At 52.7% G+C, this 230,686-nt stretch carries 204 protein-coding genes, 2 tRNA genes and 5 pseudogenes (1 of these 211 cut by a window edge); 137 read left to right on the top strand and 74 right to left on the bottom strand.

Features of this window, described 5'->3' with window-relative positions; all coding sequences use genetic code 11:
• The 5 genes and pseudogenes from IPM28_13765 to IPM28_13785 form a co-directional block, all read left to right on the top strand.
• A protein-coding gene (locus IPM28_13765) for a DUF1844 domain-containing protein (GenBank protein ID MBK9174050.1) crosses the window boundary here: on the top strand, positions 1–342 show its 3' portion. 231 nt of this gene lie to the left of the window's left edge; the window shows 342 of its 573 coding nt (coding positions 232–573); its start codon lies beyond the left edge, outside the window; the stop codon is at positions 340–342.
• Between the two features lie 78 nt (positions 343–420).
• Entirely contained in the window at positions 421–1,179 is a 759-nt protein-coding gene (locus tag IPM28_13770; protein MBK9174051.1) for an MBL fold metallo-hydrolase, read from the top strand.
• Between the two features lie 487 nt (positions 1,180–1,666).
• Positions 1,667–4,012 (top strand): ribonucleoside-diphosphate reductase subunit alpha, encoded by a 2,346-nt coding sequence (locus tag IPM28_13775; GenBank protein MBK9174052.1) that lies wholly within the window; start codon positions 1,667–1,669, stop codon positions 4,010–4,012.
• A 31-nt stretch (positions 4,013–4,043) separates the two neighbouring features.
• Positions 4,044–4,397, top strand: a pseudogene (locus tag IPM28_13780) (four helix bundle protein).
• A gap of 51 nt (positions 4,398–4,448) precedes the next feature.
• On the top strand, positions 4,449–5,447 hold the full coding sequence (locus tag IPM28_13785) for a ribonucleotide-diphosphate reductase subunit beta (GenBank protein ID MBK9174053.1): 999 nt from the start codon (positions 4,449–4,451) through the stop codon (positions 5,445–5,447).
• Positions 5,448–5,524: 77 nt separating this feature from the next.
• Here the strand turns inward: IPM28_13785 and IPM28_13790 are convergent, their stop codons facing one another.
• Positions 5,525–5,983 (bottom strand): hypothetical protein, encoded by a 459-nt coding sequence (locus IPM28_13790; protein MBK9174054.1) that lies wholly within the window; start codon positions 5,981–5,983, stop codon positions 5,525–5,527.
• An 82-nt stretch (positions 5,984–6,065) separates the two neighbouring features.
• Complete coding sequence (locus tag IPM28_13795) at positions 6,066–6,446, bottom strand: hypothetical protein (protein ID MBK9174055.1); 381 nt, start codon at positions 6,444–6,446, stop codon at positions 6,066–6,068.
• 64 nt (positions 6,447–6,510) lie between these two features.
• Here IPM28_13795 and IPM28_13800 point away from each other — a divergent pair, with 64 nt between their 5' ends.
• The 5 genes from IPM28_13800 (at position 6,511) to IPM28_13820 (ending at position 10,097) form a co-directional block, all read left to right on the top strand.
• Positions 6,511–7,488: a deoxyhypusine synthase family protein gene (locus tag IPM28_13800; protein ID MBK9174056.1), complete on the top strand. Its 978-nt coding sequence runs from the start codon at positions 6,511–6,513 to the stop codon at positions 7,486–7,488.
• A 27-nt stretch (positions 7,489–7,515) separates the two neighbouring features.
• The gene (locus IPM28_13805; GenBank protein ID MBK9174057.1) at positions 7,516–7,740 is read left to right on the top strand and encodes an addiction module protein; all 225 of its coding nucleotides are present in this window, start codon (positions 7,516–7,518) and stop codon (positions 7,738–7,740) included.
• Positions 7,737–8,048, top strand: coding sequence for a type II toxin-antitoxin system RelE/ParE family toxin (locus IPM28_13810; GenBank protein MBK9174058.1), 312 nt, complete (start codon positions 7,737–7,739; stop codon positions 8,046–8,048). Before IPM28_13805 ends, IPM28_13810 begins: the two co-directional genes overlap by 4 nt.
• Positions 8,049–8,110: 62 nt before the next feature.
• On the top strand, positions 8,111–8,587 hold the full coding sequence (locus tag IPM28_13815) for a hypothetical protein (GenBank protein ID MBK9174059.1): 477 nt from the start codon (positions 8,111–8,113) through the stop codon (positions 8,585–8,587).
• Between the two features lie 331 nt (positions 8,588–8,918).
• On the top strand, positions 8,919–10,097 hold the full coding sequence (locus tag IPM28_13820) for an ATP-binding protein (protein ID MBK9174060.1): 1,179 nt from the start codon (positions 8,919–8,921) through the stop codon (positions 10,095–10,097).
• Positions 10,098–10,279: 182 nt separating this feature from the next.
• Here IPM28_13820 and IPM28_13825 read toward each other — a convergent pair whose 3' ends face one another.
• Complete coding sequence (locus tag IPM28_13825; protein MBK9174061.1) at positions 10,280–11,017, bottom strand: DUF5343 domain-containing protein; 738 nt, start codon at positions 11,015–11,017, stop codon at positions 10,280–10,282.
• Positions 11,018–11,463: 446 nt separating this feature from the next.
• Between IPM28_13825 and IPM28_13830 the strand changes: the two genes are divergently transcribed.
• Positions 11,464–11,721 carry a hypothetical protein gene (locus IPM28_13830; GenBank protein ID MBK9174062.1) on the top strand — a complete coding sequence of 86 codons (258 nt, stop codon included), beginning with the start codon at positions 11,464–11,466 and terminating at the stop codon, positions 11,719–11,721.
• Here IPM28_13830 and IPM28_13835 read toward each other — a convergent pair.
• The gene (locus IPM28_13835) at positions 11,713–12,174 is read right to left on the bottom strand and encodes a nucleotidyltransferase (protein ID MBK9174063.1); all 462 of its coding nucleotides are present in this window, start codon (positions 12,172–12,174) and stop codon (positions 11,713–11,715) included. The two genes, IPM28_13830 and IPM28_13835, sit on opposite strands and share 9 nt — an antisense overlap.
• A gap of 254 nt (positions 12,175–12,428) precedes the next feature.
• On the opposite strand from IPM28_13835, the pseudogene IPM28_13840 reads away from it, so the two are divergent.
• The 7 genes and pseudogenes from IPM28_13840 (at position 12,429) to IPM28_13870 (ending at position 18,729) form a co-directional block, all read left to right on the top strand.
• A pseudogene (locus tag IPM28_13840) lies at positions 12,429–13,805 on the top strand (NAD(P)/FAD-dependent oxidoreductase).
• Positions 13,779–14,634, top strand: a pseudogene (locus tag IPM28_13845) (SDR family NAD(P)-dependent oxidoreductase). Before IPM28_13840 ends, IPM28_13845 begins: the two co-directional pseudogenes overlap by 27 nt.
• A gap of 53 nt (positions 14,635–14,687) precedes the next feature.
• A complete protein-coding gene (gene rfaD, locus IPM28_13850; GenBank protein ID MBK9174064.1) occupies positions 14,688–15,662 on the top strand; it encodes an ADP-glyceromanno-heptose 6-epimerase in 975 nt (324 codons plus the stop codon).
• 4 nt (positions 15,663–15,666) lie between these two features.
• Positions 15,667–16,377 carry a hypothetical protein gene (locus IPM28_13855; GenBank protein MBK9174065.1) on the top strand — a complete coding sequence of 237 codons (711 nt, stop codon included), beginning with the start codon at positions 15,667–15,669 and terminating at the stop codon, positions 16,375–16,377.
• Positions 16,293–16,619, top strand: a complete 327-nt coding sequence (locus tag IPM28_13860; protein ID MBK9174066.1) for a riboflavin kinase — start codon at positions 16,293–16,295, stop codon at positions 16,617–16,619. The genes IPM28_13855 and IPM28_13860 overlap by 85 nt, the downstream gene beginning before the upstream one ends.
• Before the next feature lie 20 nt (positions 16,620–16,639).
• Positions 16,640–16,987 (top strand): VOC family protein, encoded by a 348-nt coding sequence (locus IPM28_13865; GenBank protein MBK9174067.1) that lies wholly within the window; start codon positions 16,640–16,642, stop codon positions 16,985–16,987.
• 317 nt (positions 16,988–17,304) lie between these two features.
• Complete coding sequence (locus IPM28_13870; protein MBK9174068.1) at positions 17,305–18,729, top strand: AarF/ABC1/UbiB kinase family protein; 1,425 nt, start codon at positions 17,305–17,307, stop codon at positions 18,727–18,729.
• 194 nt (positions 18,730–18,923) lie between these two features.
• Here IPM28_13870 and IPM28_13875 read toward each other — a convergent pair.
• Positions 18,924–20,935: pseudogene (locus IPM28_13875) on the bottom strand (cation:proton antiporter).
• A 337-nt stretch (positions 20,936–21,272) separates the two neighbouring features.
• On the opposite strand from IPM28_13875, the gene IPM28_13880 reads away from it, so the two are divergent.
• The 24 genes from IPM28_13880 (at position 21,273) to IPM28_13995 (ending at position 45,453) form a co-directional block, all read left to right on the top strand.
• On the top strand, positions 21,273–21,581 hold the full coding sequence (locus IPM28_13880) for a hypothetical protein (protein MBK9174069.1): 309 nt from the start codon (positions 21,273–21,275) through the stop codon (positions 21,579–21,581).
• A 41-nt stretch (positions 21,582–21,622) separates the two neighbouring features.
• Positions 21,623–21,856: a hypothetical protein gene (locus tag IPM28_13885; protein ID MBK9174070.1), complete on the top strand. Its 234-nt coding sequence runs from the start codon at positions 21,623–21,625 to the stop codon at positions 21,854–21,856.
• A 25-nt stretch (positions 21,857–21,881) separates the two neighbouring features.
• Positions 21,882–22,601: a hypothetical protein gene (locus tag IPM28_13890; protein ID MBK9174071.1), complete on the top strand. Its 720-nt coding sequence runs from the start codon at positions 21,882–21,884 to the stop codon at positions 22,599–22,601.
• Positions 22,601–22,936 carry an oligosaccharide flippase family protein gene (locus IPM28_13895; protein MBK9174072.1) on the top strand — a complete coding sequence of 112 codons (336 nt, stop codon included), beginning with the start codon at positions 22,601–22,603 and terminating at the stop codon, positions 22,934–22,936. Before IPM28_13890 ends, IPM28_13895 begins: the two co-directional genes overlap by 1 nt.
• Before the next feature lie 8 nt (positions 22,937–22,944).
• Positions 22,945–23,511, top strand: coding sequence for a polysaccharide biosynthesis C-terminal domain-containing protein (locus IPM28_13900; protein MBK9174073.1), 567 nt, complete (start codon positions 22,945–22,947; stop codon positions 23,509–23,511).
• Positions 23,512–23,518: 7 nt separating this feature from the next.
• On the top strand, positions 23,519–25,063 hold the full coding sequence (locus IPM28_13905) for a flippase (GenBank protein ID MBK9174074.1): 1,545 nt from the start codon (positions 23,519–23,521) through the stop codon (positions 25,061–25,063).
• Positions 25,064–25,082: 19 nt separating this feature from the next.
• Positions 25,083–25,868 carry a class I SAM-dependent methyltransferase gene (locus IPM28_13910; protein ID MBK9174075.1) on the top strand — a complete coding sequence of 262 codons (786 nt, stop codon included), beginning with the start codon at positions 25,083–25,085 and terminating at the stop codon, positions 25,866–25,868.
• A 1-nt stretch (position 25,869) separates the two neighbouring features.
• Entirely contained in the window at positions 25,870–26,748 is an 879-nt protein-coding gene (locus tag IPM28_13915; GenBank protein MBK9174076.1) for a glycosyltransferase family 2 protein, read from the top strand.
• A gap of 16 nt (positions 26,749–26,764) precedes the next feature.
• Positions 26,765–27,418 (top strand): hypothetical protein, encoded by a 654-nt coding sequence (locus tag IPM28_13920; GenBank protein ID MBK9174077.1) that lies wholly within the window; start codon positions 26,765–26,767, stop codon positions 27,416–27,418.
• A gap of 40 nt (positions 27,419–27,458) precedes the next feature.
• The gene (locus IPM28_13925; GenBank protein ID MBK9174078.1) at positions 27,459–28,037 is read left to right on the top strand and encodes a glycosyltransferase; all 579 of its coding nucleotides are present in this window, start codon (positions 27,459–27,461) and stop codon (positions 28,035–28,037) included.
• A gap of 79 nt (positions 28,038–28,116) precedes the next feature.
• Positions 28,117–29,115, top strand: coding sequence for a glycosyltransferase family 4 protein (locus tag IPM28_13930; GenBank protein ID MBK9174079.1), 999 nt, complete (start codon positions 28,117–28,119; stop codon positions 29,113–29,115).
• Positions 29,112–30,236, top strand: coding sequence for an NAD-dependent epimerase/dehydratase family protein (locus tag IPM28_13935; GenBank protein MBK9174080.1), 1,125 nt, complete (start codon positions 29,112–29,114; stop codon positions 30,234–30,236). The genes IPM28_13930 and IPM28_13935 overlap by 4 nt, the downstream gene beginning before the upstream one ends.
• Before the next feature lie 7 nt (positions 30,237–30,243).
• On the top strand, positions 30,244–31,188 hold the full coding sequence (locus IPM28_13940; GenBank protein MBK9174081.1) for a class I SAM-dependent methyltransferase: 945 nt from the start codon (positions 30,244–30,246) through the stop codon (positions 31,186–31,188).
• 257 nt (positions 31,189–31,445) lie between these two features.
• On the top strand, positions 31,446–33,140 hold the full coding sequence (locus IPM28_13945; GenBank protein MBK9174082.1) for a carbamoyltransferase: 1,695 nt from the start codon (positions 31,446–31,448) through the stop codon (positions 33,138–33,140).
• A gap of 105 nt (positions 33,141–33,245) precedes the next feature.
• On the top strand, positions 33,246–34,262 hold the full coding sequence (locus IPM28_13950; GenBank protein MBK9174083.1) for a class I SAM-dependent methyltransferase: 1,017 nt from the start codon (positions 33,246–33,248) through the stop codon (positions 34,260–34,262).
• A 40-nt stretch (positions 34,263–34,302) separates the two neighbouring features.
• Positions 34,303–35,637 carry a glycosyltransferase family 39 protein gene (locus tag IPM28_13955; protein MBK9174084.1) on the top strand — a complete coding sequence of 445 codons (1,335 nt, stop codon included), beginning with the start codon at positions 34,303–34,305 and terminating at the stop codon, positions 35,635–35,637.
• A gap of 4 nt (positions 35,638–35,641) precedes the next feature.
• Positions 35,642–37,525, top strand: coding sequence for an asparagine synthase (glutamine-hydrolyzing) (gene asnB, locus IPM28_13960; protein ID MBK9174085.1), 1,884 nt, complete (start codon positions 35,642–35,644; stop codon positions 37,523–37,525).
• Positions 37,526–38,290, top strand: a complete 765-nt coding sequence (locus IPM28_13965) for a class I SAM-dependent methyltransferase (protein ID MBK9174086.1) — start codon at positions 37,526–37,528, stop codon at positions 38,288–38,290.
• A complete protein-coding gene (locus tag IPM28_13970; protein MBK9174087.1) occupies positions 38,287–39,015 on the top strand; it encodes an NTP transferase domain-containing protein in 729 nt (242 codons plus the stop codon). Before IPM28_13965 ends, IPM28_13970 begins: the two co-directional genes overlap by 4 nt.
• 49 nt (positions 39,016–39,064) lie before the next feature.
• Positions 39,065–39,565, top strand: a complete 501-nt coding sequence (locus tag IPM28_13975) for a dTDP-4-dehydrorhamnose 3,5-epimerase family protein (protein ID MBK9174088.1) — start codon at positions 39,065–39,067, stop codon at positions 39,563–39,565.
• Positions 39,562–40,902, top strand: a complete 1,341-nt coding sequence (locus tag IPM28_13980) for a glycosyltransferase (protein ID MBK9174089.1) — start codon at positions 39,562–39,564, stop codon at positions 40,900–40,902. The genes IPM28_13975 and IPM28_13980 overlap by 4 nt, the downstream gene beginning before the upstream one ends.
• Positions 40,903–40,922: 20 nt before the next feature.
• Positions 40,923–42,728 (top strand): hypothetical protein, encoded by a 1,806-nt coding sequence (locus IPM28_13985; GenBank protein MBK9174090.1) that lies wholly within the window; start codon positions 40,923–40,925, stop codon positions 42,726–42,728.
• 25 nt (positions 42,729–42,753) lie between these two features.
• Positions 42,754–44,037 (top strand): hypothetical protein, encoded by a 1,284-nt coding sequence (locus IPM28_13990; protein ID MBK9174091.1) that lies wholly within the window; start codon positions 42,754–42,756, stop codon positions 44,035–44,037.
• A gap of 33 nt (positions 44,038–44,070) precedes the next feature.
• Complete coding sequence (locus IPM28_13995; protein ID MBK9174092.1) at positions 44,071–45,453, top strand: O-antigen ligase family protein; 1,383 nt, start codon at positions 44,071–44,073, stop codon at positions 45,451–45,453.
• Here the strand turns inward: IPM28_13995 and IPM28_14000 are convergent.
• Positions 45,434–48,490: a tetratricopeptide repeat protein gene (locus tag IPM28_14000; GenBank protein ID MBK9174093.1), complete on the bottom strand. Its 3,057-nt coding sequence runs from the start codon at positions 48,488–48,490 to the stop codon at positions 45,434–45,436. The genes IPM28_13995 and IPM28_14000 overlap by 20 nt on opposite strands.
• A gap of 126 nt (positions 48,491–48,616) precedes the next feature.
• Between IPM28_14000 and IPM28_14005 the strand changes: the two genes are divergently transcribed.
• Positions 48,617–49,132, top strand: a complete 516-nt coding sequence (locus IPM28_14005; GenBank protein MBK9174094.1) for a hypothetical protein — start codon at positions 48,617–48,619, stop codon at positions 49,130–49,132.
• 85 nt (positions 49,133–49,217) lie between these two features.
• Positions 49,218–49,955 carry a hypothetical protein gene (locus tag IPM28_14010; protein ID MBK9174095.1) on the top strand — a complete coding sequence of 246 codons (738 nt, stop codon included), beginning with the start codon at positions 49,218–49,220 and terminating at the stop codon, positions 49,953–49,955.
• Between the two features lie 50 nt (positions 49,956–50,005).
• Here the strand turns inward: IPM28_14010 and IPM28_14015 are convergent, their stop codons facing one another.
• Complete coding sequence (locus IPM28_14015; GenBank protein MBK9174096.1) at positions 50,006–51,781, bottom strand: hypothetical protein; 1,776 nt, start codon at positions 51,779–51,781, stop codon at positions 50,006–50,008.
• A gap of 488 nt (positions 51,782–52,269) precedes the next feature.
• Between IPM28_14015 and IPM28_14020 the strand changes: the two genes are divergently transcribed.
• The gene (locus tag IPM28_14020) at positions 52,270–54,897 is read left to right on the top strand and encodes an Rne/Rng family ribonuclease (protein ID MBK9174097.1); all 2,628 of its coding nucleotides are present in this window, start codon (positions 52,270–52,272) and stop codon (positions 54,895–54,897) included.
• 54 nt (positions 54,898–54,951) lie between these two features.
• Here IPM28_14020 and IPM28_14025 read toward each other — a convergent pair whose 3' ends face one another.
• Positions 54,952–57,654: a serine/threonine protein kinase gene (locus tag IPM28_14025; protein MBK9174098.1), complete on the bottom strand. Its 2,703-nt coding sequence runs from the start codon at positions 57,652–57,654 to the stop codon at positions 54,952–54,954.
• Between the two features lie 44 nt (positions 57,655–57,698).
• Positions 57,699–58,256: a sigma-70 family RNA polymerase sigma factor gene (locus tag IPM28_14030; protein ID MBK9174099.1), complete on the bottom strand. Its 558-nt coding sequence runs from the start codon at positions 58,254–58,256 to the stop codon at positions 57,699–57,701.
• 103 nt (positions 58,257–58,359) lie between these two features.
• On the opposite strand from IPM28_14030, the gene IPM28_14035 reads away from it, so the two are divergent.
• The 6 genes from IPM28_14035 (at position 58,360) to IPM28_14060 (ending at position 65,984) form a co-directional block, all read left to right on the top strand.
• Positions 58,360–58,923: a hypothetical protein gene (locus IPM28_14035; GenBank protein MBK9174100.1), complete on the top strand. Its 564-nt coding sequence runs from the start codon at positions 58,360–58,362 to the stop codon at positions 58,921–58,923.
• A 44-nt stretch (positions 58,924–58,967) separates the two neighbouring features.
• The gene (locus IPM28_14040) at positions 58,968–60,206 is read left to right on the top strand and encodes a hypothetical protein (GenBank protein MBK9174101.1); all 1,239 of its coding nucleotides are present in this window, start codon (positions 58,968–58,970) and stop codon (positions 60,204–60,206) included.
• Positions 60,207–60,316: 110 nt separating this feature from the next.
• Entirely contained in the window at positions 60,317–60,865 is a 549-nt protein-coding gene (locus IPM28_14045) for a hypothetical protein (GenBank protein ID MBK9174102.1), read from the top strand.
• Between the two features lie 237 nt (positions 60,866–61,102).
• Positions 61,103–63,268 (top strand): hypothetical protein, encoded by a 2,166-nt coding sequence (locus IPM28_14050; protein MBK9174103.1) that lies wholly within the window; start codon positions 61,103–61,105, stop codon positions 63,266–63,268.
• Positions 63,268–64,533, top strand: coding sequence for a hypothetical protein (locus tag IPM28_14055; protein ID MBK9174104.1), 1,266 nt, complete (start codon positions 63,268–63,270; stop codon positions 64,531–64,533). Before IPM28_14050 ends, IPM28_14055 begins: the two co-directional genes overlap by 1 nt.
• Positions 64,534–65,042: 509 nt before the next feature.
• Entirely contained in the window at positions 65,043–65,984 is a 942-nt protein-coding gene (locus IPM28_14060) for a methyltransferase domain-containing protein (GenBank protein MBK9174105.1), read from the top strand.
• A gap of 19 nt (positions 65,985–66,003) precedes the next feature.
• On the opposite strand, the gene IPM28_14065 is transcribed toward IPM28_14060, so the two are convergent.
• The 6 genes from IPM28_14065 to IPM28_14090 all read right to left on the bottom strand — a co-directional run bounded on the left by IPM28_14065 (position 66,004) and on the right by IPM28_14090 (position 74,220).
• Positions 66,004–66,813, bottom strand: coding sequence for a hypothetical protein (locus tag IPM28_14065; protein ID MBK9174106.1), 810 nt, complete (start codon positions 66,811–66,813; stop codon positions 66,004–66,006).
• The gene (locus tag IPM28_14070; protein MBK9174107.1) at positions 66,803–67,534 is read right to left on the bottom strand and encodes an energy transducer TonB; all 732 of its coding nucleotides are present in this window, start codon (positions 67,532–67,534) and stop codon (positions 66,803–66,805) included. The genes IPM28_14065 and IPM28_14070 overlap by 11 nt, the downstream gene beginning before the upstream one ends.
• Before the next feature lie 89 nt (positions 67,535–67,623).
• The gene (locus IPM28_14075) at positions 67,624–69,903 is read right to left on the bottom strand and encodes an ATP-dependent Clp protease ATP-binding subunit (protein MBK9174108.1); all 2,280 of its coding nucleotides are present in this window, start codon (positions 69,901–69,903) and stop codon (positions 67,624–67,626) included.
• Between the two features lie 289 nt (positions 69,904–70,192).
• The gene (locus tag IPM28_14080) at positions 70,193–70,861 is read right to left on the bottom strand and encodes a nucleotide exchange factor GrpE (protein ID MBK9174109.1); all 669 of its coding nucleotides are present in this window, start codon (positions 70,859–70,861) and stop codon (positions 70,193–70,195) included.
• 157 nt (positions 70,862–71,018) lie between these two features.
• Positions 71,019–73,631: an ATP-dependent chaperone ClpB gene (gene clpB / locus IPM28_14085; GenBank protein ID MBK9174110.1), complete on the bottom strand. Its 2,613-nt coding sequence runs from the start codon at positions 73,629–73,631 to the stop codon at positions 71,019–71,021.
• Between the two features lie 88 nt (positions 73,632–73,719).
• Positions 73,720–74,220 (bottom strand): Hsp20/alpha crystallin family protein, encoded by a 501-nt coding sequence (locus tag IPM28_14090; GenBank protein ID MBK9174111.1) that lies wholly within the window; start codon positions 74,218–74,220, stop codon positions 73,720–73,722.
• A gap of 261 nt (positions 74,221–74,481) precedes the next feature.
• On the opposite strand from IPM28_14090, the gene IPM28_14095 reads away from it, so the two are divergent.
• The 7 genes from IPM28_14095 to IPM28_14125 all read left to right on the top strand — a co-directional run bounded on the left by IPM28_14095 (position 74,482) and on the right by IPM28_14125 (position 81,201).
• Entirely contained in the window at positions 74,482–75,582 is a 1,101-nt protein-coding gene (locus IPM28_14095) for an ABC transporter permease (protein ID MBK9174112.1), read from the top strand.
• Positions 75,579–76,487 carry an ABC transporter permease gene (locus IPM28_14100; GenBank protein MBK9174113.1) on the top strand — a complete coding sequence of 303 codons (909 nt, stop codon included), beginning with the start codon at positions 75,579–75,581 and terminating at the stop codon, positions 76,485–76,487. Before IPM28_14095 ends, IPM28_14100 begins: the two co-directional genes overlap by 4 nt.
• A gap of 23 nt (positions 76,488–76,510) precedes the next feature.
• Positions 76,511–77,365 carry a purine-nucleoside phosphorylase gene (locus tag IPM28_14105; protein ID MBK9174114.1) on the top strand — a complete coding sequence of 285 codons (855 nt, stop codon included), beginning with the start codon at positions 76,511–76,513 and terminating at the stop codon, positions 77,363–77,365.
• Positions 77,362–77,991 carry a uridine kinase gene (gene udk, locus IPM28_14110; GenBank protein MBK9174115.1) on the top strand — a complete coding sequence of 210 codons (630 nt, stop codon included), beginning with the start codon at positions 77,362–77,364 and terminating at the stop codon, positions 77,989–77,991. The genes IPM28_14105 and udk overlap by 4 nt, the downstream gene beginning before the upstream one ends.
• Complete coding sequence (locus IPM28_14115) at positions 77,992–78,390, top strand: cytidine deaminase (GenBank protein MBK9174116.1); 399 nt, start codon at positions 77,992–77,994, stop codon at positions 78,388–78,390.
• A gap of 6 nt (positions 78,391–78,396) precedes the next feature.
• Positions 78,397–79,803 (top strand): amidohydrolase, encoded by a 1,407-nt coding sequence (locus IPM28_14120; GenBank protein ID MBK9174117.1) that lies wholly within the window; start codon positions 78,397–78,399, stop codon positions 79,801–79,803.
• A gap of 138 nt (positions 79,804–79,941) precedes the next feature.
• Positions 79,942–81,201: an energy transducer TonB gene (locus tag IPM28_14125; GenBank protein MBK9174118.1), complete on the top strand. Its 1,260-nt coding sequence runs from the start codon at positions 79,942–79,944 to the stop codon at positions 81,199–81,201.
• A 123-nt stretch (positions 81,202–81,324) separates the two neighbouring features.
• Here IPM28_14125 and IPM28_14130 read toward each other — a convergent pair whose 3' ends face one another.
• Positions 81,325–81,732, bottom strand: coding sequence for a hypothetical protein (locus tag IPM28_14130; protein ID MBK9174119.1), 408 nt, complete (start codon positions 81,730–81,732; stop codon positions 81,325–81,327).
• A gap of 92 nt (positions 81,733–81,824) precedes the next feature.
• Between IPM28_14130 and IPM28_14135 the strand changes: the two genes are divergently transcribed.
• The 18 genes from IPM28_14135 (at position 81,825) to IPM28_14220 (ending at position 99,706) form a co-directional block, all read left to right on the top strand.
• Positions 81,825–85,094: a hypothetical protein gene (locus tag IPM28_14135; protein ID MBK9174120.1), complete on the top strand. Its 3,270-nt coding sequence runs from the start codon at positions 81,825–81,827 to the stop codon at positions 85,092–85,094.
• A gap of 169 nt (positions 85,095–85,263) precedes the next feature.
• Positions 85,264–85,743, top strand: a complete 480-nt coding sequence (locus IPM28_14140) for an Rrf2 family transcriptional regulator (protein MBK9174121.1) — start codon at positions 85,264–85,266, stop codon at positions 85,741–85,743.
• 23 nt (positions 85,744–85,766) lie between these two features.
• Positions 85,767–87,206 carry a Fe-S cluster assembly protein SufB gene (gene sufB / locus IPM28_14145; GenBank protein MBK9174122.1) on the top strand — a complete coding sequence of 480 codons (1,440 nt, stop codon included), beginning with the start codon at positions 85,767–85,769 and terminating at the stop codon, positions 87,204–87,206.
• A 232-nt stretch (positions 87,207–87,438) separates the two neighbouring features.
• Positions 87,439–87,822, top strand: a complete 384-nt coding sequence (locus tag IPM28_14150; protein MBK9174123.1) for a RidA family protein — start codon at positions 87,439–87,441, stop codon at positions 87,820–87,822.
• Positions 87,823–87,828: 6 nt separating this feature from the next.
• Positions 87,829–88,800 (top strand): sodium-dependent bicarbonate transport family permease, encoded by a 972-nt coding sequence (locus IPM28_14155; protein ID MBK9174124.1) that lies wholly within the window; start codon positions 87,829–87,831, stop codon positions 88,798–88,800.
• 70 nt (positions 88,801–88,870) lie between these two features.
• On the top strand, positions 88,871–89,299 hold the full coding sequence (locus IPM28_14160; protein ID MBK9174125.1) for a RidA family protein: 429 nt from the start codon (positions 88,871–88,873) through the stop codon (positions 89,297–89,299).
• Between the two features lie 6 nt (positions 89,300–89,305).
• Positions 89,306–89,566, top strand: a complete 261-nt coding sequence (locus IPM28_14165) for a nicotinamide mononucleotide transporter (GenBank protein ID MBK9174126.1) — start codon at positions 89,306–89,308, stop codon at positions 89,564–89,566.
• Positions 89,563–90,381: a PhzF family phenazine biosynthesis protein gene (locus tag IPM28_14170; GenBank protein ID MBK9174127.1), complete on the top strand. Its 819-nt coding sequence runs from the start codon at positions 89,563–89,565 to the stop codon at positions 90,379–90,381. The genes IPM28_14165 and IPM28_14170 overlap by 4 nt, the downstream gene beginning before the upstream one ends.
• A gap of 53 nt (positions 90,382–90,434) precedes the next feature.
• Complete coding sequence (gene sufC / locus IPM28_14175; GenBank protein ID MBK9174128.1) at positions 90,435–91,187, top strand: Fe-S cluster assembly ATPase SufC; 753 nt, start codon at positions 90,435–90,437, stop codon at positions 91,185–91,187.
• Complete coding sequence (locus IPM28_14180) at positions 91,188–91,541, top strand: DUF3703 domain-containing protein (protein MBK9174129.1); 354 nt, start codon at positions 91,188–91,190, stop codon at positions 91,539–91,541.
• Positions 91,542–91,545: 4 nt separating this feature from the next.
• Complete coding sequence (locus tag IPM28_14185; protein ID MBK9174130.1) at positions 91,546–93,669, top strand: glycosyltransferase family 39 protein; 2,124 nt, start codon at positions 91,546–91,548, stop codon at positions 93,667–93,669.
• Between the two features lie 2 nt (positions 93,670–93,671).
• Complete coding sequence (sufD, locus tag IPM28_14190) at positions 93,672–94,820, top strand: Fe-S cluster assembly protein SufD (protein MBK9174131.1); 1,149 nt, start codon at positions 93,672–93,674, stop codon at positions 94,818–94,820.
• A gap of 4 nt (positions 94,821–94,824) precedes the next feature.
• Complete coding sequence (locus IPM28_14195; GenBank protein MBK9174132.1) at positions 94,825–95,025, top strand: hypothetical protein; 201 nt, start codon at positions 94,825–94,827, stop codon at positions 95,023–95,025.
• 35 nt (positions 95,026–95,060) lie between these two features.
• On the top strand, positions 95,061–96,284 hold the full coding sequence (locus tag IPM28_14200; protein ID MBK9174133.1) for a cysteine desulfurase: 1,224 nt from the start codon (positions 95,061–95,063) through the stop codon (positions 96,282–96,284).
• Between the two features lie 49 nt (positions 96,285–96,333).
• Positions 96,334–96,696: a cupin domain-containing protein gene (locus tag IPM28_14205; GenBank protein MBK9174134.1), complete on the top strand. Its 363-nt coding sequence runs from the start codon at positions 96,334–96,336 to the stop codon at positions 96,694–96,696.
• Between the two features lie 74 nt (positions 96,697–96,770).
• Positions 96,771–98,477, top strand: a complete 1,707-nt coding sequence (locus IPM28_14210; GenBank protein ID MBK9174135.1) for a formate--tetrahydrofolate ligase — start codon at positions 96,771–96,773, stop codon at positions 98,475–98,477.
• Positions 98,478–98,927: an SUF system NifU family Fe-S cluster assembly protein gene (locus IPM28_14215; GenBank protein ID MBK9174136.1), complete on the top strand. Its 450-nt coding sequence runs from the start codon at positions 98,478–98,480 to the stop codon at positions 98,925–98,927.
• 161 nt (positions 98,928–99,088) lie between these two features.
• Complete coding sequence (locus IPM28_14220) at positions 99,089–99,706, top strand: hypothetical protein (GenBank protein MBK9174137.1); 618 nt, start codon at positions 99,089–99,091, stop codon at positions 99,704–99,706.
• 2 nt (positions 99,707–99,708) lie between these two features.
• On the opposite strand, the gene IPM28_14225 is transcribed toward IPM28_14220, so the two are convergent.
• Positions 99,709–101,205, bottom strand: coding sequence for a glycerol-3-phosphate dehydrogenase/oxidase (locus IPM28_14225; protein ID MBK9174138.1), 1,497 nt, complete (start codon positions 101,203–101,205; stop codon positions 99,709–99,711).
• A 152-nt stretch (positions 101,206–101,357) separates the two neighbouring features.
• On the opposite strand from IPM28_14225, the gene IPM28_14230 reads away from it, so the two are divergent.
• A complete protein-coding gene (locus tag IPM28_14230; GenBank protein MBK9174139.1) occupies positions 101,358–101,948 on the top strand; it encodes a DUF2585 family protein in 591 nt (196 codons plus the stop codon).
• Between the two features lie 71 nt (positions 101,949–102,019).
• On the opposite strand, the gene IPM28_14235 is transcribed toward IPM28_14230, so the two are convergent.
• On the bottom strand, positions 102,020–102,811 hold the full coding sequence (locus IPM28_14235; protein MBK9174140.1) for a hypothetical protein: 792 nt from the start codon (positions 102,809–102,811) through the stop codon (positions 102,020–102,022).
• Positions 102,812–102,816: 5 nt separating this feature from the next.
• A complete protein-coding gene (locus IPM28_14240) occupies positions 102,817–103,344 on the bottom strand; it encodes a DUF4149 domain-containing protein (GenBank protein MBK9174141.1) in 528 nt (175 codons plus the stop codon).
• Between the two features lie 136 nt (positions 103,345–103,480).
• On the opposite strand from IPM28_14240, the gene IPM28_14245 reads away from it, so the two are divergent.
• Positions 103,481–103,807, top strand: coding sequence for a hypothetical protein (locus tag IPM28_14245; protein MBK9174142.1), 327 nt, complete (start codon positions 103,481–103,483; stop codon positions 103,805–103,807).
• A gap of 38 nt (positions 103,808–103,845) precedes the next feature.
• Here the strand turns inward: IPM28_14245 and IPM28_14250 are convergent, their stop codons facing one another.
• Positions 103,846–104,664 (bottom strand): glycosyltransferase family 2 protein, encoded by an 819-nt coding sequence (locus tag IPM28_14250; GenBank protein MBK9174143.1) that lies wholly within the window; start codon positions 104,662–104,664, stop codon positions 103,846–103,848.
• A 496-nt stretch (positions 104,665–105,160) separates the two neighbouring features.
• Between IPM28_14250 and IPM28_14255 the strand changes: the two genes are divergently transcribed.
• The 12 genes from IPM28_14255 (at position 105,161) to IPM28_14310 (ending at position 121,240) form a co-directional block, all read left to right on the top strand.
• Complete coding sequence (locus tag IPM28_14255; GenBank protein ID MBK9174144.1) at positions 105,161–106,276, top strand: glycosyltransferase family 4 protein; 1,116 nt, start codon at positions 105,161–105,163, stop codon at positions 106,274–106,276.
• Between the two features lie 297 nt (positions 106,277–106,573).
• Positions 106,574–108,184 (top strand): glycosyltransferase, encoded by a 1,611-nt coding sequence (locus IPM28_14260; GenBank protein ID MBK9174145.1) that lies wholly within the window; start codon positions 106,574–106,576, stop codon positions 108,182–108,184.
• A gap of 283 nt (positions 108,185–108,467) precedes the next feature.
• Positions 108,468–109,118: a class I SAM-dependent methyltransferase gene (locus IPM28_14265; protein MBK9174146.1), complete on the top strand. Its 651-nt coding sequence runs from the start codon at positions 108,468–108,470 to the stop codon at positions 109,116–109,118.
• Between the two features lie 27 nt (positions 109,119–109,145).
• A complete protein-coding gene (locus tag IPM28_14270; protein MBK9174147.1) occupies positions 109,146–110,243 on the top strand; it encodes a DUF1972 domain-containing protein in 1,098 nt (365 codons plus the stop codon).
• 8 nt (positions 110,244–110,251) lie between these two features.
• Entirely contained in the window at positions 110,252–111,940 is a 1,689-nt protein-coding gene (locus IPM28_14275; GenBank protein MBK9174148.1) for a glycosyltransferase, read from the top strand.
• A 52-nt stretch (positions 111,941–111,992) separates the two neighbouring features.
• Positions 111,993–113,543: a sugar transferase gene (locus tag IPM28_14280; GenBank protein ID MBK9174149.1), complete on the top strand. Its 1,551-nt coding sequence runs from the start codon at positions 111,993–111,995 to the stop codon at positions 113,541–113,543.
• Complete coding sequence (gene prmC / locus IPM28_14285) at positions 113,540–114,388, top strand: peptide chain release factor N(5)-glutamine methyltransferase (GenBank protein MBK9174150.1); 849 nt, start codon at positions 113,540–113,542, stop codon at positions 114,386–114,388. Before IPM28_14280 ends, prmC begins: the two co-directional genes overlap by 4 nt.
• Positions 114,389–114,600: 212 nt before the next feature.
• The gene (locus IPM28_14290) at positions 114,601–114,801 is read left to right on the top strand and encodes a hypothetical protein (GenBank protein ID MBK9174151.1); all 201 of its coding nucleotides are present in this window, start codon (positions 114,601–114,603) and stop codon (positions 114,799–114,801) included.
• Between the two features lie 225 nt (positions 114,802–115,026).
• Positions 115,027–115,593, top strand: a complete 567-nt coding sequence (locus IPM28_14295) for a NifU family protein (GenBank protein ID MBK9174152.1) — start codon at positions 115,027–115,029, stop codon at positions 115,591–115,593.
• Positions 115,594–115,786: 193 nt separating this feature from the next.
• Positions 115,787–117,592 carry a hypothetical protein gene (locus IPM28_14300; GenBank protein ID MBK9174153.1) on the top strand — a complete coding sequence of 602 codons (1,806 nt, stop codon included), beginning with the start codon at positions 115,787–115,789 and terminating at the stop codon, positions 117,590–117,592.
• Between the two features lie 176 nt (positions 117,593–117,768).
• Complete coding sequence (locus IPM28_14305; GenBank protein MBK9174154.1) at positions 117,769–119,004, top strand: ribosomal protein L7/L12; 1,236 nt, start codon at positions 117,769–117,771, stop codon at positions 119,002–119,004.
• 235 nt (positions 119,005–119,239) lie between these two features.
• Positions 119,240–121,240, top strand: coding sequence for a hypothetical protein (locus tag IPM28_14310; protein ID MBK9174155.1), 2,001 nt, complete (start codon positions 119,240–119,242; stop codon positions 121,238–121,240).
• 75 nt (positions 121,241–121,315) lie between these two features.
• Here IPM28_14310 and IPM28_14315 read toward each other — a convergent pair whose 3' ends face one another.
• Positions 121,316–122,659 carry an insulinase family protein gene (locus tag IPM28_14315; protein ID MBK9174156.1) on the bottom strand — a complete coding sequence of 448 codons (1,344 nt, stop codon included), beginning with the start codon at positions 122,657–122,659 and terminating at the stop codon, positions 121,316–121,318.
• Between the two features lie 76 nt (positions 122,660–122,735).
• On the bottom strand, positions 122,736–124,268 hold the full coding sequence (locus tag IPM28_14320) for an insulinase family protein (GenBank protein MBK9174157.1): 1,533 nt from the start codon (positions 124,266–124,268) through the stop codon (positions 122,736–122,738).
• 124 nt (positions 124,269–124,392) lie between these two features.
• Between IPM28_14320 and IPM28_14325 the strand changes: the two genes are divergently transcribed.
• A complete protein-coding gene (locus IPM28_14325; protein MBK9174158.1) occupies positions 124,393–124,617 on the top strand; it encodes a hypothetical protein in 225 nt (74 codons plus the stop codon).
• A 67-nt stretch (positions 124,618–124,684) separates the two neighbouring features.
• Here the strand turns inward: IPM28_14325 and IPM28_14330 are convergent, their stop codons facing one another.
• Entirely contained in the window at positions 124,685–125,347 is a 663-nt protein-coding gene (locus tag IPM28_14330) for a hypothetical protein (protein MBK9174159.1), read from the bottom strand.
• 1,097 nt (positions 125,348–126,444) lie between these two features.
• On the opposite strand from IPM28_14330, the gene IPM28_14335 reads away from it, so the two are divergent.
• The 4 genes from IPM28_14335 (at position 126,445) to IPM28_14350 (ending at position 129,089) form a co-directional block, all read left to right on the top strand.
• Positions 126,445–126,906, top strand: coding sequence for a hypothetical protein (locus IPM28_14335; protein MBK9174160.1), 462 nt, complete (start codon positions 126,445–126,447; stop codon positions 126,904–126,906).
• A 36-nt stretch (positions 126,907–126,942) separates the two neighbouring features.
• On the top strand, positions 126,943–127,653 hold the full coding sequence (locus IPM28_14340) for a DUF4328 domain-containing protein (protein ID MBK9174161.1): 711 nt from the start codon (positions 126,943–126,945) through the stop codon (positions 127,651–127,653).
• A 66-nt stretch (positions 127,654–127,719) separates the two neighbouring features.
• A tRNA-Ile gene (locus IPM28_14345) sits at positions 127,720–127,792 on the top strand.
• Positions 127,793–127,865: 73 nt separating this feature from the next.
• Positions 127,866–129,089 (top strand): pyridoxal phosphate-dependent aminotransferase, encoded by a 1,224-nt coding sequence (locus IPM28_14350; protein MBK9174162.1) that lies wholly within the window; start codon positions 127,866–127,868, stop codon positions 129,087–129,089.
• Positions 129,090–129,108: 19 nt separating this feature from the next.
• Here IPM28_14350 and IPM28_14355 read toward each other — a convergent pair.
• From IPM28_14355 to IPM28_14385, 7 genes are all read right to left on the bottom strand, one after another.
• Positions 129,109–129,183 (bottom strand) — tRNA-Glu (locus IPM28_14355).
• A gap of 48 nt (positions 129,184–129,231) precedes the next feature.
• A complete protein-coding gene (locus tag IPM28_14360) occupies positions 129,232–129,666 on the bottom strand; it encodes a hypothetical protein (protein MBK9174163.1) in 435 nt (144 codons plus the stop codon).
• Positions 129,667–129,786: 120 nt separating this feature from the next.
• The gene (locus IPM28_14365) at positions 129,787–130,686 is read right to left on the bottom strand and encodes a TlpA family protein disulfide reductase (protein ID MBK9174164.1); all 900 of its coding nucleotides are present in this window, start codon (positions 130,684–130,686) and stop codon (positions 129,787–129,789) included.
• 60 nt (positions 130,687–130,746) lie between these two features.
• Positions 130,747–131,187, bottom strand: coding sequence for a hypothetical protein (locus IPM28_14370; GenBank protein MBK9174165.1), 441 nt, complete (start codon positions 131,185–131,187; stop codon positions 130,747–130,749).
• A 54-nt stretch (positions 131,188–131,241) separates the two neighbouring features.
• Positions 131,242–131,673 (bottom strand): hypothetical protein, encoded by a 432-nt coding sequence (locus IPM28_14375; protein ID MBK9174166.1) that lies wholly within the window; start codon positions 131,671–131,673, stop codon positions 131,242–131,244.
• A gap of 74 nt (positions 131,674–131,747) precedes the next feature.
• Positions 131,748–132,848, bottom strand: coding sequence for a redox-regulated ATPase YchF (ychF, locus tag IPM28_14380; protein MBK9174167.1), 1,101 nt, complete (start codon positions 132,846–132,848; stop codon positions 131,748–131,750).
• A 144-nt stretch (positions 132,849–132,992) separates the two neighbouring features.
• Positions 132,993–135,362 carry a DUF1906 domain-containing protein gene (locus tag IPM28_14385; GenBank protein ID MBK9174168.1) on the bottom strand — a complete coding sequence of 790 codons (2,370 nt, stop codon included), beginning with the start codon at positions 135,360–135,362 and terminating at the stop codon, positions 132,993–132,995.
• 161 nt (positions 135,363–135,523) lie between these two features.
• On the opposite strand from IPM28_14385, the gene IPM28_14390 reads away from it, so the two are divergent.
• Together IPM28_14390 and IPM28_14395 are read left to right on the top strand one after the other, a co-directional pair.
• Positions 135,524–137,581, top strand: a complete 2,058-nt coding sequence (locus IPM28_14390) for a hypothetical protein (protein ID MBK9174169.1) — start codon at positions 135,524–135,526, stop codon at positions 137,579–137,581.
• Between the two features lie 4 nt (positions 137,582–137,585).
• The gene (locus IPM28_14395; protein ID MBK9174170.1) at positions 137,586–139,367 is read left to right on the top strand and encodes a TIGR03663 family protein; all 1,782 of its coding nucleotides are present in this window, start codon (positions 137,586–137,588) and stop codon (positions 139,365–139,367) included.
• 7 nt (positions 139,368–139,374) lie between these two features.
• Here IPM28_14395 and IPM28_14400 read toward each other — a convergent pair whose 3' ends face one another.
• Entirely contained in the window at positions 139,375–141,072 is a 1,698-nt protein-coding gene (locus IPM28_14400; protein MBK9174171.1) for an ATP-binding protein, read from the bottom strand.
• A gap of 54 nt (positions 141,073–141,126) precedes the next feature.
• Here IPM28_14400 and IPM28_14405 point away from each other — a divergent pair, with 54 nt between their 5' ends.
• Together IPM28_14405 and IPM28_14410 are read left to right on the top strand one after the other, a co-directional pair.
• Complete coding sequence (locus tag IPM28_14405; protein MBK9174172.1) at positions 141,127–142,332, top strand: succinylglutamate desuccinylase/aspartoacylase family protein; 1,206 nt, start codon at positions 141,127–141,129, stop codon at positions 142,330–142,332.
• Between the two features lie 63 nt (positions 142,333–142,395).
• Positions 142,396–144,315: a CBS domain-containing protein gene (locus IPM28_14410; GenBank protein ID MBK9174173.1), complete on the top strand. Its 1,920-nt coding sequence runs from the start codon at positions 142,396–142,398 to the stop codon at positions 144,313–144,315.
• An 87-nt stretch (positions 144,316–144,402) separates the two neighbouring features.
• Here IPM28_14410 and IPM28_14415 read toward each other — a convergent pair whose 3' ends face one another.
• A complete protein-coding gene (locus IPM28_14415; GenBank protein ID MBK9174174.1) occupies positions 144,403–144,606 on the bottom strand; it encodes a hypothetical protein in 204 nt (67 codons plus the stop codon).
• A 92-nt stretch (positions 144,607–144,698) separates the two neighbouring features.
• Here IPM28_14415 and IPM28_14420 point away from each other — a divergent pair, with 92 nt between their 5' ends.
• The 13 genes from IPM28_14420 to IPM28_14480 all read left to right on the top strand — a co-directional run bounded on the left by IPM28_14420 (position 144,699) and on the right by IPM28_14480 (position 159,297).
• On the top strand, positions 144,699–145,826 hold the full coding sequence (locus IPM28_14420; protein MBK9174175.1) for a histidine kinase: 1,128 nt from the start codon (positions 144,699–144,701) through the stop codon (positions 145,824–145,826).
• Complete coding sequence (locus IPM28_14425) at positions 145,823–146,590, top strand: response regulator transcription factor (protein ID MBK9174176.1); 768 nt, start codon at positions 145,823–145,825, stop codon at positions 146,588–146,590. The genes IPM28_14420 and IPM28_14425 overlap by 4 nt, the downstream gene beginning before the upstream one ends.
• A 179-nt stretch (positions 146,591–146,769) precedes the next feature.
• Complete coding sequence (locus tag IPM28_14430) at positions 146,770–147,768, top strand: YncE family protein (GenBank protein MBK9174177.1); 999 nt, start codon at positions 146,770–146,772, stop codon at positions 147,766–147,768.
• 27 nt (positions 147,769–147,795) lie between these two features.
• Positions 147,796–149,439, top strand: a complete 1,644-nt coding sequence (locus IPM28_14435; GenBank protein MBK9174178.1) for a M20/M25/M40 family metallo-hydrolase — start codon at positions 147,796–147,798, stop codon at positions 149,437–149,439.
• Between the two features lie 3 nt (positions 149,440–149,442).
• Positions 149,443–150,885 (top strand): amidohydrolase family protein, encoded by a 1,443-nt coding sequence (locus IPM28_14440; protein ID MBK9174179.1) that lies wholly within the window; start codon positions 149,443–149,445, stop codon positions 150,883–150,885.
• A 3-nt stretch (positions 150,886–150,888) separates the two neighbouring features.
• Positions 150,889–152,304 (top strand): amidohydrolase family protein, encoded by a 1,416-nt coding sequence (locus IPM28_14445; GenBank protein MBK9174180.1) that lies wholly within the window; start codon positions 150,889–150,891, stop codon positions 152,302–152,304.
• 28 nt (positions 152,305–152,332) lie between these two features.
• Positions 152,333–152,824 (top strand): hypothetical protein, encoded by a 492-nt coding sequence (locus tag IPM28_14450; protein MBK9174181.1) that lies wholly within the window; start codon positions 152,333–152,335, stop codon positions 152,822–152,824.
• 27 nt (positions 152,825–152,851) lie between these two features.
• A complete protein-coding gene (locus tag IPM28_14455; GenBank protein MBK9174182.1) occupies positions 152,852–153,763 on the top strand; it encodes a tetratricopeptide repeat protein in 912 nt (303 codons plus the stop codon).
• Between the two features lie 15 nt (positions 153,764–153,778).
• Positions 153,779–154,951, top strand: a complete 1,173-nt coding sequence (locus tag IPM28_14460; protein MBK9174183.1) for a beta-lactamase family protein — start codon at positions 153,779–153,781, stop codon at positions 154,949–154,951.
• A 152-nt stretch (positions 154,952–155,103) separates the two neighbouring features.
• Positions 155,104–155,841: a hypothetical protein gene (locus tag IPM28_14465; protein ID MBK9174184.1), complete on the top strand. Its 738-nt coding sequence runs from the start codon at positions 155,104–155,106 to the stop codon at positions 155,839–155,841.
• Between the two features lie 74 nt (positions 155,842–155,915).
• Positions 155,916–156,440, top strand: a complete 525-nt coding sequence (locus IPM28_14470; GenBank protein ID MBK9174185.1) for a c-type cytochrome — start codon at positions 155,916–155,918, stop codon at positions 156,438–156,440.
• Positions 156,441–156,451: 11 nt separating this feature from the next.
• Positions 156,452–157,945, top strand: a complete 1,494-nt coding sequence (locus IPM28_14475) for an MBL fold metallo-hydrolase (GenBank protein MBK9174186.1) — start codon at positions 156,452–156,454, stop codon at positions 157,943–157,945.
• A 62-nt stretch (positions 157,946–158,007) separates the two neighbouring features.
• Positions 158,008–159,297 carry an amidohydrolase gene (locus IPM28_14480; GenBank protein ID MBK9174187.1) on the top strand — a complete coding sequence of 430 codons (1,290 nt, stop codon included), beginning with the start codon at positions 158,008–158,010 and terminating at the stop codon, positions 159,295–159,297.
• 84 nt (positions 159,298–159,381) lie between these two features.
• Here the strand turns inward: IPM28_14480 and dps are convergent, their stop codons facing one another.
• Positions 159,382–159,864 carry a DNA starvation/stationary phase protection protein Dps gene (dps, locus tag IPM28_14485; protein ID MBK9174188.1) on the bottom strand — a complete coding sequence of 161 codons (483 nt, stop codon included), beginning with the start codon at positions 159,862–159,864 and terminating at the stop codon, positions 159,382–159,384.
• Between the two features lie 115 nt (positions 159,865–159,979).
• Between dps and IPM28_14490 the strand changes: the two genes are divergently transcribed.
• Positions 159,980–160,912 carry a mechanosensitive ion channel family protein gene (locus tag IPM28_14490; GenBank protein MBK9174189.1) on the top strand — a complete coding sequence of 311 codons (933 nt, stop codon included), beginning with the start codon at positions 159,980–159,982 and terminating at the stop codon, positions 160,910–160,912.
• Positions 160,913–160,955: 43 nt separating this feature from the next.
• Here IPM28_14490 and IPM28_14495 read toward each other — a convergent pair whose 3' ends face one another.
• The 5 genes from IPM28_14495 to IPM28_14515 form a co-directional block, all read right to left on the bottom strand.
• Positions 160,956–161,594, bottom strand: a complete 639-nt coding sequence (locus tag IPM28_14495; protein ID MBK9174190.1) for a type II secretion system protein — start codon at positions 161,592–161,594, stop codon at positions 160,956–160,958.
• A gap of 19 nt (positions 161,595–161,613) precedes the next feature.
• Positions 161,614–162,735: a hypothetical protein gene (locus IPM28_14500; GenBank protein MBK9174191.1), complete on the bottom strand. Its 1,122-nt coding sequence runs from the start codon at positions 162,733–162,735 to the stop codon at positions 161,614–161,616.
• 70 nt (positions 162,736–162,805) lie between these two features.
• Positions 162,806–163,774 carry a hypothetical protein gene (locus IPM28_14505; GenBank protein ID MBK9174192.1) on the bottom strand — a complete coding sequence of 323 codons (969 nt, stop codon included), beginning with the start codon at positions 163,772–163,774 and terminating at the stop codon, positions 162,806–162,808.
• Positions 163,771–164,394: a hypothetical protein gene (locus IPM28_14510; GenBank protein ID MBK9174193.1), complete on the bottom strand. Its 624-nt coding sequence runs from the start codon at positions 164,392–164,394 to the stop codon at positions 163,771–163,773. Before IPM28_14510 ends, IPM28_14505 begins: the two co-directional genes overlap by 4 nt.
• 115 nt (positions 164,395–164,509) lie before the next feature.
• Positions 164,510–165,442, bottom strand: coding sequence for a GGDEF domain-containing protein (locus IPM28_14515; protein MBK9174194.1), 933 nt, complete (start codon positions 165,440–165,442; stop codon positions 164,510–164,512).
• Between the two features lie 152 nt (positions 165,443–165,594).
• Between IPM28_14515 and waaC the strand changes: the two genes are divergently transcribed.
• From waaC to IPM28_14555, 8 genes are all read left to right on the top strand, one after another.
• Entirely contained in the window at positions 165,595–166,650 is a 1,056-nt protein-coding gene (gene waaC, locus IPM28_14520; protein MBK9174195.1) for a lipopolysaccharide heptosyltransferase I, read from the top strand.
• Between the two features lie 37 nt (positions 166,651–166,687).
• Positions 166,688–167,221 (top strand): isoprenylcysteine carboxylmethyltransferase family protein, encoded by a 534-nt coding sequence (locus IPM28_14525; protein ID MBK9174196.1) that lies wholly within the window; start codon positions 166,688–166,690, stop codon positions 167,219–167,221.
• Positions 167,221–168,030: a DUF3108 domain-containing protein gene (locus IPM28_14530; protein MBK9174197.1), complete on the top strand. Its 810-nt coding sequence runs from the start codon at positions 167,221–167,223 to the stop codon at positions 168,028–168,030. The genes IPM28_14525 and IPM28_14530 overlap by 1 nt, the downstream gene beginning before the upstream one ends.
• A gap of 97 nt (positions 168,031–168,127) precedes the next feature.
• Positions 168,128–169,213: a DUF4912 domain-containing protein gene (locus tag IPM28_14535; GenBank protein MBK9174198.1), complete on the top strand. Its 1,086-nt coding sequence runs from the start codon at positions 168,128–168,130 to the stop codon at positions 169,211–169,213.
• A gap of 90 nt (positions 169,214–169,303) precedes the next feature.
• Positions 169,304–170,938, top strand: coding sequence for a DUF1957 domain-containing protein (locus IPM28_14540; GenBank protein MBK9174199.1), 1,635 nt, complete (start codon positions 169,304–169,306; stop codon positions 170,936–170,938).
• 21 nt (positions 170,939–170,959) lie between these two features.
• Positions 170,960–171,361 carry a MaoC family dehydratase gene (locus IPM28_14545; GenBank protein ID MBK9174200.1) on the top strand — a complete coding sequence of 134 codons (402 nt, stop codon included), beginning with the start codon at positions 170,960–170,962 and terminating at the stop codon, positions 171,359–171,361.
• 105 nt (positions 171,362–171,466) lie between these two features.
• On the top strand, positions 171,467–172,783 hold the full coding sequence (locus tag IPM28_14550; protein ID MBK9174201.1) for an inositol-3-phosphate synthase: 1,317 nt from the start codon (positions 171,467–171,469) through the stop codon (positions 172,781–172,783).
• A 273-nt stretch (positions 172,784–173,056) separates the two neighbouring features.
• Entirely contained in the window at positions 173,057–174,265 is a 1,209-nt protein-coding gene (locus IPM28_14555) for an AAA family ATPase (GenBank protein MBK9174202.1), read from the top strand.
• 47 nt (positions 174,266–174,312) lie between these two features.
• Here IPM28_14555 and glpK read toward each other — a convergent pair whose 3' ends face one another.
• The 6 genes from glpK to IPM28_14585 all read right to left on the bottom strand — a co-directional run bounded on the left by glpK (position 174,313) and on the right by IPM28_14585 (position 179,712).
• Complete coding sequence (gene glpK, locus IPM28_14560; GenBank protein ID MBK9174203.1) at positions 174,313–175,791, bottom strand: glycerol kinase GlpK; 1,479 nt, start codon at positions 175,789–175,791, stop codon at positions 174,313–174,315.
• Positions 175,792–175,803: 12 nt separating this feature from the next.
• Positions 175,804–176,241 (bottom strand): arsenate reductase ArsC, encoded by a 438-nt coding sequence (locus tag IPM28_14565; protein ID MBK9174204.1) that lies wholly within the window; start codon positions 176,239–176,241, stop codon positions 175,804–175,806.
• The gene (arsB, locus tag IPM28_14570) at positions 176,242–177,279 is read right to left on the bottom strand and encodes an ACR3 family arsenite efflux transporter (protein ID MBK9174205.1); all 1,038 of its coding nucleotides are present in this window, start codon (positions 177,277–177,279) and stop codon (positions 176,242–176,244) included.
• Between the two features lie 68 nt (positions 177,280–177,347).
• Positions 177,348–177,935, bottom strand: coding sequence for a hypothetical protein (locus IPM28_14575; GenBank protein ID MBK9174206.1), 588 nt, complete (start codon positions 177,933–177,935; stop codon positions 177,348–177,350).
• A gap of 16 nt (positions 177,936–177,951) precedes the next feature.
• The gene (locus IPM28_14580; protein ID MBK9174207.1) at positions 177,952–179,121 is read right to left on the bottom strand and encodes a PLP-dependent transferase; all 1,170 of its coding nucleotides are present in this window, start codon (positions 179,119–179,121) and stop codon (positions 177,952–177,954) included.
• A 12-nt stretch (positions 179,122–179,133) separates the two neighbouring features.
• Positions 179,134–179,712: a VOC family protein gene (locus IPM28_14585; GenBank protein MBK9174208.1), complete on the bottom strand. Its 579-nt coding sequence runs from the start codon at positions 179,710–179,712 to the stop codon at positions 179,134–179,136.
• A 115-nt stretch (positions 179,713–179,827) separates the two neighbouring features.
• On the opposite strand from IPM28_14585, the gene IPM28_14590 reads away from it, so the two are divergent.
• Positions 179,828–180,361, top strand: coding sequence for a metalloregulator ArsR/SmtB family transcription factor (locus IPM28_14590; protein MBK9174209.1), 534 nt, complete (start codon positions 179,828–179,830; stop codon positions 180,359–180,361).
• On the opposite strand, the gene IPM28_14595 is transcribed toward IPM28_14590, so the two are convergent.
• Both IPM28_14595 and IPM28_14600 read right to left on the bottom strand, forming a co-directional pair.
• On the bottom strand, positions 180,331–180,528 hold the full coding sequence (locus tag IPM28_14595; protein ID MBK9174210.1) for a hypothetical protein: 198 nt from the start codon (positions 180,526–180,528) through the stop codon (positions 180,331–180,333). The two genes, IPM28_14590 and IPM28_14595, sit on opposite strands and share 31 nt — an antisense overlap.
• A complete protein-coding gene (locus tag IPM28_14600) occupies positions 180,515–181,252 on the bottom strand; it encodes a TlyA family RNA methyltransferase (protein MBK9174211.1) in 738 nt (245 codons plus the stop codon). Before IPM28_14600 ends, IPM28_14595 begins: the two co-directional genes overlap by 14 nt.
• A gap of 83 nt (positions 181,253–181,335) precedes the next feature.
• On the opposite strand from IPM28_14600, the gene IPM28_14605 reads away from it, so the two are divergent.
• A complete protein-coding gene (locus tag IPM28_14605; protein MBK9174212.1) occupies positions 181,336–182,274 on the top strand; it encodes a COX15/CtaA family protein in 939 nt (312 codons plus the stop codon).
• Here IPM28_14605 and IPM28_14610 read toward each other — a convergent pair.
• Positions 182,265–182,975: a lysophospholipid acyltransferase family protein gene (locus IPM28_14610; protein ID MBK9174213.1), complete on the bottom strand. Its 711-nt coding sequence runs from the start codon at positions 182,973–182,975 to the stop codon at positions 182,265–182,267. The genes IPM28_14605 and IPM28_14610 overlap by 10 nt on opposite strands.
• Positions 182,976–183,060: 85 nt before the next feature.
• Here IPM28_14610 and IPM28_14615 point away from each other — a divergent pair, with 85 nt between their 5' ends.
• The 3 genes from IPM28_14615 to IPM28_14625 all read left to right on the top strand — a co-directional run bounded on the left by IPM28_14615 (position 183,061) and on the right by IPM28_14625 (position 186,214).
• On the top strand, positions 183,061–183,864 hold the full coding sequence (locus IPM28_14615) for an ATP-binding protein (GenBank protein MBK9174214.1): 804 nt from the start codon (positions 183,061–183,063) through the stop codon (positions 183,862–183,864).
• Positions 183,865–183,952: 88 nt separating this feature from the next.
• The gene (locus tag IPM28_14620; GenBank protein ID MBK9174215.1) at positions 183,953–185,617 is read left to right on the top strand and encodes an NAD+ synthase; all 1,665 of its coding nucleotides are present in this window, start codon (positions 183,953–183,955) and stop codon (positions 185,615–185,617) included.
• 81 nt (positions 185,618–185,698) lie between these two features.
• Positions 185,699–186,214, top strand: a complete 516-nt coding sequence (locus tag IPM28_14625; GenBank protein MBK9174216.1) for a hypothetical protein — start codon at positions 185,699–185,701, stop codon at positions 186,212–186,214.
• Positions 186,215–186,321: 107 nt separating this feature from the next.
• Here IPM28_14625 and IPM28_14630 read toward each other — a convergent pair whose 3' ends face one another.
• From IPM28_14630 to IPM28_14645, 4 genes are all read right to left on the bottom strand, one after another.
• A complete protein-coding gene (locus tag IPM28_14630; GenBank protein ID MBK9174217.1) occupies positions 186,322–187,377 on the bottom strand; it encodes a VWA domain-containing protein in 1,056 nt (351 codons plus the stop codon).
• Between the two features lie 161 nt (positions 187,378–187,538).
• Positions 187,539–188,507 (bottom strand): OmpA family protein, encoded by a 969-nt coding sequence (locus tag IPM28_14635; protein MBK9174218.1) that lies wholly within the window; start codon positions 188,505–188,507, stop codon positions 187,539–187,541.
• Between the two features lie 424 nt (positions 188,508–188,931).
• Positions 188,932–190,644: a 2-oxoglutarate dehydrogenase, E2 component, dihydrolipoamide succinyltransferase gene (gene sucB / locus IPM28_14640; GenBank protein ID MBK9174219.1), complete on the bottom strand. Its 1,713-nt coding sequence runs from the start codon at positions 190,642–190,644 to the stop codon at positions 188,932–188,934.
• A 93-nt stretch (positions 190,645–190,737) separates the two neighbouring features.
• Positions 190,738–191,229: a hypothetical protein gene (locus IPM28_14645; GenBank protein ID MBK9174220.1), complete on the bottom strand. Its 492-nt coding sequence runs from the start codon at positions 191,227–191,229 to the stop codon at positions 190,738–190,740.
• Between IPM28_14645 and IPM28_14650 the strand changes: the two genes are divergently transcribed.
• The 3 genes from IPM28_14650 (at position 191,228) to IPM28_14660 (ending at position 194,971) form a co-directional block, all read left to right on the top strand.
• Positions 191,228–193,435, top strand: coding sequence for a DPP IV N-terminal domain-containing protein (locus IPM28_14650; protein ID MBK9174221.1), 2,208 nt, complete (start codon positions 191,228–191,230; stop codon positions 193,433–193,435). The two genes, IPM28_14645 and IPM28_14650, sit on opposite strands and share 2 nt — an antisense overlap.
• A 95-nt stretch (positions 193,436–193,530) precedes the next feature.
• Positions 193,531–194,304: a helix-turn-helix domain-containing protein gene (locus IPM28_14655; protein MBK9174222.1), complete on the top strand. Its 774-nt coding sequence runs from the start codon at positions 193,531–193,533 to the stop codon at positions 194,302–194,304.
• Between the two features lie 115 nt (positions 194,305–194,419).
• Complete coding sequence (locus IPM28_14660) at positions 194,420–194,971, top strand: carboxymuconolactone decarboxylase family protein (protein ID MBK9174223.1); 552 nt, start codon at positions 194,420–194,422, stop codon at positions 194,969–194,971.
• A gap of 13 nt (positions 194,972–194,984) precedes the next feature.
• Here the strand turns inward: IPM28_14660 and IPM28_14665 are convergent, their stop codons facing one another.
• The 8 genes from IPM28_14665 to IPM28_14700 all read right to left on the bottom strand — a co-directional run bounded on the left by IPM28_14665 (position 194,985) and on the right by IPM28_14700 (position 201,404).
• Entirely contained in the window at positions 194,985–195,488 is a 504-nt protein-coding gene (locus IPM28_14665) for a hypothetical protein (protein ID MBK9174224.1), read from the bottom strand.
• Positions 195,489–195,620: 132 nt separating this feature from the next.
• Positions 195,621–195,893, bottom strand: a complete 273-nt coding sequence (locus tag IPM28_14670; protein MBK9174225.1) for a DUF4242 domain-containing protein — start codon at positions 195,891–195,893, stop codon at positions 195,621–195,623.
• Positions 195,894–195,946: 53 nt separating this feature from the next.
• Entirely contained in the window at positions 195,947–196,399 is a 453-nt protein-coding gene (locus IPM28_14675) for a hypothetical protein (GenBank protein MBK9174226.1), read from the bottom strand.
• 3 nt (positions 196,400–196,402) lie between these two features.
• Positions 196,403–197,629, bottom strand: coding sequence for a Na+/H+ antiporter NhaA (nhaA, locus tag IPM28_14680; GenBank protein MBK9174227.1), 1,227 nt, complete (start codon positions 197,627–197,629; stop codon positions 196,403–196,405).
• 120 nt (positions 197,630–197,749) lie between these two features.
• A complete protein-coding gene (locus IPM28_14685) occupies positions 197,750–198,760 on the bottom strand; it encodes a glycosyl hydrolase (protein ID MBK9174228.1) in 1,011 nt (336 codons plus the stop codon).
• 1 nt (position 198,761) lies between these two features.
• On the bottom strand, positions 198,762–199,715 hold the full coding sequence (locus tag IPM28_14690; protein MBK9174229.1) for a TIGR01777 family protein: 954 nt from the start codon (positions 199,713–199,715) through the stop codon (positions 198,762–198,764).
• A gap of 1 nt (position 199,716) precedes the next feature.
• On the bottom strand, positions 199,717–200,952 hold the full coding sequence (gene serA, locus IPM28_14695) for a phosphoglycerate dehydrogenase (protein MBK9174230.1): 1,236 nt from the start codon (positions 200,950–200,952) through the stop codon (positions 199,717–199,719).
• A gap of 50 nt (positions 200,953–201,002) precedes the next feature.
• The gene (locus tag IPM28_14700; protein ID MBK9174231.1) at positions 201,003–201,404 is read right to left on the bottom strand and encodes a helix-turn-helix transcriptional regulator; all 402 of its coding nucleotides are present in this window, start codon (positions 201,402–201,404) and stop codon (positions 201,003–201,005) included.
• A 23-nt stretch (positions 201,405–201,427) separates the two neighbouring features.
• Here IPM28_14700 and IPM28_14705 point away from each other — a divergent pair, with 23 nt between their 5' ends.
• The 3 genes and pseudogenes from IPM28_14705 to IPM28_14715 all read left to right on the top strand — a co-directional run bounded on the left by IPM28_14705 (position 201,428) and on the right by IPM28_14715 (position 203,433).
• Positions 201,428–202,198: a type 1 glutamine amidotransferase domain-containing protein gene (locus IPM28_14705; protein ID MBK9174232.1), complete on the top strand. Its 771-nt coding sequence runs from the start codon at positions 201,428–201,430 to the stop codon at positions 202,196–202,198.
• 2 nt (positions 202,199–202,200) lie between these two features.
• Complete coding sequence (locus IPM28_14710) at positions 202,201–202,812, top strand: NAD(P)-binding domain-containing protein (GenBank protein ID MBK9174233.1); 612 nt, start codon at positions 202,201–202,203, stop codon at positions 202,810–202,812.
• 18 nt (positions 202,813–202,830) lie between these two features.
• Positions 202,831–203,433 (top strand): annotated as a pseudogene (locus tag IPM28_14715) (YdeI/OmpD-associated family protein).
• A gap of 3 nt (positions 203,434–203,436) precedes the next feature.
• Here IPM28_14715 and lpdA read toward each other — a convergent pair.
• Positions 203,437–204,846, bottom strand: a complete 1,410-nt coding sequence (gene lpdA / locus IPM28_14720) for a dihydrolipoyl dehydrogenase (GenBank protein ID MBK9174234.1) — start codon at positions 204,844–204,846, stop codon at positions 203,437–203,439.
• A 122-nt stretch (positions 204,847–204,968) separates the two neighbouring features.
• On the opposite strand from lpdA, the gene IPM28_14725 reads away from it, so the two are divergent.
• The 5 genes from IPM28_14725 to fumC all read left to right on the top strand — a co-directional run bounded on the left by IPM28_14725 (position 204,969) and on the right by fumC (position 209,409).
• A complete protein-coding gene (locus IPM28_14725; protein ID MBK9174235.1) occupies positions 204,969–205,346 on the top strand; it encodes a sulfurtransferase in 378 nt (125 codons plus the stop codon).
• Positions 205,343–206,029 carry a class I SAM-dependent methyltransferase gene (locus IPM28_14730; protein ID MBK9174236.1) on the top strand — a complete coding sequence of 229 codons (687 nt, stop codon included), beginning with the start codon at positions 205,343–205,345 and terminating at the stop codon, positions 206,027–206,029. Before IPM28_14725 ends, IPM28_14730 begins: the two co-directional genes overlap by 4 nt.
• An 89-nt stretch (positions 206,030–206,118) precedes the next feature.
• Positions 206,119–206,553 carry a rhodanese-like domain-containing protein gene (locus IPM28_14735; protein MBK9174237.1) on the top strand — a complete coding sequence of 145 codons (435 nt, stop codon included), beginning with the start codon at positions 206,119–206,121 and terminating at the stop codon, positions 206,551–206,553.
• A 142-nt stretch (positions 206,554–206,695) separates the two neighbouring features.
• A complete protein-coding gene (locus IPM28_14740; protein ID MBK9174238.1) occupies positions 206,696–207,904 on the top strand; it encodes an aminotransferase class I/II-fold pyridoxal phosphate-dependent enzyme in 1,209 nt (402 codons plus the stop codon).
• Positions 207,905–208,002: 98 nt separating this feature from the next.
• Positions 208,003–209,409: a class II fumarate hydratase gene (gene fumC, locus IPM28_14745; protein MBK9174239.1), complete on the top strand. Its 1,407-nt coding sequence runs from the start codon at positions 208,003–208,005 to the stop codon at positions 209,407–209,409.
• Between the two features lie 53 nt (positions 209,410–209,462).
• Here fumC and IPM28_14750 read toward each other — a convergent pair whose 3' ends face one another.
• The 14 genes from IPM28_14750 to tssM form a co-directional block, all read right to left on the bottom strand.
• Positions 209,463–209,963, bottom strand: a complete 501-nt coding sequence (locus tag IPM28_14750) for a PAAR domain-containing protein (GenBank protein MBK9174240.1) — start codon at positions 209,961–209,963, stop codon at positions 209,463–209,465.
• A gap of 16 nt (positions 209,964–209,979) precedes the next feature.
• Complete coding sequence (locus IPM28_14755) at positions 209,980–211,899, bottom strand: hypothetical protein (GenBank protein ID MBK9174241.1); 1,920 nt, start codon at positions 211,897–211,899, stop codon at positions 209,980–209,982.
• A gap of 12 nt (positions 211,900–211,911) precedes the next feature.
• Positions 211,912–212,844, bottom strand: coding sequence for a hypothetical protein (locus IPM28_14760; GenBank protein ID MBK9174242.1), 933 nt, complete (start codon positions 212,842–212,844; stop codon positions 211,912–211,914).
• Positions 212,845–213,005: 161 nt separating this feature from the next.
• A complete protein-coding gene (tssI, locus tag IPM28_14765; GenBank protein MBK9174243.1) occupies positions 213,006–215,396 on the bottom strand; it encodes a type VI secretion system tip protein VgrG in 2,391 nt (796 codons plus the stop codon).
• 136 nt (positions 215,397–215,532) lie between these two features.
• Positions 215,533–218,316 carry a type VI secretion system ATPase TssH gene (gene tssH, locus IPM28_14770; protein ID MBK9174244.1) on the bottom strand — a complete coding sequence of 928 codons (2,784 nt, stop codon included), beginning with the start codon at positions 218,314–218,316 and terminating at the stop codon, positions 215,533–215,535.
• Between the two features lie 82 nt (positions 218,317–218,398).
• Positions 218,399–219,406: a type VI secretion system baseplate subunit TssG gene (tssG, locus tag IPM28_14775; GenBank protein ID MBK9174245.1), complete on the bottom strand. Its 1,008-nt coding sequence runs from the start codon at positions 219,404–219,406 to the stop codon at positions 218,399–218,401.
• Positions 219,407–219,523: 117 nt separating this feature from the next.
• Positions 219,524–221,413 (bottom strand): type VI secretion system baseplate subunit TssF, encoded by a 1,890-nt coding sequence (tssF, locus tag IPM28_14780; protein MBK9174246.1) that lies wholly within the window; start codon positions 221,411–221,413, stop codon positions 219,524–219,526.
• A 71-nt stretch (positions 221,414–221,484) separates the two neighbouring features.
• Positions 221,485–221,970: a type VI secretion system baseplate subunit TssE gene (gene tssE / locus IPM28_14785; GenBank protein MBK9174247.1), complete on the bottom strand. Its 486-nt coding sequence runs from the start codon at positions 221,968–221,970 to the stop codon at positions 221,485–221,487.
• Positions 221,971–222,088: 118 nt separating this feature from the next.
• The gene (locus IPM28_14790; GenBank protein MBK9174248.1) at positions 222,089–222,589 is read right to left on the bottom strand and encodes a type VI secretion system tube protein Hcp; all 501 of its coding nucleotides are present in this window, start codon (positions 222,587–222,589) and stop codon (positions 222,089–222,091) included.
• A 168-nt stretch (positions 222,590–222,757) separates the two neighbouring features.
• Entirely contained in the window at positions 222,758–224,245 is a 1,488-nt protein-coding gene (gene tssC, locus IPM28_14795; protein ID MBK9174249.1) for a type VI secretion system contractile sheath large subunit, read from the bottom strand.
• Between the two features lie 6 nt (positions 224,246–224,251).
• Positions 224,252–224,767: a type VI secretion system contractile sheath small subunit gene (gene tssB, locus IPM28_14800; GenBank protein MBK9174250.1), complete on the bottom strand. Its 516-nt coding sequence runs from the start codon at positions 224,765–224,767 to the stop codon at positions 224,252–224,254.
• Between the two features lie 84 nt (positions 224,768–224,851).
• Complete coding sequence (tssA, locus tag IPM28_14805; GenBank protein ID MBK9174251.1) at positions 224,852–226,006, bottom strand: type VI secretion system protein TssA; 1,155 nt, start codon at positions 226,004–226,006, stop codon at positions 224,852–224,854.
• 105 nt (positions 226,007–226,111) lie between these two features.
• Positions 226,112–226,936 carry a hypothetical protein gene (locus tag IPM28_14810; GenBank protein ID MBK9174252.1) on the bottom strand — a complete coding sequence of 275 codons (825 nt, stop codon included), beginning with the start codon at positions 226,934–226,936 and terminating at the stop codon, positions 226,112–226,114.
• A gap of 27 nt (positions 226,937–226,963) precedes the next feature.
• Positions 226,964–230,578, bottom strand: coding sequence for a type VI secretion system membrane subunit TssM (tssM, locus tag IPM28_14815; protein ID MBK9174253.1), 3,615 nt, complete (start codon positions 230,576–230,578; stop codon positions 226,964–226,966).
• Between the last annotated feature and the right edge of the window lie 108 nt (positions 230,579–230,686).

Genomic DNA, 230,686 nt, shown 5'->3' on the forward strand with positions numbered 1-230,686 from the left:
GATAACGACGAAGAGATGCCGGGTGCTGACGAACCGGCGAGTTTTGTCAATTTTCTCTCAACTCTCGCGACGAATGCCGCCGCGTCACTTGGTGCGGTACCCCATCCGGCAACCGGGCAACGGTCGCTCGACCTGGATACGGGCAAATATTGGCTTGATGTCCTGGCAATGATCCGCGAAAAGACAAAGGGCAATCTGCACAGCCAGGAAGCAAGGCTCATTGACGGGCTGCTCGCAGACCTGAGGATGCAGTACGTCACAATGGTCCGAGCGACTGAAGAGAAGCTCAAGGCCCAAGCGGCACAAAAATTCTCCGGAGCGGACATCCTCGGAAAGAAATAGTACGCGGGGTTTAGAACTGCTTGGAAGTCCAAGAGCACCTTCGAGGCCACCCTGTCCATCAGGGTTGACCGGACCACTATGAAACTTACTTTTCTTGGCACAGGGACATCGACCGGGGTACCTTCGATCGCATGCGACTGTGAGACGTGTTCATCGGATGATCCGCGCGACAAGCGTTTGCGGGTATCGATCCTGATCGAGCATGCCGGAAAAACTATCCTGGTCGACACCTCGAGCGATTTTAGGCAACAGGCTCTTCGGGCGAACATACGCAAGCTCGATGCCGTCCTGATCACCCATTGCCACGTCGACCACGTGTTTGGACTGGACGATATTCGCCCGCTCAATTTCCGCTACGGTGCGATGCCGATATTTGCGAACGAGATCGCGTGGATCGATCTTCGCCGCATTTTCAAATACATTTTCGAACCGAACCACTTTGGCGGCGGACTGCCGCAACTCGTCCCGCATACGGTCGTCCATAGTTCACCATTCTGCATCGGCGATGTAGAGATAACGCCGCTCGAGGTCATCCATGGCAAACTGCCGGTCGTCGCGTATCGATTCAACGATTTTGCTTACGCGACCGATCTGAAAACCATCCCGCCGGACTCGATGGATGGGCTGCGGGACCTTGACCTTCTCGTGCTCGATTGCGTCAGGATAAAACCGCATTCCACGCATTTGAATCTCGATGAAGCTCTTGCGATCATCGCGGATCTGAAGCCGAAGCGAGCCTACCTTACACACCTTAATCACGACATATTGCACCAACGTGACTCAAAGCTCTTACCCAAGAACGTAGAGCTGGCATTTGACGGACTTGTGATCGAATAAGCACATTCTACGGCTTACGATCTTGGGGCTTGCAAATCGTCTTTTTCTGCGATTGGGACCACAACGTATTGTATTTGAAATGGTTACCGCCCGACATCGATTATTCTAATGCGTTACCTCATCAGCCGCGCGCTAAATGATGTAAAAAGGCGACTTAGCAAATAGTTTAAAAACCACTACATTTTGTGTTGACAAAGTGTTAACGACACAATATAGTCTATTACCACTGCAGGAGACAGCCCTTTAATTTTTGCGCTAAGGACCCACCTGCAATCCAAAAAACCAGACTGATTGCAGCGACCGCCGAGCTTGTTATCGACCAAGCCGGAAGGAGAATCTTTCTCTCTCATTTTTCCGAAGTCGCCGGATGGATCGGTCGAAAACGAGCTTAAAGACCAGGAGAAAACGAGCCGAAACAATGGATACATTTATCGGACAAAGCCAAACCGCCGCCGCACGACAAACCGAAGAAACGGCCCAGACAACGATGCGCGTGACAAAGCGCAACGGGACACACGAGCCGGTCGATATCAATAAGATCGTCCGGGCGATCTCGCGTTGTTGTACCGGACTTCAGAGTGTCGACAGTCTTCGTATCGCGACCAAAACCATAAGCGGCCTTTACGACGGAGCGACGACGAAGGAACTCGATAAACTATCGATCCAAACGGCGGCCAGCCTCATCTTTGAGGAGCCGGAATACTCGCGTCTTGGTGCCCGATTGCTCAATCAATATATTGAGAAAGAGGTCCGCAATCAGGAGATTCACTCTTTCTCGCAGTCGATCGCATTTGGCGTCCGCGAAGGCCTCATTGCTCCGCGTGTCGTCAAGTTCGTTTCGGATAACAGCCGTAAGCTGAATGACGCGATAGACCAGACCCGCAATGATCTTTTCGAATTTTTTGGTCTCCGCACACTTTATGATCGTTACCTCTTGAAGAATCCGGTAACGCGCGACGTTATCGAGACCCCGCAGTTCTTCTGGATGCGCGTCGCTTGCGGCTTATCCGAAACGCCGACCGAGGCGATCGAACTCTACAACCTCTTTTCGTCATTAGAGTATGTTCCGTCGACGCCGACCCTTTTCAATTCCGGCACGAAACACGAACAGCTTTCAAGCTGCTTTTTACTCGATTCGCCGTTGGACAGTCTCGAGAGCATTTACAAAAAGTACTCGGATGTCGCGATGCTTTCTAAATTCTCGGGCGGTATCGGCATCGCGTATCATCGCGTTCGCTCGCAGGGGTCGCTGATCCGCGGTACTAACGGTCATTCGAACGGCATTGTGCCTTGGCTTAAGACCCTCGACTCTTCCGTCGCGGCCGTTAACCAGGGCGGCAAGCGAAAAGGTGCCGCCTGCGTTTATCTCGAAACCTGGCATGCCGACATCGAAGACTTCCTTGAGCTTCGCGACAATACGGGTGACGAGGCCCGCCGGACACACAACCTCAACATCGCCAACTGGATACCTGACCTCTTCATGAAAAGAGTCCAGGCCGATGAAATGTGGTCGCTTTTCGACCCAAAGATCGTTCCGCATTTTCCGGATGTTTACGGGGAGGAATTTGAACGGGCATATGCGGAAGCTGAGGCCGAGGGGATCTTTGTCCGGCAGGTCAAGGCACGGGATCTGTATGCGAAAATGATGCGGACGATGGCACAGACAGGAAACGGTTGGATGACCTTTAAGGATTCGTGCAACCGAAAGTCGAACCAGACCGCGAGAAGCGAAAATGTCGTGCACCTTTCGAATCTCTGTACTGAGATAATCGAGGTAACCAGCGATGGTGAAACCGCGGTCTGCAATCTCGGATCGATAAACGTCGCACGCTACGTAAATGACGGTAAGTTCGATTTTGAAAAGCTTCGCCGCAACGTCCGCCTGGCGGTACGCCAACTGGATCGCGTGATCGACCTCAACTATTACGCGATACCGAGCACCTCTGAATCGAACAAGCGCTGGCGAAACATCGGCCTCGGGCTGATGGGTCTTCAGGACGTCTTTTTCCAACTTCGGTTGCCTTTCGATTCGGACGAGGCCCGGAAGATCTCGGCCAGGATACAAGAAGATATCTACTTCGCCGCACTCGACGCATCAAGCGATCTGGCACTCGAACGCGGGGCTCATCCTGCATTTGCTGAAACGCGTGCGGCGCAGGGCGATCTTCAGTTCGATTTTTGGGGCGTCACGCCGGATGACATCGGCAGATGGAATGCACTCCGCGAAAAGGTCATGAAAACCGGCCTTCGCAACAGCCTGATGATCGCGATCGCACCAACCGCGACGATCGCCTCGATCGCCGGCTGCTACGAATGTATCGAACCGCAGGTTTCGAACCTCTTCAAGCGGGAAACCCTTTCGGGCGATTTCGTCCAGATAAACAAATATTTGGTCAAGGAGCTAAAGGCACTCGGGCTTTGGAACGATGCCATTCGAAACAAGATCAAGCTTGCAGAAGGTTCGGTGCAGGAGATCGATGAATTTGATGCCGAACTGAAGGCGATCTACAGAACGGCTTGGGAGATCCCGATGCGTTCGCTGATAGATATGCAGGCTGACCGCGGAGCCTTCATCGACCAATCGGCGTCGCTCAACCTGTTCATGGAAAGTCCGTCGATCGGCAAGCTTTCGTCGATGTATATGTACGCCTGGCAAAAGGGTTTGAAGACGACCTACTACCTGCGTTCGCGTCCCGCGACAAAGATCGCTCAGGTCACGGCGGAATTCAAGACTTCAGACTTGCCGGCGGACGTCCAGAAGAAGGTTTACACAGATGAAGAAGCTCTTGTGTGTTCGCTGGAAAATCCAGAAGCTTGCGAAGCGTGCCAATGAGAAATTTCGAATAACGAATATCGAATGATGAATGAAAGAGATTGATCTCAAATCGCGAACAAAACAGTTCGCCTTGCGAATAATTAAACTATTTCGTTCGTTGCCGAAGTAACCTGATGCACAGGTCATTGGAAAACAGATACTGCGAAGCGGCACAAGTGTCGGAGCACAATATAGAGAAGCATGTAGATCGCGATCCGATTCGGAGTTCATTAGTAAAATGGCAAGCAGTCTTCAAGAATTAGACGAGACGGCTTATTGGTTAGAACTTTTGGTCGAAGGTGATTTTATATCCGCCGAAAAATTAAAAGATCTACAAAACGAGACCGATCAATTGATTGCAATATTTGTAACTTCAATCAAGACCGCTAGATCAGAGAAGTAGCTTCTTTTCCAACATTCGAAATTCGATATTCAGCATTTGATATTTATTTTTATGTTACTAGACCCAGGATTCAACCTCACCCTTCGCCCGATGAAGTACCCGGATTTTTATGAGATGTATAAAAATTCGATCAAGAACACGTGGACGGTCGAGGAAGTCGATTTCTCGACGGACGTCACCGACCTGCGGACAAAGATGACGTCGGCCGAGCGGCACATGATCAACCGTTTGGTAGCTTTTTTTGCGACCGGCGATTCGATCGTGTCGAACAACCTGGTGCTGAATCTGTACAAGCACATCAACGCGCCTGAGGCGAGGATGTACCTTTCACGTCAGCTTTTCGAAGAGGCGGTGCATGTGCAGTTTTACCTGACGCTGCTCGATACGTACATTCCGGATCACCATGAGCGGGAACAGGCCTTTGCGGCGATCGAAAACATTCCGTCGATCCGGAAGAAGGGCGAATTCTGCATGAAGTGGATCGATACGATCCAGGATATGGATTCGCTTCAGACGGCTGACGACAGGCGCAAGTTCCTGCTCAACCTGATCTGCTTCGCCACTTGTATCGAAGGGTTGTTCTTTTTCGCGGCGTTCGCATACGTCTATTTCCTGCGTTCAAAGGGCTTGCTGCACGGACTCGCTGCGGGAACAAATTGGGTCTTCCGCGACGAATCGGCGCACATGAATTTTGCGCTCGAGGTCGTCAACACTGTTCGCAATGAAGAACCTGCCTTATTCGACGACGCGATGACCCGCGACATCGTGACGATGCTCGACGAAGCGGTCGAATGTGAGATGCAGTTTGCCGAAGATATTCTGAGCGGAGGTGTTGCGGGCCTTTCGGTCGCCGATATGCGGCAGTATCTCGAATTCATCGCCGATCAGCGTCTTGCGATGCTCGGGATGCAAAAGGTCTACGGAGCGAAAAATCCATTCTCTTTCATGGACCTGCAAGACGTCCAGGAGCTCGCCAACTTCTTCGAACGCCGCGTGTCAGCCTATCAGGTGGCGGTTGCTGGTGATGTAAGCTTTAACGAGGCCTTTTGATCTATTAGAATTCGACACACTGGAGAATTGATCATGCGATCGTGGAATTTTCCTCCAAGCGGACAGGTGATTTGGAATTAATCCACAGTGTTCTGCTCAGCGATCCGCAACGCGCGACTGAGCATCCAAATTGCGATCAGGGCTGCCACGACCGGGTTAAGCAGCATCACAGGCATCGGGACTAGGTGCGTCAGCCCACTCAACAGGAAGAACCAGGCACGCTGGGTCAGCAAGCCGAGTATCGAAACAGCAAAGAAGATGCGAGAAAGGCGGCGGGTGCGATGATTCAGCATCGTGACTGAACCCAAAAACGACCCTATGACTCCCAGCGAGTAACCGACCGTCGCCCAGATCGGTTCGGCCTTCATGATCTCAAGACCCCTTGGAGATATTAGCTCCTCCTTCTCGGCTTCGGACAGTAGATAAGGCTCGATCAGCTGTACCATACCTAGTACGTTCAATAACACCATCAAACCGGCGAACGTCCAGAACCACCACGGTGTAGCGGCCTTCTTATCAACAGTGTCGGTTTCCAAAGCAACTCCTCCTGATATGTAAAAAGTAACCCTTCTCGAGCTCAATGCCTCGATAGTGTCCCATCAAAGATGCAGACGCGGCCTAGACTTTTCCTAGCTCTTCACGCCGGTTCCATTCGATCAAAGCCAAACCGCCAACATACATACCTTCGAGAAGAAAGTGAGCAACGGCGAAGATTGAGGCATTCCCCATAAAGAAAACCGCGAGAAAAAAGCAGATCATTGCCCACGCTCCATTTGCAGAAACGAGCAGCTTAATTAGCCGGATAGGCCGTATCTTTCGCACCGAAAGCGAGAGGGAAAACGTTCCATATGCCAAATGGACGAATGCGTGACAAATTACGAACCACTGTTGAAGACCATAAAGCGTAGCGATCCACCCACTAAGGATCATCAGCAACGTACCGGTCAGAATCGCCCCGACGCAGTCTACCCAAAGAATGTTCTTAAATACAAATGACATTTATTCGGCGTGTCACGGCGGTTACGTTGATTATATTCTCGACTTGCGAATATCATCTACCTAAATGAACGGAACAGTAACTGATTTCATCAAGCATCACTATCGGCACTTTAATGCGGCGGCGCTGATCGACGCGGCCGATGGATACGTACGGCACCTCGACAACGGCGGAAAGATGATGATCACGCTGGCCGGAGCGATGTCGACCGCGGAGCTGGGATTGAGCCTGGCGGAGATGATCCGGCAAGACAAGGTGCAGATCATCTCGTGCACGGGTGCGAATCTCGAAGAAGACCTCTTTAATCTCGTCGCGCATGATTTTTACGAACGCGTGCCGCATTACCGTGACCTTACGCCCGAAGACGAACAGGAATTGCTCGACCGACACATGAACCGCGTGACGGACACATGCATCCCCGAGCACGAAGCGATGCGGCGGCTTGAAAAGGCGATGGTCGAGGTCTGGACGCGTGCCGAGGCCGAGGGCAAGCGGTATTTCCCACATGAGTTCATGTATCAGGTCTTAAAGAATGGCTCGCTCGAAGAGTTTTACCAGATCGACCTCAAAGACTCGTGGATGTACGCCGCGATGGAAAAGAACCTGCCGATGGTCGTGCCGGGCTGGGAAGATTCGACGATGGGCAATATGTTCGCCGGCCACGTGATCACCGGCGACGTCGAGAACGTCCACACGGTCCGGACCGGCATCGAATATATGACGATGCTCGCCGATTGGTACACGAACAATGCGAACGACGACTCGACCATCGGCTTTTTCCAAATAGGCGGCGGCATCGCGGGCGATTTCCCGATCTGCGTCGTCCCAATGCTGCATCAAGACCTGCAGCGAGAGAACGTCCCCGTCTGGGGCTACTTCTGCCAGATCTCGGATTCGACCACAAGCTATGGCTCCTACTCCGGCGCCGTCCCGAACGAAAAAATAACCTGGGGAAAACTCGAAGCATCAACACCAAAATACATCGTCGAATCCGACGCCTCCATCGTCGCCCCGCTGATGTTTGCTTATATTTTGGGTTGGTAGATTTGGGCTTGATGTTATAATTTCCGCATGACCGTACAGACAATTCCGGACATTGAACAAATGACGCCGGCTCAGCAGATCGAGCTGATGGAAGCTCTCTGGAAAAGCATGACCGAGCGTAACGTCAACGGTGAACCGCCTGCGTGGCACCGAGATTATCTCGCAGATCGTGAGAACGCGTTGGCAAACGGCGACGACGAGTTCATCAGCCTTGACCAATTGGAAGCTGACCTCGGGACCGAATTGAAATGACAATTCGGGTACTGCGTTCCGCACGCCGCACGATCTCTGACGGCATCCGGTTTTACGAAGCTCTCGGCCAAGGACTTGGGGCATATTTCCTAAGCTCGATAATGGCCGACCTTCGCTCGCTTAGTATCTATGCCGGGGTTCATCAGAAACTCGACGGCGGTTATTACAGACTGATCTGTAAACGCTTTCCCTATTCGGTCTATTACAAAAAGGAAGGCTCCAACGTAGATGTTTATGCCGTCCTCGATGATCGCCGCGACCCTAAACGGAAGGAAACGCGTTTGCAAAACATCAGCCTAAGCGAATAGTCCCTCTCAAACCCTCGATCGTCGCCATGTTGATGTTTGCGTATATTTTGCGGTGGTAGCTTATGCCAATAGCTCCTGAAATATTGGAACTTGAGTATAGAGGTTATTCACAGAATGGTGAGCCGGTTCTAATCGATGCATATCGCATCCTAAAGAAACAATGGAATGAAGGCGATCGGGACCGAGAAGTCGGCTTACACCTTCTTTTTCTTAGCTGGTACGGTTTAGTCGAACCTCCCTTTGTTTTCGGTGAATATGTCGAAGAAGTAGATAAATTACAACAGACGTTCAACCAAGTGTTCGAATACTTTCAACCACAGATCAATTCTGATCCTGAACTACTTTATGTCATTGGCCTTGCAGCTCATTTGTTCTCTTACATGTTAGGCGATGAAACGGAGTGGGAAAATCGTGCGATTGAATTTCGGAAGAGATATCGACAACTAAAACCTGATGGGATTGAACCAGAGGTTTTTCATGGTCGTGGTGCATACGGCGAATATTATGAACATCAAGCACGAGTTATCGGAGGATACTGATTAAGCAGCTTGAAAACGATAATCGGCACGGGCAGATAGTGTTTGTCTCCAGCGTGATTCGCTTATAGAGCAATTCGACATCCTCATAATCGGTGCGGGGCTTTCGGGGATCGGGGCTGGGGCACGGGTGCGGATGGATTGTCCGGGGAAGACGTTCGCGATACTTGAGGGGGCGGGCGACGGAGCGCGGACACTTTTGTCCGCATCGCTGGTTCCTCCGGCGAGAAAGGTGTTGCTAGCGGTTCTTTTCGCGTCGAAGGGACGCCTCCATCATCGTATTCTGATATCACATATCTATGCAAATCTAATATTCTGTGTTAGATTTGCATAGATGATTGCTCGAAACTTACAACCAGAACTTTCAGAGCGACTGCGAAACGCGTCGTCGGTTGCGCTGCTAGGGCCGCGGCAAGTCGGGAAGACTACGTTGGCATTTGCGATCAGCGAATCGATCCCGTCCGTCTATCTTGACCTAGAGGATTCAATAGATCTGCAGAAAGTCCAGAACATTGCGGCGTTCCATCGGGAAAATCGCGACAAACTGATCATCTTGGACGAGGTGCAGCGGCTACCCGAAGTGTTTAGGGAGATTCGCGGCCTGATCGACGCCGAGAGACGACGTGGAAATAAAACCGGACATTTTCTGTTCTTAGGTTCAGCGTCGATCGACCTCCTTCGCCAATCATCCGAGAGCCTCGCCGGACGGATATCATACCTCGAACTTTTTCCGGTTTGTGCCGATGAGTTCTTGAATGCCCCGAATGAATTAAACGAACTGAATCGCCTTTGGCTTCGCGGTGGTTTCCCCGAAAGCCTGCTTTCTGCGAGTGACAAAGCCAGCCTGCGGTGGCGGCGGGATTTTATCAAAACCTACCTTGAGCGGGATGTGCCAATATTTGGACCGCGGATCCCGGCGGTCACGCTTGAACGATTATGGACGATGCTCGCTCATTCTCAAGGAACGAACATCAATCTAACCAAGCTGGCATCATCGCTCGAGATTTCAAATGTCAGCGTCAGCCGATACACCGATCTATTGGCTGACCTGCTGCTCATCAGAAAAATGCAGCCCTATACGGCTAACATAAAGAAACGGCTTGTTCGGTCACCCAGAGTGTTTGTCCGCGACAGCGGCATCACGCACGCGCTGCTGAATATTGGTGATCTTAACGAACTGCTCGGCCATCCGATTGTCGGGAAAAGCTGGGAAGGGTTCGTTCTGGAAAACATAATGTCAGTGCTTCCCTTCGGTGCAGAAGCATTTTATTACCGAACGGCAGGCGGAGCCGAGATCGATATTCTTCTATCGTTTGGCGGCAAAGAAAGATGGGCTATCGAGGTAAAACGCAATCCCGCCGCCCCCCTCGCTCGCGGATTTTACGAGGCATGCGACGATATCAAACCCGAGCGAAAGATCGTGGTCCATGCCGAGGCTGATTCGTTTCCCGGAAAAGATGGCATCGAGATCAAAAGCCTCTATGATCTGATGGTAGAATTAAAGGCGAAATAGCAAGAATCTATTAAACGCCTCGATCGTCGCCCCGCTGATGTTTAGGTTTATTTTGGGAATGGTGGGTGAAAATGCTACCCTATAAATGGAAGGGCTAGCGCTTACCTACAACGTAACACGCTAGCACAATCCCACCCATGGTACTTAAATACGAGATAAGGACCGCGGACTAACCCGACCACCTACGTCGGGTTTTCTGCATTTTGTGCAGAAACTTGTTGAGCCGATTCATACTCTGTCATCAGGTCGATAATTTTGAATAAAAACTCCCGGTCTCGGGGGGTCAGTAACAGCAAATTGACATTAGCGATGATTGTCAAATCCCCCCCAGCTATGCGAATTGTTTTCTGAGTACCACTACCGTTTGGCGGTACGTCGTCACCTTTTGGAGGAACAGAATTCTTGCCTTCAGACGGTCTTGCCGAACTGACGGTTGACGCTGCTCGCTTCTTTCGCGGACCTGAAGAGCGGGCCTTCTTTAACAAAAGCTGTGATATCGGAATTTCTGCGAATTGAGCGGCCTTGATAAAAAACGTCTTCGCTTTAACCCGCGTATTCCCGGAAACACTGAACTCGTCCGACGTGAACACATTATCAAATTGCGATGGAGTCGCTCGCGACAGGTCTAATTCGATGAGGGACGGATAAAATCTTTCCAACAAATCCTTAATATTCGCCTTTCGATAGTCCGTATTCATTGCCAACTCTCGCAGACTCTCCGCCGGAATGCCATCGTCAGTAATCAGGTCGAAGAATTTCAAAGCCGAAAGTGTAGAGGCCACCGACGCCCCACTGAAACTCGGAAAGCATGAACGGTCAATAACATTCGGAACCGCATGCTCTTGGATGTTGTCCAACGCGGAAATGAAAGTGGCGAATGGAAGATATGGTGCCGATTTGCGTTTATTGGACTCAGTCATAATCACCTCAGCAAAAAGCCTATGCTATAAGCCGTGCGGTGTCAAGTGAATATGTGGATTTTTTTTTCGTGCACAAGAAGTGTGGTTAGAATATTGTAGAATATAGTCCTCTCCCACACTGGACGTTGCCACTTACACTAATGCAAAATGCGAAAGCTTTCACTGCGAATCGATATAGTCGGGTGTTCTTTGTAATATTCGCACATCGATTGATTGATGATGGACTCATGTGTGTCTAATCCCTATATGAGTCCTCGAATAAATAGTGTTATCGCATTGCACTTGCATTATTGGAAGGCTCCCCAGTCGCGAAATAGAACGAAGTGCGTTAGGGGTATTTTCCGAAGATCACAGCGCCTTTTTTAGGTTAGACGAATGGAACTCGTCATTTGAATAGTTGTAGATTTGAGTAGATCTCAATCCCCTATGGATCGATGGTCATATTTGTGGAATTTCGTAAGGATTTGATTGACAATGTTGAGTTTTCGGGGAAATCGTTCGACAACTCTTGTTTGTACGTGTGCGAAGCACGAGAAATGAATGTAAGCTTCTCTGCGATGATGAGTTTTCTCGCCGCGTTGCGGCGATGCGGACAGGAGTTTCCGCTCCATATTATGGAACATTTCGACGTCTTGATTATTGGTGCGGGGCTTTCGGGGAACGGGGCCGAGGAACGGGTGCGGCAGTTGATTGGATCAATTTGAGTTCTCTAATTCGATCACGTCGTTGAGGTCTTTTGGGCGGCCGCTGGCTTTTTTGTTGATCAGTAGATCTTCGAGGCAGATGACTGACGCGGGACAGCCGTCTATCTCGATCCGATTTTTGCGAGGATAACATTCATCGAATTTGACGCCATCGATGTGAGTGATGACCTCGATCTTGAATGGCGGCACTCCCATTCGAATTATACTTTTCTCGAGCATTAGGAGCGACGGCGAAAGGTCCGGTGAATCAAAGCCAAATTGCCGAAGAGCCTCTATTGCTCGTTCAGCATTTTTAGGAGCATTAGACACCCAAATATCGATGTCGCCCGTAGGCCGCGGGTAGCCGTAAACACCGACCGCATAGCCGCCGACCAGCAGATATTTGACCTCATTCGCCTCTAACAATTTCAAGAACTCTTTGAAGTCTTGGGGTAGCCGGATCTGTGTATCCATAGGCTTTGCCGCATCAGTTCGAGGGCGAGAAGGCGATCTTCGTAGGAAGCGTTCCGCCAGTGTTCGCGGTCGGCTTCGTCCGCTTCTTCAAAGCTGCTGAAGACCTTAAAGGCAGACTTATCTAGCTTAACATCGCGAATATCCACGGGAATATTATATCATCTCAGGGATGGCGGACGGGGTAAATATCGAGACTTTGATGTCCTAATTATCGGTGCGGGGCTTTCGGGGATCGGGGCCAAAGACAGGTGCGGATGGAGCTGCCGGGGAAGACGTTCGCGATACTTGAGGGGCGTGAGGCGAGCGGTGGGACTTGGGATTTGTTTCGTTATCCGGGCGTTCGTTCGGATTCGGATATGTACACGCTCGGGTACCGGTTTCGGCCGTGGAAAGAGCAGAAGGCGATCGCCGACGGGCCGTCGATACTGAAATACATCCGCGAGACGGCCCGGGAGTATGACCTTGAAAAAGCGATAAGGTACGGGCATCACGTCCGACGAGCGGAATGGGACTCGGATACGGCAAAGTGGACGGTCGAAGTGAGTGTCAGTAGCCCGCACGTTAGTAAGCTCAAGGAAAAACGAAAACCTCCCGCAAAGCCGCGAAGACGTTGAGGAAAAGCCGAGTCAGGTGGCGACGTTCACCTGCAATTTTCTTTATCTCTGCACCGGTTATTACAAATACGAAGAGGGCTACACGCCTGAGTGGCCGGGGTTTGACGAATACAAAGGCACGTTGGTGCATCCGCAATTTTGGCCCGACAACCTCGACTACGCAGGCAAGCGGGTGCTTGTGATCGGGAGCGGTGCGACAGCGGTAACGCTTGTTCCGGCGATGGCTGAAACGGCAGCGCACGTGACGATGCTGCAGCGTTCGCCTACGTATATTGTGTCGATGCCCGCCGAGGACAAGATCGCGAACGGGCTGCGTGCCGTGCTTCCAGCGAAGGCTGCGTACGCGGCAACGCGTTGGAAGAACGCTGTCCGGCAGATGCTGTTTTACCAGATATCGAAAAAGCGGCCGTCGTTCATGAAGCGCCTGATCGCAAAAGGCGTCGAGAAAGAACCCAAGACGAGGCCGCCGAGACGCATTTCAAACCGACTTACAACCCGTGGGACCAGCGCCTGTGTCTCGTCCCGGATTCAGACCTCTTTGCGTCGATCCGCGAAGGAAGGGCGTCAGTGGTGACCGCTACGATAGAGACGTTTACCGAGAAAGGGGTGCGGCTTGCCAGCGGCGAAGAGATCGAAGCGGACATCATTGTCACGGCGACCGGCCTCGTGCTGAAGATCATGGCCGGGCTGACGCTGGTCGTTGATGGCGAAACGGTCGATCTGTCAAAGAAAATTGCGTATAAAGGCATGATGTACAACGACGTGCCGAACCTGGCGCAGGCCTTTGGTTACACGAACGCTTCGTGGACGCTGAAATGCGACCTGACGAGCGAATACGTCTGCCGGCTGATAAAGCACATGGACGAACATGGGTTCCGGAGCTGCACGCCCCGGCTGAATGACGAGAGCATAACACGGGAACCGGCGCTCGATTTCAATTCGGGCTACGTATTGAGGGCGCTCGGCGAGATACCGAGCCAGGGTTCCAAAATGCCATGGCGGCTGCATCAAAATTACGTCAAAGAAAAAGACAGCGTCGCCGTCATCACCGGAGCCGGCTCGGGAATCGGCCGTGCATTGGCAAAGCGGCTCGCGGCCGAAGGCATTGTGGGCCTCGCGATAGCCGATGTGAATCGTGAGGGATTGGAGGAAACAGCAATGATACTTGGCGACGCAAATGTGTCGCTGCACGTCGTCGACGTTGCTGACCGCGCCGCTATGGCTTCATTTGTTGATGCGGTCATCAGCGAACACGGCCGTGTGACCCACGTGATCAACAATGCTGGTGTTGCGCTCGGCGGCACCCTCAAGGAAGTCTCGCTTGATGAGATCGAATGGCTGATGGGCGTGAATTTCTGGGGCGTGGTGCACGGGACGAAGCTCTTCCTGCCTTACCTCGTTAAAGAGCCGGAAGCACATATCGTCAACATTTCGAGCCTCTTCGGCCTGGTCGCTCCGCCAGGCCAAACGGCCTATTCGCAAGCAAGTTCGCGGTACGCGGGTTTACCGAAGCTCTAAGGCACGAGCTTGAAGACACGAACATCGCAGTTTCGGTCGTTCACCCAGGCGGTGTGAAAACCAACATCGCCAACAGCGCACGTATCGCTGAGAGCTCCGAGATCACCGCCGACGAATTGGAACAACGCCTCGCCCGCATGAACCGAAACCTCTCAACCACCACGCCCGACCGGGCCGCCGAGATCATCATCAAGGGCATCAAGAAACGCAGTCCGCGGATCATTGTCGGCCCGACGCACAACTCCTTAGCTGGATACAACGCCTTTTCCCAAAGCGCTACCTTGCCATCGCCAACGCGATCAGCGGCGGAAAGCTTAAGGAAACCTAACGGAACCGGCCGAGATATGCACCGATCGTGTCTCGGGTGTATCATTTCTCTTTATGTCGAAACATAAGATCATCGTAACCGGCGGAGCGGGGTTCATCGGGAGTGCGGTCGTCTCGCGGCTGAATGAACTTGGATACGACGACATCCTGATCGTCGACAGCCTCGATGAGACGGACAAATGGAAGAATCTGGTCCCGCTCCGGTTTGCTGACTACATCGATGCCTACGACCTCATGGACGACCTTGACGAGTTCAAGGACGCCGATGTTGTCTTTCACCTCGGGGCTTGTTCCTCGACGACCGAGACCGACGCCGACTACATGATCCGGAACAATTATCAGTACACGCAGGATCTGGCGCGGTGGTCGGTGAAGAATGATATCCGATTCATTTACGCGTCGTCGGCGGCGACGTACGGCGACGGCTCGGCCGGGATGGACGACGGCACCGACGAATTGAACAAACTGCGGCCGCTGAATATCTACGGCTACTCTAAACATCTTTTTGACCGGTTCGCAGCGCGCAACGGCATGTTCGAAAAGATCGTCGGCCTGAAATATTTCAACGTCTTTGGCCCGAATGAGAGCCACAAAGGCGATATGCGTTCGCTGGTGAACAAGGCGTTCGAACAGATCAACTCGACCGGAACGCTTCAGCTCTTTAAAAGTGCAAATCCCGATTACGCCGACGGCGAATTCGGCCGCGATTTCGTCTATGTGAAAGACGCGGTCGAGATGACGCTGCACTTTTTGGAAAATGACGCGCGCGGTTTGTTCAACGTCGGTTCGGGCCGGATGAATACGTGGAACGCACTTGCCGATGCGATTTTCAAGGCTCTTGATCGTCCGAGGTCGGTCGAATTCATCGACATGCCCGAACACCTGCGCGACCGATATCAATATCACACACAGGCAGATCTCACCCGCATCCGCGAGGCCGGTTACACCGCCGAGACCACGCCTCTGGATTCAGCAGTCGCCGATTATGTGCGAAACTATTTAGTTCCGGGTAAGCACTTGGGCGATTAGCGGAATGAAGATATTTCACGGGACAGAGAACGCGAATATACAGAAGCCGACCGTTTTGACGCTCGGCGTATTTGACGGGCTGCATCTCGGCCATCAACGGATAATGCAGACGGTCGTTGAACGCGCTCGGGCGGTCGACGCGGTTCCGACGGCGATAACGTTCGACCCGCACCCGCGAGCCGTTCTTCATCCTGAATCGTCTCCGCCGCTGCTGCAGACACTCGACCAGCGCCTCGCCAATCTTGAGGTCCTCGGCATCGAACAGGCGATCGTCATCCAATTTGACCTCGATTTTTCACGGCAGCCAGCCGAAGATTTCATTTCCGAGATAATCCATGACCGGCTGCATGCCAAAGAGGTTCATCTTGGCAAAGATTTTGCTTTCGGCCGCAACCGCGGCGGCAATATCGCTCTCTTGAAAAAGATGAGTTCCGAGCTGGAATTCGTCGCCGAAGAGGTCCCCGAAGTGCGGCTCAGAGGCCATCGGATAAGTTCTTCAAAGATCCGCAATCTTCTATCCGAAGGCCGCGTGAACCTCGTTCGCCGAATGCTCGATCGTCCGTACGGCGTCGAAGGTGTGATCGAGCGAGTGCACGACGCGGCCATACGATCGGTTTTCCGACCGCCAATTTGCGGCCACACAACCGCGTCATCCCCAAATTTGGTGTGTATGCGACGGCGACGCTGGTTGACGGCACGTGGCGGCGAAGCATAACGAACATCGGCGTTCGTCCAACGTTTGAATCTGATGCCGATCCGTCGATCGAAACATATCTGTTCGATTTTGACGGCGATCTTTACGGCGATGTCCTCCGTGTGAGGTTTCTTCATAGGATCCGCGACGAACGTAAGTTCAACGGAATAGACGAGTTGAAGTCGCAGATCGAACGCGACTCGGACCGCGCGCTGAACTATTTCAGGCATCGGGGCGTAAGGAATATGCTGGAGATCTTATGAGATTGACCGGGCTGCGGCCGATGCTCACGACCGACAAATTAAAAGAGACGATCGCCTTTTACGTCGATAACTTGGGCTTTGAATGCGAGGAGTTCAACGATGAATGGGGTTGGGCCTCGATTTCAAAGGACGATGTGGGGCTGATGCTTGCACGGCCAAACGAGCATACTGCGTTCGACCGGCCTCAATTCACGGGCTCGTTCTACTTCACCACCGATGATGTCGACAGCCTCTGGGAACAACTAAAAGGCAAAGCTCGTGTCTGCTACGGCATCGAAAACTTTCCTTACGGCATGCGGGAATTTGCCGTTTTCGACAACAACGGTTATCTGCTCCAATTTGGCACGGAGACCGACGAAGCGTCCTGAATATCGATGAACGACACAACAGATACTGGGGTAAAGCAAAGGGCACTCTCGCCGGGAAACGGCAGCGCGAACGGCGCGCGGGCGATGACTCAGACCGATGCTCTGCCGATCGCAAAGTACGTAACGAACGAACAGCTGATCGCCGAGGAAAAGTTCCTTGCCAAAAAAGAGGCCGAGGTCCAGAGCCGCTATACGGGTATCCGCGGCTGGTTTCGGATCGCTCACGTTTCTGCAGTTATCGGCAAACTTCGCTCTATTTGTATCTCGACCAGTACGAGATGCATCGGAAAGGCCAGCTCAGGCATGCCCGCGAGCGGTTGCGAACGGCCGAACGGCTTACGCGAGCTGCCGTTTACGGTGAGAAGCTTTACGGCATCAAGCTGTGGTTCCTGCATCAGCTGTTGCTCGTGCTTCGCTGGTATATTCTCGGCAGCGAACGCAACCGTGAGGTGAATCAAGAGCGGCAGGCGATCTGGCTTAAAGAGAAGCTGATCGAGCTTGGCCCGACGTTCATTAAGATCGGGCAATCGATGGGAACGCGCGCCGACCTTCTGCCGCTTCCATTCGTTGTCGCGCTTGGAGAGCTGCAGGACAATGTCCCCCCGTTTGACAACGAGATCGCATTTGCACGGATCGAGAAAGAGCTTGGCCTCAAGATCAACGAGGTTTACAGGGAATTTGAACTTACGCCGGTCGCTGCCGCATCGCTCGGACAGGTGTACCGCGCCCGGCTGCATACCGGCGAAGAGGTCGCCGTAAAGGTCCAGCGGCCGAATCTCGAAGCAACGATAAAAGGCGATCTTGAGATTCTAAAAAAGGTGGCCGATTTTGCCGAGCGATTTCCGCAGTTGAATGAGAACGCCGATTGGTCGGGCATGCTGCGTGAATTCAACGAGACGATCCACGAAGAGATGGATTACGCCGCCGAAGGGCGTAACGCCGAGCGGTTCCGCGAATCGTTCAAGAACTGGGACAACGTTCACGTACCAAAGATCTATTGGGGTTCGACCACCTCAAAGGTGCTGACGATGGAGTACATCCACGGCACAAAGGTCACCGACCTCGAAAAGCTGAATGGCCAGGGCATTTCACCAGAAAAGGTAAATCGCTTGCTGATCCGAACGTATCTCAAACAGCTTCTCGAGGACGGCTTTTTTCATGCCGATCCGCATCCCGGCAATCTGTTGGTGATGCCTGACGGAAGGCTTGCGTTCTTCGATTTCGGCATGGTCGGCCGCATATCGCCCGAACTGCAGTCGAAGATGATCGATGCATTTTTCCACATTGTCGGGAAAGACCCCGCGGGGATCGCACAGGACCTGATCGATCTCGATTTTATGAAACCCGGAACCGACCCATCGTCAGTTCGTCCGGTGGTCGAGAAGATGTTCGAGTTTCATCTGAACCTGAAACTCAAGGACGTCAATTTCAAAGAGTTGACCTACGACCTTGCCGACGTGATGTACGATTATCCGTTTCGTCTGCCGTCGAACTTCACGTACATCATGCGTGCGTTGATGACGCTCGAAGGCATCGGCATCATCACCGACCCGGAGTTCAATTTCTTTGAAACCGCGAAGCCCTACGCCAAGGAGTTCATGCTCAAACGCGAAGGCGCTGATTTTCGAAAAATATTCGTCAGCAAGATCATGGGCCGCGACGATGGCGGCAAGATCGACTGGAACCGCACATGGAAGCTCGCCAAGATGGCTGTAAAGACGGTTCTGAACACCGCAAAATAAGACGTTTCGCCGGACGGTCAAAGAGAATCGAAAAGAAAGAGGGAAATTTCCACTAGCTTTTCCGGCATTTCGTCGGTCGCCAACGCAAACACGAGTTGGTCTCGCAATTCTACGCGCCGACTTTGAAAACGAATGTCGAGAAACCGGTTCGGATCGGTTCAAAGAAAACAACATTCAAGAATTCCGATCTGCACCTACTTCCTTGACCCGTCAGAGCTCGCGATGCCGGTAAGCATTGCATTTGCCTTCTCGATCTGCGCGTCGTCGCCGATCATCCCGATCACGTCTCCTTTCATCAATTTAGTTTTAGCGGGCGGGTTTGCAATGATCTCGCCTGAACGCGAGATGGCAACGATCGAAGCTCCGGTGACCTCACGCAGTTTCGAGTCGATGACCGTTTTCCCGACCAATTCGTTGTCATCGCTCAGCGCCAGCCAGCTCAAGCCGATGCTGTCGCTCGCCACAAGCAGTTCGTTAAGAAAATGCCGTTCTTCGTCCGTATTTATCGCCAGGTTGTAACGATCGCTTCGGACCGCGTCGGTATACTGCTGAACTTTTCGGAGAGAGAAGCCAAGTTCGAGCAAGGTACGCCGCACTATCTGCAGGCCGCCCTCAAGCTCTGGCTGGATCACGTGATGGGCGCCAAGCGAGTATAGCTGGGGGACGCTCGTGTCCGTGGCGGCTCTGGCAACAATATGCAGGTCAGGTGCCTCAGCTCGGGCCGCCGCGACAATAATGCTGGTCGCCGCATCATCCGGTGTCGTTACTACGAGGAGGCGGGCTTGGCTCAGGCTTGCATGCGATATAACCTCTGAGTTGCCGGCGTCGCCGTATAAGGCGGGAATGCCGCGCTCGGTGAGTTCCTCAACACGCTCTACATCAGAATCCAGAACGACCAACGGGACGTCGAGTTTCGTGAGTACATTGACGATGTGCTGCCCGACCCTGCCATATCCGATTACGACAACATGATCGGAGATGTGATCGGCGATCTCTGCAACGTCACGGTGACGATCGAGAAGCCGCCAAACTCCGGGCATTTTCCGCAATAGGTCCTCTGCCGGTTTTGTTGTCCGGTACATCAGCGGGTTCACCGTTATCGAAAGCAGTGCTCCGGCGAGGATCATCGAATATTGGTCCTGACCCAATAATCCGAGAGCCAAACCAGCCTGGCCAAGTATGAACGAGAATTCCCCGATCTGGCTGAGGCCCGCCGCAACGACCAGGAACGTCCGGGCCGGACGCTTGATGAAGACGCCCATCAAGAGCGTAACAATATACTTGCCAACAGTTATGAGCAGCACGAGGACGATCAAGGCGGCGATGTTCTCACCGAGATAACTGACATCAACGAGCATGCCTATCGATACGAAAAACAGTACCGTGAATGCATCTCTAAACGGGACCAGATCAGCACTGACCTGATGGCTGAGTTTCGATTCGTTCACGACGACGCCTGCGGCAAATGCTCCGAGAGCGATCGATACGCCGAATATTTTTGTTGCCGCGAGGGCGATACCAACGGAAACTGCCAGAACCGCGAGAATGAACAGTTCGCGTGACCCCGACCTGGCAGTACCGGTCAAGATCCAAGGGATCATTTTCCGACCGATGAACACAAGCGCCGCAAAAAGGCAGCGGCCTTCAGCAGCGTCAAGCCAAGGCTGCTCCAATCCAACCCGCCGTCGCCCGATGCCAGTGTTGGCATCAACAAAAGGATGAGCACGGTTGCGATGTCCTCGAGTATCAGCCAGCCGACCGCGGCCTGCCCGTGGGGCGTGCTGAGCAGGCCGTTATCCATCAGACCACGCAATAGCACGACCGTGCTTGCGATCGAGATCGCAAGGCCAAGCACCAAACTCGCACCTCGCGACCATCCGAGGTACTGTGCGAACAGATAGCCCATTAGGGTCGTGATCAGCATCTGTCCGACTGCTCCGGGAATGGCGATATTGCGCACCTTCCAAAGGTCACCGATCGAAAAGTGGAGGCCGACGCCGAACATCAGAAATATCACGCCTAGTTCGGCCAATTGGCTGATCGTATTGACATCGCCGATGTATCCGGGCGTGAACGGCCCGATAACGATGCCTGCGATCATATATCCAACCAAGGTTGGCAGCCGCACGGCACGTGCGACCGCTCCGCCGACAAAGGCGGCGGCGAGGGCGACAGCTATATTGATCAGCAGCGGCAGTTCGTGCATCGGAAAAACGGACCTAGTTGCTATTGAAAATGTTGTGAAACGGTGTTATTTGATAGTATCCCGTGAGGTTATCGTAAGTCAAACGCGGTGTTTGCGGCATTGAACAGAAAGCGACAAAAGATCCGTTATTTAGCCTATTTGTCCGGATCGTGCGCCCGCGCAGATCCGAAGGTACGATGGACCCTCGTTCGGCCACGAACTTTCTGGATAGTGATCTTTGCGGTCGCTGTCTTTTCCCTCTTCGATCCTATGTTAATAAGATCCAACGCAGCGACTGATCGCCCCATGGCTGAGATCAATTACTCTTCCCGCGATCATTTGATCGGCGATCTTCTAAATGCCAAACAGGGCGGTGACAATTGGATCTTGGTCGCCAACTATTGGAGCGGGGCTGCGGCCCCCGAAAACACGCCGATTCAAAGCAAAGTTGATCTGGTCCGATACTGCTTTTTATGCCCTATTTGAAGCTCAACAGGCTGAGGAACTGATCGTATCTTCACGTCCGGATCTAACAAAGAAAACGATGAACTTGTGGGATCGCGACGTGGTCGAGATCTTTCTCGCGCCGGATCTCAGCGCGCCGCGGCGATATTTTGAGTTTGAGGTGAGCCAACGGGCGAATGGCTTGATGTTGCGATCGACCTGACGAGCGGCGAGCGGATCGCCGATTGGGACTACAGATCGGGCATGGAGACTGCGGCCCGGATCGAGGATGGCCGCGTGCGGATGGCGATGAAGATCCCGTGGGAGGCGTTTGGCAGGAAGCCGAAAACAGGTGATGTTTGGCGGGGGAATATACTAAGGTGCGTGGGTAAAGGGCCTGAACGCGGATATTTAGCCTGGCAGCCGACCAGGACCGAGACGCCGAACTTCCACGTTCCTGACAAATTCGGCGAGTTCAAGTTCGTAGGTCAGCGATAGGAACGCCGCCTCCGCCACGTTCCGGATGCAGAGTGTTTGTCATTACGCTCTCTGCTTCGGTAAATTGACCGCCGTCGGCCTAATCAATAAACTTACTCACGTGACGCCCGACACCACTATCGTTTCCCCTGACAATTACGAGAATCAGGCACCTTCGACAGTCGGTATGACGACGAAGATCGTCAAGGGCAGCATTTGGACGCTCGCCGGCAGTGCCTTGCCATTGCTTGTAACGCTAGTGACGGTGCCATTTACGATTCGTCTCCTAGGTGCCGAAGGATACGGGGTTTTGGTACTCGTCGGTTTGATCCCTCATTACCTCGGCTTTGCCGATTTTGGAATGTCGTTGGCGTCGACCAAATTTGGCTCGACAGCCTATGCCGAAGGCAACCCTGAGAAAGAGGGCAGGGTGATTAGAACGGCTGCCGCCATTGCCCTTGCGGCGGTTACACCGATCGCCCTTTTTATCGTAGTTTTTTCGAAGCCGATCGTTGATGTCGTCTTCAACGTCCGTGAGCAATTCCGTGCTGAGGCTTCGACCGCGCTTAAGATCGCTGCGTGCGCGTTTGTCGTGAGTCTGTTGTGTTCGATCGTGAACACGCCGCAACTGGCTCGTTTGAGAATGGATCTGAACTCGATGATCAACGCCGGTCCCCGGATCGTCGGCACAATTTTGACGCCCATCGTGCTCTATTTCGGTTATGGGATCATTGGCGCGGTGACTGTCGCCCTGGGGCCGCGCTAATGAATCTGGCCGGTCACATCGTTGTTTCGAGCAGATTGCTGCCTCAGCTGTTAGGAATGTCGGTCGATCGTACGGCGGCGAGGGCGATGATCAGATATGGCGGTGCCTTTGTGATCGGGGCCATTGCCGGTGTTGCTCTGATCAACGCGGAAAAGGGAATACTTGCTTCGACGGTCTCGACGACCGCGTTGGCTTACTATTCGGTCGCGTTTTCGTTCGCGATCATGCTGACGTTGTTTTCGGGCTCGATGGTTCAGTCGCTCTTTCCCGCATTTTCACAGTTGCAGGGAACCGAAAAAAGGTTCAGCTCAACTCGATCTATTCGAGGGCGATAAGGATCAGCATGATCTGGTCGCTGCCGGCATTGGTGTTTCTGGCTCTGATCGCAAAGCCCTTCTTCACACTCTGGGCCGGCCCCGATTTTGGCCGCGAGAGTTCATTGCCGCTTTATCTGCTGCTTGCCGGATTGCTTTTCAACATTTTTGCGTACGTTCCGCATTCGATCATCATGGCCTCGGGGCGGACCGACATTTTCGCGAAGTTGTATTGGATCGAACTGATCCCATATCTCGCAGTCGTGTGGCTTCTTGCTTCAAGATACGGGGCCGCCGGAGCCGCGGCGGCCTGGAGCCTGCGTGTCATCGCCGACGCGGCCGCACATTTCTTTCTCGCAAATCGGATCGCAGGCGTAACGATTGGCCGTCGGGGCATAGCCGGTTTTGCGGCCGGGTCAGCCATCATGCTCGTGCCGGTTGCAGCAATGTTGTATTACGCAGAAACTCATATATGGATCGCGTTGCTTTCGTTGCTGTCGCTCGCAGTTTATGGCCTGATCGCGTGGCGAACGATACTTGAACAAGATGAGATCGATTGGGTCACGAATAAGTTGAATGTCCGATTTGCACGATAAAACAGGAATGATCCCTGAACCCCTTGAAGCGAAGGCAGACAGGATGCCGCCATCGACCGCGGGGATGACGACCAAGGTCGTCAAGGGAAGCCTCTGGACGCTTGCCGGCCAGGTCGCACCGCTCGGTGTCTCCTTGGTCACCACGCCGTTCACGATTCGCCTGCTCGGAGCCGAAGGCTACGGCGTTTTGATCCTCGTCGGCCTGATCCCGACCTATTTGGGCTTTGCCGATTTCGGAATGTCGATGGCCTCGACCAAATTCGGTTCAGAGGCGTACGCCGAGGGTGACGAAGAGAAAGAGGGCCGCATTGTCCGAACCGCCGCGTTGATCGCCCTTATGACGTCGGTACCGGTCGCGGCACTGTTGATTTTTTTCGCCGGACAGATCATCGGCCTGTTCAACGTTCCGCCCGAGCTTTCCTCCGACGCCGTGCTCGCACTTAGGCTCGCGTCCATAACGTTCGTCATAAATTTTCTCTGCGGAATATTTAACACGCCCCAACTCGCCCGGCTCCGAATGGATCTGAACACGTTCATTAACGCCAGTTCGCGCATACTCGGCCTGCTCGCAACGCCGCTCGTCCTCTACCTCGGCTACGGAATCGTCGGCGCCGTAACCGTCCTCCTGTTAGCCAGTCTCTTGAACCTAGCAGGTCACTTAGCCGTGGCCGCGACGTTACTGCCTGGACTGGTTCGTATATCTATAGAATGGAGTGCTTTGTTTCGAGTCTTTCGATTCGGTGTTGGTCTAACGGGCGCCGGAATTGCGTTTTTGCTGCTTTCAAATTTGGACAAAGGTGTCTTGCCCGCAATGGTAAGTGTCGAACAACTTGCGTACTACTCAGTTGCTTTTACTATTGCGGGCTTGATGACAATGTTTTCACAAGCAATGACTCAATCTTTGCTTCCTGCGTTTTCTCAGTTATCCGGCCCTCATAATCTAGCGCATGGCCGAGATCTTTTCTCTCGAGCGCTTCGACTTAACCTGATCGTACTTCTTCCTGCGCTTGCAAGTCTCGCAGTGATCGCAGAACCCTTTATCTCGTTTTGGGCAGGCAAGGATTTTGGAAAAGAGAGTATAGAACCATTTTTTATTTTATTGATCGGCGTACTTTTTAATCTCCCGTCTTATTTGCCAATGTGTGCGATCATCTCGACAGGCAGAACAGGACTATTGGCTAAGGTGTACCTGATCGAGCTCATACCATATGTGGCTGCACTGGTTCTTTTTACCGGGGCCTGGGGTGCAAAAGGAACTGCCGTTGCGTGGAGCATTCGTTCTTTATTGGATTCAATAATATTGTTTGTTTTGGCAAAAAGGGTAACAGGCTTCTCTCCTGACTTTAACCGGATTTCCACTGTTGCTTTAAGCGGCTTACTTTTCTCGATTCCAGTAATCATGGTGCTTATTAGCGGAGGACCGACCTTTATTGTGTCATCCTCGCTTATTGTGTGTATGCTTCTTTATTCAGCGATCGTGTGGGAAAAGTTGCTTGCTCGCGAGGAGATCGCTTGGCTTCGCAGTCGATTGATGTTTTTCAAAGCGAAATAACATTTTCATATTCACTTAAATGTCAGTTTCAGAAAGATTCTTAGGCGCAAATGTGATTGACGCTGGGCGGCTGTCGCCTTACTGGGGCGAACACGCTGCTCGATACGTGTTCGCACTGCCCTTTGTCAGGAACAAGGCGGTAATGGACATCGCGTGCGGAACTGGGTACGGGATTGGCATACTACAGAGAGATGCAAAACGCGTTATCGGTGTCGATGTTGATATTGAGGCCGCGAGGCGTGCGGTTGGCGAGTGTTCGGTCAATTCGTCGGTTTTGCTCGCAGATGGTTTGTGTTTACCGTTCGCTGACAACAGTTTTGATGTTGTCACTTCTTTCGAGACCATCGAACATTTGCATGAACGCGGCTTGTTCTTATCCGAGCTTCGGCGAGTGATCAGATCAGACGGAATTCTCGTTTTATCGACACCGAATGCAAATTACACTAAACCAGACGAGGGTAGGCCCTCAAATCCATTCCACGTATTCGAATATACACCTGATGAACTCAGATTCGATATCGAAAAAGAGTTCCCTATCACTTCATTTCTTGGCCAAGAGTTGAACATCGGAAGTTCGATACCGCCCTTCTATGAGGCCCAACAAAGGCTTCCTAAAGATCTCGCGACTCAGGTCAAACTTATAAGTTGGAAGGTCGTAAATAAATTGCCAAGGAGACTGCGTGACCGCCTGAGCGAATCATTGTGGGGGCGCCCCTTCTATCCTGCTGAGTCAGATTATGTTTTCTCGCCGCAAGCTTTGAATTCAGCGCCAGTTCTAGTTGTCGTTTGTCGGAATCGAAAATGAAATGAAAAAAGGCCTTGTAAGTGTAATTATTCCGAATTACAACTATGCCAAGTTTATCCAACGAACTATCAAGAGCGTCTTGGCACAGACCTATTCGAATATCGAGATTATTGTTATCGATGACGGATCAACTGACGGGTCCCTAAGAGTCTTAGAAGAGTTCGGTGACAAGGTGATGACGATAGTTCAAAACAATCAGGGAGTATCGAGGGCTCGAAACCGCGGATTCGAAGCCTCGTCAGGCGAGTTTATTGCTTTTCTTGATGCAGACGACCTGTGGTTACCCCAAAAAATCGAGCGACAGATCAGTTGTTTTCAAGAAGACGAGATGCTCGGATTTGTTCATTGTTCAATGACTCTAATTGGTCCGAATGAGGAGCCTATTGCCGACATCACAAATGGCAGTTCCGGATTCATCGCAGACGCATTCTTACGATTTGAAGGCGAAGGTGCTGTCGTCGGAGCCGGAAGCACGGGAATCGTGCGCAGGGTAGTATTTTCCGAAGTTGGCGGGTTCGATCCAGAAATGTCGACCGCTGCGGACTGGGACTTTTGTTATCGAATAGCTAGACGGCATAAGGTAGGATTCGTTACCGATCCGTTGGTCTTGTACCGTGTGCACAATTCGAACATGCACAACAACATCAGGGCTATGGAACACGATATGATCATTGGTTTCAAGAAAGCGTTCACGGAAGAAAGTGGCATCGACAAAATCCGGTGTTATGGCAATCTATATCGTGTATTGGCCGGGTCATACTTTCGGGCGGGTATGTATAGCGATTTTTTGCGGAATGCCGCAAAGAGCCTTTGGTACCGGCCGTCAGGGATCGGATATTTTGCTGCGTTTCCACTTAGGAGGTTTAGAAAGACGGGTTGAAGTCCGCACTTCATACATGGCGAAGACGCTTTACATTTGCTATTTCGGGGTGCGTGAGCCTCTGGTCCAGACGCAGGTTTTGCCGTATCTGCGAGAGCTGATGAAGGTTGGGATCGGAGAAGATGCGGGGTCTATTCTTCCGATGGACGTCTCGCTTCTTACATTTGAACCATTCCGCGAGGCGGAGAACCTGGCCGAATTCGCGGTCCTCCGCGAAAAGTTGGCGGCCGAGGGAATAGCTTGGGAGTGGCTTCCGTATCATAAATGGCCGTCGGCGGCGGCGACAGCGTGGGACATATTGAGGGGTACGATTCGCGTTTGGCGTATGCATCGGCGCTCTGTATTCGACGTCTTTCATTGCCGAGTGCATGTGCCGGCGCTGATCGGCAACCTCGCACGAAAATTCTTACTTAACAAACCGAAAGTCCTTTTCGACGTTCGGGGCCTTTTCCCGGAGGAGTACACGGACGCCGGTATTTGGCCAAGGGACGGGATTCTCTTCAAAATAGCGAAAAAGATTGACAAATGGTTAATGAGAAAGTCCGACGGATTTGTTGTTCTTACTGACAACGCGGCATTTACTGTTTCCCGAGAGTATCGTCACCGGCAGGGATGCGTTTGGGCGACCAGTTGTGACAATACCATGTTGTGTGGATCAGAAACGATTTGAGGGAGCAAATGATCGTACCCGTTCAGAAGTTCGCGAAGCAATGGGCATAAATGGTCGAAACGTCGCCGCATACCTAGGTTCGTTTGGCGGGTGGTATATGAGCGACGAAATGTACGACTTTTTTGAAGTTGCTCGAAAACTGGATAAGAGCACGTTTCTTCTCATCCTGACCCAACGCAACAAAGAAGTAGTAGCCTCTAGAATCAAAGAACTGGGTTTCGACGATAGAGACGTTTTTGTCGAGGGCGTGGAGCCAAACGAAGTGCCCAGATATCTGGTCGCGGCCGACTATGCGGTTTCGTTCATTTTGCCGTGTTATTCTAAAAGAGGATCATCTCCGACGAAGGTGGCAGAATACTTGGCTTGCGGGCTTCCGGTAGTTTCGAATCGCGGAATCGGAGACATCGACGAATTGATCGAGGCGGATAGCGTCGGTGCTTTATTAGAAAGGTTTGACGATAGCAGTTATGAACTTGCTCTCCAGCAGATCGAAAGCTTGATCTCGGATCCCGGTCATCGCGAACGATGTGTTGCGTCTGCGTTGGAGCGGTTCGATCTAGTGAAAGTAGGCGGCCCGCGGTATCGCGAGATCTATCGAAAATTGTTGACCAGATCATGAAGCGAATCGCGGCGTTCGTGCCAAACAAACTCGGAGTATCACCCGGTCAGCGGGTCAGAATCGAAGCATGGACCCGCATTTGCAAGAATTTGGTTGGCAGATAGATTGGTACCCATTTGAAGACGACGCGCTACACGAGCTGCTTTACAAACCGGGCAGATCTGTAGCGAAAGCAAAGCTCATCGCTTCGAACTACATCAGGCATTTGGGAACGGTTTTGAACGGATTGGAATGCGACGGGTTGTTCATTTATCGAGAAGCTGCCTTGATCGGACCTGCATTGTTGGAGAGACGGCTAAAGCAACTTCGGGTGCCGATGATATACGACATTGACGATCCGATCTTTTTGCCCTACAAAAGCCCCGTGAACAGTTGGGGTAGCCTGCTCAAGTTCTCGCGAAAGACCCACTCGCTTTTCAAAATGAGCGATCGCGTTATTTCAATAAACAACTTGATCGGCGACTATGCGCGAAAGTTCAACTCTGCAGTATCGATAGTTCCGAACTGTGTCGATACTGGCATTTACCGACCGGTACGGAAGGACAGAACCGCACGACCAAAGATCGTATGGACCGGCAGCGTTAGTACACTTCAGAATCTGCAGAGTGTTGCCGGCCCACTACGAGCGGTACAGGCTGAATACGGTTGTGAAATAATTGTCATTGCAAATGGCGAGACCGAAGTCGACGGGGTTGACATAGAGTACCGTTCGTGGTCGCCAGAGGTCGAGATTTCGAGCCTGCAGGAATGTGATATCGGCATCGTTCCCTTACTTGATCTGGATTGGAACCCATGGAAGTTCTTTCTGAAGACAGTTCAGTACCTTGCAGCTGGACTTCCGGTGGTAGCAAGGCGGATCGGATCGAACAGCGAAGTTATTCAAGACGGTGTGAATGGATTTTTGGTTGATAATGAGGAAGGGTGGTTCGATCGTCTGGGTCAGTTAATAAACGACCCCGCCTTGCGACAACGGATGAGCAATGCGGCCCGGAAATCAGCATTGGCCGAGTATTCTTTGGATTCACAGATACCGCGTGTCGCCAGTATTTTTCGGGAAGTGTATGGAGGTAATGATTGAGTAGCTACAACATTTTAGTTACCGGCGGGGCCGGTTTTATCGGGTCGCATTTGGTAGATGCATTGGTAGAACGAGGACATTGCGTTCGGATCCTGGATTCGATCGTTGAGCAGGTGCATATTGGCGGCAAGGTTCCGGAGCACTTGAATCCGAACGCGGAGTTTATACGTGCGGACGTTTGCGATGCCGATGCGGTGGCCAAGGCTCTGGACGGCATTGAGGTGGTCTATCACGAAGCGGCCGAGGTCGGCGTCGGACAATCGATGTACGAGATCGTCCGCTACGTGAAGGCGAACGATCTGGGTACGGCCGTTTTGCTTGAGGAAATGATCAAGCGGAAAGATCAGTTCAAGAAGCTGATCGTGGCGTCGTCGATGTCGATCTACGGCGAAGGCGCTTATCGCAATCCGGCGACAGGCGAGACCGTCAACCCACAGCTTCGCTCCGACGAACAGCTTGCGGCACACGAATGGGAATTGCGCGTCGGGGATGTCGAGCTCGAGCCCGTAGGCACGACCGAAGAAAAGCCGCTTTTTCCGACCTCGGTCTACGCGGTCTCGAAACAAGACCAGGAACAATATTGTTTGGCGGTCGGCCGAGCTTACAAGATCCCGACCGTTGCTTTTCGCTACTTTAATGTTTACGGCACGCGGCAGGCTCTATCGAATCCTTACACCGGCGTTTGTGCGATATTTTCGTCGCGGCTGATGAACGATCAGGCTCCGATGATCTTTGAGGACGGTGAACAGTCGCGCGATTTCGTGCATGTTTCAGACATCGTCCAGGCAAATTTGCTTGCTCTCGATAATGATGCGGCTGATTACCAGGCCTTGAATGTTGGAACCGGCAGCGCGACCTCTGTACGCGAGATCGCTCAGCTTTTGGCAAAGGGACTCGGAAAGGAGATCGAGCCTGAGATCGTCGGTAAATATCGTGAAGGTGACATCAGACACTGCGTTTCTGACATTGCAAGGGCGCGTGACGTTTTGAAATACCAGCCAAAGGTTGACCTTGAAACAGGTTTGGCGGAACTGCTGGATTGGGTCCGAAGTGAAAATCCCAGTGATCGAGTACAGTCGGCGAGAGCTGAACTTGTAATGAGGAATCTAGTGAAGGGGTGAGATTCTCATGAGTTTGCTCGATTCAACAAAAAGTGTTTTGACTGGTCCGAACGGTGTGAAATGGCAGGCTGCTGAAACTGAATGTCCCTTGTGTAAATCCAACGACCATCGACTTATCGGCTTTCGCGGTGGTTTGTACCATCGCGACAAGCTTGGGGTCGAATCTAGGGTTGTTCAGTGTCGGCAATGTGAGCTTTATTACGCGGATCCCGTTCTACTCCCACTTTCAAATCCGTATGCGGCCGAAGGCGAGTATTTTATCAATCACGACCGAAGTTGGAAGGTCGATCAGGGAGCGGAATTGGCGAATCGGGTTGAAAGCATCATTGGACGCAAGGGGAGAATAATTGAACCGGCTTGTGGAACCGGTGATTTTTTGCTCGGCGCGCAACGGGTGGGTTGGGAAGTTCGCGGCGTGGAAATGACGCAGTCATTTGTGAGCGAAGGGCACAAAAACGGATTGGATATTGAATATGCATCGGTCGAACAAAGTAAATATCTTGACGAAGAGTACGACGCGATCTTCATGTTAGCGATGCTTGAGCACTTGTACGATCCGATTAGTATGCTCAGAAAAGCAAATTCCGCTTTGAAGACAGGCGGAATTGCCGTCATCAACGTTCCGAATGAAGTGACTTCCTTGGTAAACACGCTGGGCAACGTTTATGTAAAAGGTACATATGGGAGCAAATGGACCATGAGTCTGAGCCCAACGTTTTCGCCGTATCACGTAGTTGGGTTTTCACCAAGTTCCTTACGAACTGCTCTTGAAATGACCGGCTTTGAAGTTGTTGAGCTAAGAACTGATAGCGGTGTAAGTGTTCTGCCAAAGCCGAAGGGCTTGAAGCAGAGCCTTGAGAGTATCGGATTGCGGTTACTTCTGGCCGCAGGTAAGGTGGCTGACAAGTTTAACCGGGGTAATGAGATAATGTGTTGGGCGAGAAAGAGATAGAACTCGGCTTCATTTCACTTTCCGCCGAAATAGCTCAATTGTCCGTTAGGACCACGAGTTCGAAATTCGCAGCAAGCAATTTGAAATTTTAACACGAACTCGTTCGGTTGAGCGTTATTGAAATTTGAGACTCTACTCGGTTTCGGTCGCAGTTGTCATTGTAGTATAAGGAAATGGATGTCACGACCGTTTGCAGACGGCAACTGCTGAACTGGCGGCGCACAGTTTGGTAAAGTAATTTTCTGGCAATGTATATTTTGGGACTAACAACTTTGGGGGATTCGGCCGCAGCACTGATCAAGGACGGCAAACTGGTCGCGGCGGCCGAGGAAGAGCGCTTTTCGCGAAAGAAACATCATCTCGGATTTCCGTATAAGGCGATCCGTTTCTGTCTCGACCAGGCGGGAATTGAGCTTGGGGACGTAGAGCACGTCGGGCATTATTGGAAGCCCTGGTTACTCCGCCATAAAGCGATGCAGGCACTAAAGGCGGGCCTGATCTCGCCGGCGATGTTCAAAGCACGCGCCGATCGCGGCGTAGCGCAGGTCAGCGAAAGCTACTTGGGAATGTTCAAACATCCAAAGCGGCTTAGGGAACATTTTGGTCCAAGCGATTTCAAATTTCATTATTTAGAGCACCACCAAACCCACGCTGCATCGGCTTTCTTTGTTTCACCATTTGAAACGGCGGCGATATTGACGTGGGACGGGACGGGTGAAGACACCACGACTCTCTTCTGCAAGGGGAAAGGCAACAAAATCGAGGTATTGAAACGGATCAAGCTGCCGCACAGCCTTGGGCAGTTTTACTCGGCTGTTACCAACTATATCGGATTCGATATGTTTGCCGGCGACGAGTGGAAAGTGATGGGGCTCGCGGCATACGGCAAACCGCGACATTACGATTTCTTTCGCGAAAAGGTCCTTACCACGAACGGACGTGGCGATTTTAAGTTCAATATAAAGGTTCTTGACCATCATCTGGCAAAACACTATCAGTTTCCTGATGCGATCATCAAAGAGCTTGGGCCGGCCAGAGAGCCGGGTGCGGAACTGACAGAACATCACTGGGACATTGCCTGTTCTGCGCAGAAAGCCGTCGAAGAAACGGCCATTTACCTTGCGAAACAGTTGAAGGAAATGACAGGTGAAGAGAATCTATGCATGGCCGGCGGCGTCGCGTTCAATTCGGTGATGAACGGCCGGATCTTTCACGAGACTCCATACAAGCGGTTCTACGTGCAACCGGCCGCCGGTGACGCAGGCTGTTCGCTTGGCGCGGCGTTGATGGTCTGGCATCAAAAGCTGGGCAATCCGCGCGGATTTGAAATGAATCACGCTTACTGGGGACCCGGATTCACGAACGAAGAATGCCGGGCGGCGCTTGATTCTGCCGGATTGCAATACGAAACGCTTAAGGATGATGAGTTGCTGCCGCGGTTGGCAAAGATGATCAGCGAAGGAGCGATCGTCGGTTGGTTCAACGGACGGATGGAACTCGGGCCGCGTGCATTGGGCGCTCGGAGTTTTTTGGCGGACCCGAGGCGTGAGGACATGCGTGAGATACTTAATCACAAAGTGAAGTTGCGTGAGTGGTTTCGGCCCCTAGCGCCCTCAATGCAGGAAGAGCACGGCCGCGAAGTATTTGGTGTTGAGCATCACGACCCGTTCATGATCACGGTGATCCAGGTTGCCGAGGAATATAAGGCAAGAATACCGGCGGTCGTGCATGTTGACGGAACCGCACGTCCACAAATGGTAAGCCGGAAAACTAATCCGCGGTATTGGAACCTGATCGACGAATTCAAAAAGATCACTGGCATCCCGATGCTCCTCAACACATCGTTCAACGTTCAGGAACCGATCGTCTGCACGCCAAATGACGCAATAAATACCTTTAAGAACGCGAACTTCGATGCGTTAGTTCTTGAAAATAATATTGTGTTGCGGTGAGTTGAATCAGAAGAGATTAATTAAGGATCGAACCCTATCTTCCGTATGCGAGAACGACTTCTAAGTTTTTTACGTTGCCCAGATTGTAAGTCGTCGCTATCTGCAATGACAATCGTATCAAACGATGCCGAGATTGTAGACGGACTTTTGTATTGCAAGGACAAGCACTATTTTCCCATTGTTCGCGGCATTCCCAGAATGTTGCCGAGTTCTCTCGAAGATCATTGGGCTGAGATCAAGACAAAAGTTGGTGACGAGATGTCGGAAGAGTTAGCGCTTTATTTGGACGACAAGGCCGGCGCAAGGACCCGCAAGAGTTACGACACTCGAACGAAGGTCAATTTCAGTAACGAGTGGGACAGTCACGAGATCGGCGGGAAGACTTGGACAATGGAATTGAAAGACAGGGTACAGTGGTATTTCTTGGATTCGATTCGAATAGACAAAGATGACCTTTCGGGTAAATTGATGCTGGATGCTGGTTGCGGGAACGGCAGTCAATCCGTCGCCTATTCCGAATTCGGTTTAGAGGTATTAGCTCTTGACTTAAGTACAGGTCTCGAAAAGGGCTATGCTTTCATCAACGTATATGCTAATGGAAAACCGGAAAATGTCCATTTTGTACAAGCGGATCTACAGAATCCGCCTCTTGCACCAGATCTTTTCGATATTATTCATTCTGCAGGGGTACTGCATCATACACCGAACACCGAGAAAACATTTCGAGCTCTTTGCCCTTTGCTGAAGAAAGGCGGCACTTTTTATGTATGGCTATATAAGTATGAGAAACTGGTAACTCCAATCGTCGATTCAATGCGAATCGCGACTACCCGGATTCCTGCTCCGATCTTTGCGGCACTCGCGGAAATCGCCTCGCTTCCATTCATCGCATTTTGTTGGACAGTGAATAAGTTGCGTATACGACAGTATGAGACGCCAAATCAGCACGAGGCAGCGATCGCGGTGCATGACATTTTCGGGGCGCCATATGCCCACTATCACGATTTCAACGAGGTTGCTGACTGGTACACATCGGAAGGATTCGATGAAATATGGGAATGCAACGATGGTCGCCGCGGTTTTGGCGTGTGCGGGCGAATGAGCACGACCGAAAGTACTTGAGTCTCGTTCTCCAATGGTTGCTTCTGGCAAATTAGTATTCATGTTCACTTTCTTTGCAATGATCTTGCAGAGCCTGTTGTTCTTCCTGGATAAGCCCGACGAATTGATGGCGATTCCCTTGATCCTGATACTCGGTGGGGCGGGCGCGTTCTACCTCACACGCAACACGAGGGACCCTGATACCGATTTTCAGGTGAATATCTTCTTGTGGGCTTTTTCAGCTCGTTTGTGGATGGGGATGATGCTTTACGGATGGGGGCTCAGCAATGTTTTCGGAGACGAAGATTCTTCAGGGTACCCAATTGGCTGGTCGTTCGCGAAGAATTGGTATGAGAACGGCTTTGACGGATTTGTAAACAATCTCGGTCAGGTCTTTTTTGAAAGGCAGAACGTTGGCCAAGGGCTGATCTGGGCGATTCCGACCTTTATTGCAGGCGGCGAGAGCCGAATGATCGTTTCCGCCGTGAACAGTTTTTCCGGTGCAGCTTTGGTCATAGTTATTTTCAGAATTGCGAAACGAGTCTTCGATTCGCCGACCGCTAGAATTGCCGCTGTTCTGGTCACGTTTTGGGCGTCTAATATCCTTCTTTCCGCGAGCACCGCGAAAGAGATGCTCGTGATCTTCTGTGAATGGGCGATTCTATACCTTCTGATCCGAAATCCGAATGGGCTGAGCATCAAAGACGGGCTGGCATCGATACCCGCTTTCCTGGCGGTCTTTACGATGCGTTTTTATGCCCTCTATTTGCTAGCAGCTGCGGCCGTGTTCAGGTTTCTCGTTGCCAGCCCCAAGAATCTTTTTCGGAATGTTGTGTTTGGTTCGGTTCTGGTCGCTTCCATAATGATCTTTCTGGGTGCCGGCGGTGCTATTTCCCGCGACTTTGAGCGAATCGAGAGGTTGAATTCTCAGGTCGATTCGTGGCGAGAGGGCGTCTCTCAAACTACTGGTTCGGGCATTGAAGTCTATTCAGAATATGAGTCAACTTCGGTTGCGATCCCGGTCGCAACTGTCTATTTCTTTCTTGCACCGTTTCCCTGGGAGGCATTCAGCGGCACCGCGCGTAATGCGTTCGGGGCGGCAGAGAATCTCTTTATAATCGCGATTCTGATCGTCGGCTTTCCGGCCATACGGATCTTTTTCGGCGATAAGTTCGTTGACATGGCGCCGATCTTTGCGTTTTGCGCTCTGTATGCCGGAATGCAAATCTGGGGACTCTCGAACGTTGGTTTGGCTTGGCGGCATAAGCAAACCGTTATGCCGCTATTCTTCATGCTGGTCGCAGTCGCAATAACCCAGCGCAAGGCCGGTTGGCAAATGATAACAGGTCGCATCAACCGCAACAGACGCGGACTGAATGTGATAAGGGCAAACTGATCCCGTGTGCGGAATCGTCGGAATCGTAAATAACGGAGACCGCAAGGCAAGCCGCGAGGTCCTCGAAAGAATGAACCGGGCGATCCTGCATCGCGGGCCGGACGACGACGGTTTTTATGTGAACAAAAATGTCGGCCTTGCGATGCGAAGATTATCGATAATCGACCTCGCGAGCGGCAAGCAGCCGATCCGTAATGCCGATAATACAAAATGGATAGTATTTAACGGCGAGATCTATAACTATCAAGAGCTACGGAAAGACCTGGAGAAACGCGGACACCGATTCTATACGAATTCGGACACCGAAGCGATCGTTCATCTTTATGACGAATACGGTGTTGACTGTTTACAGCATCTCCGGGGAATGTTCGCCATGGCTATCTGGGACGAAACCGAGCAGGACTTGTTCCTTGCACGCGATCGCGTCGGCAAAAAACCACTGCTGTATTCGCTTCAGCAAAATGGCGATCTGATATTCGGATCAGAATTCAATGCCGTCCTGCAGCACCCCGATATTTCACGCGAAGTGGATAACGAGGCGATCGATTCCTATTTGTCTTATCTCTGTGTCCCCGCACCGATGACCGCCTTTAAGGCGATACGCAAACTTGAACCGGGCCATTGGATGAAATGGAAAAGCGGGCAGATCGCAATGGAGCGCTATTGGCTCCCGGATTTTTCAAAGAAGATCAAGATAACGGAAGAAGAAGCGATCGACGAAACGACGCGGATACTACGCGAATCGACGAAGCTGCGGATGATCTCGGAAGTTCCGCTTGGTGCGTTCCTTTCCGGCGGGGTTGATTCGTCAACAGTTGTCGCCTTGATGGCTCAGGAAAGCTCGGGTCCTGTAAAGACATTTTCGATCGGATTCGAAGAACAGGATTTCAGCGAACTCAAATATGCGAAACGCGTCGCCGAGCATGTCGGGGCTGAGTATAATGAGTTTATCGTTCGGCCAAATGCGTTAGAGATACTGCCGACTTTGGTCGAGCATTACGGTGAACCGTATGCCGATTCGTCCGCGATACCGACATACTACGTCGCAAAGGAAACCCGAAAACACGTCACAGTTGCGTTAAACGGTGACGGAGGCGACGAGAGCTTTGCGGGCTACGAACGGTATGCAGCAATGAAGGCCGCCTCCACCTTCCAAAAGATCCCGGCCGTGGTCCGCATGATGTTCGTGGAGAATCCCCTTAGAATCATGCCGGCACTGGGACCCGGAAATCGGCCGATAGAACGGTGGATAAACTTTCTCAGAGCTTCGGCATTATCGAAAGAGGAGCGATACTTCAAATGGGTCTCTACGTTTGATCACAACGCAAAAGCAACGATGTATACCGATGAATTTCGAGCTTCCCTTCTCGGAAAGCAGGCATTTTCTACGATCGGGAAATGGTTCTCTAGCGAGAATGGGATCGGTTCGCTCGATTCACTTCTTCGGATCGACCAGCTGACTTATTTGCCCAATGATCTTCTAACGAAAGTTGATATCGCGTCGATGGCGAACTCATTAGAGGCCCGTTCACCGTTTCTTGATCACAAACTTATTGAATTCGCGGCCTCGATCCCGGAGTCAATAAAGATGAACCGGTTCGAAACGAAATCGTTGTTAAAAAAGGTAGCGGTTCGGCTCGTTCCAAAGGATGTTGTTTATCGGAAAAAGATGGGTTTCGGCGTGCCCATCGGAAAGTGGTTTCGAAGCGAAATGAAGAACCTCGTTTGCGATGCCCTTTTGTCAAGTCGGTCAATGCGACGGGGCCTGGTACGGCCGGACGTTGTGACGCAATACGTCAAAGAACATATTGACGGCAAGGCTGATCATTCGTTCCGCATTTGGACGCTCCTTATGCTTGAACTCTGGTTCCAGCGATTCATAGATTAGATGAAAACCACACGAGCCGAAGTCGAGGGGTACTTCAATCGGATTGCCAAGAGCTATTCTAGGAAATACTCGCGCGATGACACGTTTCTTTATTACTTCTTTAACGAGCGACTTGCCGAAGCGACTCGCGGAGTAGATCTCGGTGACAAAAGGGTACTCGATATTGGTGCAGGAACCGGGAATCTCTATGACCATTTAAGGACGCTCAACTCTACTTGTGACTATTATGCTGTTGACATTGCCGCCGATATGCTTGAAAACAGCAATATTCCTGCTGACCGGCAATTTGTTGGCGAAGTAGGGCGAATCGAATTACCGCATAACGAGTTCGATCTGATGTTTTTATTGGGTGTTACGACATATTTCGGGGATGAGCGACTCGAAGAAATGCTCGATTGGATGAGCAACAACCTCTCTTGCGGTGGATCTGCGATCATTACTTTCACTAACAGGAGTTCGCTTGACTGGAAATCGCGAAGGATTTTTAGGTTTTTCGGAAAGCGACTTTTGCCCAAGCGGTTTGTTCTTGCCCAGGATTTCGTCGTATTTCCGCGAAGCGTCGATCAAGTCCGGGCGATCATCGGATCTAGATTCGACGTAGTGGATTTAAGATGGTTAAACCACACGGTGTTTCCGCTGAATCAGCTTTTTAAGGGGCTGTCGGTTATGTTGGCTCGTAAGATACACGAAATCGGAGCTGGCCGCAGACTTATGGGGGCAATAAGCTCTGATTTTCTTTTGGTACTCCGCAAGAGCGATCAATGAAAGGTGTGATACTGGCGGGTGGGCTTGGTTCTAGGCTTTTTCCGCTTACAAAAATTACGAACAAGCATCTGCTGCCGGTCTACGATCAGCCGATGATATATTATCCGCTCCGGACGCTCATAAATGCCGGCATCGACGACATAATGATCGTGACCGGCGGAAACTCGGCCGGCGATTTTCTGAAGCTGCTCGGAAACGGCAAAGACTTTGGCCTAAAGCACCTGAACTACACCTATCAGGAAGGTGAGGGAGGTATTGCCGATGCCCTTTCGTTGGTCGAACATTTTGCCGATGACGAACCGATCTGCGTTGTTCTTGGGGACAACATCATTGAAAAGAACATCTTGAATGCAGCGAACGCATATCGAACCCAGGGGAACGGCGCGAAGATCCTGCTCAAAGAGGTACATGATCCACAGCGGTTCGGGGTACCAGAACTCGACGGCGATCGCGTCCTGAAGATCGAGGAAAAGCCCACTGAGCCAAAGTCGAGTTATGCGGTGATAGGCGTTTACTTTTATGACAACACGGTCTTTGACGTGATCAAGACGCTCGAACCCTCTGACCGCGGCGAACTTGAGATCACAGATGTTAATAATCACTACATCGCGCGCGGCGAAATGACGTGGAACGAGCTTGACGGTTGGTGGACCGATGCGGGCACGTTCGAGAGTTTGCTTCGTGCATCGAACATGGTCGCCGATACCGGTGCGAACAACGTTTAGCTGTCCGATCCGTGTCTCAGAACAACCATTTGAACTTAGGATTTCGGTTATGTCCAATTCAGCGAAAAGAGTTTCAGAGTTTGTCGTTGGCGAGATAAAAGGTGTCGTCGTCTATCCGCTGAAGAGATATTTCGACGAGCGAGGATGGTTGGCCGAGCTGTTTCGACATGACGAATTAGCCGAAGAGTTCTATCCCGTAATGTCCTATATTTCATTCACGAAGCCTGGCATTCAACGCGGTCCTCATGAACACGTCGGCCAGGCAGACCTTTTTTGTTTCATAGGTCCATCGACCTTTAGGATGCGGATGTGGGATAACCGCCCCGATTCACCTACCTTCAATCATATGATGTCGTTCGAGGCCGGCTTCGAGGATCCGCTGGCGGTCGTGGTCCCGAAAGGCGTCGTCCACGGATATAAGAACATCGGGAATGTGGACGGCATGGTGATAAACTGCCCGAATCGGCTCTATATGGGCCACGGGAAGAAAGAGCCGATCGATGAGATCCGGCATGAAGACGACCCGGAAACGATCTTCCGGATGGATTGATCATCGGTGCGGGCGGCTATCCGCACCTCATATATGAAGCGTCAAGCGATCAATACCCACGCGACACCATTTCTCGCACGTCTCACCCCTCGTCGATGAAGGTCCTCAGAATAATTGCTCGTCTTAATGTCGGAGGGCCGGCCCGTCATGTCGTTTGGCTGACCGAGGGACTGAATGAGCATGGCTATCGGTCAACGCTTGTCGCCGGCACGGTGCCGGACGGCGAAGAGGATATGAGCTACCTGGCGGCAGATCACGGACTAGAACCGATCTACATAAAAGAGATGAGCCGCGAACTATCTCTGCTCGACGTTGTGTCGCTTTGGAAGATATACAGGTTGGTTCAGAATCTGAACCCAGATATCGTTCATACGCATACAGCAAAGGCCGGAACGATCGGCCGGCTTGCCGCTTTCGCATACAGATGGCTTACACCTGGTACACTCATCGGTCGGCCGCGCCGATTGGTTATAGTGCACACATTCCACGGGCATGTCTTTCACAGCTACTACGGCAGGCTAAAGACAAACTTCTTTTTGACCGTCGAGAGGATTCTTGCCCGTACGGCTACCGATAAGATCGTCGTCATTACAGAGCAGCAGTTCGAAGAGATAAGCTCAAAGTTCAGGGTCGGAGATCCGAACCAGTTTCGGGTGATCAGGCTGGGAATCGACCTTGCACCATTTAAGGCTATTCGTGAACGCAATGACACGATACGCTCCTCGATCGGGGCCTCGGAGAACGATCTCGTCGTCGCGTTTGTCGGTCGCCTGACCGAGATCAAGGATCTTTCGCTTTTGTTGAAAGCGGTCGCCGGCTATCGAAAGGCAAACGACAAGGCCCTGCCGAATATCCGGCTGATCGTCTGCGGTGATGGCCATTTGCGGCGATCACTAGAGACCGAGGCTTTGCAGCTTGGTATCGCCGACGGTGTATCATTTGTCGGAAATCGCCGCGATACCGCAAGCATCTATGGAGCCTCAGATATCGTCGCCCTTTCGTCGCTTAACGAAGGTACTCCTTTGTCTCTGATCGAGGCGATGGCGGCCGGCCGGCCGGTGATATCAACCTCTGTGGGCGGAGTCGTCGATCTCTTAGGCACGAAAAACGAGAGTCTTGAAAGTTTTGACGTTTGTGAGCGAGGGATCGGTGTTGCCGCAGGTGCAGTTGACGGATTCATCAATGGCTTGATTTATCTTGCAAAAGATGAAAGATTACGGAAAAGCCTGGGCGAGGCTGGCCGTTCGTTCGTTGTCCAAAATTACTCGAAAGAACGTCTCATTAGTGATGTCGACAGGTTGTACCGAGAATTGACGGCCGAGGCAAGCGAATTGTAACTTGTACGTTTGCGTCCCTAATGCAGCACATCTCGATTAGTCCCATATTGGCGTGCATCGTCGGAATCGCTGTATCTGCGATCCTAACGGTCGCCGTTCGTGCTTTCGCCAGGCGATTTGGCCAAGTTGCAAAACCAAAATCCGACCGATGGCATAAGCGTCCGACTGCGATGCTCGGCGGCGTTGCGATCTTCCTTACGACGATCGCGATGTATGCTGCCTTCGTCCCGAGATCGACCGAGTCGCTGGTAATGCTTGGGGCTGCGGCATTTCTTTTCTTTGTCGGGCTTTTGGACGACATCGTTAATATAAAGCCGTATCAAAAGTTGATCGGGCAGCTTGTAGGGGCCTCGATCATTGTCGGTTCCGGAATGCGGCTGCCGTTGACCGGTTCCGAGCTCTTCGATGTCTGGATCACCGTTTTTTGGCTCGTCGGCATCACGAACGCGATAAATCTGCTCGACAACATGGACGGCCTGGCCGCCGGCATTGCGGCGATCGCCGCCGCGTCACTGGTGATCGGCTTAGTGGTCAACGGACAGACCACCGAAGCGGTCTTCGTCGCGATATTCATTGGAGCCTTGCTCGGTTTCCTGATCTTCAACTTCAATCCCGCGTCGATCTTCATGGGTGACTGCGGATCGATGTTCGTTGGGTTCTTGCTGGCAAGTTCGGTACTGTTGAGCAGCACGGGAGGCCGTTCACGCGGAATCTTCTCGATCCTCGCGGTCCCTGTTCTGATTCTGTTTGTTCCGATCTTTGACACAACGTTCGTCACTATCCTGCGCAAAATGTGGGGCAGAAAGGCTTCACAGGGCGGCCGCGACCACACATCGCACCGATTGGTCGCGTTAGGCCTCTCCGAGCGTTCGGCAGTTTTAATGATCTACGGATTTGCTTTGGCTGCCGGTGTGCTCTCGCTGATCGTCAGCCAACTCCAAACGACACAGAGTCTCGCCCTGATCGCCTTTTTCACGATCATTCTTGCGATCATCGGGGTCTATCTTTCGAAGGTCAAGGTCTACGATGAACGCCAGGAGGATCTTGCCAAAAAGAACAACGCCGTCTTTGCGTTCTTGGTAGATGTTTCTTACAAGCGACGTATTTTCGAGGTGATCCTTGATGTTCTCTTGATCACGCTGGCCTATTACGCGAGCTATGTACTTCTCTTCGGTTCGTTTGAGGAAAGCGGAAACTGGCTTCTTTTCATCCAGACGCTGCCGCTGCTGGTCGTCATCAAACTTTTTTCATTTCTTGTAACGGGCGTTTATCGCGGACTCTGGCGGTACACAAGTGTCAGCGACCTGATAACATTCGTCAAAGGCGTCACTTTGGCAAGCGTTCTGAGCGTTGTAGCAATATTGCTGATCTACCGGTTCGAGAATTTCTCGCGCGCCGTGTTCTTTCTCGACGGCGTGCTGCTGCTATTTGCGATCGTCGGCAGCCGTCTGGCTTTCAGAATGATACGCGAGCTATTGCCGATGCCGCATGCAGGCGATGGACGCCGCGTCCTGATCTACGGAGCGGGCGACGGCGGTGAAATGGTTCTAAGAGAACTGCGAAACAATCCGCAGTGGCAGCTTAGGCCGATAGGCTTTCTTGACGACGATCCTCGAAAGAAAGATAAGGTTATAAATGGGCTCAAGGTACTGCTCCCCGAAAACGATCTTTCCGAGATCTGTCGTGAACAGGAGGCAGACGAGGTCCTGATCTCGTTTCGCGAGAATGATGCCGACCGGATCGCCGAGATAAAACGTTCATGTCGAGACGCGGGTGTCGGTCTTAAGAGAGCACAGATACACATCGAGACCCTGGACATCGAATAGCCAAAGGCCGCCCGCAAACCGCTAAGTGGAAAACCTCACGATCGCGATCGAAACCAATTCGAAACGCCTGCTCCTTTTGGCGTTCGGATCCGCAATGCTCGTTTTTGCTGGCTTGTCATTCGTCTGGGGCATTGCGAATACAGCTGCAATGCAGGCCGAGGAGAAAGAGCTTGCCGAACTGATGGTGACGTTGGCGCCGAGTGATCCGCAAACGCATTACGCCGCTGCGCTTTTGCTTGACGGCTCATTTGAGCCTTCAGATTTCGAGCGTGCGAGTTATCATTATGAACGAGCAGCGGCGCTCGCACCCTATAACTATTTTCTTTGGTTGGAGCTCGGCCGGGCACGCGAACGTAGGGGAGATAGGGAGGGCGGCCTCAAAGCACTTGGAAAGGCAAAGGAGCTTGCACCGAACTACTCGTCAGTGCGATGGTCAGTCGGCAATGCGCTTGTCCGTCAGGGTTCGGTCGAGGAGGGTTTCGACGAGATCATCGGGGCGGTCGGAGGCGACGAAAAATATGCCTCTCCTGCGGCCGGTCTCGCCTGGCAGATCGCGGAAGGCGATGCAGCGATAGCCAGGCGATATCTGCGCGGCTCGACTGAAGCGCTTGGCGAACTGGCGGTGACGATAGCTCGCGACGGCCGCCTCGACGATTCGATGGCAATTTGGAGCGAATTGCCTAAAGGTGAGAAGACGTCGACATTGAAGAAACAGGGTGAAGGGCTTTTAGCCCGCATGATCGAATCGAAGCACTTTCGAAATGCGGTAACGATCACGAACGATATCGGCGGCGATGACGAAGGCCCGTTGAGAGGCAAGATCGTAAACGGGGGATTTGAATCACCGGTAAAACAGCCAACCGCTTCGATCTTTGACTGGCAGATCGGCACTGGCCGATCGCCACAGATCGCTTTAACCGACGGGCATAAACGCTCGGGCAGCTACAGTCTTGTACTTGTCTTCAATCCCGCGGAACGAGGAAAGATCGACCGGCAGTTGTCGCAAACGATCGCGGTTGAACCTGGAAGGACCTACACACTTCAGTTGTTTTATCGGGCAAAACTCGAAACAAGCATCGGTCTCCGCTGGAAGATCATCAGTGCTGCCGATGGACAGGCTTTGGCTACGAGTGAGGTTCTTATGAACAACTCTGAATGGGCAAGCTCGAAAACTAGATTCAGAATACCTGTTGGTACTGACGGCATCGTATTGTCGTTAATACGCGAAAACTGCGTCGCAACGCTCTGCCCCCTTTCGGGCGAGATCTGGTTTGACGATCTTGAATTGATCGAAGAGCCTCAGGCATAACGGCATGATCAAATGGATCGCTCAAGCAAGAACTTGATTGAACATAAAACACCATTTAACCGGGCGATATTCGCCTATTTGTTGACGATCCCGGTAATATCGACGCTTGCATACGGTGCCGTAGACAGTTCAGCGATCGGCATACTTGCGGTTCTGGCGTTTTGCATTGTCGCATTATGGATAGCCGATTCGATCTCGTTGGGTCGGATGGAGATCAATCTGAATGCGCTCCAGCTGCCGCTTCTTGCTTTGGCCCTGCTCGGTGCTGTCCAGCTGCTGCCGTTCGCGGCTCACGGGGTCGGCTCCGAGCTGATCGGGACCGACGTAGTGAGGACGCTTTCGATCGATCCTTATTCGACCCGGATATTCATTGTCAGGGCGGTCGTATTTATCGTTTTCTTCGCCGCGTTTCTCACTTTCGTCCGGGACCGAAGCCGAATTCTGGCCACATTGGTCATTACGATCACATTCGGAGCGTTTTTGGCATTCTTCGGGATTCTTCAAAGGCTTGCCGACCTCGAAGCGATCTACGGATTGCGGCCAACGCCGCAGGCAGTCCCGTTCGGGCCGTTCGTCAATCAACATCATTTCGCATCGTTCATGCAAATGACCGCGGGGCTTGCTCTCGCCCTTGTTATCGGAAGGTCGATCGGCCGGGACAAGCGTATCTTCGCTTGGGCAGCGATATTGGTTATGACGCTCGCCATTATCTTTACCGGATCGAGGGGCGGCCTCATTGGCTTCTTGACCGTAATCGCTTTTGTGATAACGGCAACGTTTTCGACGAGGAATGGCCGAGACAGATCGGACGCCGTAATGACGACGCGCGGACGTGGGCCGACGATGATCATCGCTGGTTCAGCGGCGATCGCCGGGATCATGATCGTCATCGGCCTGGCGGTGTTTCTGGGAGCCGGCGACAACTATTTTCGAGGGATCGGACTCGATGGCTCTCCCCCCGACCCGACGAGCGGGCGGCTGCACTTTTGGGCCGTTGCCTTAAAGATCTTTGCTGCTAATCCGGTGTTCGGTGCCGGACTTGAATCCTTTGGTGTGGCGTTCACAGCATTTGATACGCGGAATGGGGTGTTTCGGGTCGAATATGCCCACAACGAATATTTGCAGATGCTGGCTGATGGCGGCGTGGTCGGCCTTGCGATCGTTGTATCGTTCGTCTTTCTTTTATTTAGGTCTGGACTGCGGTCGATCGCAAACTCAAGCGACGGTCTCACCCGCGCGGTCTCGATCGGCGGAATGGCAGGATGCTTTGGAATACTCGTCCACAGCTTTTTTGATTTTCCGCTGCGAACAACATCGAACGGATTCTATTTCCTGATACTGGCGTCGCTCGCAACGCTTTCATCGGTGGCTGCGAAACGCGGTGCGGACTTTCCGGCTAGCGTACGTTCACGGTGATGTCTTTTTTTCCGCATGGAGATTGAAATTCGACCTTGTATGAGCCCGTTCTGGTGCTCAAGGAACGGATCACGAAAAACGCTCTGCCCGCAACACCGGCGATCTCGGGTTCGAATTTGACCTCGACGTCCTGAGGATCGCTGGAGACACCGTTGACGGTCTTCACGTCGTTCGAGCCATCGATACCGACGAGGATACCGACGCTTCCGCCGCTATTTATCAAAGAAACGTTCTCTTGACTGACGTCGATCGTACAGGGCTTTATCGCCGTAAGCGGTTCTTTCAATGGGACGATCCTAGGCCGCATCGATCCGCTCGGTATTTCAGCGCTCGGTTCTGCGGTCTTCTGCTCGGCTACCAACTGTTCTGTCTTGGTATTTTCAGGTTCCTGTGATCTCGCGATCGGCCGGTCGTTATCGCTCGTCGGCGGCGGTCCGGCAGGAGTTTCATCTTTCGGTTTTTCAGAATCGCCGCCGGTCGTTTTCGTTTCTGTCGGCGGGCCACTATTCGCAGCGGCGGGTTTCTCCGGAGGGGTCCTTTGAGGGATCGTTATTACGATGGGCTCAAATAGGGGCTTTGCCGCTTCCGCTTTTGGTTGCTGCGGGTCATTCCCGATAATACGCTCGGTCGGCGGTTGGTCAGGCTTTGGCGGTCGTTCGGGTTCGATATTGTTCGATTCGTCCTTTACCGGAAGATCTGTAGCCGGCTTCTCATCTTTCGGCTTTGCAGTTTCCGTGTCGGTTCGAGGCGGCTCCAGTTTTTCAGTGACCGTGGATGAGACTGCCGGGGTCTCAGAGGGTTTTACTTCTTCCTTCGGCTGAGCGGGCGTTTCCGCCACCTTCACAGTCTCGCGAGAATTTTCCGGTCTTGCAACGACTTCGGATCGCGATCTGGCAGCATCGTCCTCGGGCTTGACGACAGTTTCCGGCGAACTATTCTCGGCAACAGCCTTCTCGGTCTTCGGCTCACTGCTTATTTGGCTAGGCACGATCGGCGGCAGGGGATTGGGCCCGATGCGAGCTTCAAGTCCGTCGGTCCCACCGTTGAGCTTTTTGTAAAGACCTTCGACCGTAATGTACTTAACAATATCCGGTTTGCTCGTGTCGTAGCCTTGAATAAACTGTTCGAGGGCTTCGGCGTCTTTGCCCTCAGCCGCAAGTGCTTCGCCTAGCCGCCATTTGCTCGTCCGCCACCATGCGCTTTTCTCAGGCAGGACGCTGATCGCACGCCGCAGCCGGATCGAAGCCTCGTCGGGCTTTCCCTGGAGCAGCAGTGCATATCCGGTGAGTTCCTCTATTCGACCGCGCAAAATCGCAGACAGCGTCTGTCTGGGAACATCCGGTACAACAAGAAACTCGTTACGGATCGACGCGGCCACTCGTGTTTCGTAAAGTTCGCTGGCCATGACCGCAGCTGACGGATTGGCAACGCTCAAAGCGCCGTCTGACCGCCCGGTAGCTGAGGCGACGAGGTCCAAAGCCTTTGCGACGGCCTTTCTCTTGTCGAGGAGCAATGAGGCGGCAAAGATCTGGCGATGAAACCTCATCGGGTCGTCGCCCGCCACAAACGATTCTGCCGCCTGAGCAAGAGCCGTTTCATCGGCATCGTCCTTTTTGACCAAACGTGTCAGCAGAAAGAGCGACCGCAGACTCTCGGAATCGGCTTTATCAGCGGGGCCTTTTGGAGCAAGAATGCTGGCCTGGCGTTCGGGAGCAAGGATGTCGTCGAACGATCGGTCAGCACGTTCGATCCTGCCGCCCAGACGGGTCGAGACCTGATCTTCGCCGGTCGTGAAGCTTTTTTCGAGCTCCTCGGCTGCCTCGCGAAAAAAGCCGGCCTTTAAGCGAGAGATGGCGATCTCATATTCGAGGGTTGGGAAATTTCCGTACTTACGGGCCGAAACAAGGACGCGTTCCGCATCAACCGGCTTTCCCTGCAGCATCAGCCCTCTGGCAAGTGCGATATGCGACCAAATATAACGGGGTTCGATCGCGATGGCCTTTGAAGCAAGTTCGACGGCCCGATCACCATCGTTATTCGCTGCATACCAATAAGCCGCCCCGGCGAAGAGTATGAGGTTGGTCGGGTTTCGTTCGATCTCTTGTTTGAGGGCGATCTCGGCCTCTTCTTTCTTGCCGGCATCGAACATTGCAAGGATAAGGCCGTTGCGAGCCTGTGTATCGGCTTCGTTCGCCGAAAGTATCTCACGATATAACGATTCGGCCTGATCGCTCTTTCCTGTCGCACGCTTGATCTCGGCGAGGCTTCGCTTGGTCAACTGCGACGTAGGGTCAAGCTCCAATGCCTTTGTATACGCCGTCGCCGCACCTTCAAGATCGAAATTGAGGCGATTTGCCATCGCCAGCGTTTGATATGCGACCGATGACGACGGCTCGGCCCCAATTGCCGCCTCGGCCAGACGCTTTGCCTCAGTACCGTTCTCGACGCTCAAGTAAAAACCGGCGAGAGCAAGGAGGCGGGCTGCATTCCCTGCAAAACGCTTCTCGATCGAAGCGGCGAGTTCAAAGGAAGCTGACCTTTCGCCGGAAAAGAAAACCGCGGACGGCATCTTCGCGAATACATCGTCGGCAAGCCGCGGGTCGAGCGGGTCAGGTGCGGTAATGACCGAGCGTTTGAAAAGATCGACAGCACTGGCCGTATCACCGGAATTCAGCCTTGCCTCGCCCGACGAGGCCAATGAGGCGGCAAGATAAGTTCGTGCCGTTCCGGCATGTCGGGATTCGGGATGCTTTATCAGAAAAGCATCGAATGCAGCGATCCGTTCGTCGGGCGAGGCCAATGCCTGGATCTTTTCAAGATCCTGTTTTTCCGTTTCCGGATCGGACTTTGGCGGCGTTGGCTCCACCGCCGGTTTTGGTGTCGACTTTGTTTTCGGCGTTGTCTTCGGTTTCGTTTTTGACGCGGCCGGTTTCGATGTGGTGGATCTTGACGATGTCTGCGGCTGTGATCTTGGGCGCTGCGACGAGATCGATATTTGCAGCGAAAGTAACGCAAGAATTAAAACGGTGATCTTCATAAAAACACGGCCCTTTCAGGCGCAAAGCCAAAATACGACTTTCGAAATACTAAGAGCCGGTCGCAGTCAATAAAAAATGATAGCACGAAATTGCAATAGCGCCCGACGCGGTCTTATCCTCAGCTAATGAACGAACTTGATCTGGCATGGTCGCAGATGCTCGCACAGGCCATTGAAAATGCGAAAGTATCAGGGCGTTCTGACGTTGTCGATTACCTTTCGCTAAAAGCCGCGAACGACACATTACGAGCTGCCGGGCTGAAATGGCTTCTTGATTCGGCGATCTCTATTGCGGCCGAATCCAACCGAGCTTCGGCCGGAACATCGATCGAACGAACCGAACCTCACAATTTCGAGGATCGTGGTGCCAATATGGTCGGGTCGCGATTGCAGGTCCGGCTTGGGGTCAGATGTTTGACGATCGAAGGAGGTTGGACGCGTACGCCCGCCGACGGATTCATGCGTTCGGGCTCACTCGCGTTTGCCCGGATCACTCATTTCGGGATGCCAAAGTCGAATGTTGAGATCGTCCTTACGCGTGACGAAGATCCGCCGGGATGGAGGGTCATTCAGGACGGGCAAGTTCGATGGCCGTTTACCGGAGCCGATCTTCAAAAACACTTTGATACGCTGTTCGGTTAGAGCCCGATATGCGCCCGGCTTTGTATTGCGCCCGCTAAGGTGTAAAATATCGGATTGGGAACAAGTAGAGGGAGAAATTCAAACCGTGAGATCAGAGCTTGAGAAATTGATAGACCTACAGAAGACCGATACGAACCTTCGAAGGCTAAAACAAATCGTTGATACTGCAGAAGCGAAGCGTGCTGAAATTGAACAGGAGTTCGAACAGCACGCTTTTTCTATTAGGGAGATACAAAACCGCCGTGACGCGCTGCACGCCGACCGTGCAGATCTTGAACGTCAAATAGCTGAGAACAAGACGTATTTGGAACGTGCAGATCGCAACCTGAAACACGCGCAAAATCAGAAAGAATACGAAACCGCGATGCGTGAGACCGATGCGCTGCAAAAGCAGATCGCTGCGTTCGAAAATCAGATCGTCGAAAAAATGACGGCGGCCGAAGAGGTCGAAAAAGAGCTTGCTGACCGGGCGGACGAGATAAGCGGTCTTGATTCCAAGCGAAACGAAGCTTTGAAGAGCTTTGACGAAGTGGTCTCACGAAGCGAAGCCGAATTTGCGGCCGAGACCAAGAAACGAGCTGAGGTCTTCGATACACTGCCGGCGCAGCTTGCTTCCGTTTACAATCGTCTGGCTCAGCGAAGCCGTGATGGGATAGCGGTCGCCGAGGTCGTTAATGGTTCTTGCGCGGCGTGTTTCATGTCGCTTCGCCCGCAAATGCAGCTTGAGGTGAAGCGCGGAGACAAGATCATAACTTGCGAAAGCTGCACGCGCATCTTGTACATCAGCTCGAACAACGCCGCGAACGAGGCGGCGGCAAGCTAGGCCGATCGGCTTTTCAACCGCCCTGAGAACACAGGCCGGCACATCGACAGCTATTTGGTCCATTCGTCGGCAATGTGGACATCAACCTTGATCGGAACACGCTTGACGTATTCTTCGCCGGCTTTGACCATTGCAGTTTCCAATTGCATTGCAGCTGTTTCCGCGTCTGATCCGTCGCACTCCACAATAATCTCGTCATGAACGATGTTGACCAATCTTACCGATGTGTCGCGGATCGAATCATGAAGCAACCGAAGAGCTCGCTTCAAAATATCAGCTGACGTGCCCTGGATCGGCATGTTTTTCGCGTTCCGCTGGGCCGAAGCGACCTGTTGACGGTCATTCTCATCGAATCTGAATCGGACCATTCTGCCAGAACCCGTCCGGGCGATCCGCTCGGTCGTGACGGTACTTGCGGCTTCGCGAAGCCAAGCATCCAGGCCCCGATAGGTCGAAAAGTATTTCCGTAACGTGGTTTCTGCCTCGTTCTGCGAAAGGCCGGTCATTAACCCGAAGCGCTGAGCTCCGATACCGTAGACAACCCCAAAATTCAGACGTTTGGCAAATGAACGCTGATCTGCGGTGACGCTGTTCGGATCGACATTGAATACCTGAGCAGCGGTCGTCGTGTGAAAGTCCTCGCCCGAGATAAAGGCATCGATAAACTTTTGATCATTCGAGAAATCCGCGAGTATTCTGAGCTCTATCTGCGAGTAATCAGCGATCACCAATTTCCTCCCCTCAGGAGCTCTAAAGCAACGCCGATATTGCGGTTCGTGAGGGATCTGCTGAAGATTTGGATTCGAGCACGAGAATCGCCCTGTCGGCGCACCGATCTGACGAAAATCGGCGTGTATCCGTCCGGTCGCAGGCTCGATGTATTCGAGTATGTTCTCGCCAAAACTGGTAATGGACTTTTGCACTCCGCGATATTCAAGCAGTTTTGCGATCACAGGATACTGATCTGCCAGCGGCTGCAGTTGCCAGGCGCGGGTAGAATCCGGGACCGGTACACCAAGGTTCACCAGGGCAGCAGTTACCTGAGCCTGGGAATCAAGGTTCACTTCCGCTCTCCCAAACAACGTTGCCTGTGCGACGCCGGCCGAAAGCATGTCCTGCAGTTCGTTCGATGCCGCTGCCTGCGCCGTTTTGGCCTTTTCCAGCTGTTCCCTCCATCGCGATTCATCAAGAAAGAAACCGTTGAGTTCCATTTCGGCGATCGGGGCGACACACTCGAATTCGAGTCGGGCAACTCGTTCAAGATCATCGATGCCAAGGCGTTCAGCCATTTTTTCTCGCAGCGGGATGAGTATTGCCGCATCGCGCGCCGCATATTCGATCTGCGACTGTGAAAGCTCGACCGAGCCCCAGTTGCTGACCTGTTGAGATTTGTCCAATTCGGTTCCGGTGAAATACTGAGCCGCGTCAGCGAGCGAATGTCGGCGTTCGGTATCTCCGGCTGCGATCAACTGGCTCGCTAGGTAGGTATCGAAAACACCCCCAAGTTCGCATCCAAGGTGATGACGAACCCATTTTGCGTCAAACTTTGCATTATGAGCGATCTTTGTACGCGTCGGATCGGAGATGAGATCACGAAGCGGAGCGAGAGCAGGATCTTTCCGGAGATCGCCGCGCTCCTTGAAAGGCTTTAGGTCGAAAATCGTCGCTCCCTTACCTGTGCTGAACTGGATCAGCCTGATATCTCCGCGATACGGATCGAGCTCGGTGGTCTCGGTGTCGAAGCCCAAAATCTCGACGGAACGCAGCTCTGAACAAGCCTTAGCGACCTCGTCGGGCTGATTTATCAGATGAAAATAGACTTCCATAACGCGCGAGTTGCCTGATTTGAACGTTCACAATTGTATCTGGATGGCGCCTTAAAAAACAAAGGCAGGTAATAATTAGCGAATCGGGATTTAACAATCGCAAGAATTCGTCTATACTTTCATAGAGTTTGCCCGAAGAGCTTCTGCGAATCGTCGTGGAGACTGCAAACAAGATAGGATTTTTGAGCATCAGATCGCTGAATTATAGATTTTGACAGGTTGAGCACGATCATCAAGTTGATAGATATGTGCTCCCTATTGCCACAGGCAGGCGCCTTGGCTTTGATCGACACCGATTCCTGCGTGAAACAACTCAACACTCGTCGTCCCCGGCGTCTCGCTTGTGACAACGGATCAAAAGTAAAATCAATCGCGTGATCAGCCATGGCCTCATGGACATGGTCGTCGTCTGTCAAATCCGCAAGTTTAGATCCTGAACGGTTACGGTCTTCGGGCGCCGGTACTTTAACAACCAAGGAACAGTTTTTATGTCGAAAGAAATGATCATCAGCGTCAATGGACGCGAGAAGAAGATCGCAATATTGGATAATGGCCGCGTCACCGAATTTTACATCGAGCGTGGCGAAGAGAATTCGGGGATCGCAGGCAACATTTACAAAGGCAGGGTTCAACGCGTGCTTCCCGGCATGCAGTCGGCCTTTGTTTCGATCGGGCTTGAGCGCGATGCGTTTCTTTACGTTTCGGACTTTTTCGATGAAGAAGAAGAGATCGAAAGGATCGTAATGGAGAAATCCAAGAAGACGTCGCCCGAAGATGCAAAGCGTGAAGCGAACGAAAGGATCGACCGGGCACGGATCGAACGCGAAAAACAGATGGAGGCCGTGCAGGAGATAGCCGAGCCGCTCTCTGAGAGTGAAGGGCCGGTCGAGACAAGCGAATTTCGCCAGGAGCTTCCGGCGGCCGAAAAACCGGGCCGGGGACGCGGCCGCGGAAGGCGCGACCGCGAACGACCAGAGAACCGGGTCGAGGAAGAGCCGACGATGAATGTTACTCCGGAGCCGATCTTCGAGTTTGAAGACTCAGGATTTGAACGAGTGATCGATGACGAAGACACCGGTGAGATGTTTAAGGATGCTTATATGCAGGAAGCGATCGTCGATCAGGTGCGGGCGGTCGAATTCGACATGGAGAGTATCGACGAAGCCGAGGTCGGATCACTTCTTCCTTCAATGTCCGATCTGGGCAGCGGTTTTGAGCGTATCGCGGATGAAGACGACGAACCGGCGGCAAAGGCTGAAAAGAAAACGGCGAAGGGGCGCGGCTCACGTTCACCCAAAAAGACGGTCGACGACGGTGCCGCGGGTTTAGCCGGCGAATCTGATACGAAGAAGACCAAGACCCGAAGGTCCCGGACATCTGAGCCAAAGTCACGATCGGCAAAATCAAGATCCGCGGCAGCATCATCTAAGAAAGGCGATGAACCGGCAGGCGATGCGGAGATAATGGAAAACGCCGAAGCAAGCGTAAGAGAAGCTTCGGACGTGTCTGAGATGACCGTGCGCCGCGGAGGCCGGGGCCGAAGGCGAGGCGGGCGAGGTAAAAAGGCAGATAGCACCGAGACGAACGGCGACGGTGTTCCAGCGGAGCTTCTTGGATTTGAGGACGTCGCCGTCGAGATCCCTGATGACATCGAAATAGCTGCTGCCGAGGTTTTCGCTGACGATGAAACGGCCGTAACCGAATCCAACGGGGCTGAGGAGATCAACACCGTCGCATCGGTCGAACCTGATGAAACCACTAATGGTGAGGCCAAAGAAGGACGCGATGTGCGAGGAGACCGCGGGCGCGATCGAGGGCGTCGTGACAAGCGTGGTCGAAACGATCAGCGTGACGACAAGCGTCAGGATCGCAACGATCGAGGCGAACGCCGGCCACAGCCGACCATTTCTGATCTCCTCCGGGAAGGACAAGAGATATTGGTCCAGATCGCAAAGGAGCCGATCGCCAAGAAGGGAGCCCGGATAACCTCTCACATTGCTTTGCCCGGCAGGTTCTTGGTCTATATGCCGACCATCGAGCATCTGGGTGTTTCGCGAAAGATCGAATCATCGAGCGAAAGGGGAAGGCTCAGGACGCTGATCCAGCGGATCAGGCAGGACGAGGACATCCCCTCGGGCGGATTTATCGTTCGAACAGCGGGTATAGGTATTTCGGAAGAAGATCTACGGCAGGACGCACGATATTTGGTAAGAACCTGGCAGGATGTCAAGAAATCGTCAGAAAAAGCGAAATCGCCCGCACTTGTCCATCAGGACCTTGACCTCGTACAACGCTTGCTTCGTGACCAGCTTTCCGACGACTTTACTGCGATCAGGGTCGATAGCGAAGAAGAATATCTGAGCACGGTCGAGTTCATCAACCGCATTCAGCCCCGTTTGGTAAACCGTGTAAAATTCTACACACGTGAGCAGCCGATCCTTGAAGCTTTTGGCGTGCAGGAAGAGATCGACAAGGCATTGAAGCCGCGTGTATGGCTAAAATCAGGCGGTTATCTCGTGATCAACCAGACCGAAGCTCTCGTCGCGATCGACGTTAATACCGGCAAGTTCGTCGGCAAGGGGAACGCACGGCTCGAAGATACGATCACCCGAACGAACATGGAGGCGGTTGACGAGATCGCCAGACAAATAAGGCTGCGCGATCTTGGCGGCATCATCGTTCTTGACCTGATCGACATGGAAGACCGGCGTAATCGCCATAAGGTCTCGCAGGCTTTACAAGAGGCCCTTTCGACCGACAAGTCGCCAACAAAGGTGCTTTCGTTCAACGATTTCGGGCTGATCATCATGACGCGGAAACGTGTCAAGCAATCGCTTGAACGCACGATGTGTTCGCCTTGCGAATACTGCGAAGGCGCGGGTTGGGTAAAATCGCCGACGACGGTTTGCTATGAAATACTTGCCGAGGCAAGAAGGCTTTCGAAACAGCTCGACGACGTCAGGCAAACGACGCTGCGAATACACCCGGATGTCGCGAAAGCGATGCGAACGAGCGAACGGAACGTGCTGGAAGAGATCGAGGCCTATCTGGGAAATGTGGATGTCACATCCGATCCGCACATCCACCAAGCGCAATACGATTTCGCGTTCGTATGATACGATGCGGATCTTCGCGGACCGGCCCGTCTCCATTTAAGGGACGGGCCTTTTTTAACCGATGCAGGTAAATGTATCGGCGAGGGTCTTTATCTCTTCGTAAAGTGCGGTGTTCGTGGGGCTGAGACGATCCTTTTGCCTGAAATCATCCAGTAACTTATACGCGCTCTTGAAGTGATTCTGTGCGGAGGTGCATTCTCTCGTATTCGCGCCCTTGAGTTTACCCAGCTTTAAATGGAGACGGGCCGCGGGAATGATGATCTCGTAGGTTGGTGATTTCGACAGGCTGTATGCCTTCAGGATGTCTCCGAGACTTGCTTCATACGTGCTACGCGCTTCATGGATACTCTTCAGCTTGAACATCGTATCGGCAAGGTGTTCTTTACTTAGACTCAGCGTAGTGATCGTGTCAACAGAATCAGGATCGGTCTGCACCCATCGTTCGTGAAGAGCTACAGCTCGTTTTTGCATTCCGAGAGCCTCTTTGGCTCTTCCCTGGTTCGACAGGGAAGAGCCATGTTTCATAAGGTTATAACCTTTGTTAGTGGCTACCATTATGTCTTTAGGGTCGTTCGCAATGATCTCATCGAAGAGAACAAGAGCTTTACTAAAATACTCGTTGGCGGCGGCATGATCCGCCCTTCGATCGGCAAGCACCCCGAGGTCATCATAGACAACCGCCAGCGACCGCTTATGCCCGACGTTGTTTGGGTCGCGTTCGAAAAGCTTTGTACGGATCGCGAGTGCCCTTTCCAGGTAGACCAAAGCCTCTTCCGTTCTTCCGTAATCGTTGTAATCAACGTCCCCCAGTCGCCGTGCGGTCATGCTGAAAACCGATGCTGCGGGTACGAGCACTGACGGATCATCGGGAGCAAGCGCGATCGCCTCCTCTGTGTATTGGAGTGACAGTCTGTAATCCTCTGCGGCAGCCAGGTGGTCGTGCTTGCTTTCGAGGATAAAGGCAGAATAGTTGTATCGCTTGGCAAGGCGGCTTTTCCATCTAGCCTCGGTCGGCTCGATCTCAGACAGGGTCGCCAGCGTCTTCTGTGAGATCCGTGCGTACTTCAGCCCCTCGTCCCAATCGCCTTTTGTCGTGGGATAAGCTGAAGACAATGTCTCGGTGATCGAGCCCAACTCCCTTAATGAATCGAGGTTGAATGGGTCCTCATCCAAGAGTCTCGAATGTATGTCGAATGCCTTCTGACAATAAAGGAGACTGTCGGAACGCTTTCCAAGGCTTGAAAACTCAGGGTGTCCCAGAATGTCGCTGACCTTTCGGTAAGCGATCGCCAATTCCCGCATTAACTCAGGGTTTTCTTCGCCCTCCTGGTAAAGTGCGTCCAGATATTCCATTGCGCGTTTGACCAAGATCTCTCTCGATGCCGTTGCACCGGGAAGTGTGGCTAGAGAGTCGTGAACCTCGAACATCAATGAATTGGCTATCTTTCGAGTTTCGATCAACCGTCGTTCCGCTCTGGCTCGTTCACGGTTGGCGACAATACTCTGCGAAACTGCTATGCCCGACAATAAAAGTACGAGTGCGAGAGCCGCGGTTCCTAACTTGTGTCGGCCGACAAACTTTCTAAAACGATAGCTGCGCGAATCGGCGGTTGCTGACACGGGCAGACCGGCCAGGTTTCTTCGAAGATCCTCGGAGAGTTCCTGCACCGAGGCGTAACGACGTTCCGGGTCTTTTCGGATCGCTTTAAGGATTATGTTGTCAATATCGCCCTTTAAGCTACGAAATGTTGAATGCGGATCATGGAGCATTCCGGACCGTTCATCATTCGTTGCAGGCGTTGAATCTTCATTTGTCTGCCCGACAAATGACGAATATCCTCCGACCACCGATGAGGGACGAGCCGGTTCTTCGGTAAGCACCATTCTCGCGATCTCCTGGTAACTCTTTCCGCTGGAATTGAACGGGCGGACGCCGCTTAGAAGTTCGTATAAGACGACTCCGAGCGAATAGACATCGGTGGACGTTGTGATCGGCAATCCATTCAACTGCTCTGGCGAAGCGTATTCGGGAGTGAAGATCTTGATCTGGGCAGTTGTCCCCTCGGCATCCGCGTCGAGCAGTTTCGCAATACCGAAATCAAGCAGTTTGGGTGTTCCGTCATTGGTGATCAGAACATTCGATGGCTTGATGTCACGGTGGACGATCAAATTTTGATGGGCGAAACTGACCGCGGTACAGATCTTCCGAAACAGCTCGAGCTTTTCCCGGATACTGAATTTATGAAGAGCACAGAACTCAAGAAGCGGACGGCCCTCGACAAATTCCATCACCAAATACGGCTGCCCTTCATCGGTCATTCCACCATCGATAAGATGAGCGATATTAGGGTGATTTAGCCTCGAGAGGATCTGGCGCTCTAAATAGAAACGCTTAAGGATCGCCTCCGAGTCCATTCCGCGTTTGATCAGCTTGACCGCGACCCTTTGGGCAAAATCCTTTCTTTCGGCCAGAAATACTAGCCCCATGCCTCCGGACCCGATCTTTTTGGTTATCAGATAATTACCGACCGTTTTGCCAATGAACGGATCGTCAGCTGCGGGTTCGGCCAATCCCTCATGGACGATGGCCGGTTCTTCGATGAAGCCTCCGTTCTCTTCGTGGGCGGCGAGGAGCTGTTCGACCTCGAGGCGGATCTCGGAAGAAACCCCTTCAAGGATCGCGCCGCGTTTGTGAGGCGCAAGTTCTATTGCGGTCGAAAAAAGGCCCTTGATGATCTTCCATTTTTCCAAATCCATAGCCGTATCAGTGAAATACGCGGAAAATGAAACAAATCAGTCGGTCAACAATTCAGCTTTTTATATAACCAGGCTTTGGCGATTGTCCATTCGTCCTTTACGGTTGACGGCGATATCTTCATCACCTCGGCCGTTTCCTCGATGGTCAGGCCGGTAAAGTATCGCAATTCAACAATCTGAGCTTGCCTCTTATCAAACTGGGCGAGCTCGTCCAATGCTGAATCCAACTCGAGCAGGTCCTGATTGACTTCCACCGAGATTGATGGAGCATCATCGATGGGTATCTTCTCAACGTTTCTCTTCAGACTTTTCCGCTGGCGTGCCGCATCTATCAGGATACGGCGCATCGCCGTTGCCGCTATCGCAAAAAACTGTCCGCGATTTTCCCAATCGACGGTCCGCTGTTTGGTCAGCTTGAAGTACGCTTCATGAACCAACTCCGTCGTCTGCAATGAAACCGCATGTTCGCGATGCAGGAAGCTCGAGGCAATATATCGCAGTTCGTTGTAAACAATAGGCAAAAGCTTATCCAGGGCATCGCGATCCGGATCGTCGACACCGCGGCCTACCGCCTGCAAAAGCAACGAAACATCTTCTTCCATAATTTTTCCTCCAATCTTAACACAAGTTTCGCGTAGTTCCGTGACAAGAAAAATCTGCGGTTACACTAGCTTTTCGAATCGCAAAATCACTTCGAGGAATAAGATGGAATCAAGAAAATCTAAGTCGATCGGAACTTCCCTCAGGCTAACTTTAGTTTTTGCGACGCTGCTATTCGGTGGAACGATAGAGACCGCCGCCGAGCGCCCTGGGAGTGTCTTCAGCCTGGAACCTCTCTATGGCAGCGGTGAGTTCCTGCTGGCGAATACACTTGCCGTCAACGAATCGAAAACCGTCACGGTCTCGGCAAACAAAGAACACAACTGGACGGGCGTAAAGCTCATCAATGGCCAAACATTCAAGTTCACCGTGGGGAGTCCGGCCTGGAATAACGGATCGATCGAAACCGATGCCGAAGGATATTTAATGCCAGTTACACCGCCCGGATGGGTTCTTCGTTTTCCGAACTACAGGGTGATGGCCTTGGTCGGTTCGCTCTACACCTATCAGGATAAATATTCATACACGGGAACATCGTTCCTTATCGCAAAGGGCAGGACGTGGAAGGCAACAAAAACGGGATTCGTGGCCGCTTTTGCGAACGATTGTGAAGGCTGTTACGGCGACAACTCGCGTGTTGTCACGCTAACGATCAAGCGGGTCGAATAAAAGGGGCTTTGCCCGGCGCATGAAACTAAAGGAGAAACAAGAGAATGAGAGTTTTAAGACACTCGATCATGGCATTCGCTTTGGCCATTTGCGCATTCGCCCTGCCGGTCTATTGCGACTTCGTAAAATTGCCGGCTCGTGGCGGTTCGGGTGGAACGGAGTACAGTCACGGCTGCGGTGACGACAAGGTATTCATCGGGCTGCGAGGTAAGGGAGGATATTGGTTAGGGAAACTACAGGCATTGTGCAGAAAGGTATCGACAGCGGGAAAGTGGCTGGGCTCAACTACATACAGCGCGACAACCGACGGCGGTGAAGGAGGATTTTATCCTTTTATGCCGCAACAACTTACGGCTACCTGCCCAGAAGGATATGCGGTCAAAGGTATGAGTGGGAGCGCCCGAGACGGATTGGTCGTCAAAATAAACCTGCATTGCTGGAAAATGGATCGATCGATCCCCAATTTCGGTGCCCCGAACGACATTACGAGAAGTATGACAGCGCCGTATAGCCCGACGAGTGACCGAGTGTCATGGAGCGAGGACAGATGCTCGGACAAGATCGGGCGCGGCTTCCACGGCAGATACAACGATAAAGGCATCGTCGCCGTTGGGCTCACTTGTCATGCAGGAACAACTCCGAACGCAGAGACTCTGGCGGCACCGGACGGATTGGTTGCGGTCAACCTAACGGGCCCGAATGGAACACAGTCGACGACTGTCACGCCATTCGTTCAACTGTCATGGATGGATCGGTCCACCTACGAGTCAGGATATAGGGTCAGGATCTTTAATACAAGACTTGGAATTTTAGCGAACACATTCGAACGTCCGGCAGGTAGCGGGATAGGGACGCGACAAGCATTGAATGTGGCCGATCTGCCCGCGGACAACTATACCTTCAATGTCTGTTCGAAGTACTCATCGGCAGACGGCGGCGATCTTTGCTTTGGCAACATGCCGTTCACCATTGGCCAGGCAGCAAGCTGCAACCCGACGATCACTGGCCAGGTCGAGCTTATTGGCTCGGGAACTGCTCGTGTTCGTTGGTCACACACATGTACCAACCCATTGCGCTTCCAAGTGCAATTGCGAAGCGCCGTAAGCGGCAACTTCATAGGCGTGTCAGACACACAAAATGGCACCGCACGAGAGGAGAATTTTACCGGTTTTGCGCTGGGCGTAGCCAATGAGGTTCGGGTCTGCGCGATATTCCAGGGGCAAGGCGCAAACAGCTTCTGTTCGGCCCCGCGAGCGTTTCAGTTCAACGTTCCGGGTCCGTGAAGCTGTGGACGGCGACAACCCATATTTCGAACAAGCAAATTAACCGAATGAAATGAAACTTTAATTGCGTCCCCATTATGAGGGCCAATGAATCTTAGGAGGTAAGCAAAATGAAAAAGAAAACGATCAAGGCGATCTTCACAATTGCGATCATCGCCGGCGCGACCTCGGTCGCCGCGGCAAACGTGCCAAGGACCATATTCTCACCTGATCCGGCCTACTCGATTGGCAATCTGCTCTTCGCTGACACGCTTGCGATGAACGAATCGAAGTCGATCACAGTACGCGCGAACGAGCCATGGAACTATACCGGGATCAAAGCGATCGAAGGCCAGAAATACCGGTTTACCGTAGCGAGTCCGGGATGGAACAACGGCCTTAAGGAGACCGATGCCGACGGCTATAACGACACCGGGCCATATGGCAATACGCGAAGGCACATCGATTATAAGACCATGGCACTTGTTGTTGAGTTTCACAGCCAGAATGCAAATCCCATCACCTATATGGGCCGCAAGATACTTGTCGGCAAGGGGCCACGTGAATGGAAGGCATCGGTCACGGGCTATATGGTCGCTTTTGGGAACGATTGTTTATCGTGCTATGCCGATAATTCCCGGGTCGTGACGTTGACGATAAAGAGGATTCCGGCCTCATAGGATCTCAGAGCGTCCAAAAGGCAAGAACGGCGACATTTGAAGATCCGGTCCGCAGTTGAACCAGGCGGCCGAGACCGCAAAGATCGCCGTTCGGACCGTGGATGAGCAACACGTTCTGATCGAGCGACCGTGCCTTAGAATTCGAAAGTGCCTGTGACCATTAGAAATGAGAAATTGGGCCGTTGGCCAGTTCACAGCAAGCTGCAATGATCTGGCCGCAGAACCGCAGATAATCCAATGGCGTCCAAGATAATCAGAGAGAGCATCGGCAGCGTCGATTGGCGTCGGCGAATGATCTTGATCTCATTTGCCTTCCTTGTAGTGAATCTGACCTATTGGCAGAATTTGCTGACCGGAAATGCTCAACAGCGATTCGGGATCACGAATGTTACCGCATCGTTCTCAGACAAAGGGGTCAAGCCCAATGAGAAGATCGAGGTCCGCTTCAATGGCGATATTCTGCCCGGCGGTTACGCCGTCGTTCTGAACGATACGGATCTGACAGCAATGTTCGAAAGGGATGATGACCGCCTGACGTATTTGCCCGTGCTCTTTCCCCTTCCGATCGGCGAAAATAAACTGCGGGTCTATTCGATTGAGAATGGCAATACCTGGCGGTTGGTCAGGGAATTGGACCTTAAGGTAGCAGATCTGAATTATGGTTCACCCGAAGCCACGAGAACCAAGGTCGATTTTACGCCATCGATCTCCATAAATTTCAAGGGCGAACGAAACATAAACTTCTTTCCCGAATCGGCCAAACCGCAGCGACCGGCTTTCATCGATACGGCCGGCCAGGCGAGTTTTCAGATAAAAGTGACCAACGCCGGCTGGTCGATCGGCGGACAGTTCGATCTGGCAGGTTCAAGCCGCCAAAACGAAGCACTTCGGTTCGGCGAGCTAGGCGATCGGGCACCGTCGGTAGATCTTTCGAGTTATCGCATCGAGGCTGCAAAGGGAAGGTTCAAGGCCGAACTCGGACATATCTCGTTCGGCTCGCAACGGCACCTCATAAACGGCTTTTCGAGTCGCGGACTCGGATTGACGATTCCGATCGGGAAACAGAACGAGGTGACCTTTTCGGCCATGAACGGAACCTCGATCGTCGGGTTTGATAATTTTGCCGGTCTGTCGCGATCATCACATCAAATATTAGGAATTACGTTCGCGCGCGAGTTCATTAAAGAGCGTCCCGGTGGGCTCCGTCTTGAGGTTACCGCAATGCGCGGATCGCTTCTTCCGCTCGACAATTTCAACCAACGAACCGTGAACGATGCCGAAAGAAGCTACGGCGGATCGTTTCGCATTCAGTTCAAAGACAAGCAGGAAAGGATTCGTTTTGAAGGCGGCTACACGAGCAGCCGATTTACAAACCGGGCCGATGCCCTTTTGTCTCAGGGGGTTCAGCTTACACAGGTTCGCGCTGTGACCCGCGGCGCACGATTTCTCGAATTGAGCTTTAACATCATAAAGGACAAAAAACTCTTTGACGAAAGAAAGCTAGGGCTTTCGGGAACGTTTCGGCACGAAGAGATAGAACCGTTGTTTCGAAGCGTTGCAGCTTCAAGTCAGGCCGACCATCAGCAGAACCAGTTCGAGATCGCCGCGAACTTTGGCGATATCAGTTTCAACTGGGGACACCTGCGAAGCAACGATAATCTCGAGAACATTCTGTCAATACTGAGAACACTGAATCGGCGCCACTATGCCAGTTTTGCGTTTTCGCCGGGCACGATGTTCGATCCTAAAAAGCCGATCAAGTATCTTCCGAGAATATCGTATACATACGAACGCGTGCATCAGTTTGGCGACCGGCTCCCGATCGGTGGCCAGTTCAACAGTCTTTCTCAGGTGCCGGATCAGGAAAATGTCGTTCATAGCCTAAATGCCGAATTGCCTATCACAGATAAGATACGGTTTGCTTATCGCTTTAATCAGGCGTTCCAGGACAACAGACAACCGGGGCGAGAACGAGCTGATCTTGGCAGCAATGTTAATTATTTCAACGTATCGATCAGTCATTTTAAGGATGTTCAGATCGGTTTCGATCTCAGCCGCGAAAGTCAGCGCAATCTCGAAACCGGGCGCGTTGACCAACAATGGCGGATCGGATCGAACATCAGCATTATGAATCTCGTCGTCAAAAATGTTTCTTTCAATACAAATATCTCGTCTACTATCGCCGGAGATATAACGAACATCACGGATTCGAGAAACATCGAGTATGACGCCCAACTGTCTTACCGGTTCGGCATTGGTAAGAAAAAGTACCGAAAGTTCGAGACACAGCTTTTCGTTCGTTATTCAAATCGCTACGGTTCAAGGATCGACCGGCTATTCGTCATTCGAGACATCAATCGTTTTCAGGGCTTCAATGCGGGGCTAACATTCAACATCCTGTAATGAGATCAAAATCGCTCAAATATCCAACCTTGGTAATTGGCATTCTGTTGGTAGGCTTTCAGACCGTCGCGAGTCAGATACAGGTAAACCCGACCGGTGTGAATGTAAACTCACAAAACCCGAGTGTCGTGTTCCTAACCTTCGGACAGATACCCGCGGGATATGCGCCGGCAGAAGCGATGTGGTGCGGACAGCTGGTTCCGGCTGCACCACCCGCGATCGGACTTCAGTGTCGCCCGGATACGATCTACGGTGTGTTGCCAACTCGGTACAACCTCTCGCAGACAAGCGGCAATCTCGGCCTGACCGACATAATGTCCATACCGTCAGCTGTCGTGCGTCGCGCCTTTCAAACTGCCGACACCGGTGGGGATGCTGGTTTCTTTTATGTCAGGCGATTCACATCTTCTCTCGGCGGCCCGGATCAGTTCGTCTCTGTCACGTGTCGGATGGCCGGCGGAGGCGCACGCACACCGTTTGCTCTCACGGACGTAAGATACCTTGCTGAAACCGACGAACCTATCGTGTTCGTTCGACGAGGTCAGCCACTACCGGTAAAAGGCGTGCAGATCCGCTATAACGGAACGGGCCGTTTGAGGGGCCGCTGGGAACTAGTGCTCCCCGGGGAGGAGCTACCGACAAACCGCGATCTGCTAACGGAAGCCACCCTTCCCATTGAGGACCGATCAGGTCAACGCAGATTCACCCAGGTCGAGCGTTTTTACCATTTTCTTCCGCCGAACGGCGAGTTTACGCTTGAGTTCAAGAACGCCGATAAGCTTCCGTTGAATGCCGACGGCCAATATTTACTTCTCCTGCGAATCGAAGCGGTGGACGACAAAGAAGCCGACTCAAATCTGAGTGTCATAGGTGTCGGCCCCGGAGTCGTTAATGGCGGTGCGGTCGCAGGTTTTCCGATGCCGACATTCAAGTTCTTTGTTTCGGGGGGCGTATCGGCCGATTGGGCAGCATCGGCGCTGATCACGCCCCCAGTCGACGCAGAATTGCAGCCGACCAATGATCCGCCTCTATTCACATGGCGGTCAATGAATGGTGCGTCCTTTTATCGGATCGAGTTTTTTGACGACAATAATGCGCTAAGGTTTCAGGCACTTCTTCCTGCCTCCCGATCGGTCTATCGGGCCCCTTCGTGGCTTCATTCAAAATTATCGAGCGGGGCCTTTAAGTGGAGGGTCATTTCGATCGACGACAAGGGTTCGCAGCTCTCCGAAACGCCGTTTCGAACAGCCCTAATACAACGCTGACCATCGAAGAACACGTTCCCTGAGACTGCGATTCTAGGCCGCGAACGGTGAAATTAGGCCAGGCAGATCTGAAAGCATCGAATTTGCCGCAGACGGGCCTTATTTTTCAGTTTTAAGGTTGATCAGTAGATCGTTAGGCCGGTTGCGGACATTGTGATGGTACCTAAGAAGGTTCAACACGAAATGAAAGGCGCGACGGCAGGCGATCTGACCGATCATTCAATTCAAACCAAAACACTCTTTATTGGATTCTCCGCGAAGATCGGGATCTGAGGATCAAGATTGACAACAAAGAAAAACAGTCGTCTAATCTTTGCCTAGTCGTGACCAATACATGGTTGGCGCTGAAGTTCGATCGGCTGCAGTTCTTTTCATTTCGACGGGTCTTCGTTTGGCAAGTGAATGCGGTTGCCGCGATCGTTGCCCGAGCGGAACAATCTTCTTTTCGCACCGAGTATTGGCCATGGCATAATGCGGCATCGACAACAAATGCCCGGGGGGGTCAATGCGTGAAATCCATCGAAATCTCCACCATAGTTGCTGACGAACAATTGCAAACGGAGCAGCAGCGGTCGAATGCTCAACGTCTTGAACTAAGGAAACACAATTCGAAGACCGTGATGCGCGGGCGGGAATACGGGCTTATCCTAGGCCAAATTTTCCTCGAGTATTTTGCGGATTCCCGCTCGCTGCATTATGGCCTTTGGTCAGACGATCTTGAACTGAACATCCGAAATATCGGTAATGCACAAGATGCGTATACCGATCTGCTGCTGGCGACCATCCCGTCTAATGCTCGGAGCGTTCTTGACGTTGGCTGCGGTGTAGGTTCTGTTGCGAAAAGACTGGTGGATCTGCATTACGACGTCGAATGCCTGTCGCCTTCCTTCATGTTGAACAAGGAGGCAAGAAGGAACGTTCCAGGGATCATTGTTCACGATTCAGGTTTCGAGGATTTTGTCCCGGATCGCAAGTTTGACGTGGTTCTCTTTGCCGAGAGTTTTCAGTATGTCGAGAGCTACGCCGCACTTTCGAAAGCCGCTGAAATGCTAACCGCTTCGGGCGTGATAATCGTATGCGACAAATTCAAGTGTGAAGAGAACGGAAAGTCACCGATCGGCGGCGGACACCAATATCGAGATTATTTACGAACTTGCCGGGACCTCGGGCTCGAGTGTATTCAGGACATCGACCTCACCGAACGGATCGCACCAAATTTTGACCTTCTTCAGGACTTTCGACAACGGGTCATCGAACCCGCTGCCGAAAAGATCGAGGAAATAACGAGTTATAAACTTAGATTCTCAAAATACCTGTTCTTCACCGCACTAAAGATGATCTTGCTGCGGATGATCGCAAAACACCGAAACAAAGAGCGTGACGGAAACGGTTTCAAACGTCACAACACATATCGCCTGAACGTTTTAAGACCGTGCGTTTCGATTAAATGATCAGATTCCCTGAACCGAACTATAATTTGAAGCTTTTCTTCATTTCCTTTAGGTCGGCGGGCTTTGCGAACGTCGAGTCGGGAAATCGGCCGTTATATTCTACGGACTGGTAATTGATCCGCGAGGTGTGCGACCCATTTGTAAAGCGGTCGATTATGAACGGAGACCGAATTCCACCCGTATCAACGAACTGGGCGTATCGGTCCTCTTCGACGGTTTCTTCGCCTTCCGAATTCGTTCGCTTGTATATAGCTTTTTGCGGTGCACCATCGTCTGCGGCGAATTCGAATTCCACGACCAATCCATCTTCGTACGTCAACCTGACAACATCATTTCGCCTGCCAAGCGTCGACGGTCGCCTTCCCACGTAAGCAAGGCTGGCTTCTTTTCGCCAACTACCGCGAAGGAGGTTGTCAAGGCTGACGCGGAGGCCGCGCCTAAAGCTCTCAATCTGGGCTTCGGTCTGCTCCTTGATGGTTTCCATATCGCCGTCGTAAATCCACCCAGAGCCGCCGATGTTTGTTTGCACGGTTCTGGTTTTGCCGCTTTTGAACTCGGTCCGCTCTTTATCCGGAAAAACGATCACATCGTGAAACGCCTGAAACGAAATGACAGCTCCATCGCGGATCAAGCTGAACCGTCCGCGACCAAGCTGAGACGTGACATTGAGGTATTTATCGCCGCCGAGGAACGATACGGCCTTCGAAATAACGGCGTCGGCCTTTTCATCGCGTTCGCGATCTTGAGCCGTAACTGGGATGACAGTCACGATAAATAACAGACCGATAGCGAACTCACAGAGCTTGGCAGAATGGCAGCTAAAACTCATAAACAACCGTTTTTGTGACACTGGTCCTTTTGCCGCTGCGGTGAACAGCCGGCCTGAACCTGATCTTTTTTACCGCTTCGACGAAGCGCGGTTTCATCGAATCCGGCAATTCAGTAACGTACCGAAAGACCGATACCCGACGATCTGCACCGAGGAATAACACGACCGATATTCTGCGAGCGGCAGAAGCCGGCAAGTCGGCTGCTTTGATCTCCGGTTTCGGCATGCTTGTGATCATCGCCGGTGTTGCAACGTCCTTATCATCGTTCTCGTAAAAGATACTAAAATTATAGTCGACATCGACGATCGTGGTTTCCGGTTTGCCGTTGATCAGTTTCGGCTTGAATTTGATCTTTTTCGCTGCAGCAACAGCCCTTTCGGTCAGCCCATTCGGCAGATAGGTCATCGGAATGACCTCACCTATCTCGCCGGTGGCAAGAAACTCTACCTTTAGACGCACAACGCCCTCAACCCCGTTGTATCGAGCCGTTTCGGTATAGCCGGGCTGAGGTTTCTCGATCAATTCGTAAGGCTTTGTCGGGCCCAGGACTGGCGGCGATGCGGAACTGACCGCGGAGGGCCTAGTCGGTATCTGCTTTGGCGGATCGGTCTGGCCAAACGCGGCAGAACCAAAGAAAAGAACGGCCAGCCCAACAATAAAGACAGGTGAGAACGAAATAGATGCTTCCCGGCCGCCGCAAAAAAAGATCGTGCTTTTCATATTCTCACTCTAATGTTCGAAAGGCTTTGGTGCATGTTAGCACCAAAGCCTTGGCCTTAAAAGGTTATCGGCAGATCCAGGATCGCTTATTAGTTCAGGCTGAGTGCATCGTTCGGCCTGACGGTGATCTCGCCGTCCTCTGCGTCGACAGTGAACCGAGTCCCTGACTTCCATTGGTTTGTGATCGGAAGTTTTACCTTTTGGTCGATGTGCCGCTTTAAGAAACGAGCTCCATAGGCGGGGCTGAATCCTTTTTCGGTCAACATATCGATCGCCGGCTCGGTGATCTCGACAACCTTTCCCTGTCGCTCCATCTGCTTTCTCATTTTAGCGAGATAAAGGCGAGCTATCTCGCGAACTTCGTCCATGGTCAGCGGCGAGAAAACAATGATCTCATCGATGCGGTTACGAAACTCGGGAGTGAACCGGGTCTCGGCCGCTTTCATCACATCGCCTTTGATCTGCTTCATATCGCCAAGAGTTTTCTGGCCGAAGCCAAGAGGTTTCTCGTACTTCTTGAAGTTCTCAGATCCAAGGTTGGACGTCATTATTACGATCGCATCCGACAAATAGACCTTCTTGCCGCGGCCGTCGGTCAGCCAACCTTCGTCAAATGCCTGAAGGAAGATGTTCATCAGGTAGGGCGACGCTTTCTCGACTTCGTCAAGCAAAAGGACCGTATACGGATTGTCACGCAGTTGTTCGGTCAAAATTCCGCCGCGTTCAGACCCAACGATCCCGCGGGGCATACCGATAAGCTTTTCGATACCGACCGTCCCGTCACCGTATTCCGACATATCGATCCGGACCATCTTGCTCTCATCGCCGAACATGAATTCGGCAACGGCCTTTGCAAGTTCGGTCTTTCCGACACCGGTCGGGCCGAGGAAAAGTAGAACGCCGTCCGGAGCATAATGGTTGTCCTTGAGCGGGCCTTTGTTGAGCCTGAGCCTTTCGGCCACCGATCTAACAGCTTCTTTCTGCCCGATCACGCGGCCTGCGAGGTCCATCTCCATTTGCGAGAACCGATCAGAGGTCTCGCGGTAGATCATGTCCTTCGGAATGCGCGATTCCTGAGAGATCACATCGATAATGTGCTCGGGCCGAACGACCAGTTTCTCAGGTTCGTTTATCTCGACCTTCACCGATGCGGTATCCAGCCACCCGATCGCTTTGTCCGGGAGGTGAAGATTGCGGATATATTTCGGCGACATCTCGAGCGCGGTGTTGATCGCCTCGTCCGAGATCGTGACGGAATAGTTTTTCTCTAACCGCGGCCGAAGGCCCAATAGTATCTCTTTCGTCTCGTCGATCGTCGGTTCATCCACTTTGACCAACCTAAAACGCCGCGAGAGTGCCTCGTCCTCACCTATATATTCCTTGTACTCGGTTATCGTCGTCGCGCCGATGATCCGCAGCTCGCCACGAGCCAGGGCCGACTTGAACATGTTGGCCGCATCGGAGGTTGTTCCCATCGCCGCACCTGCGCCGATGATGGTATGGGCTTCGTCAATGAAGAGGATTATGTTGTCCTTCTCTTTTACTTCATCGATGATGCCCTTGATGCGCTCTTCGAACATGCCGCGAAGCATTGTTCCGGCGACCAGCCCGCCCATCTGAAGTTGGACGATGTGAGAATCACGCAGCCGAGCCGGAACCTTTTCAGGCTCGAGCTCGATAAGCCGCGCGAGACCTTCGACAACGGCGGTTTTCCCGACACCGGGTTCGCCAACAAGCATCGGGGAATTCGACCTTTCGCGGTGCGAAAGGATCTCGATCATCTGCAATATCTCTTTCTCGCGGCCGATCGTCGGCGGTATCTTATCCTGCCTGGCAAGCTTGTTCATCGATACGCCGAAATGGCGGAGAAAACTCGGAAGCTCGTATTTCTGCCTGACACGCTCTTCCTCTTTTTCCCTCTTGCGAATTCGCGTCCGGGCCGTCTGAGCGACCTCATCGGACGGAACCCCGAGGTTTTGGAGTACATCGTTCAAGATGCTGCGTTCATCGTTGGAAAGGACATAGAAAATGTCGCTGCCATCTATCACACGACGGCCTTGCGAACGGGCCCGGTCCATCGCGCGCTTGAATAACTCCGTTGTCTCCGGTGCAATGCGAAATCCTTTCCCCGTGTGCTGACGCCCGGTCTCCATTCGCTTTTCGATCAACAGTTTGACCGACCGCGGATCGACGGCAAGATCCCGCATGGTCGACGTAAAGAGTTCGTCCTCTTCGTTGGCGACTGCGTGAAGGATATGCTCGATCGAAACATAGTTTTGATCGTGCTTCCTTGAAGCGTCGAGCGCGGTTTCCAAAACACGTCGGCCACTTTCGCTGAATTTGTCCTTATAAGCGTCAATATCTGCCATAAATCTTGTACTGCCTTGTTCGGTATCCTTTGTCCGAAACGGTCGGGCCGACTTCTATTGTATCACCTCAATCCCGATTCGATACAAGCATAATGTTGCACCCTGATTCGATGTGTCCGATGACCGAAAATATGCACAAATTCTCATACGAATCTTGGTGATAAACGGATTCACGCTCGTTAGATCGACTCAACCGGCGTTCATGAAGGAAACGGCTCTGAAAGAAACTCTCAGAGCCGAATTCGGTTTGTCATCGTTCACGAAACAAGCGAAATCGCCAAAGTGCTGATCATTCAACGGCCGATTGCGACAAAGCTTTTCCGACCTGAACCCGCGCCGGTCTAAGCAGCCGGTCGCCAAAACGATATCCTCTGGAGTATTCTTTGACGACCTTCCCATCCATGTCAGCGTCAACCGCCACCATATCTACCGCCTCATGAAGTTCAGGATCGAACAATGTCCCAGTAGAAAGGACTGGTTCGACGCCTACGCTGGCCAATGCATGCTCGAATGAACGCGCGGTACCGCGAACACCTTCGCGCAGATTGTCGAGCGACGGATCGGCCTCGCTCGCGGCGACCGCGAGATTTAGGTTGTCGAGAACCGGAAGAAGTGTGACCAGAAAGTTGAACTTACTTTGACTCGCTCTATCTTCCAGCGTCTTCATAAGACGGGCCCGCATTTCGGCCGTTTCTTTCTCAAGCCCGCTCTTCGCCTCGTCAAACTTGGCCTGGACACCCACAAGCTTGGCTTCGGCGGCTTCGCGGCGTTCGACCTCTGCCTTGAGCTTCGTCTCCAATTCAACCTCTTTTTGTGAACGAACCGGCTCTGCATTGACCGGTTTCGGATCTTCCGCAACTCGCTCGCCCAGATCGTTGAACCGGCGTTTGTCATTCACCGGGATCTTGATCTCCTCGGTATCTTTGTGGTCTTCGATGAGGTGGTCTGTTTCACTCATTTTCTTTCGCTTTAACATCGAACTAAATTCTATTCCTTCGGCCGCTTTATTGAAAGCACACAGATCTCGACACGCGACCTGGTGAGGACGGCTCGTAGGCGAACGGATAATTCGCTAACACGACCGATCGGCAGCCCGCAGCCCGCGCTCAGAGAGCTCAACTGCTTACTGCCTTCCGTTCGCTCGAAACCGATTCGAACTTCATCTCACCGCTTTCGGCTGAAACTCGCACGGTCTGTCCGGCACCGATCTCACCGTTCAGTAACTTCACCGCTAACGGATTTTGTATCAGCGATTGGATCGCACGCTTTAAGGGGCGCGCCCCGTAGACCGGATCGTAGCCCTGCTCGACCAATAGATCTCTTGCTGTATCGTCGAGTTCTATCACAATGCTGCGCTCAGCAAGGTTTGCCCGAAGCTTCTCGAGCTGAACATCGATGATCGTAGCGATCTGTTCTCGCGACAGCTGCGTGAACACGACGATGTCATCGATACGATTAAGAAATTCGGGTTTGAAATGGTCGCGCAATACTCGCAGGACATCGTTTTTGATATCGCGATCAGCCAACGGATTTTCCGCGGAGGCCTGGATCTCGCGCGAACCAAGGTTCGACGTCATGATCAGAACTGTATTTTTGAAATCAACGACGCGGCCCTTGCTGTCGGTCAGACGGCCGTCATCAAGTATCTGGAGAAGCACGTTGAATACGTCAGGATGCGCCTTTTCGATCTCGTCGAAAAGGACGACGGAATAAGGTCTTCGCCGCACCGCTTCGGTCAACTGTCCGCCTTCTTCGTAACCGACATAGCCGGGAGGCGCGCCGATCATTCGTGCGACGGCGTGCTTTTCCATGTATTCCGACATATCGAGCCTTACCATTGCCCGTTCGTCGTCGAATAAAAACTCTGCCAGGGCTCGGGCCGTTTCGGTCTTTCCAACGCCTGTTGGCCCGAGAAAGATGAAAGATCCGACCGGACGGTTCGGGTCCTGCAATCCGGCTCGAGCACGCCGGACAGCATTCGCGACCGCGTTCAATGCCTCGTCCTGGCCGATCACCCGCTTGCGCAGGTTGTCTTCCATGGAAACGAGCTTCTGCATCTCGCCCTCGAGCATCTTTGTCACCGGAACTCCGGTCCATTTGGCGACCACCTGGGCGACGTCTTCCTCATCGACCTCTTCTTTGAGGAAAACACCTTCTTTCTGCAGGTCTTCGAGACGATCTTGCTCAGTCTTCAACTGCTTTTCAAGCTCCGGTATGCGGCCGTACTGCAGTTCTGCCGCTTTGGTCAGATCGCCGGCTTGACGGGCTTGTTCAAGTTCGAGCTTTGCCTGTTCAAGCTGCTCTTTACCCGTCCGCATCTTCTCGATCTCTTCTTTTTCGGATTGCCACTTCGCTTTCATCGCCGACGATTTTTCCTTCAGATCGGCGATCCGTTTCTCGATGTCGGCAAGGCGCTCCTTTGATTTTTCGTCGGTCTCGCGTGAAAGTGCCTGTCGCTCGATCTCGAGCTGCAGGATCTCGCGTTCGAGGACGTCGATCTCCTGTGGTAAGGAATCGATCTCGATACGAAGCCGCGACGCAGCCTCGTCAATAAGGTCGATCGCCTTGTCCGGCAGGAATCGGTCGGTGATGTAGCGATTCGATAATGTCGCAGCAGCAACTATCGCCGAGTCCTTGATGCGAACGCCGTGGTGAACCTCATATCTCTCCTTCAATCCGCGAAGTATAGCTATTGTGTCTTCGACATTCGGTTCGCCGACGTAAACCTGCTGAAAACGACGCTCGAGGGCCTTGTCCTTTTCTATATACTTTTGATACTCGTTGAGTGTCGTCGCACCGACCGCCCGAAGCGTGCCGCGGGCCAACGCGGGCTTGAGCATATTTGATGCATCAATAGCGCCTTCGGATGCGCCCGCACCTACGAGGGTGTGCAGTTCGTCAATGAACAGGATGATCTGCCCCTCTGCCTTTTCGACCTCTTTCAAAACTGCTTTGAGCCTGTCCTCAAATTCACCCCGATATTTTGCGCCGGCGAGCATCGCCCCAAGGTCGAGCGATACCAGCCTTTTGTTCTTCAAGGTCTCGGGAACGTCGCCCGAAACGATGCGCTGTGCAAGGCCTTCGACAATTGCGGTCTTACCGACGCCCGGTTCGCCGATCAGAACCGGGTTGTTTTTGGTCCGTCGCGAGAGTATCTGTATCGTTCGCCGAATCTCATCGTCCCGACCTATTACGGGATCGAGCTTTCCTTTGCGGGCACGATCGGTCAGATCAAGCGCATATTTCTCCAAGGCCTGAAAATTCTCCTCGGCATTCTGCTCCGTGATACGCGAACCGCCGCGCATTTCGGTGATCACCTTTTCAAGGTCGTCACGGTTTATGCCATTCGAGCGAAGGATCCGTCCGGCGTCACCTTCTTTTTCATCAGCTATTGCGAGAAGAAGATGCTCGGTCGAAACGTATTCGTCCTGCATTTTTTCCGCTTCTTTCTGGACCGACTGAAAGAGCGTGTTGGTTCGCGAACTAAAGAACTGTTGTCCGCCGGAAACCTTTGGAAACTTCTCGATCGCGGACTGGAGCTCACTGACGATCGGTCCGGTGTTGGCTCCGATCTTACCGAATATCGGACGCACGACACCTTCCTTCTGTTCGAGCATTGCGAGCAAAATATGTTCGGGCTCAACCTGTTGATTTTGGTTCTTTTCCGCTGCCGCGATCGCTTCCTGAACAGCTTCCTGACCTCGAATGGTGAATCTGTCGAATCTCATATATTTATCTTAACGCACAAACGAAAGGACGCAGAGTCATAAGCTGAGCATCGCTCAGTAGCTCTGCGTCCTCATCTCAACGAGCAAACTAGGCTCCGGCCGTCGAGGTCTTGGCCTCGGTCTCAATGGCCTTAGCTTCGGTGCCTGAGCCTGAGATCTCGATCTTGCGAGCCTTGGTCTCCTCACGCTTCGGCAATGCGATCCGCAAAATGCCGTTCTCAAAATCAGCCGTCGCTCCGTCTGCTGTAACCGTTTGCGGCAGAGTGAACTGGCGGGTGAACGATCCGTAAGAACGCTCGATGCGATGATAATTGTCGCCCTCGGTCTTCTTCTCGAACTTCCTCTCACCTTTGAGCGTCAGCACGTTGTTTTCCACAGTCAGCTCGAAATCATCACGCTTCATGCCCGGGAGTTCAGCTTCGACGATCAGTTTCGAATCGTCTTCAAAGATATCTACGCTCGGGCTCCAGGCGCCTCGAATGAACTCATCACGATTCAGACCAGCTGGGACAACACCCGTAAAAAGCCGATTCATCTCGTCATGCAAGCCGCGTAGCTCACGAAAAGGGTCATATTTAACAACGTTCATGGTCATATCCTCCAAAAAAGTACTAGTTGATTGAGTTCAATGACTAAATAGTTAGTCTGATAGGATAATAAAACTTGAGTCATATATTGTCAAGTCAAAATTAGCGAGTGACCAAATTTAATCGCGCATAACGGATTTTGTTGGTTTTTGGGATGACACTTCAGCCGATTGTCGGGTATATTTAATCGTCGTTCCTCATAAGTTCCAATGAGATACAAGCCGAGACCCGACGGTCCGAGGCTTGCGGCGCAAGGCTGACCAATGAAGATCTTCCGTGAAATTCTGTGGCCGTTGATCGCTGTTGCTGCGGCGTTCATCGTCGGCGGTGTCATCATATTGATACTGGGCGATGATCCGATCGACGCTTATAGCTGGCTGATCACGAGTTCGTTCGGATCGATAAAGGACATCGGTTGGACGCTGCATTACGCCACGCCATTGATCTTTACCGGACTTGCCGTCGCTGTCGCCTTCCGGTGCGGACTGCTTAATATCGGAGCCGAGGGACAGCTATATGTAGCGGCATTTGCCGCCGCCTGGGTCGGCATCAAGTTTGGCGGAACGGTCGTAAATATTTTTGGTAAAGAGGAAAATTGGTCATGGGCAAGTCTGCCGTCTCTCCTTCTGGTTCCGATGTGTATTGCGGCGGCGATCATTGTTGGGGGCTTTTGGGGCGCGATACCGGGCGTCTTGAAGGCAAAGTTCGGCGCGCATGAGGTGATCAACACGATCATGCTCAACTTCATCGCGATCGCCCTCGTCGGTTATTTCACACAGTATTACTATAAGATCCCGGGTGACCCGATACAGCGAACGGCCGAGATCGGCGCGGCCGCCGAGATCCCGCGGCTAAATCAATTCCTAACATTCATACCGCCGGATGTGCCGCTGAACGTTGCATTCCTGATCGGCATTTTGATGTGCATCGCGGTTTACGTCTTTCTCTGGAAGACAAAATGGGGCTACGAGCTACGAGCCGTCGGCGAAAACCCGTCGGCTGCCGAGTACGGTGGGATCTCGCCGAAAAAACAGATCGTGGTTGCGATGACGATCTCGGGTATGCTGGCGGGGATGGTAGCGATCGGCGAGGTGATGGGAACGCGTCACCATTTCGAGGTCGGCTTTTCCGCCGACTGGGGATTTCTCGGGATAGCGGTCGCTCTTCTCGGCCGCAATCATCCGCTTGGGGTATTTATCGCGGCGATATTTTTCGGAGTTCTTCTGCGCGGTGAGATCTTTGTGGATGCATTCACACAAAAGGTCTCGAAAGATCTCGGCTGGGTCCTGCAGGCGATCATAATCCTTTTTGTTGCATGCCTGCAGATTTATTCCAAAGGCAGGGGAGGCAAAGCAAAGGCATGAGCGAGATCTTTACTTTCGCACTCATCTTCGCTGCGATACGTTCGGCAACGCCTTTGATCTTTGCGGCTCTCGGCGGTCTTTTTTCAGAGCGATCGGGGGTAATTAACATTGCGCTCGAGGGTTTGATGCTGGCTGGTGCATTCACGGCGGCCGTGGTCACATTCCAGACAGGCAATCCCTATCTTGGATTTTTGACCGGTATCGTATCAGGCGGTTTGCTTGCGGCATTGTACGCAGTTGCCTGTATCAAGTTTGAGGCCGATCAGGTCGTTGCGGGGATGGCGATCAACTTTCTTATGATCGGATTGCCGGCTTTGATAAGCGGCGTCATTTACGATTCGACAGGCTCGACACCGCAGATCGATAAAGCCGATCAGCTGCCTAACTACTTCAACAGCATTTCGATAGCCTCGATACTTGCTTTTGCTCTTGTGCCGATCTGCTGGTACGTATTGTATCGAACGCCGTTCGGGCTGCGTCTTCGAGCAACCGGCGAAAATCCTGCTGCCGCGGACGCCGCGGGTGTATCGGTGACAAGGCTTCGGTACACGGCGGTCATTATCTCGGGAATACTTGCAGCTGCCGGCGGAGCGTATCTTTCAACCGGGCAATCGTCGCTTTTCACAAAGTCGATGACAGCCGGGCGCGGGTTCATAGCTCTAGCGGCTTTGATCCTTGCAAAATGGAGGCCGGTGCCTGTCTTGCTGACCTGCCTGTTTTTTGGATTCATGGAGGCTTTGACCATTCAGATCCAGGGGGCCTTTAAGCTGCCGTCAGGCGAGAGCATACCCGTGCAGTTCATTGAGATGATCCCTTACGTTCTGACGATCATCGTGCTCGCAGGCTTTATTGGTTTGTCGCGTGCTCCTAAGGCTCTCGGTGTGCCGTACCGTAAAGAAAATTGATCATAGGCAAGGTCAGATCCGGAATGAACTACGATCAGGCAACAGAAGCCGCAGAATTCATCAGATCGAAATACTCGGGGGAACCGAAGGTCGCCATAGTTTTGGGCAGCGGGCTCGGGGCGTTTGCTGATGACCTCGTGAATGCGGTTCACATTCCCTATTCCGAGATCCCGCATTTCGCGGTCTCGACCGTCGAAGGGCATGCCGGCCAGTTGGTGCTTGGTGAAGCCGAGGGGATCCCGGTCGCGGTCCAGCAGGGCCGTTTCCATTATTACGAAGGCTATTCGATGGAACAAGTGATGTTTCCGATGCGCGCGTTCGGCCGGGCCGGTATCGAGACCGTGATCCTCACGAACGCCGCCGGCAGCCTTGAATCCGAGTTTCGCCCAGGCAGCCTCATGCTGATAACCGACCACCTTAACTGTATGGGCGTCAACCCGTTGCGGGGCAAGAATGATACGCGGTTCGGACCCCGGTTTCCGGATATGACCGAAGTTTATGACCGGGAGCTGCAAAAGATCGCGGACGAACAGGCAAATGCCATAGCACACGAACGGTTCGAGAAAGGCATCGACGAAGCAAAGATCGATTTTCTACATCGCGGCGTTTACTGCGCACTTTCGGGCCCAACATATGAAACGCCTTCCGAGGTGAGGATGTACCGTCAGCTCGGGGCGAATGCGGTCGGAATGTCGACCGTGCCCGAGGCGATCGCGGCGCGTCATCAGGGAACGAGGGTTCTCGGTATCTCGTGCATCACGAATTTTGCGGCCGGCATGACGGGCGAAAGCATCAATCATCAGGAAGTAATGGAAACCGGCGCAAAAGTAGCCGAGATATTCAGAGAACTGCTTCGACGGATCGTCGCGAGAATATGATCATTGGCATTTGCGGTGGAACAGGTTCTGGAAAAACGACCATAGCGCGGTCGATCGTTGACGCTGTCGGGAAAACGAATGTCGTCCTGGTCGAACAGGATTCGTATTATCGGAACCTCGCTGATATGCCGCTCGACGAGCGGCATCAGGCGAATTTTGATCATCCTGATTCGATCGACAGCGACATGCTGGTCAATCACCTGATCAGGCTCAAACAGGGATTGACGGTCGAAATGCCGCTTTACGATTTTGTCACGCACACGCGAAGCGACAAGATCATAACCATCGAGCCAAAACCGGTGGTCATCGTCGAGGGAATATTGATCTTTGCCGAATCGCGTGTGCTCGACCTGCTCGACCTGCGTGTATTTGTCGACACACCGGATGATGTACGATTGATCCGCCGCCTTCGGCGCGACATAAACGAACGCGGCCGCACGTTTGAACGTACCCTTGAGCAATACGAACGAACCATACGCCCTATGCATTTCGAGTTTGTTGAGCCATCCAAGCGGCATGCGGACATCATCATACCCGAAGCGGCGCAGCCCGGGATCACGGTCGAGGTTCTTTGCGGACTTGTTCGCGAGAGGCTTAAAGAAGAGAAGGCTGCCGTAATTCAGTAGATGAAACATACCGAGAAAGAATTGATCGATGCCGCCGCGGACGTTCGCAAAAGGGCATATGCTCCATACTCGAACTTCAAGGTCGGTGCCGCGGTAGAGACCGAGGACGGCGCGATCTATACCGGCTGCAACGTCGAATCGGCGAGCTACGGATTAACGGTCTGCGCCGAACGCGTTTCCATCTGGAAAGGCATATCCCGCGGCGTAACGAAATTCGGCCGGATCGCGGTCGTTGTCGATACCGAAGAGTTGACGCCGCCGTGCGGTGTCTGCCGGCAGATCATCTGGGAATTCTGCGGCGATGTGCCGGTCATCCTCGCGAATCTCCACGGCAAGACCGAGACCATCATGATGAGCGAACTGCTCCCGCGTGCGTTCGATTCAAAGTTTCTCAAGTAACCTAAAATGCGACCCATAAAGCCCTTTTTTGCACTCATTCTGATCTCATTGATATCGGCGAACGGATCCGGACAGGCTGCAGCCCGAGCCAAGGCAGACCTTATAATTGTCGGCGGGACCGTCGTCACTATGGACAAAGACCGCCGCGTCATCGAGAACGGCGGGATAGCTATCCGTCAGGACAAGTTATTAGCCGTCGGGACGCGGGCTGAGATCGAGCGCGGATACTATGCGGCTACGGTCACGAACGCGACGGGCAGCGTCGTAATTCCCGGCCTTATCAATACACATACGCATGTACCGATGACGCTCTTCCGCGGCATTGCGGATGATATGGACCTGCAGGAATGGCTGACCAAGTTCATCTTTCCGGCGGAGGCAAAGAACGTCAACGAGGCATTCGTTCGGGCAGGAACGCGGCTCGGCCTTGCCGAGATGATCCGCGGCGGCACGACGACGTTCTGCGACATGTATTATTTCGAGGACGCGATCGCCGAAGAGACGAAAAAGGCCGGTATGCGCGGCGTGCTCGGTGAAACGGTGCTCGATTTTCCGGCACCCGACAACAAGACTTTCGCCGAGGGCCTGGAATACACCGAGAGATTCATAAAGCGATGGCAGGGCGACCCTTTGATCGTTCCGGCGATCGCCCCGCATGCTCCATACACCGTTAGCGAAGACAATCTGACCCAGGCCCGCGCGATGTCCGACAGGCTAAGGGCGCCGCTTGTCATACACCTAGCCGAGGCGAATACAGAAACCGAGTTCATCCAGCAGAAGCACGAAGGGATGCGGCCGATCGAATTCATGCAGAAGATCGCGTTCTTTAACGACCGAACGATCGCTGCGCATGTGATCCAGGCAAACGCAGCAGAACTGGATATTTTGAAGCGATATAACGTCGGCATCGCGCACAACCCGCAATCGAACATGAAGCTCGCGGCCGGCGTCGCACCCGTCCCGCTGATGCTGCAAAAAGGTCTGTCGGTCGGGCTTGGAACTGACGGCCCGGCATCGAACAACGACCTTAGCCTTTGGGAAGAGATGGACACCGCGGCAAAGCTGCATAAACTGCATCTGGGCGATCCGAAGGTCCTGACCGCCGAACAGGCATTTACGATGGCGACGATCGGCGGCGCACGTGCGCTACACCTTGGCGATTTGATCGGTTCGCTAGAGGCCGGAAAGCGGGCCGATATTGCGATCGTAGATTTCAGCGGCCTGCATCAGACACCGTTCTTTAACGTTTATTCGCATCTTGTCTATGCGACCAAAGCCTCGGATGTGAGTTCGGTGATCATCAACGGACGGATCGTCATGCAAAACCGGCGGTTGCTCACTTTGAACGAAAATGCTATAAAACAGGAAGCAATCACATACCGCAATAAAATCATCGAAAGTTTGAAGAATTGAGTTGCGGGCTTTAACAGAAGCCCTTTTTGATAATTTTCCGAACGGCGGTATGTGACGCACGGGTCATAAAGAGTGAGCCTTACCCCGAGGAGTTCGCTTGGCCTTTACGGAGAATTTAAGTCGGAAAGGAGGACTGAAATGCCGCTAAAAGTCAGCAGGTCATGCACTTCGATAGTCTCATTAATTTTCGTTTTCATATCATCGGCTTACGCTCAGAGTCCGCAGCCGACCCAACCTCAGCCGGCCAGATCGCCCGAGGCCCAAACGCAGACACCTGTTAAAACACCGACCGCAGGCGAGATAATGCATGAGCGGATCTCGAAGGCAAAGGCCTTTATCGCGGTGCGCAATTATCCGGCCGCGGTCTACGAACTCGAGAGTATCCGCCGCGAATCGGCCGACCCATCGGTAAACGCCGTGGCAGCCGTATTGCTGATGAACAGTTTTCTCGAACAAGGCAATTACAAGCGGGCACAGGAGCTTCTGACCGAAGCATTCCGTTCCTACAAGGCAAACAACTCAAATTCGTCCGTGCTTTATCCATCGGTCGCTGGACAGGTCGTCAAGGGTGCGCGAAATCAGACCGACCGTTATCGCGGGCTCGGGTTGGCCGTATCCGAACGCAATCTGCCGCTTGAGGCCGTGACGGACATCGAACAGATGCGATCAACGCTCGAGATGGTCGTATCACAGGCAAAAGAGATCGCCAAAGACAAAGAGAAGATCGCCGTTGCGATACCCTTGCTCGAAGAAGCCGTTACCGCACGCAGTGCTTTAGGCCGCGACGAATACGATGCACGACGTTGGCGCGACGAGATCGCCGATTCGCGCGAGCAAATGGCAAGTTCGCAGAGCGTTATCCTCAATGCCGTGACCGAGACCGCGGTCACGAACACCATCGCCGAAAATTCAAAACCCCTGACGATCGCGGCGACCAAAGAGACCTCGGTCCCGTCCGATACCTCGGTCGCATCGCTCGACACGCCCGAAGCCCCGGAGTCAAAACCCGCAGATAACAAGCCTGTTCAGCAGCGCCCGGTGCTGGTGGTCGGCGGCGGGACGAAAGCAAACGATACCAAGGATGAGGAAGCTGAAAAGCCAGCGGCGGCCGTGTCTTCGGGCCCGGTCGAGGTCGGGTCGCTGATCAATTACGCCACAAAACAGCAGCCGCCGACATACCCTGCGACGGCCCGCCAGATGCGTGCGACCGGTGTCGTTCGCCTCGAGATCGAAGTTGATGAGAATGGCGAGGTCGCCGAGGTCAATAAGGCGAGTGGCCCGACACTGCTGCAGCCGGCAGCCCGCGACGCGATAAAAAAATGGCGGTTCAAACCCTTTACGCGCGATGGCCAGCCTGTACGAGCGACCGGATTCGTTAATTTCAACTTCTCGCTTTAGCAACCGCCTTTCCGATCTTGTGTTCACCGCAGCGAACTTTCGGATCGATACGCTTGAGCCAACTCCATCGGTCAAGCATGGCGTTATCCGCATGAAATGAACCTTGTTCTATTGCCTTCGTAGCTAAGGACTGATCACCTTGAGCTTACCTGCTGCCAGCGCCGAAAAGCATGCGTCCGACAAGATCTGGTCATCGCTGCTTCCCTTATGCCTGATGCCGATGACCATTCCCTGCATATTGTTATGAAGGTCCATCTCTTTTTCAGCAGGTGGATTTGAGGGAACATCCTCGTGAGCCGTTGTGAATGCATACGCCGCGAGAAACCCAACGTCACGGGTCAGCAAAGCTGACCAATAACAATGCCTGAAGGCGTCCGAATTATCATTACGTCCCTGATGGCCGAACCGTTTTACGGTTTCAGCAAACGCCTTGTCTTTTGCGACGGGTACGGCGGTTCCGAGAGCGGGATATTGAGCGATCGCGAGTTTCTCGCTCGGGTTCAACTTGTTCCATTGTTCGTAAGCACTCATCTTTTTGAACACTCCTTTTCATGTTGATAAAGGCGGATTATTCTATTGCAGAAGACGACTTTTCATTTTTTTCGGCATCATATATTAGCTATATGGCCAAACACAATTTGAAAAAGATGCTCCTGCCGGCCGTTTTGTTGACGGCATACATTTCGGCATTTGCTCAGCCTTTGATGGCTCAGCCGCTTGCGACGCCTGACGCCCCACCGATCGAGCCCGGAGTTTCGCTTACGCTCGCGAAATGGCGGGCCGAGCGCTACAGCGACGTCCGCTACAAGCTGAACCTGACGCTCGAGAAGATGTCGCCTCTGCTGAAAGGGACGATGGAAGTGCGGGTGCGAGTGGCGGAGAAAGGGAGTTGGGGAGTGAAGGAGTCAGTACCACCTGCGGTATCTGGTGGCGGAACCGCACAGGCGGAAACACGACCGGTAGGGAGTGTGCCCCATATTGTTCTCGACTGGCGCAAGATAAAAGGTCACGAAGAAAAGTCGACGATCTCGAATGTTTCCGTTAACGGTCGGCCTGTGACAATTACGTCCTCGCCGCCCGCTACCGTAGGTGGTACCGACATGTCGTACTCCGAAGAAAACGAGCACCTCATCTTTTACGACAATGTCGTCATCGGCGAGAACGTGATCAAGCTGGATTTCACCTCGCCGATATTGACCAGCGGGTCGGCGATCACGCGGTATGTGGATAAAGAGGACGGGTCGGAGTATATCTACTCGCTCTTTGTCCCAAGCGACGCGAGCACGGCGTTTCCGGTGTTTGACCAACCGGATCTGAAGGCCAGATTTACGCTGACCGTTCGTACTCCATTTGATTGGCTTTCGATATCAAACACAGACGCACCGCAGCGGTTCGCTATGGATCCGGGAGCTCCAATCACCTCAATATTCGAGGAAACTAAACCAATCAGCACCTACGTCTTCGCATTCGCGGCCGGACCGTTCGAAAAGGTCACAGGCGGAAACCTGAGCGGTAGGGAGGGTGTCTCTTCGCCGCCGAATAAGAACACCCTCCCTACGGGTCGGGTTTCCGCATCGGGTGTCAGTAGCCCGCACGTTAGTAAGGGCTCAACGTCGCGCAACGACAACGTTGAGCCCTTACTAACGGTCGGGCTACAGACACCGGAGACCAGCATCTACGTCCGCAAGTCACAGGCCGCTAAGTTCAAGCCTCATGCCGCTGAGGTCTTTCGGCTGAATCGCGAGGCCGTCAAATACTTCGAGGAGTATTTCGATTACAAGTTTCCATTCTCTAAGTACGATCTGGTGCTGATACCGGAGTTTCCGTTTGGCGGGATGGAGCATGCGGGGGCGACGTTTTTGCGGGAATCGGCGATCATCTTTCCGCAGGAGCCGACCAAGAACGACCATATCTCGCGGGCTTTGCTGATCTTTCACGAGGCGTCGCACCAGTGGTTCGGCGACACGGTGACGATGCGGTGGTTCGACGACCTTTGGCTGAAAGAGGGCTTTGCGACCTTTACGGCGTACAAGGCGATGGAAAAGACCATGTCCGAGATGAACGCCTGGAAGGTCTTCTACGAACGCGTCAAACAGGCCGCTTACCAGACCGATTCCACCAAAGGCACGACGCCGATCTATCAAGAGATACCGAACCTCTCCGCCGCAAAATCCGCCTATGGCAACATCGTCTACAACAAAGCCCCGGCGTTCCTCCGCCAGGCGGAGTTTTATCTCGGTGAAGACAAGTTCCAGACGGCCGTCCGGGCGTTTTTGAAGAAGTATGAGTTTGGGAATGCGGGGTGGGAAGATCTGGTTAAGGAGTTTGGTACAGCGACAAATAGTAATTTGACTGACTGGGCACGAACCTGGGTGAAGCAATCAGGATTGCCAACTTTCAGGCTTTGCATCGAAGATTATTCAAGATCCACAAAATTGACTGGTCGACCTGGAGAAATCACTCTACTTTTTTCTCAGACAGGATTTCCTTGCTATCCGCGTACAAACAGACGGAGTAATGCATCTATTTGGCCCGAAGGACTGCAATTCTACTATGTTCTGGCAAACGGCAAAACAAGAGTAGAAAGGGTAACTTTGGGCAAGAATGATCGTGAGATCGAGGAAATATGGGGCTACAACTTTGGCGATCTAGCGTCGAAATCAACAAGGAAAGAACTCGAGGCTCCTAAATTTATTCAAACTAACTATGGCGACTACGGCTACGGCATTTTCCTCCTCGACGAGAAGAGCCGCGAGTATGTTCTGAAGAACATCCAGAACGAAGAGGACCCGTTCCTGCGGTCGATGATGTGGGGCGCGCTTTGGGACAGCGTCCGCGAGGGCGAGCTCGACCCGCGTGAATATGTGGAGCTGGTGGTGAAGGTGTTGCAGAGGCCCACGCGTGAGCAAGGGCTTAACGCTCAAGCTGGAAGTAAAGCCCTTACTGACGTGCGGGCTTCTGCAATTGACGACGAATCGACGACCGCGTTGCTGCTGAACCGCATCGGGACTGCGATGAATTACTACATCGAAGACGGCGACGGTGTCCGTAGCCCGCACGTTAGTAAGGGCTCAAGATCGAGCACGGGCCGCGTTGAGCCCTCGCTCACGGCCTCCACCCCACGCGGAGATGCTCCGGCGGGGACCCCGGGTGTCGGGTTACGGACACGCGTCGAGGACCTGCTGATCGAGCGGATGAAGACTTCGGAGACGCTCGGGCAGCGGATCACATACTATCGGGCGTTTTTGAATATCGCGGCGAGTGAGAAGGCGCGGGGCGTGTTGAAGGAGCTGTTGGCGGGTGTCGGTAGCCCTCATGTTAGTAACGGCTCAACGTTGAGCACGGGCCGCGTTGAGCCCTCCCTCACGGTCGGGCTACTGACACTTCGCACCAAGGACCGGTTCGACATCGTTGCGCGGCTGTTGATCCTGGGCGATTCGGATGCGCCGAAACTATTGGCGGAGCTTGAGAAGACGGAGACGAGCGACGATGCAAAGCGATATGCCTATGCCGCGAGGGCGGGCATCGCAACGGCGGAGAACAAGGCGAAGTACTGGAAGGATTTTACCGAGAACAAAGAAATTTCAGAGAGCTGGATCGAGGCGGCGTTTGGGCCGTGGAACTCGATCCGGCATTCTGAGCTGACATCGCCTTATTTGCAAAAAGCCCTGCAGGAGCTTCCCAATCACAAACGCAACCGCAAGATATTCTTCGTCAACGGCTGGCTCGGCGCCTTCATCGGCGGCCAACGAAGCGAGGAAGCGCTGAACATAATCAACAAATTCCTCGCCGATAACCCATCGCTCGACCGCGACCTGCATCTCAAGATCCTCGAAAACGCCGATATTATTGAACGAGCGGTAAAGATCCGGAAAAGATGGAACGCCCAATAAGGATGAGGGTCAATCGGCCGAGTTTCCGATAAACAGGTGGTTCGATCTCTTGTCTTTCACGGGCCTTCATGGTTCCGTTCTCCAATGGCCTTCAATCTTGACCAAAAAGTAATGATTTGAGATAATCAGCCTATCTGAGAATGCCAGGCCCTATACAGTTGAATAGCTTATGAAAATTTCAGCACAGGAAGAATACGGATTGCGGTGCCTCGTCCAGCTTGCAAATTTGAGCGAGGGCGAAAGCCTGACGCTCCCGCAGATCGCAGAACTCGAAGGCATCTCGTCGGCGAATGCAGGTAAGCTGATGTGGCTGCTTAACAAGGCCGGGTTCGTGAATTCGACGCGCGGCACCAAAGGCGGTTATTTTCTTGCCCGTCCGGCGAGCGATATCTATCTCAACGAGATCATCAAGGTGCTTGACGAGGATGTTCTGGCCGCACATTGCGAGAGCTACACGGGCGTAATGGATAAATGCGTTCACACCGGCGACTGCGGCATCAGGCCCGTGATCGTTGGTCTGCACGAGATCGTAGAAAATGCACTTTCGCGGATAACGCTTGCTCAACTGGTCGGAAATGAAGAATCGGTCGATGCTATGTTCCATCAGATACAAGGAATTCATCGGACGATCGAACCGCAAAGAATTTGAACTCGGAGACCGCGGAGAACACGATGTCGACAGCAGCAGAATTACTCACAAATCGCGAATATAAGTACGGTTTCGTTACCGATATCGAGACCGACACCATCGCAAAAGGGCTTTCGGAAGAAACGGTGCGTTTGATCTCGTCGAAAAAGAACGAGCCGGAATGGCTGCTCGAATTTCGGCTCAAAGCATTCAGAAAGTGGCTGACGATGGAAAAGCCCGATCATTGGGCCAATTTCGCCTACCCTGACATCGACTTTCAGAACATCTCGTATTATTCGGCGCCAAAACAAAAGCCGACGAAGGCGTCGATGGACGAGGTCGATCCGGAACTGATCAAGACTTTCGAGAAGCTTGGCATACCGCTGTCTGAGCAGAAGATGCTGGCTAATGTGGCGGTCGACGCCGTCTTTGATTCGGTCTCGGTCGCGACGACATTCAAGAAAAAGCTGCTCGAGGCAGGTGTGATCTTCTGTTCGTTCACCGAGGCGGTAGCGGATTATCCCGAATTGATCCAGAAATATCTCGGTTCGGTCGTGCCGGTCGGTGATAACTATTACGCGGCATTGAACTCCGCTGTGTTCTCGGACGGCTCGTTCGTCTTTATTCCAAAAGGCGTCCGATGCCCGATGGAATTGTCGACCTATTTCCGCATCAACACACAGGAATCGGGGCAGTTCGAACGCACGCTGATAGTCGCGGAAGAAGGCGGATATGTGGCGTACAACGAAGGCTGCACGGCGCCGCAGTTCGATACAAACCAGCTTCATGCCGCGGTGGTCGAGCTTGTGGCTCTGGACAATGCCGAGATCAAATATTCGACCGTGCAGAACTGGTACGCGGGCGATGAAACGGGCAAGGGCGGCATTTACAACTTTGTCACCAAACGTGGTGCGTGCCGTGGCGTTAATTCGAAGATCTCGTGGACGCAGGTCGAGACCGGCTCGGCGATCACCTGGAAATATCCGAGCGTTATCCTGCAGGGCGATAATTCGATCGGCGAATTTTATTCGGTCGCTTTGACGAACAACGCGCAGATCGCAGACACCGGCACCAAGATGATCCACCTTGGAAAAAACACCAGATCGACGATCGTCTCTAAAGGCATCTCGGCGGGTCGGTCGAACAACTCGTACCGCGGCCTGGTGAAGATCATGCCGAAAGCTTCGGGCGCGCGTAACTACACGCAGTGCGATTCGATGCTTATCGGCGGCAAGTCGGAAGCGAACACGTTCCCTTACATCGAGGTGATGAACAACACTGCCAAGGTCGAACACGAAGCGACAACCTCGAAGATAAGCGAAGATCAGCTTTTTTACCTGCAGCAACGCGGCATCTCGCAAGAAGACGCCGTCTCGCTGATCATCAACGGATTCTGCAAGGAAGTCTTCCGCGAATTGCCGATGGAGTACGCGGTCGAGGCGACGAAGTTATTGGGGCTGAAGCTTGAGGGAAGTGTCGGTTAAAGATGTCTGCTGAGACGATCAAGATCGAGTTAAATTCTGACGAGGCTCTAATTCTATTCGAGTTACTTAGCAGATATTCCGATACCGATGAATTAGCCATTGAGGACCAGGCCGAACAGCGAGTGATGTGGAATCTATGCTGTGACCTGGAAAAATTACTCATCGAACCTTTCTCGAACAATTATCGAGAGATGGTTGTAGACGCTCGGTCCAGAATAAGGGATTCGAAAGAATGAATAAGATTCAACCACCAAACCAACCTCAACCAAAAGGCCATTATAGTCCGGGCATTGAGCATAATGGCTTGATCTACGTTTCGGGGCAGTTGCCGATGACGCTCGATACGCGTGAGCCGTTCACGGGTGACATAGGTGAGCAGACGGAATTGGCGATAAGGAATGTTGAGGCGGTGCTGCACGCGGCGGGCAGCGATCTGAACCATGTTTTGCAGATGACGATATATGTTTCGGATATGGAACTGTGGGACGAGGTGAATAAGAAATACGCCGAGGTTATGGGCGATCATCGGCCGGCAAGGGCAATAGTGCCGGTAAAGGACCTGCACTTCGGGACGAAGATCGAGATTCAGGCGATCGCGGCGGTGCGAGCCGGATAAGTACAGATGGATACAGGGATCCTTATATCGAACCTGACGAATCCTACCCTGCTGTTCTTTGTCATGGGGATCGTCGCGACATTGGTCAAAAGCGATCTTGAGATACCGTCCACGACGATAAAGTTCATTTCGCTTTATCTGCTGTTTGCGATCGGTTTCAAAGGCGGACAGGAATTGTCGCACGGTGGATTTACCACCGAGATACTGCTGTCGTTAATTCTCGGCGTGGTGATCGCATCCTTGATACCGCTCTATACGTTCTTTGTGCTGAAGCGGAAGATGAGCGTCAGCGATGCGGCCGCCGTCGCAGCTACTTATGGTTCGGTGAGCGCGGTCACGTTCGTTGCAGCGACATCATTCCTTGAGGCGCAGGGGGTCGCGTTCGGCGGGCACATGGTGGCCGTAATGGCATTGATGGAATCGCCGGCGATCATTGTCGGCGTGATCCTGATGATGAGATATGATCCAGACCATGATTCACAAAGTGCTGATCTAAAGAGCATCGTCAAGCATTCTTTCACGAATGGAAGCGTGTTGATGATCCTGGGAAGTTTGATCATCGGGATCGTCGCCGATACGAAACAGGCCGAGGGGATCAAGCCATTCACTACAGACATCTTCAAGGGATTTCTTGCGATATTCCTGCTTGAGATGGGAATGGTGACGGCGAAGCGATTTGGTGCGTTTAGAAAATACGGCTGGTTCGTTACGGCGTTCGCGATAGTAGCGCCGATAGTCAACGGGGCGGCCGTTGCGGTGATAAGCGGGCTGGTGACGCAGGACGTCGGGAACCGACTGATGTTCGCGGTGCTGGCGGCGAGTGCATCGTACATTGCCGTTCCGGCGGCGATGCGGCTTGCGGCCCCTAAAGCGGATCCGGGTTTGTACATTCCGATGGCTTTGGGCGTGACGTTTCCGTTCAACATCACTTTTGGTATGCCGATCTATTTTGCGATCGTGCGTTACGTGAGTTTTTAGGAAAGATATGACATTGAGAAAGGGCTCGCTTGCGATCTTATTGCTGCTTGCAGCGGCGATCGGACCGGTCATGCTTTTTGAATCCTCCGGCACCGAGGCCGTGGCACAGACCGCCGCAAAACGAGCGGTTACCGCAGAAAACGCGCCTAAGGCTATCGGGCCTTATTCGCATGGGATCATAGCGAATGGATTTATTTTCCTTGCCGGCAAGATCGGGACCGATCCGAAAACCGACGCTCTCGTTGCCGGAGGCATCGCTGAGCAGACGGACCAGGCCATCAGTAATCTCGAGGCCGTTCTAAAGGCCGCAGGGTCCTCACTTGACGATGTTGTGAAAACGACGGTTTTTCTTGCGGATATGAACGATTTCGCAAAGATGAACGAGATCTACGCGAGGCGGTTCAAGGCACCTTTCCCGGCTCGTTCGACGGTGCAGGTGGCTCGGCTGCCGCGTGATGCGAAGATAGAGATCGAGGCCGTTGCCGTCTTGAGCAAGTAGCGTGTTATGCAATATTACGGCATAGATTGGTTAGCGACGGCGGCGGGTTTGACCGGAGTCTACTTGCTCGGCAACCGAAACCGCTTGGGCTTCCTTGTAATGATGATCGCAAGCTTGAGCTGGATGACTGTCGGGTTTCTGATCAGCAGCATCGCCTTGATATTGGGGAGTGTCGTTTTCTTCACGCTTCATGTGCGCGGTTTTTTGGCATGGCGCCGCGAGGAGCGAAATGCAGCTGACGGCCTACATATTACGGTGGCGAAATGAAGTTGAGTATTTTTCAGATAGATGCTTTCACGAACCGTCCGTTCGGCGGCAATCCCGCGGCGGTCGTGCCGCTTGATGCGTGGCTGCCGGACGACATAATGCAGAACATAGCGCTCGAGAATAACCTGAGCGAGACGGCGTTCTTTGTCAGGCAGGATGACGGTTACGGGCTTCGATGGTTTACGCCGACGTTCGAGATCGACCTTTGCGGCCACGCAACATTGGCAACGGCGTTCGTGTTGTTCGATCAGCTTGGCGCGACCGAACCGGTTTTGCGTTTTCATTCCAAGAGCGGAATGTTGACCGTTGAACGCGATGGCGACAAGCTTGTGCTTGATTTTCCGTCGAGGCCGGCTGCTCGGGCTGATGCTCCCGAGGGTTTGGTCGCGGCGATCGGGCGGGAGCCGATAGAAATATACCGTTCACGCGATTACATGCTGGTTTATGAGAGCGAAGATGATATCCGATCGATATCGCCCGACTTCTCGTCACTTGCAAAAATTCGGACGCATGCCGTGATAGTGACGGCGCCGGGCGAAGAATGCGATTTTGTTTCGCGTTTCTTTGCACCCGAGGCGGGCATCAATGAAGATCCGGTTACGGGTTCGGCGCATTGCAATCTGATACCGTTCTGGGCAGAGAAATTGGGTAAAACGGAGATGTTCGCGCGGCAGCTCAGTTCACGCGGAGGCGAGCTATTTTGCAAGCATGCGGGTGAACGCGTAAAGATAGGCGGCCACGCGACCCTGTATTTGAAGGGTGAGATCTTCGTTGAAGTCTCATCACAAAGCTCACGGAGCGCTCAGAATATTTAAGAACTTCAAAGGGACTTTGAGATCACGGTGATCTCTCTCGTCAGATAAAATCTATGTTGCTGGAAGTAAAAGACCTGCATGCAGGCATTGATGGAAAAGAGATATTAAAGGGGCTGAATCTTCAGGTCAATGAGGGTGAGGTCCACGCGATCATGGGGCCGAACGGGTCAGGAAAGTCGACGTTGTCAAAGGTGTTGGCCGGGCATCCGACTTACGAGGTGATCTCGGGCGAGGTGCTTTTCGAAGGCAAGAACCTGCTCGAACTCGAACCGGACGAACGCGCCCGCGAAGGCGTTTTCATGGCGTTTCAGTATCCGGTCGAGGTTCCGGGTGTTTCTAATTCGCAGTTCCTCAGGATCGCCTACAACGAGAAGATGAAGCATCTCGGCCGCGAAGAGCTCGACCCGCTGGAGTTCAATGACTACCTGAAAGAGAAGGCGAAGATCGTCGAGATGGATCCGCAGTTCTTCAAGCGTTCCGTCAACGAAGGCTTTTCTGGCGGCGAAAAGAAACGCAACGAGATACTGCAGATGGCAGTGCTTGAACCGAAGCTCGCCATTTTGGACGAGACCGATTCGGGGCTTGATATCGACGCGCTTCGCATAGTTGCCGAGGGCGTTAACAAATTGCGTTCGAGCGATAACGCGATCATTCTCGTAACGCACTATCAGCGTCTGCTCAATTATATTCATCCTGATTTCGTGCACGTTTTGGCGAACGGCAAGATCGTCAAGGAAGGCGGCAAGGAACTTGCGATAGAGTTGGAAGAAAAGGGATACGATTGGGTTAAATCTGCGGCTAAGTAAATGAAGACCTTGATCGAAAGACACATCGCGATCGAGATCGCCGAGGCCGAAAGGCTTTCAGCCGCAGGCGAGGCCGAGGCGACGTTTCGGCATTTGGAGCGAGCACATGTCTTGGGTCAATCGAGCACTTATCAGCACACGCGTGTTCACTGGCTAATGCTAAAGCACGGGTTTCGGCAACGGGACACGAAAGAGATAGTTGGACAGGTTTTGCGTATCGGCGGTGCTGCGACAAAAACGCCGCTCGGTATTTATCCGAAAGGGAACACCGGCGGCGCGAACGTACATCCGCTGAAGCCGATGCCGTTGGAACCCGATCTGTCGGAGATTTTGGAACAGGCTGAAAGGGAATAACAATTTGGCAAAGGCGGATCCACAACCGAATCAAAGGTCGCTTGTTCCCGTTCTGACGGCGGCGTGGGCGACGGTTCTGCTTATCGCTTTTTTTGCGAACCGCGGCGATGATGTCGGGCGGCTAGGCCAGCTCATTGGCGATCTCGGCGGCGGCGCTTTGCTTGGCGAGGGCGCTCTCGCCGCTTTTTACGCTGCCGTTGGGGCGGCACTTATCTTTGGCTCGTGGTTAGGTGTCGGACATTTTGCGTTTTCTGCGATCCGGCCGGTCAGAAGCGACGATCATTCGCATATTCTCGAGTTGGCAACCAAGGCCGCGTTGGGGGCGGCTGTTTGGTCAGTAGTCTGGCTCGTCCTGGGGACGGTTGGGCTGTATTCGGCAACGGCTGCGGTCATCGCGATCGTTCTTGGCCAGTTGCTCTTCGCTTTCAGTCTTAAGCGCGTCAGAGAAGTAAAAGAAGAAAGCCGTGTCCCCGAACGGGCGACTCTTGCCGATAAAGCATTGCTTTTACTGATCGCGTTCCCGCTTGGGCTTTCGTTGATCACGAGTCTTGCCCCGCCGACCGCAAAAGACACGCTTCTTTATCACTTTTCCGTACCGAAGCAATTCATCGTCCAGGGAAGCAATGCATTTGTCGATGGCAATATTGCCAGTTATCTCGCGCTCGGGACCGAAATGCACAGCCTTTGGGCGATGCTCTTAGGCAGCCTCGTCAATGGACGCGTTGGTGAGGCCGCCGCGGGTGGCGTGATCTGGCTCTTTTTTCCACTTCTGCTGGCAGCGGTGTTCGGTATTACCCGCGAGATCGGTATTTCGCGGCGTTGGTCGCTGATCGCTGTGCTGATGGTTGCGTCGGTTCCGACGGCTTATCACGTGGCATCAAGCGCTTACATCGACCTCGCACTTGCATTGTACGTTCTGCTCGCGGCCTATGTCCTGACTCGTTGGTGGAAGACGTCGGAAACGAGCTGGCTGGTGTTAATGGCGATATTCCTCGGTGCGGCATTGTCGTCAAAGCTGACCACGCTCTTCGTCATTGCGGCATTTGCCCTGTTGATCTTGTTTCGTGTCAGAAAAGCACAAGCGGCCGAACCGGACCGCGTCGGGAAGATCGCGGCGTTTGCATTCGGGGCTTTGCTGATGGCCGGCGTCATCGCATCGCCGTGGTATGTGCGGACGTGGGCAGAAACGGGCAGCCCGATATTTCCGTTTTATTTGAGCATCGTGCCGGCCGAGGCTCCGGGTTGGGACGTCGAGCGTTCTAACCTGTTCCAAATGATGAATTCGCAATACGGCGGATATGAAAAATCGCCGCTCGACTATCTGCTTGCGCCGTGGAATATTTCGGTCACGGCTCAGCCTGAGATCGCGACGCATTTCGACGGCGTTTTGGGCATCGCATTTCTGATCGGGCTGCCGCTGCTTATCCATACTCTCTGGAAATTCGAACTCCCCGTCGAGGCCAGGATCTTTGCGGCCATCGCTGCGGTGATGTTCTTGTTCTGGTTGTTTTCGAGCCAGCAGCTCCGATATCTGTTGCCGATCGTCCCGCTGCTGGCAATAAGCATCGCGGCATCTGTTCAAGCGATCGCTGGACAACTTGCAGGCAGCTCTAAGTGGTTTGAAGCAGGGTTGGCCGGGGCTTCGGCGGCAATGCTGCTGGTGACCTTCGCCTGGTTCGCGCAAAAGGCTCCGCTTCGGGTCGTGCTGGGCGGGGAAACCCCGGATTCGTATTTAGCGCGCAATATCGACTACTACCCGTACTATCAGTGGCTTAACACTGAATCGGCGCCGGACTCAAAAGCATGGCTGATAAACATGCGGCGCGACACCTATCATCTCGATCGGCCGTATTTTTCGGACTACCTGTTCGAGGATTGGACACTCCGCCGGATGGTATGGGAATCAAGAAACGGCGAGGAACTTAAAGCAAGGGCAGCGGCATTGGGTGTACAGTATATATTGACGCGCCATGATTTTCTCTTCGATCACGAACGCTCACCGCTTGTTGACGATGCGAGACCGAAAGCGGAGAACGAAGCGAAGCTAAGGATGGCGCATGATCTCGTCATGGACAAAGCACGGACGGTGAAGGCAGATCAGAAATTTAGTTTGGTTAAGGTATTTTAGTAATGGTTTTATCAACAGCCGTAATGAAAACACATTTTACGGAAGATCTTAAGAAGCGGATCGCCAATGAATCGGATCTTGAACTTCGATCGATCCGTGAGGAAGCATTTGCGGAATTCGCGTCAAAGGGATTTCCGTCGCTCTCGCATGAGGACTGGAAATATACGAACGTCGCTCCGATCGCCACGGCCGACTGGACGATAGACAGCGGACGCTCGAACTCGCCGGCGGCGTTGGCGATAGACGATCTGAAACGATTCGACTTTCGCCGAAATGGCTTCACCGCTCTTCACCTGGCATTTGCCGATATTGCCGTCCTCGAGATCGAAAAGGATACGGCCGTGATCGACCCGATCGAGTTTAATTTTGCGGCCGAGGACGGAAACGCGATCTTTCCGCACGTGATCATAATTGCCCGTGCCGGCAGTAAGGCAACTATCGTTGAATCTTATGAGGGAACGGGCCGGTGCTTTACAAATACGGCGGTTCAGGTCTTGGTCGAAGAGAACGCGAACCTGACCCACTATCGTATTCAAAAGGAATCGGCAGAAGCGTTTCATTACGGTGTTACAGAGGTCCTCGTAGAAAGGGGAACCTACAATGCGACCAACATCAACTTTGGCGGCGCGATATCAAGGCATGATATCGAACTGAAGTTTGTTGCCGAGGGCGGTGAGGCGTGGGTAGACGGCCTGTATATGCTGAACGGTTCGCAGCATTCGGATACTCACTCGATCATCGATCATACGGTACCGAACTGCACATCGCATCAGAACTACAAGGGCGTGATGAACGACGGTTCGCGGGCAGTATTCAACGGTAAGGTGTTTGTCCGCGAAAATGCGCACGGAACCGACGCGCAGCAGTCGAACAAAAATCTGCTATTGTCGAATGACGCACGTGTGGACACAAAACCGCAGCTTGAGATCTTTAACGACGATGTAAAGTGTTCGCATGGTGCGACCGTCGGTCAACTCGAGGAAGAAGAACTTTTCTACCTGCTCACGCGCGGATTGCCGGAAACGCTTGCAAGAAATCTGCTTACGTACGGATTTGCGGAAGAGATCATAAATAAGATCGGGATAGATAGTATAAAAAGCGATCTGGACGCCGCCGTCCTGCATCGGCTCAACACAAAGTTGGAAGGATAAGATAATGAGAATCAGAACATCATTGATAATTGAAGAAAGTTTGTTGGCAAAGATCGACGAGATAGCCGGTGAAAAACAACGCCGTGCTGCGACGATCGAGACGGCTTTGCGCGAATACATCGAACGCGAGACCAAAAAAGCGCGAACCAGGCCCGTGCCTCCGGTGACCGCAAAGTCGAAGGCGATCGCGGCAGCCAAGCGCTGATCGAGGGGGCTGTTAACATGACCGCAGTAGGAACAATGAGCAATTGGAACGTTGAAAAGGTCAGAAAGGATTTTCCGGTGTTGGCGCGAGAGGTAAACGGCAAGCCTCTGGTCTATCTTGATAACGCTGCGTCGTCGCAAGTTCCGCAGATGGTCATCGACCGCGGATCAAAGTATCTTGCCGAGGAACATTCAAACGTTCATCGCGGCGTTCACTACCTGTCACAGCATGCGACAAATGCGTTCGAAGCGGCCCGCGAAAAGGTCAAACGATTTATAAACGCCAAAGAAGCGGCGGAATGTATATTCGTCCGGGGTTGTACCGAGGGCGTCAATCTCGTGGCGTCGAGCTATGGCCGGCAGTTCATCAACGAAGGAGACGAGATATTGGTATCACAGATGGAACACCACTCAAACATAGTTCCGTGGCAGATCGTTGCCGAGGAACGCGGTGCGAAGATCCGTGTCATACCAATTAACGAACGCGGCGAGCTGATCATCGAAGAATACGAGAATCTGCTCAATGAACGCACAAAGATCGTTGCAGTTTCGCACGTTTCAAATTCACTTGGAACGGTAAACCCGGTGAGGGCGATGATCGCGACCGCGCACAAGTTCGGCGTGCCTGTTTGCGTCGATGCGGCCCAAAGTGTGCCCCATTTTCCGGTTGACGTGCAGGATCTCGACGCAGATTTCTTTGTCTTTTCCGGACACAAGATGTTCGCCCCGACCGGCAGCGGCGTGGCTTATGGCAAACGTGAATGGCTCGACAAAATGCCGCCGTATCAAACGGGCGGCGGTATGATCCGCACGGTAACGCTCGAGCGTTCGACATTTGCTCCGATACCCGAGAAGTTTGAGGCCGGAACACCTGCTATAGCAAACGCTATCGGGCTCGGAGCGGCTATCGATTACATAAATGCGCTCGATTTTGAAGCCGCTGCTGCATACGAACACGAGTTGCTTGAGTATGCGACCGAGCGGCTCGCGGATATTCCGGAAGTGACGATAATCGGAACGGCGGCCGAAAAGGCGAGCGTTCTTTCGTTTACGATAGAGGGAATTCACCCGCATGATATCGGTACCATTCTAGACCAGCAGGGCATTGCCATCCGTGCCGGACACCATTGTGCACAGCCGGTCATGCAGTTCTTTGATGTGCCTGCGACGGCGCGTGCGTCTTTCGCCTTTTACAACACGCGCGAAGAGGTCGATAAGTTGGCGGATTCGATCCAGAAGGTGATCGAGGTATTTGCATAGGATTTGGCTGAAGAGGACCCGCCAGCCTTCACTTGTTTTTGCCATTTGTATGGAGAAGGTAAATTTAGCCGAGAAATTTTCGCTTTTTGCAGAGCACTGGCGGCCAAAGATCGTTGGCGAACTGAACGGGCAGGAGGTGAAGCTCGCGAAGTTCAAGGGCGAATTTCCGTGGCATCATCACGAAACGGAAGACGAGCTTTTTATGGCGGTAAAGGGCAGTTTCCGCCTCGAGTTCCGAGATAGGACCATCGAGCTTTCTCCGGGCGAATTCGTCATCGTCCCACGCGGCGTCGAGCATCGGCCGGTCGCGGACGAAGAAGTTGAAGTGATGCTCTTTGAGCCGCAAAATGTGAAGAACACCGGCAATGCTGACGACGCACGCTTTACATCGCCGACCGGTGAGAGAATTTGATAAGTCAAGCGACGAAAAAAAACCGTCGAATTGTGAGTGGCGTCACGACATTTGCATACGAAAAACCAAACAATATCGGCATGCACTCTGATCTAGACATCGCACAGAACGCGAAACTTCGTCCGGTTACCGAAATAGCCGCGCAGCTTGGCCTCAGCCCTGATGATATCGATCTTTACGGCAGTCCATACATTGGCAAGGTTCGTCTTGACGTACTTGAGAAGTTCAAGGATCGGCCGAACGGCAAATACATCGATATTTCAGCCATAACACCAACGCCTCTCGGTGAGGGAAAATCTACGACTCTCATCGGGCTCGGCGAGGCGATGCAGCACCTTGGCAAAAAGTCGGTGATCACCTTGAGGCAGCCATCACAAGGGCCGACCTTTGGGATAAAGGGCGGTGCGGCCGGCGGCGGCTATGCACAGGTCGTGCCGATGGAGACGTTCAACCTGAACCTGACCGGCGACATTCATGCTGTAACTGCGGCGACAAACCTGCTCGCGGCAATGATCGATAATAAACTGCTCCGGGGAAATCCGCTTAACATCAATCCGCACAGCATCACGTGGAAACGGGTTGTCGATACCAACGACCGTGCGCTTCGCAAGATCATCGTCGGGCTCGGCGGCCGTATGGAAGGCGGCATTCCGCGTGAGACCGGTTTTGACATCACGGTCGCGTCGGAGGTAATGGCCATCCTTGCCTTGACCACCTCGCTTCAGGATATGCGGAAGCGCTTCGGCAGGATCGTCGTTGGACTGACGCACGACAAAAAGCCCGTAACTGCCGAGGAGATCGGAGCCGCCGGTGCGATGACCGTGCTGATGCGCGATGCAATCCGCCCGACGATAATGCAGACGCTAGAAAACACTCCCGCGCTTGTACATGCAGGGCCTTTCGCCAACGTTGCCCACGGCAACAGCAGTATCTTGGCCGACATGATCGGAATCAAGACGGCCGATTACCTGATGACCGAGTCCGGTTTCGGTGCCGACATCGGTGCCGAGAAATTCTTTAACATCAAGTGCCGCTACTCGGGCCTCAAGCCCGATGCGGCCGTCATCGTCGCGACCATCCGAGCGCTAAAATCGCACAGCGGAAAGTATAAGATCGTCGCCGGAAAGCCGCTGCCGCCCGAGATGCTTGAGAACAACGTCGCCGACGTCGAGGCAGGTGCCGCAAACCTCCGAAAGCAGATAGAGAACATTAAGCTCCACGGCGTTACGCCGGTCGTCGCGATAAATGCGTTTGCGACCGATCATCCCGAAGAGATCGAGGCGGTAAAGCGGATCGCGATCGAAAGCGGCGCGCTCGGAGCGGCCGTTTCGACACATTGGGCCGATGGCGGAAAAGGTGCGATCGAACTCGCCGAAATGGTCATCGCCGCTGCCGACGAACCGAGCGAATTCAAATTTCTTTACGACCTCGATCAGCCGATCAAGGCGAAGATCGAAACGATCGCGAAAAAGATCTACGGTGCTGACGACGTCAGCTATGCGCCGTTTGCCGATGACCAGATAAAGAATTACGAGGCAAACGGTTTTGGCAAACTGCCGATCTGTATGGCGAAAACACACCTCAGCCTCAGCCACGACCCGACGCTGAAAGGGGCTCCGACCGGATTTACGCTTCCGGTCCGAGAGGTGCGGGCGAGTGTCGGAGCCGGTTTCATTTATCCGATCTGCGGCGACATGCGTACAATGCCGGCTTTGCCCGAACATCCTGCGGCCGAGCGTGTAGATATCGATGAGAACGGTAATGTTGTAGGATTGTTCTAGATGTCAGAATTAACCGAGCTTTATCAGGAAACGATACTGGAGCACAACAAGAACCCGCGGAACTTTCGCGAGATCGAGGATCCAGACAAGACCGCACTGGGAAATAATCCGCTATGCGGCGATGCGCTGCAGGTCTATGTAAAAATGGAAGGCGACAAGGTCGGCGATGTCGCGTTCAAAGGGTCAGGCTGCGCCATCTCCAAGGCTTCGGCGTCAATGATGACACAGGCCGTAAAGGGTAAGACGAGGGACGAAGCGGACAAGCTTTTCAATGAGTTTCACCGAATGGTCACCGGCGAACTTGATATCGAGACGGAAGAGAACGATCTTGGCAGACTGAAAGCATTTTCCGGCGTACTGGAGTTTCCCGCACGTGTAAAGTGTGCCTCACTGAGTTGGCATACGCTAAATGCAGCGCTCCATGGCGAAGACGAGATCACGACGGAATGATCGTTCACAGCGAAAGTAATCCCTCTCGCAAAACGACGTCACGTCCGTCATAGCGCAGAAAAAGTCTTTGACATCACATCTCCATTCCAACTAAAATCCCGTCATCACCGGTCTTGATGAGTTTCCGAATTCAAAGGGTCGATCTTCTCAGGAGGAACACGATGCGTAACGGTAGCCTTTTCATAATTTTGGCGGTTCTTGGCTTTTTTTCCGTTTTTGCCCAAGCTCAGAATTCTGAAAAGAGTCCGTCGGGCATCGAGGTCATAGAGTACTCCTGGAAGCCCTTCGAAGCCGACCGATCGGCGGTCGCGATGCCGCAATTTCCGCATCAAGACTACGGTGTGATAGGCAGCACTCCGCCGCGTCCCGAATACCAGCGGACCGGGATCAACGGCGAATGGCGACGCCAACCCGAGGATCCGAATGCCGCACCGAAGAGAGTTCAGAAGCTTGATGAGGGCGAGACTTCATTCGATGTCGCGATGAAGCTGAAAAACACCGGCGTCAAGACCGTGAGGTCGTTTGAAGCCGTGTTCGTTTTCACAGACCCTCGCGGAGACGAGATCGTCCGTTATACCTTCGCGGCAAGCAAGTCGCTCTCGCCGAACGAAGCATCGGAATTCAAGCGGAATGTCACCGGTTCCAAACGAAAGGAATATTCGAAACCGCTGACCGTTGACATCGTCTCTGACATTCGACACCGGACGACGAAGATCGCAGTCAAAATAAACAAGGTGGTATATTCGGACGGTACGTCGTATGAGGCCCCGGAAAAATGATCCTAGGCATGCCGAGGCAGATAGCCTGCTGCGACTGCCGTGAATTCCTCGACCTCCTTAGCCTTTTTTTCCTCGGTCCATCCCAGTAATTCGCCGACGATCGCACCGACATCTGGTGCGATCTCCAACGCCGCTCGCGCATCAATGAATAATATGCGGGTCCTGCGCGCAAGGACGTCTTCGATCGACCTCGCGAATTCATTCACAACTGCATTTCTGACGTCACCGGTCGTGTATGGCAGATCGGCGCACAGACGTTCGCCATCGGTTATCTCAGACGACCGATGAACGATCGGGAGATCGATGGTCCTGGACGGAACGCTTCGGAGTCCGGCGACCTCTATTGCCCGATCGACCGCATTTTCGGCCATTTTCCGGTAAGTTGTCCACTTTCCACCGGCGATGGTGACCATACCAGAGCGGTCGACCTCGATACGGTGTTCGCGTGACAGCCGCGAAGTTGCAGTTTTCTGAGATGAGCCGATAAGTGGACGGATTCCAGCGAATACACTCAGGATGTCATCTCTCGTCGGCCTTTCGCTCAAATAGGCACCGGCCGCCTCCAACACAAAGCCTATCTCGGCGTCCTGAGCAACGGGCTCAGCGACCGGACGATCGATAGGCGTCTCGGTCGTCCCGACAAGCAGCCGTTCATGCCACGGTATGCAAAACAGCACTCGTCCGTCCGGCGTCACAGGTATCATCATTGCGTCGTCGGTGGGCAGGAACCTCCGGTCGAGGACGAGATGGATGCCCTGACTGAATTTCAACAACGGTCCCGCGTCTTGATCGGACAATTGCCGGACCTGATCGCTGAATGCGCCCGTAGCGTTGATCACCGCTCTGGCCATAACTTCGATATGATCTTCGGATTCGAGATCGACGAATTCGATCCGGCTTTCAGGTGACGTCAAACGCTTTTCGATCCTGACGAGCTTTGCATAGGTCAGGATCGAAGCTCCAGATGCGGCCGCGGTTTGGGCCAGTTCAATGAGCAAGCGTGAGTCATCAAAGATCCCGTCAAAGTACAAAACGCCGGCCCCTAAGTGCTTCTGGTTAACGTTCGGAAGCCGTTCGATCGTTTCGTTTCGCTTGAGAATTCTCGACCTGCCGAGGCTTCTGCGGCCCGCGAGCAGATCGTATAACTTTAGTCCGGCGCTGTATTTGATCGTCTGCCAAACGCTGTAACAAGGTACGATGAACGGTTGGATCGCTACTGAGCCCGGAGCGTTGGCAAAAACCACCCCGCGTTCGAAAAGCGCTTCGCGAACAAGAGTGATATTGCCTTGAGCGAGATATCGCACCCCGCCATGTAAGAGCTTTGTGCTTCGGCTCGACGTTCCCTTGCCCAGATCGTGCTGTTCGATGAGCAAGACCTCGAGACCGCGGCTCGCTGCATCTAGCGCACACCCGACACCCGTAGCTCCGCCGCCAATTACGACGATGTCCCACGGTTCGTTTCGTTTCCGAACCAGTTCAAGTGTGCGGTCTCGCTGCATTGTTCATTAGATTCTTACTCAACCCGTGACCGTTCGCAACGACGCGGACCGAACGCCATGAACCAAGATTCGCACAAGCAGACCGGCCGTTCTCCGGTCGGCGCTATCGGACTTGTATTTGATCCGTCATCCTAAGACAATTATCCAAGCTTATGAAAAGGATCGAAGAACAAAAAACGTCAGTGTTCGGGACGATCTCAGTGACGGTTTCGGTCCTGGCCACTGTATCGATGGCTGCGACCCTCTATGCGCTCGGGCGGGTTTGGTGGTGCAAACTGGGCGACTATTCGGTCTACGTTCACGAGGCCTGGAATAGCAGTCACACGTCACAGCATCTGATCGACCCTTATACATTCACCCATGTTCTTCACGGTGTTTTGTTTTTTTGGCTGACCGGGCTTGCGATCTCGAAGCTAGATATTCAATGGCGGTTCGCGATCGCAATGGTCGCTGAGGCAGCTTGGGAAGTGCTCGAGAACACGAATTATATTATCGAGAAGTACCGCGAAAATACGGCTTCAATGGACTATTTTGGCGATTCGATCGCAAACTCGGTTGGAGATCTTGCTGCCTGCGGCATCGGATTTTGGATCGCCGTTCGATTTGGCTGGTGGCGGTCGCTGATGTTTTTCGTTGTGGTCGAATTGATCTTGCTTTGGTGGATCCGCGACAGCCTACTGTTGAATATCGTAATGCTGGTCTATCCGCTGGAAATGATCAAGAGCTGGCAAATGGGAGGCTAGGCCGCAAGACCCATCACAGGTGCCCGCCGTTCCCTTCTGACCGAACGTTGCGCAGAGCGGTTTCGTGATCGTCAGCGCTCGCCCCTTGCCGCTTCAACCTGCGTTTGAAGCTCGACGGCGAGCTTCCGGGTGCCAGGTTGATCGAACGTCTCTGTCCACCGAAGCGTCTCATCAAGGATCCGCAGTTGGTGTTCGCGCCAATTCGGTTTTCCAACTACACAGCCGAACTCGCCGTCGTAATAGGCCGTTCGCGGTGCGCGGATCGATTCTGAGAGTTCCTTATCGACCGAGATCATGATCGTCGGTATGCCTGCGTTTTCGATGCCGCGGGCAAGGATGGCAAGCGTCTGGTGACACAATCGTGAAGCCGGCACGAGCAGTACGGCCTGAATTTCGTATCGGTGCAAGCGTTCCGCCATCCGAGGAGCGAGTTCTTCCGCCACACGCGCACCGTTCGGGATCCAGGGGCTGAGCGACCACCATACGTTGTTGAGGCGTCCGATGACGCTGTTCGCTTCGTATTCACTCAATCGGTCGATCGGGATCTGAACATTTCGATCTTCAGAAACGAATTTCGAATCGTAGCCTTTGGCGGTGTAACGCAGATCGATTGCTTCGACCTCGACCGGAAACTCACGAAACTGCAGGTCGCCGTCACGAGACGATGTCTCAAAAGGCTCTGTCCCGTCGATATAAGCACCGGCAGACGTGATCAAACCGAGATTCAGCATCGGCAATGCACGACGGACGGGCGTGAACGGCGCGTTAACATTGCGAATGAACGGATAACCGGCAAGTGACTCATTCCCATTCCATCGGGCTAGAAGTGATAAAAATTCGCTTTGTTTCTCGATAAGTTCCATACAAACTAGATCTTAAAATCGTTTTGAAAATCGAAACTGTCAGGGCCTGATCGCTTTGTTGGGCCATATCCGCGGTTCGCAGCGACAAAAAACACCAGCAAAGCAGCGATCATTCCGGCGATAAGAACCCACACCGAATATTCATGCATCGCATTGAACTGCATTCTAAGAGGGTCATCTGTCGCGACCTGATCGATCGGCTTTCCGATCTCTTGGCGAAGCAATAACAGCCACCAAGCGATGACGAACTGCCCGATCGCACAACTGACAGCTGTTACCAACAGGAGAAAACGTTCTGTCCAGAGCCAGAGCTTACCTGCAGCCGCTTGCCCGACAAGCGACGTGGCCAGAAGAATCAGCGATATCGCCAATCCGCTGTAATTCAAGATCGCAAGAGTTCGGTTGACAACTGCACCGGCGAGCTCCCGTTCAGGCAGAACGGCAAAGGCGCTTTGAGCCACGAAAATAAAATAGACGGCAGCCCCAAGCCAAATGCCGATCAGCAGAAGTCGAACCTGATTGAAAAACTTCATTTTCCGATGTCCCGGACAACGCCATATTATGGCCGACTTCTGAGGAAAGGGCAAAGCCTGCGGGCGTGGGACATTGAGCCGGGTAAGCGTTATTGATTGCACGGATGTCTGACGTGGGACATAATCAGGAAGCCAAATGAACCGCGGGAGATCGTACATTAATGGTGACGCGGGCCGGCCGGTATCCAAAATGGAGAATCAACGAAACGAACCTGCAAGATCGACCGACCTGCACCGGCTTTCTCACGATCTGCGAACGCCGCTTACAAGCATCATGGGCTTTGCGGAGCTGCTTCTGGAGGATGATTCCATCCAGGGCCAGGCGCGGGATTATCTGTCTATCATCGCAGAGGAATCAAAGAAACTCGCCGATATCCTTGCGGATCATTTGGCTGAGTTCGATTCCGCGACCAATGAATCTTCACGAGAAAATTCGCTTTGTGACGATGAAGAAGCCGGATAATTGCCCGCGGACGGATCTTATCGTCCTAACTGCTGCGATCAGTCGTAGAATCGGCCGAAATTCAAACACATTTTTCTAACCATCAGCCCGGTTGCTGAGACGCCGCCAAAGTGTGTTGCCGACCGCTTATAGAACGACCGATTGTTTATGATCGCGGGGATCTTATACAAGGCATAGATCAACCCGAAATTCTTGCTGCCCTCGGCATTACCTCGATGCTGTCGATACAAGACCGTTTGAATGTCGAGGTGATCGATCTTTCCAAATTTAGCGGTGTTCACGGCAACCCAGTGGTCATGCATCATTTCGGGCATTGCGAACGGCAATGACGCAGAAGCCGCGGCACGATTCGCGATGATCGTGCATCCGGTGACCACATTTTGTGCGAGCAGCTTTTTCCAATCCGTCGCGACCTCGGGATCGAGGCTCTGATAATTCCATAACGAACCGTCGATCTCGGCGAGTTCATCGTCGACGACCGCGAGATCGGTAAAGACGAGAATTGGGGTATCGTCGCCATACCGGCTGGCGAGTTCTGAGATCCGTTCAAACGATCTCGACATTTTGTCGGGAAGCCAAACGTCGTCCTGATCTGCGAACATGAAATGGTCCGCGGTCGACGCCTCGAGCAACCGCATGAACGATCGTCTTAGCCCAAGGTTTCCGTCGGAATCCCGTATTACCTTGATTCGCTCGTCTGCCAAAGCGCATTCTTCGATGATGGAAACGGTGTCGTCCTGAGAACCATCATCACGTATCATCAGACGGAAGTCCGAAAAACTCTGACTGAGGATCGATTCGATCTGTTCACGAATGAACAGCGAGCCGTTGTATGTTGACATGAGGACATCGATCATTCTGAGATTGTGTTCCAGATTGCTTTTTACTATGCAAGTTTCAAGTTGCGAAGTGAGGTCCGCGTCGATTGATGCATTCGTAGCCTTATCTATTGTTGACACAACGAATTCGTATTGATCATCGAACAATCATAACGGTTCGATGAATGTCGAAGTGCAACTCGTACGACGGCTTTCTTCTGTGAGTCGAGAGTCGATGAGAACCGACGGTTTGAGTCATATTGATTCAGTTCTTACATTCTTTCCTTTCTGACGCGGACAAAATACAGCCTTGAATGACGCTGGTAAAGCTCGTTGCGATCGGGAACAGCGACGCCATCTAAGAGAATTGTTTTTCGGACGCTTTACACATCTTCTACTACGGCAACTTAACTAAGATCGTCAGCGAATAACCGTTGCATTCTCGTCCCTTATCGCTTAACGTAACTAACATCGAAAAACTACGTGATGGTGTATTCTGGCGGTTCAAACCGGATATGTCCGACAAATAAATTCTATGCGAGTCGCGATTGACGCACATACGGTTGGCACTCAGCTTGCCGGTAATGTCACATATATCACCAATATGATCGAGAGTCTTGCGGAGATCGATCAGAAAAACGAATATACGCTTTACGTGATGGAGCCACATGCGATCGAAATTTATCAAGGCCGATGGTCCAATTTTAGGGTGCGTCGATTTTGGCACCGTTCAAGAATGTTGCGATATTTCTATTCGTTTTCAAGTCAGTTGAGACTTCACCCGGCCGATATTTTCTTTTGCCAATTCAATGCACCACCATTTTGTCCGGCCAAGATCGTGACCGCGATCCACGACCTTGCGTTCGAGCATCTGCCCGAGACTTTCAATAAACGGAGCAGCGCACAGATGAAGGTGACCATTCGCCGTACAGCGAGGAAGGCGAAACATATAATCACCTGCAGCGAATACTCGCGTAACGATGTGATCGAGGCCTACGGTATATTACCTGAGAAGGTCACAAATGTTTACCTCGCTGCAAACGATAGTTATAAACCAGTACGAGACGCATCGACTCTTAATGCGGTTCGTGCGAGATATGGCCTAGACGGTGAATTCATCCTCGGGGTTGGTTCGGTCCAGCCGAGAAAGAACCTGGTTCGCCTGATCCAGGCGTACGGGATGCTGATCAAGGCCGGGACGGAACTTCCTCCACTGGTTCTCGTTGGCAAAAATGCATGGCTCTTTGATGAAAGTATCGCGGCAGCGTCTAATTATGGCGTCGAAGACCGAGTTCACTTTACCGGGTTCGTCCCCGACGAGGATCTGCCAGCGTTGTATTCGTCTGCAAAGTTTTTCGTCTACCCTTCATTCTTTGAGGGCTTTGGGTTGCCGCCACTTGAGGCCATGCAATGCGGAACCCCTGTTATCGTTTGCGACCGCACAAGTTTGCCAGAGGTCGTCGGTGATGCGGGCATTCAAGTAGATCCATACAGTGTCCCTGCGATCGCCGAAGCGATGAAGCGGTTGAATGCCGACGGAAAACTACGCGATGAACTGCGGTTAAAAGGCCTTGAACAGGCAAAGAAATTCTCGTGGAGGCGCGCGGCTCGCGAAACGCTCGACGTTTTTGAAAAAGTACACTCGGAATAACGGCAGCGAAATGCTCCCGATCCGGCCTTTACTCGAACAGGATGATCGCTATGTCCGGGATCGATCGAGGAAGGCAAGTGAAGCATCCAACTAGCACTCTCGACATCGAAACCTTTCGTAAAATCATCAGTATTTTCCTGTGACAATGCCGAAAAGTGATACCGAGTCTTTTGTTTCTATTCTCCGATATTGGCGGGGCGAGAAAAATGAAAGAAATGCCGATGATTCCATTCGCAGAACCAGCAGTGCTAATGCCATTTTGGCTAAAGAAATAGAGAGGCACCTATCAATGCCAGAATGACGTTAAACAAGCTGAATAAGTTGATCGAGGTGTTGCGAAATTACGGCTTTGGCCGGGCGGCGCGTATTTTTCGAACGCTGCATATTCTCCGCCAGCGTGACGTGGAATATCAAAGATGGATCGATAGCCTGGTATATGCGGATACCGGGAAGTTGACCCCTCGTTTGACACGTCGACCGCTAATTTCGATCTTGATGCCGGTTTACAACGTCGATGAACGATGGCTTCGTCTTGCAGTGCGTTCGGTCATCGAGCAGACTTATGACGAATGGGAACTTTGTATAGCTGACGATGCATCTACAGCATCGCACATCAGGCCGCTGCTCCTTGAGTTTGCTGAGGCTGACCACCGGATAAAGGTCGTATTTCGCCAGACAAATGGCCATATCTCGGCTGCTACCAACTCAGCTCTCGAAATTGCTGCCGGTGAATTTTGCGTGCTGATGGACAATGACGACGAACTTTCCCGCGACGCGTTGTTTTGGGTTGCTTACGAGATCGCCACACATAGTGACATAGCCGTGGTCTATAGCGATGAGGATCTCATTGACGAAAATGGTCGACGATTCAACCCGCGATTTAAGGCTTCTTGGGGACGCGAATCGATCTATGCAGGCAACGTTGCGACACATTTGATCGGCTATCGTACCGAATTGATCCGCGAGGTCGGCGGCTTTGACAGCGAATTCGACGGCAGCCAAGATCACGACCTGATACTTCGGGTTACAGAACTCGTTGATGAACGACAGATCCGGCACATTCCGCGAATTCTTTATCACTGGCGCGCGATTGAGGGTAGCGTAGCCCTCGACAATGAAGGTAAATCGTATGCGATAAAAAACGCTAGGCGCGCAATAAGCAGGCACTTCGAACGCAAGGGTATCGATGCGGTGAGTGAGGAGGGCTTTCCCGGGCACCACCGGGTACGGTACCGGTTTTCCCACCAGCCCAAGGCGAGTATTATCACCCGAGGTGACGCCGAGGCGATCAAATCGCGAACCAAATATTCGAATTTTGAGATCGTGCCATCCCAAGAAAAAGCGTCCGGCGAGGTGTTCTGCTTTCTAAATGCCGATACCATACCCTTGAATTCAGATTGGCTGATCGAGGTCATTGGTATTGCGTGCCAACGGCAGATAGGGGCTGTTGGCGGGCTCGCAGTTCTTCAGAATGGAGCAATAGCAAATGCCGGATTTGTGCTCGGCGATGGCCGCGTTTGGCCACTATTTGCCGGTATCGACCGATCCCGGCTTACATCTTTTCAACAGCTGATGATGATGCGCAATGTCACTGCGGCGGGAGGCGGAATGATCGCAATTTCGACAAATGCCCTAAATGCCGTCGGGGGGTTCGATCCGTACAAACCTCTTGGGGATATTGACCTATGTCTGAAATTGATGGATTCAGGGTTTCGAAATGTGTGGACACCATTCGCTGAGTTCGAGGTCTCGTCACCTCAGTCTATGAATGAAATAGAGGCGATGTCGAAACTCGCCGAATGCTATCCAGAGTGGTTTGCGAGCGATCCAAACTACAATCCGAATCTCTCGTTCGAGCGTGCAGGCTATGGCCTCGCATTTCCGCCGCGTAACAGGGTTAGGCCGTGAAGACCGGTGATCACGGCTGTGACTTTCGACGTTAGTGGCGAAATCTGGTTTACTTGAGTTACGGGAGGCGTCCCCCTTATCAGCCATTGCCCTCTGATGTGGATTTGAAATCACAATTCCAGATCATTACCCGGATTGCTTATGGCGATCAGTTGGTTATCGAAGAATGTTTCCTGAACGCAGAAAAATGATCAATAGGTGACTGCTGGTCCCGACGTTTGATGAGTCCGGCTTTCAACATGGTTCGTCGATGTTGGTGATCTGCGCTTAGTACGACAGAGCAATGTCAATCGCATATAAGATCTCTAAGTTCAATCGGAAGCGAAAATGGAAGACCTTTGTCGATGAGTTGGCCCCGTCGCAGTCGACGCGCGTCCTTGATGTCGGCTGTTCGGACCATGAAATGTCGGAGACCGACAACTTTATAGAGAAGCACTATCCATATCTCGAAAATCTGACCGCCCTTAGTTTGGAAGCGCCGTCGAATTTTAAGAGGTCATATCCGACTGTTGAATGCGTTCAATATGACGGTAATTCATTTCCCTTTGGCGACAAGAGTTTCGATATTTGTTGGTCGAACGCGGTTATCGAACATGTTGGAACGCGAGAACAGCAACTCAATTTCCTTCTGGAGATAAAGAGGGTATCAGCCCGAGCTTTCATTACGACTCCGAACCGCCACTTCCCGGTCGAGGTGCACACACGGACGCCGTTACTGCATTTTGGTCCGAAACCCATTTTTGAATGGTATCTGAGAGCAATAGGCAAGGGATGGGCAACCGGTTCATACATGAACCTGCTAACATTGGACGACCTGAAGGGACTACTAAGGGACGCGGGAATTTCAGACTATAAAGTTGTAAAGAATAGACTTTTTGGCTTTACGTTGGATTTCGTTATCATCTTTTACTCAGGTCCGTCATCCCGTGCCTAACGAACGCAGATCTCTCATGACACTGAAATGCGCATTGCGATAATGGGAACACGGGGAATACCCGCAAACTACGGCGGTTTTGAGACATTTGCCGAACAGCTTTCGTGGCGCCTTGTTGAACGTGGGCACGAGGTGACTGTATATTGCCGTTCGCATCACGTGCCGAAGACCATGAAGGTGTATCGCGGCGTCCATCTAAAGGTGCTCCCGACCGTGAAACACAAATATCTCGACACGGTCGTGCACACGTTTCTTTCGGCAGTTCATTCCGTCTCGCAGAGGTTCGATGTCGTTCTGTTATGCAATGCCGCGAACGCGGTCTTTATCCCCATGCTGACCTGGACAGGCACCCCCGTTGCGATCAACGTCGATGGGCTCGAGCGAAAACGGAAAAAGTGGAACTGGCTGGGGCAGTTTTATTATTCGATCGGCGAGCGGGCATCGGTCTGGTTTGCGACTGAGATCGTCACCGATGCCAAGGCGATCTATGATTACTACAAGACGGAATACAGAGTTGATTCGACGATGATCGCTTACGGGGCCGATGTCGAGCGGGCGATCGATGCAGAAGCAGTATCGGAGTTTGGTGTCGAGCCGGAGCGTTACTTCCTATACGTTTCGAGGCTCGAGCCTGAGAACAACGCCGCGATGGTTATCGAGGCGTTTCGTCGTATCGAGACCGACCTTAAACTCGTGATCGTCGGCGATGCGCCGTACGCAGATGAATACAAGAAACAGCTGCGCCGCCTTGCCGCCGATGACCCAAGGGTGATCTTTACCGGATTTGTTTTCGGCCAGCGCTATAAATCGCTGCAGCAAAATGCCTATGCATATATCCATGCGACCGAGGTTGGCGGCACACATCCGGCTTTGATCGAGGCAATGGGCTATGGAAACTGCGTTTTGGCGTATTCGACGGTCGAGAATGTCGAGGTCCTTGGTGATGCCGGGATCGGATACGCGGACGTTGAAGAACTAAAACGCGAAATGCAGGCGATCGCCGATCGCCCGGCACGAGTTCTTGACTATCGGGAACGCTCACAGCAGCGGGTCAAAGCAGAATACAGTTGGGAAAAGATAAGCGATCAGTACGAGGCACTGTTCAATAGGCTCTCGAGATCTTAGTATTCGTGATGATGCCGAGAATATTCAGCAAGGCATACAGGATATTTAGAGCCGGCGGATTCCGTGGCACTTATTTCGCTTTAAAGCGATTGCGACGGACGTCGCATAGAGATCGTCTCTACACCGCTTGGATCGCGAAGTACGATACGTTGACCGAAGATGAGCGGGAAGCAATAAGACAGAAGATCGAGGACTTTGATTATCAACCGCTGATATCGATTTTAATGCCGGTCTATGACGTCGACGAAAGATATCTGAGAGCAGCGATCGAGTCAGTCCGCAAACAAATATATCAAAACTGGGAATTATGCATAGCCGATGATAAGTCCCCTTCGCCGCATGTTCGACGTGTCTTGATCGAATATGCCCGCAATGATGATCGCATTCATGTTTCGTTTCGAGACGAGAATGGTCATATCTCCGCGGCCTCGAACACCGCCCTCAATATGGTGCAGGGAGAATTTACTGCGCTTATGGATCATGACGATCTGCTGGCCGAAGACGCTCTATTTCAATTGGCGGCGGCGATCAACAAAGAACCGGGGGCCAATCTTCTATACTCAGACGAAGACAAGATCGACACCAATGGGCGCCGGTTCCAGCCCATGTTCAAGCCCGATTGGAGCCCAGAGGCATTTCTCTCGTTCAACCTTCTAACGCACTTGTGCGCATTCAGGACCGAGACACTCAGGGATGTCGGCGGGTTCAGACTTGGGTTCGAGGGAAGCCAGGATTACGATCTGTGTCTTCGCTTTATCGAGCGTATAGAGGACAGCAGCATTGTGCATATTCCGCTTGTGCTCTATCATTGGCGGGCAATTCACGGATCGGTCGCTTTTGATTCAGGCGAAAAAACATATGCCCATGAACGAGCCCGAACCGCGATCCGAGAACATTATGATAGAACCTGCACTAAAGCCGATGTTATAAAGGGCCGGGGTGAGCTTCATCGGACAATTCTGCGATTGGAGACGCCACCTTCAGTTGCCGTGATCGCATTTGGTCACACTAGATGCGAGTTTCAACTACCGTTCGGAGGTTATAATGGGGCAATCAAAACCATCCTTGCCTCTGAGGGCCGCGTGTTCAGTGCGCTGGAAGAAGCCGCAAAGGAAAGCAAGTGCGAAGTAATTGTTTTCGTTGACGCCGGTGCAGAAAAAGCATCAGAAAAATGGCTTGAGGAACTGGTTTCGAGGGCTGTTCAGCCCGGGATAGGAGCGGTGGGCGGATGTGTCGTGGATTCAAAGGGAAAAGTCTTGAACGGCGGGTACGTTCTGGGAATAAAAGAGGGGTTGGGCAGGGCACATTTCGGTTACGATGCGGATGACCCGGGAGAGTTCGTACGGCTGGCCGCCGACAACAACGTCTCAGCCGTCGGGATCGAATTTATGGCCATATCGCGCATGAGTTTTGATAAGGCAGGCGGATTCGACCCGGACAATACGACCAACGGTTTGGCAGACGTGGAAGTTTGTCTGCGCTTAAGGAAGGCGGGCTTAAGAATCGTCTGGACGCCATGGGCCAGGATGTTTACACGATCGAAGCCGATCGTCCATGAATTCGAAAATGTTAGGAATCTGGCATCGAAGTATCCGGAACTGTTTGCCAAAGACCCATACTATAATCCTAACCTTACACTTGAGGCTGAGGATCTTTCGTTAGCATTCCCGCCTCGCGTTCGCAGGATCGACCCATAGGGATCGCGACGCGAGGATCGGTGCGGTTGTCCTTCGAACTAAACGGTAGAACGTGAGAGCATCAAAGGTATTGGAGAGTCTCGATGCGTCGCTGCCCGCGATAGAGCCGCGGCGGGTGCCGCGTGCCGTGCTGCCGCTGATCGCATTAGCTGTAGCAATTGCGGATATGCTCCTGGCCGCAGCCTCGTTCTTGGCGGCTTTTGCCATTCGCGAGGGGCATCCGGTTCTTTCGGCATCGGCCTGGGCCTGGTCACAGGAGTTTGTCCCATATGCCGGTGTGCTTTATTTTGCGATGATCATTCGCGTCGCAATGCTGGCGTATCAGGGCCTGTTTCGGTTTCAGGGAGCGTTTTCCTATGCAAATGAGGCGATCAAGGTCTTTAAAGCGGCGGCAGTTGGTTCGCTGTTGATCGTTACGTGGACGTTCATGTTTCGGGGCGGTTTCGCGTTCCGTGAGTTCTCATATTCGCGCAGTGTCTTTATTATTGATTTCGCCTTCGCACTCTTTCTTCTACTGGTTTTTCACACTGCGATCAGATACGTCCAGACGATGTTTCGCAGACGCGATGTCAACCTTCAACCGACGCTGATCGTTGGCACCAATGCCGAGGCCCTTCAAACGATCGCTGAGCTCAGGCAGGACCCAAGTCTCGGTTATCGCGTCGTAGCGGCGGTTGGCACCTCGGACGAATCAAGGTCACTGACGGAACTGGCTTCGGTCCCGATCGCCGGTCAATTCAACGATCTTCCTGACATCATCCGAAAACTTGGAATTGAGGAAGTGATAATAACGGACACAAGCATCGAGAGCAGCCGACTATTTGAGGCAATGATGCAGGTCGGTCGTCGACGGCGGGTCGAGTTCCGTTTTGCCCCAAGCCTTTTTGACCTTTTGCCGCAAAAGACCAGCGTTGAACAGATCGGCGTTTTGCCGATGATACGGCTTTTCCGAGAGCCGCTTTCAGAAGCTCAGCGGCTTGCCAAGCGATTGTCTGACATCTTGATTTCAGCCGTGGCGATAATCATCGTTTCACCTTTGCTGTTAGTTATCGCGGCGGCGGTGAAGCTCGGCTCAAACGGCCGGGTACTTTTCAGACAGGAACGCGTCGGGATGGATGGCCGCATCTTTCTTTGCTACAAGTTTCGGACGATGTTCGCAGACGCGGATGAGAACGTTCATCGCGACGCCTACCGAAAGAACATCGAAGGCGACCCGGATGCGAATGTCGGCGAAACAGATACACCGGTATTCGGCAAGGTCAAGGACGATCCCAGGATCACACCCATCGGACGCTGGCTTCGCCGAACGAGCCTCGATGAACTGCCGCAGCTTCTTAACGTGCTGAAGGGTGATATGAGCATCGTCGGGCCGCGTCCACCAATACCTTACGAGGTCGAATCGTACAAACTCTGGCATCGGAAGCGGCTGGATATGAAACCCGGGATCACGGGCCTTTGGCAAGTGTCAGGGCGTAATCGCTTGCGATTTGACGAGATGGTGAGAATGGACATTTTTTACATCGAGAATTGGTCGCTTTGGCTGGATCTCAAGATCATTCTGCTAACGCTCCCGGCAGTATTCAAGGGCGACGGGGCCCGATGACGATCGACGCTGCGATCACGGAGGCATCGAGATCGCTCAAAATTGCGGGGATCGAACAGCCAGCACGCGAGGCTCGCCTGCTCCTTGCATTTGTTCTCGATCGACCTGACTCGTTTATTTTCGCTCATCCGGAACGTGAGCTTGGCACGGTCGAAGCCGAAAGGTTCGGTGAGGCCGTCAGACGCCGTTCGCTGCGCGAACCGTTTCACTACATAGTCGGCAAACGGGAATTCTACGGGCTGGAGTTCTTTGTGAACCCATTCGTTTTGATACCTCGCCCGGAAACCGAAATAGTTGTCGGTGAGGCAATAAGGACTTTAGAAGGCCTCGACCGGCCCCGTTTCATTGATGTAGGTACGGGTTCCGGATGCATCGCGATCTCTATTTTGACAAACGTCAAAACGGCGAGAGGAACCGCTTCGGATATTTCAGTCGAGGCGATCAGGGTCGCTCGGTCAAACGCAGCGAATCACGATGTCCTGGACCGGGTCGACCTTCTGGCAACGGACATTTTTGATGCGATAGGCGAAACTCGATCAGATCTTGTGGTCTCCAATCCGCCGTATATCGCACAGATCGAAATTCGGTCTCTTCAGCCCGAGGTTCGAGAGCACGAGCCGAAGCACGCACTGACCGATGGAATGGATGGGTTGAGAGTATTAGAACGGATAATCCGCGACGCGCCCAAGCGGCTACGCCCCGGGGGCCGTCTTTTGCTGGAGATCGGGGCCGGGCAGGCAGGTTTGGTGAAAAGAATGTTTGACGAAAGAATCTGGGAAGACATTCATTCGATCGAAGATCTACAGCGCATACCCAGGGTCATTTCAGGACGGCTTTCTGACTGACGGTGGCAAAGATCTGCGGCGCTTATCGAAGCATAAAGAATGCTTGCCTTTCCGATAGTTATGGGGTTACTATTAGGCAGTTAATTTACAATCAGTTTGACAGGCAGTATTGTTAGTCTCTAAAGGCCGCAATCAAAAGTAGTTAGGGCTCGACATTTAGCCCGCGAAACTTCTAAATTACGGACCGACATCGACATTCGGAGGTGATTACTGTGAAGGGATCTCTTAGTGGGCTAATCGCCGTTGTTGGGTTGCTGTTAACAGCAGGCTCGTTCTATATGTATGTAAAGAGTCCGGCAAATACCATGTATTTGATCGGGGTCGTGATCTTCCTTATCGTAACTCTCGTTTTTGGCGGGATGTTCCTTTCAGGGAGAGTGAACAAGAACGAAGATATCCATATAACGGAATAATCTTTTGCTTTTGCGGAAGCGGATACGAATCATCCGCTTTCGCGGGCAGTGTTTTTCTCCGCAGAGGTGCGGGCGATGGGCGTTTCTACGTCTGATTCGCTCGCATTTTTGTGTTTTGGCCACTATTTGACGTGCAAACGAAGGGAAAAGTGTTTATAATGTTGACTAAAATGTAAGGTTTAAATTGGGTATGCCCAATTCCGAAGTTTGAAGTAGACATAAGCAATGCCAAAGATCGCCGATATACAGGAAACACCCAATCCAAACGCCGTAAAGTTCATTCTAAAGGAGCCAGTCTCACACGGGACCTCACACTCGTTTAAGTCTCAAGATTCTGCCGCAAGCGATGAGCTGGCAGCATCGATCTTCGGCGTCGGCGACGTCGTTTCGGTCTTTTACATGGACAAGATGATAACGGTGGAAAAGACCGACGATGCCGAATGGGACGAGATCCTGCCGCTTCTGGCCGTCCCGATCAGAGCTGCAGAGAGCACGAAGAGCAGCAACGGCTCCGGGTCGGCAGCGCAGACCGTCGGCGGAGCGATCGCTGCCGTCGTATCTGATGACCCGAAGCTGGCCGAAATAAATGCGCTGCTTGATGACCGGATCCGCCCCTATCTTGCGGGTGACGGCGGGTGGCTTGAGATCGTCGAACTGACCGAAACAACGCTCAAGATCAGATACGAAGGCGCGTGCGGAAGCTGTCCGAGTTCGCTTACAGGAACCCTGATGGCGATCGAGAATATGATAAAGGAAGAGGTCGATCCTGAGCTTGAGGTGATCGCGGTTTGATCTTCTATTTGCTTGCTTTTCCACAAAGGCAAGAATTTCTTGACATAAAAGCTTAATAAACGCAATAATTCAATGGGTGGCGATTTTACGTGAATTGTCATTTCGTCCGCAGCTCTACACTTTCTGCTCAAATACGCCAGCCGCTAGCTTTCCCAGTCGTGTTGTATTTACAAAATTTGGAGGACAAACCGTAGTGACTAGTGAAGAACTCGAGGTTAGTCTCAGAACTGAGTTCGAGAATTATCTGAACGACACTCTTGCCGCAGTCCGTCGAGACGTGTCGGAATTTCAAAAGAACTTCGAAACCGAATTTGCGAAACATAAATCGCAAATGGACGAAGCTCTTCGTGTTCTGTCCTCTCGATTTGAGTCCGCACCCGCACTTGATAAGGGATTTGCCGAATCTGTGGTCGAGCATCTGCGGCTTGCCCGCGACGATGGTGCCCAGATCACGGCAGCTGCATTTGGCGAGGCCGAGAAACTAAAAGGCGAGACCGAGGCGGCGCCCGCGCGATATGATCAGATCCGGGATGCGATCAACGATATCAGCAGCCAAACGTCACAGGCCGCGATCTTGAAATCGCTGGTGGACAATGCGGTGAATTTCGCCGCTCGCGGCGCGTTCTTCATCGTCAAGCACGATCAATTTGTCGGGTGGAAGTCGTTTGGTGAAGGCTCGCCCGAGAATGACGAAAGACTCTTATCCGTACAAGTGCCGATGGCAGCTGATACGTTGCTTGCCCGTGCGGCAAATTCGCTTTCGACAAAAGAGGGAGCTTTTGGCCAGCTCGCGGACGACAATCTATTTCTTGAGCCGGTTGGATTCGGGCGTCCTGACCGAATGTATGCGATACCGCTCATTGCTCGCGGACGCGGCGTTGCGGTGCTCTATGCGGATTTTGGAACGGCCGGGGTTTCGGTCAATCATGACGCTCTTGAAACGCTTGTTCGGGTCGCCGGAATAACTGTCGAACTCCGGGCAGCCGCTCAGCACCCGGTGGTTCAGCCCGAACCCCAGAGGCCGACAGCAGAACCTGAAGCGGCTAGAGTCGAGGAAGCTCCGGCGACATATCAGGCTCCAGCCTATACGATGCCCGAAACGGCAGTCAGTGCCGAGCAGCCGGGTATTCCCGAGGCCGAACACTTCTCGGAAGCCGAACAGCAATTTGAGGCTCCGCAATATGAAACGGCAAGCGAGATCCCATCTGTTGAATATGCAGCGCCGGGCACTACCGGTTTTGATATCGCCGAACCCGAATCAGCCGATACCTACGGCGAGGTCGCCGAGCCGGTAGCTTCGGAAGTTTCAGACCAGTTCGAACCAGCCGTATCCGATCAATATATCGGTGATGTAGTTTACGAGGATGCTCAAGTTTCAAACGTGGGATCTGTCGAAGCCGAGGCGCCGTCATCCCATGGTTTTGAGATCGAACGAACTGCAGATTCTGCGTTCGATCCGTACGTTGAGCCGCAGCCGAATTTTGAACAGGTGCGGACCGAAGCTTCAGCAGAGCCTATCGAGACCGTTGCTGAGATCAGGCAGGAGGCCGATTTCGTTCCAGCACCCGAACCTGTTTTCGAAGCACCGGCCATTGCTGAAGAACCTGCTCCGGCGGTCAACGGTTATTCCACACAGCCAATCGGCGAATCAGCCGTTCAGACCGCTGGGCGAAGTCGTTTCAGCGAGCGAACGATCGACCTGCCAATTGATGTTCCTGAAGAGGAACGCAAGCTCCACAACAATGCACGCCGTTTCGCACGGCTCCTTGTCTCGGAGATCAAGCTTTATAACGAACAAAAGGTGATCGAGGGTAGAGAAGCTGGTGACCTGTACGACAGACTTCGCGAAGCGATAGACCGCTCACGTGAGATGTATGAAAAACGGGTCGAACCACAGGTTTCGATGAAGTTTGATTACTTTCATTATGAGCTTCTGAATGACCTCGCGGCCGGTGAGCCGGCGAAACTCGGTTCCAGCTACCCGGGAGCCGTGGTCTGAAATAACTCTGATTCAGAGGATTGATCATAAAAGGCGGGCTTTCCCGCCTTTTTCATTTTAAAACTAGTATCGTATCGTTTTGTATTGGATCGGGATGTTTCCGAATGACAGACATTATGCCAGAGACATTCAAATGCGCCTCATGCTCAGCTCCGTTGGAGTTTGAAGGGAAAACGATGCAGAAATGCAGTTTTTGCGGAAGTACGGTCATAGTTCCGGCTGACCTTTATTATCGTGGTACAGGCTATCCGGGATCAGCTGTGGGAATATCAGGAAATGCCGAGACGATCGCCGAGGTCCGGCGTTTGATAACGGCGGGCAAGAAGATCGAGGCAATAAAGGTGTTTCGCGAGACGTTCGGTGCTGGCTTAAAGGAAGCAAAGGAAGCCGTCGAAGCGCTTGAACGCGGCGAAGGCGTCGTTCTGACAGCAAAGCAGTTCAGCCTAGGGTCTCGGGCCACTCCGGTGAACGGTGAGGCTGTAAAGGTCGCCGGCATTGCTATCGGCGGGACGTTTCTCATCTTCACGATCGGTGCACTCATCTTCACCGGCTTGATCGTTGCGATGGTGGTGGCGTTGAGTGTCGGCAATGAAGCCGTTCCAAGCGTAGAACACGCGAACAAGGCAACTAGATCGGCTGATGGTACAAGCGAGGCTCCGAGCGTAACCGAGCTGTTAAGGATCGGTGGCGAGGGCACCGGGGCCGGCAGGTTCAAAGACAACCGACACGTTGCGGTTGATGGAAAGGGCAGAATTTACAGCGCAGATTACTCCGGGGGGCGATTTCAGGTTTTCGATCGCGAGGGCGAGTTCTTGTCGCAGTGGAATGGCGAACCGGGCATGCTCCTTTACGGGCTTGACGCCGATCGCCAGGGGATCATTTACATGGTCACGAACAAGGGAATTCGGGCACACAACGGTGAAACCGGCGAACTGCTCCACAAGTTCGATGACCACGGCCTTCGGGATATTGCCGTTGGGCTCGATGGACGCATATTCGCAGCTGGCCGACGGGGCATCTCGATCTTCGACGGACAACTGAAATTGCTGCGGGACTTTAAGGACGCGGCAAAAGATGCCAGCACAAACCTCGGATTCGAGAAGATCGCAGTCGACGGAAGCGGTACGATGTTTCTGACCGACCGGATGAGTAAGGACATAATCAAGTTTTCTTCGGAGGGGAAATTTCTTAACCGAGTGACCACGGAGGTCCGTTCCGCAAACGACATCGCCCTTGATCCGCAAGGACGGATCTATCTTTCCGACACAAGTCAGATCGCGATCTTCGGACAAGACGGCCGTCCGATAAAGTCGATCGATGCCTTTCAGGCATTCGGTATTGTGCTCAACGACGCGGGCGAGCTCTACATCGCGGCCCGGCCATATATCCTTAAACAAAGGGTCGATCTTTGATCGATGATCTGCACGAAATGGTTTCCGCTCGCTTGAGATCCGCACGAAATCGTCGCTTTGAGCACAGATTTCGACGATCTTTGTACCGTGAACATCGGATGGTGAACCGAGCGATCTCGATTTCGGTTTTCGGTACAGGATTTGCTGAATGTATAGCATAAGTGCCATACACGAGGTTGTTTCGAGGATCTGGCACTCTCTTCCTTAAGAATTCTGCGAAGGAGCCCATACGACTATGTTTCCCCGAAACAAGAGATCGCTTCCGCTTTTTTTGGCCTTGCTATTCATTTCAGCCGCGCTTCCGGTGTCGGCTTTCGACGACGAGATACCCGAGGTGACCGATAGGGTCGCCCGGATAAGCTTTATCGCCGGCGACGTGCAGATCCGGCGGGCTGACACCGATGAATGGGAACAGGCAGTGTTGAATCTCCCGATCGTCGAGGGAGACGAGGTGGCGACGTCGGCCAACGGACGCTTTGAGATACAGTTTACGCCTAGCAAGCACATCCGCGTTTCAGAGAATGCTCTGGTAAAGATCGCAGTGCTCAGGGATGAAGGTATAGCGGTCAGCGCGTCGCAAGGCAGCGTGAGCGTGCGTCTCATTGATTTTGATCCGGAACTCGGATATTTTGAGGTCGATGCGCCGCGAACGACCGTTGCAGTTCTGCGGTCAGGAAAATACCGCATCGATGCGGGCCAGCCGGATGAGAGCGAGATCGGCGTGGCTGTAGGTGACGAGGGAGAGGCACGCATATATTCGAGCACATCGGGCTTCACACTTAGAAGCGGGCGTAGCGCTCGTGTTCAGATCGACGGAGCATTTGCCGGTGATTGGGAAACGACCTTCGCTGCCGCGATCGGGGACGACTTTGATCTTTGGGTCCGGGATCGTGAGGACCTGATCGCAAAACGGCTTCGCGAAGCGCATTACGACCGCTACTACGATCGAGAGATATACGGTGCGGAAGAACTGAATGATAACGGCGACTGGGTATACACCCGTGAGTATGGATACGTTTGGCGGCCTTTTCGAACGTCGATAAGCTCATATTCCGATTGGTCGCCGTATCGGTATGGCCACTGGCGATGGGTCGCACCTTTCGGATGGACCTGGATCAACGACGAGCCATGGGGTTGGGCGACCTACCATTATGGTCGATGGATATGGCATAACGGCTACTGGCATTGGTCGCCATACGGATATTACAGGCATTCGAGAAGCTGGTGGCGTCCGGCTCTAGTGGTGATAACGATCTACAGCAACAACGTCTGTTGGTATCCGCTGCCCTATCACTACGGATATTACAACTACAATCGACACTACAATTCGCGGAATCCCCGTTCACGACGCGACGACAAAGGGCCTGGCCGGACGATCGTCAACAGCCCAAATACGCCGATACCGACACCGACCCCGCAGACCCCCGGACCGGTCATTACGAACGAGCAGCGGACGGCCCGAAAGTTGACGCCGCCGCTCCAAACTGTTCCGCCGACCGGGGTGGTTACGGTTCCGGCATCAGAATTCGGACGCGGAAAGGCAGACCTTAGGCGGCCGCCGCTTTCGACCGCTCGAGCGGTCCTTTCGAAAGCGCCGAATGAAGGCGAGACACCGCCGATCCTGCCGATATATCGCGAGATAGAGTCAAAGATCAGCCGCGAGATCAGGACCGAAAAGCCTGCTGCGGCCAAGGTCGGAACACGCGGGCTAACCGGTGCCTCGACCCGAACCCCTGACGAACCGCTCGACAGACAGCTTAGAACAACGCGGATGCTGGGCAATCGGCCACCGCTTCAGAATGACCCGTTGCCTCAGCCAACAGGTCCGACCACGACGCGTTCAACCGAGCCGCGCAGGACCGGCGCGGTCGAACGAACGGTGCGCAGTTCCGAACCTAAAGAGCCGGTTGTCGAGACGCCAGGAGCGGATCCACCGGTTAGGACGACGACGCGTAGCAGTGAGCCAAAAAGCTACACCCCTGAGCGTTCGACACCGCGGCCGATAGTAACAATGCCTCAGCAGCAGCCGAGACGCGAAGAGCAGCCGAGGAACGATCCGTCGCCTCGCGAGACCCCGCGTTACGAGCCGCCGCCAAGGTCCGAACCTACACGTCGGCCTGATCCGTCTGAATCGAAACCGCCGCCGCGCTCCGATCCTCCAAAGCAACGTGATCCGGCACCGAAAAGCGAACCGTCGAAGCCATCGCAAACGGAGCGGAGAACGAAGGATGGATGACACTGGAATGCAAAAAGGGCGGCTGCAGGCCGCCCTTCATCGTTAAAGATCAGATCGAAGCCACTGGAGCAATGGCTACTGTGATGTGCCCTTGAATATCTTTTCGTCTATCGCCTGCGGGTTGCCGATCACGACAAAGCGGACATTCTTCATATATTTATTGGCGACCGCTTGAACGTCCTTTGCGGTCACTTCGCGTATCTTGTTGAGGAACTCGAAGGAGTTTCGCCACCCGCCGCCGATAAGCTCATAACGGGCGAGCTCGGCAACCTGAGCAGAGTTCGTCTCCTGTGCGACATAGTAATTCGTAAGGAACTGGCCTGCCATCCCCGCGATCATCTGATCGTTCAGCGAACGGGTTTTCAGGTCATTGACCTGCGCAAGCATCACCTGGACAGATTGATTTGCATCGACAGATGTCACGTAGATCGTTCCCGTATTCGCACCGAAATTATTTAGCTCGGCATTCGGAGCATATGAAAGCTGACGCTTGACTCGAACCTCTTCGTAGACCAACTGCTGAAGGATAGTAGTCGCCACGCGCATCGCGAAATAGTCGGGGTTATTTAGAGAAGGCGCCGCAAACGTTCCCTGGACGTAATTGGTCGGAATGTTCCGTGTTGTGACGTCGACCGTCGGTCTTGAGAAATCCAGGGGCGGCAGCGGGGCCTCTTTGTAATTGCCCCGGGGCAATTTACCGAAGGATTGTGTTACCTTCGCCTTCAATTGCTCGGCATCTATGTCCCCAACAACAACAAGCAGGAGCCGTGACGTCTGCATCAACGATCGGTGATAATTTCGAAGGTCGGCCGCCGTAAAGGCTGACACGTTCTTGATCGTGCCATTCGGGTTCAATGCATACGGATGACCGGCATAGATCGAGCGTTCCTGCGCCGCCTGAAGCGCGGCATCCGGACTTGTTTCAGCTTCGCGAAGGCCGGCGATCAACTGCTGCCGTATCCGTTCGACGTCATCTGCGGCGAAAGCCGGATCGATGGCGACGTCGGCAAACAACTCCCACATTCGGTCGAAATTCTCGCGTGTCGAGACGAATGCGATCGAGCTATAGTCACGCGATGAACCCGCTCCGATCGAACTTCCGGTCGAAGCGATCTGGCGTCTGACCTGTTGGCGGTTGAATTTCTTGCCGGCCTCGGTCGCGACACTCAAGGCAAAATTCTCGATACCGGCGTTGGCTTCGGTGTAGTTTCGAACACCTCCGCGGACGAAAAGCCCGGCGGCGAAGGTCGGTGCCGAGGCTCGCCGTTTGACGAGGACCTTCATGCCATTCACCTCGAACTCGGTCACAAGCGACGCCTGCTGAGCGACGTTATCTATCTTGCCGGTCTGCGCGGCGGCCGCCGCAGTAAGCACAAAGCTCAGTACAAGAATGGTTATAGTGCGTTTTGCGATAATCATAAATAAACTGTGCGGCATGTCGCTGCTATCCGATGATAAATATTCTGGTGCCGGGAAGATCGTTGCCAATGCCAGATCACTTTGACCCGATCAAGTCGGCTTCGCCGAGCGCGGCTTTCGATTTTGCCTCGGGCGAGAGCATAGCGATGCCCACACGGTGCTTTCCGGTTATGTAGGTGCTTACGTAACGGTTAATATCAGCACGTGAGACCGCACGGAGGTTCTTCTGATAGCCGCGGAAGTATTCGATGCCGGTCGATGACCACCAGAACCCGAGGGTGTGGGCATACTCACTCGATTTCTCGCGATCGAACAGATCGCTTGCCTCGAGGATCGTCTTCGAATTCTCGAGTTCCTCGTTCGTGAAATAGCCCGGGCTTCCGAACTGGGCGACCTCGGCGTATGTAGCGGCAAGGGCAGCTTTAGCTTTTTCAGGCGTGGTGATCAGGAAGATCGTGATCGGGCCGACGTTTCGCTGAGTGTAGTAATTTATCGATGCGGCCGAAGCGAGGCCGCTATCGACCAAATTTCGCTGAAAACGATGGTCCGGCTGCTGGAGAATATACGAAAAGACGTCGGCCGCGTACGTCGAGGCATCGTCTTTCCCGATCGAGGGGCCGTGCCAACCTATCTGAATAAAAACGTTCTGTTCAGCGCTTTGGGTTTCTTCGCCGGTATTCTTTTCGATTATAACGGCTTCGCTCTTTGTAAGCGGAGGATGGTCTACGAGCGGAAACTCCTTAAAAGGGTCGACCGCTCGTTTTTCCCAGCTTCCCATTATTTCCTCCGCCAGGCGGAAGACCTGATCCGGCTTTACGTCACCGGTTATGATAAGTGCGGCATTGTTCGGGAAATAATAACGCGACTGAATCAGACGCATTTGATCGGTGGTCGCCGCGGCGACTGTCTGCCGCGTTCCGCCTGGATTCTTTCGGGTCGGGTATTTGTAAAATAGCTTCTCGTTAGTTGCTTTGAACAGATACGAATACGGATTCGCCTCATTTCGATCAAGTTCGCCGATCACGACCTGTTTTTCGTTCTCGAATTCCTCCTCGTTGAACCAGGGGTAACGGACCGCATCGTTGATAACCCGTATCGCTGTCGCGACATACGGGCTTGTTGTAGTGAAAAAGTAGTTGACGACCTCTTCGCGGGTAGAGCCGTTATACGAGATGCCGAGGGTTTCAATGTTCCGCAGATAGCTCACATCCCCGATCTGCGATTTTAGCCTGATCGGTTCGTTGCATATCGGATTCACGCCGCCTCGCAGAATAAAGGGTTCACATTGCATCAACAGTGTCGCTTTGTTGGTCTTGAAGAACATATGTTCGTAAAGGTGCGACAGTCCATTGAGTTCAGGCGGTTCGGTGAATGAACCATTTCGGACGGCAAGCTCGACCGTAACGATCGGAACGCTGGGATCGGGGAGGACGATGATCTCGAGGCCGTTGCTCAGAGTCTTGTTGACGAAGGGTACGGAATAATCCTGCCTCGATGCGGCTGCCGGCGTATTCGTAGCCGCAGAGCGTTGGGCAGACCGCGATTGCCCCGAAACAAGGCCGGAAGCGAATAGCGAGAGTAGCAATGTGCTGAAAATTAACTTCTTCACTTAGGATTCTCCCAATGACTAAACGATATTGATAAGCCGTAACGGAGCCCGGCGGCTGGGTCCAGGTCTTGCCCGCGTGTGTAACGGCAGTTAGTATTTAATCTAGCATACGGAGATAAAATATATGGAACGAGATAATTTGATGCACGGAGCACGCACAGCGTTGAATACGATTCCGGAAATACGCGAATGGGCCGAAAACTATCTAAAGGAAAAGACCCGGGCGGAAATGACCGAGTTGTCAGAAGAAGAGTTCGAAAAATACTGGAAATATCACAAACCCGAGATCATTCACGCCGGAGCGGCAGAGGCAATGACCGCATTTCGCGAACGGCAGACCGGCGGATAAACTAAAGAAACGGGAGATAAGTCGATCGTTTTATCTCCCGTTTCGTGTTTTGTGAATAAAGGCCTATCTAAACTCCTGGCATCGCCTTTTTCAGAGGTTTCAATAACAATGCGAGTACCACGGCCATGAACAAGGCCATACACCCAAGGACGATAAAGAACTTCGATTGGTACCAAATACTCCAGTAAATACCGATCATCGTCAGCTTGTTGCCGATCGCCGTAGCTACGAACCAGCCGCCCATCATCAACCCTCGCATTCGGATAGGAGCAACTTTAGAAACGAGCGATAGCCCCATCGGTGAAAGCATCAGCTCGCCGAGCGACAGGATGCCGTACGCCAGTAGAAGCCAGAAAGGCGAGACCTGGAAGAGGTAGGCATGCTTTAAGATCGAATCCTTATACTTCGAACCTTCGCCCGGAGCGACCTTGTCGATCGCAGCGATCAGTCGGTCACTGCCTTCGGTTTTAACGCCGGTGGCCTTGTCGGTCTCCGGAGAGAATTTGACGTCATCGATCAAATTCTTGCCTTCATCAGTCTTGGCCGCCATCACTTTTTCGAGCGTTTCGGCGGACATTCCTTCGGCTTTCAGATTGTTGACGACACGTTCGTTTATGCGAAACGATCCGCCCTGCATCTCGGCCGCTGTGTAGGTCTTGCCTTCACCGAGCGTTGCCGCGTACCAGAGAACGAAGAACGAAAGGCCGGTGAGAAGCATTCCGAACGCCATCTTTGTCGGTGTCGAAGGCTCTTTGCCGCGTTTATCGAGAAAGCCCCAGAACCAGACGAGCGGGAACGTGAGGATGATGATCCACATCGGATTGATCGCGTTCGAGATCGTTCCGGTCACATTCCACGCAGTATTGTCGTCGGCCCAATAGGTCAAGGTCGACCCGTTTTGATGAAACACCATCCAGAAAACGATAACGATCAAAAAGATCACGATCAGTGCGGCTACTCGCTTCCAATCAGGGACCGTGTCCATCAACGATTGTTTGTTGCGTGCCTTCGCGGCGTCGCCGCCATCATCAACGTGTTCGATCTCGGCCGGAGTCTCGACGATGCCGGCGGCCCGGTTTGCCCTTGCCGTCTGTCTATCGGCAAGAGCATTCGGATCTTCGACAATGTTCTTGAACTTCCAGAGGATCGCGACCGAGATGACCATTCCGAACGCTGCGACCGCAAATGCCGCGTGGAAGCCGAAGTATGCCCTAACGACTTCCATTACGATCGGAGCAAGCATCGCACCGACGTTTATCCCCATGTAAAAGATATTGTAGGCACGGTCCTTGAGGTGGCTGCCTTCCGGATAAAGGTTGCCGACCATCGTCGAAACGTTCGGCTTGAAGAAGCCGTTACCGATAACTAGGCACGTTAACGCGAGGTATACTGCCCAGACGGCAGGAATCGACAACAGGCCATGGCCTGCCATGAAGAAAAACCCGCCGATCATCACGGCTTTGCGATAGCCCGTGAACCGGTCGGCGATAAATCCGCCGATCAGCGGGCTGGCATAGACGAACATCAAATAGTTGGCGTAGAGTGACGTTGCCTCGGACGCGGTCCAGCCAAACCCCTCGGTCGGATCACGAAGATATAGCGTGAACAATGCCAGCATCGAATAGAAGCTGAAACGTTCCCACATTTCGGTTCCGAAAAGTGCATACAATCCGGGAGGATGTTTGTCGTGTCCGGCCGCATCTGATGCGGCATTAAACGTCGCTGCATTTGAGCTCATCAATTTTCCTCGTGTTTTGTTTGAATTTTGAAGAGAGTCAGGCAAAAATATAGCAGATAAATCGGGCAACTTAAAGGAATTCGTTTGCAATGACCTCCATTTTCCTTCCACGTTTGCTTATTGTTCTCTTGATCGTCGCGCCGAATTTGTTGGCGCAAGCGTCGACTCGAGCCGTTCCGGCGTCGGAGGTCAACGGCACGTTTAGATCGTATTTCAAGGGAAGGTTCAAAGATTCTGCAAACGAGATCAAGATCCTTACACTCGGCAAAGGACGGCTGAAAGTGTCGTTCGATCTCGTTTATCCTTATATTGACGGCAACGGCGGGCTTTCGGCTAATATAGGTCAGATCGATGGATTTGCGACGATCAGCGGAAACACCGCCGTATTTGCCTCGGACGAGTTTGGCCGATGCCGGATCAACATAAGATTCGTTCGAACCGGAACGATCGAGGTTTTTGATGTCGATTCCGGTTCAGCCTGCGGTTTCGGATTCAACGTCACGGCAAGCGGCACATACAAGCGTGTCAGCAAGCTAAAGCCAAAATTCTAACGTTCAACACCAGAAAAGGACTTAAGGAAAAACAAAATGGTAGAGGGATATCGATCCGCAAGGAATCTTTCATATTTTGCGATCGGAGGATTGGCCCTGATCGCGGTAACGGATCTCATTTCGGTTGGGCTAAGCGTCGGTCAGATGGTGAATCCTGCGATGTCGGTCAACCTTGACGAACCCGTTGACTTGTCGCTTTGGATGATGCTTCAGAGTTTTGTTATTTTGCTCCGTTTTCCGTTTTATGTCGCGACGGTCGTTTTGTTCCTGGTTTGGATGTACAGGGCGCATAAGAACCTTGAGTTCCTTCGTCCGACCGATCTGCGATTTACGCCGGGTTGGGCCGTTGGTTGGTGGTTCATTCCCTTTGCGAATCTCGTTAAACCGTTCCAGGCGATGCGTGAGATCTGGTGCGAGAGTGACCCAGAAGTTGCCGACGAACCTGCGTTCCTTTCTGCAAGTCTGCACAGTGCACCGGCATTTATGGGCTTTTGGTGGGCTTTTTGGATCACTTCGAACATAGCTTCGAATGTGACGGGAAATCTATTCGATCCTGAAAACATGGACCGGGTCCAGTTAACGGGAATGATGTTCCTTGCCACTGGCATTCTTTCGATGGTTGCCGCTGCGCTAGCTATAATGGTGGTTCGCGACACCACGAACCGGCAGGAACAGCGGTTTGCAAAGATCGGAGCATCGACCGTGAGCGCGCCGCCCCCGCCGCCGACGTTCGGCGGCATCACCTAGTTTCGAGAAGTCGGATGATGCAACATTTGCGCGGTCTAATGGTTTGATTTACACTTCTAACTTCATGCCCTTGTAGCTCAACGGTTAGAGCAGCAGACTCATAATCTGTTGGCTGTAGGTTCGAATCCTACCGAGGGCATGCCATTTTCTACTTCATCGACAGCCCCCATTTAGCCCGATGTCCGTCATCAAACAATAGCGGAGAACCTTAGTTGCGAACGATATTGAAATCCGGAAAGCTCGCTGATGTCTTTTACGACATTCGCGGCCCAGTCCTCGACCTCGCTCAGCGAATGGAGGAAGAGGGCCAGCACATCATCAAACTGAATATCGGCAACCTTGCGGCTTTCGGTTTTGATCCGCCGGACGAAATAGTCCAGGATATGATCCGAAATTTGCCGGCGGCGGCGGGTTATACGGATAGCAAAGGGCTTTTTGCTCCACGAAAGTCAGTCGTTCATTATTCTCAACAGAAACATATCGCCGACGTAAGTGTGGATGACGTATACCTTGGAAACGGTGCGTCCGAGCTCATCACGATGTCGCTTAACGCTCTTCTTGATGCGGGCGACGAAGTGCTGGTGCCCGCGCCCGATTATCCGCTCTGGACCGGATCGGTCTCGTTGGCCGGCGGCCGTCCCGTTCACTATCTTTGCGACGAATCGAACGAATGGCTTCCTGATCTCGTGGATATCGAATCGAAGATTACGGCACGCACCCGCGGAATTGTCGTGATAAATCCGAACAATCCGACAGGCGCTCTTTACTCGGTCGAAACTCTTCAGGCGATCGTTGATATTGCACGCGAACGACATCTCGTCGTGTTCGCCGACGAGATCTATGATAAAACGCTCTACGACGGCAATTCCCACACGAGCATTGCTTCTTTGGCGAGCGACGTGCTGTTTTTGACGTTCAACGGTTTGAGCAAAAATTACCGTTCGTGTGGATATCGCGCGGGCTGGATGATCGTTTCGGGCCGCAGATCGACCGCTGCCGACTATATCGAAGGGCTGAATATGCTCTCGTCAATGCGTTTGTGTTCAAACACTCCAGGACAGTTGGCGATACAGACGGCTCTCGGCGGCTATCAAAGCATCGATGATCTCGTGGCTCCGGGCGGACGATTGTATCGGCAGCGTGACCGCGCATACGAACTGTTGACGAAGATTCCCGGCGTTTCGGTCGTCAAGCCAAAGGCTGCCCTTTACATGTTTCCGCGTCTCGACCCTGAAATGTATCCGATCGATGACGATCAGCAATTCGCATGTCAACTGCTTGCCGAAGAAAAGGTGCTGATCGTTCAAGGGACCGGTTTTAACTGGCCTGGCAACGACCATTTTCGCCTCGTTTTTCTGCCGAACGTCGACGACCTGCACGAGGCCATCGGCCGCATCGCGCGTTTTCTCGAACGCTACCGCTCACGCAAAAATTGAGATCGGGATCAGGAATAGATGGTAGCGCCTAGGGGAATCGAACCCCTCTTTCAAGAATGAGAATCTTGCGTCCTAACCGATAGACGAAGGCGCCATTTACCGGGAGAGCTTGATTTTCGCCCAGAATCAGGCGGAATGCAAGCTAAAATGAAAACGTGTACGTCATACCGGGATCCTTGCCCCCGACCATCAAGAATGTAAGGCCGTGAGCGTCGTTGAATGTGTAGGTCAGACTCGGATGTGCCTTTACACCGTCGAACTGTATCAACGAGGTAAGGCGGTATGGAAAACGGATATTCAGTCCGCCGATGAACCGAAATTTCTTTTCATAGGACCCATAAACAATGCCGCCATATGGTGCTATCGGAAGGCCGGTCCAATGCTGCAGGTCCTTGCTTGCGGTCAGGTAGACCGATGTTCCGCTTGGAGTACCGATACGGTCCGAACTGATACCGAAAATTATCGCCGGACGGTTTTTTGTCTCGGTGACCGGAATTATGGTGATCAGGGGGTGAAGCTCGCCGACCTTCGGATTGTATTCGACACCGATGTGGAATCGGGGGTGCAATCGGTACATCAGCGTTGAGCGCACGGCGGCCCGATCGACCTGGCCGCTGAGCAACCGGAAACCAAGAGTGAACTTTTTTGGGTTATCGGCCGTCCCCCGGACAGCCTGGCCTTCGCCCGGTCAGACCGGTCAAGCAGGCACAAGAGAAGCATTCCGGGTTTTCGACTTCTGTGCAATTGCGGCTTTTTCAGCCTGCGACACCTTTGGCAGCAGCAATTTGTCGAGTTCTTTACGGAGAGCATCGGGTTTTATAATGCCTATCTCGCGCCAAACGATCTTCCCTTGCTGATCGATCACAACAGTTGCCGGCAGCACGCGCCCGACACCGAACCGCTCCATGTCGTCGGCCGACGCTCCGATCCATACCGGGAAATTCACCTTTACTTCGCGAATGAATTTCAGAACTGTTGCCGATTGTGCCGCAGGATCACCGGCGGCTCCGATCACCTGAACGCCAAAAGGTGCATAATCGTTCTGGATCGAAGCAAGGTCGGGCATTTCCTTTCTGCATGGCTCGCACCACGTCGCCCAAAAATTGAGGACAACGATTCGCCCACGCAAGCCGGCGAGCGATTGCTCCGCTCCGGTCAGGTCTTTGAGGCTCAAGGTCGCCAATTCGGGAACAGGAGCTGGTTTGGATGCAGGGGTTTCGAGAACACGAAGAGCGTTTACCTTGATAATGCGCTTATCCTTTTCGACTCGGACCTCACCTTCGATCTCGACCGTTTTCGGAACAAGATCGAGAAAGTCCTTTTTGGCGGGCTTGTATCGTCCTGGTTCCAAAATGTAAAGCGTAAAGCCTTTTGCATCCTCTACAGCAAGGGCTTGCGGGATATCCAATTCTGAACAATCGACAGCACACTGAATATCAGCGGCATTGCCATATGGTGATGTTTTGCGGTCGGGTGCCTCGAACCAACATGTAGAGCAAACGACCTGGCCGACGAGTTTGGTCTGGCCGGATATCGCGCCGGACAATGAATGACCAAAAAGAAGAAGGGCAAAAACCAGCAGGGTTTGGTTTTTCATTTCGAATAGATATTGAGTTGCGGGAGCCCTCTAAAGACCGGGCTCCCGTCTGCGGTCAGGTCAGGCTTTTGTTTCGTTTTTCTCTTTACAGCATGCGCAGTTCTCACAGCAATTCTTTTCGCCGGAACCGCTCACAGCATCAGATGCTGCTCCTGACGAGTCCTTTTTCATTGGACACGAATCGCCGCAGCAGTCACAACAGCCTTTGCCTTCGGTTTTTGCGTGCTCACCGTTATGTTTTGAGCAGCACGACATTTTTGCGTGCTCGCCCTTCTCGTCATTACCCTTTGCTTTCATCGGGCATGAGTCACTCTTCTTACAGCACGAAGCAGAAGCATTCAGATCAGTGCCGGACTGAGTATAAGCGAATGCGGCGATAGCGAGCGCAAAAACAGCGAGGATGCTAAATAATATAAAGCTACGTTTCTTCATTTTAAGTTCTCCTGACTCAACTTGAGTATCTGTATAACCATGCAACGCCCAAAAATGTTGAACGCGCATCCAAAATAGACATGCGAGCCGATAAAAAGGCTCAAAGCAAGGTGAGGCGAAAGGCTAGATCAGAAGAACGCAATGCATGACCCTATCTAAGCGACGATCGATAGGAGGACCGCGATATGGGGGTATCGAATTCGAAAAAGGTCGTTCAACCTTCATAAGAACGTGATCGATGTAACTCAGCTCGGCCATCATGACCGAAGGTGCCGGCGTCTGCTGCTTTGATTCGATCGGAGCGGCGACAAAGGTTACTGTGAGCGGACAACAGTCTTCGTCCGCGCCAATGTCCGTAACTGCGGGAACATCCGGAACCGCCGCCAACATGGCCTTTGTTGAAAGACCATTGCCAATGGGGCAATGGTCGGCTTTCTCGTAAGAGGCTTCGACCGTCTGGCAATAGGCGACACAAAGCGCTCCGAATCCGTTGAGACAAATAAATGCCAGAACGAAGACCGTGAGAACCCGTGTTGTAATTGAGCGGACGTTCATCTTATAACAATATATTACTTCGAGACTCCGCCAAATGTGACGGAAATCACTTTGTCGAAATATCTGGATCGGGATCAAACATTGAATCGAAAGTCAACGACATCTCCATCCTGCATCACGTACTCTTTACCCTCGAGACGGGCCAGGCCCTTTTCGCTGGCGGCCTTTCGTGAACCGCAGGCAACGAGATCATCATAGCTCACGATCTCGGCGCGAATAAAGCCGCGTTCAATATCGGTGTGAATCTCGCCTGCGGCCTGTGGTGCCTTAGTGCCGATCGGAATGGTCCATGCACGCACCTCCTTTTCACCTGCGGTCAAAAACGACATCAGGCCGAGCATGTGGTAAGCCGCTTTGATCAGTTTATCGACACCGCTTGAGTCCAGGCCGAGATCCTTCAAATAATCGGCCCGATCGGCAGGATCAAGAGCAACAAGTTCTGCCTCAAGCTTTGCACAGATCGCAACGACATCTGAATTTTCCGTTTTTGCGTGCTCGATCACTTTCTGGACGTGTGGATTAGACGCCGGATCGGCAAGCGTTGCCTCATCAACATTTGCAGCATAGATCGTCGGCTTTGATGTAAGCAGAAACCACTTCCTGACGATCTCACGCTCGTCGTCCGTCAGGTTTGCGGCCCGAACGGGGCGTCCTTCCTCAAGCACCGGCAAGATCTTGTCAATGATCTCGAGCTCGCGTTTTGCGTCTTTATCGCCCGACTTTGAACCCCGAACGGCCTTTTCCTTACGCTTCTCGATCGACCCAAGGTCTGCAAGGGCGAGTTCGATCTGGATCGTCTCGATATCGCGGATCGGATCGACAGTTCCCTCGACATGAACGATATTCTCGTCCTCGAAGCAACGGACGACCTGGATCACTGCGTGTGTTTCGCGAATATTCGCCAAAAACTGGTTGCCAAGCCCCTCGCCTTTCGAAGCCCCGCGAACTAGTCCGGCAATGTCGACAAACTCGACAGTTGCAGGCACGGTCTTCTGAGCCTTGTTCATCTTTTCGAGGACAGCAAGGCGTTCATCTGGAACGGCCACGACCCCCACATTTGGCTCTATCGTCGCAAAAGGGTAGTTTGCCGCCAACGCAGCCTCTTGCGCGGTAAGGGCATTAAAGAGTGTTGATTTTCCAACGTTGGGAAGCCCAACGATTCCTGCCTGTAACATAGATTTGAGATCAGCCGACCAACAAAAACAATGATTTTACCTTTGATCTGAGTACAAGTTCAATCCGCAGCTCAGAATAAATGAAACGAACCGCCCATGCCTTAGCGGCGAGAGGCGGTTCGTCAATATCCGGCGTTCTTAAGTCTACTGCTGAGGCAAATAAGCATTCGGTATCGATCGATCGGTCGAAAGGCCGAACTGAACCGCGCCAAATCCGTTCTGACTTTGCAGCAGATACCAAACACTGGTCGACGGCCGGAAAACCGCAAAATCGGCTCGACCATCGCCGTCATAGTCGCCCGTCGAGGGGATATCACCCGCTAAACCGAATGGGACTACGGCCGCACCGGCAGTCGTCTGAAGCAGATACCATATGCCGTCACGAAAAACCGAAAGGTCGGCTTTGCCGTCGCCGTCGAAATCGCCTTGCGCCGGCCGATCCGATGCCAATCCCCACTGAACGGCGGTGAATCCGCCGTCCGAACTGCGAAGCGAATACCAAGCACCGTTCGAAGGCCTGAAGACCGATACATCGGCCTTGCCGTCACCGTCATAATCGGCCGAAACGGGCTTGTCACCGTCGAGTCCGAACTGAAGAATGGTGTATGTGCCGCGACTGTCGGAATTGGAAATGTACCAGATCCCGGTCGAAGGTCGAAAGACCGCAACATCGGTTTTGCCGTCGCCGTTGTAATCGGCGGGGACGGGAATATCGCCGGTAGTTCCAAAAGCACGCGATGAGTAAAATCCTGCCTTCGTCAAGAAATGCCAACCGCCATTCTCAGGCCTGAATACCGAAAGATCGGTCTTGCCGTCGCCATCATAATCGCCCGGTGTAAGGACGTCGTTCGCGAGTCCGAAACCGATCGCTGAGAAACCGCCATTCGAACTCATTAGCGCGTACCAAACACCGGTCTCTGGCCTAAATACGCTGATGTCGGTCCTTTGGTCGCCGTCAAAGTCAGCGTTCTTGTTTCGAGGAATCGCGAGCCCTGCAACCGGAGCGTCTGAGATGTTGCCGTCGATGTTGAATGTCACACCGCCCCAGGTCTCATTGTGCGGAGCCTCCCATTGCTTAATACGCTGATGGTTTGCCCATTCATTCGTTGGGAAATTTGGAAATGTGATATACGTCCATACCGAGGGAACATTGTCCCAACGGGCCATCCAGATCGCGTCCATCTTGCTTGCCGGCGGCAGATTTACCCAATCTTCCTGGGCATTCTTCGGCGAGCCGTACGTTCCTGATTTGTACCCAAGTTCTTTGACGCGGTCCGTCCAGCCTTTCAGGAAAGCGACCGTCGCCGTACGGCACCCGAGTGTGTCGGGCGTCGGCGGATCGTATCGTTCCATATCGTAATAAAGTATCGAACCAGCTGTAAGCCCGAGGTTTATCGCGTCGGCAACAGCGATATCGGCTTCGCCGCGGCCTTGCTGTTCGGATACAACCGGGTCGTAGCTGTGCTTCTGGATCGTCTGACTCGAAGAATTTATACATGGCGACTGGTAACCAACGATCGTCGGGATCAAGCCCCAGCCCATAGCTGTGACCTGGTCGACCCAGGCCGCTGTAAGCTGCGGCTGAGAGCATGCTCGATTACGGCCGCTCATATAGATGTTGGAATCGTAGAACCACGAGTTGTTCCACCACGTTAGCATCTGAGAAACCGTTCCGGCGGTACATTTGTCAAAGCCGCGATTAAGACTGATACGCGTCGTACCACCCGGGGGGGCCGAGAACAATGGTGAAGACGCCGCCTCGAGTTCGGCTCTTGCTCGGACTTTCTCGGTTGCCGCAGCGACATCGGTCGGCGTCGCGTCGATGCCGCGTATCGAGATTATCGATGCCTGATAGCAGCCGGTCTTGTATCCGACGCATCGGCCTTCGGTGGACAATGTCCAATCGCCCGAATACGTCGATGCTTCGGCGCCGTCGTTCGCGCGCATTTCGAGCGAACGTTCAACGAATCTCCACGATCTTCCATCTGATGATGACCATATCGCAGACCCTTCAAAGTTGGACGATGTCTGAATCCGAAATTCGATATAAGTCATTCGACCTTCGAAAGCGATTCGAGCATCACGGGTAGACACCTCGATCTTCTTGATGCCCGGGAGAACAACTTGGTGCGCCTGCCATGTGTTGCCACCGTCAGAGGTGATTGCGAGCACAAGCAGATCACCAAGATGATCTGCGATCAAGGCGGTGCCGGTCTGTTTGTCTCGAAATTCGACGTCCGCGATCATAGAGCCTCGGCTGATAGGTAGATCCAGTTTTTTCCATTCGCGGCCTGCAGAATCGGTTCGGTATATCGAATCATCGGTAAAAGCGATCCCGGAACTGCCCGAAATATTCTGGATACCCCTGATCGTTGCCCGATCGCGAAGCGACCCATTGACCGATGTTCCAAGATCATCTGAAAGGACGAGCATGTTCCGATTCAGAACTTCCTGCGCAGTTGCGGTCATCACAGCCAAAAAAAGACACAGCACCAAAAACAAATAATCCCTCATTTGAAAATCCCTCCGAATTGACATCGCGAATGCTTATGGATAGTCGGGAAAGTATAGCCGATATCGATTGGTATTTCTAACGTCGGCGGGTCGTCACCGCGAAACTTTGCCGTAACGCTAAAGTGCGTTAACTTATCAGGCAGACTAGTCAGTCTAATCGAATGGTTTTCGCACTTCTTCTATTTCTGCTGCTCGCGATAGGCGGCGTCGGGTTGACCTATCTTATCGACGAGGACGAGCCGCTGTTGTGGAGGCTCGCTGCCGGAGGTGTAATAAGCAGCGCTGTCTGCGGAACTGCCGGATTCGTTTTGGGTTCGGCGATCGGATTCGGTCAACCGACGGTGGTTCTCGCGATGGCATTGACATTGGTACCGTTACTGCTGTTGCTGAGTCCTGGCCGTAAGAAACTGCTGGGCCGCGATCTGGCCAGGGCGAAGGGCAAGATCGAGGGTGCGAATGCCATCAAACTCGTTCGTTTTGTCTATTACGCGTTCTTTGTTGCACTTTTTGTTTTCTTCTTTGACCGGGCAATGATCGTCACAGATCAAGGCATCTTCACAGGCGGCTCTAACAATTTGGGCGATCTGCCGTTTCATCTCGGGGCGATCTTTTCGTTTACCGAAGGCAACTTGTTTCCGCCCGAGAATCCGAATTTCGCAGGTGCGAAGTTCTCGTACCCATTCATCGCCGACCTCGTAACGGCGATGTTCATGAAACTGGGCGTTGGTGTCCGCGAAGCGATGCTCGTGCAGAATGTCGCGTGGGCTTTGTCGCTGCTCGTAATTCTCGAAAGGCTGGTTCTTCGGCTGACAAACGACCGCGTCGCGGCGAAGGTCGCGCCATTCCTGCTTTTTTTCAGCGGCGGCTTCGGTTTTGTGTGGTTCCTGGGTGACTACTGGGCACAATCTAGGGGATTCCTCGAACTTTTTAGTGCCCTGCCTAGAGATTACACCATCGGCGACGAGTTTAGGTGGGGAAACTCGCTGATCACATTGTTCCTGACGCAGAGAAGCCTCTTGCTCGGGATGCCGATAACGCTTATAGTCATCGGATTTCTCTGGAAGGTCTTTTTGGCCGACGAAAGTACAAAGACGGGCAAAACGGCGACGGTCACGTCCGGGAAACCACCGATCTCTTGGATATTTCGCGAACCCAACCTGATCATAATGGGCTTATTGTCGGGCATGCTTGTTTTGATCCACCTTCACAGCCTCGCTGCTTTGTTCGTGGTCTGCTCCTTCCTGCTCGTCATTCGCCCTGACAGATCGCGCACAATCAGGTTGCTGATCTTTGGGGCGTTCGTTGCGCTTGTAGCTGTCCCGGAATTGATATGGTCGATGACGGGAAGCGCTACGAAAGCGAGGGAGTTCGTTGGGTGGCATTTCGGCTGGGACAGTCGTGACGACAACGTCGTTTGGTTTTGGTTGAAGAACACTGGGCTTGTTATACCCTTTATTGCGCTTGGTGTTTACCTCATCGTTCGATCGAAAGGCGAATCGAATATTGAGCCCGAATCGACCGATCAGATCAAGCGAAAGCACAAAAAAAGACACGAAGACAAGCAAAAAGGAACATCGATGGGATGGCCTATCGTCATGTTCTATATACCATTCGCTTTTCTTTTCGTCGTCTCAAATACGGTCAAGTTTGCACCGTGGGAGTGGGACAACATCAAGATCCTTATCTATTGGTACGTGATGTCGATCCCATTCGTTGCATTTGCGGTAGCATGGGCGTGGAACAAAAATGGCTGGGCTCGAATCTCCGCAATTTTTGCTTCAGGAATTCTGATATTTAGCGGCTCACTTGATGTATGGCGAACGGTTTCAGGGCAGATAAATTACCGTGTGTTCGATTCGGACGCGATCACAGTAGCGAATCGAATTCGAGCGTCGACACGACCCGATTCACTGTTCCTGAATGCCCCGACCTACAATTCGGCGGTGGTGCTTTCCGGCCGGCCCTCGCTGATGCGGTATTCAGGCCATCTTTCGTCGCACGGCATCGACTACAGCAAGCGCGAATCTGATGTGAGGTCGATCTATCGCGGCGGGCCGCAGGCGACGGCCTTGATACGGGAATATGGCATCGAATTCGTTCTGATCTCACCGGAAGAGCGAAACACGTTGGCTCCTAATGAAAGCTATTTTGCCCAATTTCCGGTGATTGCGGAGTCGGGCCAATATAAGGTCTACCGGGTTCGGTCATTGGATCGATAGTTGAATGAACACTCATAGCGAAGAGAACATTGCCGCTGGACGAAAGCAGTTCGACGTTGTGTGGCTGCTGAGCTGTACTGCGGTGACCACAGTTGCGGTGGCGTTGAGATTCGTGCTGCTCGGCCTCAAGCCGTTTCATCACGACGAGGGTGTAAATGGTTGGTTTCTGACCAATCTCTTCCGCGACGGCGTATACAAGTACGATCCGGCAAACTACCACGGCCCAACGCTTTACTACATATCGCTGGCGTTTTCCAAATTGTTCGGCCTCGAAACGATCCCGGTGCGATGGAGCGTTGCGATCTGGGGCGTTTTGACCGTTGTTCTGGCGTTTTTTCTTCGTAGGTATATCGGGCATATCGGAGCTCTATCGGCCGCTTGGTTTTTGGCTCTTTCTCCGGGCATGGTCTTCATCTCAAGGTATTTTATCCATGAGATATTCTTCGTGTTTTTAAGTCTCGCGTTTGTCGTTGCGGTGGTCTTATTCATCGAAAAGGAAAGGGCAGGGCCAATTGCGATAGGCTCGACCGCACTTTTACTTCTTGTTTGCTTTTTTCCGTCAACACTCAACATCGCGTCGGCGTTGGCAGGCGACGACCGTTCAAGATATGTCTCTTACGGGGTCGGCTTTTTTGTTGTTGAAGCGATTCTCGTCTTTCTCGTAATTCGAATGCTGATGGCCTGGCGAGACGGCCGGCCCATTTATTTCTTGCTCGCGTCAGCATGCGTCTCTCTACTTTTTGCGACAAAAGAGACTGCGTTCATCACACTCGGAACAATGGCGATCGCAGCCGGTTTCGTATGGCTCTGGCGGCTTGTATTGACCAAGGCAAGAGGCGAGTCAGCCGCGGACGACCTTTCGGACGGCGATCTCACATGGACGCGTTTTCGTGAGGCAATGGGTTCGGGGATAGATCTGTATTTGCTAATGCTAGCCGGCGCGGTTCTGTTTCTGTATATCTTCGTTTTGTTCTTCTCGTCGTTCTTCAGTTATCCGGAAGGTGTCGGGCAGGCATTCGAGGCATATAATATCTGGACGAAAACGGGCAGCCGCGATCATGCGGACAACGGACTTTTCGCGTATATCAAGTGGGCGATCAGGATCGAATCGCCTTTGGTCGTGCTCTCCGCCCTCGGTACCGCGATCGCATTTTATCGGTCGCGGCACCGATTTGCGATGTTTGCGGGACTATGGACACTCGGCTTGTTCCTCGCCTACACGATCATTCCATACAAAACACCCTGGCTAGCGCTATCCTTCTTGCTCCCGGCATGTATTGCAGGCGGATATGCCATAAATGAGATCGCGAAATGGATGCGTCCGGCTGCCGCTGCCCTTTTGATCGCCGCGACCGCTGTTCTGGGTTATCAGACCTACGAGATCAATTTCGTCAGGTACGATGATGACCAGATGCCTTACGTATACGCTCATACGCGGCGCGAATTCTTAGAAATGGTCAGACAGATCGAATCGTATGCCGAGAAAAGCGGCAAGGGTAAACAAGCATCGGTCGAGGTCGTCTCGCCGGATTACTGGCCGTTGGTGTGGTATTTGAAAGATCATCCGAATGCTGTTTTTCACGGCAAGCTTACCGAAACGCGCGACGCCGACATAATTGTTGCGAAAAAACGCGAACAAGACGCCGAGGTGATCCGACGGTATTCGGCAAGTCATTTATTTGTAGGAATATACCCGTTGCGGCCCGGGGTCGACCTCATGCTGCTTGTCAGAAAAGATCTTGCCGGAAATGAGGGTAAAGAGCTTTATCGGTTGAACGACCGCTGATCAGACGCTATATACGTATCTTGCCTATTCTCTCCGGTTTTTTGTCTGACGTCGGTTTCAGGTACGGAGCCTCGATCTCATCACGTTTCTCTTTCTCACCGCCGGAATGCCATTTCATCCACTCGGACGGAGCGTCAAAGGTCTCTCCGCCATGCGTTGTCACCCGCGGCCGTATTCTGCACATCACCGGTGTGTTGATGCCTACACCAGAGACGATCGCTTGACCTTTCGTCAGCGCCGGCAGTTCGGCAAGCATTGCCCGGCCGGTGCCTTCGACCGACTGAGCGATCGTCTGCTGGTCTATCGGATTCACGATCCGCATTATGATCTGTGTCATGCATTGCGATAGCACGTCCTGATCGAGCTTGCCCGGCCGTTGGGTGATCAGGCCAATGCCGACACCGAATTTGCGCCCCTCGCTCAGGATCTGTTTTAAAACGTTGGTAGAGACGACGCTGGCACCCGCCGGTGCAAAGCGGTGGGCCTCTTCGATCAGAGTGAACACCGGATAGTCGAGAAAGGTCTCACCGCTATCGACGTGTTCGCGGACCGTCAATTCGCGGGCCTTGTTCACTCGACGCAGAAGTGTGCCGACGATGACCTGCTGCAAACTCTGTTCGATATCCGACAGATCTAGGATCGTCACCCTGCCGGGACGATAAAGGTCGCCGAGTTCGATGTGCTCATGCGGATGAAAGATCGAATCGGGCCTATCGAAACGCGAATCAAGACGCCAAAGAAGCCCCTGAATAGACGAAACGTTACCGCCGTCGCCCGCACCTGAATCGTCCTTGCCATATTGCTGTTTCTGAACCTCTTCGCGCAGGTCGAAATAGTTGTACAGGTAATCGCGTCGGCCTTCTGCCCGCAAACGTTCATTCAGCGATCTGAACGATTGACCGAGGTAGTGGAGCATCTTGTCCGATGTGCCTTCGGGAAGCAGATATTTGACGTCGCCCTCGGTAAGCGTTGAAAATCGTACCTTGATCTTGTCTGGCGTATAGATCCGAACCTCCGGACGATATCCGTCGGTCCCGAGGAACTGCTCGTCACCCTGTATTGACGCCAAAGTGTGATATTCGCCGTGCGGGTCAACGATCAAAACGGCAGCCCGGTTATACGGTCGCATCAATTCTTCGACAAGCACGCCGGCAGTATACGATTTGCCCGATCCGGTCGACGCCAGGATCGCAAGGTGAGTAGAAACGACGTCCTTTATCGAAAGAACGATAGGCACCTCACCTTCCTCTCGGGTGAGCAGGCTCCCGATCGACGCGGATCCTGTCTCACCTGGATGTTTCGGGCTCAAGATCGATGCGAGCGTCGAACTAGATGCAAGGTGAACGACATCACCGGGATCTGGCGGGATCCGAGGGTTGACGAAATTTCCGAGCGAATTGCTAAAATAGCCGATCGTTTCGACAGTTATCTGATAGATCTCAGGTTGCGGGTCACTTCCGATCAACGCCGAAATCGCCGACGGCTTGATACCGGGCACCGCAAGAAACGCATCGGGTAGACTGCGGATCAGACGGCGCGATTTGATCGTCCCCAAAATTTGCCGGGTCTCGTTTCCTGCTTCAGCCAAATAATAGACAAATTCGCCAATGCGGGTCTTCTTGTTGTTAGGCGTGAGGAACAGATACTCGTGCGGAGCGTCGCCCGGGCCCTTAACGGTGCCGATAAGTTCATCGGATTCTGTCATAGCTTGCTAAAGAACGAAGAAAAATCGACAATTCGAAACAAGTATACCAGACCCATGGAAGAGACCGACACCGATCTAGTTTCGAACCCAGGTCATGCTCAGATCCGGGCCGGAGAACACCTGATCTACGAAGCCTGCGGCGACGAAGCAGGTCCGACCTTGATCGTTTTCGGCAGTATTCATGGGAACGAGGCGGCCGGACTTCACGCCGTTCGCCGCGTTGCCGAAAAACTCGAGCGACTCAAACCCAAGATCAGCGGCAGGGTCTTTTTGTTTGCGGGCAACACAAGAGCGATCGCAAAAGCAGTCCGCTTCATTGATTCTGACCTTAATCGACACTGGACTCCCGAAAATGTTGCGCGGAGCATGCCCGGGTCTTCGATCCCGCCAAAGCTGTCGGAGGACTTCGAACAGGTCGAGATACTTCAACATTTGATCGGGATTCTCGGTTCGGCTCGCAACGAAGTCTATGTCCTCGACCTTCACTCGACCTCGGCTGCCGGCGTTCCATTTGCGACCGTGGGCGATACACTGAGAAACCGGACTTTTGCACTTCGGTTTCCGGTAACGATCTTGCTTGGGATCGAAGAGAAGCTTGAGGGAACGCTTCTTGAATATCTGAATAACCGCGGCGCCGTTACTCTTGGATTTGAGGGCGGTCAGCACTTTGCCGCGTCGACCATCGACACCCACGAAGCTTTAATTTGGCTAGGCCTGCAAAATGCACAGATCATCGAACGTTCGGAAGATATCGATGTCGAACATTTTCGAGATGTGCTGAAGAAAAGTTCCGGACGATCGCGGATCGTGGAGGTGAGATATCGCCACGCGATCACCGAAAACGATCAATTCGAAATGCGGCCGGGCTTTTCGAATTTCGATCCGATCGAGCACGGACAATTGCTTGCCCGCGACCATACCGGTGAGATAACTGCGTCCGAGAGCGGGTTGATGCTCATGCCGCTATATCAGGCACTAGGCGAAGATGGATTCTTTATCGGCCGGCAAGTAGCCGGTTTTTGGCTTTGGCTGTCGGGCGTACTCAGGCGGATTCGGGTAGGGAGCCTGATCCACCTGCTGCCGGCGGTACGACGAGTTGGGAACGATCCGAATGTACTCGAGGTCGATACGGTGATCGCCAGGTTTTTTCCGCTTCAGATCTTTCACTTGCTCGGATTCCGCAAGCTGCGTTGGCACGCCGACAAACTAATAGTTGCCCGACGCAATTTCGATACCTCAAGTCCGTTTAGCGAACGGTGACGTGCGTCACAAAATTTCTGTTCAAGTGCTGTAAAATCGTCCCGACCTGCAACAAGACACTCAATGGGCGAAAAGAGCGTTACGACCAAGGCAGATGAGGCCGAACTTCGTGCATTTACGACGGCGGTTCTGAACGACCTTCATGCTCTTGAGAAAATGCTCCAGGAAGGGACGCTCGAAGCAGACACAAGCCGAATCGGAGCCGAGCAGGAGATGTTCCTTGTCGATTCGTCGATGCATCCGGCGCCGCTTGCGGTCGAGGTCATCGAAGCTGCTGCGGACAAACGTCTCACGACCGAAATAGGGCGTTTCAATCTTGAAGCCAATCTTACACCGCTTGCGTTTGACGGCGACTGTCTGAGTAGGATGGAGGCGGAACTCCACGAGATCATCGGAGTGGTGAAACGAACGATGACACTGTTTGGCGGCGGTGTCGTCTTGTGCGGCATCCTGCCGACGATCCAGAAATCTGATCTCGTCGAGGACTTTCTTACGCCGAGCCCGCGATACGCGCAGCTCAATCGTGTATTGACCGCCCTGCATGGCGACGACCGGATGGTACATATCAAGGGCCTCGATGAGATACGCCTGCATTTGCACGATACGTTCATCGAGTTTTGCAATACGAGTTTTCAGATACACATTCAGGTTCCGATCGCAAATTTTTCGCGATATTACAATTGGGCCCAGGCCATTTCGGCGCCGGTGCTGGCTCCTGCGGTAAATTCCCCGCTTCTTTTAGCTCACAGGCTCTGGCACGAAACGAGGCTTGCTCTTTTTCAACAATCCGTCGACGAGCGCGGTCCGGCACATCAAGAGCGAAGCCGTCCTGCGCGTGTCACTTTCGGGCGCGAATGGGTTGGCGATTCGATCCTCGAGGTCTTTCACGAAGATGTCGCGCGTTTTCGAATAATCCTCACACGCGAACTTGACGAAGACTCGCTGAAAGTACTAGAAAGCGGCCGTATTCCGCGGCTTGACGCCTGGCGAATGCACAATGGCACTGTTTGGCGGTGGAATCGGGCATGCTACGGCATCTTGAATAACTTGCCGAGCCTAAGGATCGAGGCCAGGTTTCTGCCCGCCGGGCCAACAGTCGCAGATGAAATGGCCAATTCAGCCTTCTTTCTGGGACTGATGAGGGCGTTGCCCGAAGCATATGGTGATGTTAACAGCTTGATGTCGTTCGACGATGCGAAATCAAATTTCTTCAGTGCGGCCAGATTCGGCCTGCGTTCGCAGCTCACGTGGCTCGATGGCCGGACGTACAGTGCTCGCGACTTGATCCTCAGCGAATTGCTTCCGACCGCCCGTCAAGGCCTAAAGAATGCAGGTATACTTGCGGCCGATGTCGAGCGGTATACCGGTATTCTCGAGGAACGGGTAACAGCCGAAAAGACCGGTGCGAAATGGGTCCTTGATTCGCTTGCCAGCATGGATAAAGCAGCAAAGACGAATGTCAGAATGAGGACGCTTACATCCAGCATGATGAGCAATCAGGACGACGGAAGGCCGCTCCATGAATGGCCTCTTGCAGCGATCGCATCGACCACCGAATGGGTTGACAATTATCGGACGGTCGAACAGTTCATGTCGCGAGACCTGTTTACGGTCAGGCCTGACGATGTCGTCGACCTTGCGGCAAACATGATGGATTGGAAACACATCCGTCACATCCCGGTCGAGAACGACAAGGGCGAATTGGTCGGGCTGATCTCACATCGCGACCTGCTCAGTTTTTTTGCGCGGCAAAAGGAGCGCGTCTCAGCTAATTTGATCGTCAGGGAAATAATGAATCCTGAGCCGATCTGCATCGAGCCGGAATGCAAAACGCTGGATGCGCTTTATCTGATGAGAGAAAAGAAGATAGGATGTTTGCCGGTCTGTACGAACGGCAAGCTGGTTGGCATCATAACCGCCCACGATTTCCTGACCGTTTCGACTCGTTTGTTTGAAGAGAGGTTAAAGGCTGATTCGAAATAAGCGTCGACGTCATCAGGCCTCCAACAGTAATTTCTCGATCTCAGCCATTTCTCGATTTAACGAATCGACGAGTCCGAGCGTCACTTCCTACTGTTCCAGCTGTATCGATCTTTCGTCCGGATCGCGATCTAGTTCCGCATTCATTTCATGCTCTAACTTCGACAGTTGCGCGCGGATCTCATTGCGACGGGCGCGAAGGTGTTCGTGAGTGATCTTGTTTTCTGGCATCTGGACCTTCTGATTCGGAACGCGTTCATTGTAAATGCAGAAGATCGCCTCGGAAAAGCACATCCGGAGAATAACTGTCGTACGTTGCTGAAATAGCATCCTGCAAGCGAAATACTTCGGTTCATCACACGTGTGTTGCCAAGCATCGCAGATCGATGCTACAAATCAATGCGATGGCTGAAGGTGCTTCGGCAAAACGGGGAGTTGCAAAATGGGCTGCGATCTGGTGTGTCTGGACGCTTTTCGCTTTGTTTTTTGCAAGTCAATTCGCGCTGCAGAATCAGTTTTCGCGAAACCCGGTGCCATTCTGGCAGATCCTTTCATGGCAAATGGTGTCGGGATATGTTTGGTTCGGCTTGTCTCCATTGATATTGTGGTTGACAAACCGGTTTCCGCTGGATGAAGGCCGCTGGCGATCCTCGTTGCCGACACACGTTGTGGCATGTCTATTGATTGCTTGTGTTCAACTAGCGATCGATGCGTTTATCCTGATCCGACTTGGGTATCCTCCTGGCCGCGAGTTTGCGAGCTTCGCTGAGGCCTATAAGTTTTTCGTATTCATCAATTTGCATCTCAGCATACTCATTTATTGGGGTGTAGTTGGGATAAAATCAGGCTTCAATTATTACCAAAAATATCGTGAACGCGAGCTTCAGACGTCACAGCTTGAGGCACGCCTTGCCCAATCGAGGCTGCAGGTCCTGAAAATGCAGCTTCACCCACACTTCTTGTTCAATACACTTAATGCGATCTCGGAACTCATCCACCATGACGCTGACGCAGCCGATCGGATGTTGAATGACCTCAGCGATCTGCTGCGGATGTCGTTTCAAAATCTCGAGGTGCAGGAAGTCTCTCTCAAACAGGAACTCGAGTTTCTGCGAAAGTACCTTGAGATCGAGCAGATGCGTTTTCGGGACCGGCTTCATGTTGTTGTCGACGTCGGCCCCGACATTTTTGATGCTCAGGTCCCGAATATGATCCTGCAGCCATTAGTTGAAAATGCGATCAAGCATGGCATTGGTCCCCGTGCCAACGGCGGCCGGATAGACATTGGCGCAATGAGGACGAACGGCCATCTACAGGTAACGGTTTGTGACGACGGCATCGGGCTGCCCGAAACCGGACTGACCAGGCCGCCTGAGGGTGTCGGCCTCTCGAATACTCGGCGAAGGCTGAAACACCTCTACGGAAAGGATCATCGATTTGATCTTGAGCAAAACGGCGGCGGCGGGGTCAGAGTAAAGCTGGAAATTCCTTATAAGGAAAGCGTGGTCGGATGAAACTTCGTACTCTCGTGATCGACGATGAGCCACTTGCCCGCGAGCGTGTGAAGAGATTTTTGCGCGACGAGCCTGATGTCGATGTTATCGGCGAGTGCGGAAACGGTATCGATGCAATTGCCGCGATACGCAGCGAAAAGCCCGATCTCGTATTCCTTGATATTCAGATGCCTGAAAAGAATGGGTTCGAAGTGATAAAGGCTCTCGGCCCCGGAGCTTTGCCAACGATCATCTTTGTTACTGCTTACGACCAATATGCATTGCAGGCTTTTGACGTCTATGCGCTCGACTATATTTTGAAACCGTTCAGCCGCGAACGCATCCATCGCGCCGTTGCACGTGCCCGGGAGAATATCGAGCACAAACAAATAGGGCAACTCGACGAAAGACTTACGTCGCTGATCGCAGGCCTCAAAGCCGAAAGGCGATACCTCGACCGGCTGGTCGTCAAATCAGTGGGACGCGTTTTTTTTCTGCGAACAGACGAGATCGACTGGATCGAGGCAGCGGGCAATTATGTAAAACTTCATGTCGGCCGCGATTCACATATGATCCGCGAAACGATGAACGGTATCGAGGCTAAACTCGACCCTGACAAATTTCTTCGAATACACCGTTCGACAGTTGTGAACATTGATCGGATCAAGGAACTTCATCCAATGTTCAGCGGCGATTATTCTGTGATACTCAGGGACAATACCGAGCTGTCATTAAGCCGTAATTACCGCGAACGCTTTCTCGAATTATTCGAAAACGCGGCATGAACGCTGATGTTTCGACTATTCGAGTTCAACCACGCTCGAACTTTTCCGTTTGCAATGCCGCTTGTCCGCGTTTTTTAGATCAACTCGTCACACCGAAGTGCGTTTCGTCACAATTTTGTGACGAACTGATACGCATTTGACTAAAATCCGTTTACGGTCATTCCTTTCAGGACCAACATATGTCGAAAAAACAGAAGCTCGTCGCCATCGTATTCCTCGGTTTCTTGATCGTGTTCAAGAACTACACCGTGGTTATCGGTCAAACAAAGCCGGTCCTTGTGGTACTCAACAAATCGGACGCAACAATGGCGATACTCGACCCGATGACGCTTGCGGTCCGGGCAAAGGTCGCGACAGGAGAAGGACCGCACGAAGTGGTTCTTTCGGAAGACGGCAAGACCGCGTACGTGGCAAATTACGGCGCGCAGACGCCGGGAAGTTCGCTTTCGGTGATAGATATTGCGACCGCAAAAGAAACGCGGAGAGTAGATCTATTACCACTAATGAGGCCGCATGGCATTCAACTGATCGGTGGAAAGCTCTATTTTACGGCCGAGGTCAACCGCGCGATCGCACGATACGATCCGGCCGTGAACAAGGTCGATTGGATGATGGGCACTGGTCAAAATGCCTCGCATATGATCGCCGGGAGTCATGATCAACGACGGTTCTATACCGCGAACATCGGTTCGAATTCGGTCACTGCTTTTACACTGCAGAATGTCCCGCCGGCCGCATCGACTATCGCGCAGATACCCGTTGGACGGCAGCCTGAGGCGATCGACATATCACCGGATGCGAAAGAAGTCTGGGTCGGTCTCAATCAGGACGCCGGGATCGATGTGATCGATACGGCCACGAACAATGTCGTTAGACGCGTTGACCTGGGCGGCAGGCCGTATCGCGTACGTTTCACGCCTGACGGTAAACACGTTATCTGTTCAATGATCGCAGCGAAAGAGCTGCTCGTGATCGACGCGGCGACCCGCAAAGAACTCCGCCGAATGAAACTCGACGGCGTGCCGCTCGGCATCGTGTTTTCCGCAGACGGCAAGACGGCGTTCGTCACGATGGTCGAGCCCGACGCCGTGCTCAAGATCGATCTTGAAAAAATGGAGATAACCGGCCGCGTCGATCCAGGCAAGGGCCCCGATGGGATAGCCGTCTTTGGAATTTAAGAATCTGACGGATATTTCGAAATCATTATGTTAAGACGATCTATTGCTCTTTTCCTCGTCGTGTTCATGCTCGCCGGAACACCGGCGGTATATGCTCAAAAATCCGGCAAGGCGGCCAAGCAATCGACGCCAAGCTTTGGAAATGTCGAATCCATAACCGCAAAACAGTTGAAAGAATGGCTTACCTTTATCGCGTCCGATGAGCTTGAGGGACGCGATACGCCCTCGCGCGGCCTTGATATTGCTGCGATGTACATCGCTCAGCATCTGGCAGGCTGGGGCATAAAACCGGCAGGCGATAACGGAAGCTACTTTCAAAAGGTCCCATTGACGCTCGATAAGGTCGTCGCTCGCGATACGCGGCTCGATCTTGGCGGCCAGAGTTATGAGTACGGAAAGGATTTTCTTACGTCGATCACGGGCGCCGCGATAAATGATGCACAAGTTGTGTTTGCAGGCTACGGTTGGGTGATCAAGTCCAAGAATATCAATGCTTTTGAGGGCATCGATGTAAAGGACAAGATCGTCGTTGTCGTTAACAGCCTGCCGAAAGGCATCACATTCAACGACCTGAAAGGCCCGCCGGGAGCAGACTGGATGTCGCCGGCATTTTATGCGCAGACGAATGGGGCCAAAGCGGTCATCAACTTTCCGACCTTCAACAACCTTATCAACTGGGAAGGTAGCCGGTGGAATCAGAGCGAAAAGGGCTCGGTCTCGTATGGGAATCAGCCACCGTTGATCAAGATACCGACGATAACTGCGAGCCCGCGTCTGCTCTCGACACTTTTCTTTGGCGAGAAGGCAACTGCGACGGCGATCTTCAACAAAACGCAGGCGCTTGCCGACCACACGGCGTTTGACCTAAAGCCTGAGAAGAAGATATCCGCTAAAGTGGCGACAAAGACCGAGGTTATTCACACGCAGAATGTGGTCGGCATTCTCGAAGGCTCAGACCCTGTCCTGAAAAATGAATATGTTGCCATCGGGGCGCATTACGATCACATCGGAATGAACCCCTTCGCTCCCGGCCCGGACAAGATATCGAACGGCGCCGACGACGACGGCAGTGGGACCGTAGCGGTAATGTCCATTGCTGAGGCATTTGCCAAAGGCACGCAGAAGCCGAAACGCTCGATTCTCTTTATATGGCACGCGGGTGAGGAAAAAGGGCTGTGGGGCAGCGAGCATTTCGCCAACAATCCGACCGTGCCGATAACGTCGATCATCACCCAGTTGAACATCGACATGATCGGCCGCTACCAAAATCCCGGCGACGAGAATCATCCGCAGAATAAGGACTTGCCAAAACAGAACGAGGTCTTTACGATCGGTTCGCGCATGATGAGCACCGAGCTCGGCGAATGGAGCGATGCGGTAAACAAATCATTCCTCAATCTCACGTTTAACCTCAAATACGACGACCCGAATCACCCTGAGCAGTTCTTTTACCGCTCTGACCACTATAACTACGCGAGGAAAGGCATACCGATCATTTTTTATATGGACGGCAGCCATGCTGACTATCATCAGGTCTCGGATTCGATCGAGAAGATCAATTTCGAGTCGATGGAAAAGGTCACAAAGACCATCTTTGCCACCGGCTGGGACCTCGCAAACCGGCCCGTGCGGCCTAAGGTCGATAAGCCTCTGAAGGAAACCGGGAATTGAGCTATGGGCTGGATCCAAAAATGTGATGTTGACGACCGGCTGCTGCCGATACCGACGCAGATCGTGTCGAACGAGGAGTTTGCCCCGCCGGATCAAACGCCCGAGCAGCGGCGCGTCGAACATCGCCTGATCGAGATCGCTACTGAGAGCAGCCAGCGGCTCGGCGTCTCACGGCGGCAATTTCTCGCCGGAACGGGCGGAATGGCCGCGGCGTTTCTCGCAATGAACAGCGTGTTCGGCAATTTCTTTGATGTTGCGACGGTCGAGCTTTTCGATTCGTTTGCGACAGATGAGAAGTTTCCGAAGAGACCGTTCATTTTCGACATTCACACACATCACGTCGGGGCGAAGAAGATAATTCAGACGCCGCCGCTCATTCCCGGATATCGCGCCGCCGGGGCGGCGTGGGGCAACAAAGCGATCGAGGGCCGCGAGCATAAATGGGAAGATCTCTATCTTGCTAACTATATCAAAGAGATGTTTTTCGACAGCGACACCTCTATGGCCGTTATCACCGGACTGCCTGCGAAAACGAATGATCAGAATGTGCTCACGCCCGCCGAGATGATCGAGACTCGCACAGAGATCAACGGCCTCGCAAGGTCAAAACGGATCATCGCCCACGGCCTTTTTTCACCCGATCTCGGCAAGCCGAATCTAGAAGAAATGCAGCGCCAGCATGAGCAGTTGAAGGTCGAGGCTTGGAAAGGTTACCCCGGACAGCCGCTCGCAGACGGCAGTGTCGGATGGTGGATGGATGATGAAAAGGTGGCTTATCCGTTTTACGAATATTCGCGAAAGATCGGCATCAAGAACATCTGCGTGCACAAGGGCCTGCCTCTACCCGGATGGGAGGTCGACCACAGTTCGCCAAAAGATGTCGAAAAGGCGGCGAAGGACTTCCCGGATCTGAACTTTCTGATCTATCATGCCGGGCTGAAAGGTGTCCGTGACGCAATGCCCGCGGTGAACGATGGATTCAGAACGATACGCGATGTTCCCTGGGTCTCGGATCTCTGTTCGATGCGTAAGCGAAATCCAAAAATGACGAATGTCTATATGGACCTAGGCACGACGTTTGGGATGACCGTGATAACACAGCCTATGCTGTGCGCATACATGCTCGGGATGATGATCGATGCTTTTGGGGAAGACCATGTGCTTTGGGGCACGGATTCGATCTGGTGGGGCTCGCCGCAATGGCAGATCGAGGCATTCCGCCGACTGCAAATGCCCGATGACCTGCAAAAGCGGTTTGGCTTCAAGCCCCTTACGGATCCGGTGAAAGAGAAGATCTTCGGTCTCAATTCGGCAAAGGTCTACGGCATCGACGTGAAAGCAAAAATGAACGCGATCCCGTCCGATTATGTGACCGAGCTGAAATCAAGATACAAGGCGGCCGGTGCATCGCCGTCGAACACGCAATATGGGTGGATTCGAACTTAAAATATGAAGAAACTGATCCTCGCACTAGTTGTTGGCTTGGCCTCGATCGGCGGGTCGGCGCAGACGACCGCGTTCGTTGGCGTGAACGTCGTACCGATGGATCGGGAGCGTATTCTCTCGAACCAGACCGTGATCGTGAAGGACGGTGTGATAACCGAGATCGGTGACGCCAAGAAAATAAAGGTGCCAAAAGGAGCTTTCCGGGTTGACGGGACGGGAAAATACCTTATTCCCGGCCTTATCGATATGCACACGCATTTGCTGTCGGATGGCAACGAGTATCCTGATTCTATTGCTCCGGACGAACTTCGCGTGATGGTCGCAAACGGCGTTACTACTATCCGTTTTATGATCGGCACGCCCGAGTTGCTCAAATACCGCACACAGTCGAATATCGGCGAGATCATCGCTCCGACGATATTCGTCGCGTCACCGCACCTGACCGGCCGTGAACAAGGCAACAACTTCGTCGTCAATACGCAAGAAGAGGCGCGCGAGGCCGTACGTCGATCGAAATCCGCTGGATACGATTTCATAAAGATCACGACCTTCGTCAAAGCTGACGTCTATGAAGCCGCGATCGATGAGGCCGCAAAGCAGAACATCCGCGTCGTCGGTCATGCTGACCGCGAATATGTGACGGCACCGCGAGCTTGGATGGCGAAGCAGCAGATCGATCACCTTGACGGATACATGGAGCAAATACTCCGTGACGACGCACCGATGAAAGGCTCGGTTTCGGACCTTTATATGTCTGATCCGAAGAACTGGGAGAGCATTGACTTCATCGATGAAGCAAAGATACCGATGGTTGCGAAAAGGTCGGTCGATGCAAATCCGTTCTCGAATCCGACCCAGCATTTCTTCAAGAACACATTTGCTCTGCCTCGAAGCGAAGAATCGATCCGTTCGCAACCGGATTTTCGATTCTACCCGCCAAAAGTTCAGGAGCAGTGGTTGAACTGGTACAAACGCTCGCGGCTGATCACACAGGTCTCTTCGGAACGCAAGCTGAAATGGATCGATGCGCGGAACAAGCTGATAAAAGCGATCCACGACGCGGGCGGAAAGCTAATGGCAGGTTCTGACACGCCGGAGTTCTTATGGCTATATGGCTTCGCAATGCATCATGAACTCAAGGCTTTGCGGGACGCGGGGATCGGAAACTATGCCGCACTTGCTGCCGGAACCCGTAACCCATCTGAGTATTTGGGGACGCTCGACAAGGTAGGGACAGTTGAGAAAGGCAAACGGGCCGACCTTGTACTTCTTAATGCCAACCCGCTCGATGACATTTCGGCAACCTACGACCGGGCCGGGGTGATGTTGAAAGGAAAATGGTACACCCAGGCAGAACTTAACCGGTGGCTCAATGAGATCGCCCCAAAAATAGCGGGTTCATATGTTGAACACAAATAGACCAAAGGGGTAACAGGCAAAAACAAATATGAAAAAAATACTTATTGCACTAATTCTGTCGGCTGCTGCAGCCGGAACTACGTTCGGCCAGAAATCGGACGACCATGCGGCTGTTCTAGCAGTCGTGAACAGGCTATTCGACGAAATGGCCGCCGCAAATGCAGCCGGAATACTCGCTACTGGAACGGCCGAGAATCAGCTCGTCGCAATTCAGAAGACCCGCGACGGCAAATCGCGGATCAGCGTGATCAACGGCGAAGCCTTCACCAAATTCTTCACTAAGCCCGGAGCGATCAAAGAAGTGATGTACGATCCAAAGGTCGAGGTAAGCGGTGATTGGGCAATGGTCTGGGGTCGATACGTATTCTATTCAGCCGATAAATTGTCGCATTGCGGTATTAATCAATTCAATCTGGTCAGAACCGAAGCAGGTTGGAAGATCGCGAACGGCGCGTCGACCATCGACCCGGGAGATTGCACGGAAAAAGAAAAAGCAATGAAGATCCCGGTCAGCAAGTGACCGGCTCTTTGAAAAAAGGAGGATCAAATGCGCAGAAAGATCGTGGTTATTTGCTTGTACGTTTTTGCCGCAGTCCCTCTAAACGCCCAATCAGCCGGCGTCGTTACACCGGAAATGCGTGCTGCGGCTAACGACGCCTTTCAGAAGCAGGATTGGGCTTCGGCAGTTGCGGCTTACGAGAGGATCGTTTCGGCAGAGGAGAAGAACGCCGGCGGGCGATATCGCCTGGGATTGTCGCTCCTCGCATTGAAGCGTAACGATGAAGCGATCAAATATCTCGAGGCAGCCCAAACTATCTCGCCGAACCCTGTGTTTGCGCTTGCTCTCGCTCGAGGCTACGCGCGAACCGGAAACACTTCAAGGATGTACGAAGTTCTCGACGGCAGCCTGAAGCTTGGCGGCATCGCTCCCGAATCTATCACGGCCGAAGCCGACTTCGCTCCATTCAAGGCCGACCCGAGATTCCTCGCGTTCGTCGATAGATCTGACAAGACGGTCAACCCTTGTAAAGCAAGGCCGGAGCACCGCCAATTTGATTTCTGGATCGGTGAATGGCTGCCGAAAAACACTCAGGGCATCACGGTCGGGACGAGCAGCATTCAGCTCATTCTGGGTGGATGCATCATTTTTGAGAATTGGTCAACGCCGGTTTCCTCCGGAAAGAGCTTCAATCTCTATAATACAAGTGATGGAAAGTGGCACCAGACCTGGGTCGATGATAAGGGGCGATGGACAGAGTACGTCGGCGGACTTGTCGATGGAAAGATGGTCCTCGATTCGGTTTCGACCCAAAATGGAAAAAAGGTCATCGCGCGAATGACCTTTTCCCAATTGCCGAATGGCGACGTTCGTCAGCACGGCCAAAACTCGTCGGATGAGGGAAAAACGTGGACGACCACATTCGACTTTATTTATGTTCGAAAGCCCGGCACAAATTAAATGATCGGTGAAAGAATGAAACGATCCGCCAGATATATTTTCGTCTTCGTTGCGGCGTTGATGATCCCGCTCGAACTTTCAGCTCAGCGATCTGTCACGGCGGCTGGGACGAACGTCCTTAAGAAAGGGATCCAACTCAAGCTGGACGAGTGGCACAAGGCGGGCAAGTTCCCGGGGGCGACGCTGGGTGTCGTGCTGCCTGATGGCGAGTCATTCGGGCTTGCGATCGGATATTCGGACCGGGAGGCCAAGACGCCAATGAAGCCCACCGACCGGATGCCGGCAGGGAGTACCGGTAAGACATTCGCGGCAGCAATGGCGATGCAGCTCGTCAAAGAAGGCAAGCTTAACCTTGATGACAAGATCGAGAAGTTCTTTGGCAAGGAACCTTGGTTCGCGCGCTTGCCGAACGCAAAGGAAGTAACCGTCCGCCAGTTGATGAATCACACAAGCGGACTCGTTCGATATGAGTTCAAAAAGGAATTCACGGATTTTCTGACCGCCAACCCTTACAAGGTCTGGACTCACGAGGACCGTCTCGCATATTTGTTTGACGAAAAAACACCTTTCGAAGCGGGAAAGGGTTGGGAGTATTCGGACACGAATTACATTGTGCTCGGAATGATCATCGAGAAATTGACGGGCAAGGAGTTCTATCGCGAGGCACGGAGGCGATTCATCGATAGGTTTAAGCTAACGAACACTATTCCGCAGGAAGGGCCGGTGATGAAGGGCGTGGTGCAGGGCTACGCCGGGCCGAATAACCCTTTCGGTGGAAAGGACAAGATGATCGAGAACGGCAGATTCATCGTCAATCCGCAACTCGAATGGACCGGCGGCGGATGGGCCTCGACCGGCCGCGACCTCGCGCGTTGGGCAAAGGTGATGTACGAGGGAAAGGCATTCGATGCTTCATTGGTGCCGCAAATGCTCGAAGGCGTTCCGGCGAAACTTGGACCGAATGTGAAGTACGGATTGGGCGTCATTATTCGCCCAACGCAGTCAGGTATTACCTACGGTCACAGCGGATTTTTCCCCGGATATATGACGGACATGATGTATTTCCCAGAACAAAAGATCGCAGTGGCAGTTCAGGTAAACACAAGTGCACCTGGCACGCTCGGGGGCAAACCGCTCGCCCGATTCCTGGTCGAGATCTGTGAATTTGTACGAGCCTCCGAGCAGTAGAGTCGATCTGAGATTGAGCGTCGTTCCGAATCGGCTGAAAATTCGGGAACCTGAGAACATCGAAATTCGTTCCAACTCTAATCGCGCGAATACCAAGCTATCGTTCAAGTGAAGGCAGGGAGTCGCGATCAGATCTCGATCGGAGGTGCTACATGATTCGTTCGTCTCGCGTGACCGTTCTTACCCTTTTAGGCGGGTTGATCCTCGCCGGCTTTTCCATACTGGCCAACGGACAAATTCCTGGCCAGTTGGCTCAGGATTTTGTCGCTGGCAGTGTTCCGAGCCCGGAAGATATCGCCAAACTCGAAAAGGAAGTCGGTGCTAAACCCGACGACCTTCATTTGACGCGAAAACTGGGCAAGGGCTATTTTTTCCAGTTTTTTGGCGAAGGAGACGCTGACGCGGCACCAAAAGCGGAAAAAACTCTCGAGCGTGCTCTTGCGATTAAAAAGGATGATGCTGAAGCATTGGTGTATCTTGGTGCGCTTCATATAATCCGTGCCCGCCGTCTTGAAAAGAATGATGCAGCGAAGCAGAAGGCGAGTTTTGACCGCGGGTTCGAACTAGTTAAGCAGGCTGAAAAGGTCGACGCAAGAAACGGAGCTGTCATTTCGATCGCAAGCGCCAGTTACCTTTGGCTTCCTGATTCATACGGTATGGCTCCATACGTGGTCGGAATGCTCGAGGGAATGCGCAAGGGAATGGGACCGATGTTCCTACAGTTCTCACACCATGGGCAACAGCGGCTCTTATTGACGTTGGGACAGGCATTGGTGAAGACGGGCCAACTTGATAAGGCCCGCGCCGTCTTTGATGAGGGTCTGAAAGTGAATGAAAGGTCACTGGAAGCCGGACTAATTCGAGCGGAGATCGCCAAACTCAAAGGTTGATCATTGCTTGGCCCAACGGCAGCGGCTGCGTTGAACTGCGGTTTTGTTTCACCTGATGCGTTTCGGAGGGCTGAATGAGAAAAAGAAAGAGCTGGGTGATGAACGGTCTCATAGCGGCGGTCCTATCGACATTAGGAACCGCGATGTTTTCTCCGGTTCCAGTCATTGAGCGGAGCTTGTTCGTGCAGGCGGAACCGTCGCCGTCACCATTACCCGAGTTCGATCAGGCTGCGGAATTGGCGAAGCTACGTGAAGCGATCAAGGGTAAAGAGAACGAGCGCGCGGAGACGGTCTTCAAGAACCTGCAGATGACGAGTATGAAGGCGATGCCTGCTGCTCGCATCCTGGCGATAATGGAATTCGGCTACTCGCGGTCGCTTGGTGTGAACTGTACCCACTGTCATACGGCCGGTCGATACGAAGCCGAAGATAAACCTCAAAAACAGATAGCACGCGAAATGGCACGAATGGTCACGGACTTGAACGGGACGACGCTTAAGGGGATCAAAAATCTAAAGAGCTCATCGCCTGCGGTCAATTGCACCACTTGCCATCGCGGCGAGATCAAGCCCGCCCTAAATCTAGGCCAGCGAAACTAAACGGGGGATCTATGATCTTTGGTCGAACAGTGAATGCCATATTCTTCGTAACTCTACTCGCGATACACGGAATTGCGCAGGAGGCTACTCGCGAAGCGTTTGCTCAAGGTAAGCGTGTGCTCGACCGGTCAGTGAACGCGTACGGCGGTCTCGCAGCATTGAATGCGATAACGAGCGTATCGATCACCGTGGAAGGCGCATCGGTTCACCGAAACCAAAGCCGCAAACCCGACACTTTCGACCGTACGCCGTACACAGGCGAGGTGATCATAGACCTTAAGAATGCCCGCACTTTTCAAACTCAAAGGGGACAATACCCCGGCGGATTCAGCTGGCATCAAGGTTTTGTCATTGATGCCGGCTCGCGGACGAGCTTTGACCTGATCCGAAAGACCGCAAATCAGGCGGGCCCGGCTGGATTGGGAATCTTTAGAGCCAGTACAAGATGGCTGCCGCAGATCGTCCTGCTAAATGTTCTGGAACGTGCTGAGAGCCTTCGGTACATCGGCACCGCCACATATGACCGTCGAAACCACGACCTGATCGATTTTGTCTCGAGCGATGGGGCCCGTTTGACACTCTATGTCGACCAAAAGACCGGCTTGTTATCAAAGTTCGAGACCTTCATTACCGATCGGTTTGCGGGCGATTCGGTTCTCGAAACGCTCTTTACAGGACAACGCGAGGTTAATGGCCGCATTGTTGCCTCAGGAAGAGTGACCGCAGTGAACGGAGAGATCACGAACGACTTTCGCATTGCGAACGTGATATTCAACGCTGAAATTCAGCCCGACCAATTCAAGATACCGCCTGGTCTGCGTGCTGTGACAATCGCAACCCCGGCACTTGTCACGAAACACTCCGACGGTATTTATACGACCGTTGCCGGTGGATACAATGTGCTTTTTGCGGATCTCGAAGACAGTATTTTTGTGATGGAAGCACCAGGGAACGACCGTGTGTCACAACAAGCGATACAGCAGATCAAGAAAGCCATCCCAGGAAAGCCAATCAAGTACCTTGCCGTAACGCATCATCACGACGATCACGCCGGCGGGATCCGGGCCTATATGGCGGAGGGATCGGCATTGATCGTCGCACCCGGCGAACGTGCTTTTTTTGAAAAGGTGAGCAAGGCCGCATTCACTGCGGAACCTGATTCGTTTTCTCTTGCTCCGAAGCCGCTGAAGATCGAACCGTTAACTAACGGAAAGCGAGTCTTGGAGAACGGAAACGCCGTTGCGGTCGAGATATATGACATCGGGCCCGGTCCGCACGCAGAGGAAATGCTCGTTGCTTACATCCCCGCGATCAAGGCCGTATTTCAAGGAGATCTATTGAATCGGCCTGCGAATGGCGATTACCCGATCGCGAACGAAACCTCAGCGCATTTTCTCAAATGGATCGATTCCAGCGGCCTGGTGGTTGAGACGATAATACCGGTTCACGGTCCTGTAACTACGATCGAGGAACTACGAAGGGCCGTTGCGGATATGAAGAAGTAGGCGTTTGCATATTTCACCGCTCCGATTACAATTGATTCACCTCAATTTTGCTGGAGAAAAATATGAAACGCATTACTCTTTCTGTATTCGTACTTCTGTGCTTAAGTATCTCTGCGTTCCCGCTCGACATGAGCCGCGATATTGATGCGGCGACCGCCAGGCTAATGCCGAGGATAATCGAATGGCGGCGCCATTTGCATCAGTATCCTGAACTCGGCAACCGCGAGGTCAAGACTGCCAAATACGTCGAAGAACATTTGAGGAAACTCGGCCTTGAGGTCCGAACGGGAGTTGCGAAGACAGGCGTCGTCGGCATTTTGAAAGGGTCGCAGCCGGGGCCTGTGGTCGGCCTGCGTGCCGATATGGATGGTCTGCCGGTAACCGAACGTAACTCGCTGCCCTACGCTTCGAAGGAAACCGCGGAATATAACGGCCAGAAGGTCGGCGTGATGCACGCCTGCGGCCATGATACGCACGTCGCAATGCTGATGGGTGCAGCCGAGGTTCTTGCCGGAATGAAGGATCGAATAAAGGGAACTGTCGTGTTCATCTTTCAGCCTGCTGAGGAAGGTCCGCCTGCCGGCGAAGAAGGTGGGGCTCCGCTGATGGTAAAAGAAGGGGTGATGGACAACCCAAAGATCGATGCTATTTTCGGGATACACATCAATTCGCAAACGCCGGTCGGTACGATCAAATACAAATCGGGAGCAACAATGGCTGCGAGCGATTGGTTCTCAATAAAGATCAAGGGCAAACAGACGCATGGTGCATATCCGTGGCTGGGTGTCGATCCGTTCGCCGTGGCAACGCAGATCTACACCGGACTTCAAATGATCGTCGCCCGCCGAAGTGAATTGCCTAAGGCTCCTGTCGTAATTACGGTCGGACGCGTTATGGGCGGCGTCCGCGAAAATATAATACCCGAGGAAATGACGATGGCCGGAACGATCCGCACGCTCGACGCCGAGATGCAAAAGGACGTACACGAAAAGATCCGCCAGACCGCAACGAATATCGCCGAGAGTATGGGAGCCGCTGTCGAGGTAAACATCGAGAATAAGGCCCTGCTTACCTATAACACTCCGGAACTCGTGGAGAAGATGCTGCCTTCGCTTCAAAAAGCTGCGGGTAAGGAGAATGTATCAGAAGCAAACTGGGTTACGGGTGCCGAGGATTTTTCATCTTTTAGCACAAAGGCCCCGTCATTCTATTTCATGGTCGGCGGGATGCCAAAGGGAATGAGCGTTGCCGCCGCGGCACCACATCACACCCCGGACTTCATTATCGACGACAGCAGGCTCGATGTCGGCGTGAAGGCATTCGCAAATATCGTCTTCGACTTCACGAAGTGATTCGTCCTTATTCGGAAGAACGAAAAGGACATTGACCGTGATCAATGTCCTTTCCGAATTTTGATATACCCAAATTAAAGGTCTTTAAGCCTGATTGTGGGCTTCTACGAACCAAAGCAGTTTGTCGATACCGCGCGAAATACCTGTAAAAAGATCGGCCGTGTCGGCATCGCCGAGTTCGTCTGTGGCGTCAATGTTCTTTCGCACCTTCTTGCCAAAATCAGCAAGGGCCGTCGAAAGTGCATCCACATGCGCCGTACCATCGATTATCTCCATCGGATACTGCGAAAGTGATGATCTCTCGGCAGCGATCCGAACCGTTCCCATAGCCGTTCCGCCGAGCGTTGTGACCCTCTCTGCAATATCGTCGACATGGACCTCTACCTCGGTTGCGACGCGGTCAAAAAGTTCATGTAGAGCAATGAAATTCGACCCCTTAACATTCCAGTGGGCCTGTTTTGCTTGTGACCTCAGATCGATCGCATCGGCAAGCGATTGGTTGAGTAGAGCGACGAGTTTTTCTCGCTTTCCTTTTGCAAGGTCGATTTTGGTGTTATGAAGTTCCATGATGCCTCCTTTTGAGCTTAGAATTATTCTAATTCAAATAACGCAAAATATCAACCGGACCATTAAACAAGTATGGGCAATTTGATATCGTAGATGCGAAAAGACCAATAATATCATGAACCTCGCACTGCAAGTTTCGACATGGGGCGCTTGGATAGTTCAGTTAGGCACTGAGATCAATAAAGCCGTTTTCGAATCTCTTGATCGAATGATCACGTCATTCTTCGGCCGCTTACCGTTCTTGCTTGCCGGGCTTATTGTCCTTCTACTATTTTGGATACTCTCGAAGATAATTCGCCGGATCTTTCTTGCGGGCAGCAAGAGGACATCGATCGATGTTCGGCTGCGAATACTCTTTGGACGACTGATCGCCGGCTCGATCATCGTTTTGGGAGTATTTGTAGCGATGACGGTCGTAATACCGTCGTTCGATCTTGGGAGCGTTATCGCCGGGCTCGGCTTCACATCGTTTGTTATCGGCTTTGCCACAAAGGATATTCTCAACAATTTCCTTTCAGGAATACTCATCCTCTGGCATCAGCCGTTCAAGATCGGCGACTATATATTTGTAGGCACGAATCAAGGTAAGGTCGAGTACATCGGAGTGCGCGCCACTTCGTTGAGAAAAGACGACGGCGAGCTTGTTCTTATTCCGAACGGCGACATGTATTCGAGTGCTCTGACGATCAGAGGCGCTGGTTCGAAACGCCGCCTGACGTTGAGATTCAACCTGGGTTTTCATGAGGATATCGATCGAGCGAAAGAGATCGTCCGAATCGCGCTGACCGAAACCGACGGTGTCGTAGCAGAACCCTCGCCGAATGTGTTCGTTACAGATCTGACAGACAGCGGTGTGAGCATTACCGCGAATTTTTGGCTCGATACAACGAAGAATAGGCCGATGGGTGTATTTGACCGCGCCGCGATCGCTGTCAAATCTGAACTTGAGGCAGCAGGCTTCGACCTGTTTCCGACTTCGCCGCCCGCCGTGAAGGCCGCACCTGAGGAGGTTGTAGAAAACAGAAAGCACGGGTCCGAATTCGATTGAACCTAACCTCACTGGGGCCTAAGCGAACGCAAACGACCGTGCTTCAGCGATTTGAGTTAGGTGCGGCAGGCCTGGGCGGCCCGGGAGAGTTGGCTCCGCCGCCGCGGAAGAGTGGGGTGAAGACCCATTTGGAGTGGTTTTCGATACCGTAATAGGTCAATACCGATCGGCTTCGACTTTGACTCGCGACACCGATGAACGGGGCGTTATCGGTCACGATATCGAAGTCATCAGGTTCGGTAAGGTCGTCCTCGCTTTCGGTGTTCAGCGAGTTGACGATAATGATCGAATATTTGTCGAACAATTGCGATGGATTCGTCGGGAGCAAACCGTTGTTGTAAGTCTGCACGCGTTTCGCAAACGACGCGAGGACCTGCGGTTCCGGTTCGATCAGCCGCCATTTGCCATCTTCGCTCAATGGGTCGATAGCGGCGGATGGACGAAGAATCATTCGGGTCTTGGTTCCCTGCGGAAGGCCTTCGAGAAGTTCGTCGATCGACTCAGGCAGTTTAGTTCCGCGGTGGTGAATTACGAATTCGCGGATCGCGTTCGCGATCTCTTCACCGCGACGGATCGCTTCGAGTTCTTTTTCCCGCTGTACCTCCTGCTGAACTGACGGTGCAACTGCGAGGAGTGCGATCGCAAGTATGGTCATGATCGCCATGACGGCAATCAGCGTCATACCCGCTTCTGGTCGCCGGCTATCGCGGTTTTCCATCGGTGTCATCGTCATCATCCTTTGGCCGATCCTGCGGCGGTCGTGTCGGTCGCGGAGCCGCATTCGCGGGCGGGATGTACCGCGGTATGTTATCCGGAATGCCTGGAATCGAACCTGGGCTGACATTCGCTGGCGGCAGTCCGCCTGACGGAAATCCCTGGTCAAATCCTCCGGGCCTGCCACCGGACGGCGGACGGCCGGTTGCCGGCAACGAAGTCGTCACTGATCCCGGCGGTGGGCGAAACAGCTCGAGTTTGTGTCTGAAACCAAGATTGGTGTCTTCGACGATCACTTCTGCAGAAGAAATACTGATCAGCCTGAATCTGCCCGCGATGACGTCATTGAGCCGATGACTGAATTCGGTCGGCTTTCCTTGTTCGCGAAAGACCGCCGTGTCGTTGTTGGCGAGCCGCCGTGCGATCATCCCGACATACTGGAACTGCGGCCGAGGCGGTGCCTGGACAGAGAGCATTATCTGGTTGGAATATTTCGTACCGTCGAGGGTTTGAACGATTATTTGCCTTGGACCTTCGGTCGTAATAAAGCTGGCCGGAATATCGGCGACGAGCCGCTGCGGGCTGACGAAGGTCGTCGGTACCTCGCTTTGGCTGAAATAGATCTTGGCATCCGGCGAGAACTTGTCTCCGTTTATCTCAAGCCTGAATCCACGCGAACCGGCATATACGCTCTGCGGCGTGACGTATGCCACCAACATATGAGGTGTCGGTGTCGGGATCGGCGTCTGGATCGGTGTCTGAGGCGGAGGTGTCGGGACCCACGGCGTTGGCAGAGGCGGCTCGTAGAAAGAAAAGATATTCCGCCCCGGATCGGGTGCTGAAAAACTGCCAGGCCGATAGAAGATCGGCGTCGTCTGCCAATCAAAGTTCTGTTCAGATGTGGTTGGCATTTTGACCGCGGTCAGGTCGCGTTGCGTCGATCGGCCGGGCGATGCGGTCGGTGTCGGTGTGGCCGCAGTTCTCGAACTTCTGCCGAAAAGACTTGATCCAAAGGCCATATACAGCGAGAACAAAGCAAGCACGCCGAGAACCACGGCTGCGATCAGCTTGTTTCGTTCGCTTGGTGATCTGCCTTCTAAAAATGCCATCTGATCGTTCTAAATTCAAACACGCGACGACGTCGAAAAAGTTCCCGTCGCGCGATATGGTCGGGCCGTTCTACTGGCCCGGCTCCGATTCGGCAGCCACGTTCTGACGCCTAAAATATGCCGCCATTTCCAAACGGAGAGCCACACGTTCACCGAAAGTGCGGCCGCGAGGTGCTTGAGCCTGCGGCGTTGTCTGAACGGGTTCGCCGGTGATCGGATTGATTGTCGCCGTGCGCTGTTCGACCGGCGGCCCTGTTGCGGCTACCGACTGGTTCGTTCCGGCGGTCGACTCTGACGGTGCAAGCTCAACCGAACTGATCACAATGAATTCGTTCCCGGTTTCGATCTCGCGGATGAACCGCCGCAGATTTTGGTACGGCCCTTCTACTGTCATTGTCACGTAGACGCCGGGAAATAGACTTCGAAAGCGTTCGCGGCCGCGTTCTTCATCATTCTGGTTCATCTGATCCTGATCGGCCAACTCAAGCGGCGCGTAAGCCGGCCCATTCGTATTTACTAGACCATACCCAACGATCAAACCGTTCAATCGCTGATAGAGCGATGTTCGACCGTTTGCCGCGACCGGTAGATAGCTCGACTCAAACTCATCGACGCTCGAAACCAGTTTCGCTACCTGAGTCTCGGTACTTGTGATGTTACCGTATTTCGATTGAGCTGAAATGAGCTCAAGCTCGAGACGGTCGCGTTCGGCCTTGTTTCGTTCGAGTTCGCGCGCTGACGGGGCAACGAACAACAGGTAATAGAGAAAGACTCCCAGAAGTATAAGTAATGCGGCTCCGAAAACGCCCAATTCAAGGGGGCCCCACATTCCGGCATTAACCTTTCGCGGCCGGTTTGACGGAGTAATGTGAAGCTCGGCCGGTTTATCGATAACTATCGCAGTATCATCGGTTAGGATCACACTGCGGCCCGGCTCGTCTACTACAACGGTCGTATCGATCGTCTTGCCGTAATCGTTTACCGTGATCTCCGCAAGATCATGTTCGCTTTCAGAAGTGTTGGCTTTTTTATCGGTCATTCGACACCGCCTCCTGAATTTGTCTGCGCGATGTCAATGGACGATTGACTGACGCCTGCCGGCGGAGTATAGATCAATCGCAATGTGTACTCAGAGAAGGTCATTCTTTGATTCGACTGTAGATTCTGTCCCCTGAGTTCGGCCTGAAAGACGCCTGAGCCGTTCATGTTCGCGATCATTGCCATCACTGCTTGATAGTCACGGCTGACGACCGTGAAGTCCAATTCGGCCTTAACACGGTCGCCTTCGCGAAAAACGTTCTGAACGACGATCCTCGAAGCACTGACACTGCCGGGGATCACCGACTCGATGTCGTAAAAGAGACGTGACCACCCAAAGGACTTGTTGGCGACGAGTTTATGTGAAGCGACAAGCAGGTCGCGCTGCTGAGGACTCAGCTGCTGCTGCACTTTTTCGCCCTCTCCTTTAAGACGATCGACCTCAGCCTTCATTTCACGGATCTGATTTGTCGCGACTTCGTTAAGCTTGCGGTTCTCGTTAAGTTGGGAATATAAAAGCAAAGCGGCAATGAACGATACCGCCAGCAAAAGCATGGAAACAAGGTACGGTGTCGTTCGGTTGCGAAACGGATCTGAAGCTAGGTTAAGTTTGGTTATCACTCGGCAAAAAACCCTATAAAAACTCGAATAAATCAGTGTCGGGCGACAGCCAGAGTTTACCACAAAAGAAAACTCCGCGTCTTACACGCGGAGCTTCGATCTAATGTTGCAAAACTTAGTCGCGACGGGCCGGCAAATCACGTTTGACATCATCGGGCGAAAGTTCGCGATAGGCACAGACCCGATTGCGTCCCTCGCGTTTCGCTCGATAAAGGGCAGAATCGGCCATTTCGACCAATTCGATCGGATCGTTCGAATCGTCGGGAAAGGTCGCAATGCCGATACTGATCGTAACGCGGTGTTTATCTGTTGGTTTTCCCTGCCGGATGACCGAAAAATCGGTCCCCGCGATGGTCGCACGGATTCGGTCGGCAGCGACCATCGCTTGTGCAAGGTCGGCGTCTAAAAGAAACGCTGAAAATTCTTCGCCGCCGAATCGAGACGCCGCATCTCCGCTGCGCATACTGGCGATAATGCAAGCGCCGATCTCCTCAAGCGTCTTGCTTCCGGTAAGGTGTCCGTATTTGTCGTTGACGTCCTTAAAGTGATCGACATCCATCATCAGGACACAAAAGGTCCTGCCTTCGGAAGTTGCGCGAGCCGATTCGCGTCTCAACTCCGAAAAGAATGAGCGACTTGACAGGAGCCCTGTAAGGTCGTCGTGAGAAATGAGGCGATGTATCTGCTGCTGGTATTCACGGTCGATCTCGTCCAAGAGGTCAAATCGGAGCAGGTGCTCGCCGATCAGTATCTTGTCACCATTGCTCAACACCTCTTCTTCTATCCGCTGACCATTAAGAAACGTTCCGTTTCGTGATTCAAGATCCGAAAGCACACACCTCGTTGCGCCATCGGTGCCCGAACTGGTAGTGACGATCTTAGCGTGAAGTCGTGAGACCTTTGAGTCGTTTACGCGGACGTCAGCCTCTACCGCCCGTCCCAAGACCACCTCTTCGCGCTCAAGCGGGATCGGTACGGCAATAAGCTCGCCGCTTAAAAAGACGAGTGCCGGACGGAGATCGCGTTGCTTTCGTTCGGGCTTTTGCATAGAAAAGGAGCGGTGGGCTGCGGAGACACCTATAAATAGAATAACTTAACGACGCGTGATTTTTCTAGTAGAATTTTGAGGCCAACGGATTTGACGGTAGAAATATCGCCTGCATTCGGCTATTTCGACTTAGCGAGATACCATAGACGTCGGTGCGGATCCTAATCGTAAAACTATCGGCTATTGGGGATATTGTCCACACACTGCCTGCTCTGAATGCGATTCGAACGGCCCTGCCAGATGCATCGATCACTTGGGTCGCTGAGGCCAGATCTGCCGAGATACTTCGCGGCAATGAGATGATCGACAATCTGTTGGAGATCGACACAAGCTCGCTGCGTGGCGGAATGGTCGTCGAAGAGATGGTGCTCGAGATCGGACGCTATGCTCGAATGATCCGCGAGCGGGAGTACGATGTAGCGATCGATTTTCAAGGTCTTTTAAAATCGGGGGCGGTGACGAGAATATCAGGTGCGAAAAAGCGGTGGGGATTCTCGCGAAAACAGCTCCGCGAACCGACGAGCAGGGTATTTCTCACCGACGCGGTGAAAATACCGCCTAAGACGCACGTTGTCAGAAAAAACCTGATGCTCGCCAACGCCGCGTTAGGCATCGTTGAAGATCCAGAAACGATCGAGTTTCCGATCTTTCCCGATAGATCTCATCGTGACGAGGCTGACGCTATAATATCTGGCGCAGGCGGCCGATTTGCGATTCTGAATCCCGCCGGCGGCTGGGTAACAAAACTCTGGCATGCGGAGAAATTCGGCGAGTTGGCAGACCGGATCTCAGAGCGGTTTGGTCTCGTATCGTTGGTCGCGACGGGCCCGAATGAGGTCGAACTCGCTCAACGAGTTTTAGCACACAGCAGGTCCGGCAAAGCGATCGCGATACAGCCAAGTTTGCGTGGCTTTTATGAGGTCGCAAAGAAGGCGGCGGTTTATATAGGCGGCGACACGGGCCCAACACACCTAGCGATCGCTGCCGGAACTCCGATAGTGGGCATTTTCGGGCCGACCGAATGGTGGCGTAACGGCAGTTTGAACGAGAACGATATCTGTGTGGAACGTTACGATATAGGGTGTCGGATAAAGTGTCACCGACGGACATGCGGAAATTGGATCTGTATGGACATCAGTGTCGATCGGGTGTTTCAAGCCGTCAGCGAGCGGTTAACGAACTCCGAGACGGACCGTGACCGACAATGAGTGACCTAAAATCGAAATGATCTCAAAGAACAAAAGAATGCTGCAGAGATTTCGCGTCCCGCTAGGATTCGTGCTTTCAGCCGCTTTTATTTTCTTCGCTGAGCCGACCGCCTCGACACTTGCAGTCGGCGGTGTGATCGCAACGATCGGAATTTTGATCAGGGCATGGGCCGCAGGCCACATACATAAGTATGAAAAGCTTGCCGTCACCGGGCCGTATTCGTTCACGCGGAATCCACTTTATCTGGGCAGTTTTTTACTGGCAGTCGGATTTACGATCGGGGCCGGAGTATGGTGGCTCAGCCTGATCACCGCGGCTTTGTTCCTTGGCATCTATTTGCCTGTTATGCGCGTCGAAGAATCAGACCTGAAAGAACGATTTGGAGCCGAGTTTCAGGAGTTTGTTGATAACGTGCCGTTGTTTCTTCCGCGACTGAGTCCATGGAAAAAGATCGACGCGAATTTTGATTTTCAGCTATACTTGAAACACCGGGAATATCAGGCTGGATTGGGTTTGATCTTTGGCCTGTGCATTCTCGCTGCGAAGATGATCTTTTTCTCCAAGGTTTGATGAAGCGAACGATTCTTAGATTATTCAATGCTGCTATTTTTCTGATCGCTCTCTGTGGCGCGGCGTTCTCGCAGCCCAATACAAACGTGCCGCGGGCCAAGGCTCCGTTCGAGGTCGGAGAGGTGCTGACATTCGAAGGAAAATTATCCAAGATCATCAGCGGCATTTCGGTCGCGGAGCTTACTTTCACCGTTTTGGATTCACCCGGCGGTGAAGACTACCTGATCAAAGCCGAGGCTCGGTCTAAAGGCACACTTCTTAAACTATTCCGATTCAGTTTTCTTCAACGTATCGATTCAACCATAGACCGCGAGCGTTTTTACGCCCTTAAGACAGTCAAGCACGATGTTCAGAAGGAACGGGTGCGTGACTCGGAGGCTTTTTTCGACTACGGCGGACGAAGAGTGACCTACACCGAAACCGATCCAAAGGATCCGATGCGACCTCCGCGGAGGATTGCTTCTGAAATAGAGGGCTCGACTCATGATATTATTTCGGGCATATACAGCCTGAGGCTGTTGCCATTGGCGGTCGGTAGAACGTTCGAGATATCGGTCAGTGATTCGGGGCTTGTTTACAAAATACCGGTGAAGGTCACTGCTCGTGAACGCATCAAGTCGGCGATCGGAAGGGTTTGGTGCTTTCGTGTCGAGCCTGATGTCTTTGGCCAAGGACGTTTGATCGAGCGTGAGGGCTCGATGGTGATATGGATCACGGATGACGCTCAACGCATCCCGGTCAGGTCTACGGTCAATGCATCGATCGGCAAGGTAGACATAAAGCTGCGATCTGCTACAAGATCGAAATAATCCACTAAAATCGACGTTAATTCTTGTCCTCCGGCTTGTATGTTGCATCCGGAGGCGTCATAATTTTCATTTATTTTTACGAACGCTTTATAACGATATGAGTAATACGAATATCAAACGACCTAATGACGGAATTTTACAGCCTCAGGAAGAGGTGATCGAGTTTGTATTGGACGAAAAGGATCGCCCGACCTCGAGTGTCTTTATTTCCGAGCGATCTGCTGATGCGCCCGAGGAACCTACCCTCCAAGCTCAAGAGGACGAGGAAGCAGTTACGATCGATGCCTCGGAAGAAGCCTCTTCGGTATTCAAGGAACTGGCATTGCCTAAATTGCCGGCATTGAACCGCGAAAATCGGGCTTGGCTGCAGATGCAGTCACCGAACAAGCTTTATTTTTACTGGTCGATCAGGAACAATCCGTTCCAGCGTCTAAATAGGGCATTGGGCACCGAATCGAGCAAATATACGTTCGTGCTAAAACTGATCGATCTAAAGCGCGATTCGGAGCAGTATCACGCGGTCGAACCCGAGGGCAACTGGTGGTTCAACGTTGAGGCGGACAGCGAGTATCGTGCCGAGATCGGATTTTATTCGCCGAGCCGACCGTTTGTGAGAGTGATGTACTCGAACACCGTTCAGACGCCGCGAAAGAGTCCGAGCCCCCGAATCGCGACCGATACCGATTGGCGTATCCCGGCCCAAAAGTTCGCGCAGGTTCTGGATGTTGCCGGATTTAGACAGGACGCTTTTGACGTAGCGATCGCAGGGGACGATCCGGTTCAGGCAGAAGATGCGACGCAACGGGCATTCGGCCGAATGACGGGAAACAAAGGCTCGTCATTCGATGGGATCGATGCCGATGAAATGCGGTACGCGATGCTTTCATTGGCTGCCGGTGCGACGCTTGAACAGCTGCGTTTTCGGATCGGTGACCGATTGTTTTCATTGCTTCAGAAAATGATCGACAACGTCACCAAGGAAGATGCCCTCGCAGCATTGAAGTCAGAATTCGAGATCGATGAGGAAGAACTCATGGCAGAGGAAGAAGAATTTGGCCCAGCCGTTTTCGGTTCAAGCCTTGTCAATTTTCCACGCCGGACGCGGTTGAGGACGAAACCCCGCGGATTTGAAAGATCTGCCAAATTTGAACCACTTGGCTCTCATAGCGTCATAGCCGGGTAGCTTGCGGTGATTTCAAACAGGAAGCACGGGATGATTAGGTTAAATGTATTGACTTGTTTATCCTGTTCTTCCTGTTAATAATTGCACCGTATGCCAGTCGGATATTTCAGCCTGATCCTCCACGCCCACCTGCCATACGTCAGGCATCCCGAGTATCCCGAATTCCTTGAGGAAGACTGGCTATTCGAAGCGATCACTGAGGTCTATCTACCGCTCATTTTCATTTTTCAAAATCTCCACGACGCCGACGCTGCCCCGCGGGTCGCGATCAATGTCTCGCCGCCTCTTTCGGAGATGCTTGCCGATCCGCTACTGCAGGAACGGTATACACGGCATCTCGAGAATCTTCTGGACCTGGCCGAAAAAGAGGTCAATCGGACGAGCTCTGAGGCAATTGAGTTTCAGGCTGTGGCGGAGATGTACGCTGATAATCTGCGGCACTCCCTAGGCCTTTGGAACGACAGATACGGACGGAACCTGATAAACGCATTCCGGGAGCTTCAGGACGAAGGCGTTCTTGAGATCATCACTTGCTGCGCGACCCATGGTTTTCTCCCGCTGATATCAACGCCCGAAGCCCGTCGGGCGCAGATCTCGATCGCGGTCGCAAATTACAAGAAGCACTTTCACCGTCAGCCACGAGGTATCTGGCTGGCAGAATGTGCGTATGAGCCGGGTGTCGAGAAGATCCTTAAAGAATTCGGAATTGAGTATTTTATTTCGGACACACACGCAATTCTATACGGCGATCCGCGGCCTAAATACGGGGTGCATGCGCCGGTCGTCTGCCCGAACGGAGTTGCGACGTTCGCACGCGATATCGAGACCAGCCAGCAGGTATGGTCGGCTGAGATCGGTTATCCGGGAAATGACGTGTACCGCGAGTTTTACCGGGATATCGGCTGGGATCTTCCGATCGACTATTTGAAACCTTATCTGCATGCGGATGGCAATCGACGGCATCTCGGGCTGAAATATCACCGCATCACCGGACGTAATGTTCCGCAGCAACACAAACAGCCCTACATTCCGAAGCTCGCAACCGAGAAAGCCGCTGAGAATGCGATGCATTTTATCGGCGAACGGATAAAACAGGCACACAAACTTCGAAAGACCTTTGACGGCCATCCGCCGCTCGTCACGTCGCCCTATGATGCGGAGTTGTTTGGGCATTGGTGGTTCGAGGGGCCGCAGTTCATCGACTTTTTGTTTCGGAAAATGCATTGGGATCAGAACGAGATCGCGGCCGTGACGCCGGGCGATTTTCTGGACAGCGGTATCCCGATCCAGGTACAGCAACCGACGGCATCATCGTGGGGAGAGAACGGCTATTACAAAGTCTGGCTAAATGAGAACAACTCGTGGATGTACCCGTACCAACACGACGCGGAGCGGCGAATGACAGAATACGCAGACCGGTTTGCAGCCGCCGAGGCGCCGTCGGTTCCGGGTAATATGGTGCACGATGGCGCGGATATATCGGTCCGGTTACTTAACCAAATGGCTAGAGAACTGCTCTTAGCGCAGTCGTCCGACTGGGCATTTCAGATCTACCAGGGCACGACGGTCGAGTATTCGTCGCGGCGCTTTCAGTCGCATATCCACCGCTTCGATCTACTTGCCAAGATGCTGGACAGCGGCAATATCGATCACGAGCTGCTTGCCGAGATCGGGGCTCGTGACAATATCTTTGCAGAGATCGATTTTCGCTCATTTTGTACATAGAGTCAGCGGCGATAATGTCTCATGAATAACATAAATGTCGGCGACAGATTCTCGCGCACACGCGACGTGACTGAGGAGTTGGTCCGCAAGTTTGCTGAGATTTCGGGTGATTTCAACCCGATACATCTGGATGAGGAATTTGCGGCGAAGACGCGGTTCGGCCGTCGGATCGCGCATGGGATGCTGACCGGTGCGTTCATCTCGGCCGTTCTCGGGCAGGAGTTTGCCGAGCGGAAGATAGTCTATCTTTCACAGACCATGCGGTTTGTTGCCCCGGTATTTGTTGGGGACTCAGTTACCGTCACGTCAACGGTCTCGCACATCCGCGACGACAAAGGCATCGTCACGCTTCAGACCATCTGCACGAATCAGAACGCCCAAGAGGTCGTCACCGGCGAATCTATGGTGATGGTGCTCTCTTAGTCGATCTCTCGCCTTCCGATCCACGTTTCAGTAGGTATGCTCGACCTCGTTTGCTAATGCAAACCGCTAAAGCTATGCTTTTTAACTTATCGCGGGGAGGAAAAGATGATCGAAAAGGGTGTTGTGATCGAACCGGCCGAGGGAAAACTCGGTATTTTGCTTGTTGGCCTTGGTGCAGTAAGTACGACACTGGTCGCCGGTGTTGAATCGATCAGGCGTGGTATTTCGAAGCCGGTCGGCAGCCTCACGCAGATGGGGACGATCCGGCTTGGCAAACGGACAGAAAACAACGTCCCGAAAATAAAAGACTTCGTGCCGCTGGCAACACTGGACGATATCGTTTTCGGCGCATGGGATATCTTTGCCGACAATGCATTCGACGCGGCGATGAAAGCAGGGGTGCTCGAAAAGGACCTGCTGAACCAGGTATCGGAACAGCTGGAAAGTCTCAAACCGATGCCGGCCGTCTTTGAGCAGAATTATGTAAAGCGGCTCCACGGCGACAACATCAAGACCGGTAAGAATAAAATGGAGCTTGCCGAACAGTTGATCGACGACATCGCGAAATTCAAGTCTGAAAATGGTTGTGAGCGGCTTGTCATGGTTTGGGCGGCCTCGACCGAGATCTTTCTTGAGGAATCGGAGGTTCACGGTACCATCGAAGCATTTGAACGTGGACTATATGACAACGATGCTCTGATCGCTCCGTCAATGATCTATGCCTATGCTGCATTAATGTCCGGCGTACCGTTTGCAAACGGGGCACCTAATTTGAGTGTCGACATACCCGCACTCACCAAGCTCGCGGAAACGAAAGGTGTTCCGATCTGCGGCAAGGATTTCAAGACCGGCCAGACGCTGATGAAGACCATCATCGCACCCGGCCTGAAATCGCGAATGCTAGGGCTCGACGGGTGGTACTCGACCAACATCCTCGGCAACCGCGACGGGGAAGTATTGGATGATCCTGAGAATTTCAAGACCAAAGAAGAGTCGAAGCTATCGGTTTTGGGGCATATCTTTCAGCCTGAGATCTATCCCGACCTCTACGGAGAATTCTCGCATGTCGTCCGGATCAACTATTATCCGCCTCGTGGCGACAACAAAGAAGGATGGGATAGTATCGACATCTTCGGCTGGCTTGGATATAAGATGCAGATAAAGATCGATTTCCTTTGTCGCGACTCGATATTGGCCGCGCCGCTTGCTCTTGATCTTGCATTGTTCATGGACCTTGCACAGCGCGCAGGGATGCGCGGGGTTCAGGAATGGCTTTCATTTTATTTCAAAGCTCCGCAAACTGCTCCAGAGCTCTATCCTGAGCACGACATTTTTATTCAGCTCATGAAACTAAAGAATACTCTGCGGCACATGCGGGGTGAGGAATTGATCACACACCTCGGCCTCGAATATTACGATTAACCATGGAAATCCAGAAAACGTTTGGATTTTTCTTGCAATGCAGTCGAGGATTGTGTTAATAATTCAAAAGGACGGTGCCGTCTTCGGCACATTACCTCAAAGTCCTCTGGACCTTTCCTTCCAGATTCTAAAGTCCAGCCAACGTATAATATATTGAAATCATCATTAGTGACGACGGTTTTGCCTCAGCGGTTTGTGCAAATCCGGTTTTGAAAAAACGTCAAGACGAAGTAAGGGGCCTGGTTTGGGCGTTCCGGCAAGGAGTCAGGAAAGATGAAAAACGATACAGCAAAAAAGAGAGAAAACGCGGAAAAGGGCATCTTGCTCGATCCGGATCGAAAGAGTCCGAGAGCGGCGGAGTTCGAAGACAAGCTTTCGCGGCTGATCGTTGGACAGGAACGCGCAGTTCGCAGAGTCAGCGGCCTTTTCCAGATTTACCTTGCGGGAATGAACAATCCTGCCCGCCCGATCGGGACAATGTTGTTTCTTGGGCCAACAGGTTCAGGAAAGACACGGGTTGTCGAAGCCGCCTCAGAGGTGCTGTTTGCGGATCCACATGCGGTCGTCAAGATCGATTGCGCTGAGTTTCAGCATTCGCACGAGATCGCAAAACTTATCGGGTCGCCTCCAGGTTATCTCGGTCACCGCGAAACATCGCCGATGCTGACCCAGGAGAACCTTGATAAGGCCCATACCGAAGAAACAAAGCTGACCTTTGTCTTGTTTGACGAGATCGAGAAAGCTTCGGATTCGCTGTGGCAACTGCTTCTTGGAATACTCGACAAAGCGACGCTGACATTGGGTGACAACCGACGCGTCGACTTTTCGCGGACCGTGGTCATCATGACATCGAATCTCGGTGCCCGTGAAATGTCTGACATGATCTCGGGCGGCATCGGATTTGCGCCTGTCAAACAAGGTAAACCGCAGGAAGACACTGAGATCGATACTAAGATTTACCGCACGGCACTCGAAGCGGCGAAGCGAAAGTTTTCGCCCGAGTTCATGAACCGGATCGACAAAGTTGTCGTGTTCAGAAGCCTGAAAGAACACCACCTGAGGCAGATCCTCGACATCGAATTGCGGTCGGTTCAAGACAGGATCACCGAGTCAGCCGGCACCAAGTTCGTTTTCGAGTGTACTGACGCCGCGAAGGAGTTTTTGCTCGGCGAGGGCATCGATCTGAAGTACGGAGCGCGGCATCTTAAGCGGTCGATCGAACGATTTCTGGTCTACCCCTTATCAAACCTTGTCGCGACGCAGCAAGTAGAGACCGGCGACTTTGTAACCGTTGACTTTGACACTGCCAAATCGGTCCTTATTTTCACAAAACATGCCGGCAAGATGATCATCAGCGATGCCTTGCCCGAAACCGATGACGAGTCGCCGCTAACGAAATCCGACGCGGTCGGGGCCCCGCTCCCCCAAGCTTCGGCAGCTCCGCAAATGAGCAAGTCAAAGGGCGAGAACAACGAAGTCTAGTTTTGATTCAATTTCCTTTTTTGGGGACGCTCTTAAGCGTCCTCTTTTTATTTGTGCCATCGTAAAGATCGGCCGACGGCATCTTTCCAGCGTTCCCGAAGTTCATCTGACTCTGAAGCTTCGATCAGTGGAACGAACCGGCGTTCGATCGTCCAATGGTCCTCAAGATCAGCGGTAGAGGACCAGAAGTCAACTGCCAGTCCGGCCAAGTATGCTGCTCCGAGTGCGGTCGTTTCTGTCACCTCTGGCCGAACCACGGGAAGTTGAAGGATATCAGCCTGAAATTGAAGAAGTGAATCGTTGCGTGCAGCTCCGCCATCGACCCGAAGTTCGTGCAATCCTACACCGGAAGTCGAGCATAGAGCATCGAGAAGATCGGCGGTCTGGAACGCGATCGAACGGATCGCAGCTTTGGCAATATGTGCCCGTGAAGTGCTTCGTGTGAGGCCGATGATCAGGCCTCGTGCATCCTGGTCCCAATGCGGCGTTCCAAGACCGCTGAATGCGGGCACGAAGTAAACACCCGCGCTGTCGTCGACCGAATTCGCCAACTCCTCAGCTTCGCTCGACGATTTTATGATCTTGAGCCCGTCGCGAAGCCATTCAACGACCGCTCCGCCGATAAAGACACTGCCTTCGATCGCGTAGGTCGTTTGACGGCCGATCTTCCAGCCAACTGTCGAAAGAATTTGTGCGGATGGCGTTGCCGGGGAATCGCCGGTGTTTTGGAGCATAAAACACCCGGTACCGTAGGTGTTCTTGACCGAACCCGGCAAAAAACACGTCTGACCGAACAGCGCGGCTTGTTGGTCGCCAGCAATGCCTCCGATCGTGATCCCGCTCAGTTCCTCAGGAACTTCGATTGCACCATACACCTCGGATGAAGAGCGAATTTCAGGAAGAATCGCCTTTGGTACATCAAAAAGAGATAGGAGTTCGTTGTCCCATTCAAGAGAGTTGATGTTAAACAACATCGTCCGCGATGCGTTTGAAACGTCGGTGACATGCTCTCTGCCGTTTGTGAGTTTCCAAACAAGCCACGAATCGATCGTACCAAAAGCGAGTTCGCCATCCTCGGCTCGCTCGCGAGCGCCCGGAATGTTGTTCAATAGCCAATTTACTTTGCTCGCGCTGAAATAAGCATCAACCTCAAGGCCGGTCTTGTGCTTGATCTCGTTAGCATGTTCGGCTTTTATTTTGTCGCAAAACGCCGCGGTCCTTCGGTCTTGCCAGACGATGGCGTTATATATCGGGAGTCCGGTATCCCGTTCCCAGATCACTGTGGTTTCTCGTTGGTTGGTTATTCCGACCGCTCTGATCGCCTTTTTCGGAAACTCGCGGATCGCTTCGGTCGCCGTATAGATCTGAGCCTGCCAGATCTCGACCGGATCATGTTCCACCCAACCGGGTTGAGGGTATATCTGTCGGTGGGGTTTTTGACTCAACTTTACCGATCGACCGTCGTGATCAAAGACCATCGAACGGCTGCTGGTCGTGCCCTGGTCAAATGCGAGAATGAATGCCATCTCTTCGCGATTCTACAACCCGAGCACATTCGGCACAAAATCACTCTTGATATATACCTCGATCTTGTCTCTAACGTTGCGGAAGGCCTCGACCCTGGTTTCCGGATCGCCTTCGATATCGGCAGGGTCATCGAAAGCGTGATGCACGAGTCTGGTCTTCGCGGGGAAGTATGGACAGTTTTCTTTCGCATTGTCGCAAACGGTGAGGACGTAATCTATATCACGGCCGTCGAATTCATTGACGGATTTTGAACGATTGCCGGAGATGTCGATGCCGACCTCTGCAAGCACGGCGATGGCCTCTGGTCGGACGATGCTCGGTTGCGTGCCTGCGCTGAAAACCTCAAAACGGTCGCCGAGATGAAATCGCAAAAGCCCCTCAGCCATCTGCGAACGGGCGGAATTTCCGGTACAAAGTACGAGAATGCCCGGTTTGTTCGTGTCTGCCATTTATGCCACGGCCTCCTTGAATTTGCTGCGTTGTTTGAGCGCGACATTGACTAGCAAGATCAGCACCGGCACCTCGATCAGCGGGCCGATGACGGCGGCGAACGCAACGCCGGAATTGATGCCGAAAACGGCGATCGCGACCGCAATGCCGAGCTCAAAATTGTTTCCAGCTGCGGTAAATGCCAGCGACGTACTTTTCGGATAATCCGCTCCGGCGCGCTTTGCCAGATAGAACGCCGAGAAGAACATGATGACGAAATAGAACACCAGTGGTATCGCGATCCGGACCACATCGAACGGTATCTCGACGATCAACTGCCCCTTGTAGCTGAACATCACGACAATGGTGAACAGCAGTGCGATGAGCGTAACGGGGCTGATGCGCGGGATGAAAACGTGGTCGTACCATTCGCGGCCCTTTAGACGAATCAGCACAAAACGCGTGATCATGCCGGCGAAAAAGGGAATGCCGAGATAGATCAGCACACTTTCGGCGATCTGCCGGATGCTGATGTCAATAGTCGCGCCCAAAACGCCGAAGAGCGGCGGCAACACCGTGACGAAAATGTATGCGTAAACGCTGTAAAAGAGCACCTGAAAAATGCTGTTGAATGCGACCAGCCCGGCGACGTATTCATTGTCTCCGCGGGCGAGGTCGTTCCAGACGATGACCATCGCGATGCAGCGGGCGATGCCGATCATGATCAGACCGATCATGTATTCCGGCTTATCGAAAAGGAAAAGCATTGCAAGGCCAAACATCAACAGCGGCCCGATTATCCAGTTCTGCACCAGCGAAAGGGCAAGTACCTTTGTATTACGGAAAACGTACGGCAGCTCTTCGTACTTAACCTTTGCCAGCGGCGGGTACATCATCAGGATCAGGCCGATGGCGATGGGCAGGTTCGTCGTGCCGACCTGGAATTGGTTAATGAAGTCAGCCGTGCGGGGCACAAAATAGCCGATCCCGACGCCCAACGCCATCGCCGCAAATATCCACAGCGTTAGGAAACGATCGAGAAACGAGAGCTTTCTCACACCACCCAGAGGCTCAGATGCGGTATGTGACATATATACCAATATCATATGCGTATTACCGCATATGCTCAAGGTTCACAGCACGAAAATCCTTTGCAATCGACGATCTCAGACAGGCTCTTGCAGCTAAGTGCGGCGATGCGTCGGTCCAGTAAAACGAGATGCAATATACCGACCGCAATGCTGCCGATCATTACTTTGAGGGCGATAATCTCGCCCATGAATCCATAGCTGCCGAGAACCAGAGGCGAGGAAAGGCTCCACGCCGCGGTCGGCTTCGATGCGAAGATGAATGCGAATGCCGCAACCTTTAGAATGGTTAACACGACGTGGAGAGCATATTCCGCGGTGGAAAGCCCGCCGAGCGATGCACGGCTGTCGTTCTCAGAAAATACATCGAGAAGCTCAGTTCCGAGTGCCGCGGCGACAGCGGCGACGCCCGCCCAGAGAGCCCAACCACCGAAGTCCTGATAGAAGAGCAGATAGGCGACCGGCACCATCAGAAAAGCAAATGCCATATGAAGCTTGTGCTCATAGCGGCTTTCGACGCGAGTGTGCAGGCGGTATTTCCAAATGTGGAAATAAAAGAGATCGACGGCGCCGAGCACCATGAAAAGGTTCAGGAAAACGAATGCGAGTACGACGAGATGTTCCATGTTAGTAGTTCCTCCACTAACCTAACGCGTCATATATGTCACGACATATATCATCAACGTGCTCAATTCCGACAGAAATTCTCAAAAGCCCGTCGGAAACGCCGGCCTTTGCCCGATCTTCCGGCGAGAGCGTGGCATGTGTCATCAATGCGACTGGCTGGATGAGCGTTTCGACGCCGCCGAGGGATGTGGCAAAAGTACATACTTTAAGACTATTTACGACGGATTTTGCGGCTTTGACCGTACCGACATCGACGCCGAGCATCCCGCCGAAGCCATGCATTTGACGTTTTGCGATCTCGTGGTTGCGGTGAGATTCAAGGCCAGGGTAATGCACGGACATGACCTTGGGATGCTCGCATAACATATATGCTAATGCAGATGCATTGCTGTTATGTCGTTCCATCCGGAGTGCCAAGGTTTTGATCCCGCGGAGCACGAGCCAAGCGACCTGCGGAGCGATATTGCCTCCGTAGTATTTCGCAGCTCCGTGCCGGGCCTTTTCGACCAGATCGCGGCCGCCGACAATGATGCCAGCAGAAAGATCGCTGTGTCCGCCCAGGTATTTGGTCGCGCTGTGAATGACGAGGTCTGCGCCGAGTTCGAGCGGCCGCTGGTTATACGGCGTCGCGAATGTGTTATCGACCACGGTGGCGATCCCGGCACGTTTGCCGATCGCGGAAACCTCGGCGATATCGGTGATCTTTACCAGCGGATTGGAAGGCGATTCGACCCAAAACATCTTTGTGTTGGGACGGATAGCAGCTGCGTAAGCCTCTGCGTCCTCGGCATTGACATACGTCGTTTCAATGCCAAACTGCTCGCCGATGTGGTTAAGGAAATTCGTCGTGGTGGAATACATCGATTCCGGTGCGACGACGTGATCGCCCGAGTTTACCAACGTGAAGGCCGCTGCAGAAACAGCAGCCATTCCGGAAGCAAGAGCGAGGGCGGCCTCGCCGCGTTCGAGTTCGGCCATCGCCTTTTCCAGCGCATCGACAGTGGGATTGCCTAGCCGCCCGTAGAAATAACCAGGCTTTTCGTAATTGTGAATGGCGACGCCCTCATCGGCGTCAGAAAAGGCGAAGACCGACGCCGGATAGATCGGGACAGAGAGTGCACCGAAATTCGCGTCGCGGTCCTCGCCTGCGTGAACAGACAAAGTGAAGAAAGAGTGTTCGTACATCGGGCCTCCGATCTAGCAGCAAGGTGCCGCTGTCGCCCCAATGGTAGACGCCTTTTTGCCCGGTGTGCAACACGCCGCGGTTGATAGCTCGATATGTGCCACCTTTTCACCGCACCCGCACGCCTCGGCGATGGGCTCGGTGTTTTCAAGCACGACGAAGACTTCCCATTCGTTGCCGTCGGGATCGCGTGCCCACGTCTTGTCCTGCAGCGCGTAGCAGCAGTCGACCTTCATTTCGTCGACGGTCAATAGTCCCGATTCGGCCCATCTTTCGCGGGTCCTTAAGACATCCTCGGTTGTCGCGACCTGGATCCCCAAGTGCGAAAGGCCACCGCCTTCTGTATACGGGACCTCGTTAAGGACGAAATTCAGCGGTGGGTCCTCGACATCAAACTTTGCGTAGCCAAACCTCGGCTTTACGCTTTCCTCCCCGCGCTGCTCCTTAACGGCCGAGTGGGTGGTCGTATCTCCCTTGATGAACTTCATCGGTTCGATGCCAAAGAGTTTTGAATAAAACTCCACGCTGTCAGAAACGCTTTTCACGTTCAACGATATATGCGGTTTAAGAGATGTGATCGATTTTTGCGACATTTTGTTACTCTCCTTTTGAACTTCATATACGCATCAACATATATGTATGAGCGAATATATTCTGAATGTCCATATATGTCAAGACAAAATTCCCGATCTATGCTATTTTTTTCTCATGGGAAGTTCAACCGATCTTGATCACATGGAACGGTTCTACATGGCGCTCGCCGACAAGACGCGTCTCCGCTTGCTGAACCTCATGCGTAGGAACGAAGTCTGTGTCTGTTTTTTCACTGAGGTACTCGGAGACAGCCAGCCGAAGATATCGAGGCATTTGGCATATCTGCGCAATGCCGGCCTAGTGGAAGCCAGACGAGACGGCAAATGGATGCACTATCGAATCCTCTGGCCGACGGACGCGGGCGGCCGTGAAACCCTTGAGTCCGCATTAGACTGGCTTGGAGACCGTGATGAAATGCGGCTTGAACTGGAAAAATATGAAAGGGTCTGCTGCACTCCGGAGTTGTTGGTGCAAATTGCTCGGACGCCGATCGACTTTCTCGACATACCTGTAAAATCAGAACCTGCGGTGACGCCGAGACCGGTAGAAGATCGCCCAGCGGGGCTGAAACAAGATACCGCGTCAACAGAAGCGGTCGTCGAGTACACCGCGCCATCTCACAATGAACTCGAAGAATTCTTGCTTTGAGTAGAGGTCATTGCGTGAGCCTCGTACGGACAATGGCGGCACCTGTTGCCACAACAATAACCTCGGCGTAGCAGGTATTCGGCAGTCATGACAAGCAGGCCGTTTTCGAAATAGTAATCGCGGCCTTCGACGAACCGTGGCTCTGTTTGCTCGTCAGTCGAGTTCATATAAGGCAAGAAATTCCTTGTTACCCTCTGCTCCAAGTATCGGTGATTCTATCAACCCGGCCGGCGTCATGCCGATGGCACGGGCAAATTCATTCACCTCGCGAACAACGCGGTCGTGTTTTTCCGGATCACGAACGACCCCACCTTTGCCAACCTCACCCTTACCGACCTCGAACTGAGGCTTGATCAAAACGATGATTCTACCGTTTTCGATAAGCAGCGGCATCAAGACGGGCAGGATCTTCTTGACTGATATGAATGAAACATCCATCACAGCGAGATCGAACGGCGAGAAAAACTCCTCACGCAACAGTTCACGGGCATTGGTGTTTTCACGGACGTCAACACGTGGATCGGAGCGAAGCCTCCAATCCAGCTGGTTTGTTCCGGAATCTATTGCGGTAACGTGTGCCGCTCCGTGCTGAAGTAGACAGTCTGTAAAACCGCCCGTGGACGACCCGATATCCAAGCAGGTCAAGCCCTGTGGATCGATGTTAAAAGCATAAAGAGCCCTTTCCAGCTTCAGACCCCCGCGACCGACATACCGCGAATCGGGCGTGTCGCCCTTTATTCGGATGTTCGAGTCAGATTCGAAGGTTTGCGACGGTTTCTCAACCCGGAAGTCGTTGACGAGCACGACGCCCGCCATCACCATCGCCTGTGCTTTTGTGCGCGACGGCGCAAGGCCGCGGTCGGTGAGTAATTTGTCGATCCGTTCCTTCATTTAGACAAACTAATAATAACGCTCTTTTGAGGCTGAGTGCTCGTGGTGTAAATTGAAACTAGCCCTCGTTCCGACAGAACATTATGATCGAAAACAACAAACTGACGGCGTTCGCAAAGTATGCATGGTTTGCTCTCGCGTACAACCTCGTCGTTATTCTGTGGGGCGTTTTTCTCAGGGCTTCCTACTCCGGCGATGGTTGCGGCCAACACTGGATAACATGCCATGGCGAGGCGATCCCATCCGCTCCTGAACTCAAAACGCTCATCGAATTCTCGCACCGGGTGACGAGCATGCTCGCCGGACTTGTCGTGATCGGTCTCGTAATATGGGCATTTCGCAAATTCGAAAAACGCCATCTTGTACGGCGACTTGCCTTGCTATCGCTCGTCTTCATTCTTATCGAAGGGGCGATCGGAGGCGGTTTGGTGCTAACGGGAAACACCGCCGCAAATTGGACGCCATCAAGGCCGTATTGGACGGCCGGCCATTTGATCAACACCTTCGTTCTCATCGGGCTTCTTGGACTCACCGCATGGTTCGCGAGCGGTGACCGACGATTCGTCCTGCGAGGGCCAGCCAAGGTCTGGATCCTATTGGCGTTAGGGATCGCAGCGATATTCGTTACCGGTATCAGCGGTTCGATGGCCGCATTGACCAATATGCTTTTCCCGAGCGAGACGCTCGCGGAGGGCATCGCGAAAGACTTCGATCCGAATTCTCACATTCTTTTGCGTTTGCGGATCCTACATCCGATATTTTCGATCTTTACGGCCGTGTTTCTGATATTTTTGTCGGACATGATCAGAAAAGCTGCGAATAAGGATGCTCTCGTCTCCAAATGGGCAAATGTCGTTTCGATACTGGTTATCGTGCAGATCATATTCGGCGGAGCGACACTTTTGCTGCTTGCTCCGATCGTGATGCAGCTAGGACACCTGCTGCTCGCTGACCTCATTTGGATCTCATTTGTGTTGATGGGTGCCAGTGTGTTTACCGCCGGTCGGGCGGATCAGCTCTGATCGGTTCTCCATTTCTCTCCGCGAAGGACAAGTTCATCAAGCGATGTTTGGAGTTCGACGATCTTTGCTTCGAGTTCTTTGTCGCGAGCCCTTGATTCAATAAAGATCGGCTCACCAATGATCAGGTTGGCCTTTGTGAACGGCTTCGGGATCTGCAAACGATCCCAACTCTTCAACGTCCAGTAATCTTCACATTCAATGACAAAAGGCATCAGCGGATTTCCGGTTTTTTTGGCAAGAATGATCGGGCCTGATTTCGCTTTGTATCGGGGCCCGCGTGGCCCATCGATCGTGAATGCCATTTCGAAACCGCTCTTCATCATTCGTATCATTCTGACCAAGGCTCGAGCGCCGCCGCGGCTTGACGAGCCTTTTACTATTCCAAACCCGAGACGCTGGATACAGCGGGCGGTATATTCGCTGTCAAAGCTGCTAGATGAGAGGACGATTATTCCGTGTTCACGAAAAAAATATGTCCCGGCTATGATACGGTCATGCCAAAATGAATAGATCGGGATCTTTCCGGCGGCCTTTATAGCCTCGAAGTTCTCCCATCCGGTCTTTTCAAATCGGATCGTCGATCCGATCAGCCGCACGATCAGATACCCCAAGTATCCGACCGTCCGGATGACGATACGTTGTTTCAATGTAAATCGATCAAGCGAGTCGAACTGATAGGCTTTCTGGAAATCTTCCGACATAATAGAAAATTGTTAGCAACCTAAGGTATCATTTGCAACATGTTAAAGAGTCTCATCGTATCTATTTCTGTCGTTTGCCGGCGTAATGCATAGACGTATCCTGATAATTGATGACCATGATGACCTCGCGAGTTCGCTTGACGAAGTCTTCTCACATGATGGTCATGAAGTACACATCGCTCAGACCAGAGCCGAAGCAGTTGCTTTCGATGACATCGAGAAATTTGATCTCGTGATCACTGATCTGGATGTTGAGAAGGCGGCATGCGAGACCCCTGCCAACGGCGACGGACCGGTCTGCTTACCTCAATTGCCTGCGGGTATCACTGCTGAACATATCAAAGCCTTCAAGATCTGTGCAGCAAACTTCAGACGCGACGGTTTCAACGAAGACGAACTCAAGGAGATTGTTGCAACGATCCTGGACTACAAGACGCGTTTTGTAGATAAGATCGAGTTTGTCCAGGATCTTCACGAGTATATTGAATTCGAATTCCCGAGTGCCATCTCGCTGATGCATGTGATACTCGAATACCTGATGAAGCGGGTTGAAAAACTCGGAGTGATCAAGCCGGAGCAATCAAATCTGTTCATTGCCCTGGACGAAGCTTTCGTGAATGCCGTCAAGCACGGTAATAAGTTCGATGCAGAGAAACTCGTTCGCGTTTCCGCTGAAGTTTCGAGCAAGGAAGCTCGGTTCACTATCGAGGACGAAGGCGAAGGGTTCGATGTCAACAACATCCCAGATCCGCTCGATCCCGAAAATCTTTTCAAATCCTCAGGCCGCGGCGTTCTTTTCATTTACAACATAATGGACGAGGTTGCCTATAATGAGCGCGGAAATCGGTTGACAATGGTCAAGAAGAAATCTGAGGACTCGGCTGTCTGAAACATGACCGTGAGTACACAGGTCATTCGACCAAGTTCAGGCGGTTTTGCTTTACGTGAAGCCGCCTTTAGCTTCATTTAATTCGACGATGCGAGTCACTATCGCCCAGATCAACACGACCAACGGCGACATCGCCGGAAATACCAAAAAAATTGTCGATGCTATCGCGAAAGCTAAGTCAGATCGATCTGACCTTGTCGTGTTTCCCGAGGTCGTAACGCACGGCTACACGTCGCAGGATTGGTTTCAGGACCACGACATAATCGCGTCGGCGGGCGAACCGCTAAAGGCGATAATCGAGGCGACCGGGGGCATTACCGCGGTTGTTGGTACGATCCGCCGAAACGAGGACAACGACGGACGTCGTTTGTATAACACGGCGGCGGTAATTCATGACCGCCAGTTGATCGGATTTGCCGATAAGACGCTGCTGCCCGAATACGACGTTTTTGACGACCCGCGATATTTTGAACCGAGCCAACATCGCCGCCTGTTCGAGGTGAACGGCACAAAGCTGGGTGTGGTGGTCTGCGAAGATTTCTGGAACGACAAAACGTTTTGGCGAGACCGTTTGTACGAGACCGACCCGACCGATGAAGTGATAGCGATGGGCGCGGACGTGATCGTTTCGGTCAATTCATCGCCGTATAACAAGGGCAAAATAAAGCTCCGTTGCGACATGGTCGCGCATCGTGCGAAAGCCAACCGCGTACCGATAGTCTTCGTGAACCAGATAGGCGGGAACGACGGAATAATCTTTGACGGTGCGAGCCTGATCGCCGACGAAGAAGGCGACATCATCCTGCAGGCTGCGGCGTTCGAGGAATTTGTCGAAACGGTGGAACTTGACGTCCGCATGCCCGACGCACGCGGTATCACGGGCAGTGAGATCGAGGCGATACATCAGGCACTCGTTCTCGGCATTCGCGATTATGCGGCAAAGAACGGGTTCAGGAAAGCGGTCCTCGGGCTTTCGGGCGGGATAGATTCGACACTTGTCGCGGCACTCGCGGCCGAGGCGATCGGGCCGGAAAATCTGCTGTGCGTGATGATGCCCTCGCAGTTCTCGTCAGAGGGCAGCATTACGGATTCCGAAGAACTCGTGCGAAATATTGGCTGCGAGAGCCGGATCGTGCCGATCTCGGACGCGTTCAATGTGCTGGTCGATCAGTTGAACCTGAGCGTTCCGACAAAAGGCGGAGAATCGCTCGCGGCGGAAAATCTGCAATCGCGAATACGCGGCGTGATATTGATGGCCATCTCGAATTCGGAAGGCCGGCTGGTGCTCTCGACCGGGAACAAATCGGAACTTGCCGTCGGCTATTGCACGCTTTACGGCGACACGAATGGCGGGCTTGCAGTGCTCGGTGACGTGCTGAAGACGGAGGTTTGGGAGGTCGCGAGGCAACTTAACGAACGCGCGGGCCGCGAGATAATTCCGGTTCGCGTGATCGAAAAGAAGCCGTCAGCAGAGCTCGCCCCGCACCAGTTTGACCAGGACAGCCTGCCGCCTTACGAGGTAATGGACCCGATCCTGAAGATGTATTTTGAGCAAAAGGCTTCGCCAGCGGAGATCATCGCCGCCGGTAACGATCCCGACAAGGTCTATTGGATCCTGAACAAGGTCGAGCATCCTGCGAATGAATTCAAACGCCGTCAGCTCCCGCCGACCCTGATCATCTCGAAGAACGCCATCGGCGTGGGACGAAGAAGACCGGTGACACACAAATTCCGGCGGACAATTTCGGAATAGATTTTCCTGCAAGTTAACGTGACGAATGACGTTCATTAGGACAGCAGCGAATGCTGATGCCATTTCGAACGGAGTTTTTCTATGTCGAATTTTAGAGTAAACGTGCACAACATCAAGATAGCGAGCCCGTGCTCGGCCGATTGGGAATCGATGTTCGGGAATGAGCGAAAGCGTTTTTGCGGCCAGTGCAAGTTGAATGTTTACAACCTTTCGGGGATGACACAGCGTGACGCCGAGGACCTTTTGCAGCAAAGCGAGGGAAGGCTCTGCGTACGGTATTACCGGCGTGCGGACGGAACGATCTTGACCACGGACTGCCCGGTCGGCTGGGCAAGGGTGAAAAAGCGCGTTTCATCCTTCGCGACGGCGGCATTTGCGATATTCGTGAGCGCATTTAGCGGAGCATATTTCTCAGTGAAAGGTGTGAACGGTGCCGAGATCGGAAAGTTTCTGCCGATACCACTGACTACACCGACGCCGGATTATGAGCCGTTGATGGGGGCGATCGCGATACCGACGCCAACTCCGAAATCGTCACCTTCACCGACGCCGAATCCTAAGGTTCGTCGAACAGCTGAAATCCGCCAGGCGATATGATCGGTCGAGCAAATTGTATGTCTCGCCTGATCATCATAAATAGTGCCGATAAAACAAAAGAGCCGCACACTTCGGCGGCTCTCGCAGCAAACAATTATCTGGCTGCTTCAGTTCTTAACGTAATATCCTTGTCGGGCCCTGACTCTGACGCCTGCGCGATTATTCACAGCGACATTGAGCTTTACAAATTTCTCATTCGGAAATTCAGATTCTGAATAATATTGAACCAAATATTGCGCCCGAAGTTCGTTTCCAAGCTGACGGAAGATCTTCTCAAGAAGCTCGGTGTTCAGTCGCATATTTGTGCCGTTTTGATACTGATCCGGTGTATCGATCGGCAAGAATTTAGGTAAGAATGCAGTGCCGCCGGTCTCATCTGCAAATTTTTGCATATTTTCCTGGCCGAACTGACTCATTGAATTAAGCTGCAGAGAGCTGCCTGCAGGATTGATCGAATAAAAAACGGTATCGGCATCCTGGAGCGATTTCAAGACCCTTATTTGTTCCATTACTTTAGCCGTGTTTCGAGCTTTTACTCTCAATTCGCGAAGTTTTGCCCCTTCGATATTGCTTGTCAGTTTACGTTCTGCGTTCCATATCGCGCGCGTCACACCTTCGCTATTCGTATCTTCACCGTCCGAAATGATCACAAGAACCTTTCGCCGACCCTGCGGCGCATTTTTATTCAGATGGTCGGCTGCAGCTCGTAATGAATCGTAGAACGCCGTCTGTTCTTTGGTTGGCGTTATCGATTTGACGGCGATCACCGAGCGTTCGGCTGTATCGCGCGATTGCACTACGATCGGTTTCTGTCCGACAGTAAAGATCGTTGCCCTGTCGTCCGGACGGAGGACTTCGAGCAGAAATTTCGCAGCAGTCTCCTGCTGAAACTTGAACATCGAATCCGTGCTTGCTGAAACGTCAAAAAGCAAAGCGATCTCAAGCGGAACACTTTCAGCAGAACCGATGCTTTCGATCGTCTGTGCACGGCCCTCTTCGGCGAGCCGAAAGTCGGGAAGCGACAGGCCAAGAACCGGTTCGCCGTTTGAATTTACGACCGAGACCGGAACAACCACCAGCCTTGAATTGACCTTGATGACCTCTTCTTCCTCAGCGATCTTGGGCGTAGGTGTAGCTGATTGCGCGGCCGCAAATATTGACAAAAACAATATTATTATCAACGAACTGAAAAGTGCTGTCGCTTTATTGCTTCGCATAGTAACTTGGGTTTGGGAGAAGAAAGAGGGATCGATCCGGAGAAAGGATTCAGACACGAGAACGGTCACCCGCTCTCGTGTCTTCTTCGGGAAAGGCAAAAAGGCAACTATTCGTTGTCAGTATCCGTCGCTACCTGACGAACCTCAACGTTCTGGTTCATGCCGCGGCTGACGAGGAGCTTGACCTCAACACGACGATTCTGTTCGCGGCCTTCGCGAGTCGAGTTGTCGGCGACCGGCTGCAGGACACCGTAGCCGTATGACGTCCCGATCCGACGAAGCGGTATGTTGTGCGTCATGATCAGATAATCTTTTACAGCCTGTGCTCTTCGGTCACTGAGCTCCTTGTTCTTCTTTGCTGAGCCTTCTGCTGAAGCAAATCCTGTGACCTCGATGACATATCCCTTGAGGGTCATCGACGCAGTTGCAACTTCGTCAAGCTGCGCCTTCGCTTCCGGTGACAATACAGCACTGTTGACCTTGAAGTTTACCGTAGCCGACGACTGCACGACATATTCATCAAGTGCCGAAATGCGCTGATTGGTCGCATTAACGCCTTCAACCGCGGCATCGGCGGTATCCTGAGCGGCCTTTGCACCACCGCGAGCGGCATTCGAAATAGCCATCAATTCATCGATCTGGCCAGAAACACGCTGTGCATTCTGTTCCGCAGCAGTCAATCGCTCTTCTGCCGGAGTTACACGGCTGTCGATCGATTGAGCTGTTTGCAGGTTGCTCTTATCGAATCGGATCTTAGATGCGGCAAGGCTACCGCTTGCGTCTCCGCGCCCCTCGGCCTCGAGGTTCAAACCACGGACGATCGAGTTCACGGGGTAGCGGTCACCACCAAACAGAGCATTATTCTTGATGCTTGCTTCAGGTGCAACAACAACTCGCGTGTCGACCCCGACCGCATCGCGAACAACAAACGTACTGTCATTCTCTTTCGCGACTACAACGCCTTTGATCTTATATTTTTGCCCACTGACGAGGTTTCGGGTCTGAGCATCCTGAGCGAATACACTGACCGAACCGATCGTAAGTGCCAATACAAAAAGTGAAATTTTCTTAAACATAACTAGACTCCTCTGCTGAAGTAACATTCCAAAAACCCGAAACCGCACAATAGACGTAGGTAGAACCTGTATGGTTGCTAACGTATTGAGAACGTTCTTACCCGTGCCCAACTTTCAATTTGTGAAAATCATCTGTCGCCATTTCCGTGCTCGATCGAATTTCTCCACAGACAGTCATATCAAGTATCGTGCCACGAACCACGAAGTTAGAAAAATCACACAACCCCTTATCTATGAACATGTTAGAATGGCTGAATTTAAGGGAATGACATGTCTGTAAACTATACAGAAATATGATGGCGACTGAAATGTGTCCGAATTCGATACAGGGAAATTACTCAAAGCCAGTAGTGGCAAAATGGAGAAGCAACTGCAATACCTCGAAGAATACAAATATACAAACGGTTTGTCCACCGTTTTTTTGTTAAAGCGAGAAATTCCCGGTTTCAAGATCCGCTTTCAAGAAAGCGAGGAAGCGTTCCGCATCGGCACCGTCGACGATCCGATGATCGTAGGTCAGCGCGAAATAGGCCATGTGCCGGATAGCGATATAGTCATCCCCGTCCGGGGTCGAGAGAACTTTCGGACGTTTCTCTATGGTCCCGACGCATAGGATCGCGACCTGCGGTTGGTTTATGATCGGTGTCCCGTAGAGACCGCCGAAGACGCCGGGATTTGTTATCGTGAATGTCCCGCCGGTAACCTCGTCAGGACTGAGTTTCTTAGCTCGAGCTCGATCCGCAAGGTCGTTCGCGGCCAACGCCAAGCCCGATAACGATAGAGTGTCGGCCTTCTTGATCACAGGTACGATCAAGCCCCAATCGAGAGCGACCGCCATTCCTAAATTGATGTCGCCCTTATAAATAATGCTGTCGCCGTCGACCTGTGCGTTGACGATCGGAAACTGACGTATCGCATTATTGACAGCCTGAAAGATGAACGGCATGTACGTGAGCTTTGTGCCGAACCTTGATTGGAATTCAGATTTCTTGCTCTCGCGGAATTTTGCGACTCGTGTCATATCAATCTCGTAGACACTCGTGACGTGCGCCGACGTGTGCTTCGAGAAAGTCATGTGTTCAGCGATCTTCTTCCGCATAACGGACATTTTCTCAACGCGATCACCAGCGGCAGGTGTTACTCGAGACTGCGCCGATTCTTCCTTTACTGCTACTGCCGTTTGCATGGTCGCCGGAGTCGCAGATGGCGGCCGTACCAGCAGGTCTTCCGGCCGAAGGGCCGCTCCCGTCTCGATATACGAAAGAATATCTTGCTTCGTAACACGTCCGCTCAGCCCAGAACCATGGATACGCGAAATATCGATGCCGTGCTCTTTCGCTATGTTGCGAACCAAGGGACTCGATTTTGCACGGCGCAGGTCTTCTACGGTCGAATCGCCGTTGGCGACTTTTGGCATAACTGCCGCGACGACGGGTCTATCCTCTTGTGCCACGGGAGCAAGGCTTGCGGCTGGCAACGGATCCTGAGCTGGTTTCGACGTCACTGTTCCTTCAGCCCCGACCAAGGCCAAAACCGAGCCGACCTCGACGGTCTCTCCCTCGGCTACCAAAACGCTCAGAAGTTGTCCTGCGGCGGGAGAAGGAACCTCGGCATCGACCTTATCGGTCGATATCTCAAGTAAGGGCTCGTCCTTCTCGATCCGATCACCCACAGATTTGAGCCACTTAGAGACAGTTCCCTCCGTTATCGATTCGCCCATCTGTGGCATTACGACCTCGGTGGCGCCTGCGGTGTTCCCGGATTGAAGCGTCGATGGGATTGCCGGCGGCGGGGACGGAGGTGCCGATTCGGAGAGAATCTCGGGAACCGGGGCCTCGATAACCGCTGCGACCGCAGATTCCGGACCTTTGATCTGAACGTCGCTGGCGGCCTGCTCACCAGCCGATCCGATCACTGCGACAACTGAGCCTACCTCTACGGTTTCGCCCTCTTGGTGCCTTATTTCCAGGAGAATGCCTTCGCCCGGACTTGGAACTTCTGCGTCGACCTTATCTGTCGAAATTTCAAGGATCGCCTCGTCCTTGTCGATCTTATCGCCGACTGCCTTGAGCCATTTTGAGACTGTTCCTTCGGTTATCGATTCGCCCATTTGCGGCATTACGACTTCTATGCTCATAAGTTCTCCGTGTCCGATCCTGAGGGCCAGAAAGGTTATATCAAACAATTAGAATACTAAACTGCTGAGCTAAAAAAAAGCAGACCGGCGGAGCTAATTACCTGTCGGTGCAATGGAGCGGACTTTGTCGGCGATTACGGCGAATGCGAAAAGCGACCGCGGTATGATCAACTTCTTGCCATTCGTGCTAATAATCTCCAAACCGGCCGCTGCGCTTTCCCTGGCCAATGAAATGTCTTTCCAGGCCACAAAACTCTGACGACAGTAAAGTCCGTTTTCGTAGAGCTTTACTGTGTTTCGTTTCTGCAACCAGATCCCCGCAAGTGTTGCGAGATGAACGATCAGAAATGCAGACCCCAGCATGAAATAACCGATCTGCTGGCGAAGGTAGAAAGTAAGCAGCATAGCGAGAAAGAACACAAAGGAGAGTGCGGCAACGATGGAGGCTCGTTGAACCAAAATCGGTGATGTTGGATGCACGCTGATCAATTTTCCCGGATCTATTTGCATCGCTGCCAGGTCGATACGTCGATAAGCAAAGTTGTGTTTTGCTGCGTGTAAAGAATAGAATACAGCAAAAATCATGAACAAAAAATCACTTCGACGCGCCGTCTTTTCGCTCATCTTTCTGACATCGGTTGTTGTAGCACAAAATGCGCAGCCCGCACGTGTGATCTCGGCAGAAGATTATGCACGCGCCGAAAAAATGCTGGCATACGGCACAGCTCCGCTGATCGACCGCAGCGGCGTCCGGCCGACATTTTTGCCGGACGGGCGATTTTGGTACCAGGCCATGACCCCGACCGGCCGTGAGTTCGTACTTGTCGACCCGGTCGGAGGCTCAAAACGTACGGGTGCTACGCCCGCGGACATTGGAATAACAATCCCTGCGGCTCCGGCAGGTCCTGCACGGCTGGTCGGTGCGAGCCGGTCGCCCGACGGCACAAAGGAAGTATACATCAAGGACTGGAACTTGTGGGTTCGCGACATCGCATCGAAAAAAGAGACACAGCTGACGACCGACGGTGTAAAAGATTTCGGCTACGCGACCGACAATGCCGGCTGGCGCAAAAGCGATCGCCCGATCGTGCTTTGGTCACCTGATTCAAAAAAGGTCGCGACCTATCAACAGGATCAGCGGCACGTCAGCGAAATGTACCTTGCAACAACGAACGTCGGAGCACCAAAACTCGAAGCTTGGAAATACCCGCTGCCGCAAGATAAAGAGATCATCAAAATACATCGTGTGATCATCAATGTGGAGACTGGCAGGACGATACGTTTCAAGATCGGCTCAGATGACCGTCGTGGAACGCTATGCGATGACATCTCATGTTCCGGTGCATTCGATGATAATGAGTGGAGTCCGGATTCAACATCGCTTGCGTTCGTCTCCAGCTCACGCGATCACAAAGAAGCGCGGTTTCGCATTGCGGATGCGGCAACCGGCGATGTCCGTGAGGTCTTCGAAGAAAAAGTTGCGACTCAGTATGAATCGGGCCAGGGCGAGATCAATTGGCGTTACTTTCCTGCAGCCAAAGAGGCGATATGGTATTCGGAACGCGACGACTGGGGTCACCTCTACCTGTACGACCTTCAGACCGGGCGCGTCAAGGGCCAGATAACAAAGGGGAACTGGGTCGTGACGCGTATTCTGAAGGTGGACGAAAAGGCCCGAGTCATATGGTTCGAGGCTAATGGACGAGAGGCCGGCCGCGATCCGTATTTCAGCCATTTTTATCGGATCGATTTTGACGGCAACAACCTTCGTTTACTAACGCCCGAAGACGGACATCATCAGATAACGCTTTCACCGGACGGGAAGTATTTTATCGACAACTACTCGAAACCCGACGTTCCCCAGGTCGCGGTGCTTCGCGATATGGCCGGCAAGCTGCTAGTCGATCTGGAAAAGGTCGATGTCTCGCGGCTCAGAGCAGCAGGCTGGAAACCGCCCACTCCGATCACGGTCAAATCGCGGGATGGCAAATGGGACCTTTACGGGCTGATGTATACTCCGACGAACCTCGACCCCACCAAAAAGTACCCGGTCGTAAATTACATTTATCCCGGTCCGCAGGGCGGAGGTGTCGGCAACCGGTCTTTCACAGCCTCAAGAAGCGATCACCAGGCGTTGGCAGAACTAGGCTTCGTAGTTGTCATAATAGATGGAACTTGTAACCCCGATCGTTCTAAGTCATTTCACGATGTCTGTTACGGAAATATGGCCGATAATACCCTCGAGGATCAGATCTCCGGACTTCGGCAGCTTGCCGCCAGGAACAGCTTTATGGATCTGGAACGGGTCGGAATTTGGGGGCATTCGGGCGGCGGTTATGCAACGGCCGCGGCGATGTTCCGGTACCCGGATTTCTACAAGGTTGGTGTTTCTCAGTCGGGTAACCATGATAATCGGAACTATGAAGACGATTGGGGCGAGAGGTACATCGGTCTCTTAACAAAGAATGAGGCTGGTAAAGACAATTACGAGGATCAAGCGAATCAGCCGTTCGCAAAGAACCTGAAAGGCAAGCTCATGCTTGCGCACGGCAATATGGACGATAATGTGCCCCCGTATAACACTTACCTCGTTGTTGATGCGCTTATCAAGGCCAATAAAGATTTTGACCTAATAATCTATCCCAATGCGAGACATGGATATGGCGCGGACAACTATTACATGATGCGACGGCGATGGGACTACTTCGTTAAACACCTGATCGGGTCCGAACCGCCTAAAGAATATAAACTAACTCCAAAGCAGGACCCGCGAATGACTGGAAACAGATAGAAAATTCGGCAGAATAAGGGGTGCAGTTCAAATACCGAAACCAGGATTCTGGCGGCGAAGCCGTACTCACCGTTGGCGAGTCAGGCTTTGACCGCATGTTCTATGTTCGCGACCGAGCCAATAAGTTCTTGACTATCGCATGGAACAAGGGAAGAAAGCAGCGTGCAATTATCGACGAAGTCGAACAAGACCTGCCCTCGAACGCGATCCTTCCGATGATGGTGAATCAATCGTTTCGTTTCGCGCGTCCGGAAGACATTGTTGCATGGCAGTTCAACAGGGAGTTTTATTGCATAGTTGACCACGATCGTGAAGTGAGTTGCGCCGGCTTCCTGTTCTACGGCTCTTCAGGCAATCTGATAGTTCGGCCTGACAATTTCGAAACGCGAAAACTGCAACTTTTGCTGGAAGTATTCAAGGACGAATTCCAGAGTTCCGACAGGATCCAGGGTGAGATGATCAGAATATTGCTTGTCCGTCTGATCATCATATTGACGCGTATCGCCAAGCGTCAGTATCTCGATCGAATACCGATAGATGACAATAGATTTGAGATCATACGGTTGTTCAATCTGCTTGTCGAGAACCACGTCAAACGTGAGCACCGTGTCAGCTATTACGCCTCGCAGCTGAACAGATCGCCTAAGACACTCGCTAACTACTTCGCCCTGCTCTCACACCCGTCGCCATCTCAATTGATCCAGGAACGGATCATACTTGAAGCTAAGCGGCTGATCTTTTATACGAAAATGAGTGACAAGGAGATCACATATGAACTTGGTTTCGATGATCCGGCTCATTTCAGCCGGTTTTTCAAGAATCGAACCGGCCTGAGTCCGACAGTGTTCCGTGAGTCAGCAAATAAATAGGCACAGGGAAATTTCGACATGTATTCGGGAACTTGCTCTATTCCCCAGAAAGGGTTACGTCGGTAGGATCGTAAAAGGTCACAACGACCAAAAACGAAAATACTGAGGAAGAAAAATGATCGAATTCAACGTGCCAACCAGGGAAGATGTTTCAGAGGGGAACAAGCAGATCTTCGATAGGCTGAATAGCATGCTCGGCTTTGTCCCCAATCTATATGCGTTCTATGCCAAGAACGAAACTGCTCTTAACGATTATCTTACCATTCAAAATCGCAAAAGCACCCTTCGCGCTAAAGAGCGCGAGGTGATCAATCTCGTCGTAAGTCAGATAAACAATTGTGAGTACTGCCTTGCTGCGCATTCCACGATCGGTAAAATGAGCGGCCTAGAGGACGATGAGATCATCGAAATCAGACGCGGGACGGTTGCCTTCGATGAAAAAATCGCCGCCCTTGCCGAGTTCGTACGAGAGACAACCCAGAATCGAGGCCGGCCGTCAGACGAGGCGAAGCGGAATTTCTTTGACGCCGGTTACACTGAGGCAAATCTGATCGACGTACTCATCGTTATCGGTGACAAGACCATCAGCAACTATCTCCACAGCGTCACACAAATCCCGATCGACTGGGAACCCGCTCCATCGATCTCCATTGCAAGTTCGACGTGAACGGCCCGGATCGTCAGAGTAGCTTTTCGATCTCGGAGAAGATCTTTCCAAGTTCGATGTCGGAAGCGGCACCGGTCTCTTTCATCAGAACGGTGCCGTTTTTTCCGATCAACACGACCAAGGCTTTGTCCTTCTCATATCCAAAATTTGCGGCAACTTTCCCGCCCCAGTCAAGAAGTACGGGAAACTGGGTCTGTCTTTTGATCAGACGGCGAACGAGCCCGCGTGCGTAGCTCGGCACGCCGCCAAGGGACGCAATGCCGAACATGTAGATCTTTCCGTCGAATTTCCTAAAGATCGGAGCCGACCAACCCTCGATCTGCTTCGACCCTTTTCGATCGCCGAAGATCAAGACGACCGGCCGATCGCTTGGGAAATTGACCTCGACGTATTTGTCGCCCTGATCCTTTAAACCGAAATTCTCGACTCGCGATTGTGCAGCGGTTGCCAGAAACGAAGCGGCGACGATCAAGACGGCGAAAAGAACGCCTCTGCCGGAGACGGGTGAATGGCGCATTGATTTTACTCCAGTCCGAAAAATGATAGCTTCTGAACTTCTTTAAGGTGTTCGCATTGCTTCAGTCATCGGTTTCGCTCTGTCGTAAAAATCAATCGATAAAGGTTAGGTCGGCGGCGTTCTCGCAGTTGCTCAACCCGCTCGGGTGGGGTCGATGATAGCTTTCACTTCCGAGATACGATTTGCTGGAAAGCCGCTTTCGCGGGCATGTTCCTCGATCAAATCGGCGTTGGGTGCAGTATAAATGCAGTAGATCTTATCATCGGTAACATAACTGTGGATCCACTGTATCTCGGCGCCGAGTTTGTTCAGTACACTGCAAGATCTGGCCGAGGCTCCCTGAAGGTCATCAGGCGACATGGAGCCGGCTCCGGGAATATCACGTTCGATAACGAATTTCGGCATGGCTTTCTCCTATATGATGGGATTTGTGAGCCTTGTTCCTTTTGAAAAAGACTCTAAGTGCCCAGCTTTCTGGTTTCTTGCTCGTCAGGGTCAGATTCGGAAAAGACCTGCGAAAGCGGCGTGTGGGCCGGCGGAAGTTCGGCCTGGAATTCGCCGAGATTCCGCTCGAGTTCCTCGACGGCCGCTCGTCCGCGTTCCCAGTCTTCCCTGGCCAGCTTGAGTGTCAGCTTGCCGTCCTGATTCGGCAGCTCGGCGAGTGCGGCCATCGTTTGCGTGCGAATAACGATCTTCGCACCGCGTTTCATAAAGCCCTTGCGGAAGCGGATGTCCATTATCTCGGCCATCGGAAGGCGGACCTCTTTTACTCCGCCGCCAATGATGCCGAAAAGCTTTGCCTCGAACTCAAGCACGACGCCCGCCGTTGAGAACTTTGCGATCCCATTGACCGACGTAAAGCCGTGGTTAGTCTCCGTCTTGAAAGGAACGCTTGAGAATCCGTTTGCCATAAGTCAGGCGGGTTGTTCCTCGCCATTGTCGGCTTCGTAGTCCATTGTGTCCATATCTACATCATCGATGTTCGGTTGGCCAAACAGCTTGAGGAAAAGGAACCCTAGTGTGCCAGCCGTCAACGACGCCAATAGTATAGCCATCTTCGAATCGTTGATCAGGTCGGCCGAGCCGGTAAACGCAAGATTCGTGATGAAGATCGACATCGTGAACCCTATCCCTCCAAGCATACCCGCACCGAAAACATGCTTCCAGTTGAGGTCGAGCGGAAGCTTGCAAAGCCCTATCATAACAGCAATGAAGGCGAGAAGCGTTATCCCGAATGGCTTGCCGGTGACGAGCCCGAGGATGATCCCAAGGCTATTCGGAGAGGTCAGGTCGCTTGCCCAATCCGCAGTTAAAACGATGCCTGTATTTGCCAAGGCAAAGATCGGAAGTATGAAGAAGACGACCGGCTTGTGAAGCGCGTGTTCGAGCCGGTAAGAAGGCGAATCGGCGTCATCCCTCTTGTGCGTAAAGGGAATCGTGAAGGCGAGAAGGACGCCGGCGATGGTCGCGTGTACGCCGGACTTTAGCATAAAGAGCCAAGCGACTGCGCCGAGGATAAGATACGGGATGAGGGACATCATGCCAAGGCGGTTGATAACGACGAGCAATCCGAGAACTCCGAGCGAAGCTGCCAAGTATCCGACCGAAAGCTCAGACGTGTAAAACACCGCGATCACAATAACAGCGATCAGGTCGTCAATGACCGCCAGGGCGACCAGAAATACCTTAAGCGAAGCCGGAACACGCGAACCGAGCAGGGCGAGCACGCCGATGGCGAAAGCGATGTCGGTCGCCATCGGGATGCCGATACCGGCCTGTGTCGGGAGCCCCGAGTTGAAGCCAAAGTGGATAAGGGCGGGAACCGCGACACCGCCGATGGCAGCAAAGATCGGCAATAAAGCACTCCTAAAGTCCGATAGCTCGCCGGCATATATCTCTCGTTCGAGTTCTAGGCCAATCATCAAAAAAAAGATCGCCATCAGGCCGTCATTGACCCAATGTTCAACGCTCAACGGCCCGAGATAGCCTTGCCAAAATTGAAGATAGGAAGGTCCAAATGCGGTGTTCGCAACAGTAAGCGAGATGAGCGTGCAGATGATAAGGATGATCGCACCGGCCCGCTCGTTCTCGAAAAAATCTTTGAAAGCTTCTGTGAGTCTTACACTTCGTTTCTTGACCATTGGCTAGATTTTATCCAACAAACGCCGGAGAGAAAATCGCGATCTGCCGATTTTTCGGGGAGATACAAGCGTCGGATTTTGAAAATCAGTGCAAATTAAATGCTTCGGAGCCGCGGATGATCAACTTGAAAGGCGGTAAACGGCTCCGGCGGGACCCACTGCCCAGACCGCACGGGGGCCTTTGGAGGCGACGGAATTGAGGTTCTCATCGCCTATCTTTTTCCACTTTGCACCTCGGTCGCGCGAGATGTCGGTGCCGTTGGTGCCGACTGCGATGATCGTTGTGCTATCGATATAAGCAACGGCCGAACGATATCCGGAGAGCCCTTCGCCAGAGTACCAGGTCTTGCCGCCGTCGCGAGTAAATGCGAGGTTATACGTGGCTTCAGTCGGCTTTTCGTAGTTGCCGCCGACCGCTGTTCCGTGGAGCTCATTGCGAAAGGCGACGGAGAAAATTCCGCCGCCCGGGGAGCCTCTGGTTATCGGCGTATCGGCGACGAACCATGAGAGTCCGCGGTCGTTCGAGCGAAAAACGCGAGCATCGCTGCCACCGGTCGCGAGAAATACGTCCGTTTTGCCATTGACGATGAGGCAGGTGCCGCTCGCCGCAAAAGCGGCCTCGCCGGCCTTTGCCCGCGGCATCTTGTCGGGCCCAGTGAAGGTCCAATTCTTCCCGCCGTCTTTTGTAACGATCAATTGATAAAATTCATTGACCGGATCGCTCATTGCTATGCAGTTATTCCGGTCCCAGCAAGCGATCGCATCGTAGAATGCCTTCTCGTCCTTGTTCGTGAATTGTAGTTCCCATGTCTTGCCCCCGTCTGTTGTCTTGTATATCCGCGAGGCATCGCCGTTGCCGATGCTGAGGATGTATGCTGTATTCGCGTCAAACGCCTCGATGTCGCGGAAGTCGAGTTTTTCGGCACCGGGCACAGTCATAACTGTCCACGTTTTGCCGCCGTCAATTGTCTTGATCACGGTGCCGCCAGTGCCGCTTGCCCAGACGATCTTTTCATTTACGACCGAAAGCCCACGGAACGAGGCCGTCGTATTGACCGACTGTTTTATCCACTGTGCTTCTGCGGTCATGGCCAGCGCGAGAATGCACAGTCCCAAAAATAATCGCAACATATTATTGATTCTCCTTTCGCCAACGCGAACAAAGGTCGCGACACGCATATTTCCACTCGGGGAACTCGAATGTAAAGCCGGAATCCGTCATCAATTTGGGAACGACGCGGCGGCTCTTTAAAATAAGCTCGGTTTCGGTTCGCATCAAGAATGCCCCGAGGGCGAGCTGCCACTCGAAGGCCGGAAGCCCGAACCGTGTTCCCCAGGCCTCGCGAAATATCTGCATGAACTCACGGTTTGGAAGCGGATTTGGCGATGCGATATTCACAGGCCCGGAGAATTCATCGTGTTCGATCAACCAATAGACGGCCCGAATGAAGTCAACTTCGTGTATCCACGAGATATACTGTCGGCCGCTGCCAGCCGTGCCGCCCAGGCCGAACCGGACGATGCCTAACATGGTGTCAAAGATCCCGCCACGGGCCGGCCCCATGATCATCGCGGACCGCATCAAAATCTTACGCGTGTTCGGCGTATCGGCTTGATTCGCGACTCGTTCCCAGCTCTTCGCAACGTCGATGCTGAATCTCCAGGTATCAGGGGCGTCAGGCTCGCTGCCGCCGAGAGTTCCCGTAACATCGTCGTTCGGATGGTCGAATGAATGGGCGTAGATCGTTGCCGTGCTCGATTGCAGCCACACCTTCGGTGGGGTTGAAGCCTGAGAAATCGATTCGCCGATGATACGGGTCGAATCGATCCGGGAATCCATAATAAGCCGGCGGTTCGCTTCGTTGTATCTGCAATTAACGCTTCGTCCGGCAAGGTTGATCACAACATCAGACCCATCGATCTCGTCTTTCCATGGCCCAAGCGACTTGCCGTTCCATTTTACGCTTTTCCAATTGCTCTTAGCAGGCGAACGGGCCAATACCACAACCTCGTGGCCATCTTGATGAAATGCACTTGCCAGCGCCCTTCCAACTTGTCCGCTTCCGCCTGGTATGATGATCTTCATCTCAATAGACCATTCTCACACGCACGGTTCCTTGCACGTCTTTCAAAAGCTCGAAAGCCTCCTTTGAGAGCTTTGACTCAACATCGAGAATGACGTAGCCGATCTCCGGGGACGTGTTCAGATACTGGCCGACGATGTTTATCCCGTGAGCTGATAGTCGTGAGTTTATCTCGCCGAGCACGCCCGGAATATTGCGATGGATGTGCAGGATTCGATGAGTGCCGGACTGTGGAGGTAGGTTGACCGGCGGAACGGTGTGCGAGCCCTCGCTGGTTCCGAGATCGAGATACTTTATCAGCTTGGCCGTTACATCGAGTCCGATATTCGACTGTGCTTCTTCTGTAGATCCGCCGATATGAGGCGTAAGGATGACGTTCGACAGGTTCTGCAAGATACAGTCGAAATGGTCACCGTTCTTTTCGGGCTCTTCAGGAAAGACATCTACGGCAGCGCCAATGAGTTTTCCGGAAAGAAGTGCCTTCTTCAATGCAGGCAGATCGACGACATCGCCGCGAGCATAGTTGAGAAGGATACTGCCCTTCTTCATTGCTTTGAGGGTCTCGGCGTTGATCATGTTGTGCGTCGTCGCGTCCGATGGTACATGCAGCGTGACGATGTCAGACTGTCTAAGCATCTCTTTCAAGTCACGAATCGGCTTTGCGTTGCCGTGCGGCAGTTTAGTGGCGATGTCGTGGTAGATAACGTGCATCCCCATCGCTTCTGCCATGATCGATACCTGTGAACCGATATTGCCGTAGCCGATGATGCCGAGGGTTTTTCCGCGAAGCTCAAAGCTGCCTTTCGCATCTTTCATCCACGTGCCGTCGTGAGCGGCAGCATTCTTGTCCGGGATTCTTCGAATTAACATCACACAAAGCCCGATGATAAGCTCTGCGACGGAACGAGTGTTTGCGTGCGGGGCGTTGAATACAGCGATGCCTTTTTCGGCGGCCGTCCTTAGGTCGATCTGGTTTACGCCGATGCAGAAGGCGCCTATCGCAATAAGCTTATCCGCGGCATCGAGGACGGCTTTTGTGATCCTGGCTTTTGACCTGATGCCGATCAGGTGGACGCCTTTTACTGCTTTGATCAACTCTTCTTCACTAATAGCTCCGCCGAGACGTTCTATTTGTGTGTAGCCGGCGGCCTCGAGTTCATGTACAGCAGCGTCAGAAATATTTTCAAGCAGTAGGATCTTGATCTTGGCTTTTGGATAAGATGTTTTAGTAGCGAGCATAAAAGCCCTAATTTTCTTCTTAAATGGCCACTATTTCAAGTACCGTCAATTCAGGCTGACTTAGCTAGCGATCTTACTTTCTTTAGATGTGCGACACCCCACTCAGCAAATTTGTCGAGAATCGGGCCGAGCGTCTTACCGAATTCCGTAAGCGAATATTCGACCTTAGGCGGCACCTCGCGATAGATATGCCGTTTGATGAGACCAAGCGATTCCAGTTCTCTAAGCTGTTGTGCAAGCATCTTCTCGGTGATCGAACCAAGCGAACGCCGAAGTTCGCCAAAACGCATGGTCGGAGTGTTATAGAGCTTCCACAATATCCGCCCTTTCCATTTGCCGCTAAGCATTTCGAGACTTGCCTCAACAGGGCAGAATCCTTTTGAATTATCGTCGCAGTCCTTTTTCATACTTACTATTTGGATAGTATATGCCGCTGTACGCCATACTATCATTGATACCAGAGGAGGATATTTCAATGAGCCTTAAGAATGCAAACGTGGTGAATGCGTCAAAGCCGAAGAGGGTAGCAATGGTAATAGCAAATCAGGCTATGTCCGATACGACCGGTTGGCCTGTGGGCTTTTGGTGGTCGGAACTTACCCATCCCTATTTCGAATTTACCGAGAAGGGTTATGAGGTAGAGATATTCTCGCCTGCGGGCGGCAAGTGCGTCGCGGACGCGATGAGCGACCCTCGCGACCCGAGCGGATATTCCGCCTCCGACCTTATCACGATGGGCTTTATACATACGCCCGCTCTCGCCGAACTGGTCGAAAACACAAAAAGCGTGGGCGAGATCTCGGTAGACGATTTTGACGCGATCGTCATCGCCGGCGGTCAGTCGCCGATGTTTACCTTTGAGGCGGATGAAACCCTTTGCAGCAAGTTCGTCGAATTTTATGAAGCAGGGAAGATCGCGGCGGCACTTTGCCACGGCGTAGCGATACTGAAATTCGCGAAGCTCTCGAATGGCGAGTATCTCGCAAAGGGCAAAACGGTCACGGGCTTTGCGAACGTTGAAGAAGACTTTGCCGACCGTGCCGTTTGGGACTACGGGATGCTTCCGGAAGGACAGCATATAATGCCCTGGCGGGTCGAGGACGCGATGAGAGAGATCGGGGCAAATTACATCCAGGCCGGACTGTGGCGAGGGTTTGCGGTTCGCGACGGTAATCTGATCACCGGCCAGCAGAACTTTTCGGGCAGCGAGACGGCCCGGCTGATAATGCAGGCACTTGGAGAATAACTATGAAAATAGCGATCATTGGGGCAGGAAATGTTGGAGCGACGCTGGGCCGTCGCTTTGTTGAAGTCGGGCACAACGTCACTTTCGGCGTAAATAAGCCTGCAGATTACAGCGACGGTCGATTGGCCGGGCCGGCGATGTCGGTTACCGATGCGGCGGCCGATGCAGATGCCATTCTGCTTGCGGTCCCGTACTCTGCAGCAAACGAAGTCCTCTCGCAATGCGGAGACCTTGAGGGCAAGATCGTCATCGATGCAACGAACCCTCTTGCGATGACCCCAAATGGGCTTGACCTCACGGTCGGTTTCACGAGTTCGGGTGCTGAGGAACTCGCGGCCGCTGCAGAAGGGGCAAGGGTTGTGAAATGCTTCAATCAAACCGGTTTCGCAAATATGGCAACACCGGGCGGATCGATGATGTTCGTCTGCGGTGACGATGCCGAGGCGATTGAGACGGTCCGGAAACTCGCCGCGGATATCGGCTTTGACGCCATCTCGATCGGCGGCCTTGCTAGGGCACGTCTGCTTGAGCCGCTCGCTATGCTCTGGATACACCTCTCGGCAACGACCGACCTCAAGCGCGAATTCGCATTCAAGATCGTGCGAGCGGCATGACGATGACCGACTGACCAAATGGCAAGAAAGATAGATACTTTCGCTTGTTTTGAGCCGCATGACCGAGATGATTGGGGCACATGGCTCGCGAACAACCATCTGGAATGCAATGTTGTCTGGCTGGTTTATTACAAGAAAAAAAGCGGCCACCGCAACGTTTTGTATGATGAGGCAGTCGAAGAGGCTCTTTGTTTCGGTTGGATAGATAGCCTGCCTCGAGCGCTTGATCGTGAGCGTTCGCTCCTTCTTTTCACACCGCGAAAGGATAAAAGTGTATGGTCTGAAGCGAACAAGAATCGAGTCGAACGCTTATTGACCGAAGGATCGATGGCCGAAGCGGGAATAAGAAAGGTCGAAAATGCGAAGAGGAATGGGTCGTGGGATGCATTAAACCGAAGCGACCGACTTGAACTGCCTTGAGACTTGCTCTAAGCACTCGCCACAGATGCGGGCGCACAAACGAAATTTCTAGGTTTTTCCCCATCTGTACAAAAGGACATCCTGGCCTGGATATTCAGCACAAAGTGCCCGGAGACGAGAAAAAGGCGTATCGCCGAAACGGTACGCCTAGCTGGAGATGGCTTGAAGGCAGTTCCGTTTGCTGCCCGGAAGCCAAAATGACAGCTACATATGAATCGTCAGATCGTGAACACCTTCCGCGGCTTCCATAACGGATTCTGAGACGGTCGGATGGGCGTGGATAACCCGTCCGAGTTCGTCGGCGGTGGTCTCGAGTGCCATGGCGACGCATGCTTCGGCGAGAAGTTCGGTCGCGTGCGGGCCAATGATGTGGACGCCGAGGACCTCGTCGTATTTCTTTTCGGCGACGATCTTGACAAAGCCGTCAGTCTCGCCGAGGATGCGTGCTTTGCCCGATGCTGAGAACGGGAACTTGCCGACCTTGACGTCATAGCCTGCCTCTTTTGCTTTCGCTTCGGTCAGGCCGACGCTCGCTACTTCCGGATCGCAATAGGTACAGTTTGGCACGAGGTTCTGCTTGATCGGTTCGACCTTCTTGCCGGCGATCTTCTCGACGACCAGAATGCCTTCTTTCGAAGCGAGGTGAGCCAGCCAGGCAGTGTCGATGACGTCGCCGATTGCGTAAACACCCGGCTCGTCCGTTTCGCAATAATCATTCACCTTGATCGTCCCTCGGGGGTTTACGACGACCTTGGTCTTCTCAAGGCCCAGGCCCTCGAGGTAGGGCATTCGGCCGACGGCGACGAGGAGCATCTCGGCTTCAAAGGTCATGTCCTCGCCTTTGGCGTTTTTGCCGGAGACCTTAACTCCTTTCTTGTTCTTTTCGAGCTTATCGAGCTTGATGGCGGTCTCGCATTTAATGCCCTGTTTCTTAAAGGCACGTGCGAGTTCCTTTGAGACATCGGCGTCCTCGATCGGCACGATCCGGTCAAGCAATTCAATGACCGTCGTCTCGCAGCCAAAGCGGTGATAAACGCTCGCAAACTCAACACCAACGGCTCCCGAGCCCATGACGACCATCGATTTCGGGACGCTCTGGAGTTCAAGTATCTGATCTGAATTGACGACCTGCTTGCCATCAACCTCAAAGCCCGGGATCGGCCTTACGACCGAACCGGTCGCGATAATGATGTTCTTGGTCTCGATGGTCTCTTTCTTGCCGTCTGCGAGGGCGACCTCGACCTTGCCCTTTCCGGCTATCTTTCCATGGCCGTTGAAGACGGTGACCTTGTTTTTCTTCATCAAATAGGTCACACCGGCGGCGTTCTTGTCGACGATTCCTGATTTATAATTTTGAACGCCGGCCCAATCGTATTCAAGGCCTGAAACCTTTAGCCCAAACTTTTCAAACTCGCCTGCCTTTTGATAAAGATGAGCCGCGTTCAGCAGCGCTTTTGTCGGTATGCAGCCACGAAGTCCGCAGGTTCCGCCGAGCTTGGCGTCCTTTTCCTTTTCGATGATAGCGACCTTTAGTCCGAGTTGTGCTCCACGAACCGCAGCGACATAGCCGCCCGGGCCGGCTCCGATGATAGTGACGTCAAATTGTTCTGCCAATGTCTTATGCCTCGTCTAGTTAAATGTGTGCCAAAAGCCTTATTATAACGGTAAGATGGAAACAAGCAAAAAGTCGGAGGTGATGGCTGCTCTTGAGCCGTATTGCCAAGACAAACAATACAATGCAGCACTCTATTGAATTTTTGGCGATAGTTGATGATGCAAAATCGAGGATCACCGAGATCTCTGTCGTGGATTCTGTCGATCGGCAGCGTGCCGGGGCCAACTTGATCGACGTCCGGGAGGATAACGAGTGGCAGGCGGGCCATGTTGCTGGAGCAGCTCACATGGGGCGCGGCATAATAGAACGCGACATTGTCCAGAAAATACCCGACAAAGATGCCGAGATCATCCTCTATTGCGGCGGCGGATACCGCTCGGCACTCGCGGCGGATATGCTACAGAAAATGGGCTACACGAATGTCCTTTCGATGGCCGGCGGCTGGAAGGCATGGAACGATGCCAAATTGCCGATAGAAACGGAGACGCCTTTCGAATGACCGAAACGAAGGAAACCGAGATCGACCGCAGAGCAAGGACGAAGGAACTTGCCGCGCAACACCTCGAGCGGGGCGATGCACTTGGATGGTTCGACGCATTGTATAAGGAGGCCGCGGGCGACAATGAAAAGATCCCGTGGGCCGACCTCGAACCGAACAGGTATTTTCGAACGTGGGCCGAAGGGACCGTGCTCAAAGGGGCGGATCGGAAAGCACTTGTCGTCGGATGCGGACTCGGCGACGATGCCAGATATCTCGACGATCTCGGATTCAAGGTCACTGCATTTGATATTTCTCCAACCGCGATAGAATGGGCGAAACGCCTCCACGCGGATCGAGATATTCAATTCGAGGTGATGGATGTTTTCGAACCATTTCGAGAATGGCTCGGTAACTTCGATTTTGTCCTTGAAGTTTATACGATCCAGCCGTTGCCGTTAGAGATGCGTGCTCGAACGATCGACTCGATTGCGGCATTCGTCGCACCTTTTGGCGAACTTGTCGTTGTGACTCGCGGCCGCGAAGATGATGAAGAACCCAACGAGCTTCCGTGGCCAATGTCGAGAGCGGAATTGGGGCGATTTGCGGATAACGGTCTTAGGCAGATCTCTTTTGACGTAATGCCGGGTGACGACGAGACCCCGGAGCAGAGGTTCATCGTCGCCTATCGCCGCGATCATTGAGATCGTCGGGAACGGCATTTGCGTATAATGCCGTTGAGACTAGTCACAAGACGGTTATGCGTGCGAAATTTCGCGTTCTTACCCTGAATATGCTCAAAAAGCTTCAATCAAATCGAACAGCATTACTTTTATTAGCGCTCTGCTTGCTCTTTATCTATGGGTGCTCGACCGGCCCGAAAAGGACCGATACGCCGCCTGCAGAGAAGCCGATTGCCGCGATCACCGATATCTCGCCGTCAGATGCGGCCGAGAAGACACGGCTCGCCTATGCACAGTTCGTTGACGTAAGGACCACAGCAGAATACAAGGCCGGGCATGCGGATCGGGCGGTCAATATTCCGCTCGATACACTTGAACAGAATCTCGACCGGATCGAGAAGAATGAGCCGGTCTATATGATCTGCGAGACCGGGCGTCGATCTAGGGAGGCCTCCGAGATATTGGCGAGAAACGGTTACACGATGATCTACAACGTCACCGGCGGAACCGCGGAATGGCGCTCGAAAGGCCTGCCGATGAAGTGATCGAAAAGGCGAAATAGAGCCGCTTGCGATCATCGGTCACGATCTTACTGTGTCATTCGATACAGCCGCCCCCTATAATGTTTCCGGAAGCCGGGGAACCGACAGTTTCGTCTAAAACCTGGCGAATAACGACCTAAAAGCGATGAAATCGAGCGGCTTCGATCCTAGTAATGCGATCCAGGATTATCTGGTCTTTGGTGAATTTGGCGATGTTAATCCATCGATCACGGATTCATCGACTTACACGTTCATTAGCCCGGACAAGATGGAAGAGCTTTTCGAGCACGAGATCGAAGGCTGCTTCCTTTACTCGCGGCATTGGAACCCGACCAATAAGTTTCTTTCCGATGCCCTCGCTCGAATGGAGGACAGCGAGGCGGCTCAAGCAAAGGCTTCGGGAATGGCGGCGATATCTTCAACGATATTGCAGCTTTGCGACACAGGTGATGAGATCATTTCATCGCGGACGATCTACGGTGGCACGTACGCATTCTTTAAGAATTTCCTGCCGCGACTTGGAATAACGGCCCACTTCGTCGACCTTTCCGATTCGACGGAGGTCCGCTCGCTCATTAACGGGCGTACGCGTGCGATCTATTGCGAATCGATAAGCAACCCGTTGTTGGAAGTCGCTGACATTACGGCTCTTGCGTCTTTATGCAAAGAGCACGGCCTAAAACTCGTTGTTGACAACACGTTCAGCCCGATGATCCTTTCGCCAATACGCCTCGGTGCCGACATTGTCGTCCACAGCTTGACCAAGTTCATCAATGGTACCAGCGATTGTGTGGCCGGGGCCGTTTGCGCCAGCAGTGAGTTCATACACAAACTCACGGACATCAACGCCGGGGCATCGATGCTGCTCGGAGCCGTTCTTGACAGTACACGTGCGGCGAGTATCCTGAAAAACCTTCATTCGCTTCACCTTAGAATGAGGCAGCATAGCGCCAACGCATTGTTTCTGGCTGAAAGGCTCAAGAAACTCGGCCTCAAGGTCTATTATCCCGGACTGGCCGACCATCCCCAGCATACTCTTTTGAAAACGCTCATGAATCCGGGCTATGGTTATGGAGGGATGTTGGCTATTGACGTCGGCACACTTGTAAATGCGAATGATCTGATGACGCGTATGCAGCAAGAAAAGGTCGGCTACCTGGCGGTCAGTCTCGGATATTTCAAGACCCTGTTCAGTGCTCCGGGACACAGTACGTCCTCGGAGATACCTATCGGAGAACGCGAGGCGATGGGCCTTAGCGAAGGACTTGTCCGGTTCTCGATCGGGCTTGACAATGACATAGAACAAACGGTCGAACGAATAGAGCGCTGTCTCTCGGAAACCGGCCTATTGTGACCGGGATCCCTGATCACTTGGATCAGCGTTGCCCGATCAGATCGCTTTTGGTGATAATGGTAAAGATTCAAAACGTGGTGTCTTTGTAGAAAGTAGATATGGCAGAAGCAAAAGAAACGGCGGCGGCAGCTCGGATCGAAACTGACTCGATGGGTGAGATCGAGGTGCCCTCGAATGTATATTGGGGAGCGCAAACGCAGCGTTCGCTGAAACACTTCAACATTGGCTTTGACACTATGCCGAGAGAGGTGATCCGTGCCCTCGGCATCCTGAAAAAGGCGGCGGCGATCGTTAATTGCGATCTTGGAAAACTGCCGCAAGATAAGTTGGAGCTGATCGTGAAGGCGGCCGATGAAGTGATCAACGGCAAGCTCGATGCTCACTTTCCGCTGCGGGTTTGGCAGACAGGGTCGGGAACTCAGACGAACATGAATGCCAACGAAGTGATTTCGAACAGAGCGATCGAGATCGTTGGTGGAGAGATGGGTTCGAAAGAGCCGATTCATCCGAACGACGATGTCAATAAATCGCAGTCGTCGAATGACACATTTCCGACAGCGATGTACATCGCGGCCGCGGAGCGACTGACCGCATTGATCCCGGAGGTGCAAAGGGTAAGCGATGCGATCAAGGCAAAGGCGAAAGAATTCGAAGGTGTCGTTAAGATCGGCCGCACTCACCTCCAGGATGCAACGCCGGTGACCGTAACGCAGGAGTTTAACGGCTGGGCGAACCTCATCGACCGCGACATTGAAAGATTGAAGATCGTGCTTCCCGGCCTGATGGATCTTGCAATAGGCGGTACAGCGGTCGGGACGGGGTTGAACGCTCATCCGGAATTCGCGGAACGGGCCGCCGCAAAGATCGCCGAACTTACCGGCTTGCCGTTCAGGTCGCATCCGGACAAGTTTGCCGCATTGTCTGCACACGACGAAGTCGTCTTTGCATCCGGTGCATTAAAAACGCTCGCCGGTTCGTTGATGAAGATCGCAAACGATATTCGCTGGCTCGCAAGCGGTCCGAGATGCGGGATCGGCGAGATATCGCTTCCGGAAAACGAACCGGGCTCGTCGATCATGCCCGGGAAGGTCAATCCGACCCAGAGCGAAGCGATTACGATGGTTGCGGTTCAGGTGATGGGCAACGACGCAGCGATCGGGTTCGCAGGATCACAAGGAAACTTTGAATTGAATGTATTTAAGCCTGTCATGATCCACAATTTCCTGCATTCCGTCCGGCTTATACACGACGCGTGCCACGGTTTTGTGGACTATTGTATCGCCGGGATCGAGTTGAACCGGGACCAGATCGATGAATACCTTAACAATTCATTGATGCTTGTTACCGCGTTGAACCAGCATATCGGATACGACAACGCCGCAAAGATCGCTAAGTTTGCACATAAGAAGGGAATGTCATTGAAGGAAGCGGCAGTTGAGCTTGAGCTGCTGACGGCGGAAAAGTTTGACGAGCTTGTGATCCCCGAACGAATGACGCGGCCTTAGGTAGATCAACAGTAAGAACGAAAGAGGCTGTCAATTTGCTGACAGCCTTTTTTCTATCCGCCTATTATCACGGTCATTTCGCCTTTCATTATCTTGTTCGGCGGGCCGAGAGGTTCGATGATCGTATCGCCCATTCGGCAAGCCGGCATATTATTGATCATTACGGTCGCCGAACCGTCGATGACAACACCCGGGCCGTGAGGCGGTACCGGCGACGGCGTTGTGCACGCGTGAATGTCCGACATTCCGGCCATACCGCTGATCGTTGCACTCAACGCGGCGAGTGCGGCGGTTTTGGCCGCCTGTTCCGCGGCGTATGCCGCCGGCCCGCCAGGCGTGCCTGCAGCTGCCATCGTGGCCGCCTCAGCGGCCTGAATCCCAATATCCGAGGCCTGCTTTGCCGCCTGCAAAGCGGCCGCCGCGGCTGCGGGTATCCCCCGCCACGCAGGCAAGAATCCGATCAGCACGTTCATACTTCCCGGTCCCGGCGTTAACACCGGCGGGAGCGGGTGGACAACGTTGTCGGTAATTCTGGCTGCTGGTCCTGTCGGCATATTTGATTATTAACTCCTACCAACTCGAAAAAACAGAGGTGTTTATTGTTCCAAGTCTCGCCGCTGACGAGTATGTCAGACTCTGCGTTGGATTCGGATCATTAACAAAGTCCTTACTTGGGTCATAATCGCCAAAGGTTGCAGTGATCGGATCGTCGCAAAGTCGCTTGGTTCCGTCAACAGCGGCACTGACGGATGTGCCGCCGCCTGCCATGAGTTCGGACCTTGTTGATGTGTGAAAGCAATCCAACAATGCGTGACCGAGTTCGTGCGGAAAAGTGTACGGCAAGTTATTACCGCCGTCCATAACGGCGCCGCTCGAGGAGGTGACACCCATTACGCAACTATTCACGATCTCGGCAACCGGCCGATAGTTACCGGGCATGTTTAGGCACGGCGTGTACGAACGCCCGCGCGTGCTCGCAGTACCCTTGAACTTGCCGACGACGAAACAATCCATACGGTCAGACCCCGTATCGTAGTTTCGGATCAATTGGCGTTCATGAAGCGTACCGTTCTCCATGTCATCGCCATCCGAGTTCTGATATCCATTAAGGTTCACGTTGGCCATGGTCAGCGTAGCTCCAGTGTCGGTACTCAATACGGCCGAAACGGTAACACGTCCTCCAAGTTTGTCGCTCACGAGAATATCTGCCGATCGCGATGTTGGAAGCGAACGGGTCGAAGCGGCATTTACAAACGCTCGAGCCGAGAAATTCACATCGTTGATCAACGCAACGATCTGATCGGCTACCTCTTTCGGTTTGAGCCTCGCAGCCGGTGATGCGGCGCGGGGGATATTGAGCGTTACGCTTTTGTTTACAGATGTGCCATCGCTTCGGTTCGTCGTAACGGTGAACGACATTCTGGAGCTTGCGGCCCCGGCGGCGGTGGTTCCCGTGGCCGGCAATCCGTTGATATCAGAGACCGTCAGCATATTGCGCGGCGGCGGATCGAGCATCCTTATCTTCGGATCGACCAATACCGGGGCCATATCCGCCTGGGCATAGACTCGCCGGAGCCAACGGAAGACCCGATGACGGATCATCGCTTCTGTAACCCCGTTGAAACCGGTCGCATCTCCGACGTTCTGGCGAACGATCCCGACCGTGACCTTTATCCGCTTTTTGGACCTATCGCGTCCCCCTACAGGAGCCTCGGCCGTAACGCGGCAACGGGCGTCGCCTCCCGCCGGACATTTTTCGATCATGTAGGTCGCACGTACCCGCTGATCGAGAATCTCTACCTTTTCTTCATTCGGCTGGTCGTCAGTTACAAGAAGCGTTTGCTGTGGTTTTGCGGCCTTATCCGTCTCATCCACAACGAGCCTGAGGTACGGTGAACGAAAACGCTGGTCGGGCACAGGTGTCGCCTTATGGACCTTGACCGCAAGCTTTCGCTTATCGCGCTCGGCCGCACTTGACCAATTTAGGTCGTGACCGACAAGCAGCTTGCTTTTGTAGACCGGGTGAAGGGCCTGGAGTTCAACGTCGAGAGTAGCGCTTGTCGCTCGCCGGTCAGAGACCTCGATCTTGAATGAATCAGGATCGGCGAACGAGTTTGCGTCGAATTGCCACTTTGCCGGCCCGCCAAATGCCGCTGTGCCGTCTGCTCCCGCCTTGTCCGTAGGGAAATTGCTGATCTGCAAACGACTTATCGAACGTTCGGTCTTGATCTGATTGTCCCGACCGCCGCGGACGAACCGGATGGTCGCGAGCCCGCCTTTTTTCACGTACGAATGACGTTTTTCTGTTGCCGCTGTATGCTGGTCAAGCTTGATGTCGGGAATGAAGACTTTATCGCCCGCCTTTATTTGACGGTTCTTCAACTCGGCATTCGACTCATGGTCGCGAAGCGATTTACAATCAAGAAACCCGTTCTTTGAGGCGAGGCCGCAGAGAGTGTCGCTTGATTGTGCTGTTATCCACTTACCCATCTAATACGACTCCTAAAAAAGATCCCTATCGAGATAATCGACCTGATACTCGCTGCCCGCGGCGACGAGTGCTTTCTCATCCGCACTCAATTCGCCTCCAAAGAATCGGACCGCCCTTGCTGCACGCAATAGGAAACTCTCTTCTTCCTCCTCTTTGAAACCGCCTGCCTTTATGGCAGCCGCAGCCTTTCGTATGACGGCGATTATCGTTTCCGTTTGCCCTTCGCGAGATAATCGTCTCAATTGGCGAGCCGACCAGCGTTCGAGTTCCGGCGATGTCAGGTCATCCTGGCTGAGGTAGATAGCGGTCAGTTTTGCGATGCGATCTTCGGGTTTGGCTATATTCAGAATGCTATTTCGGGCATTGATTTGGTCGACCAATTGCGGAAGCCGGCCGTTCATCAATGAAAAGACCTGCTCGGCAACCCCGTCGATGTAGTAGTCTGTCTTTCCCTTTTCTTTCAGCTTCGGATATTGCCGTTTTAATGTGTCCAGCAAGGTTGCCGGCGAATACGACGTGCTGAATGAACTTGCAGCTTCAACAAGCGCCTCATAGGCGGTTTCTGAAACAGGGTGCTTAACGAGGTACTCGTAATAATCGAACGCCTTTTTCTGCATGTTCCCGTCGCCTTGCTCCGCAAGCAGCCTGACCGACTGGATCGACTGCAAGATCCCGCGTTCGTCCTTCTCGTCGCGGACCAATAATTTGGTAAAATGGTCGACCACAGTTGCGAGATCGTAAATATCGACGACATTCCGAGTGCGTTCGAATGATTGAGGCTCCTTCGTGCGGTCGACCTTTTCCCGAATGAACTCCTCGACGTGAACTGGATCTAGGTTCTTCGGTTCCGATTTCCTCCCGTAATGAATGTCGAAGATATAAGAGTCAAGCTGTCTAAAGGCAGTTATCTTGTCGACTGTCGGGTATTTAAGTTCTGCGCTCATCTTTTTTCCTTTAACGTCCGGAGTGGCTTTTGCAGGTTGCCGGCTTCTGTTTGCGTTATCTTGCGAATGAACGGTCGAACCCGAGCAGCCGGTTAGCGGCAACAGGATCGCAAAAAAAGCCAGTGTCGCGGCAAACGCCGATGTGTAATTCCTTTCTGTCATTACTTTGGATCCCACGAAGAATCATCCAATCGCGGGAACGTGACCTGACAGCTGCCAGGGTCGATATTGGTCACTTTTGCAAGCCCATTCTCGTCAGTGGTTCCTTCCGCGATCGTCGAACCGTCGGGCAACGTCACGCGGTAACGCTCGCCCGCGACCGGATTGTCCAATTCGTCCTTGAGTTCGATCTCGATCCAAGATTTCTTATCCTTGTTTTTCGGCGACTTTGGATTATGCGTCGGCTTTGTGTACGAAGGCACCCTTGCCGGCGGCGTCGCGCGTCGCTGATTTCTGTATGTCGGAGCATCGCTCCCCGGATCTGCATTGTCTGCGATCTCGGCTTCATCCGGAGGCAACGGATCGACGGGTGATCCCGGAGATCCGGGCAATGCAGCTCCGCCGGAATTGATCATCACCATCGTGCCGTTTATCTGCACACCGGCAGAATTGATGGTGACAAAATTTCCCCCTACTTTGATCGTGAGTCCCGTGGTCGCCTCGAGTACGATCGTATTGGCTGTGATGGTGTAACTGCCTGAAACATCGACAGCGTAACTGCCGCCGACCGATTCAGCCAGGCTGCCGCCGATCTTGTGGGTGACACTGCCCGTTGTGTCATATGCGATCTTTCCTTCGACCTTGCGATGTTTGTCGCGTTCTATCTTCTCGATCTGATCGCGTTCGATAATAATGTGCTTATCGCGTTCGACCTTTTCGCGTTTGTCTCTTTTTACGATCAGGTGACGGTCGTTTCCGATAAGTTCGCGCCGGTTATTTCGGATTCGAATATCCTGATCCTTCTGGCCATGAACGAATATCTGCTCCGAACCTTTCTTGTCCTCGAAGCGAAACTCGTTGAACCCTTGCCCGCCCGGCGACGAATTTGACTTGACGGTCGATTTCGTTTTTTCATCCGGCAGCGTATAGGGCGGCATTGTTTGCGGATTATAGACACAGCCGGTGATGATCGGCTGATCGGGGTCGCCCTCAAGGAAGTGGACAAGGACCTCCATTCCGATTCGCGGAATGAACATCGCACCCCATTTGTTTCCTGCCCACGTCTGAGCGACGCGGACCCAGCATGAACTGCTTGCGTCGACCTGGCCATCGCGGTCCCAGTGGAATTGAACCTTGACCCGGCCATACTTGTCTGTAAATATCTCTTCTCCCGTTGGGCCGACAACGATAGCCGTCTGGCTGCCTTGAACGATCGGTTTAGTGGCCGTCTTTAACGGACGAAACCCGGGTTTTCCAGCACCTTGTTCGATGCACGTAAATGTATTGGTATATGGGTCATTGACAGCCTGATCGGATACGTAATCCGGGCTTTGTTCGGCGGAATGCGTTGCAGTTACGATGGTGTGTGTCTTGTTAAGATCACGATTCGGGTGGTCGATAAGATTAAAGCGATGGCCTGCGGTGATCGAGCAGCAATCAGACGTGCCTGTAGCCTGAGTTACCCTCGAATCGAGAGCTTCCATCAGATTTTTGACCGTTCGCTCGCGATCCGGAAAGACCTTCTGAAGGTCGCCTGACTGTTCGCCGCCGCTCGTTTTAATGCCATCGTATTTCCGACCGTAACCTGCGGGATAATCATAGAGTTCCAGCGACTTATTGTCGCCCAATGTGAATTTGCTCGTTTCTTCTTTCTCAAGCTTTTTATCGGGAAGCTGAAAATTATGACCCCAAAGGGTTACTTTTCCTGTCTGAAGGTTGTGGCCGCTGAGAAATGAATTTATCGCACCGACAAAGTCCTGCTTTTCGCCGACCTTGACAAAGAACGGAATGTCTTTTTTTGATGGACAATCGCGGTGAGATTGAGGCGTGTCGGCAACGATCATAAGATCTTTGCCATCCTTATGTTCGAAATAATAGAAGATCCCCTCTTCTTCCATCAAGCGAGAGGCGAAATTGAAATCTGATTCTCTGTACTGTACGCAGTAATTTCGCGGCTCGTAAGTCTCCTGGAATTCATACTTAACATCAAAGCCCGTAAAGACCTTTTTCAGGATGTCCGGAACACTCATCTGCTGGAATATCTGGCTCTGCGAATTCTGGGTCAGCAGCCAGATATGAGGGACAATAGTGATGCTGTAATGGGAAAAACGAACGTGGCGATTCCCCTGCATAAAGCTATTGACCATGCCCGAGAAATCACGGGTTGTACCATCAGGCGAACCGACCGAGATCGTCACGCCTTTACCGATGATATTCTTGGGGTCGATGATCGTGGGATTGAACGAATTGTCCGTCTCTTCGTGCAATAGCTCGGCGCTGATCGAGAATAACTGCGATAACCCCTCACTAGCCTTGAAATTGTCCAGGAGCAAATAGTCCTTTCCTAAAGGCGTCGCTATTCTCAATAGCCGATTGTCTTGCGTGGTGGCCATATTCTCTGATGCAGAGTGCACCGCATCTTAAACGATGCACTCCACCTTCCTTTAACCTCAAGCTCTTTGCATCGACCGTTCACACAAATGCCATTCGTGTGACAGTCCGTGAAAGAGCCAGCAATCGTCGACGCGATTAGGTAATTTCGTACGTGAACGACTCACCTTCGCCGATCGACACGTGAACTCGTTTCAGCCCCTCACCGGAGGCCATTCTCGAAAGCACTTCACCGCTCATTTCCGGCAATAACGTTCCCGTCAGAATGTTATAAACATTTCGGGCTCCGCTATCGACGTCAGTGCAGCGTTTCGCTACCGTTTCTATGACGGACTCGTCATAAGAAAATTGCGCACCGTGATTGTCCGCGATGCGATTCTTTATTTTGCCTAACTGCAGCCTGATGATCAGTCGCATGATCTCGTCCGAGATGGGATAGTAGGGAACGGTGACAAGCCGCCCGAGAAGTGCGGGTTTGAAGGCCGCATTCAATTCGGGTTTGATCGCCTCTACTATACCGTCCGGATCGGGCATTGTATCCGGATCTGCACAAAGCTTCATAATTGTGTCTGTGCCGACATTCGACGTCAAAAGGATGATGCAGTTCTTGAAATCGATCTCACGACCTTCGCCATCTTCCAAAACGCCTTTGTCGAAGACCTGGAAGAAAAGCTCCATTACGTCAGGGTGAGCTTTTTCGACCTCGTCCAAGAGAACGACCGAATACGGTTTCTTTCTTACGGCCTCGGTCAAAACGCCGCCTTCCCCGTAACCGACGTACCCGGGAGGCGAGCCCTTCAAACTCGAAACCGTATGGGCCTCTTGATACTCGCTCATGTTTATCGAGATCAGGTTCCTCTCTCCGCCATAGAGTGATTCGGCCAGGGCGAGTGCCGTTTCGGTCTTACCTACACCTGAGGTTCCAACCAAAAGAAACACGCCTATCGGCCGCTTCGGATCGGTCAAGCCGGCCCGAGCCGTCCGGATACGCTGCGAAATCGCTTCGAGAGCATGATCCTGCCCAAGAACGCGTTCGCGAAGCGTCGAAGACAGATTGAGCACCGCGTTGATCTCGTCCGCGACCATCTTTCCGATCGGAATGCCCGTCCAACCTGAGATGACTTCGGCGACCGATTGCCCCGTGACGACGGGTTGCATCAACGGATTTTCACCTTGAACGTCCTTGAGCTCGGCGTTCAACCGTTTGAGTTCACCCTTCAAGAATTCGGTGTCGATCGGTTTCGTGGCTTCAGGTGCAGTAGCCGCAGCCGCACCACCAGTTTCGTCACCAACTGTACTGTCCGTTTCGGCGGTTGCAGCAGCTGCGGACGCGGAAGAAGAGGCATCGCCTGATGCGGCGACCAGATCCGCCAACTTACCTTCGTGCCTCGACATCTCGAGTTTTGTGCGGATGTTCCGGATCTGTTCGACCAGTTCTTTCTCCTTGTTCCACTGTTCAGTTAGCTTGGCAAGTTCGTCTTCTGTCTCGGCACGGCTCGCCTTTAGTTCGGTCAGCCGATCTTCATGTTCGGCTCCGGTAACCATTTCGCGCTCGAGCGAATCGATCTCGGAAGTCAGATTTTGAATTCGCCTGGTTGCATCTTCTACCGAAGCCGGGGTAGCACCCTGACCGATAGCTACCTTGGCGCAAGCGGTGTCCAGGACCGAAACCGACTTGTCCGGTAACTGACGGCCCGTGATGTAACGATGAGAAAGCTTTACACACTCAACGATCGCTTCATCCAGGATCCGGACATTGTGATGGCCTTCCATTTTGTCGGCGATGCCGCGCATCATTGCGATCGCCTTTGGCTCGTCCGGCTCTTCGATCTTTACGACCTGAAATCTGCGGGCGAGAGCTGCGTCTTTTTCAAAATATTTCTTGTATTCCGCCCAGGTCGTTGCCGCGATCGTACGAAGTTCACCACGGGCAAGCGCTGGTTTAAGCAGATTTGCCGCATCGTTCTGCCCGGCAGCTCCACCGGCGCCGATCATCGTATGAGCTTCGTCAATGAACATAATGATCGGCTGCGGCGACGCCTTCACCTCGTCGATCACGCCCTTTAAGCGTTGTTCGAATTCTCCCTTGATGCCGGCACCAGCCTGCAAAAGCCCGAGGTCGAGCGATCGAACCGAAACGTTCTTTAGCGGATCGGGCACATCACCCTGAGAAATCCGAAGTGCAAACCCTTCGACGACCGCGGTTTTGCCGACGCCTGCCTCACCTGTGAGTATCGGGTTGTTCTGACGCCTACGGGTCAAAATGTCAACGATCTGGCGAACCTCAAAATCGCGCCCAAGCACGGGATCGATCTTGCCGGCGGCCGCTTTTGCGGTAAGGTCCTCGGTATACTGATCGAGAGCTTTGGTCTTGCCGGGAACTCCCGACGCGACCGGTGCTCCACCCGAAACGCCCGACGTTTCGCCAAGAGCAACTGCATCCCGAGCCTCAGCAGAGTCGGCAGTTATATCAGGAAGATTGGTCTGCAGGGATTCGAGTGAGATGTGACTAAACTCTTTGGAAATTTCCCGAGCGATACGGGCAAAGCTCTCGTTCGCAAGCAACGCGAGCAGTAAATGCCCGGATCTGACACGTGCCGCACCAAAATCAACCGAGGCGAGCAGCCATGCGTCCTGGATCCATCTTGGGATCCGGTCGCTCAACCCGGGCGTGCGCGAGTTGCCGCTCTTAAGCCGATCGAGGGCGACACTGACATCCTTTGTAAGCCTGTCGATATTCACCTCATAGTGTGAACATATCTTATGGAGATCGGTATCATCCTGTTCGAGCAACTTGGCGAGAATATGTTCGATCTCAACGTCGTAGTTTGTGCGGGAAAGACAAAGACCGGCCGCTCCTTCGAGTGCGTTGCGGGACACGTCGTTCAACCGGCCGACCAGTGATTTTAGATTAACATTCATAACTTTTCTCCTAATTGTTGAGATTCTAGTAAAGCGAATTTCTTGAACACATAATAGTTCGAAAAACCGATCGATCTGAAATTCAATTCATCGACAAGACCACCTGTTCGTCATCCTGATTGAACGGCTTTGTCTTCAGCCAAGTTGTCCAGCCTAGCATCGGTTTGCGGACGGCTCGGGTCGTCAATATCAAGCTCGGAACCTGTTGAGCCTTGAGCACAAGTTTTGCGTCAAAGTCGTATTCGAGGCCGACCATAAACTTCAGTATCGACCTAAATGCTGCATGAGCTGATCCGCTCGGCAAAAATGCCTGAAACTTAACGAACGAAAGGGGGCCGAGCTGCACGCGAAACTTTGACTGCTGATCCCAAACCCGCGAACCGATGATGGCGGTGGTACCTAAAGAGCTATTCTTTACGCCAAGGTAAGTAATGTCGTCCTTGGTAAGGTCGAGCCATTGTCCAAAGAACTGCAGCACGTTCGCTTCTATACGAAAATAGTCGCCAAGAACATTTTCGATCGCCGTCGCGGAATGGGGCTTTTGCGAAATCAAGCCACTATAGGGCAGGAGCGACTCGTCCTGTAGGCCCATGCGGCCGCGCAATCCGTCAGTTCCCAAGCCGGTGATGTCGAATAGGTATGCGGTGAAATCGTCGTGTCCGCGTTCGTAGGCAACCGGAAACCGGTATTTCGCCCATGCGCGAAAAAACATCGAAACACAGCGGTGGGTAAAGATATCCAGGAACGCCCACATTGCCGTGTCTCGATGACGGATGCGATCGAGTACGAGTTCCGTATAATGCGTTGGGAGGGCACCGCTCGGGCCGACCATTCCCATAAAATTGATCAGCATCTCGACCAGCGGCTTATCGGGATCCTCGGTGTTGTCAACGTGGATCTCATGTATCTCGCTCGAGGGAAAATCCAATGCGATCCGCGATCTGAATCGAACCGGCTCTTCGGCGGGTAGAGCTACGCCGCCGACGGCCTTGCGTCCCGGAAATAGTCTTTCGAACAGCCGCGCGGCCTGAAAGAACTCGAACCGGTAAGGTTCGTCAAACAGCCGTTCTTTTAGTGTTCGATTCTCCACTTGTTGCTTGAAATAGCTCTATTCACGTCCCGATCGGCTTCCTGGCCGGATCGACGAGCTTTGCACACCGGACGAATGCCCGATCCCGCGTGTGCAGGTTGCTTCTGCTTCGTTCGTCTAAAGTAATTCCTGTTCCCCGGCCCGCGGCGGAAAGGTCTTTATGTCCTCTTCGCGTTGAGCCGACCTGATCGTCAACTGGTTAAACGAATTCAGTGATGCATAAAGAGCAAGGAACCGTTCCAAAACGCTGGCAAACAGGAACATCCCGCTGCCGACATATTGTTCCTCGTCGAATGTGATCGTCGTATGCAGGCCGCGGACAAAGCCGGTGCCGATACGTCCGCCGATCTGTCGAACTGCTTTTTTGGACTCGATGCCAACGATACCAAGGATCTGCTTTCGAGTAACGGCGGAATCGCCGATATTGTAAAGATGCAAGATCTCTTGCAATGCCTCAGGTGTTCCGTCGTCGCCGTTCACCAGGGAGAGGTAGTTCAAATTCAAATGCGAAATAAGCCGCCACTGTGCCGATCGCTTTTGCGGCGGGCGCAGGGTCTCAGTAGGTTTGGTGAGACATCTCACCCGCGAGACAAGAGCCGTGCCTTCAACCTCGAAGTCGCCTTCTTTTCCGCCAAATGGCAGTTTTGCCGGAAGGTCGCGGTTCGTACATGTCGTTCTCACATTAAGCACCTCGACCGGCGGCGCGAACGGATCAAAATTGGCGTCCACCAGCGACATGTGTATTTCCGTTCCCTCATCATCGGGCCTCTGTGACTGCCTGCGAACGGCATACCAGAACGACTTTTCCATTTGTTCACCGTATGCATGCCTCAACGAGTAAAATGGAGAGAATTCGCGAGTCGTGTTGGTCCGTGGATCCGAAGCAAACACACCGTCGATCGAGTAGATCTCGGTTGTCGACTGGCGATGAATGTCGGGGATTATATGGTATTCGTATTTCTGCTGTGAAATGTAAACCGGGTCGGCAAGACGCGAAAATAGATTCACGATCGGCGTACAGCCCATTCGAAAGGTCTCGGTAACGACGGGGGCAATGGGCGGCGTTACGTCCTTGAGATGGATATAAACATCAAAGTAACCCCCGAACTTTGCAGCGATCGCCTTATCGACCCCAAAGATATCGAAGAACAAAAATTTGAAGGGAAAGGAAAAGTACTCGGTCAAAAGGCGATAGCCCTTGAACGATCGCTTTGTGAACGGCAAAAGGCTCTCCGAATCACGAAAACCTACTTGCTTTATCGCATCTTTCGCCGGAATTACGATAGGATCGGGAAGCCTCAGCTGAATTCCCGTCAAGGTCTTCATCGTGCCGGCGCCGAACGGCGGATCTTTTGGCCGAAACTCAACGGAAACTGCCTGGTTGAAAATGATCTCATAAAGCGGAAACACAAGCTGTGGATCGCCGTCGAGATAAAATCTGAAAAACTCGGGGGGCGTTTCGCCGCCGATCTTGATCTCGTGCAGGTTGGCTCCGCCATAACACTGCATGCTCAACTTAATGGCACACTCGGCGTATTTGCCTTGCGAGTTTTTGGGCGCGGGCGAATCGAGCGAGGCAGACTCGAGCTCTATTGGCAATAATTGAACGTCGTAGGCAGTCGTGAACTGGCACGGCGTCCCGTCAACCGGCCGAGAATTCAGCTTCGAACCCCGCGGCAGAACCTGTCCGGAAGTGATCTTATCGTTCGGTGAACCGAATGACATTTGCGAGATCGCCATAGACGGGATCGGGGCAAGATAATGTGGATAGAGAACGTTTATGAACGATTCGGTAATTTCGGGGAGTTCGTCTTCGAGCTTTAGGCCGATGCGTCCGGTGAGAAACGCAAAAGACTCGATCATTCTTTCGACGTGCGGATCCTCGACCTTTTCGCCTTCGAGCAAAAGTCTGCCGGCTATCTTTGGGTATTTTCGGGCAAACTCCGCGCCCATACGGCGCAGAAAAACGAGTTCGCGTTCGTAATATCCTAAGAGTTCATCGCGCATCTTTGTCCGTGAGGCGGCTTTCCGCTATGGGGCACAAGGCTATTTCGCGAGCGGACATTCCACTTGCGGCATCACTTCTCGACGACTGAGAAGCCGCCCGTACCTGCCTGCAATACCGAGTCGAAGACTATAGGTTCGGGCGTTGGCTCGATATCGAGTGTTGCTTCGATCCGAAAACGCAGTTGGCGGTCGATGTTATCGACCGGTTCGAGCTCAACTCGAAGGTCGAGGAAACGCGGTTCAAAGGTCTTTAGTGCCGATTCGATCGCGGCGGTCATTCGCCGCTGTTCGATCGGGCTTTTTACGCTTACGCCGGTGAAATCGGGCAATCCGTAAAACGCGACCGAACGCGGAGCTTCCTCTAATCGATCATCAAGCGTCTCGATATGGCAGCGGGTGTTCAATAGCCATTCAAGGTCACGTCGAACCGCCTGTTTCAACTCGGCGAGGGAGGTGGAACGCGACTTTGGCGGCTCCTGAGACATACGCGGATCCAGATCGATCAGCCTATCCAGAAGCGATGGTGTAACTCTTGTTTCTAGATCACTCCGAGACATAGGCTGAAATCAGAAAAACACGCTCCCGCCGGTATGGCGGGAACGGTTACTTTTCGAGAAACGAAATGTTGCCTGCCGCTCCGGTCTGAGCGGCAGACAGATCGCTGAACGAGCAGGTTTAGGCTCCGGTGCCTTCGACCTTCTTGATGTCGTAGCTGGTCGTATTGGTCAATGCCACCGTTCCGTCCTTCTTCTGTTGGAAGTACTCCATTGTGATATTGGTGAAGTTGAACGAGATCTGCTCCATCGGCAGGATCGAAGAACCGTTCGAACCACCGGTCTGGAACGACGAGATCACGATGTCGCCGAAAGTGACCTTCGTGTACGTGAACGGGTTACCGTCACCACCGGTCTTGCGGCAGGAAAGGATCGCCTGCGGGATGTGGTTGCCTTTGGCACAAGCGAGGAACAATTGCGGCGACGCTTTGCCGTTCTGGACAACGAAGTGAAAGTCCTGAAGGCTGACCTTACCGACGCCAAGACCAGTTCCCTGAACTGCTGAACCTGAATTACTGGCTCCGAATGACCACGACTCGATCTGCATCTGCTTTTCAAAACCGACGGCTTCCGATTCGCCCTCGATCGTATCGATCTTCAAATAATAATCTGCACTTGCCATGTTGTATCTATGCTCCTTTTAGATTTATCGAAATAATCCTGTCTCTCCAACAGGTCCATCGTAGGCTTTCGTCCCGACTCGTTGTGGTCCCTACTCGCTTACAGGATAGAGACGACGCGAAAGCCTGCTTTTGCCAAATAACCGCGAAAATTGCGGATATCCCACAATTTATTTCGCCGGTGGCGGAAGATCGGCGACCAATCTCAGACTGACCGAGAGTTCGTCGAGTTGGAAATGCGGCCGCAAGAATGCAACGGCACGATAACAACCGGGCTTTCCAGGTATCTCCGCGACGTCGACGCGTGCTTCGCGCAGCGGATACTTTGCCTTTTGCGAGGCCGGGGCAACATCGTTCTCAAGTACGTATTGAGATATCCATTTGTTAAGGAACATCTCTGCCTCTTTCCTCGACATAAATGAACCGACCTTGTCACGCATCATTGCCTTAAGGTAATGGGCGAAACGAGAAACCGCGAAAATATACTGAAGCTGCGACGAAAGCCGGGCGTTCGCATTTGCGGCATCTGAGTCGTACTTCTTCGCTTTGTTTGCCGACTGGGTCGCGAAGAATGCTGCGTAATCGGTGTTTTTGCAGTGTACCAACGGTATGAATCCGTTATCCGAAAACTCCTTTTCACGCCGATCGGTGATCGCGACCTCGGTCGGACACTTCATAGCGACTTCGCCTTCGTCGGTCTCGAATGTGTGCGTCGGAAGGCCCTGGACCAGGCCGCCGCCTTCCACGCCGCGTATGGCTACACACCAACCATGCATGGAAAATGCCTCTGTGAGCCTTGTTCCGAGCGCGTATGCAGCATTACCCCAAAGATATTTCTTGTGGTCGGTACCGTCAACGTCTTCTTCAAAGCGGAACGATTCTGTCGGTTTTGTTGCTGCGCCATAGGGTTCACGCATGAGCACGTGCGGCAACGTAAGGCCAACGTAACGCGAATCTTCCGATTCCCGAAAACTGCGCCATTTCATGTATTCAGCACGCTCGAAGATCTTGGTAATATCACGGACCTCCGTCATTTCTGAATACGTGTCCCATCCAAAGAGATCCGCCGAGGCTGCGCTCAGAAACGGGGCGTGGGCGGCCGCAGCAACTTCCGAAACCTTTTCAAGCAAGGCCATATCCTGCGGGTGGTTGCCAAACTCAAAGTCGCCTATCATCGCACCATAAGGAGCGCCGCCAAACGTTCCATATTCGTCTTCGTAGATCTTCTTGAAGAGGGTCGATTGGTCAAATTCGAGGGCTCTTTCGAAATCTTTCAAGAGCTCTTTCTTAGTAACGCTCATCACACGTATCTTGAGCTGGGGCCCGGTGAGCGTGTTCTTGATCAGGTGGTGGAGACCGCGCCACGAACCTTCGAGTTTCTGAAAATCTTCGTGGTGCATGATCTCGTTCATCTGGGCCGAAATCAGGCGGTCGATCTCTGCGATGCGAGCATTGATCGCCACATCCATATTCTTGGTCATGGTCAGTTCGCCGCTCATTACCTGATTGACGAACTCAGCGATCATGTCTTTTGCGCGTTCTTTCTGAAAATCGTCACGCGCCATTTTGCCGTCAGTCAAGATCTTGTCGAGCAAGCTGACTTCGCCAGTGGTTTCGACGGTTTCTACTGCGGCTTCTTTTCCTTTTTGTGTAGCCATTTTCGATTAGTCCTCCTTCGCATCGATACCGAGCGCCGCGCTCAGTTCTTTTTGTTTGTCGGCACTTGAGATCACGTCTTCGAGCAGTGTTTCAAGCTTTTCATTTCCGTCCATTTTCGACCTCAGGTCGGCCAGTTTCTGCCGGGCTTCAACCAGCTTTCTCAGCGGTTCGACCTGTTGAGCGACATTGTCAGGTTCGAAGTCCTCGATGCTGTTGAACTTAAGCTCAATGCCCATCTTGCTCCCATCATCCTGAAGCTTGTTGTCGATAGTGTAGGCAAGTCGCGGCTTCATTCCGGCGAGCACCTGGTTGAAGTTGTCAGGATCGACTTCGACGAACTTGCGGTTCTTGAAAGCCGGCAGCGGCTCTTCCGGTTTACCGACGAAATCGCCCATTACGCCGATCACGAAGGGAAGTTCTTTGAGTTCGATCGCGTTGCCGACCTCAACATCGTAGGTGATCTGGACCCTTGGCGGCCGCACCCGGTCGATCTTATGCTGTAAACTCTCTTTTGTTGGCATTGACTTATCTCCTTTAGTTGTAATATTTCAATTCAAAATGTTACTCACATTTACAAATCCCGGCAGATGCGGAACTGCTGCTGACTACCCCTGATTCGTTTGAGCATTCGGGTCGCCGGATGCAGTGTTGAAGCCTAATGTTTGACGAAGCTGATATAGGATAGTCTCGTCCTTGATGACATCCTGGAGCCACGATTCAAGCGGCATGTGGCCCCATTTAACGGCCCGCTGAACGAGGTACGAAACCGGACTATGCGGCTCGGTCTTCTGAAAGAAATCGGCGACATCGGCCAATCGCTTTAACGCGTCTTTACGGTTTTGTATCGGCCCCGCAGGGCCTCCGCCTGCTCGTCCGACTGCGGCTCCGTCGGCGGATCCTTCGCCGTCCGCGGATTCGCTTTCTTCGACGTCGGATTCGTCAGGCTCTTCTTGCCGCTTTTCTTCAAGGAGCTTCTTGACCTGCCCGTGGATGTCCTCGAGTGATTTACGCAGCGTACTCAACCCAGGCGTCTGATTGCGGTCGTATTTTTCCTCGGTAACTTTATTGAGGGCGTTAAATGCCTCCCAGCATTCTTCGAGCGTGAAGTTTACCTTTTCACAGCTTGCACGCCGAGTCGCTGCTTTCTCTTTTCGCCACATTTCCGCCGTTACGCGGCGTTCGTTCTCGGCCTGCGCCTTTAATTGCGCGTATCGGGCCTGATCCTCGGTGGCGAGGGTCTCAAGATTGTCAGGTATGTCAAACGTCTTCGAATCTTCCCAATCGATAAAGCTGTAACCCTCGCCGCCCGTGAACGGTGCTTGCTTCGCGGCGAAAGCTCCGGTCGTATCAAACCATGAGATTGCGTTTGCACGCCCCTCCATGTCGCCTTCATCGATCTCGGGGTGCACGGTTTCCCAAAAGATATCGTGAAAGCCGGCGAGCATTTTCAGGCCGTCGCGAAGTCCCGCAAAACCATACTGCTTGAGCAAAGCCTCTGCCAGCCAAACCCCGACCTGAAGATCTTTCGTCTGAGTGGTAAGGGCCGGTACAGCAAGATCGATGACCCTACGGTAATCAGCAACCTTAAGTTCCGTCTGCCACTCGCCTTGATTCAAAACTTCGTCCGCACGGCGGGCCTCTGAGATCTCGTCGTAAAGTCCGGAGTAACGGAGCGATTCGCCCGAAGGGTTCTCATCAGAGATCGGACGAAGTAGTGCCTCAAGGTCGACGACCGGTGGCTGTCGTAGTTCTTCACTCATCGAAAAAAACTCCTAAGATTACTCAAGAACTCGGGCGAATGCTGAAACTCACTGGGATTTGTGCCCTTATAATAAACGAAAACGCGAAATAAATCACTAAAAAACTCAATCGGCCGTTTCGCCAACTTCGGCCGCTTTCGGATGCTTAAAAACGATAGTGTCAAGATCCAGGATCGACCGATCTTTGCCGTCCATCCAAAAGAGTTTCATTCCTTCTCCGACGAAGAGCTCTTCGCCGAGGTCTTTCCATTCAGTCATCCTGCCTAACCGAACTAGATCGTTTTCGCTTTTCCATGAACCCGCATATAACGCCGGGAAGAACATCTCGCCATTGGTACCGTTCGTCAGTTCGACCTTCGCCTGTATCCAGAAAAGATCCCGCAGTGATTTCGGCTTAATAAATTCGATCTTCTCGACATGTTCGAATGGCAGCCAAATATACGCATCCTTGAAAAGGACCTCGAACACGCAGCTGGTCAGATCGTTATAATCGCGAAAGTCGGAGTGATCTTCGCCGTTGATCGTACATGCGTACGCCGGCCGACTCTCTTCGACACTATCCAATATCTGACGTGCCTCGGCAATGTTTCCTTCGCGAACGCGGTTGTTCGCGTTGTGCATGTCCGCGAAATGCGGCGGCGTAGCCGTCATCGTCTCGGGTTTGACCCCGTCGGCGAAATAGGCGAGCCGGTCGCGCTCCGCCTTGAAATTCTGTCGAAATATATTTGCGCCGATCATCGCATTTACGTCTTGATGCCCGATGACCTCGAGTTGTTTTTCGGCCCGTTCCCATTCTCCCGAAAAGCAGCACAGCTCGAACAAAAATGTTCTGGCTGTAGCGTTCGTCGGGTTTGTCTTGACCAAATTCAGCGCGCTTTCGACCGCAGCTTTTAGATCGCCTTTATCGAGATTCAATTTTGCGTCATTCATAATCTGGCATCCTCTGCATTGATCCGGTCACTTGATGAACGTCTGTGGAGCTTTTACCGATCGGAACGTATTTTTGTCAAAAAGATCGCCGCCACTTGGTTTTATCGTCGCCGTTACTGCTTTACCGCTGACCGAAAAACTCAACAGATATTCGCCGCCGGGCTGTTTCTCGGGCCTCGAAGCATCGACAAATCTGAACAAGCCCCAGTTGCCCTGGAACGTATTCGGGATGGCCGACGGTGCAGTCGTCCGGTTAGACGATGGCGTTTCAGATGTGTTCGATCCTGAAGACGATGTCGACGTTGGTGTCGAGCCCCCGCTAGTTGAAACCAGGCTAAGCAGAACGCCCGTTTCGGCGGATTGGGCAGCGGGGAAGGTTCCTTTGATCGATCCGGTGCCTTCTGACGTTATCTTTTGACCATCGATCTTGACCTCGACGATCGCGTCCTTGACCGGGCGGAGTGTAAATTCGTAATCGAATTTGGGTGTCGGACTTGTACCGAATAGAGCCTTTCTGAGATTGATCGCACTATTCAGATATGCAACGAATTCATCGCTGAACTGCACTTCGCTAGTGGCCTTGACCTTAAGCTGTCCACCGGATTCTTCAAAATACTTGCTCAAACGATCCTCATAGAACTTTGAGAATTTGCCGTCAGATGGATTCAGATATGCCGTGAGCTTGGTCAGGTCGGCTTCGCCTTGGCCATCTTCAAACGGGTATCCTTTCTCGATCTCGCGAGCCGCGGGGATGATCTCATCGGTCCAGGCTTTTGCCAATTGGCTCTTCGCATCAGCTCCGAGCAGGCCCTTTAAGTTGCCGATCGGACGCTGCAAAAGAGTTGCCAATTCCTGCCCGGACGACGATTCGCTGAATGTGCTCAACAGGCCAGTGATCGCCTTTTCTCGAGCAAGGATCTTGAGCGGGTCTTTATCATTTGCCATTTCTTCGGCTATCCGCTTCATTCTGTCTTCTGAGATCCCGCTGAAATCATTGAATGCCTTGCCCATTTCGGCCTGGTACTTCTCGATAGGGGCGTTTTTGGGATCTTCAGCGGTTCCGACGAAAACGAACAACGGCCGGAACTCCTTTTCCGGTTGGGTCGCCGTCGCGGTCTCCGTTTTCCCCTTTGAAAAAAACTTCATGATCCAGTCGAGCCATCCACCCGTATCGACCGCTTTTGAGAAATCAGTGTTCTTCGCGATCTCAATGACCAATATTTTCATTGGCGAATTTGCCGACGAAAAAACACGAAGAGCGTCGGTAGCGTCGTCCTTGTTTTTGTACGGCCTCACCTGCACGCCCTTTACGAACGTTCGCCACTGATCCGCGTAATCGCGATGATACCGGTCATCAAGTTTGGCGGCATCGGTCGATTGGGCGAGTTCGCGTTTACCAAGTTCGCCCATTACCCAGTCGTCTTCGCTAAGTTTCTGATCCGCTTCCGCGATAGCTTTTTTCATCAGGTCGTAACCGACCCTTGTAAACGCCCCGGGGACGCGATAAGTGCCTGAAACAAATCCCGCGGGATCATCGGCCCCGTATTTTGCCTTTATGGCGTCAACGGTTGTCGGTCCGGTTTCATCGACCTGACGCGAGATCTCGGTGATCCGGTTACTGTAATACCTGTAAACCGCCGGAAAGGCCTGTAATTTGCGTCGCGTATCTTCGACCAATTTCGCGTTCATTTCAATACGCGGAAAGTTGCCGTCATAAAGATCGCGGTCAACCTGCTTTGCCCAAAACTCGAGATGCTGCTCGGCCGTCGGCCGCATATCGGCCGGCACCTTTGATTCCGTTACCCAGTATTCCTTCAAAGTGTTTGCAATATGGGTCGCCTCGGCCTTTTCCTTGTACTGTCCCGAGATCATCAAATATGCCTTGAGCAAGTTGTAATGCTTGTCGAGCAGTTGCTCATCCTTTTCTGTCAGTTGCCCTGGGTTCGAGACGCCCTGTCCGTCGGCGAATTTGCGAAGTTCTGCCTCGATCCGCCTTACCGTCGGGGCTTTGTAACGACCCTCAACAAGGTTAAAGTAAAGCGGCAAAAGGTGATTTTCGTATATCTTCTCACCTGAATACATCCCGAACCGCATGTATAACGGAGCACCATCACGATCGTTGGTATCCAACATCGTCAATAGCGGCATCATCTCATCGATAGTTCGGATCTCGCGCCTGACTTCCTCTTCATTCTTCGCAAGGATATCCTTTCCGGCATCTGAGCGTCTTAAAACCAACGCTTTCTCACCGATGACGATCGCCCGATCGAGCATCGCCTGATTTGAGAACAGAGAGACTCCCGCCATTACCAAAACTGCCAATACAGCGAATAATCCAAGAAGGGTCATGAACCATCCGAAGATAGGCACCCTTTGGCGTTGAGCAAGAAACGTCTTGACAAGGTCTTTGTCGCGAAGAATGACGTCACGGAACAAACGCTGAGTAAAGTAGCCGCTGCCGGCGGTTTTCGGTGATCCAGGTGCGGCCTTTGTCTCAGGGACCGCGGTAAAATAAAAGCCCCTCAGAAACGGGTTTTCACTGAACGGGTTAGGACGGAATAGAGCGTTAACAAAACCGCCGAATTTGCGGCGCGCCGAGCCGAAATGCAGCGGAAAATTGAAGATCCTGAGCTGGCGAACGGGAGCGAATGGAGCCGATAGGCGAATAAGACGACGCTTCATCACCGAGTTATGGAGCAACTCGTATTCCCCGTCGAACATAGCTTGCGCGTTCTCGCTTTTTTCCAACGGAATCGTAGCACCCCAAACCAAGGTGCGGTCCTCGTTCTTCGAGCTCGAGAACGAATCACGAAAGCCCTCTATCGAATCGGCGTTCGTAAATATCAAATAGACCGGGAACCTGACCTTGAGTCGCTGAATCGCTTCATCAAGCCGTGCGCGCAGCACTTTCGCCAGTTCCTCGTTTTGACGTTCATCGGATTTGAGTATGTCTTCAGCATTGACGATCAGCAGGAAGCCATCTAAGGGCCGATTAGAACGATACTTCTTGACATTTTCGATCAGCGAAGCCCATTCATCGGCATCAACTCCCTCGGTCTGATATCGACCCGCGGTGTCCAAAAACACCGCGTCGCTTGTTACTCGCCAATCGACGCTCTGCGTCGGCTTTACAAATTTCTGCTCCGACTGTCGTTGACTTGGAAGTGTTTGAAAATTGAGATTCGAACTGATCACGAGCGAGCTCTTGCCGGCCTTCGGTGCACCTGCGACCAAATACCAAGGCAACGAGTAAACCGCGTCTTTACCGCTTTCGCCAAGATTCGAACTCTTTAGGAATTGAACCGCTTCTTCGGCTCTCGATGCCAGATCTGCATTTTCACCGACCGGAGCTGATACCTCTGCGGCAGCTTTTTCAGGTACAGCTTTTTCTCCGGCGTCCTTGCCCGCCGCAGCGGCCTCTTCTTTTTCCTTTTTCCTTTTCGAGCGGCGAGCGGCGAGAAAGCCGACAAGCATCGTAAAAGGCATCGTTAACAAAACCAGAACGATGACGACGACCTTTTGATTACGGCCAACACTGCCTTCGGGCATCATCACCACGATCATCGTGACAATGCCGTAAAACGACATGATACTGCCAAGACCGAGTGCGTATTTTAGTTGACCAACGTGCCAGGACGACATAATCCGTTAAAACCTGATGAGTTGAGCTAAGTCCAATCGAATCCTGAGAGTTCATCCGATCGGTTTCCCAACAGTCGAAACACCGAAGAGAAACTCGGTCGTAAAAAG

It is taken from the genome of Chloracidobacterium sp., assembly GCA_016716305.1.
Classification (GTDB): Bacteria; Acidobacteriota; Blastocatellia; order Pyrinomonadales; family Pyrinomonadaceae; genus OLB17.

What these genes read in the sequence shown, in the direction of transcription:
- IPM28_13770 (MBK9174051.1), top strand. Translation starts at nt 421, where the DNA reads ATGAAACTTACTTTTCTTGGCACAGGGACATCGACCGGGGTACCTTCG.
- IPM28_13775 (MBK9174052.1), top strand. Translation starts at nt 1,667, where the DNA reads ATGCGCGTGACAAAGCGCAACGGGACACACGAGCCGGTCGATATCAAT.
- IPM28_13785 (MBK9174053.1), top strand. Translation starts at nt 4,449, where the DNA reads ATGTTACTAGACCCAGGATTCAACCTCACCCTTCGCCCGATGAAGTAC.
- IPM28_13795 (MBK9174055.1), bottom strand. Translation starts at nt 6,446, where the DNA reads ATGTCATTTGTATTTAAGAACATTCTTTGGGTAGACTGCGTCGGGGCG.
- IPM28_13800 (MBK9174056.1), top strand. Translation starts at nt 6,511, where the DNA reads ATGAACGGAACAGTAACTGATTTCATCAAGCATCACTATCGGCACTTT.
- IPM28_13805 (MBK9174057.1), top strand. Translation starts at nt 7,516, where the DNA reads ATGACCGTACAGACAATTCCGGACATTGAACAAATGACGCCGGCTCAG.
- IPM28_13810 (MBK9174058.1), top strand. Translation starts at nt 7,737, where the DNA reads ATGACAATTCGGGTACTGCGTTCCGCACGCCGCACGATCTCTGACGGC.
- IPM28_13815 (MBK9174059.1), top strand. Translation starts at nt 8,111, where the DNA reads ATGCCAATAGCTCCTGAAATATTGGAACTTGAGTATAGAGGTTATTCA.
- IPM28_13820 (MBK9174060.1), top strand. Translation starts at nt 8,919, where the DNA reads ATGATTGCTCGAAACTTACAACCAGAACTTTCAGAGCGACTGCGAAAC.
- IPM28_13825 (MBK9174061.1), bottom strand. Translation starts at nt 11,017, where the DNA reads ATGACTGAGTCCAATAAACGCAAATCGGCACCATATCTTCCATTCGCC.
- IPM28_13835 (MBK9174063.1), bottom strand. Translation starts at nt 12,174, where the DNA reads ATGGATACACAGATCCGGCTACCCCAAGACTTCAAAGAGTTCTTGAAA.
- rfaD (MBK9174064.1), top strand. Translation starts at nt 14,688, where the DNA reads ATGTCGAAACATAAGATCATCGTAACCGGCGGAGCGGGGTTCATCGGG.
- IPM28_13855 (MBK9174065.1), top strand. Translation starts at nt 15,667, where the DNA reads ATGAAGATATTTCACGGGACAGAGAACGCGAATATACAGAAGCCGACC.
- IPM28_13865 (MBK9174067.1), top strand. Translation starts at nt 16,640, where the DNA reads ATGCTCACGACCGACAAATTAAAAGAGACGATCGCCTTTTACGTCGAT.
- IPM28_13880 (MBK9174069.1), top strand. Translation starts at nt 21,273, where the DNA reads ATGCCAAACAGGGCGGTGACAATTGGATCTTGGTCGCCAACTATTGGA.
- IPM28_13885 (MBK9174070.1), top strand. Translation starts at nt 21,623, where the DNA reads ATGGAGACTGCGGCCCGGATCGAGGATGGCCGCGTGCGGATGGCGATG.
- IPM28_13890 (MBK9174071.1), top strand. Translation starts at nt 21,882, where the DNA reads ATGCAGAGTGTTTGTCATTACGCTCTCTGCTTCGGTAAATTGACCGCC.
- IPM28_13895 (MBK9174072.1), top strand. Translation starts at nt 22,601, where the DNA reads ATGAATCTGGCCGGTCACATCGTTGTTTCGAGCAGATTGCTGCCTCAG.
- IPM28_13900 (MBK9174073.1), top strand. Translation starts at nt 22,945, where the DNA reads ATGATCTGGTCGCTGCCGGCATTGGTGTTTCTGGCTCTGATCGCAAAG.
- IPM28_13905 (MBK9174074.1), top strand. Translation starts at nt 23,519, where the DNA reads ATGATCCCTGAACCCCTTGAAGCGAAGGCAGACAGGATGCCGCCATCG.
- IPM28_13910 (MBK9174075.1), top strand. Translation starts at nt 25,083, where the DNA reads ATGTCAGTTTCAGAAAGATTCTTAGGCGCAAATGTGATTGACGCTGGG.
- IPM28_13915 (MBK9174076.1), top strand. Translation starts at nt 25,870, where the DNA reads ATGAAAAAAGGCCTTGTAAGTGTAATTATTCCGAATTACAACTATGCC.
- IPM28_13920 (MBK9174077.1), top strand. Translation starts at nt 26,765, where the DNA reads ATGGCGAAGACGCTTTACATTTGCTATTTCGGGGTGCGTGAGCCTCTG.
- IPM28_13925 (MBK9174078.1), top strand. Translation starts at nt 27,459, where the DNA reads ATGGGCATAAATGGTCGAAACGTCGCCGCATACCTAGGTTCGTTTGGC.
- IPM28_13940 (MBK9174081.1), top strand. Translation starts at nt 30,244, where the DNA reads ATGAGTTTGCTCGATTCAACAAAAAGTGTTTTGACTGGTCCGAACGGT.
- IPM28_13950 (MBK9174083.1), top strand. Translation starts at nt 33,246, where the DNA reads ATGACAATCGTATCAAACGATGCCGAGATTGTAGACGGACTTTTGTAT.
- IPM28_13955 (MBK9174084.1), top strand. Translation starts at nt 34,303, where the DNA reads ATGTTCACTTTCTTTGCAATGATCTTGCAGAGCCTGTTGTTCTTCCTG.
- IPM28_13965 (MBK9174086.1), top strand. Translation starts at nt 37,526, where the DNA reads ATGAAAACCACACGAGCCGAAGTCGAGGGGTACTTCAATCGGATTGCC.
- IPM28_13970 (MBK9174087.1), top strand. Translation starts at nt 38,287, where the DNA reads ATGAAAGGTGTGATACTGGCGGGTGGGCTTGGTTCTAGGCTTTTTCCG.
- IPM28_13975 (MBK9174088.1), top strand. Translation starts at nt 39,065, where the DNA reads ATGTCCAATTCAGCGAAAAGAGTTTCAGAGTTTGTCGTTGGCGAGATA.
- IPM28_13985 (MBK9174090.1), top strand. Translation starts at nt 40,923, where the DNA reads ATGCAGCACATCTCGATTAGTCCCATATTGGCGTGCATCGTCGGAATC.
- IPM28_14000 (MBK9174093.1), bottom strand. Translation starts at nt 48,490, where the DNA reads ATGAAGATCACCGTTTTAATTCTTGCGTTACTTTCGCTGCAAATATCG.
- IPM28_14005 (MBK9174094.1), top strand. Translation starts at nt 48,617, where the DNA reads ATGAACGAACTTGATCTGGCATGGTCGCAGATGCTCGCACAGGCCATT.
- IPM28_14015 (MBK9174096.1), bottom strand. Translation starts at nt 51,781, where the DNA reads ATGGAAGTCTATTTTCATCTGATAAATCAGCCCGACGAGGTCGCTAAG.
- IPM28_14020 (MBK9174097.1), top strand. Translation starts at nt 52,270, where the DNA reads ATGTCGAAAGAAATGATCATCAGCGTCAATGGACGCGAGAAGAAGATC.
- IPM28_14025 (MBK9174098.1), bottom strand. Translation starts at nt 57,654, where the DNA reads ATGGATTTGGAAAAATGGAAGATCATCAAGGGCCTTTTTTCGACCGCA.
- IPM28_14030 (MBK9174099.1), bottom strand. Translation starts at nt 58,256, where the DNA reads ATGGAAGAAGATGTTTCGTTGCTTTTGCAGGCGGTAGGCCGCGGTGTC.
- IPM28_14035 (MBK9174100.1), top strand. Translation starts at nt 58,360, where the DNA reads ATGGAATCAAGAAAATCTAAGTCGATCGGAACTTCCCTCAGGCTAACT.
- IPM28_14040 (MBK9174101.1), top strand. Translation starts at nt 58,968, where the DNA reads ATGAGAGTTTTAAGACACTCGATCATGGCATTCGCTTTGGCCATTTGC.
- IPM28_14045 (MBK9174102.1), top strand. Translation starts at nt 60,317, where the DNA reads ATGAAAAAGAAAACGATCAAGGCGATCTTCACAATTGCGATCATCGCC.
- IPM28_14050 (MBK9174103.1), top strand. Translation starts at nt 61,103, where the DNA reads ATGGCGTCCAAGATAATCAGAGAGAGCATCGGCAGCGTCGATTGGCGT.
- IPM28_14055 (MBK9174104.1), top strand. Translation starts at nt 63,268, where the DNA reads ATGAGATCAAAATCGCTCAAATATCCAACCTTGGTAATTGGCATTCTG.
- IPM28_14065 (MBK9174106.1), bottom strand. Translation starts at nt 66,813, where the DNA reads ATGAGTTTTAGCTGCCATTCTGCCAAGCTCTGTGAGTTCGCTATCGGT.
- IPM28_14070 (MBK9174107.1), bottom strand. Translation starts at nt 67,534, where the DNA reads ATGAAAAGCACGATCTTTTTTTGCGGCGGCCGGGAAGCATCTATTTCG.
- IPM28_14075 (MBK9174108.1), bottom strand. Translation starts at nt 69,903, where the DNA reads ATGGCAGATATTGACGCTTATAAGGACAAATTCAGCGAAAGTGGCCGA.
- IPM28_14080 (MBK9174109.1), bottom strand. Translation starts at nt 70,861, where the DNA reads ATGAGTGAAACAGACCACCTCATCGAAGACCACAAAGATACCGAGGAG.
- clpB (MBK9174110.1), bottom strand. Translation starts at nt 73,631, where the DNA reads ATGAGATTCGACAGATTCACCATTCGAGGTCAGGAAGCTGTTCAGGAA.
- IPM28_14090 (MBK9174111.1), bottom strand. Translation starts at nt 74,220, where the DNA reads ATGAACGTTGTTAAATATGACCCTTTTCGTGAGCTACGCGGCTTGCAT.
- IPM28_14095 (MBK9174112.1), top strand. Translation starts at nt 74,482, where the DNA reads ATGAAGATCTTCCGTGAAATTCTGTGGCCGTTGATCGCTGTTGCTGCG.
- IPM28_14100 (MBK9174113.1), top strand. Translation starts at nt 75,579, where the DNA reads ATGAGCGAGATCTTTACTTTCGCACTCATCTTCGCTGCGATACGTTCG.
- IPM28_14105 (MBK9174114.1), top strand. Translation starts at nt 76,511, where the DNA reads ATGAACTACGATCAGGCAACAGAAGCCGCAGAATTCATCAGATCGAAA.
- udk (MBK9174115.1), top strand. Translation starts at nt 77,362, where the DNA reads ATGATCATTGGCATTTGCGGTGGAACAGGTTCTGGAAAAACGACCATA.
- IPM28_14115 (MBK9174116.1), top strand. Translation starts at nt 77,992, where the DNA reads ATGAAACATACCGAGAAAGAATTGATCGATGCCGCCGCGGACGTTCGC.
- IPM28_14120 (MBK9174117.1), top strand. Translation starts at nt 78,397, where the DNA reads ATGCGACCCATAAAGCCCTTTTTTGCACTCATTCTGATCTCATTGATA.
- IPM28_14125 (MBK9174118.1), top strand. Translation starts at nt 79,942, where the DNA reads ATGCCGCTAAAAGTCAGCAGGTCATGCACTTCGATAGTCTCATTAATT.
- IPM28_14130 (MBK9174119.1), bottom strand. Translation starts at nt 81,732, where the DNA reads ATGAGTGCTTACGAACAATGGAACAAGTTGAACCCGAGCGAGAAACTC.
- IPM28_14135 (MBK9174120.1), top strand. Translation starts at nt 81,825, where the DNA reads ATGGCCAAACACAATTTGAAAAAGATGCTCCTGCCGGCCGTTTTGTTG.
- IPM28_14140 (MBK9174121.1), top strand. Translation starts at nt 85,264, where the DNA reads ATGAAAATTTCAGCACAGGAAGAATACGGATTGCGGTGCCTCGTCCAG.
- sufB (MBK9174122.1), top strand. Translation starts at nt 85,767, where the DNA reads ATGTCGACAGCAGCAGAATTACTCACAAATCGCGAATATAAGTACGGT.
- IPM28_14150 (MBK9174123.1), top strand. Translation starts at nt 87,439, where the DNA reads ATGAATAAGATTCAACCACCAAACCAACCTCAACCAAAAGGCCATTAT.
- IPM28_14155 (MBK9174124.1), top strand. Translation starts at nt 87,829, where the DNA reads ATGGATACAGGGATCCTTATATCGAACCTGACGAATCCTACCCTGCTG.
- IPM28_14160 (MBK9174125.1), top strand. Translation starts at nt 88,871, where the DNA reads ATGCTTTTTGAATCCTCCGGCACCGAGGCCGTGGCACAGACCGCCGCA.
- IPM28_14165 (MBK9174126.1), top strand. Translation starts at nt 89,306, where the DNA reads ATGCAATATTACGGCATAGATTGGTTAGCGACGGCGGCGGGTTTGACC.
- IPM28_14170 (MBK9174127.1), top strand. Translation starts at nt 89,563, where the DNA reads ATGAAGTTGAGTATTTTTCAGATAGATGCTTTCACGAACCGTCCGTTC.
- sufC (MBK9174128.1), top strand. Translation starts at nt 90,435, where the DNA reads ATGTTGCTGGAAGTAAAAGACCTGCATGCAGGCATTGATGGAAAAGAG.
- IPM28_14180 (MBK9174129.1), top strand. Translation starts at nt 91,188, where the DNA reads ATGAAGACCTTGATCGAAAGACACATCGCGATCGAGATCGCCGAGGCC.
- sufD (MBK9174131.1), top strand. Translation starts at nt 93,672, where the DNA reads ATGGTTTTATCAACAGCCGTAATGAAAACACATTTTACGGAAGATCTT.
- IPM28_14195 (MBK9174132.1), top strand. Translation starts at nt 94,825, where the DNA reads ATGAGAATCAGAACATCATTGATAATTGAAGAAAGTTTGTTGGCAAAG.
- IPM28_14200 (MBK9174133.1), top strand. Translation starts at nt 95,061, where the DNA reads ATGAGCAATTGGAACGTTGAAAAGGTCAGAAAGGATTTTCCGGTGTTG.
- IPM28_14205 (MBK9174134.1), top strand. Translation starts at nt 96,334, where the DNA reads ATGGAGAAGGTAAATTTAGCCGAGAAATTTTCGCTTTTTGCAGAGCAC.
- IPM28_14215 (MBK9174136.1), top strand. Translation starts at nt 98,478, where the DNA reads ATGTCAGAATTAACCGAGCTTTATCAGGAAACGATACTGGAGCACAAC.
- IPM28_14220 (MBK9174137.1), top strand. Translation starts at nt 99,089, where the DNA reads ATGCGTAACGGTAGCCTTTTCATAATTTTGGCGGTTCTTGGCTTTTTT.
- IPM28_14225 (MBK9174138.1), bottom strand. Translation starts at nt 101,205, where the DNA reads ATGCAGCGAGACCGCACACTTGAACTGGTTCGGAAACGAAACGAACCG.
- IPM28_14230 (MBK9174139.1), top strand. Translation starts at nt 101,358, where the DNA reads ATGAAAAGGATCGAAGAACAAAAAACGTCAGTGTTCGGGACGATCTCA.
- IPM28_14235 (MBK9174140.1), bottom strand. Translation starts at nt 102,811, where the DNA reads ATGGAACTTATCGAGAAACAAAGCGAATTTTTATCACTTCTAGCCCGA.
- IPM28_14240 (MBK9174141.1), bottom strand. Translation starts at nt 103,344, where the DNA reads ATGAAGTTTTTCAATCAGGTTCGACTTCTGCTGATCGGCATTTGGCTT.
- IPM28_14245 (MBK9174142.1), top strand. Translation starts at nt 103,481, where the DNA reads ATGAACCGCGGGAGATCGTACATTAATGGTGACGCGGGCCGGCCGGTA.
- IPM28_14250 (MBK9174143.1), bottom strand. Translation starts at nt 104,664, where the DNA reads ATGATCGATGTCCTCATGTCAACATACAACGGCTCGCTGTTCATTCGT.
- IPM28_14255 (MBK9174144.1), top strand. Translation starts at nt 105,161, where the DNA reads ATGCGAGTCGCGATTGACGCACATACGGTTGGCACTCAGCTTGCCGGT.
- IPM28_14260 (MBK9174145.1), top strand. Translation starts at nt 106,574, where the DNA reads ATGACGTTAAACAAGCTGAATAAGTTGATCGAGGTGTTGCGAAATTAC.
- IPM28_14265 (MBK9174146.1), top strand. Translation starts at nt 108,468, where the DNA reads ATGTCAATCGCATATAAGATCTCTAAGTTCAATCGGAAGCGAAAATGG.
- IPM28_14270 (MBK9174147.1), top strand. Translation starts at nt 109,146, where the DNA reads ATGCGCATTGCGATAATGGGAACACGGGGAATACCCGCAAACTACGGC.
- IPM28_14275 (MBK9174148.1), top strand. Translation starts at nt 110,252, where the DNA reads ATGATGCCGAGAATATTCAGCAAGGCATACAGGATATTTAGAGCCGGC.
- prmC (MBK9174150.1), top strand. Translation starts at nt 113,540, where the DNA reads ATGACGATCGACGCTGCGATCACGGAGGCATCGAGATCGCTCAAAATT.
- IPM28_14295 (MBK9174152.1), top strand. Translation starts at nt 115,027, where the DNA reads ATGCCAAAGATCGCCGATATACAGGAAACACCCAATCCAAACGCCGTA.
- IPM28_14305 (MBK9174154.1), top strand. Translation starts at nt 117,769, where the DNA reads ATGCAGAAATGCAGTTTTTGCGGAAGTACGGTCATAGTTCCGGCTGAC.
- IPM28_14310 (MBK9174155.1), top strand. Translation starts at nt 119,240, where the DNA reads ATGTTTCCCCGAAACAAGAGATCGCTTCCGCTTTTTTTGGCCTTGCTA.
- IPM28_14315 (MBK9174156.1), bottom strand. Translation starts at nt 122,659, where the DNA reads ATGATTATCGCAAAACGCACTATAACCATTCTTGTACTGAGCTTTGTG.
- IPM28_14325 (MBK9174158.1), top strand. Translation starts at nt 124,393, where the DNA reads ATGGAACGAGATAATTTGATGCACGGAGCACGCACAGCGTTGAATACG.
- IPM28_14330 (MBK9174159.1), bottom strand. Translation starts at nt 125,347, where the DNA reads ATGGCGTTCGGAATGCTTCTCACCGGCCTTTCGTTCTTCGTTCTCTGG.
- IPM28_14335 (MBK9174160.1), top strand. Translation starts at nt 126,445, where the DNA reads ATGACCTCCATTTTCCTTCCACGTTTGCTTATTGTTCTCTTGATCGTC.
- IPM28_14340 (MBK9174161.1), top strand. Translation starts at nt 126,943, where the DNA reads ATGGTAGAGGGATATCGATCCGCAAGGAATCTTTCATATTTTGCGATC.
- IPM28_14360 (MBK9174163.1), bottom strand. Translation starts at nt 129,666, where the DNA reads ATGTACCGATTGCACCCCCGATTCCACATCGGTGTCGAATACAATCCG.
- IPM28_14365 (MBK9174164.1), bottom strand. Translation starts at nt 130,686, where the DNA reads ATGAAAAACCAAACCCTGCTGGTTTTTGCCCTTCTTCTTTTTGGTCAT.
- IPM28_14370 (MBK9174165.1), bottom strand. Translation starts at nt 131,187, where the DNA reads ATGCGCGTTCAACATTTTTGGGCGTTGCATGGTTATACAGATACTCAA.
- IPM28_14375 (MBK9174166.1), bottom strand. Translation starts at nt 131,673, where the DNA reads ATGAACGTCCGCTCAATTACAACACGGGTTCTCACGGTCTTCGTTCTG.
- ychF (MBK9174167.1), bottom strand. Translation starts at nt 132,848, where the DNA reads ATGTTACAGGCAGGAATCGTTGGGCTTCCCAACGTTGGAAAATCAACA.
- IPM28_14385 (MBK9174168.1), bottom strand. Translation starts at nt 135,362, where the DNA reads ATGAGGGATTATTTGTTTTTGGTGCTGTGTCTTTTTTTGGCTGTGATG.
- IPM28_14390 (MBK9174169.1), top strand. Translation starts at nt 135,524, where the DNA reads ATGGTTTTCGCACTTCTTCTATTTCTGCTGCTCGCGATAGGCGGCGTC.
- IPM28_14395 (MBK9174170.1), top strand. Translation starts at nt 137,586, where the DNA reads ATGAACACTCATAGCGAAGAGAACATTGCCGCTGGACGAAAGCAGTTC.
- IPM28_14400 (MBK9174171.1), bottom strand. Translation starts at nt 141,072, where the DNA reads ATGACAGAATCCGATGAACTTATCGGCACCGTTAAGGGCCCGGGCGAC.
- IPM28_14405 (MBK9174172.1), top strand. Translation starts at nt 141,127, where the DNA reads ATGGAAGAGACCGACACCGATCTAGTTTCGAACCCAGGTCATGCTCAG.
- IPM28_14410 (MBK9174173.1), top strand. Translation starts at nt 142,396, where the DNA reads ATGGGCGAAAAGAGCGTTACGACCAAGGCAGATGAGGCCGAACTTCGT.
- IPM28_14415 (MBK9174174.1), bottom strand. Translation starts at nt 144,606, where the DNA reads ATGTGCTTTTCCGAGGCGATCTTCTGCATTTACAATGAACGCGTTCCG.
- IPM28_14420 (MBK9174175.1), top strand. Translation starts at nt 144,699, where the DNA reads ATGCTACAAATCAATGCGATGGCTGAAGGTGCTTCGGCAAAACGGGGA.
- IPM28_14425 (MBK9174176.1), top strand. Translation starts at nt 145,823, where the DNA reads ATGAAACTTCGTACTCTCGTGATCGACGATGAGCCACTTGCCCGCGAG.
- IPM28_14430 (MBK9174177.1), top strand. Translation starts at nt 146,770, where the DNA reads ATGTCGAAAAAACAGAAGCTCGTCGCCATCGTATTCCTCGGTTTCTTG.
- IPM28_14435 (MBK9174178.1), top strand. Translation starts at nt 147,796, where the DNA reads ATGTTAAGACGATCTATTGCTCTTTTCCTCGTCGTGTTCATGCTCGCC.
- IPM28_14440 (MBK9174179.1), top strand. Translation starts at nt 149,443, where the DNA reads ATGGGCTGGATCCAAAAATGTGATGTTGACGACCGGCTGCTGCCGATA.
- IPM28_14445 (MBK9174180.1), top strand. Translation starts at nt 150,889, where the DNA reads ATGAAGAAACTGATCCTCGCACTAGTTGTTGGCTTGGCCTCGATCGGC.
- IPM28_14450 (MBK9174181.1), top strand. Translation starts at nt 152,333, where the DNA reads ATGAAAAAAATACTTATTGCACTAATTCTGTCGGCTGCTGCAGCCGGA.
- IPM28_14455 (MBK9174182.1), top strand. Translation starts at nt 152,852, where the DNA reads ATGCGCAGAAAGATCGTGGTTATTTGCTTGTACGTTTTTGCCGCAGTC.
- IPM28_14460 (MBK9174183.1), top strand. Translation starts at nt 153,779, where the DNA reads ATGAAACGATCCGCCAGATATATTTTCGTCTTCGTTGCGGCGTTGATG.
- IPM28_14465 (MBK9174184.1), top strand. Translation starts at nt 155,104, where the DNA reads ATGATTCGTTCGTCTCGCGTGACCGTTCTTACCCTTTTAGGCGGGTTG.
- IPM28_14470 (MBK9174185.1), top strand. Translation starts at nt 155,916, where the DNA reads ATGAGAAAAAGAAAGAGCTGGGTGATGAACGGTCTCATAGCGGCGGTC.
- IPM28_14475 (MBK9174186.1), top strand. Translation starts at nt 156,452, where the DNA reads ATGATCTTTGGTCGAACAGTGAATGCCATATTCTTCGTAACTCTACTC.
- IPM28_14480 (MBK9174187.1), top strand. Translation starts at nt 158,008, where the DNA reads ATGAAACGCATTACTCTTTCTGTATTCGTACTTCTGTGCTTAAGTATC.
- dps (MBK9174188.1), bottom strand. Translation starts at nt 159,864, where the DNA reads ATGGAACTTCATAACACCAAAATCGACCTTGCAAAAGGAAAGCGAGAA.
- IPM28_14490 (MBK9174189.1), top strand. Translation starts at nt 159,980, where the DNA reads ATGAACCTCGCACTGCAAGTTTCGACATGGGGCGCTTGGATAGTTCAG.
- IPM28_14495 (MBK9174190.1), bottom strand. Translation starts at nt 161,594, where the DNA reads ATGACGCTGATTGCCGTCATGGCGATCATGACCATACTTGCGATCGCA.
- IPM28_14500 (MBK9174191.1), bottom strand. Translation starts at nt 162,735, where the DNA reads ATGGCATTTTTAGAAGGCAGATCACCAAGCGAACGAAACAAGCTGATC.
- IPM28_14505 (MBK9174192.1), bottom strand. Translation starts at nt 163,774, where the DNA reads ATGACCGATAAAAAAGCCAACACTTCTGAAAGCGAACATGATCTTGCG.
- IPM28_14515 (MBK9174194.1), bottom strand. Translation starts at nt 165,442, where the DNA reads ATGCAAAAGCCCGAACGAAAGCAACGCGATCTCCGTCCGGCACTCGTC.
- IPM28_14525 (MBK9174196.1), top strand. Translation starts at nt 166,688, where the DNA reads ATGCTGCAGAGATTTCGCGTCCCGCTAGGATTCGTGCTTTCAGCCGCT.
- IPM28_14530 (MBK9174197.1), top strand. Translation starts at nt 167,221, where the DNA reads ATGAAGCGAACGATTCTTAGATTATTCAATGCTGCTATTTTTCTGATC.
- IPM28_14535 (MBK9174198.1), top strand. Translation starts at nt 168,128, where the DNA reads ATGAGTAATACGAATATCAAACGACCTAATGACGGAATTTTACAGCCT.
- IPM28_14540 (MBK9174199.1), top strand. Translation starts at nt 169,304, where the DNA reads ATGCCAGTCGGATATTTCAGCCTGATCCTCCACGCCCACCTGCCATAC.
- IPM28_14545 (MBK9174200.1), top strand. Translation starts at nt 170,960, where the DNA reads ATGAATAACATAAATGTCGGCGACAGATTCTCGCGCACACGCGACGTG.
- IPM28_14550 (MBK9174201.1), top strand. Translation starts at nt 171,467, where the DNA reads ATGATCGAAAAGGGTGTTGTGATCGAACCGGCCGAGGGAAAACTCGGT.
- IPM28_14555 (MBK9174202.1), top strand. Translation starts at nt 173,057, where the DNA reads ATGAAAAACGATACAGCAAAAAAGAGAGAAAACGCGGAAAAGGGCATC.
- glpK (MBK9174203.1), bottom strand. Translation starts at nt 175,791, where the DNA reads ATGGCATTCATTCTCGCATTTGACCAGGGCACGACCAGCAGCCGTTCG.
- IPM28_14565 (MBK9174204.1), bottom strand. Translation starts at nt 176,241, where the DNA reads ATGGCAGACACGAACAAACCGGGCATTCTCGTACTTTGTACCGGAAAT.
- IPM28_14575 (MBK9174206.1), bottom strand. Translation starts at nt 177,935, where the DNA reads ATGGAACATCTCGTCGTACTCGCATTCGTTTTCCTGAACCTTTTCATG.
- IPM28_14580 (MBK9174207.1), bottom strand. Translation starts at nt 179,121, where the DNA reads ATGTACGAACACTCTTTCTTCACTTTGTCTGTTCACGCAGGCGAGGAC.
- IPM28_14585 (MBK9174208.1), bottom strand. Translation starts at nt 179,712, where the DNA reads ATGTCGCAAAAATCGATCACATCTCTTAAACCGCATATATCGTTGAAC.
- IPM28_14590 (MBK9174209.1), top strand. Translation starts at nt 179,828, where the DNA reads ATGGGAAGTTCAACCGATCTTGATCACATGGAACGGTTCTACATGGCG.
- IPM28_14595 (MBK9174210.1), bottom strand. Translation starts at nt 180,528, where the DNA reads ATGAACTCGACTGACGAGCAAACAGAGCCACGGTTCGTCGAAGGCCGC.
- IPM28_14600 (MBK9174211.1), bottom strand. Translation starts at nt 181,252, where the DNA reads ATGAAGGAACGGATCGACAAATTACTCACCGACCGCGGCCTTGCGCCG.
- IPM28_14605 (MBK9174212.1), top strand. Translation starts at nt 181,336, where the DNA reads ATGATCGAAAACAACAAACTGACGGCGTTCGCAAAGTATGCATGGTTT.
- IPM28_14610 (MBK9174213.1), bottom strand. Translation starts at nt 182,975, where the DNA reads ATGTCGGAAGATTTCCAGAAAGCCTATCAGTTCGACTCGCTTGATCGA.
- IPM28_14615 (MBK9174214.1), top strand. Translation starts at nt 183,061, where the DNA reads ATGCATAGACGTATCCTGATAATTGATGACCATGATGACCTCGCGAGT.
- IPM28_14620 (MBK9174215.1), top strand. Translation starts at nt 183,953, where the DNA reads ATGCGAGTCACTATCGCCCAGATCAACACGACCAACGGCGACATCGCC.
- IPM28_14625 (MBK9174216.1), top strand. Translation starts at nt 185,699, where the DNA reads ATGTCGAATTTTAGAGTAAACGTGCACAACATCAAGATAGCGAGCCCG.
- IPM28_14635 (MBK9174218.1), bottom strand. Translation starts at nt 188,507, where the DNA reads ATGTTTAAGAAAATTTCACTTTTTGTATTGGCACTTACGATCGGTTCG.
- sucB (MBK9174219.1), bottom strand. Translation starts at nt 190,644, where the DNA reads ATGAGCATAGAAGTCGTAATGCCGCAAATGGGCGAATCGATAACCGAA.
- IPM28_14650 (MBK9174221.1), top strand. Translation starts at nt 191,228, where the DNA reads ATGAACAAAAAATCACTTCGACGCGCCGTCTTTTCGCTCATCTTTCTG.
- IPM28_14645 (MBK9174220.1), bottom strand. Translation starts at nt 191,229, where the DNA reads ATGATTTTTGCTGTATTCTATTCTTTACACGCAGCAAAACACAACTTT.
- IPM28_14655 (MBK9174222.1), top strand. Translation starts at nt 193,531, where the DNA reads ATGTTCTATGTTCGCGACCGAGCCAATAAGTTCTTGACTATCGCATGG.
- IPM28_14660 (MBK9174223.1), top strand. Translation starts at nt 194,420, where the DNA reads ATGATCGAATTCAACGTGCCAACCAGGGAAGATGTTTCAGAGGGGAAC.
- IPM28_14665 (MBK9174224.1), bottom strand. Translation starts at nt 195,488, where the DNA reads ATGCGCCATTCACCCGTCTCCGGCAGAGGCGTTCTTTTCGCCGTCTTG.
- IPM28_14670 (MBK9174225.1), bottom strand. Translation starts at nt 195,893, where the DNA reads ATGCCGAAATTCGTTATCGAACGTGATATTCCCGGAGCCGGCTCCATG.
- IPM28_14675 (MBK9174226.1), bottom strand. Translation starts at nt 196,399, where the DNA reads ATGGCAAACGGATTCTCAAGCGTTCCTTTCAAGACGGAGACTAACCAC.
- nhaA (MBK9174227.1), bottom strand. Translation starts at nt 197,629, where the DNA reads ATGGTCAAGAAACGAAGTGTAAGACTCACAGAAGCTTTCAAAGATTTT.
- IPM28_14685 (MBK9174228.1), bottom strand. Translation starts at nt 198,760, where the DNA reads ATGTTGCGATTATTTTTGGGACTGTGCATTCTCGCGCTGGCCATGACC.
- IPM28_14690 (MBK9174229.1), bottom strand. Translation starts at nt 199,715, where the DNA reads ATGAAGATCATCATACCAGGCGGAAGCGGACAAGTTGGAAGGGCGCTG.
- serA (MBK9174230.1), bottom strand. Translation starts at nt 200,952, where the DNA reads ATGCTCGCTACTAAAACATCTTATCCAAAAGCCAAGATCAAGATCCTA.
- IPM28_14700 (MBK9174231.1), bottom strand. Translation starts at nt 201,404, where the DNA reads ATGATAGTATGGCGTACAGCGGCATATACTATCCAAATAGTAAGTATG.
- IPM28_14705 (MBK9174232.1), top strand. Translation starts at nt 201,428, where the DNA reads ATGAGCCTTAAGAATGCAAACGTGGTGAATGCGTCAAAGCCGAAGAGG.
- IPM28_14710 (MBK9174233.1), top strand. Translation starts at nt 202,201, where the DNA reads ATGAAAATAGCGATCATTGGGGCAGGAAATGTTGGAGCGACGCTGGGC.
- IPM28_14725 (MBK9174235.1), top strand. Translation starts at nt 204,969, where the DNA reads ATGCAGCACTCTATTGAATTTTTGGCGATAGTTGATGATGCAAAATCG.
- IPM28_14730 (MBK9174236.1), top strand. Translation starts at nt 205,343, where the DNA reads ATGACCGAAACGAAGGAAACCGAGATCGACCGCAGAGCAAGGACGAAG.
- IPM28_14735 (MBK9174237.1), top strand. Translation starts at nt 206,119, where the DNA reads ATGCTCAAAAAGCTTCAATCAAATCGAACAGCATTACTTTTATTAGCG.
- IPM28_14740 (MBK9174238.1), top strand. Translation starts at nt 206,696, where the DNA reads ATGAAATCGAGCGGCTTCGATCCTAGTAATGCGATCCAGGATTATCTG.
- fumC (MBK9174239.1), top strand. Translation starts at nt 208,003, where the DNA reads ATGGCAGAAGCAAAAGAAACGGCGGCGGCAGCTCGGATCGAAACTGAC.
- IPM28_14750 (MBK9174240.1), bottom strand. Translation starts at nt 209,963, where the DNA reads ATGCCGACAGGACCAGCAGCCAGAATTACCGACAACGTTGTCCACCCG.
- IPM28_14755 (MBK9174241.1), bottom strand. Translation starts at nt 211,899, where the DNA reads ATGGGTAAGTGGATAACAGCACAATCAAGCGACACTCTCTGCGGCCTC.
- IPM28_14760 (MBK9174242.1), bottom strand. Translation starts at nt 212,844, where the DNA reads ATGAGCGCAGAACTTAAATACCCGACAGTCGACAAGATAACTGCCTTT.
- tssI (MBK9174243.1), bottom strand. Translation starts at nt 215,396, where the DNA reads ATGGCCACCACGCAAGACAATCGGCTATTGAGAATAGCGACGCCTTTA.
- tssH (MBK9174244.1), bottom strand. Translation starts at nt 218,316, where the DNA reads ATGAATGTTAATCTAAAATCACTGGTCGGCCGGTTGAACGACGTGTCC.
- tssF (MBK9174246.1), bottom strand. Translation starts at nt 221,413, where the DNA reads ATGCGCGATGAACTCTTAGGATATTACGAACGCGAACTCGTTTTTCTG.
- tssE (MBK9174247.1), bottom strand. Translation starts at nt 221,970, where the DNA reads ATGTCTCGGAGTGATCTAGAAACAAGAGTTACACCATCGCTTCTGGAT.
- IPM28_14790 (MBK9174248.1), bottom strand. Translation starts at nt 222,589, where the DNA reads ATGGCAAGTGCAGATTATTATTTGAAGATCGATACGATCGAGGGCGAA.
- tssC (MBK9174249.1), bottom strand. Translation starts at nt 224,245, where the DNA reads ATGGCTACACAAAAAGGAAAAGAAGCCGCAGTAGAAACCGTCGAAACC.
- tssB (MBK9174250.1), bottom strand. Translation starts at nt 224,767, where the DNA reads ATGCCAACAAAAGAGAGTTTACAGCATAAGATCGACCGGGTGCGGCCG.
- tssA (MBK9174251.1), bottom strand. Translation starts at nt 226,006, where the DNA reads ATGAGTGAAGAACTACGACAGCCACCGGTCGTCGACCTTGAGGCACTA.
- IPM28_14810 (MBK9174252.1), bottom strand. Translation starts at nt 226,936, where the DNA reads ATGAATGACGCAAAATTGAATCTCGATAAAGGCGATCTAAAAGCTGCG.
- tssM (MBK9174253.1), bottom strand. Translation starts at nt 230,578, where the DNA reads ATGTCGTCCTGGCACGTTGGTCAACTAAAATACGCACTCGGTCTTGGC.